At 60.3% G+C, this 229,448-nt stretch carries 216 protein-coding genes, 2 tRNA genes and 1 riboswitch (2 of these 219 only partly in view); of the genes, 94 read left to right on the top strand and 124 right to left on the bottom strand.

Going from position 1 to position 229,448, the window contains the following annotated elements; all coding sequences use genetic code 11:
* Both FGF54_RS01965 and FGF54_RS01960 read right to left on the bottom strand, forming a co-directional pair.
* Positions 1-121, bottom strand: the 5' end (the start) of a protein-coding gene (locus FGF54_RS01965; protein ID WP_020809269.1) for an autoinducer binding domain-containing protein. 620 nt of this gene lie to the left of the window's left edge; only the first 121 of its 741 coding nucleotides appear in the window; it begins with the start codon at positions 119-121; its stop codon lies off the left edge, out of view.
* Between the two features lie 211 nt (positions 122-332).
* On the bottom strand, positions 333-1,202 hold the full coding sequence (locus tag FGF54_RS01960) for an IclR family transcriptional regulator (RefSeq protein ID WP_168207971.1): 870 nt from the start codon (positions 1,200-1,202) through the stop codon (positions 333-335).
* A gap of 71 nt (positions 1,203-1,273) precedes the next feature.
* Here FGF54_RS01960 and FGF54_RS01955 point away from each other — a divergent pair, with 71 nt between their 5' ends.
* The 4 genes from FGF54_RS01955 to FGF54_RS01940 are packed head-to-tail and all read left to right on the top strand — an operon-like array spanning position 1,274 to position 4,507.
* Positions 1,274-2,056 carry an SDR family NAD(P)-dependent oxidoreductase gene (locus tag FGF54_RS01955; protein WP_168207970.1) on the top strand — a complete coding sequence of 261 codons (783 nt, stop codon included), beginning with the start codon at positions 1,274-1,276 and terminating at the stop codon, positions 2,054-2,056.
* A complete protein-coding gene (locus FGF54_RS01950; RefSeq protein WP_020809272.1) occupies positions 2,056-2,970 on the top strand; it encodes a 2-dehydro-3-deoxygalactonokinase in 915 nt (304 codons plus the stop codon). Before FGF54_RS01955 ends, FGF54_RS01950 begins: the two co-directional genes overlap by 1 nt.
* 15 nt (positions 2,971-2,985) lie before the next feature.
* Complete coding sequence (locus tag FGF54_RS01945; RefSeq protein WP_003521032.1) at positions 2,986-3,615, top strand: 2-dehydro-3-deoxy-6-phosphogalactonate aldolase; 630 nt, start codon at positions 2,986-2,988, stop codon at positions 3,613-3,615.
* Positions 3,616-3,619: 4 nt separating this feature from the next.
* A complete protein-coding gene (locus FGF54_RS01940) occupies positions 3,620-4,507 on the top strand; it encodes an SMP-30/gluconolactonase/LRE family protein (RefSeq protein ID WP_142778782.1) in 888 nt (295 codons plus the stop codon).
* Between the two features lie 211 nt (positions 4,508-4,718).
* On the opposite strand, the gene FGF54_RS01935 is transcribed toward FGF54_RS01940, so the two are convergent.
* Together FGF54_RS01935 and FGF54_RS01930 are read right to left on the bottom strand one after the other, a co-directional pair.
* A complete protein-coding gene (locus FGF54_RS01935; protein WP_003521030.1) occupies positions 4,719-6,071 on the bottom strand; it encodes a bifunctional diguanylate cyclase/phosphodiesterase in 1,353 nt (450 codons plus the stop codon).
* An 86-nt stretch (positions 6,072-6,157) separates the two neighbouring features.
* Positions 6,158-7,777, bottom strand: a complete 1,620-nt coding sequence (locus FGF54_RS01930) for a response regulator (RefSeq protein ID WP_168208115.1) — start codon at positions 7,775-7,777, stop codon at positions 6,158-6,160.
* A gap of 409 nt (positions 7,778-8,186) precedes the next feature.
* On the opposite strand from FGF54_RS01930, the gene mutL reads away from it, so the two are divergent.
* Entirely contained in the window at positions 8,187-10,019 is a 1,833-nt protein-coding gene (mutL, locus tag FGF54_RS01925; protein WP_142780096.1) for a DNA mismatch repair endonuclease MutL, read from the top strand.
* A gap of 139 nt (positions 10,020-10,158) precedes the next feature.
* Positions 10,159-10,380, top strand: coding sequence for a DUF2093 domain-containing protein (locus FGF54_RS01920; RefSeq protein WP_020809536.1), 222 nt, complete (start codon positions 10,159-10,161; stop codon positions 10,378-10,380).
* A 193-nt stretch (positions 10,381-10,573) separates the two neighbouring features.
* On the opposite strand, the gene lpxK is transcribed toward FGF54_RS01920, so the two are convergent.
* The 6 genes from lpxK to FGF54_RS01885 form a co-directional block, all read right to left on the bottom strand.
* Positions 10,574-11,620, bottom strand: a complete 1,047-nt coding sequence (lpxK, locus tag FGF54_RS01910; RefSeq protein ID WP_142778778.1) for a tetraacyldisaccharide 4'-kinase — start codon at positions 11,618-11,620, stop codon at positions 10,574-10,576.
* Positions 11,621-11,769: 149 nt separating this feature from the next.
* Positions 11,770-12,507 (bottom strand): HAD family hydrolase, encoded by a 738-nt coding sequence (locus FGF54_RS01905; RefSeq protein ID WP_142778776.1) that lies wholly within the window; start codon positions 12,505-12,507, stop codon positions 11,770-11,772.
* Positions 12,501-13,823, bottom strand: a complete 1,323-nt coding sequence (waaA, locus tag FGF54_RS01900) for a lipid IV(A) 3-deoxy-D-manno-octulosonic acid transferase (protein WP_127756293.1) — start codon at positions 13,821-13,823, stop codon at positions 12,501-12,503. Before waaA ends, FGF54_RS01905 begins: the two co-directional genes overlap by 7 nt.
* A 216-nt stretch (positions 13,824-14,039) precedes the next feature.
* On the bottom strand, positions 14,040-14,279 hold the full coding sequence (locus FGF54_RS01895; RefSeq protein ID WP_003521023.1) for a DUF4170 domain-containing protein: 240 nt from the start codon (positions 14,277-14,279) through the stop codon (positions 14,040-14,042).
* Positions 14,280-14,340: 61 nt separating this feature from the next.
* Positions 14,341-15,147 (bottom strand): 3'(2'),5'-bisphosphate nucleotidase CysQ, encoded by an 807-nt coding sequence (locus tag FGF54_RS01890; RefSeq protein ID WP_142778774.1) that lies wholly within the window; start codon positions 15,145-15,147, stop codon positions 14,341-14,343.
* 93 nt (positions 15,148-15,240) lie between these two features.
* On the bottom strand, positions 15,241-16,587 hold the full coding sequence (locus FGF54_RS01885) for a TldD/PmbA family protein (protein ID WP_003522934.1): 1,347 nt from the start codon (positions 16,585-16,587) through the stop codon (positions 15,241-15,243).
* Positions 16,588-16,703: 116 nt separating this feature from the next.
* On the opposite strand from FGF54_RS01885, the gene FGF54_RS01875 reads away from it, so the two are divergent.
* The gene (locus FGF54_RS01875) at positions 16,704-18,536 is read left to right on the top strand and encodes a monovalent cation:proton antiporter-2 (CPA2) family protein (RefSeq protein ID WP_142778771.1); all 1,833 of its coding nucleotides are present in this window, start codon (positions 16,704-16,706) and stop codon (positions 18,534-18,536) included.
* Positions 18,537-18,710: 174 nt separating this feature from the next.
* Here the strand turns inward: FGF54_RS01875 and FGF54_RS01870 are convergent, their stop codons facing one another.
* From FGF54_RS01870 to FGF54_RS01860, 3 genes are all read right to left on the bottom strand, one after another.
* On the bottom strand, positions 18,711-19,637 hold the full coding sequence (locus FGF54_RS01870; RefSeq protein ID WP_142778770.1) for a patatin-like phospholipase family protein: 927 nt from the start codon (positions 19,635-19,637) through the stop codon (positions 18,711-18,713).
* A gap of 188 nt (positions 19,638-19,825) precedes the next feature.
* Complete coding sequence (gene rsmD, locus FGF54_RS01865) at positions 19,826-20,383, bottom strand: 16S rRNA (guanine(966)-N(2))-methyltransferase RsmD (protein ID WP_035259743.1); 558 nt, start codon at positions 20,381-20,383, stop codon at positions 19,826-19,828.
* On the bottom strand, positions 20,364-22,286 hold the full coding sequence (locus FGF54_RS01860) for a pseudouridine synthase (RefSeq protein ID WP_142778769.1): 1,923 nt from the start codon (positions 22,284-22,286) through the stop codon (positions 20,364-20,366). Before FGF54_RS01860 ends, rsmD begins: the two co-directional genes overlap by 20 nt.
* Positions 22,287-22,357: 71 nt before the next feature.
* On the opposite strand from FGF54_RS01860, the gene FGF54_RS01855 reads away from it, so the two are divergent.
* Positions 22,358-22,816 (top strand): nucleoside deaminase, encoded by a 459-nt coding sequence (locus FGF54_RS01855; protein WP_059760756.1) that lies wholly within the window; start codon positions 22,358-22,360, stop codon positions 22,814-22,816.
* Positions 22,817-22,866: 50 nt separating this feature from the next.
* Here FGF54_RS01855 and FGF54_RS01850 read toward each other — a convergent pair whose 3' ends face one another.
* The 4 genes from FGF54_RS01850 to FGF54_RS01835 form a co-directional block, all read right to left on the bottom strand.
* Positions 22,867-23,511 carry a hypothetical protein gene (locus FGF54_RS01850; protein WP_065654364.1) on the bottom strand — a complete coding sequence of 215 codons (645 nt, stop codon included), beginning with the start codon at positions 23,509-23,511 and terminating at the stop codon, positions 22,867-22,869.
* A 201-nt stretch (positions 23,512-23,712) separates the two neighbouring features.
* Positions 23,713-26,742 carry an isoleucine--tRNA ligase gene (gene ileS, locus FGF54_RS01845; protein ID WP_142778768.1) on the bottom strand — a complete coding sequence of 1,010 codons (3,030 nt, stop codon included), beginning with the start codon at positions 26,740-26,742 and terminating at the stop codon, positions 23,713-23,715.
* A gap of 280 nt (positions 26,743-27,022) precedes the next feature.
* Positions 27,023-28,003, bottom strand: coding sequence for a bifunctional riboflavin kinase/FAD synthetase (locus FGF54_RS01840; protein ID WP_142778767.1), 981 nt, complete (start codon positions 28,001-28,003; stop codon positions 27,023-27,025).
* 47 nt (positions 28,004-28,050) lie between these two features.
* On the bottom strand, positions 28,051-28,899 hold the full coding sequence (locus tag FGF54_RS01835) for a TIGR01459 family HAD-type hydrolase (protein WP_142778766.1): 849 nt from the start codon (positions 28,897-28,899) through the stop codon (positions 28,051-28,053).
* Positions 28,900-29,267: 368 nt separating this feature from the next.
* On the opposite strand from FGF54_RS01835, the gene groES reads away from it, so the two are divergent.
* The 4 genes from groES (at position 29,268) to FGF54_RS01815 (ending at position 32,978) form a co-directional block, all read left to right on the top strand.
* On the top strand, positions 29,268-29,564 hold the full coding sequence (gene groES, locus FGF54_RS01830) for a co-chaperone GroES (RefSeq protein ID WP_004440196.1): 297 nt from the start codon (positions 29,268-29,270) through the stop codon (positions 29,562-29,564).
* 74 nt (positions 29,565-29,638) lie between these two features.
* Positions 29,639-31,273, top strand: coding sequence for a chaperonin GroEL (gene groL, locus FGF54_RS01825; RefSeq protein ID WP_063947704.1), 1,635 nt, complete (start codon positions 29,639-29,641; stop codon positions 31,271-31,273).
* Positions 31,274-31,945: 672 nt separating this feature from the next.
* Positions 31,946-32,380 (top strand): hypothetical protein, encoded by a 435-nt coding sequence (locus FGF54_RS01820; protein ID WP_142778765.1) that lies wholly within the window; start codon positions 31,946-31,948, stop codon positions 32,378-32,380.
* A 151-nt stretch (positions 32,381-32,531) separates the two neighbouring features.
* Complete coding sequence (locus tag FGF54_RS01815; RefSeq protein ID WP_142778764.1) at positions 32,532-32,978, top strand: DoxX family protein; 447 nt, start codon at positions 32,532-32,534, stop codon at positions 32,976-32,978.
* A gap of 67 nt (positions 32,979-33,045) precedes the next feature.
* Here the strand turns inward: FGF54_RS01815 and hisG are convergent, their stop codons facing one another.
* The 3 genes from hisG to hisS all read right to left on the bottom strand — a co-directional run bounded on the left by hisG (position 33,046) and on the right by hisS (position 36,551).
* The gene (hisG, locus tag FGF54_RS01810) at positions 33,046-33,738 is read right to left on the bottom strand and encodes an ATP phosphoribosyltransferase (protein WP_142778763.1); all 693 of its coding nucleotides are present in this window, start codon (positions 33,736-33,738) and stop codon (positions 33,046-33,048) included.
* The gene (locus FGF54_RS01805) at positions 33,735-34,862 is read right to left on the bottom strand and encodes an ATP phosphoribosyltransferase regulatory subunit (protein WP_142778762.1); all 1,128 of its coding nucleotides are present in this window, start codon (positions 34,860-34,862) and stop codon (positions 33,735-33,737) included. Before FGF54_RS01805 ends, hisG begins: the two co-directional genes overlap by 4 nt.
* 168 nt (positions 34,863-35,030) lie before the next feature.
* Positions 35,031-36,551 carry a histidine--tRNA ligase gene (hisS, locus tag FGF54_RS01800; RefSeq protein ID WP_142778761.1) on the bottom strand — a complete coding sequence of 507 codons (1,521 nt, stop codon included), beginning with the start codon at positions 36,549-36,551 and terminating at the stop codon, positions 35,031-35,033.
* A 157-nt stretch (positions 36,552-36,708) separates the two neighbouring features.
* Between hisS and FGF54_RS01795 the strand changes: the two genes are divergently transcribed.
* From FGF54_RS01795 to FGF54_RS01775, 4 genes are all read left to right on the top strand, one after another.
* Complete coding sequence (locus FGF54_RS01795; RefSeq protein WP_003503188.1) at positions 36,709-36,942, top strand: DUF6290 family protein; 234 nt, start codon at positions 36,709-36,711, stop codon at positions 36,940-36,942.
* Entirely contained in the window at positions 36,926-37,195 is a 270-nt protein-coding gene (locus tag FGF54_RS01790) for a type II toxin-antitoxin system RelE/ParE family toxin (protein ID WP_142778760.1), read from the top strand. The genes FGF54_RS01795 and FGF54_RS01790 overlap by 17 nt, the downstream gene beginning before the upstream one ends.
* A gap of 6 nt (positions 37,196-37,201) precedes the next feature.
* Positions 37,202-37,966 carry a hypothetical protein gene (locus tag FGF54_RS01785; RefSeq protein ID WP_142778759.1) on the top strand — a complete coding sequence of 255 codons (765 nt, stop codon included), beginning with the start codon at positions 37,202-37,204 and terminating at the stop codon, positions 37,964-37,966.
* A gap of 495 nt (positions 37,967-38,461) precedes the next feature.
* Positions 38,462-38,836 (top strand): DUF305 domain-containing protein, encoded by a 375-nt coding sequence (locus FGF54_RS01775; protein WP_142778758.1) that lies wholly within the window; start codon positions 38,462-38,464, stop codon positions 38,834-38,836.
* 52 nt (positions 38,837-38,888) lie between these two features.
* Here the strand turns inward: FGF54_RS01775 and FGF54_RS01770 are convergent, their stop codons facing one another.
* On the bottom strand, positions 38,889-39,806 hold the full coding sequence (locus FGF54_RS01770; RefSeq protein WP_020812649.1) for a LysR substrate-binding domain-containing protein: 918 nt from the start codon (positions 39,804-39,806) through the stop codon (positions 38,889-38,891).
* Positions 39,807-39,887: 81 nt separating this feature from the next.
* Here FGF54_RS01770 and FGF54_RS01765 point away from each other — a divergent pair, with 81 nt between their 5' ends.
* Positions 39,888-40,931, top strand: coding sequence for a YeiH family protein (locus tag FGF54_RS01765; protein WP_142778757.1), 1,044 nt, complete (start codon positions 39,888-39,890; stop codon positions 40,929-40,931).
* A 15-nt stretch (positions 40,932-40,946) separates the two neighbouring features.
* Here FGF54_RS01765 and FGF54_RS01760 read toward each other — a convergent pair whose 3' ends face one another.
* Together FGF54_RS01760 and FGF54_RS01755 are read right to left on the bottom strand one after the other, a co-directional pair.
* Positions 40,947-41,390: a hypothetical protein gene (locus FGF54_RS01760; protein ID WP_142778756.1), complete on the bottom strand. Its 444-nt coding sequence runs from the start codon at positions 41,388-41,390 to the stop codon at positions 40,947-40,949.
* The gene (locus tag FGF54_RS01755) at positions 41,387-42,016 is read right to left on the bottom strand and encodes a DNA-3-methyladenine glycosylase I (protein WP_142778755.1); all 630 of its coding nucleotides are present in this window, start codon (positions 42,014-42,016) and stop codon (positions 41,387-41,389) included. Before FGF54_RS01755 ends, FGF54_RS01760 begins: the two co-directional genes overlap by 4 nt.
* A 236-nt stretch (positions 42,017-42,252) precedes the next feature.
* Here FGF54_RS01755 and FGF54_RS01750 point away from each other — a divergent pair, with 236 nt between their 5' ends.
* Together FGF54_RS01750 and FGF54_RS01745 are read left to right on the top strand one after the other, a co-directional pair.
* Positions 42,253-43,029 carry a L,D-transpeptidase gene (locus FGF54_RS01750; RefSeq protein WP_078051213.1) on the top strand — a complete coding sequence of 259 codons (777 nt, stop codon included), beginning with the start codon at positions 42,253-42,255 and terminating at the stop codon, positions 43,027-43,029.
* 263 nt (positions 43,030-43,292) lie between these two features.
* Complete coding sequence (locus FGF54_RS01745; protein WP_080817713.1) at positions 43,293-43,952, top strand: outer membrane beta-barrel protein; 660 nt, start codon at positions 43,293-43,295, stop codon at positions 43,950-43,952.
* Positions 43,953-44,182: 230 nt separating this feature from the next.
* On the opposite strand, the gene glcF is transcribed toward FGF54_RS01745, so the two are convergent.
* The 3 genes from glcF to FGF54_RS01725 form a co-directional block, all read right to left on the bottom strand.
* Complete coding sequence (glcF, locus tag FGF54_RS01740; RefSeq protein ID WP_142778754.1) at positions 44,183-45,484, bottom strand: glycolate oxidase subunit GlcF; 1,302 nt, start codon at positions 45,482-45,484, stop codon at positions 44,183-44,185.
* A gap of 3 nt (positions 45,485-45,487) precedes the next feature.
* Positions 45,488-46,702 (bottom strand): glycolate oxidase subunit GlcE, encoded by a 1,215-nt coding sequence (gene glcE, locus FGF54_RS01735; RefSeq protein ID WP_142778753.1) that lies wholly within the window; start codon positions 46,700-46,702, stop codon positions 45,488-45,490.
* 241 nt (positions 46,703-46,943) lie between these two features.
* A complete protein-coding gene (locus FGF54_RS01725; RefSeq protein WP_031234401.1) occupies positions 46,944-48,377 on the bottom strand; it encodes an FAD-binding oxidoreductase in 1,434 nt (477 codons plus the stop codon).
* Positions 48,378-48,487: 110 nt separating this feature from the next.
* On the opposite strand from FGF54_RS01725, the gene FGF54_RS01720 reads away from it, so the two are divergent.
* On the top strand, positions 48,488-49,387 hold the full coding sequence (locus tag FGF54_RS01720) for a LysR family transcriptional regulator (RefSeq protein WP_142778752.1): 900 nt from the start codon (positions 48,488-48,490) through the stop codon (positions 49,385-49,387).
* A gap of 18 nt (positions 49,388-49,405) precedes the next feature.
* Here FGF54_RS01720 and FGF54_RS01715 read toward each other — a convergent pair whose 3' ends face one another.
* The gene (locus FGF54_RS01715; protein ID WP_142778751.1) at positions 49,406-50,680 is read right to left on the bottom strand and encodes a DUF3422 family protein; all 1,275 of its coding nucleotides are present in this window, start codon (positions 50,678-50,680) and stop codon (positions 49,406-49,408) included.
* A 397-nt stretch (positions 50,681-51,077) separates the two neighbouring features.
* Between FGF54_RS01715 and FGF54_RS01710 the strand changes: the two genes are divergently transcribed.
* From FGF54_RS01710 to FGF54_RS01680, 7 genes are all read left to right on the top strand, one after another.
* Positions 51,078-51,851, top strand: coding sequence for a FadR/GntR family transcriptional regulator (locus FGF54_RS01710; protein ID WP_142778750.1), 774 nt, complete (start codon positions 51,078-51,080; stop codon positions 51,849-51,851).
* Positions 51,852-51,954: 103 nt separating this feature from the next.
* On the top strand, positions 51,955-53,301 hold the full coding sequence (locus FGF54_RS01705; RefSeq protein ID WP_162144093.1) for a glycosyltransferase family 1 protein: 1,347 nt from the start codon (positions 51,955-51,957) through the stop codon (positions 53,299-53,301).
* Positions 53,298-54,068, top strand: coding sequence for an HAD family hydrolase (locus FGF54_RS01700; RefSeq protein ID WP_142778749.1), 771 nt, complete (start codon positions 53,298-53,300; stop codon positions 54,066-54,068). Before FGF54_RS01705 ends, FGF54_RS01700 begins: the two co-directional genes overlap by 4 nt.
* Before the next feature lie 273 nt (positions 54,069-54,341).
* Complete coding sequence (locus FGF54_RS01695; RefSeq protein WP_059760707.1) at positions 54,342-54,782, top strand: NUDIX hydrolase; 441 nt, start codon at positions 54,342-54,344, stop codon at positions 54,780-54,782.
* Between the two features lie 162 nt (positions 54,783-54,944).
* A complete protein-coding gene (locus tag FGF54_RS01690; RefSeq protein ID WP_059760705.1) occupies positions 54,945-56,450 on the top strand; it encodes an inorganic phosphate transporter in 1,506 nt (501 codons plus the stop codon).
* 17 nt (positions 56,451-56,467) lie between these two features.
* Entirely contained in the window at positions 56,468-57,205 is a 738-nt protein-coding gene (locus FGF54_RS01685; protein WP_168207969.1) for a 16S rRNA (uracil(1498)-N(3))-methyltransferase, read from the top strand.
* A gap of 118 nt (positions 57,206-57,323) precedes the next feature.
* Positions 57,324-58,697 (top strand): glutamate--cysteine ligase, encoded by a 1,374-nt coding sequence (locus FGF54_RS01680; protein ID WP_142778748.1) that lies wholly within the window; start codon positions 57,324-57,326, stop codon positions 58,695-58,697.
* A 223-nt stretch (positions 58,698-58,920) separates the two neighbouring features.
* Here the strand turns inward: FGF54_RS01680 and FGF54_RS01675 are convergent, their stop codons facing one another.
* Positions 58,921-59,214, bottom strand: coding sequence for a DUF1127 domain-containing protein (locus FGF54_RS01675; RefSeq protein ID WP_142778747.1), 294 nt, complete (start codon positions 59,212-59,214; stop codon positions 58,921-58,923).
* A 203-nt stretch (positions 59,215-59,417) separates the two neighbouring features.
* Between FGF54_RS01675 and FGF54_RS01670 the strand changes: the two genes are divergently transcribed.
* On the top strand, positions 59,418-60,368 hold the full coding sequence (locus FGF54_RS01670) for a LysR substrate-binding domain-containing protein (protein ID WP_004432791.1): 951 nt from the start codon (positions 59,418-59,420) through the stop codon (positions 60,366-60,368).
* A 108-nt stretch (positions 60,369-60,476) separates the two neighbouring features.
* Here FGF54_RS01670 and FGF54_RS01665 read toward each other — a convergent pair whose 3' ends face one another.
* Positions 60,477-62,915 carry a DUF1217 domain-containing protein gene (locus tag FGF54_RS01665; protein ID WP_142778746.1) on the bottom strand — a complete coding sequence of 813 codons (2,439 nt, stop codon included), beginning with the start codon at positions 62,913-62,915 and terminating at the stop codon, positions 60,477-60,479.
* 366 nt (positions 62,916-63,281) lie between these two features.
* On the opposite strand from FGF54_RS01665, the gene FGF54_RS01660 reads away from it, so the two are divergent.
* Positions 63,282-63,848, top strand: coding sequence for a DUF6101 family protein (locus FGF54_RS01660; RefSeq protein ID WP_003503226.1), 567 nt, complete (start codon positions 63,282-63,284; stop codon positions 63,846-63,848).
* Between the two features lie 78 nt (positions 63,849-63,926).
* Here the strand turns inward: FGF54_RS01660 and ubiA are convergent, their stop codons facing one another.
* The 5 genes from ubiA to FGF54_RS01635 all read right to left on the bottom strand — a co-directional run bounded on the left by ubiA (position 63,927) and on the right by FGF54_RS01635 (position 70,969).
* Complete coding sequence (gene ubiA / locus FGF54_RS01655; RefSeq protein WP_142778745.1) at positions 63,927-64,880, bottom strand: 4-hydroxybenzoate octaprenyltransferase; 954 nt, start codon at positions 64,878-64,880, stop codon at positions 63,927-63,929.
* Between the two features lie 121 nt (positions 64,881-65,001).
* Positions 65,002-65,802 (bottom strand): MipA/OmpV family protein, encoded by an 801-nt coding sequence (locus FGF54_RS01650; protein ID WP_031234593.1) that lies wholly within the window; start codon positions 65,800-65,802, stop codon positions 65,002-65,004.
* A gap of 217 nt (positions 65,803-66,019) precedes the next feature.
* Positions 66,020-66,961 carry an IS110 family transposase gene (locus tag FGF54_RS01645; protein ID WP_142778744.1) on the bottom strand — a complete coding sequence of 314 codons (942 nt, stop codon included), beginning with the start codon at positions 66,959-66,961 and terminating at the stop codon, positions 66,020-66,022.
* 264 nt (positions 66,962-67,225) lie between these two features.
* Positions 67,226-68,482 (bottom strand): cyclopropane-fatty-acyl-phospholipid synthase family protein, encoded by a 1,257-nt coding sequence (locus tag FGF54_RS01640; RefSeq protein WP_142778743.1) that lies wholly within the window; start codon positions 68,480-68,482, stop codon positions 67,226-67,228.
* Positions 68,483-68,650: 168 nt separating this feature from the next.
* The gene (locus FGF54_RS01635) at positions 68,651-70,969 is read right to left on the bottom strand and encodes a Tex family protein (RefSeq protein WP_142778742.1); all 2,319 of its coding nucleotides are present in this window, start codon (positions 70,967-70,969) and stop codon (positions 68,651-68,653) included.
* A gap of 201 nt (positions 70,970-71,170) precedes the next feature.
* Here FGF54_RS01635 and purD point away from each other — a divergent pair, with 201 nt between their 5' ends.
* From purD to FGF54_RS01620, 3 genes are all read left to right on the top strand, one after another.
* On the top strand, positions 71,171-72,442 hold the full coding sequence (gene purD, locus FGF54_RS01630; RefSeq protein WP_142778741.1) for a phosphoribosylamine--glycine ligase: 1,272 nt from the start codon (positions 71,171-71,173) through the stop codon (positions 72,440-72,442).
* A gap of 157 nt (positions 72,443-72,599) precedes the next feature.
* Positions 72,600-73,109, top strand: coding sequence for a plant virulence effector HPE1-like domain-containing protein (locus tag FGF54_RS01625; RefSeq protein WP_142778740.1), 510 nt, complete (start codon positions 72,600-72,602; stop codon positions 73,107-73,109).
* A gap of 326 nt (positions 73,110-73,435) precedes the next feature.
* Complete coding sequence (locus FGF54_RS01620) at positions 73,436-75,259, top strand: methyl-accepting chemotaxis protein (protein ID WP_142778739.1); 1,824 nt, start codon at positions 73,436-73,438, stop codon at positions 75,257-75,259.
* A gap of 221 nt (positions 75,260-75,480) precedes the next feature.
* Here FGF54_RS01620 and FGF54_RS01615 read toward each other — a convergent pair whose 3' ends face one another.
* The 12 genes from FGF54_RS01615 to FGF54_RS01555 all read right to left on the bottom strand — a co-directional run bounded on the left by FGF54_RS01615 (position 75,481) and on the right by FGF54_RS01555 (position 86,556).
* The gene (locus FGF54_RS01615) at positions 75,481-75,972 is read right to left on the bottom strand and encodes a DUF523 domain-containing protein (RefSeq protein ID WP_142778738.1); all 492 of its coding nucleotides are present in this window, start codon (positions 75,970-75,972) and stop codon (positions 75,481-75,483) included.
* 232 nt (positions 75,973-76,204) lie between these two features.
* Complete coding sequence (gene glyS, locus FGF54_RS01605; protein WP_142778737.1) at positions 76,205-78,358, bottom strand: glycine--tRNA ligase subunit beta; 2,154 nt, start codon at positions 78,356-78,358, stop codon at positions 76,205-76,207.
* Between the two features lie 100 nt (positions 78,359-78,458).
* Entirely contained in the window at positions 78,459-80,396 is a 1,938-nt protein-coding gene (locus FGF54_RS01600) for a DUF2207 domain-containing protein (protein ID WP_142778736.1), read from the bottom strand.
* A 216-nt stretch (positions 80,397-80,612) separates the two neighbouring features.
* Complete coding sequence (locus FGF54_RS01595) at positions 80,613-81,890, bottom strand: 3-phosphoshikimate 1-carboxyvinyltransferase (RefSeq protein WP_142778735.1); 1,278 nt, start codon at positions 81,888-81,890, stop codon at positions 80,613-80,615.
* Positions 81,891-81,977: 87 nt separating this feature from the next.
* Entirely contained in the window at positions 81,978-82,529 is a 552-nt protein-coding gene (locus tag FGF54_RS01590) for a LemA family protein (RefSeq protein ID WP_065654406.1), read from the bottom strand.
* 78 nt (positions 82,530-82,607) lie between these two features.
* A complete protein-coding gene (locus FGF54_RS01585) occupies positions 82,608-83,570 on the bottom strand; it encodes a glycine--tRNA ligase subunit alpha (RefSeq protein WP_020813609.1) in 963 nt (320 codons plus the stop codon).
* Between the two features lie 80 nt (positions 83,571-83,650).
* Positions 83,651-84,067 carry a PIN domain-containing protein gene (locus tag FGF54_RS01580; RefSeq protein ID WP_020813608.1) on the bottom strand — a complete coding sequence of 139 codons (417 nt, stop codon included), beginning with the start codon at positions 84,065-84,067 and terminating at the stop codon, positions 83,651-83,653.
* Positions 84,064-84,294 (bottom strand): AbrB/MazE/SpoVT family DNA-binding domain-containing protein, encoded by a 231-nt coding sequence (locus tag FGF54_RS01575; RefSeq protein ID WP_020813607.1) that lies wholly within the window; start codon positions 84,292-84,294, stop codon positions 84,064-84,066. Before FGF54_RS01575 ends, FGF54_RS01580 begins: the two co-directional genes overlap by 4 nt.
* 52 nt (positions 84,295-84,346) lie before the next feature.
* Complete coding sequence (locus FGF54_RS01570; protein ID WP_020813606.1) at positions 84,347-84,541, bottom strand: NfeD family protein; 195 nt, start codon at positions 84,539-84,541, stop codon at positions 84,347-84,349.
* Positions 84,542-84,561: 20 nt separating this feature from the next.
* Positions 84,562-85,428 carry a S49 family peptidase gene (locus tag FGF54_RS01565; RefSeq protein ID WP_020813605.1) on the bottom strand — a complete coding sequence of 289 codons (867 nt, stop codon included), beginning with the start codon at positions 85,426-85,428 and terminating at the stop codon, positions 84,562-84,564.
* A gap of 90 nt (positions 85,429-85,518) precedes the next feature.
* Positions 85,519-86,319, bottom strand: a complete 801-nt coding sequence (locus tag FGF54_RS01560) for a tRNA1(Val) (adenine(37)-N6)-methyltransferase (protein WP_142778734.1) — start codon at positions 86,317-86,319, stop codon at positions 85,519-85,521.
* Between the two features lie 6 nt (positions 86,320-86,325).
* Entirely contained in the window at positions 86,326-86,556 is a 231-nt protein-coding gene (locus tag FGF54_RS01555) for a DUF2007 domain-containing protein (protein ID WP_020813603.1), read from the bottom strand.
* A 111-nt stretch (positions 86,557-86,667) separates the two neighbouring features.
* Between FGF54_RS01555 and FGF54_RS01550 the strand changes: the two genes are divergently transcribed.
* The 4 genes from FGF54_RS01550 (at position 86,668) to moaB (ending at position 91,266) form a co-directional block, all read left to right on the top strand.
* A complete protein-coding gene (locus tag FGF54_RS01550; protein WP_035261923.1) occupies positions 86,668-87,684 on the top strand; it encodes a polyprenyl synthetase family protein in 1,017 nt (338 codons plus the stop codon).
* A 189-nt stretch (positions 87,685-87,873) separates the two neighbouring features.
* Positions 87,874-89,721, top strand: a complete 1,848-nt coding sequence (locus FGF54_RS01545; RefSeq protein ID WP_137002924.1) for a tetratricopeptide repeat protein — start codon at positions 87,874-87,876, stop codon at positions 89,719-89,721.
* A gap of 6 nt (positions 89,722-89,727) precedes the next feature.
* Positions 89,728-90,612, top strand: coding sequence for a 4-(cytidine 5'-diphospho)-2-C-methyl-D-erythritol kinase (locus tag FGF54_RS01540; RefSeq protein ID WP_142778733.1), 885 nt, complete (start codon positions 89,728-89,730; stop codon positions 90,610-90,612).
* A gap of 108 nt (positions 90,613-90,720) precedes the next feature.
* The gene (gene moaB, locus FGF54_RS01535) at positions 90,721-91,266 is read left to right on the top strand and encodes a molybdenum cofactor biosynthesis protein B (RefSeq protein ID WP_142778732.1); all 546 of its coding nucleotides are present in this window, start codon (positions 90,721-90,723) and stop codon (positions 91,264-91,266) included.
* 267 nt (positions 91,267-91,533) lie between these two features.
* Here the strand turns inward: moaB and FGF54_RS01530 are convergent, their stop codons facing one another.
* From FGF54_RS01530 to FGF54_RS01505, 5 genes are all read right to left on the bottom strand, one after another.
* Complete coding sequence (locus FGF54_RS01530) at positions 91,534-92,409, bottom strand: dienelactone hydrolase family protein (RefSeq protein WP_142778731.1); 876 nt, start codon at positions 92,407-92,409, stop codon at positions 91,534-91,536.
* 118 nt (positions 92,410-92,527) lie between these two features.
* Entirely contained in the window at positions 92,528-93,556 is a 1,029-nt protein-coding gene (adhP, locus tag FGF54_RS01525; protein WP_004432721.1) for an alcohol dehydrogenase AdhP, read from the bottom strand.
* A gap of 149 nt (positions 93,557-93,705) precedes the next feature.
* A complete protein-coding gene (locus FGF54_RS01520) occupies positions 93,706-94,107 on the bottom strand; it encodes an MAPEG family protein (RefSeq protein ID WP_035263190.1) in 402 nt (133 codons plus the stop codon).
* Between the two features lie 112 nt (positions 94,108-94,219).
* On the bottom strand, positions 94,220-95,725 hold the full coding sequence (guaB, locus tag FGF54_RS01515) for an IMP dehydrogenase (RefSeq protein ID WP_065654415.1): 1,506 nt from the start codon (positions 95,723-95,725) through the stop codon (positions 94,220-94,222).
* Between the two features lie 284 nt (positions 95,726-96,009).
* Positions 96,010-97,011 carry an MBL fold metallo-hydrolase gene (locus FGF54_RS01505; RefSeq protein ID WP_168207966.1) on the bottom strand — a complete coding sequence of 334 codons (1,002 nt, stop codon included), beginning with the start codon at positions 97,009-97,011 and terminating at the stop codon, positions 96,010-96,012.
* Between the two features lie 209 nt (positions 97,012-97,220).
* Here FGF54_RS01505 and FGF54_RS01500 point away from each other — a divergent pair, with 209 nt between their 5' ends.
* Both FGF54_RS01500 and FGF54_RS01495 read left to right on the top strand, forming a co-directional pair.
* Positions 97,221-98,618, top strand: a complete 1,398-nt coding sequence (locus tag FGF54_RS01500; protein WP_142778730.1) for an MDR family MFS transporter — start codon at positions 97,221-97,223, stop codon at positions 98,616-98,618.
* Positions 98,615-99,133: a transposase gene (locus FGF54_RS01495; RefSeq protein ID WP_142778729.1), complete on the top strand. Its 519-nt coding sequence runs from the start codon at positions 98,615-98,617 to the stop codon at positions 99,131-99,133. Before FGF54_RS01500 ends, FGF54_RS01495 begins: the two co-directional genes overlap by 4 nt.
* A 19-nt stretch (positions 99,134-99,152) precedes the next feature.
* Here the strand turns inward: FGF54_RS01495 and FGF54_RS01490 are convergent, their stop codons facing one another.
* The 6 genes from FGF54_RS01490 to FGF54_RS01465 all read right to left on the bottom strand — a co-directional run bounded on the left by FGF54_RS01490 (position 99,153) and on the right by FGF54_RS01465 (position 106,129).
* Positions 99,153-99,893, bottom strand: coding sequence for an RlmE family RNA methyltransferase (locus tag FGF54_RS01490; RefSeq protein WP_142778728.1), 741 nt, complete (start codon positions 99,891-99,893; stop codon positions 99,153-99,155).
* A complete protein-coding gene (locus tag FGF54_RS01485; protein WP_168207965.1) occupies positions 99,890-101,518 on the bottom strand; it encodes a Ppx/GppA phosphatase family protein in 1,629 nt (542 codons plus the stop codon). The genes FGF54_RS01490 and FGF54_RS01485 overlap by 4 nt, the downstream gene beginning before the upstream one ends.
* Positions 101,519-101,735: 217 nt before the next feature.
* Positions 101,736-102,503 (bottom strand): SDR family oxidoreductase, encoded by a 768-nt coding sequence (locus FGF54_RS01480; RefSeq protein WP_142778726.1) that lies wholly within the window; start codon positions 102,501-102,503, stop codon positions 101,736-101,738.
* A gap of 11 nt (positions 102,504-102,514) precedes the next feature.
* Complete coding sequence (locus FGF54_RS01475) at positions 102,515-103,714, bottom strand: mandelate racemase/muconate lactonizing enzyme family protein (RefSeq protein ID WP_142780091.1); 1,200 nt, start codon at positions 103,712-103,714, stop codon at positions 102,515-102,517.
* Between the two features lie 180 nt (positions 103,715-103,894).
* Positions 103,895-105,043, bottom strand: coding sequence for a galactonate dehydratase (gene dgoD, locus FGF54_RS01470; protein WP_142778725.1), 1,149 nt, complete (start codon positions 105,041-105,043; stop codon positions 103,895-103,897).
* Positions 105,044-105,097: 54 nt separating this feature from the next.
* A complete protein-coding gene (locus tag FGF54_RS01465) occupies positions 105,098-106,129 on the bottom strand; it encodes an L-idonate 5-dehydrogenase (RefSeq protein ID WP_059760653.1) in 1,032 nt (343 codons plus the stop codon).
* Positions 106,130-106,351: 222 nt separating this feature from the next.
* Here FGF54_RS01465 and FGF54_RS01460 point away from each other — a divergent pair, with 222 nt between their 5' ends.
* A complete protein-coding gene (locus FGF54_RS01460) occupies positions 106,352-107,113 on the top strand; it encodes a GntR family transcriptional regulator (protein ID WP_035263179.1) in 762 nt (253 codons plus the stop codon).
* Between the two features lie 46 nt (positions 107,114-107,159).
* Here FGF54_RS01460 and FGF54_RS01455 read toward each other — a convergent pair whose 3' ends face one another.
* The 4 genes from FGF54_RS01455 to FGF54_RS01440 are packed head-to-tail and all read right to left on the bottom strand — an operon-like array spanning position 107,160 to position 111,371.
* Positions 107,160-108,320, bottom strand: a complete 1,161-nt coding sequence (locus FGF54_RS01455) for an ABC transporter ATP-binding protein (RefSeq protein ID WP_142778724.1) — start codon at positions 108,318-108,320, stop codon at positions 107,160-107,162.
* Between the two features lie 15 nt (positions 108,321-108,335).
* Positions 108,336-109,166: a carbohydrate ABC transporter permease gene (locus tag FGF54_RS01450; RefSeq protein ID WP_142778723.1), complete on the bottom strand. Its 831-nt coding sequence runs from the start codon at positions 109,164-109,166 to the stop codon at positions 108,336-108,338.
* Entirely contained in the window at positions 109,163-110,080 is a 918-nt protein-coding gene (locus tag FGF54_RS01445) for a carbohydrate ABC transporter permease (RefSeq protein ID WP_059760857.1), read from the bottom strand. Before FGF54_RS01445 ends, FGF54_RS01450 begins: the two co-directional genes overlap by 4 nt.
* A 46-nt stretch (positions 110,081-110,126) precedes the next feature.
* Entirely contained in the window at positions 110,127-111,371 is a 1,245-nt protein-coding gene (locus FGF54_RS01440) for a sugar ABC transporter substrate-binding protein (protein WP_035263175.1), read from the bottom strand.
* Positions 111,372-111,698: 327 nt separating this feature from the next.
* Positions 111,699-111,808: riboswitch (guanidine-I (ykkC/yxkD leader) on the top strand.
* Positions 111,809-111,881: 73 nt separating this feature from the next.
* On the opposite strand from FGF54_RS01440, the gene FGF54_RS01435 reads away from it, so the two are divergent.
* The 7 genes from FGF54_RS01435 to atzF all read left to right on the top strand — a co-directional run bounded on the left by FGF54_RS01435 (position 111,882) and on the right by atzF (position 121,589).
* The gene (locus FGF54_RS01435; protein ID WP_035263173.1) at positions 111,882-112,955 is read left to right on the top strand and encodes a putative urea ABC transporter substrate-binding protein; all 1,074 of its coding nucleotides are present in this window, start codon (positions 111,882-111,884) and stop codon (positions 112,953-112,955) included.
* Positions 112,956-113,015: 60 nt separating this feature from the next.
* Positions 113,016-113,834 (top strand): ABC transporter permease, encoded by an 819-nt coding sequence (locus tag FGF54_RS01430; RefSeq protein ID WP_142778722.1) that lies wholly within the window; start codon positions 113,016-113,018, stop codon positions 113,832-113,834.
* The gene (locus FGF54_RS01425; RefSeq protein ID WP_142778721.1) at positions 113,831-114,577 is read left to right on the top strand and encodes an ABC transporter ATP-binding protein; all 747 of its coding nucleotides are present in this window, start codon (positions 113,831-113,833) and stop codon (positions 114,575-114,577) included. The genes FGF54_RS01430 and FGF54_RS01425 overlap by 4 nt, the downstream gene beginning before the upstream one ends.
* A gap of 162 nt (positions 114,578-114,739) precedes the next feature.
* Positions 114,740-115,555: an urea amidolyase associated protein UAAP1 gene (locus FGF54_RS01420; RefSeq protein ID WP_142778720.1), complete on the top strand. Its 816-nt coding sequence runs from the start codon at positions 114,740-114,742 to the stop codon at positions 115,553-115,555.
* A 16-nt stretch (positions 115,556-115,571) separates the two neighbouring features.
* A complete protein-coding gene (locus FGF54_RS01415) occupies positions 115,572-116,222 on the top strand; it encodes an urea amidolyase associated protein UAAP2 (protein ID WP_142778719.1) in 651 nt (216 codons plus the stop codon).
* A 4-nt stretch (positions 116,223-116,226) separates the two neighbouring features.
* Positions 116,227-119,763: an urea carboxylase gene (gene uca / locus FGF54_RS01410; RefSeq protein WP_142778718.1), complete on the top strand. Its 3,537-nt coding sequence runs from the start codon at positions 116,227-116,229 to the stop codon at positions 119,761-119,763.
* On the top strand, positions 119,763-121,589 hold the full coding sequence (gene atzF, locus FGF54_RS01405) for an allophanate hydrolase (protein ID WP_142778717.1): 1,827 nt from the start codon (positions 119,763-119,765) through the stop codon (positions 121,587-121,589). Before uca ends, atzF begins: the two co-directional genes overlap by 1 nt.
* Positions 121,590-121,815: 226 nt before the next feature.
* Here the strand turns inward: atzF and FGF54_RS01400 are convergent, their stop codons facing one another.
* From FGF54_RS01400 to FGF54_RS01385, 4 genes are all read right to left on the bottom strand, one after another.
* The gene (locus FGF54_RS01400; protein WP_142778716.1) at positions 121,816-122,604 is read right to left on the bottom strand and encodes a transporter substrate-binding domain-containing protein; all 789 of its coding nucleotides are present in this window, start codon (positions 122,602-122,604) and stop codon (positions 121,816-121,818) included.
* Positions 122,605-122,727: 123 nt separating this feature from the next.
* Positions 122,728-123,384: an amino acid ABC transporter permease gene (locus tag FGF54_RS01395; RefSeq protein ID WP_142778715.1), complete on the bottom strand. Its 657-nt coding sequence runs from the start codon at positions 123,382-123,384 to the stop codon at positions 122,728-122,730.
* A 5-nt stretch (positions 123,385-123,389) separates the two neighbouring features.
* On the bottom strand, positions 123,390-124,193 hold the full coding sequence (locus FGF54_RS01390) for an amino acid ABC transporter ATP-binding protein (protein WP_142778714.1): 804 nt from the start codon (positions 124,191-124,193) through the stop codon (positions 123,390-123,392).
* Positions 124,190-124,813, bottom strand: a complete 624-nt coding sequence (locus FGF54_RS01385) for an urea carboxylase-associated family protein (RefSeq protein WP_142778713.1) — start codon at positions 124,811-124,813, stop codon at positions 124,190-124,192. Before FGF54_RS01385 ends, FGF54_RS01390 begins: the two co-directional genes overlap by 4 nt.
* 178 nt (positions 124,814-124,991) lie before the next feature.
* Here FGF54_RS01385 and FGF54_RS27125 point away from each other — a divergent pair, with 178 nt between their 5' ends.
* Both FGF54_RS27125 and FGF54_RS01380 read left to right on the top strand, forming a co-directional pair.
* Positions 124,992-125,264, top strand: a complete 273-nt coding sequence (locus tag FGF54_RS27125; protein WP_168207963.1) for a hypothetical protein — start codon at positions 124,992-124,994, stop codon at positions 125,262-125,264.
* The gene (locus tag FGF54_RS01380) at positions 125,233-126,411 is read left to right on the top strand and encodes a Xaa-Pro peptidase family protein (protein WP_142778712.1); all 1,179 of its coding nucleotides are present in this window, start codon (positions 125,233-125,235) and stop codon (positions 126,409-126,411) included. Before FGF54_RS27125 ends, FGF54_RS01380 begins: the two co-directional genes overlap by 32 nt.
* A 79-nt stretch (positions 126,412-126,490) precedes the next feature.
* On the opposite strand, the gene FGF54_RS01375 is transcribed toward FGF54_RS01380, so the two are convergent.
* The 8 genes from FGF54_RS01375 to pxpB form a co-directional block, all read right to left on the bottom strand.
* Complete coding sequence (locus FGF54_RS01375; protein ID WP_142778711.1) at positions 126,491-126,904, bottom strand: VOC family protein; 414 nt, start codon at positions 126,902-126,904, stop codon at positions 126,491-126,493.
* A 47-nt stretch (positions 126,905-126,951) separates the two neighbouring features.
* Complete coding sequence (locus FGF54_RS01370; RefSeq protein ID WP_142778710.1) at positions 126,952-128,118, bottom strand: Xaa-Pro peptidase family protein; 1,167 nt, start codon at positions 128,116-128,118, stop codon at positions 126,952-126,954.
* A gap of 100 nt (positions 128,119-128,218) precedes the next feature.
* Positions 128,219-128,857, bottom strand: coding sequence for a GntR family transcriptional regulator (locus tag FGF54_RS01365; protein WP_142778709.1), 639 nt, complete (start codon positions 128,855-128,857; stop codon positions 128,219-128,221).
* A 12-nt stretch (positions 128,858-128,869) separates the two neighbouring features.
* Positions 128,870-130,111, bottom strand: coding sequence for a Zn-dependent hydrolase (locus FGF54_RS01360; RefSeq protein WP_142778708.1), 1,242 nt, complete (start codon positions 130,109-130,111; stop codon positions 128,870-128,872).
* Positions 130,108-131,055: a hydroxyacid dehydrogenase gene (locus FGF54_RS01355; protein WP_142778707.1), complete on the bottom strand. Its 948-nt coding sequence runs from the start codon at positions 131,053-131,055 to the stop codon at positions 130,108-130,110. The genes FGF54_RS01360 and FGF54_RS01355 overlap by 4 nt, the downstream gene beginning before the upstream one ends.
* Positions 131,052-131,696 carry a GntR family transcriptional regulator gene (locus tag FGF54_RS01350; RefSeq protein ID WP_142778706.1) on the bottom strand — a complete coding sequence of 215 codons (645 nt, stop codon included), beginning with the start codon at positions 131,694-131,696 and terminating at the stop codon, positions 131,052-131,054. Before FGF54_RS01350 ends, FGF54_RS01355 begins: the two co-directional genes overlap by 4 nt.
* The gene (locus FGF54_RS01345) at positions 131,693-132,664 is read right to left on the bottom strand and encodes a biotin-dependent carboxyltransferase family protein (RefSeq protein WP_142778705.1); all 972 of its coding nucleotides are present in this window, start codon (positions 132,662-132,664) and stop codon (positions 131,693-131,695) included. Before FGF54_RS01345 ends, FGF54_RS01350 begins: the two co-directional genes overlap by 4 nt.
* On the bottom strand, positions 132,661-133,386 hold the full coding sequence (pxpB, locus tag FGF54_RS01340) for a 5-oxoprolinase subunit PxpB (RefSeq protein ID WP_142778704.1): 726 nt from the start codon (positions 133,384-133,386) through the stop codon (positions 132,661-132,663). The genes FGF54_RS01345 and pxpB overlap by 4 nt, the downstream gene beginning before the upstream one ends.
* A 174-nt stretch (positions 133,387-133,560) precedes the next feature.
* Between pxpB and FGF54_RS01335 the strand changes: the two genes are divergently transcribed.
* The 6 genes from FGF54_RS01335 to FGF54_RS01310 all read left to right on the top strand — a co-directional run bounded on the left by FGF54_RS01335 (position 133,561) and on the right by FGF54_RS01310 (position 139,494).
* The gene (locus FGF54_RS01335) at positions 133,561-134,334 is read left to right on the top strand and encodes a LamB/YcsF family protein (RefSeq protein ID WP_059760618.1); all 774 of its coding nucleotides are present in this window, start codon (positions 133,561-133,563) and stop codon (positions 134,332-134,334) included.
* A 15-nt stretch (positions 134,335-134,349) separates the two neighbouring features.
* The gene (locus FGF54_RS01330) at positions 134,350-135,204 is read left to right on the top strand and encodes a D-amino-acid transaminase (protein ID WP_035263057.1); all 855 of its coding nucleotides are present in this window, start codon (positions 134,350-134,352) and stop codon (positions 135,202-135,204) included.
* Between the two features lie 331 nt (positions 135,205-135,535).
* Positions 135,536-136,516: a TRAP transporter substrate-binding protein gene (locus tag FGF54_RS01325; RefSeq protein ID WP_142778703.1), complete on the top strand. Its 981-nt coding sequence runs from the start codon at positions 135,536-135,538 to the stop codon at positions 136,514-136,516.
* An 81-nt stretch (positions 136,517-136,597) separates the two neighbouring features.
* A complete protein-coding gene (locus FGF54_RS01320; protein ID WP_142778702.1) occupies positions 136,598-137,131 on the top strand; it encodes a TRAP transporter small permease subunit in 534 nt (177 codons plus the stop codon).
* A 3-nt stretch (positions 137,132-137,134) separates the two neighbouring features.
* Entirely contained in the window at positions 137,135-138,436 is a 1,302-nt protein-coding gene (locus FGF54_RS01315; RefSeq protein WP_142778701.1) for a TRAP transporter large permease, read from the top strand.
* Between the two features lie 131 nt (positions 138,437-138,567).
* The gene (locus tag FGF54_RS01310) at positions 138,568-139,494 is read left to right on the top strand and encodes a dihydrodipicolinate synthase family protein (RefSeq protein ID WP_142778700.1); all 927 of its coding nucleotides are present in this window, start codon (positions 138,568-138,570) and stop codon (positions 139,492-139,494) included.
* Positions 139,495-139,667: 173 nt separating this feature from the next.
* Here the strand turns inward: FGF54_RS01310 and FGF54_RS01305 are convergent.
* Positions 139,668-139,744: transfer RNA gene (locus tag FGF54_RS01305), tRNA-His, on the bottom strand.
* 316 nt (positions 139,745-140,060) lie between these two features.
* On the opposite strand from FGF54_RS01305, the gene FGF54_RS01300 reads away from it, so the two are divergent.
* Together FGF54_RS01300 and FGF54_RS01295 are read left to right on the top strand one after the other, a co-directional pair.
* The gene (locus tag FGF54_RS01300; protein WP_142778699.1) at positions 140,061-143,825 is read left to right on the top strand and encodes an ATP-binding protein; all 3,765 of its coding nucleotides are present in this window, start codon (positions 140,061-140,063) and stop codon (positions 143,823-143,825) included.
* A gap of 78 nt (positions 143,826-143,903) precedes the next feature.
* Positions 143,904-145,568, top strand: coding sequence for an iron ABC transporter permease (locus FGF54_RS01295; protein WP_168207962.1), 1,665 nt, complete (start codon positions 143,904-143,906; stop codon positions 145,566-145,568).
* Positions 145,569-145,878: 310 nt separating this feature from the next.
* Here FGF54_RS01295 and FGF54_RS01290 read toward each other — a convergent pair whose 3' ends face one another.
* The 5 genes from FGF54_RS01290 to FGF54_RS01270 form a co-directional block, all read right to left on the bottom strand.
* Complete coding sequence (locus FGF54_RS01290; protein WP_004432617.1) at positions 145,879-146,691, bottom strand: ABC transporter permease; 813 nt, start codon at positions 146,689-146,691, stop codon at positions 145,879-145,881.
* Positions 146,692-146,695: 4 nt separating this feature from the next.
* Entirely contained in the window at positions 146,696-147,604 is a 909-nt protein-coding gene (locus FGF54_RS01285; RefSeq protein ID WP_142778698.1) for an ABC transporter permease subunit, read from the bottom strand.
* Between the two features lie 11 nt (positions 147,605-147,615).
* The gene (locus tag FGF54_RS01280) at positions 147,616-148,773 is read right to left on the bottom strand and encodes an ABC transporter ATP-binding protein (RefSeq protein WP_142778697.1); all 1,158 of its coding nucleotides are present in this window, start codon (positions 148,771-148,773) and stop codon (positions 147,616-147,618) included.
* Between the two features lie 165 nt (positions 148,774-148,938).
* Complete coding sequence (locus FGF54_RS01275; RefSeq protein WP_004432613.1) at positions 148,939-150,036, bottom strand: polyamine ABC transporter substrate-binding protein; 1,098 nt, start codon at positions 150,034-150,036, stop codon at positions 148,939-148,941.
* A gap of 152 nt (positions 150,037-150,188) precedes the next feature.
* Entirely contained in the window at positions 150,189-151,604 is a 1,416-nt protein-coding gene (locus tag FGF54_RS01270; RefSeq protein ID WP_142778696.1) for a short-chain fatty acyl-CoA regulator family protein, read from the bottom strand.
* 255 nt (positions 151,605-151,859) lie between these two features.
* On the opposite strand from FGF54_RS01270, the gene aceA reads away from it, so the two are divergent.
* Positions 151,860-153,149 carry an isocitrate lyase gene (gene aceA, locus FGF54_RS01265; RefSeq protein WP_137452356.1) on the top strand — a complete coding sequence of 430 codons (1,290 nt, stop codon included), beginning with the start codon at positions 151,860-151,862 and terminating at the stop codon, positions 153,147-153,149.
* Positions 153,150-153,233: 84 nt separating this feature from the next.
* Entirely contained in the window at positions 153,234-153,491 is a 258-nt protein-coding gene (locus FGF54_RS01260; RefSeq protein WP_003493954.1) for a hypothetical protein, read from the top strand.
* Between the two features lie 13 nt (positions 153,492-153,504).
* On the opposite strand, the gene FGF54_RS01255 is transcribed toward FGF54_RS01260, so the two are convergent.
* The 3 genes from FGF54_RS01255 to FGF54_RS01245 form a co-directional block, all read right to left on the bottom strand.
* Complete coding sequence (locus FGF54_RS01255) at positions 153,505-154,377, bottom strand: LysR family transcriptional regulator (RefSeq protein ID WP_142778695.1); 873 nt, start codon at positions 154,375-154,377, stop codon at positions 153,505-153,507.
* Positions 154,378-154,630: 253 nt separating this feature from the next.
* Positions 154,631-154,765 (bottom strand): hypothetical protein, encoded by a 135-nt coding sequence (locus FGF54_RS27695; protein ID WP_256366664.1) that lies wholly within the window; start codon positions 154,763-154,765, stop codon positions 154,631-154,633.
* Positions 154,766-155,125: 360 nt separating this feature from the next.
* Positions 155,126-156,310 (bottom strand): NAD(P)/FAD-dependent oxidoreductase, encoded by a 1,185-nt coding sequence (locus tag FGF54_RS01245; protein ID WP_142778693.1) that lies wholly within the window; start codon positions 156,308-156,310, stop codon positions 155,126-155,128.
* 123 nt (positions 156,311-156,433) lie between these two features.
* Here FGF54_RS01245 and FGF54_RS01240 point away from each other — a divergent pair, with 123 nt between their 5' ends.
* From FGF54_RS01240 to FGF54_RS01215, 6 genes are all read left to right on the top strand, one after another.
* On the top strand, positions 156,434-157,870 hold the full coding sequence (locus tag FGF54_RS01240; RefSeq protein WP_035260676.1) for a glutamine synthetase family protein: 1,437 nt from the start codon (positions 156,434-156,436) through the stop codon (positions 157,868-157,870).
* Positions 157,871-157,882: 12 nt separating this feature from the next.
* On the top strand, positions 157,883-159,169 hold the full coding sequence (locus FGF54_RS01235) for an FAD-binding oxidoreductase (protein WP_142778692.1): 1,287 nt from the start codon (positions 157,883-157,885) through the stop codon (positions 159,167-159,169).
* A gap of 136 nt (positions 159,170-159,305) precedes the next feature.
* Positions 159,306-160,781, top strand: coding sequence for a glucose-6-phosphate dehydrogenase (gene zwf, locus FGF54_RS01230; protein WP_035260679.1), 1,476 nt, complete (start codon positions 159,306-159,308; stop codon positions 160,779-160,781).
* 10 nt (positions 160,782-160,791) lie between these two features.
* Positions 160,792-161,490, top strand: a complete 699-nt coding sequence (pgl, locus tag FGF54_RS01225; RefSeq protein ID WP_142778691.1) for a 6-phosphogluconolactonase — start codon at positions 160,792-160,794, stop codon at positions 161,488-161,490.
* Between the two features lie 128 nt (positions 161,491-161,618).
* The gene (gene edd, locus FGF54_RS01220; protein ID WP_142778690.1) at positions 161,619-163,439 is read left to right on the top strand and encodes a phosphogluconate dehydratase; all 1,821 of its coding nucleotides are present in this window, start codon (positions 161,619-161,621) and stop codon (positions 163,437-163,439) included.
* A 216-nt stretch (positions 163,440-163,655) separates the two neighbouring features.
* Complete coding sequence (locus FGF54_RS01215; RefSeq protein WP_142778689.1) at positions 163,656-165,020, top strand: metallophosphoesterase; 1,365 nt, start codon at positions 163,656-163,658, stop codon at positions 165,018-165,020.
* Between the two features lie 101 nt (positions 165,021-165,121).
* On the opposite strand, the gene FGF54_RS01210 is transcribed toward FGF54_RS01215, so the two are convergent.
* From FGF54_RS01210 to FGF54_RS01175, 8 genes are all read right to left on the bottom strand, one after another.
* Positions 165,122-165,421 carry a type II toxin-antitoxin system RelE/ParE family toxin gene (locus FGF54_RS01210; protein WP_142778688.1) on the bottom strand — a complete coding sequence of 100 codons (300 nt, stop codon included), beginning with the start codon at positions 165,419-165,421 and terminating at the stop codon, positions 165,122-165,124.
* Positions 165,418-165,681, bottom strand: a complete 264-nt coding sequence (locus FGF54_RS01205; protein ID WP_142778687.1) for a type II toxin-antitoxin system ParD family antitoxin — start codon at positions 165,679-165,681, stop codon at positions 165,418-165,420. The genes FGF54_RS01210 and FGF54_RS01205 overlap by 4 nt, the downstream gene beginning before the upstream one ends.
* A gap of 128 nt (positions 165,682-165,809) precedes the next feature.
* Positions 165,810-166,166 (bottom strand): hypothetical protein, encoded by a 357-nt coding sequence (locus FGF54_RS01200; protein WP_035236048.1) that lies wholly within the window; start codon positions 166,164-166,166, stop codon positions 165,810-165,812.
* 239 nt (positions 166,167-166,405) lie between these two features.
* A complete protein-coding gene (locus FGF54_RS01195; protein ID WP_142778686.1) occupies positions 166,406-167,494 on the bottom strand; it encodes an ABC transporter ATP-binding protein in 1,089 nt (362 codons plus the stop codon).
* A gap of 20 nt (positions 167,495-167,514) precedes the next feature.
* Entirely contained in the window at positions 167,515-169,170 is a 1,656-nt protein-coding gene (locus tag FGF54_RS01190) for an alpha-glucosidase family protein (protein ID WP_142778685.1), read from the bottom strand.
* 37 nt (positions 169,171-169,207) lie between these two features.
* Positions 169,208-170,368: a carbohydrate ABC transporter permease gene (locus FGF54_RS01185; RefSeq protein WP_142778684.1), complete on the bottom strand. Its 1,161-nt coding sequence runs from the start codon at positions 170,366-170,368 to the stop codon at positions 169,208-169,210.
* A gap of 1 nt (position 170,369) precedes the next feature.
* On the bottom strand, positions 170,370-171,383 hold the full coding sequence (locus FGF54_RS01180; protein WP_004432574.1) for a carbohydrate ABC transporter permease: 1,014 nt from the start codon (positions 171,381-171,383) through the stop codon (positions 170,370-170,372).
* Positions 171,384-171,488: 105 nt separating this feature from the next.
* Positions 171,489-172,850, bottom strand: a complete 1,362-nt coding sequence (locus tag FGF54_RS01175) for an ABC transporter substrate-binding protein (protein ID WP_020812904.1) — start codon at positions 172,848-172,850, stop codon at positions 171,489-171,491.
* Between the two features lie 272 nt (positions 172,851-173,122).
* Between FGF54_RS01175 and FGF54_RS01170 the strand changes: the two genes are divergently transcribed.
* On the top strand, positions 173,123-174,148 hold the full coding sequence (locus FGF54_RS01170) for a LacI family DNA-binding transcriptional regulator (RefSeq protein ID WP_142778683.1): 1,026 nt from the start codon (positions 173,123-173,125) through the stop codon (positions 174,146-174,148).
* A 202-nt stretch (positions 174,149-174,350) separates the two neighbouring features.
* On the opposite strand, the gene folD is transcribed toward FGF54_RS01170, so the two are convergent.
* The 29 genes from folD to motA all read right to left on the bottom strand — a co-directional run bounded on the left by folD (position 174,351) and on the right by motA (position 201,870).
* Entirely contained in the window at positions 174,351-175,250 is a 900-nt protein-coding gene (gene folD, locus FGF54_RS01165) for a bifunctional methylenetetrahydrofolate dehydrogenase/methenyltetrahydrofolate cyclohydrolase FolD (RefSeq protein ID WP_142778682.1), read from the bottom strand.
* Positions 175,251-175,327: 77 nt separating this feature from the next.
* Positions 175,328-177,103 (bottom strand): hypothetical protein, encoded by a 1,776-nt coding sequence (locus FGF54_RS01160; protein ID WP_142778681.1) that lies wholly within the window; start codon positions 177,101-177,103, stop codon positions 175,328-175,330.
* Between the two features lie 114 nt (positions 177,104-177,217).
* Complete coding sequence (locus FGF54_RS01155; protein WP_142778680.1) at positions 177,218-177,892, bottom strand: WecB/TagA/CpsF family glycosyltransferase; 675 nt, start codon at positions 177,890-177,892, stop codon at positions 177,218-177,220.
* A 201-nt stretch (positions 177,893-178,093) separates the two neighbouring features.
* Positions 178,094-178,627 carry a flagellar basal body-associated FliL family protein gene (locus FGF54_RS01150; protein WP_004432561.1) on the bottom strand — a complete coding sequence of 178 codons (534 nt, stop codon included), beginning with the start codon at positions 178,625-178,627 and terminating at the stop codon, positions 178,094-178,096.
* Complete coding sequence (locus FGF54_RS01145) at positions 178,627-178,995, bottom strand: hypothetical protein (RefSeq protein WP_004432559.1); 369 nt, start codon at positions 178,993-178,995, stop codon at positions 178,627-178,629. The genes FGF54_RS01150 and FGF54_RS01145 overlap by 1 nt, the downstream gene beginning before the upstream one ends.
* A 29-nt stretch (positions 178,996-179,024) precedes the next feature.
* Positions 179,025-179,582: a rod-binding protein gene (locus FGF54_RS01140; protein WP_035236043.1), complete on the bottom strand. Its 558-nt coding sequence runs from the start codon at positions 179,580-179,582 to the stop codon at positions 179,025-179,027.
* 115 nt (positions 179,583-179,697) lie between these two features.
* Complete coding sequence (locus tag FGF54_RS01135) at positions 179,698-180,117, bottom strand: hypothetical protein (RefSeq protein WP_004432556.1); 420 nt, start codon at positions 180,115-180,117, stop codon at positions 179,698-179,700.
* 14 nt (positions 180,118-180,131) lie between these two features.
* Entirely contained in the window at positions 180,132-180,887 is a 756-nt protein-coding gene (gene fliR, locus FGF54_RS01130) for a flagellar biosynthetic protein FliR (RefSeq protein ID WP_020812910.1), read from the bottom strand.
* Positions 180,884-182,971, bottom strand: a complete 2,088-nt coding sequence (gene flhA / locus FGF54_RS01125) for a flagellar biosynthesis protein FlhA (protein WP_004432552.1) — start codon at positions 182,969-182,971, stop codon at positions 180,884-180,886. Before flhA ends, fliR begins: the two co-directional genes overlap by 4 nt.
* Before the next feature lie 157 nt (positions 182,972-183,128).
* Positions 183,129-183,395, bottom strand: a complete 267-nt coding sequence (gene fliQ, locus FGF54_RS01120) for a flagellar biosynthesis protein FliQ (RefSeq protein ID WP_003503352.1) — start codon at positions 183,393-183,395, stop codon at positions 183,129-183,131.
* Between the two features lie 48 nt (positions 183,396-183,443).
* On the bottom strand, positions 183,444-183,914 hold the full coding sequence (flgD, locus tag FGF54_RS01115) for a flagellar hook assembly protein FlgD (protein WP_020812913.1): 471 nt from the start codon (positions 183,912-183,914) through the stop codon (positions 183,444-183,446).
* Complete coding sequence (gene flbT, locus FGF54_RS01110; RefSeq protein WP_004432543.1) at positions 183,905-184,354, bottom strand: flagellar biosynthesis repressor FlbT; 450 nt, start codon at positions 184,352-184,354, stop codon at positions 183,905-183,907. Before flbT ends, flgD begins: the two co-directional genes overlap by 10 nt.
* Complete coding sequence (flaF, locus tag FGF54_RS01105; protein WP_004432537.1) at positions 184,351-184,695, bottom strand: flagellar biosynthesis regulator FlaF; 345 nt, start codon at positions 184,693-184,695, stop codon at positions 184,351-184,353. Before flaF ends, flbT begins: the two co-directional genes overlap by 4 nt.
* A gap of 34 nt (positions 184,696-184,729) precedes the next feature.
* On the bottom strand, positions 184,730-185,833 hold the full coding sequence (locus tag FGF54_RS01100) for a flagellar hook-associated family protein (RefSeq protein WP_004432535.1): 1,104 nt from the start codon (positions 185,831-185,833) through the stop codon (positions 184,730-184,732).
* Between the two features lie 3 nt (positions 185,834-185,836).
* Entirely contained in the window at positions 185,837-187,315 is a 1,479-nt protein-coding gene (gene flgK / locus FGF54_RS01095) for a flagellar hook-associated protein FlgK (protein ID WP_142778679.1), read from the bottom strand.
* A 22-nt stretch (positions 187,316-187,337) separates the two neighbouring features.
* Positions 187,338-188,633: a flagellar hook protein FlgE gene (locus FGF54_RS01090; protein ID WP_142778678.1), complete on the bottom strand. Its 1,296-nt coding sequence runs from the start codon at positions 188,631-188,633 to the stop codon at positions 187,338-187,340.
* A 105-nt stretch (positions 188,634-188,738) separates the two neighbouring features.
* Complete coding sequence (locus FGF54_RS01085) at positions 188,739-189,410, bottom strand: response regulator transcription factor (protein WP_142778677.1); 672 nt, start codon at positions 189,408-189,410, stop codon at positions 188,739-188,741.
* Between the two features lie 282 nt (positions 189,411-189,692).
* Entirely contained in the window at positions 189,693-190,259 is a 567-nt protein-coding gene (locus tag FGF54_RS01080; protein ID WP_035236040.1) for a lytic transglycosylase domain-containing protein, read from the bottom strand.
* A complete protein-coding gene (locus FGF54_RS01075) occupies positions 190,207-191,568 on the bottom strand; it encodes a flagellar hook-length control protein FliK (RefSeq protein ID WP_142778676.1) in 1,362 nt (453 codons plus the stop codon). Before FGF54_RS01075 ends, FGF54_RS01080 begins: the two co-directional genes overlap by 53 nt.
* On the bottom strand, positions 191,565-192,842 hold the full coding sequence (motC, locus tag FGF54_RS01070) for a chemotaxis protein MotC (protein ID WP_142778675.1): 1,278 nt from the start codon (positions 192,840-192,842) through the stop codon (positions 191,565-191,567). The genes FGF54_RS01075 and motC overlap by 4 nt, the downstream gene beginning before the upstream one ends.
* Positions 192,839-194,143, bottom strand: coding sequence for a MotB family protein (locus FGF54_RS01065; RefSeq protein WP_142778674.1), 1,305 nt, complete (start codon positions 194,141-194,143; stop codon positions 192,839-192,841). The genes motC and FGF54_RS01065 overlap by 4 nt, the downstream gene beginning before the upstream one ends.
* Positions 194,140-194,796: a hypothetical protein gene (locus FGF54_RS01060; protein WP_142778673.1), complete on the bottom strand. Its 657-nt coding sequence runs from the start codon at positions 194,794-194,796 to the stop codon at positions 194,140-194,142. The genes FGF54_RS01065 and FGF54_RS01060 overlap by 4 nt, the downstream gene beginning before the upstream one ends.
* 315 nt (positions 194,797-195,111) lie before the next feature.
* Positions 195,112-196,404 (bottom strand): flagellin, encoded by a 1,293-nt coding sequence (locus tag FGF54_RS01055; protein WP_004432519.1) that lies wholly within the window; start codon positions 196,402-196,404, stop codon positions 195,112-195,114.
* 308 nt (positions 196,405-196,712) lie between these two features.
* On the bottom strand, positions 196,713-197,150 hold the full coding sequence (locus FGF54_RS01045; protein ID WP_004432518.1) for a hypothetical protein: 438 nt from the start codon (positions 197,148-197,150) through the stop codon (positions 196,713-196,715).
* Between the two features lie 5 nt (positions 197,151-197,155).
* Positions 197,156-198,238, bottom strand: a complete 1,083-nt coding sequence (flhB, locus tag FGF54_RS01040; protein ID WP_004432517.1) for a flagellar biosynthesis protein FlhB — start codon at positions 198,236-198,238, stop codon at positions 197,156-197,158.
* Positions 198,239-198,366: 128 nt separating this feature from the next.
* On the bottom strand, positions 198,367-199,410 hold the full coding sequence (fliG, locus tag FGF54_RS01035) for a flagellar motor switch protein FliG (protein WP_020811423.1): 1,044 nt from the start codon (positions 199,408-199,410) through the stop codon (positions 198,367-198,369).
* A gap of 27 nt (positions 199,411-199,437) precedes the next feature.
* Complete coding sequence (fliN, locus tag FGF54_RS01030) at positions 199,438-199,977, bottom strand: flagellar motor switch protein FliN (protein ID WP_065654454.1); 540 nt, start codon at positions 199,975-199,977, stop codon at positions 199,438-199,440.
* Between the two features lie 64 nt (positions 199,978-200,041).
* Positions 200,042-201,001: a FliM/FliN family flagellar motor switch protein gene (locus tag FGF54_RS01025; protein WP_168207961.1), complete on the bottom strand. Its 960-nt coding sequence runs from the start codon at positions 200,999-201,001 to the stop codon at positions 200,042-200,044.
* Entirely contained in the window at positions 200,998-201,870 is an 873-nt protein-coding gene (motA, locus tag FGF54_RS01020) for a flagellar motor stator protein MotA (RefSeq protein ID WP_020010426.1), read from the bottom strand. Before motA ends, FGF54_RS01025 begins: the two co-directional genes overlap by 4 nt.
* A 186-nt stretch (positions 201,871-202,056) precedes the next feature.
* Here motA and FGF54_RS01015 point away from each other — a divergent pair, with 186 nt between their 5' ends.
* The 17 genes from FGF54_RS01015 (at position 202,057) to FGF54_RS00930 (ending at position 215,668) form a co-directional block, all read left to right on the top strand.
* A complete protein-coding gene (locus tag FGF54_RS01015; RefSeq protein WP_142778671.1) occupies positions 202,057-202,836 on the top strand; it encodes a DUF1217 domain-containing protein in 780 nt (259 codons plus the stop codon).
* A gap of 1 nt (position 202,837) precedes the next feature.
* Positions 202,838-203,572, top strand: a complete 735-nt coding sequence (gene flgF / locus FGF54_RS01010) for a flagellar basal-body rod protein FlgF (protein WP_004432506.1) — start codon at positions 202,838-202,840, stop codon at positions 203,570-203,572.
* An 11-nt stretch (positions 203,573-203,583) separates the two neighbouring features.
* Positions 203,584-204,990 (top strand): flagellar protein export ATPase FliI, encoded by a 1,407-nt coding sequence (gene fliI / locus FGF54_RS01005; RefSeq protein ID WP_142778670.1) that lies wholly within the window; start codon positions 203,584-203,586, stop codon positions 204,988-204,990.
* Positions 204,991-205,032: 42 nt separating this feature from the next.
* On the top strand, positions 205,033-205,557 hold the full coding sequence (locus FGF54_RS01000) for a hypothetical protein (RefSeq protein WP_246666950.1): 525 nt from the start codon (positions 205,033-205,035) through the stop codon (positions 205,555-205,557).
* Between the two features lie 171 nt (positions 205,558-205,728).
* A complete protein-coding gene (gene flgB, locus FGF54_RS00995; protein ID WP_142778668.1) occupies positions 205,729-206,121 on the top strand; it encodes a flagellar basal body rod protein FlgB in 393 nt (130 codons plus the stop codon).
* Between the two features lie 3 nt (positions 206,122-206,124).
* Positions 206,125-206,544 carry a flagellar basal body rod protein FlgC gene (flgC, locus tag FGF54_RS00990; protein WP_004432501.1) on the top strand — a complete coding sequence of 140 codons (420 nt, stop codon included), beginning with the start codon at positions 206,125-206,127 and terminating at the stop codon, positions 206,542-206,544.
* Positions 206,541-206,876, top strand: coding sequence for a flagellar hook-basal body complex protein FliE (locus FGF54_RS00985; RefSeq protein ID WP_020811276.1), 336 nt, complete (start codon positions 206,541-206,543; stop codon positions 206,874-206,876). Before flgC ends, FGF54_RS00985 begins: the two co-directional genes overlap by 4 nt.
* 18 nt (positions 206,877-206,894) lie before the next feature.
* Positions 206,895-207,683 carry a flagellar basal-body rod protein FlgG gene (gene flgG, locus FGF54_RS00980; RefSeq protein ID WP_004432499.1) on the top strand — a complete coding sequence of 263 codons (789 nt, stop codon included), beginning with the start codon at positions 206,895-206,897 and terminating at the stop codon, positions 207,681-207,683.
* Between the two features lie 20 nt (positions 207,684-207,703).
* The gene (flgA, locus tag FGF54_RS00975) at positions 207,704-208,192 is read left to right on the top strand and encodes a flagellar basal body P-ring formation chaperone FlgA (protein ID WP_059760559.1); all 489 of its coding nucleotides are present in this window, start codon (positions 207,704-207,706) and stop codon (positions 208,190-208,192) included.
* The gene (locus FGF54_RS00970; RefSeq protein WP_004432497.1) at positions 208,189-209,310 is read left to right on the top strand and encodes a flagellar basal body P-ring protein FlgI; all 1,122 of its coding nucleotides are present in this window, start codon (positions 208,189-208,191) and stop codon (positions 209,308-209,310) included. The genes flgA and FGF54_RS00970 overlap by 4 nt, the downstream gene beginning before the upstream one ends.
* Positions 209,307-209,843: a MotE family protein gene (locus FGF54_RS00965; protein ID WP_004432496.1), complete on the top strand. Its 537-nt coding sequence runs from the start codon at positions 209,307-209,309 to the stop codon at positions 209,841-209,843. Before FGF54_RS00970 ends, FGF54_RS00965 begins: the two co-directional genes overlap by 4 nt.
* A complete protein-coding gene (gene flgH / locus FGF54_RS00960) occupies positions 209,840-210,559 on the top strand; it encodes a flagellar basal body L-ring protein FlgH (protein ID WP_020810646.1) in 720 nt (239 codons plus the stop codon). The genes FGF54_RS00965 and flgH overlap by 4 nt, the downstream gene beginning before the upstream one ends.
* A 28-nt stretch (positions 210,560-210,587) precedes the next feature.
* Positions 210,588-211,088 carry a flagellar basal body-associated FliL family protein gene (locus FGF54_RS00955; RefSeq protein ID WP_035259607.1) on the top strand — a complete coding sequence of 167 codons (501 nt, stop codon included), beginning with the start codon at positions 210,588-210,590 and terminating at the stop codon, positions 211,086-211,088.
* Positions 211,085-211,822, top strand: coding sequence for a flagellar type III secretion system pore protein FliP (gene fliP / locus FGF54_RS00950; RefSeq protein ID WP_059760555.1), 738 nt, complete (start codon positions 211,085-211,087; stop codon positions 211,820-211,822). Before FGF54_RS00955 ends, fliP begins: the two co-directional genes overlap by 4 nt.
* Before the next feature lie 372 nt (positions 211,823-212,194).
* Complete coding sequence (locus tag FGF54_RS00945; RefSeq protein ID WP_004432490.1) at positions 212,195-213,115, top strand: flagellin; 921 nt, start codon at positions 212,195-212,197, stop codon at positions 213,113-213,115.
* A gap of 408 nt (positions 213,116-213,523) precedes the next feature.
* On the top strand, positions 213,524-214,486 hold the full coding sequence (locus tag FGF54_RS00935; protein ID WP_142778667.1) for a flagellin: 963 nt from the start codon (positions 213,524-213,526) through the stop codon (positions 214,484-214,486).
* Positions 214,487-214,726: 240 nt separating this feature from the next.
* The gene (locus tag FGF54_RS00930) at positions 214,727-215,668 is read left to right on the top strand and encodes a flagellin (protein WP_059760551.1); all 942 of its coding nucleotides are present in this window, start codon (positions 214,727-214,729) and stop codon (positions 215,666-215,668) included.
* A gap of 296 nt (positions 215,669-215,964) precedes the next feature.
* On the opposite strand, the gene FGF54_RS00925 is transcribed toward FGF54_RS00930, so the two are convergent.
* Complete coding sequence (locus FGF54_RS00925) at positions 215,965-216,471, bottom strand: hypothetical protein (RefSeq protein ID WP_142778666.1); 507 nt, start codon at positions 216,469-216,471, stop codon at positions 215,965-215,967.
* 539 nt (positions 216,472-217,010) lie between these two features.
* Here FGF54_RS00925 and FGF54_RS00920 point away from each other — a divergent pair.
* Complete coding sequence (locus FGF54_RS00920; protein ID WP_142778665.1) at positions 217,011-217,556, top strand: hypothetical protein; 546 nt, start codon at positions 217,011-217,013, stop codon at positions 217,554-217,556.
* A 406-nt stretch (positions 217,557-217,962) separates the two neighbouring features.
* Here FGF54_RS00920 and FGF54_RS00915 read toward each other — a convergent pair.
* Positions 217,963-218,037 (bottom strand) — tRNA-Thr (locus tag FGF54_RS00915).
* Between the two features lie 155 nt (positions 218,038-218,192).
* On the opposite strand from FGF54_RS00915, the gene FGF54_RS00910 reads away from it, so the two are divergent.
* The 10 genes from FGF54_RS00910 (at position 218,193) to FGF54_RS00865 (ending at position 225,041) form a co-directional block, all read left to right on the top strand.
* Positions 218,193-218,459 (top strand): hypothetical protein, encoded by a 267-nt coding sequence (locus FGF54_RS00910; protein ID WP_142778664.1) that lies wholly within the window; start codon positions 218,193-218,195, stop codon positions 218,457-218,459.
* 103 nt (positions 218,460-218,562) lie between these two features.
* Positions 218,563-219,855, top strand: a complete 1,293-nt coding sequence (gene murA / locus FGF54_RS00905) for a UDP-N-acetylglucosamine 1-carboxyvinyltransferase (protein WP_004432483.1) — start codon at positions 218,563-218,565, stop codon at positions 219,853-219,855.
* A 114-nt stretch (positions 219,856-219,969) separates the two neighbouring features.
* On the top strand, positions 219,970-220,410 hold the full coding sequence (locus tag FGF54_RS00900; protein WP_004432481.1) for a DUF2948 family protein: 441 nt from the start codon (positions 219,970-219,972) through the stop codon (positions 220,408-220,410).
* A 133-nt stretch (positions 220,411-220,543) separates the two neighbouring features.
* Positions 220,544-221,842 (top strand): histidinol dehydrogenase, encoded by a 1,299-nt coding sequence (gene hisD / locus FGF54_RS00895; protein ID WP_035262767.1) that lies wholly within the window; start codon positions 220,544-220,546, stop codon positions 221,840-221,842.
* A 3-nt stretch (positions 221,843-221,845) separates the two neighbouring features.
* Positions 221,846-222,319 (top strand): UPF0262 family protein, encoded by a 474-nt coding sequence (locus FGF54_RS00890; RefSeq protein WP_004432477.1) that lies wholly within the window; start codon positions 221,846-221,848, stop codon positions 222,317-222,319.
* Positions 222,320-222,321: 2 nt separating this feature from the next.
* Entirely contained in the window at positions 222,322-222,810 is a 489-nt protein-coding gene (locus FGF54_RS00885) for a low molecular weight phosphatase family protein (protein WP_142778663.1), read from the top strand.
* A 143-nt stretch (positions 222,811-222,953) separates the two neighbouring features.
* Positions 222,954-223,172 carry a translation initiation factor IF-1 gene (infA, locus tag FGF54_RS00880; RefSeq protein WP_003503453.1) on the top strand — a complete coding sequence of 73 codons (219 nt, stop codon included), beginning with the start codon at positions 222,954-222,956 and terminating at the stop codon, positions 223,170-223,172.
* A gap of 33 nt (positions 223,173-223,205) precedes the next feature.
* Positions 223,206-223,829, top strand: coding sequence for a Maf-like protein (locus FGF54_RS00875; RefSeq protein WP_142778662.1), 624 nt, complete (start codon positions 223,206-223,208; stop codon positions 223,827-223,829).
* A gap of 3 nt (positions 223,830-223,832) precedes the next feature.
* On the top strand, positions 223,833-224,057 hold the full coding sequence (yacG, locus tag FGF54_RS00870) for a DNA gyrase inhibitor YacG (protein WP_142778661.1): 225 nt from the start codon (positions 223,833-223,835) through the stop codon (positions 224,055-224,057).
* A gap of 150 nt (positions 224,058-224,207) precedes the next feature.
* Positions 224,208-225,041, top strand: coding sequence for a DUF6030 family protein (locus FGF54_RS00865; protein ID WP_168207960.1), 834 nt, complete (start codon positions 224,208-224,210; stop codon positions 225,039-225,041).
* Positions 225,042-225,053: 12 nt separating this feature from the next.
* Here FGF54_RS00865 and galE read toward each other — a convergent pair whose 3' ends face one another.
* The 3 genes from galE to mscL form a co-directional block, all read right to left on the bottom strand.
* Positions 225,054-226,085, bottom strand: a complete 1,032-nt coding sequence (galE, locus tag FGF54_RS00860; protein ID WP_004432463.1) for a UDP-glucose 4-epimerase GalE — start codon at positions 226,083-226,085, stop codon at positions 225,054-225,056.
* 327 nt (positions 226,086-226,412) lie between these two features.
* Positions 226,413-227,579, bottom strand: a complete 1,167-nt coding sequence (locus FGF54_RS00855; protein WP_142778660.1) for a pyridoxal phosphate-dependent aminotransferase — start codon at positions 227,577-227,579, stop codon at positions 226,413-226,415.
* 154 nt (positions 227,580-227,733) lie between these two features.
* Positions 227,734-228,162 carry a large conductance mechanosensitive channel protein MscL gene (gene mscL, locus FGF54_RS00850; RefSeq protein ID WP_065654472.1) on the bottom strand — a complete coding sequence of 143 codons (429 nt, stop codon included), beginning with the start codon at positions 228,160-228,162 and terminating at the stop codon, positions 227,734-227,736.
* Positions 228,163-228,381: 219 nt separating this feature from the next.
* On the opposite strand from mscL, the gene FGF54_RS00845 reads away from it, so the two are divergent.
* Positions 228,382-229,448: the 5' portion of a hybrid sensor histidine kinase/response regulator gene (locus FGF54_RS00845; RefSeq protein ID WP_142778659.1), read on the top strand. Its footprint extends 2,443 nt past the window's final position; only the first 1,067 of its 3,510 coding nucleotides appear in the window; it begins with the start codon at positions 228,382-228,384; its stop codon lies beyond the right edge, outside the window.

Here is a 229,448-nt window from a genome sequence, read left to right as displayed (position 1 = left end):
CCCAGGCCTCCGTCAGCCGTTTCAGAAACCGGAATATATCGAATTGCGTGTTGAGATCGGCGATCTCGCGAACGCAATCAACACCAATCGACTGAACGGCGGCCGTCTCTGTTTTCTGCATCAAAGCTGTTCTTCGAGAATGAGAAAATGCCGCCGCAAAGGCCTGCCCTTGCCCGGAAATTGTTGCGGATGTTACTCACCAAAACGATTCATGCAAACAAAAGTTGAAAACTTAATTCAGAATAGTCGAAAATAATATCGAACGCATAAGAATGGGTGCATGGCCGACGGTTCCGCACGGGAAAATCCAGGGACTGCGAGCGCTGTTTTCTTCAACCATCCGCAACCGGGGATAATCTGCAGGCAAGATCGTCGGAAATCCTGTCGGCGGTCTCGCGCACCAGGGGGGCCCATTTGCGGAGCTGTTCCGCATCCACGCGATAGGCCGGACCGGTGACGGAAATCGCCGCGCGAAAATTGCGGCCGGGCGCCCGGACCGGCGCGGCGACGCAGTGAATTCCGATCTCGTGCTCCTGAAGGTCGAACCCGTAGCCGTTGTCGCGAATGGTCGCCACCTCTGCCATCAGCGCTTCCGGCGTCGTGAGCGTGCTTTCCGTGAAGCGATGAAAATCCAGTTCCGCCGCCAGCTGCGCCAGATCGTCGGCGGAGAGCAGCGACAGCGCCGCCTTGCCCACCCCGGTGCAATAGGCTGGCGAGGTTTTGCCCACCTGCGAATGCATGCGCAATGTATGCCGGCCCTCCATCTTGTCGAGATAGGTGACCTGTCTGCCGTTCAGCACGGCGAGATGCACCGACTCCTGCGTCACCTCTTGCAAGGCCGCCAGATGGGGGGCCGCGACGCTGCGCAGGTCGTTGCCGCTCCAGGCTTTCGCGGCCAGTTGCAGCAACCTCAGCCCCACGGCATAGGTCTGATCGGCAGCGTGATCGACAAGGCCTTCGGCGACAAGATGGGCGAGCTGACGATGAACCGTGCCGCGCGGCTGGCCGCAGGCTTCGACCACATCGGTAAAGCGCATCGGTTTTTCAGCAAAGGCGATCAGCTCCAGCAGCGAGACGGCCTTGCCGAGCGTGCCAGTGTCAACTCCGGCTTTCCGTTGCGCCATCGGAACCGCATAAGGCTTTTGCCCATTGGGCTTTTTATTATCGGGCATGGCAACATCCACCATCATCTGCCTTGACATAAGCGTGACGCCAAGAGAATAATTCCATTTAGTAAAATCTAGTTCCAAATAATGGAACAATCAAGCCTTTCATGGACGAGATGACGCCGATGACGCAAGCCCAATTTCCGGACCTCAAGGATGCGGGCGTGCTCGTCACCGGCGGCGGTTCCGGCATCGGGGCATCGCTGGTGGAAGCCTTTGCGATGCAGGGCGCGAAGGTTTCGTTCATCGATATCGCCGAAGAGCCGAGCCTGGCGCTCGTCAAGCGGCTTGCGACAACGGCGCCGCATCCAGTCCACTTCTTCAAGACCGACCTTCGTGATATTGCGGCGATCGAAAAGACGGTGGAGGCCGCGGCCTCCGCCACCGGCGGCATCAAGGTGCTGGTCAACAACGCCGCCTGGGACGACCGCCACGACATAGACACGGTGACGGAAGCCTATTGGGACGCCAATCAGGCGGTCAATCTCAAGCAGATGTTCTTCACGGTTCAGGCAGCCCTGCCCTATCTGCGGCAGGCGAAGGACGCCTCCATCGTCAATTTTTCGTCCATCTCGTTTCTGCTCAACATGGGCGAGTTGCCCTCCTATGCGGCGGCCAAGGCCGGCATTATCGGGCTGACGAAAAGCCTTGCCGGACGGCTGGGGCCGGAAAATATCCGCGTCAACACGCTGCTGCCCGGCATGATCGTGACGGAGCGGCAGAAGGAACTATGGCTGACGGATGAGGGCATTGCCGCCACCACCGCGCGGCAATGTCTGAAACGCACGCTCGTCGCCGCCGATCTGGCGGGCCCGTGCCTGTTTCTCGCATCATCGGCATCGGGCGCCATCACGGCGCAATCCATAATCGTAGACGGAGGCCTCCTATAATGTCCGAACCCGCTTTCATCGCCGTCGACTGGGGTACGACCAGTTTCCGGCTCTGGCTCATGAGCCGATCGGGCGCGGTGCTGGCGGAGCGCAGAAGCACGGAAGGCATGACCACGGCCATGCGGACCGGTTTCGCCGATGTGCTGCAATCGCACCTCGACGCCATCGGCGCGCCGGAAGGTTTGCCGGTTCTCGTCTGCGGCATGGCAGGCGCGCGGCAGGGCTGGGTCGAAGCGGGTTATATTGACGTGCCGACATCGCTTTCGGCGGTTCTCGATGGTGCGGTTCGCGTGCCGGGCCAGGCGCGGGATGTGCGCATTTTGCCGGGGCTGGCGCAACGGGATAAAAACGCGCCCGATGTCATGCGCGGCGAGGAAACGCAATTGCTCGGCGCTCTCGCCTCCTCGGACGCCGGTGAAAAACTCGTCTGCATGCCCGGCACTCATTCCAAATGGGTGACCGTGAAGGATGGCGGCGTCACGGGTTTCGCCACTTTCATGACCGGCGAACTCTTCGAAGTCGTCTCGAAACAGACGATCCTTTCCCATGCGGTGGCCGAGGCGGAAGCCTTTACCGGCGAGCATGCGGCTTTCACGGCCGCGGTGCGCGACATCTACGCCAATCCGCAGCTTGCGACCAATCGCTTCTTCACCCTTCGCTCCGGCCAGTTGCTACACGGCCTCACCGCCACCGACGCCAAGGCCAAGCTTTCCGGCATCATGATCGGGCTGGAAATCGCCGGCGCGCATTCCACCGCCCGGCGGGAGACACCGGTGGTGCTGATCGGTTCCGGCGCGCTCGGCGCGCTTTACGAAGGCGCCTTCACCGCCCTTGATATCCACTATACGGTCATCGATGCAGACGAGGCCGTGCGGCGCGGATTGCTGGCCGCTGCAAATGCCATCTGGCCATAAGAAGAAAGATCGACCATGCGTATTCCCTTCCCTTCCATCAAATATCCGCTGATCGCCATCCTGCGCGGTCTGAAACCCGAGGAAACCGAAGGCGTCGTCGGCGCGCTGATCGAAACCGGCTTCCGCGCCATTGAAATCCCGCTCAACTCGCCCGATCCGTTCCGCTCCATCGAGATCGCCGCGAAGATGGCGCCCGCCGATTGCCTGATCGGCGCTGGCACCGTGCTCAGCGTGGAAGACGTGGCCTCGCTGGATGCGGCCGGCGGCAAGCTGATGGTGAGCCCGAATGCCGACGCCGATGTGATCGTTGCCGCGCGCGTCAAGGGCATGGTGACGATGCCGGGTGTTCTGACCCCCACCGAGGCGCTGGTGGCCGCGAAGGCCGGCGCGACGGGGCTGAAATTCTTTCCCGCCAGCATCATCGGCCCCGCCGGCATCAATGCGATCCGGACGATCCTGCCGAAGGATCTGGTCATCGCCGCCGTCGGCGGCGTCTCGGACAAGAATTTCGCTGAATATACCTCGGCCGGTATCGTGGCTTTCGGGCTTGGCACCAGTCTTTACAAGCCGGGCATGACGGCAGCGGAGGTGCGCGAACGCGCCACTGTCACACTTTCAGCCTATGATGCAGCCATCGGAGGATAAGAGCTTGGCGACTGTTTTTCCCTTTGCCGGACGTGTTCTGGACGAGACGCCGATGCTGCTCGGCGAAGGCCCGACCTTCGATCCTGCGACCGGCACCGCCTGGTGGTTCAATATTCTCGAGCGGGAACTGCATGAGCTGCATCTCGCCTCCCGCCGCAAGACCGTGCACGCTTTGCCCTTCATGGGCAGTGCGCTCGCCAAGGTCAGCGACAGCAAGCAGCTGATCGCCTCCGATGACGGGCTTTTCCTGCGCGACACGGCAACCGGCGTGCTGACGCTGCATGCGGAGCTGGAAAAGGATTTGCCCGGCAACCGCTCCAATGACGGGCGTATGCACCCTTCCGGCGCGCTGTGGATCGGCACCATGGGCCGCAAGGCGGAGACCGGCGCGGGCAGCATCTATCATGTCGCGAAGGGCACCGTGACCAAGCTGTTTGCCGAGATCAGCATTCCGAATTCGATCTGCTTCTCGCCCGATGGCGCGACGGGATATTACGTCGATACCAAGGTGAACAAGCTGATGCGGGTGCCGCTCGATGCCGAGACCGGCCTTCCCGCAGGCAAGGCTGAAGTCTTCATCGATTCCACCGGTATCAAAGGCGGCATCGACGGGTCGGTCTGCGATGCCGAAGGGCATATCTGGAACGCCCGCTGGGGCGTGGGCGCTGTGGATCGTTACGATACGGACGGCAATCACATCGCCCGATATGAGGTGCCCGGCGGACAGACGACCTGCCCCGCCTTCATCGGCCCCGACGCATCGCGCCTTCTCGTCACCTCGGCGCGCGAACATCTCGACGACGACGCCATTGCCGCCAATCCGCAGCATGGGTTGACGTTCGAGCTGGGGGTTGAGGTGAAGGGTCGGTTCGAGCCGCTTTACAGGCTCTAAGGCGCGGGTTCGGAAAAACAGCGCCTGGAACGCTAAATGTAATGGCGTTCCAGAACCCCTCATTCCTGTGCTTGTCACAGGAATCCAGTCAGCCCAAGTCCTTGGGCTGGAAGGAGTCGTTTCGCCGCGCAGACGCGCGTCGGCTGGATTCCTGTGACAAGCACAGGAATGAGGGCTGGTGAGTTCGACTCCGATCGATGGTCACCGGTTTTCAGGAAATATCCGACAATATCTCGCGGTAATTCTCGTGCAGATAGCGCTGGGTCGCGGCGGCATCGGCGGGGCGGCCGTAGAAATAGCCCTGCCCCATGGCGCAGCCGAGCGCGCGCAGCTTTTCCTCTTCCGCCCGTTCTTCGATCCCTTCGGCCACGACCTCGAGATCGAGCCCTTCACACATGGCGACGATGGCCTTGATGATATGTTCGGAAGGGCGGTCGCTGCTGATGCGCGAGACGAAGGCGCGGTCGATCTTCACCTTGTCGAAGGTGAAATCGCGCAGGCGGCCGAGGCTCGACTGGCCGGTGCCGAAATCATCCAGCGAAATGCGAACACCGGCGCTCTGCAATTCGCTGATGATGCGCTGGGCGGTATCGGCGGAAGTCATCACAGCCGTTTCGGTGATCTCAAGCTCCAGCCGGTGCGGATCGAGGCCGACACGCGAGAGGATGGAGAGAATATTGTCCGCCGTGCTGGGGTCCATCAATTGCGCGGAAGAGAGGTTGAAGGACAGGAAGAGTTCACGCGGCCAGAACAGGGCCGCTTCCGCCGCCTTTCGGAGCAAAGCTTCCGACAGCGCATCGATGAAACCGCGCTCTTCGGCAAGCGGCACGAAAACGGCGGGCGATACGAAACCGAGATCGGGATCGTTCCAGCGAGCCAACGCCTCGAAACCGATGACTTTCGCCTCTTCCAGCCTGACGATGGGCTGGAAATGCACGTCGATGGCATCGGTTATGATGGCGTTTCTGAGCGCCTGTTCCAGTTGCGTGGCGCGCTTCATCTCCTGCGCGATCTCGCGCGAATAGACCGTGATCTGGCCGCGGCCACGTCTCTTGGAGCGATAGAGCGCCGTCTCGGCGCTTTTCAGTAAATCCTCGAATTCATCGCCGGCGAAGGGATAGATGGCGAAACCGAAGGAGGAGGACAGGCGGACATTGCGGTCGCCGAGATCGTAAGGGGCCGAAAGCACGTCCTTGATCATGTTGCCGATGCGCTCGGCACCGGTGCGCTCGAACACCAGCGGCAGCACGAAGGCGAATTCGTCGCCGTCATGGCGCGTCACGACCGCGCCATCGGGAATGCAGGCCTTCAGCCGGTGCGCGACCTGACACAGGATTTCATCGCCCGCCTGCACGCCGAACAGATCATTGATGGGTTTGAAGCCGTCTATATTGGCGATGCCGACCGTGAAAGGCGCCGGATCGCTGGAGCGCTCGCTGGCAAGCATGCGAATCTTGTCCCGCAGACGGTAGCGGTTGCCGAGCCCCGTCAGCGGGTCGCTGTAGGCCATCGCCTGCAGCTCGTTCTGGCTGACCTGCAACGTTTGCGGCTCTGCCCGTTTCATTCCTGCATCTCGTGAATCCTGTGTCGACCGCGCTCACAATGCAGGGCAAGTATTAAAAAAGCCATAGCCTCCTGACAAAGGCTACGTCATGCCTGCAGCCGCAGGACATCCTTGCCGAAAAGCCGCAGGAAAACCGCCTCGACCATATCCGGGCTGACGGGTTTCAGCAGCATGTCGTCCATGCCGGACGCGCGGCATTTATCGAGATCTCCCTCGAAAGCGTGGGTGATGACACCGACGATGGGAATGTGCTTTTCGCCGCAAAGGCTGCGCATGCGGCGCGCGACCTCGAAGCCGTCGATATCGCCCAGCGTCGTGTCGAGCAGGACGGCGGAAGGCGGCTGTTCGGCAAAGAGACGCAGGGCTTCCTCGCCCGAGGTGGCAAGCCGCCAGGAAAGCCCGAGGCCCTCGAGTATCTGCGAAAAGACGATCTGGTTGACCCTGTTATCCTCGACGAGAAGTATATCGCAGACACCGCCGGTCTTGAGGATTTCCGGAATATCCTCCGTCATGATCTCCCAGTCCTCGTCGGCGGTTTTCTCCTTCGGAGACGATTGCAGCCCGGCCGCAAGATAATGCAGCAGCGAAGCGTCTATTTCCTCTTCCTCGATGGTGACGACGGGCAGATCATGCGCGGCGGCAATATCGAGGCAGGCGACGCTCATCTGGGCGTCGACAACGACCACATCGATGCTCACACCGGCGGAGGCCGCGACATCGATGAAGGCGCGCTGCTCGTCCTCGCTCGTCACCGCCGCATGGTCCATGCCGCCAGCCGTCAGCCGGCGACCTGCGGCTTCCGCAAAGCGTCCGTTTTCAGAGACGATCAGCACCGCCTTGCTCTTTAAAACCCCGCCGCGCTTATCCGTTTCCTCATCCCTGCCGTAAGTGGAGGCGACGAAAGGGACATGTTCGAGCGAGGGGATGACGGGCATGCCGTTGGCATCGATGGTCGCGAGAGCAGTCACGTCCTCCATCGTCGTTACCAGGAAATATCGGCCGGGCCTGCCCACACGCTGCTTGCGGGTGATGGTCAGCACCTCTTCGCCGTTCAGCCGCCGCACCCTTTCGGGGATGACGCTCGGCGTGCCGCTATCCAGCACCATGCGATCGGCAATATCGATCCGTCCGGCGACCTTGCGCGAGTGGAGATCGAAAACGGTGCGGCCGAGAATGCTCTCGGGGCTGGTTTCGACCAAAGCGCAGGCGGATTTGTTGACGGCGGCATAGGCCATGTTCCGGTCCTTGACGAACACGGGAAACGGCAGATTGTCGAGAATATCCTCGATGAGCTGCACGCGCTCGAGGTCGATGCGCCATTGCTCTTCACGCTTCTTCTGTTCGGAAATATCCGCAACCACGCTGATGCCGAGGCCCGACGGCAGGCGATTCATGACGAAGCGCAGGAAGCGTTCTCCCTTCAGCCTCTCGGTTTTTTCCGATCTTTCCTTCCAGTGCAGCGCCAGCCGCTCGCCGATCCATTCCTCCCGGCCGAGCGGACGGGCATTGGCGGAGAGGCTTTCCGCCTCCAGCAGATAACAATCGTAAAGCGCGCTCAGATAGTCGCGCAGCCGTGCGCCCGTGCCAACGACGGCCTCTTCCAGCGGAAAAAAGCTCAAGAGTTTCCGGCTTGCGAAAATAATGTGATCGTTCCGGTCGTAAACGACGATCGCCGCGCCAAGCGCGTCGCAAAGGGCATCAAGCATCACCGTATGAACGCCCGCGCCAGAGGACGCCAAATCACTCAACTGCAAACTCCCGCCTGTTTTTCAGGGGTCAGGCTTATGTTTCTAGTGGAATCGTCCGGAGCTGATGCCGGGATGAAACGAAAAATTCCGAAAAAGAGACATCAGGGTTTGCAACTTGAAGCAGTCTTGAGGGGAAGATGACGCTCACCCATATTCGACGTCACACACCGCCCGGCGAAGGCGGCCCCGTTCCTGCGGTCATTTCAAGCCGCCTCACCATAATCAAGGCCGATTAAAGGCGGATTAACGCTTAACGCCATGTTGACGGAAATGATCGAATGCCAGACAGGCCGCAAAACATGTGCAAATTTCCGCAGCTCGAGTTTTTTGCTTTCGAAGCCACGGCGAATCCGCGAAAATGACGATCATGGCCATCAAGCAGCTTTCAGAAACCCTCATCAACCAGATCGCCGCCGGCGAGGTCATCGAAAGGCCCTCCAGCGCCACGAAGGAACTGGTGGAAAACGCCATCGACGCGGGCGCGACCCGGATCGAGATCGCCACGGCGAGCGGCGGCAAGGGGCTGGTGCGGATCACCGACAACGGCTCCGGCATGTCGCCGGCCGATCTGGAGCTTGCGGTCAGGCGTCACTGCACCTCGAAAATTTCCGATACGCTGGACGATATCCGCACGCTCGGGTTTCGCGGCGAGGCGCTGCCCTCCATCGGCTCCGTCGCCAAGCTGACAATCACCAGCCGCCAACAGGGCGCTGAACAGGGCTCGGTCATTTCCGTCACCGGCGGCAAGGTGTCCGATGTGCGGCCCGCCGCCTCGAATGCCGGCACCATCGTCGAGGTGCGCGACCTGTTCTTCGCCACGCCGGCGCGGTTGAAATTCCTGAAAACGGAACGGGCTGAGGCCGCCGCCATCACCGAGGTCGTCAAACGGATGGCGATCGCCTTTCCGCATATCCGTTTCGTGCTCTCCGGCACCGACCGCTCAACGCTCGAAATCCCTTCGACCGGCGACGACCATCTCGCCCGCATGGCGCAGATTCTCGGTGCCGAATTCAAGGACAACGCCATCGAGATCGATGCCGGGCGCGAGGATGTGACGCTGACCGGTTTTGCCGGCGTGCCGACCTTCAATCGCGGCAACTCGGCGCATCAATATGTTTTCGTCAATGGCCGCCCGGTGCAGGATAAGCTGCTTTTATCCGCCATTCGCGGCGCCTATGCCGAAACCGTGCCGCATGGGCGATATCCGGTCGCGGTGCTGTCCATCACGCTCGATCCCGCCTTTGTGGATGTGAATGTGCACCCGGCAAAATCCGATGTGCGTTTTCGCGATCCCGGCCTCATTCGCGGGCTGATCGTCGGCGCGATCCGGCAGGCGCTGACGCGTGACGGCGACAGGGCCGCAACGACGGGTGCGAGCCAGATGATGAACGCCTTCCGCCCCGGCTACAGCCCATCCGGCCTCCGGCCCTCGCCTTCCATGGCAGCCCCCGCGCCATGGTCCGCCGCCACCTCGCCCTCCCGCCCGCTTGCGGTTTCAGGCGGGGCGCAATTTGCAGAGGCGGTGCAGTCACGCTTTTCCGACATCACCATGCCGACGGCGCGGGCCGAGCCTCGGGACACTGACGAGACTGCCGCAAGCCCCTCGCCGGAACCTGTGCTTTATCCGCTCGGAGCCGCGCGGGCGCAGCTGCACGAGAATTACATCATCGCGCAGACGGAAAACGGCCTCGTCATCGTCGATCAGCATGCCGCGCATGAGCGGCTGGTGTTCGAACAGATGCGCAATGCGCTGCATTCCAGGCGGCCGCCTTCGCAGGTGTTGCTCATCCCTGAAATCATCGACCTGCCGGAAGAGGATTGCGACCGGCTGATGGATCACGCCGCCGGTTTCGATGCGCTGGGCCTCGTCATCGAGCGTTTCGGGCCGGGCGCGGTCGCCGTTCGCGAAACACCCGCCATGCTGGGCGAGGTCAACGTGCAGGGGCTGGTGCGCCAGCTTGCCGACGAGATTGCCGAATGGGACGCGGCCTCAACGCTTGCCAACAAGCTGGAATATGTCGCGGCCACCATGGCCTGCCACGGCTCCGTGCGTTCCGGCCGGCGCATGCGGCCGGAGGAGATGAACGCGCTTCTGCGGCAGATGGAAAACACACCGGGTTCCGGCCAGTGCAATCACGGCCGTCCGACCTATATCGAACTGAAACTTTCCGATATAGAACGGCTCTTCGGCCGTAGCTGACGCCGCAAGCAGGCGGGGCTGGCCTTGCGCCGCGCCGGGCTATATAAATTTGAGATACTGGAGCACCCAATTGTTCAGGAAAACGCTGCGCCGTTTCGGACTGGGTGCCCTGACGGGACAGAGCAGGAGACGAAAACGGATGAACAGATTTGAAGGAGGCGGCAACCGCCTCGCCGTCATCGAATATCTCGACGGTGACTTCCGCATCGTCCAGACCGGCTCGCACGTCATCTGCGCCATCACCGGCAAAAGCATTCCGCTCGATGAGCTGCGCTACTGGAGCGTGGCGCGGCAGGAGGCCTATGTGGATGCGGCGGCTTCGCTGGAAGCCGAAAAGAAGGCTGGCAATTTGCCGGCGTGAGTTGGGAAGCGGCGCGTTGAGTATGGCGCGTGTGCCTCCTCTCATCCCTGTGCTTGTCACAGGGATCCAGCCAGCCCAAGTCCTTGGGCTGAGAGGACTCTTTCCGCCACGCAGGCGCGCGCCAACTGGATTCCTGTGACAAGCACAGGAATGAGGAGAAGTGGGTGCACGGCGGTTTATCTTCTTCCGTACTCTAAACCGACGTCCGCGCATTGTCCCGCAGCAGGCGCGCACGGCAGTTCCTCACCGCCGTATCGATGATCGTCGCGGCCGCGTTGGGGTCGTCGAACACCATGTCGATTTCGATCACCAGGCTGTTCCACAACAACTCTTCCGCCCGGCCGTGGTGCCCGTTAAGCCGCACCGCGTCCTTGGCCGTCGTCACCAGTTGCAGGTTCTCTTTGCCGGCGTCCTGCAGAAGATCGGCAATTTCGTCATCGCTGAAATGATGATGATCCGGGAAAGAGCGCTGCAGCACGATGTCGCCGCCGAGCGCCTCGACGGTTCGATAAAATTTGGCCGGGTCGGCGATGCCCGCATAGGCCAGCACGCGCCTTCCCCTGAAATCCTGCGGCTCCTGCGGCGTGATCGCCGCCACGAAAACGGGTTTGGCGGCCTTTGCCGCCTGCCGGACCAGGGCATCGGCCGCATGGCCATTGCCGACCTTCAGGAGCCCGGTCATGTGCCGCATCTGCTCGGCAAGCGGCGCCCTCACCGGGCCGCCCGGCACCAGATGGCCGTTGCCGATGCCGCGCATCGTATCGACGACGACAAGCGCATAATCCAGCGTCAGGCGTGCGCTCTGAAAGCCGTCATCCATGATGATGAGATCGACGCCCTCCTTCACCAGCCGGTGCGCGCCTTCCACGCGCTTGCGGGAAATGACCGTGACCGCCTCTCGCGCCAGGAGCAGCGGCTCATCGCCGACATCGGCCGAGCGGTGCTGTCCGGGATCGACAAGGGTAGTGACGTCGAGCGTGCCGCCGTAACCGCGGCTGAGAAATCCGGGTTTCAGGCCCTTTGCGACGGCGGCTCTCGCAATTGCCATCGCCGTCGGTGTCTTGCCGGCGCCGCCCACGGTGAAGTTGCCGATGCAGATGACCGGAACGGCAACGCTTGCCCTCTTCGCCGTTCGCATCCGCCGGCCGGCGATCTTGCCGTAAAGAAGCGAGAAAGGAGACAGGAGCCACGCCTGCCAGCCCGCTTTCTGCCACCAGAACGGCGGCGCTTCAGAAACCATCTATTCCCGCTCCCGGCCGCGTCGCCCACGGCATTCCGTTCGCCCGTCACATGTCAGGAGGTTGTTTGCCAGAAAAAACCGTAAATTGCAAAAATGGAATAAACGGGTTTGATGGAGCCGCACCCGGCACGGTGGAAATTCCACCGGGTTCAGAGAGCCCGTTCCGGCAAAAGCGCTTCGAGCGCGGTGATGTCGTCGAAACAAAAATCGGCATCGGCGCCGAGGCTTTCGCGCGAGCCTGTTCCGGTCAAAACGGCGATGCGCAGACCGGCACCGGCATTCTTCGCCATATGCAGATCGTGATTATTGTCGCCGACCACCGCCACACGCTCCGGCGGAAAGCCTATCGCCTCGCAGAAACCGAGAACCATGCCGGGCTGCGGCTTGGTGCCGTAACCGCTGTCATATCCCGCGACAAAATCGACGTCCTTTTCGAAACCGAAGCGGATGGCCGTCTGGCGGATGGAGTTTTCATTGTCGCTGGAGGCGATGCCGAGCTTGTAGCCGCGTGCCTTCAGCCTTGCGAAAAACGCCTTGAGATCGGTCACCGGCACGGATTTATCCGCCGCATCGGTAAACAACCGGTCGAGGCGCGCCGTCAGTTCCCCGACATCGCAGGGCGAGCCGGCGGCAACCAGACCGGCGGCGATTTCCGCGGTGTTGCCGGCGGCCAGAAGGCTGTCCGGCACCACATGACCGGTAACGGGGTCCATGCCGCAGGCGGAAAGAAGCCGGTCGGCAAGAACGGGATCGCCCTTGGCGGCAATCGCCGCAAGTTCGCGGTTCACCGGACCCCAGCTGGCGTCATAGCCGAGAAGCGTGCCGTCCTTGTCGAAAAGGACTGCGGCGATCGATTGCGCCGCGTTGAGTTCGATATCCGCTACCATGAACCGATGGCGCTCCGCGGTTGCAGCTTGGCGGAAACGGTGAGCGGGTTGATATAGGGTTCCAGCGCCTTGACGGTGGAGGACAGCGCGCCGCGCATATCCTGAATGACCCGGTTGCCCGCATCGATCATCTTGTAACGCTCATTGTCGTTGACCAGCAGATAGTGCACCGCCTTGGCCAGCATCTCCACATCGCGGATGATACGACCGCCGCCGGCGCGGATCAGCTTCTGATAAGCCTCGCGGAAATTTTGCACATGCGCGCCAGACAGGACGGCGCAGCCGAGCATGGCCGGCTCAAGCGGGTTCTGCCCGCCTTCCGCCGTCAGCGAGCGGCCGACGAAGGCAAGCTCGGTCAGACGCAGATAAAGCCCCATTTCGCCGATGGAATCGCCGAGGAAAATATCGGTTTCCGGGGTGATCACGTCATTGCGGCTGCGGCGGGCGACCGAAAGATTCATGCCCTTCAGCATCGCCTCGACATCGTCGCCACGCTCGGGATGGCGCGGCACGATGATGGTCAGTTGCCCATTGCGCGACTTGATCGCCGCATGCACGGTGGCGGCAGCCTTCTCCTCGCCGTCGAAAGTGGAGATGGCGGCCCATGTCTTGCGATTGCCGACCTGCTTGCGATAGCTCTCCAGAAGCGCCTCGTCGCAGGGCGGCGGGTCGGTGTCGCCCTTGAGGTTGCCTGAAATCACCACCGGCCAGGAGCCGAGATCGCGGAAGCGTTCGGCATCGACATCGGATTGCGCAACCACCAGCGCAAGCTTGGAAAACAGCGATTCAGCAATGTCATGCCGGGCTTTCCAGCGGTCGAAGGAACGGTCGGAGAGACGTGCATTGACCCGGATTTGCGGAATGTGCCGGCGTTCCAGCTCCATCATCGTCACCGGCCAGATTTCCGATTCAGCGGTGATGGCGGCATCCGGCGCCCAGTAGGTCAGGAAACGGTTGACCGCGATCTTGATATCGAGCGGCACATATTGATGGATCACATCGTCGCCCAGTCGCGTGCGGGTCAGTTCGGCCGACGTGACGGTGCCGGTGGTCAAAAGAACGAAGATATCGCGCTTGCGGATTTCGCGGATCAGCGGAATAAGCGCCAGCGTTTCGCCCACGCTTGCGGCATGGAACCAGACGAGCGGCCCGCGCGGGCGCTCGGCGCTGGCATAACCGAAGCGTTCGAGCCGACGGCGCTTGTCTTCCTTGCCCTTCGCCGCCCGGTAGGAAAGATAGGGCTTCGCGAACGGGTAAGCGGCGATACCGGCAATGCGGTAACCGGAAAGAGCGAAACGTGCGATACGGCTGCTCATGACATTCTGCCCTTGATCATTCCGCGCAATGCCCTTCCCCTGTTTTTGGTTGTTATCGCCGCCTACTTCTTCTCAAATTGCGTCATTTTTTGTCATCGGAAACGAAAGCGCGATCACATTTTCTCGCCCCGGTATTCCCGGCCTGCGCCGCTCGCGCAGGAATCACGGGAAAACTCGCTTTCACCCAATAGTATTACAACGCAAGGGCAAAAGGACTCAAATTTTGTCGTCCGGATTGAGAAGACGGTGCATATGCACGATAAAATAACGCATATGGGCGTTATCGACAGTCATCTGCGCCTTGGACTTCCATGCGGTGAGCGCGGAAGCATAGTCCGGATAGATACCGACGATATCGAGCGCCTTCAAATCCCGGAACTGAACATCCTGAAGGTTTTCCAGTTCGCCGCCGAATACGAGGTGCAGCAGCTGTTTCTGTTTGCCAGATTCCGTCATGTCTTTGTCTCTTTCTTAAACTCTGAGAGAGGCATTCATCTGCGGGATTTCCCGGCAAACGTCAACTGTCAGACAGATGTGAAAACGCTTTCAAAAGTGCAGGCAGCGCATAATCTGCTGCGGCGCACAATGCGGGGTGGTTCACCTGCCGGCGATTATACATCAGAGGTTTTCCATCCAGCCCGACCAGCCGGCCGCCGGCCTTCTCCAGAATGAGGTCGGCGGCGGCGAGATCCCACTCGTGCGAGTTGGCCTTGACCAGCGTTCCGTCGATGCGGCCATCAGCCACCATGGCCAGCCGGTAGGCGAGCGAGGGCACGTGCGGAATGCGCTTGACGCCGCCCCGCACCTCTTCCGGCAGATGCGCGATCACGTCTTCGGGCGCCGCCAGATGGAAGATGCCGGCGTTTTCGCGCGCGGCCAAAACGGGCGCACCGTTTTTCAGCGCTTCTCCGCCTTCAAATGCGGTGAACTCCTCGGCAAGCGCCGGGGCGACAAGGGCCGCGGCCACCGGCCGCCCCTCATGCACCACCGCGACGCTGACGCACCAGGTATCCCGGCCGCCGATGAAGGCGCGGGTGCCATCGATGGGATCGACAACGAAGACGGTGGAACGGGAAAGGCGGTCCGTATCGTCATCCGTCTCTTCGGAAAGCCAGCCGTATTCCGGCCGGGCGGAGCGCAGGATGGTTTCGAGGATTTCATTGGCGGCGTAGTCGGCCGCGCTGACCGGCGAAAGCCCGCCATTCTTCCACCAGACCTCGGGATCCTTGCGGAAGAAACCGAGGGCCGTCTCGCCCGCCTTGCGGGCGGCTTCGAGGACCAGCCTCAGATCGGAGGCCCAGCGGGCCTCAGCCATATCGTTCATTTTGCCGTCTTTTCCGCGCGCCTCACACGGCGCGCCTGTTTTTCTCTTCGCACTTGCACACAAAGTGCCGGCGAAAACAACCCGCAGGCCGTCTCACTTGCCCGCGATCGTCATGCCTTCGATGGCGAGCGTCGGGGCGGCGACGCCGTATTTGCGGTCGATGTCATTAGCCGGCGTGACCCGCATGAACATGTCCTTCAGGTTCGAGGCGATGGTGACCTCGGAAACCGCGAAGGTCTTTTCGCCGTTCTCGATCCAGAAACCGCTCGCGCCGCAGCTATATTCACCCGTGATCATATTGGCGCCGTGGCCGATCAGCTCGGTGACGTAAAAGCCGGTTCCGACCTGTCTCAGCAGGTCCTCCGGCGAGAGATCGCCCGGCTCCAGCGCCAGATTGGTGGAGGCCGGCGAAACCGCCGTGCCGCCGCGCACGCCGCGACCATTGGTTTCAAGGCCAAGCTCCCGCGCCGCCGAGGTGGACAGGAACCAGTGCTTGAGAACTCCGTCCTCGATCATCGTCATCTTCTCGCCGCGCACGCCCTCGCCATCGAAGGGACGCGAGGACGGGCCGCGCACGATCTGCGGATCGTCGGTGAGATAAAGGCCCTTTTTCAGAACCTGCTGGCCCATTTTGTCGCGCAGGAAGCTGGTCTTGCGGGCAACCGACGCGCCGTTGATGGCGCCGGCAATCGCGCCGACAAAACCGCGGGCGATGCGTGGATCGAAAACCACGGTAATGTTGCTGCCGGTATCGACCTGACGCGGACCGACACGGCGCACGACTTTTTCACCGGCGCGGCGGCCGATTTCTTCGGCGGCATCGAGATCGGCATAATAAAGGCGGCTGTCGAAATCGTAGTCGCGCTCCATCTTCGTGCCTTCGCCGGCGATGACGCTGACGGAACGGCTGAAGCGGCTGCCCATATAGCTGCCGGAAAAACCGTGGGATGTGGCAAGGACGAGGCCGCCCATGCCGCTCGATGCACCGGCGCCGGAGGAATTGCTAACGCCCTTGACGGCCAGCGCTGCCTCTTCCGAAGCAAGGGCTGCCTCACGCAGCTGATCGGCCGACACTTCCGTCGCATCGAAAAGCTGAAGATCGTCATAGGAAGTGGCCAACCGTTCCTTGTCCGCAAGGCAGGCAAAGGGGTCTTCCGGCGAAACCTTGGCCATAGCCACCGCCCGTTCCGCCAAGGTCTTCAGGTCGAAGCCCGGATTGGCCGAAACGCTCGCCACCCGGCGGCCAACGAAGACGCGCAGGGAAAAATCATCGCTTTCGGAGGATTCGGTGCTTTCCACCTTGCCGAGCCGTACGCCGACCGATTGCGAGCGGGAGCGGACGACAACGGCATCCGCCTCATCTGCGCCGGCGGCGCGGGCAAGATCGACAAGCTGGCTGGCGCGATCGAGAAGTTTGGAAGAATCTATTTCTGAGGACATGAGTTGGCCTTTCATTCCTGTTCCATTTATTGTGCCAAGAACCCCGCATCAAGGGCGAAACGCCGCTTTCTCCATTCGGACGGTTTTGTCGCCACCCTATTCGAAAGTCCGCCCGCATGACCGAGCACGACGCTCTCTTTTCCGAACCCCTGCTGCTTCTGGCCGGCGCGGTCATCGCGGCCTCGGTTTTCCGCAAGCTGGGGCTCGGCACCGTGCTCGGTTATCTGGTGGCGGGCATCATCATCGGGCCGTTCCTGCATCTGGTCACGGATGCGAAGGACATCTTCAACGTCTCGGAACTGGGCGTGGTTTTCCTGCTCTTCATCATCGGTCTCGAACTGAAGCCGTCGCGCATCTGGCAGATGCGGCGCGATATTTTAGGGCTGGGGATGGCGCAGGTGCTGGTGACGGGCAGCGTGCTGGCGGCCATTGCCTGGTGGGCAGGGCTGATCGACTGGCGCGGCAGTCTCGTCGCCGGTTTCGGCCTTGCGCTTTCCTCCACCGCCTTTGCGCTGCAAATCCTTGCCGATGACGGCGACATGAATACGCGGCACGGCAACCGGTCCTTCTCGATCCTGCTGTTTCAGGACCTCGCCATCGTGCCGCTTCTCGCCCTCGTCACCATTCTTTCCAACCGGCCGGATGTGCCGACGGATTCGATGGTGTCCGATCTCATCGCCTCCGTCGTTGCCGTGGCCGGCATGGTGCTGGCCGGGCGGTATCTTCTGACGCCGATGTTCCAGATCATCGCCCGCACCGGTGCAAGGGAGGTGATGATCGCCGCCGCCCTCTTCGTTGTCATCGGCGCCGCCGCCATCATGGAGGCGGTGGGCTTGTCGATGGGCATGGGCGCGCTGCTGGCGGGGCTGATGCTGTCGGAATCCTCCTACCGGCATGAGCTGGAAGCCGATATCGAGCCGTTTCGCGGCCTGTTTCTGGCGCTGTTCTTCATGGCGGTCGGCATGTCGCTGCATATCCATATCGTCTATGAGCATATTCTGCTCATCCTGATCGCCGTGCCGGCGATGATGGCGGTGAAGGCGGCGCTGATCTATGGTCTCTGCCGCATCGCCGGCTCGTCGCGTTATGCATCGAGCCGCATCGCGCTGCTGCTGGCGCAGGGCGGCGAATTCGGCTTCGTGCTCTTCACCACGGCTGCCGCCTCCGGGCTGTTTCCGCAGGCGACGGCCTCAATCCTCGTTGCCGTCGTCACGCTTTCCATGGCGCTGACGCCGCTTCTGGCGGTGATTTCACGCCGGCTGACGGCGGAGGATGCGGAAGAGGACAAGCTGGAAGAGGATTTCGACGGCGCGGGCGCGGATGTGCTGATGATCGGCTTTTCCCGCTTCGGCCAGATCGCCTCGCAGATCCTTCTCGCCGGCGGGCGCGACGTGACCGTCATCGACAGCTCCGCCGACCGCGTGCGGCAGGCCGCCCGTTTCGGCTTCCGCATCTTTTTCGGCGATGGCACCCGCAAGGACGTGCTGATCGCCGCCGGCATCGAGCGGGCCGATCTCGTTGCGGTCTGCACCCACAAGAAGGAGGTGACCGACCGTATCATCGACATGATCCAGTCGGAATTTCCGAGCGTGCGCATCTATGCCCGCTCCTATGACCGCGTGCATTCCCTCGACCTCAGGAAAAAGGGCGTGGAATATGAAATCCGCGAAACGCTGGAATCGGGCCTGCTGTTCGGCAGGCGCATTCTGGAGGGGCTGGATATGGATGGTGAAAGGGCGCTGGCGATTGCCGACGACATTCGCGAACGCGACGAGGAGCGGCTTCAGCTACAGGCCGTGGAAGGCCTCGCCGCCGGCCGGCAGATGCTGCACAACAAGCCGGTGCGCGAGGTGAAGCCCGAACCGCTGATGAAGCCGAAGACCAAGGCGGAAAAGTGGGAAGAAGAAGAAGAGGAAGCGGAGGACAGCGAGACGGAAGTTTCGCTGTAAATTGCGTTCAACTTAGTGACTGGAAGCGCACCGCTTGTTTCTTCTCCCCGCCGGGGAGAAGTCCGCGGCAGCGGGATGAGGGGCAAGGATAGCGATATTCGGAGAGGGTGCCCCCTCATCCGGCCCTTTGGGCCACCTTCTCCCCCTCGGGGAGAAGAAAACTCGCCTCACTTATCACGCCTCCACGCCCTGCCCGCGGTGAAACAGTTCCACCTGCATGTCGATCTGCCGTTTCAGATCGTCCTTGATACCGGCCGATGCGTTCAGCACCTCTTCGGACTTCAGGAAATCCAGCACACCGAAACGGTGCACGGGCGGGCGCAGGAAAATATGCGGCGGACGTAACCGCAGTTTCAGGGCAATCGCCGCCTGCATCATCAGCTGGCTGGCGCCGAAGAGGCTGTCCAGCCGGTTCGGCATGGTGGTTCCGTCGCCTTCCGGGCCGCCGACGACATCGACGCCGATGACGATATCGGCGCGGTCCAGCAGATGCTCATAGGGCACCGGATTAAAAATGCCGCCGTCGATCATGATGCGGCCATCGATACGCACCGGCATGAACAATGCGGGAATGGCGGCAGATGCGGCCAGCGCCTGGATGATCTCGCCGCGTTCCACCACCACTTCGGTCTGGGCGTAATAATCCGTGGTTATCACTTTGAGCGGAATGGCAAGCTCGGAAAAATCCTTCGGCAGAGCCTGCGGCATCAGGGCGTGCAGGATGAGTTCGAGGTTGAACTGCCCGAGGCGAAAACCGTCCACCGCATGGCGCATCGATGCCGGGCCGAGGCTCCAGAGCCGGTTGGCGACCGAGCCTTTTCGTCCCATCAGTTCAAGCGTGTATTCACGGATTTCCCGGCCGGTCATGCCGGCCGCCATGCCCGCGCCGATGATGGAGCCAATGGACGAACCGGAAATCGCCACGGGCCGGATGCCGAGTTCGTCCAGCGCCTCGATGACGTTGATGTGGCAGATGCCGCGTGCGCCGCCGCCGCCGAGCGCCAGTCCGAAAGTCGGCTCATGGCCGCCCGCGCCGTCACCTTCGAGAACCTCTTCCCCGGCGCGGACGATCGTTATGCTCTCGTTTACACCCTGCTCCATGCGAATACCCAAATTCTTTCCACGGCAAAGACTCTGCCTATTGCGCAAACAAGACAAGACCGTGGCGTGACGGGAAGGTGTTCCTGTTAGAGTGTTTTCGCTTTTCTTCGAATCGCGAAAACACTCTAACTCTTTGTTCTGTCGCATTTCCGGACGGAAAACCGAGCTCCAGTTTTCCTGGAAATGCTTTAGGGCTCGTAACGGTAGAAATGCATTTTCGTATCGCCGAAGATGCGGCTTTCGAGCGGTTTGAAAACCGGATCGACCTTGACCGTCACATCGCCGCGCTCTTCGAGAATGGCGAGCGCGCCGGGGTTCAGCCAGCCGCCGCCATGGGCGGCCGCGAAAGCCTTTTCCCCATGGCCGTAGCCATAGGGCGGATCGGCGAAGAGAAGATCGAAGGGCTCGATATTGTTGACGCCGCCGAGCTTGGTGGCGTCACGCCGCAGAATGCGGGCGCGGCCATGCAGACCCAGCGCATCGATATTTTCCCAGAGCAGCCCCCTGCCCTCCACGCCGTTTTCGACGAAGAGCGCCACGCGACAGCCACGCGAAAGCGCCTCCAGACCGACCGCACCGGTTCCGGCGAAAACGTCCAGAACGCGCGTGCCATCCAGACTTTCCGGATAGGCATGGCTCAGAATATTGAAGAGGCTTTCCCGCGTCCTGTCGATGGTCGGACGAATGGAATTCGATTTCGGCGCGGCCAAACTCCGGCCGCGGAACTCACCGCCTACGATCCGCATTACGTGTCATTCCCCTGCCTCCAGAAGGTTTGCCACCCGGGCCTTTGCCGCCCGGCTTGCCGCCGCCGGGACCACCGGGGCCTTTGCTTTTGCCTGAGAAACCCGAACGTTCACCACGTTCGCCCGATTTTCCGAACGATGGCTTGCCGAATCCGGATTTACCGGCCGGCTTGCCGCCACGGGGCTTGTCTCCCGCCGGGCGCTCGCCGCGCGGGCGGTCACCGTCTTCACGGGGCCTGTCGCGGAACGGACGGTCACCGAAAGGTTTTTCGCCACGTGGGCGGTCGCTGCGCGGGCGGTCGCCCTCTTCGCGCGGCTTGTCACGGAACGGCCGGTCGCCGAAAGGTTTGCCGCCGCGTGCCGGGCGGTCGCCGAAGCTCTTTTCACCGCGCGGACGGTCGCTGCGCGGGCGGTCCCCATCTTCACGCGGCTTGTCGCGGAATGGCCGGTCGCCGAACGGCTTTCCGCCGCGTCCACCACGATCACCAAAACTCTTTTCGCCACGCGGACGGTCGCCGCGTCCGCGACCAGCTTCTTCTTCGCGGGGGGAATCCGAACGGATCCACTCGCCCTCGGCATCCGCATGCCGCACGACATTGCGCCGCGCTTCGTCCTGGGCGGAAGGCTTCTTGAAGAGGTTTTCGGCTTCCGCGCGGGCGGAAGACTTGCGCTCCTTGCCGTCGCGGGTGGGCCTTGCACCGGGCGCCATCCAGACATTGGCCGTACGGCTGGTGCCGGCGGCCTGGCGTGGGCGGCGGTCTTCGCCTTCATCCTCGCTGCGGCCCTTGGCGGCAAATTTCCCGGCGGGCTTGGAGCCGAACTTGCCGGCCGGCTTGTCGCCGCGCTTGGTGTCGAGACGGCCGAGCGCCTTTTCACGACGATCCTCGGACTTGCCGCTCTTTTCGAAGCGCGGCTTGCCTTCCGGCGCATCGCTTTTCGCCCATTCGGATTTCACCGGCCGCTTCGGCGCGTCGTCTTCTTCATCCTCAACGGGCGCATTGTAGATCGGCGCGTCGAAATTGGCGCCGGCCTGTTCGATCAGACGCGGGCCGAGCTGGTCGCGCAGCATGCGGCCGCGCACTTCCAGCACCTTGCCTTCAGCGAGATCGCCAAGCTGGAACGGACCGTAGGAAACGCGGATCAGGCGGTTGACCTCGAGACCGAGCGCGCCGAGCACGTTCTTGATCTCACGGTTCTTGCCTTCACGCAGGCCCATGCTGATCCAGACATTGTGGCCCTGGGTGCGGTCGAGCGTGGCGTCGATTGCGCCGTAGAGCACGCCGTCGACGGCAATGCCTTCCTTCAGCTTGTCGAGTGCGGCCTGATCGACCTCGCCATGGGCGCGCACGCGGTAGCGGCGCAGCCAGCCGGTGGTCGGCAGTTCCAGCACGCGGGAAAGTCCGCCATCGTTGGTGAGCAGCAGCAGGCCTTCGGTATTGATATCGAGGCGGCCGATGGACAGAACGCGCGGCAGTTCACCGGGCAGATTGTCGAAAACGGTCGGACGGCCTTCCGGGTCGGAGTTGGTCGTCACCAGACCAGCGGGCTTGTGGTAAAGCCACAGGCGCGTGCGCTCGGCGCCGCGAATCGGCATACCGTCGACTTCGATCTTGTCGGACAGCGTGGCGTTCACCACCGGCGTATCCAGCTTGACGCCGTTCAGCGACACGCGGCCTTCCATGATCATGCGCTCGACATCGCGGCGCGAGGCGACGCCTGCGCGCGCCATGATCTTGGAAATGCGCTCGGGCTTGGAAGCGCCAACGGTTTCCGGCACCGGGGCGGCCTTTGCCTCGGTCGGTTTCTTTTCGCGCTCTGCGGCGGGCTTGCCGGGGCCTTTCGGCTTCCTGTCGCGGCTAAATGTCTTGCCGCCGTCACGCTTCGGCTTGTCTTTAAAAGTCATTTGCTGTTTGCCTGTTGTTTGGGCTGTCCTATCAGGTCCAAGCACAAGGGTTAAGAGGAAATTGAAACGCAATGGCCGAAAGGACGCATTTCATGGAGCTGGCGCTTTCGGAAGCCCGTGCCGCGGCTAAGCGGCAGGAGGTTCCGATCGGCGCGGTACTGGTTATGGACGGCCGCGTCATCGCCCGTTCCGGCAATCGCACCCGTGAATTGAACGATGTGACGGCTCACGCCGAAATCGCCGTGATCCGCATGGCCTGCGAAGCGCTGGAGCAGGAACGCCTGCCCGGCGCCGATCTCTACGTGACACTGGAGCCCTGCACCATGTGCGCGGCGGCGATTTCATTCGCCCGTATCCGCCGGCTCTATTACGGCGCGCGAGACCCGAAGGGCGGCGCAGTGGAGAGTGGCGTGCGTTTCTTCAGCCAGCCGACATGCCACCATGCGCCGGATGTCTATTCGGGACTGGCGGAAAGCGAAAGTGCGGAAATCCTGCGGCAATTTTTCCGCGAGAAACGTCTCGACGATTGAGCGGCCGGCGGGAGACGCAAGCTTTCCCGCAGGCCATCAGCCATTCGTTATTACTGGAAGGGGTTCCACCAGCTCTTGCCGGTGTTTGCCACGGCCGCTTCTTTCTTGCGGCGCTTTTCCTTCTTCAGCTCCGGTTCGCCGAGATCGGTCAGCTGATCCTGCGGAACGCTGCGATATTCAGCCGGCGGATCGGTGAGGAACCTGCGCTGGGCGTTGACGACGGAGCCGCCCTGGGCTTCAGCCTTGGCCTTGCGGAAGGCTTCCCATTTCTGGGTTTCGGTCATCTGGCCTGCGGTGCCGTTGCCTGCGAGCAGCGGCGAGCGATAATGCGGGTTGTTCTTGTTGGCATCCGCCTCTTCGCGCAGGCGTTCGCGGGTTTCTTCCGGCGATTCGACCCATTGCGGATTGTTTTCGCGGCTTGCCATGTTCTGCTGCGGCGTGGCCAACTGTTCGGCACGGGCCTGAGCAGGAACGACGAGGCCCGGGCGGGGGCTGTATTTCAGGTTGCGCTTTTCCTGGTCATTGCCGGTGATCGAGGTCGCGTTGCCAAGATCGTCGACAAGCTGTTCCGCCGCCGTCTTGCCCGTGCCGTAGGTCGGGCTCGTGCACGCGCCAAGCAACACGCCTATCGTCGTGATGCCAACAACCGTGCGAAACATGCCCAAACCCTGCGCATTACCCTGCATCGTCTTCATTGAAACCCTTCCAGCCGTCCGTCCCACTTCGCCAGACATCGTCTTTCGGCAGGCGGCAGCCCGCATTGCCGTGCAAATCCGGCCATTTTCAGGCAGGTGTACCGGATGAAGAGGCAAAGCGCAATTCATCCGGTCATTTTCATCGCGCATCGGCCCGAAACCCGGAATCGGGTTTCGACAGGAACGATGCGCAGCTTCGGATTATCCGAGGGCTGCAAGCTCTCGCAGCGCGGCCGCATCGCGGGCGGAAACCTCCGGATAGGCCGGATCGGAACCGACATCGGTGGTGATGCGCCAGGAACGGGCGCATTTTGCGCCTTCCGCCAGCTTCTGCTCGACCACGACCTTTGCCACTTCCGGCAGGCGGAAGCCATCGGTCGGGCCTTCATCGCCCACCACCGAGATGGCCGAGGTGATGCAGATTTCGGCGAAATCCTGCCCCTTCAGCGCCGCCAGAAGATCGGCGTCGGCGATGTGCACGACAGGGGCTGCCTCAAGCGAGGAGCCGATGCGCTTTTCACGACGTTCGACTTCCAGCGCGCCTGTCACGACCGTGCGGACCTTGCGGATTTTTTCCCACTTCGCTTCCAGCGCATCGTTCTTCCACTCGGCCGGGATTTCCGGGAACTGGACGAGATGCACCGATTCCGCATCCGGGTAGCGCGAAAGCCACGCCTCTTCGGTGGTGAAGGGCAGCATGGGCGCGAGCCACGAGACGAGGCAATCGAATAGCTTCGCGATGACCGACAGGGCCGCCCGGCGCTTCAGCGACGACGGCGCGTCGCAATAAAGCGTGTCCTTGCGGATATCGAAATAGAAGGCCGAAAGCTCGACATTGGCGAAATCCACCAGCGCGCGGGCGATCTTCTTGAACTCGAAGCCGTCATAGCCTTCACGCACGACGCCATCCAGTTCGGACAGGCGGTGCAGCACGAGCTTCTCCAGCTCCGGCAGATCGTCATAGGCGATCTCCTCGCCCTTGTAATGGGCGAGCGTGCCGAGCATCCAGCGGATGGTGTTGCGCAGCTTGCGATAGGCATCGACATTGGTCTGGATGATGGCCTTGCCGAGGCGCTGGTCTTCCCAATAATCCGTGGTCATGACCCACAGGCGCAGGATATCCGCGCCGGCGTCCTTCATGACTTCCTGCGGCGAGACGACGTTGCCCTTGGACTTGGACATCTTCTCGCCCTTCTCATCCATGGTAAAACCATGGGTGACAACGGCATTATAGGGCGCGCGGCCGCGCGTCGCGCAGCTTTCGAGCAGCGACGAGTGGAACCAGCCGCGATGCTGGTCGGAACCTTCCAGATAGACATCCGCCGGCCACTTCATGTCCGGGCGGTCTTCCAGCGTGAAGGTGTGGGTGCAGCCGCTGTCAAACCAGACGTCGAGAATGTCCATGACCTGCTGCCAGCGGGCATGGTCGTGGTCATTGCCGAGGAAACGTTCCTTGGCGCCTTCGGCGAACCAGGCATCTGCACCTTCGGCCTCGAAGGCCTCGAGGATGCGGGCGTTGACGGCCTCATCGATCAGGACCTCACCCTTCTCATCGGCGAAGACGGCGATCGGCACGCCCCAGCTGCGCTGGCGCGACAGGACCCAGTCGGGCCGGCCTTCGATCATGGCGCGCAGGCGGTTCTGGCCGGAAGCCGGAACGAAGCGGGTGTCGTCGATAGCGCTCAGCGAACGCGAGCGCAGCGTGGTGCCGTCGCCCAGTTCCTTGTCCATATAGACGAACCATTGCGGCGTGTTGCGGAAGATGACCGGCTTCTTGGAGCGCCAGCTATGCGGGTAGCTGTGCTTCAGGCGGCCACGGGCAAACAGGTTGTTTTCCGCGATCAGCGCCTTGATGACGCGGTCATTGGCATCGCCCTTCTTGCCGTTATCGTCCATGACGCGGGCAGCGCCGCCTTCGGCGGACGGACCGAAACCGGGGGCGTCTTCGGTGTAGAAACCGTCATCGCCAACAGGGAACGGGATGGCCGACGAAACGCCGCGCGCTTCCAGCTCACGCTGATGCGCGGTCCAGACGTCAAAGTCCTCACGGCCATGGCTCGGCGCGGTGTGCACGAAGCCCGTACCGGCATCGTCGGTGACGTGATCGCCTTCGAGAAGCGGGACCGGGAAATCGTAGCCAAGCGACGCCAAAGGATGGGCGCAGGTGATGGCGGCCAGCTCTTCGGTTTTCACGTCGCGAACGAGCTTGAAGGTCAGCTTTGCCTTGGCTGCGGCCTCATCGGCGAGCTTCTTGGCGAAGATCAGCTTTTCGCCCGGCTGCGGACCGAAATCGTTCTGCGCGCTTTCCACTTCGTAGAGGCCATATTCGACCCGCGAAGAGAACGCGATGGCGCGGTTGCCAGGGATGGTCCACGGCGTGGTGGTCCAGATGACCACTGACGCGCCCCGCAACTCATCGAGATGCCGGCGGGTTTTATCGAGAGCCTCCTGGACAGCATAATCGACGATATCAGCTTTCTCATCTTCGTATTCGGGACGAAGACCCAAATCGAATGATAGAGAGTTGATGGTCTGCTCGTCATATTCGAGCTTTGCCACCGGGAACTTCACCCAGATCATGTCGCTCTCGACATCGGCATATTCGACTTCGGCTTCCGCCAGCGCCGTGCGCTCGACCACCGACCACATGATGGGCTTCGAGCCGCGATAAAGCTGGCCGGTGCGGGCGATCTTCAGCAGTTCGCCGGCGATGCGGGCTTCGGCGTGGAAGTTCATCGTCGTATAGGGATTTTCAAAGTCGCCCTCGATGCCGAGGCGCTTGAACTCTTCTGACTGAACCTTGATCCAGCCGGCCGCGAAGTCACGGCATTCCTTGCGGAATTCGTTGACCGGAACCTCGTCCTTGTTCTTGCCCCTGGCGCGATAGGCTTCCTCGATCTTCCATTCGATCGGCAGACCGTGGCAATCCCAGCCCGGAACGTAATTGGCATCATAACCGCGCATCTGGAACGAGCGGGTGATGACGTCTTTCAGGATCTTGTTCAGCGCATGGCCGATGTGGATATTGCCATTGGCATAGGGCGGGCCGTCATGCAGCACGAATTTTTCGCGGCCGGCGGCGGAGGCGCGCAGGCGTTTGTAGAGGCCCATTTCCTGCCAGCGCTTGACCGTTTCCGGTTCCTTCTGCGGCAGGCCGGCGCGCATCGGAAAATCCGTCTGCGGCAGATAGAGGGTGGCGGAGTAATCCAGTTTTTCTGCGGTGTCGCTCATAATCGTACCGTTGTTGCGCGCCGTGTCGGTCGCGCCGTCTCAATTTCAAAGAGGGCAAATACGGAAAGCGCCATGACCAAAGTCATGACAAGCGCCAAAATCCCGGACCTTCCGGCTCGTCAGAGCGGGCGGAAGGCCGGGCCAATAATTCGGCCAATCTGAGTTTTGAACATCAACCGGTATTGGGACATGGCCGGTTGTTTATGCGGTTTTCCGGCAAAAAGGAAGAGAAAAGCGACGGCAATATCGGCCGAAACAGAGGCTGACCGGCCTTACCCGGTCAGAACGCGATCCTGGCGTCCAGTTCGCTGAGCGGGCGCACGCCCGATAACATCGCCCTCGCCTCTTCTTCATCGCGCCTGATCTGGGCGACGAGCGGATCGAGACCGTCGAATTTCAGCTCGTCGCGCAGGTGCCCGAAGAAGGAGACCGAACAGACCTCGCCATAAAGATCGCCGGAAAAATCGAAGACGAATATTTCAAGCAGCACCGCACCGTTTTCGGTGACGGTCGGGCGGTAACCGAAGCTTGCCACGCCATCGCGGATCGAACCGTCCGGGCGGCGGAACCGCACGGCATAGATGCCCGCCTTCAGTTCCGTTTCCGGCGCCAGCGCCATGTTGGCGGTGGGATAACCCAGCGTGCGGCCGAGCTTCTGGCCGCCGATGACTTCGCTTTCCACCGTGAAGCGATAACCGAGCAGACCTGCGGCGCCCGCCACATCGCCTTCGCACAGAAGCGAGCGAATCCGGCTGGAGGAGACGACATCCGCGCCCTCGTCGCGGAAGGCATCCACCAGCGTCACGTCGAAGCCATGGCGTTTGCCGGCCTCCATCAGAAATGCCGGGCCGCCTTCGCGGCCCTTGCCGAAATGGAAATCGAAGCCGGTGACGACAGCGCTGGCATGAAGCCAGTCGACCAGAATGGACTGGACGAATTCCTCCGCCGAGCGCTGCGAAAATTCCCGGTCGAAGGGATATTCGATGACGGAGCGGAAACCGATGGCCTCAAGGATGCGCGCCTTCAGCGGCGCGGGCGTGAGGCGAAAGACCGGCGTATCGGGACGGAAGACGGAACGGGGATGCGGCTCGAAGGTCAGCACCAGCGCGGGAACGCCGCGGGCTTCCGCCAGCTCCAGGGCACGATCCAGCACAGCCCGGTGGCCGCGATGCACGCCGTCGAAATTGCCGATGGCGATGACGCCGCCGCGAAGAGCTTCCGGCAGCGGCTCCTTTTTTTCATTGCGGTGAAAGACGGTCATGGCAATCGATCCATTCCTGCGCCAGCTATTCTTCAGGCAAGACGTCCTCAGGCGAGACGGGGCATCCACCAGCCGGGAGCAGCACCCTGCCCCTTGAGATAGGCGTTGAGAAGCGCCTCGTCCGTCTGGCCGTTCAGCGTATATTCGGCGGCGTGAATGCCGCCGCTGATATAAAGAAGGTTGAGACCGCTCGCAATCGCGCCCTTCACATCCGTTGGCATGCCGTCGCCGATGGCGAGCACGCGATCCTTGGCGAAGGCGCCGCGCACTTCTTTGGCCGCCGCAAGGCAGGCCTCATAGATCGGCGCATGCGGCTTGCCGGCAATGCGGACCTCGCCGCCGAGCTGTTCATAGTATGCGGCCATGGCGCCGGCGCAGGGAATGATGCGCTCGCCGCGCTCCACCACCAGATCGGGATTGGCGCAGATCATCGGCACGTTGCGGGCAATGAAGCCCTTGAGCATTTCGGTATAGTCCTCGGGCGTTTCCGTCTCGTCATCGAAAAAGCCGGTACAGACCACGGAATGCGCTTCCGCCTCGCCGACGCGCTCGACATCGAGACCGTCCAGCAGCGGCAGATCGCGTTCCGGGCCGAGCAGGAATACTTTTTTCGGGCCTTCCGCGATCAGGCCGCGGGTGACGTCACCGGAGGTGATGATGCGGTCATAGGCCTCATCCGGCACGCCGAGAACGCGAAGCTGGGCGATGACGCCGGGAGCGGGACGCGGCGAATTGGTGATGAGCACCACCGTCTTGCCGGCCTTGCGCGCTTCCCGCAGGGCAACTGCCGCATCCGGAAAGGCGCTGACGCCATTGTGCAGCACGCCCCAGACATCCGAAAGAATAACGTCGAACCCAGCCGTGATTTCGCCGAGAGTGAGAATGCGATGGGCCATGAGATGCTTTCCGGATGCGAGAAGAGGGTGAGCGTGACATCGCAAAGCGGGACGCCGATGGCAAGGAAAAAAGCGCCGCCAGACCGGTCTTTGGCCCGCCTGACGCAGCATGAACACAAATGCCCCTTAGATGCGATGCGGCCGCAACGGGCAAAAAGAACGACGTCGCCGCGCCCGTCCGCGCATGGGAAATTTCTGTCATGGAACGCTGATAACCATAAGCCATGAAATTTTTCAGACAGGGCGTTCTTGACTCCGACAGAAGCCCTCCTTATCTCGGTTCCGCTGGCACTCGATAAAGGAGAGTGCTAACACCCATCAGGCGAGTTCCAAAAGCTCGCGCAGTCATTTGATCGAGGGATTAGACAATGACAAGCACCAATTTCCGCCCGCTTCACGATCGCGTCGTCGTTCGTCGCGTTGAGTCCGAAGAAAAGACCAAGGGCGGCATCATCATTCCCGATACCGCCAAGGAAAAGCCGCAGGAAGGCGAAATCGTCGCCGTCGGTTCCGGCGCACGTGACGAGGCCGGCAAGGTCGTCGCTCTCGATGTCAAGGTTGGCGATCGCGTTCTGTTCGGCAAGTGGTCGGGCACCGAAGTCAAGCTCAACGGCGAAGACCTTCTGATCATGAAGGAAGCCGACATCATGGGCATCATCGGCTGATTTCAGTCGACCCATCGTTTCCTTAAATTCCAAGCCGGACCCGGTCCGGCCATTCGAAACCAGGAGTTTTGAAAATGGCAGCCAAAGAAGTAAAATTCGGCCGCACAGCACGCGAAAAGATGCTCAAGGGCGTCGACGTTCTTGCTGATGCAGTAAAGGTCACCCTCGGCCCGAAGGGTCGTAACGTCGTTATCGACAAGTCCTTCGGCGCTCCGCGCATCACCAAGGACGGCGTTTCCGTCGCCAAGGAAATCGAACTGGAAGACAAGTTCGAGAACATGGGCGCACAGCTCGTTCGCGAAGTTGCCTCCAAGACCAACGACATCGCCGGTGACGGCACCACCACCGCGACCGTTCTGGCCCAGGCCATCGTTCGCGAAGGTTCCAAGGCAGTTGCTGCCGGCATGAACCCGATGGACCTGAAGCGCGGTATCGATCTGGCCGTTGCTGAAGTCGTCAAGGACCTTCAGGCCAAGGCCAAGAAGATCAACACGTCCGAAGAAGTTGCGCAGGTCGGCACGATCTCCGCAAACGGCGAGCGTCAGATCGGTCTCGACATTGCTGAAGCAATGCAGAAGGTCGGCAACGAAGGCGTCATCACCGTTGAAGAAGCCAAGACCGCCGAAACCGAACTCGAAGTCGTCGAAGGCATGCAGTTCGACCGCGGCTACCTGTCGCCCTACTTCGTGACCAACCCGGAAAAGATGGTTGCGGACCTCGAAGACGCTTACATCCTCCTGCACGAAAAGAAGCTCTCGAACCTTCAGGCCATGCTGCCGGTTCTCGAAGCCGTCGTTCAGACCGGCAAGCCGCTCGTCATCATCGCTGAAGACGTCGAAGGCGAAGCTCTTGCAACGCTCGTCGTCAACAAGCTGCGTGGCGGCCTCAAGATCGCTGCCGTCAAGGCTCCTGGCTTCGGCGACCGCCGCAAGGCCATGCTGGAAGACATCGCCATCCTGACCGGTGGTACCGTCATTTCCGAAGACCTCGGCATCAAGCTCGAAAACGTTACCCTCGACATGCTCGGCAAGTCGAAGAAGGTTTCGATCTCCAAGGAAAACACCACGATCGTTGACGGCGCCGGCCAGAAGTCCGACATCGAAGGCCGTGTTGCCCAGATCAAGGCCCAGATCGAAGAAACCACCTCCGACTACGACCGCGAAAAGCTGCAGGAACGTCTTGCCAAGCTCGCTGGCGGCGTTGCCGTTATCCGCGTCGGCGGTTCGACGGAAGTCGAAGTGAAGGAAAAGAAGGACCGCATCGACGACGCTCTCAACGCGACGCGCGCTGCCGTTCAGGAAGGCATCGTACCGGGCGGCGGCGTTGCCCTGCTGCGTTCGTCCACGAAGATCACCGCAAAGGGTGAAAACGACGACCAGGAAGCCGGTATCAACATCATCCGCCGCGCTCTGCAGGCTCTGGTTCGCCAGATTGCAGACAACGCAGGTGACGAAGCTTCCATCGTTGTCGGCAAGATCCTCGAGAAGAACGAAGACAACTACGGCTACAACGCCCAGACCGGCGAATATGGCGACCTGATCCAGCTCGGCATCGTCGACCCGGTCAAGGTTGTTCGCACGGCTCTGCAGAACGCAGCTTCGGTTGCTTCGCTGCTGATCACCACCGAAGCCATGATCGCCGAGCTTCCGAAGAAGGACGCTCCGATGCCGGCAATGCCGGGCGGCGGCATGGGCGGCATGGACTTCTAATCAGTCCTGTCACCGGAATAAGGAAAGGGCGGTCTTCGGATCGCCCTTTTTCTTTGCCGCCCATGCCCTTTAAGGGGTCCGGCGTCGCAAGCGCGCCCGACGGGCGGCATGGACTTCTAATCAGTCCTGTCACCGGAATTAAGAAAGGGCGGTCTTCGGACCGCCCTTTTTCTTTGTCGTGCCTTTGTGATTGACGAAAAGCGGCGCATTTTATCGACGCTCTCGCGATAGATGCCTCATTAAATCAACAGGTTGCACAATTCTGAAGGCCGAAAGCGGAAAGGTTCGTGTATTGTCCCGTTTTGGAACAGGCATGATTTTATCCGGCTATTTTTTGCAGCCCTATGCAATAATGGGGCACATTCAAGAGCGAATCACCACCCCATACGGGGCCGATTTGCACTCGGACCGGCTTATAAGTGCGCTATTTAGTTGTGCTTTTTCGCATGTCTCGCGATTTTGAAGAAGAAATACATAATATTTTTGATTTTCTCACTGGCTGGTTGTTGTAGGTAGGGGAAAATAAACTATAAGTCACCCCCCGTAAGGGTTCCGCGACGGGGCGGCCAGCATTGAAGGGGTTTCGATGCCTGGCAAACACGTTCGACTGCGGGTGGCGGTAAAGGTTCAACCTGGCAGTGGCGCTTGAAGTGGCGGCGCTGGCACGTGTTCATGCGGGGGCGCGATTTGTTTGAAATATCAAGACGCAACGATGCTCTGCCTGCGGCGGCAACAACCACGCCCGATCCCCGGACCCTGTCGCATTTCTTCATGTCGGAGGAGTGGAGCAGCGATCTTTCCAGTGGCGTCATCCGGCTCGGCGAACACGCATCGTTCATGCACGGCCTGCCGCCGGGCGAGTGCGGGTTGCTCAGCCTTGTCCGCTGTTACGACCGCGCTGACCACGCCCGCGTTCTGGAACTTTTCGAGCAGGTTTCCACCGCACCCTCACGTTTCTGCTTTTCAACCGGCCTCTCCATCTTGCCGGCGATGCGGCAGCCGGTCATCTGCATGGGTGAATCTTCCGGCTTCGAAGACGGCCAGCAAGGGCGCATATCAGGGCTTTTCCTGTTTCCGCGCTTTGAGGATATTCGCTTCGCCGCCTGAACATAGCCGGACAGACGCTCAGTACCGTTCACAAAATGAAGACGATTTGTCTTCTATTGTTCATCTTTATGGGCGGATGATTTTCGGTCATTGATATCTCCAGACATTGCAGTTCAACCGGCGACACGCCGACTATTTACCGGAGATATCCATGTCCAGCAGCCAGAACGTTCTCGTTCTCATCGCCCGTATTCTGCTTTCCTTCATCTTCATCACCTCGGGCTTCAGCAAGCTCGTCGATCCGGCCGGTACGGCCGGCATGATCACAGGTGCCGGCCTGCCCGCCGCAACCGCGCTTGCCTATCTCGCAGGCCTGTTCGAACTCGTTGCCGGTCTTGCCATTCTCGCTGGTTTCCAGACCAAAATCGCTGCCTGGGCGCTTGCCGTCTTCTGCGTCTTCACCGGTCTGGTGTTCCACAGCGGCACCGTTGCCGTTCCCGGCTGGCCTGAGCCGGCTCTTGGCTGGATCAACACGCTGAACGGCATCATGATGGTGAAGAACATCACCCTTGCCGGCGCTTACATCCTGCTTGCCGCCTTCGGCCCCGGCGCCTACTCCGTCGACGCAAGACGCGGCGCAGCTGTGGCCCACGCATAAGCCAAACAACAGATCGACCAATAAAAAAGCCGCCGGATCGCTCCGGCGGCTTTTTTGTTTTACGTCGTCAGACCGCAGCCCTGATGCGCGAGGCGATTTCCTGAACCGCCGCATCGCCTTCGTGTTCCAGCTTGCGAGCGCGGACGAAGCAGGCTTCCGACCGGACGATGATGCCGTCGGAGAGAATTTTCAGGTGGTTGGCCTTCAGCGTCGAACCGGTCGAGGTGATATCGACGATGATATCCGCCTGCCCCGCCGCCGGCGCACCCTCGGTCGCGCCAAGGCTTTCAACGATGCGATAAAGCTGAATGCCGTGCTGGCGCGAAAAGAATTGCTGTGTCAGCCGCCAATATTTGGTGGCGATGGCGAGCCTGCGGCCATGACGGGCGCGGAATTCCGAAGCGACATCGCCGAGATCGGCCATGCTGTCCACATCCAGCCAGATTTCCGGCACGGCGACCACGACATCCGCATGGCCGAAACCGAGGCGGGCGCAGAATTCTACCTGCGCATCGGCATTGGTCAGTCCCTCGCGCACGAGGTCCTCACCCGTCACGCCGAAATCCACGGTGCCGGCGCCGATCTCGCGGGCGATCTCGGAGGCCGAAAGATAAGCGATCTCGATATCGTCGCGCCCTTCGATGCGACCGCGATAGGAGCGGTCATTGCCGACAGCCGCGACTTTCAGCCCGGCGCGTTCCAGAACAGCGGAGGCGTCTTCCTTCATCCGGCCCTTGGAGGGCAATGCGATGGTGATCATGGCTTGTCGCTCCCGCGCACCGTTTCGATGCGATCCAGCCAGAGCGAGAAGCCCACGGCCGGGATTTTTTCCTGTGCGCCGAGCAGGGTCAGCAGCCGGTCGAAACGGCCGCCACCGGCCAGCACACTGTCTCCACCCGCTTCCACCACCTCGAAAACGAGGCCGGTGTAATAATCGAGCGGACGACCGAAGGCCGCGCCATAGGTGACGGTTTCGAGATCGACACCGGCATTGGCAAGCGCTGCGACGCGTTTATCGAAAGCGGACAGCGCGCCATCCAGTTTCAGTTTCGCCTTTGCGGCAAAATCGGCCAGAACCTGCGAGGCCTGCGGCAACGGCGCCTTCAGAGCCAGGAACTGCTTGAGCAGCGCGAAGCTTTCATCCGGCAGGCGCGTGGCGGCAAGCGCCAGTTTTTCCCGCAGGCGGCGGGCGATTTCCTGCGGCGCACGGCTGGCATTGGTGGAATAGCCGGTCTCCTGCATCACCGTATCGAGATAATCGACCAGCACTGTCTCGTCGCCCGTCGCCAGAAGGCCGGCGACGCGGGCGTCCAGCCCGGTCATCGGCTTGGGATGTACAAGGCTTTCCAGCAACGCGTCGAGCTGCGCCATATCGCCGAAGGCCTGCACCAGCCGCTTCTGCCAGCCGAGCGGCAGGCCAAGCGCGGCAACCACCGCCTCGAACACCTGCTGGTCGCCCAGCGTGACGGCAAGTGCCCGGCCCGGCAGCAGGCGCTGCAGAATGCCGGTGGCATCGATGACAGCGCGGGCATCCGCGGCGGCGATATCGGTATCGCCGAGATCCTCGATACCGGCCTGATAAAACTCGTTGGCACCTTCGCGGCGCTGGCGGAAGACTTCACCAAGATAGGAATAACGCTTCGGCGTGCCGGTCGCCGTCTCGATATGGCGCAGGCAGACCGGGATGGTGAATTCGGGGCGCAGACAAAGGCTCTCGCCCGTCTCGCTCTCGGTCATGAAGATGCGGCGACGCAAATCCTCGCCGGCCATATCCAGAAACGGTTCGGCGGGCTGGATGACGGGCGTGTTCACACGGCTCGTGCGGCGCGCGGCGAATTCTTCCAGTAGCTCTCCGGAAAATTCCGGCATGTCGATTAGGGGCATGGGATATTTCCTGTATACGCCGCTAGATACCCCCCTCTGTCACTTCGTGACATCTCCCCCTCAAGGGGGGAGATCAATAGGAGTACGCCGCGCCGGCCGCTTGCAGATCTCCCCCCTTGAGGGGGAGATGTCCGGCAGGACAGAGGGGGGTAAGCGGCTGACACCACGTTACTTGCCTTGCGCCCGCGCCAAATCTTCAGCTTGCGCGGCCAGAATCTCGCGTACCTTCGCCACCAGCTCGGCTTCCGGCACGCTGACCTGAGCCACACGCGCCTCGCGCCAGCTGGCATTGTCCTCGATCTCGCCGGACAGGCGCTTGCCTTCGATCAGATCCTTGATCTGCACCACACCTTCGGCGCGCTCATCACCACCCTGAATGATGGCGATGGGGGAACCGAGGCGGTCGGCATATTTCAGCTGGTTGCCGAATTTCTTCCAGTTACCCTGATACATTTCAGCACGGATGCCCTCGGCGCGCAGCGCCTGCGTGAATGTCTGGTAACGGCCCATGCTTTGCACATCACCGTCCATGACCGTGATCAGAACGGGGGCAAGCGGCTTGACCTGACCAAGCTTGCCGAGGTTCTTCAGCGCCGTCATCAGGCGCGAAACGCCGATGGAGAAGCCCGTGGCCGGAACCGGCTGTCCCATGAAACGCGAAACGAGGCCGTCATAACGGCCGCCGCCGCCAACGGAGCCGAACACGACCTTTTCACCCTTTTCATTGGTGACGTCGAATGTCAGCTCGGCTTCATAGACGGGGCCGGTATAATATTCGAGGCCGCGAACGACCGACGGGTCGATCTTGATGCGCGTCGCATCGTAACCGGCACTGATGACCAGAGCGCCGATGATGTTCAGCTCCTCAACGCCTTCCTCGCCTTTCGAGGTGCCCGCAACCAGTTTCGCCAGATCATCGGCGCTTGCCGCATAATCCTTGATACCGACGAAGAACAGCACCTTTTCGATCTGCTCCTCGCCAAGACCAGCGCCCTTGGTGAAATCACCAGATTCATCCTTGCGGCCGGGGCCGAGCAGCAGCTTCACGCCTTCAGGACCGAACTTGTCGAGCTTGTCGATGGCGCGCAGCACGTTCAGCCGACGACCGGCATTGTCCTCACCGCCGAGACCGATGGCTTCCATGACGCCGTCGAGCACCTTGCGGTTGTTGACGCGAATGACATAGTCGCCACGCTGAATTCCGAGCGCTTCCAGCGTATCGGCCATCATCATGCACATTTCGGCATCGGCCTGCACGCCGGCGGCGCCCACCGTATCGGCATCGAACTGCATGAACTGCCGGAAGCGGCCGGGGCCGGGCTTTTCATTGCGGAAGACATAACCGGCGCGATAGGTGCGGTATGGCAGCTGGATTTCGTTGAAATTTTCCGCGACATGGCGGGCGAGCGGCGCGGTCAGATCGTAGCGCAGGCTCATCCACTGGTCGTCATCGTCCTGCAGTGAAAACACGCCTTCGTTCGGGCGGTCGCTATCGGGCAGGAATTTGCCGAGCGCATCGGTATATTCGAACAGCGGGGTTTCCACCGGATCGAAACCGTAAAGCTCGTAGACCCTGCGGATCTTCTCGATCATCTCATTGGTGGCATGAATATCGGCAACCGAGCGATCCACGAAGCCACGCGGCAGGCGGGCTTTCAGTTTCTGAGGCTTTTTTGCTTTTTCGCTCATGGGGCCGATCCGATATTTTCCTGAAATCAAGCCGGTGTATTAGAGGATGAAGCCCGGTGCGGCAAGCCGCAAAGGCTGCGGTTTTACTGGCCTGTTCAGGCAAGCGGTGCTATATGGGATACATGTATCCCAATTAGTATCGGGAAGGACGCGACCCATGAGCAAACAGACGGCCATACGCCTGCCGGACGAGACCTATGAGCGGCTGAAGGCGCTGTCCGAGCGCACCGGCCGTACATCCGCCTATTACATCCGCGAGGCGATCGAGAAACATATCGAGGATATGGAAGATCTCTATCTTGCCGAAGAGGCGACGCGGCAGCGCATCGCCAACAAGGAGCGCACCTATACTCTGGAAGAAGTGATGCGCGATCTTGACCTGGAGAATTGAATTCCAGCGGGCTGCCGTCAAACAGCTGGGCAAGTTGACGAAGAGCGACGCCAATCGCATCGTTTCCTTTCTGGCAGACCGGATTGCCGAAGATGACAATCCCCGCAGAACCGGCGCCGCCCTGCAAGGCTCCGAACTCGGAAATTTCTGGCGCTACCGGGTGGGCGATTACCGCATCATCTGCGATATACAGGATCACAAGCTCGTCGTGCTGGTGGTCGAAATCGGCCATCGCCGTGAAATCTACCGTTAGGCATTCATGATCCTCGAAGCCCTGCAATATGCCGCCACACGCGCGGTCACGCCGAAAGAATTCCGGCCGCATATCCGCTATTCCGTCAATCTCTGGGCGCGTGCCAACCGCTGCGCCAAAGCCTGGGCGGAGCATGAAAACAACAGCCGGCAATTCGTGCTGCAATCGGCCAGAAAGCTGAAGCAGCGGCGAACGGCGGTCGTGCTGGGCTCGGGCCTGTTGCGCGATGTGCCCTATGATGCGCTGGTGGCGATGTTCGATACAGTCGTGCTGGTCGATCTGGTGCATCTTGCCAGCGTGCAGGCGAAGCTGCGCCTCAATGCCAAAAAGAATGTCCGCATCGCCAATCGCGATCTTTCCGGCTTTGACGATGTTCTAGCCGGTCGGCCGGCGGAACCGCTCGATTTCCTGCGGCGGGTGCCCTATCTCGATCTCGTGGTATCGGCCAATCTCCTGTCACAGATCGGCACCGGCGCACGCCACCGGCTGGAGCGGGAAAAGATCGCAAATGCCCCGGACGATCTTCTGCCGAAGCTCATTCACACCCATCTGGAAGCGCTGGCTGGCCTGCCCTGCAAGGCCTGCCTGATAACGGACACCTCCTTCGACATCATCGGCAAAGACGGCAACCTGCACCAGCATGAAGACCTGCTGCATGGCATCGTTCCTCCTGCCCCCGCCGCCGCGTGGGAATGGCCGCTCGCCCCGTTTGGCGAGGAAAGCAGGGATTATCGCATCGTGCATCACGTCATCGCGCGTGAACTGACCTGATCGTCATGCTTATTCCATAATTCCAGCGGTAAATTCACGTCATGTCCGAGGTGGCCCGCACATTGATGTTCCTTGCCTGCCTGCTATACGGCGCAATGCCGGCGCAGATGGCGATGAGCATGCCGATGGCCACGGGCATGGCAGCGTCCTCGCAGTCGCCAATGAAACATGACGGTGCCCATTCGCATCGAGCCGCGGATCGGGACCAAGGGTCTCGGGCGCATGCGGAGAATGGGGCTCATGGAGGGGGCACGGGCGGTTGCTGCCCGCATGGTGACGATGCCGCACATCCCGGTTCCTGCGCCACCTGCCTGATCGTGGTTCCGCGAACGATCTTTGCCGATAGCGGCCGGGTGACCTTTGACTATCCCAAGCCGCAGCGCGGCATCGTCTTTCACGGCAAGGCTTCCGCGCCGCCGCTACCGCCTCCCCGCGCCTGACCCAGATTTTCAGACCCATCTTCGAAAAATCCGTCAGACACAGGAAGGATAATCCATGTCTATCAAGACCATCACGCTCGCCGCCGCTTTTGCGGCCTCCCTCGCCATGCCCGTTCTCGCACAGGAAGCGGGCGGCCATGCCGGACATGACATGTCAAAAGGCACCATGAGCGACAGCGCTTCCACCAAGGCCTTCATGGAAGCCAGCAAGAAAATGCATGGCGATATGGCCATCGATTATAGCGGCGATGCCGATGTCGATTTCGTACGCGGCATGATCCCGCACCATCAGGGCGCGATCGACATGGCCAAGGTCCAGCTCGAATACGGCAAGGACCCGGAAATCCGCAAGCTGGCCGAAGATGTCATCAAGGCGCAGGAAGGCGAGATCGCCATGATGAAGGCCTGGCTGAAGTCCAAGGGCAAGTGACGACCGCTATTGTCAAACAGGGAGCGCCGGCCGGCGCTCCCTCCCCACAAGGTTACAACCCCGCGAGACCGGCCTTGTAGTCCTCCGAGGCCGCACGGCTGAGGCGCTCCAGCTCCATGGCCGCCCGGCTGGTATGACGCTCCTTATGGCGCAGCAAAGCGAAATTTCGGGCGGGAAGATCGATGCCGGCGCGAACCAGCAGCCCCTGCCGCAGAAACAGCGAGGCGACGGAGGCAGAAACTGCCGTGGCCGCGCCGCCGGAGCGTGCCGCCATCACCACCGCCTCGTTGGACGGCAGTTCGAGCATGACGGAAAGCTCGCCGGGGTCCACCCCCATCTGCCGCACCGCCGCCTCGAAGGCGGAGCGGGTGCCGGAGCCCTGTTCGCGCAGAACCCATGAGGTGCCGTAGAGCATATCGAGCGCGGTGAGATAACGGCCATCCGCGAAAGGGTGGGCCGAACCGGTGACCACCAGCAGCTTGTCGGACACCACCGGCTGCACCATCAAAGCCGGCTCATCGATCCTGCCTTCGATGAAACCGACCTCGGCCAGACCGTCGAGCACGGCCTGTGTAACCGTCTTGGTATTGCCGATATCGAGCCGCACGGTCACGCCCGGATAAAGTTTCTTGAACTGCATCAGGATCGGCGGCAGCCAGTAGCTTGCAATGGTCTGGCTGGCGCAAACGGTGATTTCGCCGCGCGTCAGCCCGCCCATTTCGGAGAGAATCAATTCCGCATTGCGCACACGCGCCAATGTCGCCTTCGCTTCGCCCAGAAACACCCGGCCGCTTTCGGTCAGTTCAATGTTGCGGCCGACCCGATGAAAAAGCTCGACGTTGTAAAAGGCCTCGAGATTCTTGATGGCGGAACTGACGGCGGAGGCGGTCAGGCCGATGGCTTCGGCGGCCCTTGTGAGGTGCTCGCGTTCGGCGACGGCGATGAAAATGCGGAGCTGTTCGAAGGTCATGGTTTTTCATTCGATTTTATCGAATAATATATGCCATATTATTTGATAGAATAAAACAGGCGGCTGCGGCATTGTCTGGCCATGGCACAACATCGCACCCTCGCTCATCCCTTTCAGTTTTCGCTTCGCTGGCTCACCCCGCTTCTGCCGGGCATTCTTCTCTGCGCGGCGGTCAGCTGCGCCGCCATTCTGGCGGAGCGCTTTCAGGTGCGGCTTGCCGGCCACGCATGGCTCGGCGATTTGGTGCTCGCCATTCTGATCGGCACGCTGCTGCGTTCGCTGGTATCGCTGCCCGCCGTCGCTTCGGCCGGCATCAAATTCAGCGCCAAGACGCTGCTCGAAATCGCGGTGGCGCTTCTCGGCGCGTCCTTGAGCCTTTCCATCCTCAAAGGTGCCGGCGGTTTGCTGATCGGCGGCATTGCGCTGATCGTCGCCCTGTCACTGATCGTCAGCTATGCCGCCGGGCGGATGCTCGGTCTGCCGCCCAAGCTTGCGACGCTGATCGCCTGCGGCAATTCCATCTGCGGCAACTCCGCCATTGCCGCCGCCGCGCCCGCCATCGGCGCGAAGCCGGAAGATGTCGCCGCCTCGATTGCCTTCACGGCCGTTCTTGGCGTTGCCGCCGTGCTGCTGATGCCGTTTCTGCCGCAGCTTCTGGGTCTCGACGCCACCCAATATGGCATTTTCGCCGGCCTGACGGTCTATGCCGTGCCGCAGGTTCTGGCCGCCACAGCCCCGCTCGGCGCAATCGCCGTGCAGACCGGCACCATCGTCAAGCTCATCCGTGTGCTGATGCTGGGACCGGTCATCGCCGCCCTTTCCGTCATCCATGGCCAGTCCGGCACGGAACGCCTGAGATTGCAGCAGATGGTTCCGTGGTTCATCATCGCCTTCGTGCTGATGATCATGGCCCGGTCCTTCGGCCTCATTCCCGAGGCTCTGATCGGCCCTGTCGCCTCGCTCTCCAACATCCTCACCATCATGTCGATGGCGGCGCTGGGCCTTTCGGTCGATATTCGCAGCCTTCGCCATGCCGGCGGCAAGGTCATCGTCGCCGCCAGCCTGTCGCTCGTGCTGCTTGGTGTCTTGAGTTTCGGCCTGATTGTGCTGACACAGACGGCCTAAGCAAAGGGCGGGCTGTTATTTCCCGGTGCTGACCGTCAGCGTGTAATGCGCGCCGAGGCCACGTCGCGGCGATCCCAGGATGAGCGTCGGGCGGATCAACCATTCCGTATCCGCCTTCGGCGTCAGGGTTGCGACCTTGCCTTCGGAATCGCTGAAGAAGATCGCGTCCTCATCCGGCGTCGAAAAATCGAAGACCGCCATCAGCACGAATTCGCTGGAGGCGGCAAGCTCGATCTTCACCGTCTGCCCGGCCTTCACCTTCAGGCGATAGACATCGCCGCGCCCGCGCCGCGTCCAGCCGTCAAGCTTCAGCGGCCCGGCTGGCGGCAGCGCCACCTGCTTCAGCCTTTCGCCGTCATCGAGCCAGATACCGTCGACATTGCGGCCCTCCGCGAAGGAGAGATGCGGCACGGCGGCCACAGCCATGGTAAGAGCCAGAAGAAGGGAGGTTATCTTCATGGACGTACAAACTCCCGCCGCATGGCCTCTATCGGCTGGCGGCAATGACAGCCTTCGATATGGTCGTTGACCATACCCATGGCCTGCATGAATGCATAGACGGTCGTCGGGCCGACGAAACTCCAGCCCCGCTTCTTCAGGTCCTTCGAAAGACGGATGGAGGCGTCGCTGATGGGGTTGGCCCTCAACGTCGCATAGTCCAGCCTTTGCGGCCTTTCTGCGGCGGCCGGTTCGAAACCCCAGAAATAACGGGCGAGCGATCCGAATTCATCGCGCAGCTCCATGGCGCGGCGGGCATTGTTGATGGTCGAGACGATCTTGCCGCGATGGCGGATGATGCCCTTGTCGGCAAGGCAACGCTCGATATCGGCGTCACCGAATTCCGCCACTTTTTCGAATTCGAAATTGGCGAAAGCGAGACGGAACGCCTCGCGCTTGCGCAGAACCGTCAGCCAGGAGAGGCCGGACTGGAAACCTTCCAGACAGATCTTCTCGAAAAGGCGGCGATCGTCGGTGACGGGATAACCCCATTCCTCGTCGTGGTAACGGCTGTAATCCGCAAACCCCTGCTGCCAGAAACACCGCACAAGGCCATCCGCGCCCGTTTCAAGTCCCGCTTCATTCATTCCGCAACCACCCTTTTCCGCTCCCGCCCGTGACCGGTTCGGACCGCGCACTTACCACTCATTCACCACGTTTCAAAACCGGGTGCTAACCTTAAATCCAGCTTTCCCTAATCAAGCGCTTTTTAATGAACAGCCATTTACGATTCGCTGGCGTCGAGGTGCGAACGTGTCCGGCAAAGCGGGCGAACAGTCCCGCAAATCCATAGTTGCGACATCCCGCAGAGAGAGTCCACCCGATGACGATGAAGTCCGTTTTTCTGGCGCTGAGCCTCGTTTCCACCTTTGCCGCCCCGGCCGCCATGGCCAATGAGCGTTATCGCGAGCGCCCGCCCGTCGTCGTCAGCCCGGATCTTTCGGCCCCCTGGGTCACCCAGCTCGGCGGTCGCGGCAATGTGCGGCCCGTGGTTTATCCGCGCGCGCCTGCCGCACGCCAGCCGTTCTTCCAGCAGCGCCAGGCCGCCATGCCGCAGCGCCCCAGCTCCGGCGTCACATCGCAGCGCCCGGCACGGGTGCAGAATGCCGCCGTCCGCCCCAACGCGCCGGTGCGCACACAGATCGCGCCGCAATTCCTGCCGCAGATCGTTACCTACCCGACCGATGAAAAACCCGGCACCATCGTCATCGATACGCCGAACCGTTTCCTTTATCTCGTTCTCGCCGATGGCAAGGCCCGGCGGTACGGCGTCGGCGTCGGTAAGCCCGGTTTCGAATGGGCCGGCACCCACAAGGTGACCCGCAAGGCGGAATGGCCGAGCTGGACCCCGCCGAAGGAAATGATCAGCCGCGAGGCGAGGAAGGGACACTACCTGCCGGCCTTCATGGAAGGCGGCCCGGCGAACCCGATGGGCGCGCGCGCCATGTATCTCGGCTCGACGCTTTATCGCATCCACGGCACCAACCAGCCGTGGACGATCGGCAGCAACAATTCATCCGGCTGCATCCGCATGCGCAACGAGGATGTCACCGATCTTTACGAGCGCGTCAACGTCGGAACGAAGGTCATTGTGATATGACGGCAACGGTTCAGCCATTCCGGCCGCTCCAGGGCCGGTGTGGCGGCGTATCCGCTTGAATTGCCGCCTTGCGGCGGTACAATCCGGCTCACTTCAATGGAATGAAACTTGGCGGGGGACGCCAGGAGCCGGACCTCTCTCAGGGGGATGATGGAACGGCCTTAAAACGGGTGGTCAATCGGCCGCCCGTTTTTCGTTTCTGTCATTCAAATGTTATCAAAAAACGGTTTGGTGAATTACTGATATCAATCTGGATTCACTTCATGCCGCGCCATACTTTATTTGTTTGCGCCCTGCTGTTCAGCGGCGTTTCCTTCTCTGCCGCAATCGCGGGCGAATTTGAAATTTCCGGTTATGGCGGCTGGCAAAGCGCGCCGCATAGCGATGTGAAGGTTTCCGACGGGCCGGATTTCAGGGCCGGATGGGAAGGCAAGTCGTTTTCCAACCCGCCCTATTGGGGCGTGCGCGGCACCTACTGGTTCGATGAGGGCCAGCTGCGGAATTTCGGTATTTCGCTCGATTTCACCCATGACAAGGTCTATGCCGACGACCAGACGCTTGCCCGCTCGGGCTGGTCGCATTTCGAATTCACCGACGGCCTGAACCTGCTGACGCTCAACGCGCTCTACCGTTTTCCGCTGGAATCGCTGCCGATCACCCCTTACGTAGGCGCCGGCGTCGGCATCAACGTGCCGCATGTGGAAGTGTACCGTCCCTCGGGCAAGACCTTCGAATACCAGTTCGGCGGCGCAACCCTGCAGGCGCAGGCCGGCCTCAGCTACCGCATCACCGACAACTGGTCGACCTTCGTGGAGTATAAGGGCACCTATTCCTTCGTCGATGTCGATATCGACAATGGCGGCTCGTTGAAGACCGATATCATTACCAATGCGGTGAATTTCGGCGTGGCGTATAAGTTCTAAAAGATATGGCCCAGAGCGTGCCGCGTGGACGACGCTCTCTTCCTTCGTCATTCCGGCCATGAGCCGGAATCCAGTCAGCCCAAGTCATTGGGCTGGAAAGACTCTTCTCTTCTCGTCGCGCCGACGCGCGCCGGCTGGATGCCGGGTCAAGCCTGGCATGACGGATGCCGAAAGTGCGTGCGCGAAAGCTGCCTCGGGTACTGCGCAGTCGAAAGTACCACGGGACGTTTCTAAACCGAAAGCCTCGCCGGTTTCGGCCCACCATAGGCCCAGTCCAGCAGCTCCACCGTGTGCAGGATCGGCATATCCGTGCCGGTTCCGATCTGCGTGATGCAGCCGATATTGCCGGTGGCGATGACATCCGCCCGGGTGGCCTCGATATTCTTCACCTTGCGCGCCTTGAGCCTGGCGGAAATCTCCGGCTGCAGGATGTTGTAGGTTCCGGCCGAGCCGCAGCAGAGATGCCCTTCCGCCGGATCGCGCACGGTAAAACCCGCCGCCTTCAGGAGTTGTTTCGGCGCAAGCGTGATCTTCTGGCCATGCTGCATGGAGCAAGCGGAATGATAGGCGACCGTCAGACCCTGGCTTTGCCCTTGCGGCAGATCGAGGGTGGCGAGATATTCGGTGATGTCTTTCGTCAAAGCCGAGACCCGCGCGGCTTTTTCGGCATAGGCCGGATCGAGCCGCAGCATGTGGCCGTAATCCTTGATGGTGGTGCCGCAGCCGGAAGCTGTGATGATGACGGCGTCAAGGCCGCCGCTTTCCATCTCGCGCGTCCAGACATCGACATTGCGCCTTGCCGAGGCGAGCGCCTCTTCCTCGCGCCCCATATGATGCACCAGAGAACCGCAACAGCCCTCCCCCTTCGGCACCACGACCTCGATGCCGAGCCGCGCCAGCAGGCGCAACGTCGCCTCGTTGATACCGGGATCGAGCACCGGCTGGGCGCAGCCGGTGAGGATCGCAACCCTTCCACGCTTCTCGCCTTCGGCCGGCCGCTCTCCCGGACGGGTTGACGCGGAGGCCGCGGGCACGGCGGCGGGGGCGAGAGCGAGCATGGATTGCAGCGGCTTCAGCGCCGGAACTTTGGCAAGCAGACCCGAGAAAGGCCGCGCCAGCCGGGCCAGATGCAGGGCCAGCCGGAAACGGGCGGGATGGGGCAGGACGGCAACCAGAAGATTGCGGATCAGCCGATCCATGAAGGGGCGCTTGTATGTCTGTTCGATATGGGCGCGGGCATGATCGACCAGATGCATGTAATCCACGCCGGAGGGACAGGTGGTGGTGCAGGCAAGGCAGGAAAGACAGCGGTCGATATGGGTGACGACCTCGCGGTCCGCCGGGCGGCTGTTTTCCAGCATATCCTTGATAAGGTAGATGCGGCCCCGCGGGCTATCCAGCTCGTTGCCGAGCGTGACATAGGTGGGACAGGTGGCGGTGCAGAAGCCGCAATGCACACATTTGCGCAGGATTTTTTCGGATTCCGCCACATGCGGATCGGCCAGTTGTTCGGGAGTGAAGGATGTTTGCATGGTTCAGACGGCCCCTTCCATCGTTACGGCCATCTTGCCGGGATTGAAGATGCCCGCCGGATCGAGCTTCTCCCTGATACGCGCAGAAAGCAGCGCTTCCGCCGCCGGGCGCGGTTCGAAGGCAGCGACCGTGGCGCGCACCGCATCGCTTGCCCTCACCAAAGTTGCATGGCCGCCGCCGAGCGCCCGGATCGCGCCACGCAGCAAATCCGCCTCGGGGTCCGCCTCCATCTGCATCCAGACGAGACCGCCCTGCCAGTCGTAAAAGGCGTCGATGCCCGCTTCCATGCGCAGCGCCGCGACAAGCTGATGACCAACCGAAGGCGCGACCGATACTTTCCACAAAGGCTTCGCCGTCTGTCCGGCATAGGGAGCGACATCGCGCACCTGCCGCCACGAAAGCCTGCTCTCCTCACCCTCCAGCAGCGCCCACGGCCCGACCCGGTCCATGACGGAAAGGAGTTTGGCCGTGCGCGCCTCCACCGAGGCGGAAAGCCCTTCCAGCCGCAGGATGGTCGCCGGGCCATCCGGCAATCCGCCATCGACGAAACGGGAACGAACGCTTTCCGGCAGATGCGCCGCGCCGGAAACCTCGACGCTCATCGCCATCGCCGCCGCCATGATGCGCGTCGCCGCTTCATCGTCGAGACCGGAAACGACCACGGTTTTTTCCGCCGGCGGTTTTGGCAGCACGCGGAAGGTGACTTCGGTGAGGAAACCGAGCGTGCCGAAAGACCCGGCCAGGAACTTCGACAGATCGAGCCCGGTGACATTCTTCATCACCCGGCCGCCAGCCTTGATGACCTCACCGCTGCCATTGACGAAACGGATACCCAGCAGGCTGTCGCGGGCCGCACCCGCCACATAACGGCGGGGGCCGGAAACATTGGCGGCGAAGACGCCGCCGATGGTCGGCTCACCTTCGGTGCCCATGATCGGGCGGTGATCCACAGGCTCGAAGGCCATCATCTGGCGGTTTTCAGCGAGAGCCGCTTCGACGGTGGCGAGCGGGGTTCCGGCCTTGACGGTCATGACCATTTCGGCGGGCAGGTAGGAGACGATGCCGTTCATCGCGCGGGAAGAGAGTGCTTCATCTGCGACCACGGTATTGCCGAAACCGGAGCGGGTGTTGCCGCCGATGATTTTCAGCGGCCTTTTACGCGCGGCGTGGTCGCGGACGATGTCGGCGACCTGGGTTTCTGCGTAGGGGGTCAGCATGGGGTGGCAGGCTCCGGGCATCGGACAGCGACGTTTGCGCGAGGGATACCCCCCTCTGCCCTGCCGGGCATCTCCCCCTCAAGGGGGGAGATCGGCAAGAGGCTGGCGCATCGTTTCAATCGCACCGTTCGAGAATTTAGCGGGAGGTCGCGGCGAGTCGATCTCCCCCCTTGAGGGGGAGATGCCCGGCAGGGCAGAGGGGGGTAAGCCACCCCCACAGAGATCACAAAATTCACCCCAATCATCCCCTCCCCTCCAGCGGAAACACCTTAGACGGGTTCATCAGCCAGCCCTCATCGAAAGCCGCACGCACCGCCATCTGCTGGGCAAGATCGGCCTCGCCATACTGGTGGCGCATCAAATCCCGTTTTTCGATGCCCACACCGTGTTCGCCGGTCAAACAGCCGCCGGCATCGACGCAGAGCTTCAATATTTCATTGCCTGCCTCTTCAGCGCGGGCCGCATCCTCCGGATCGTTGGCGTTGAACAGGATAAGCGGGTGCATGTTGCCATCGCCGGCATGGAAGACATTGGCGACGCGCAGGCCGAGGCGGTCGGTGATCTCGCTCGTCTTTTTCAGCACGTAGGAAAGCTGGGAGAGCGGCACGGTGCCATCCATGCAGATATAATCCGCGATGCGGCCGGTTGCGCCGAAAGCGGATTTGCGGCCTTTCCAGATCGCCGCCGCCTCCATGGCCGACTGGCATTCCTTCACCGTCTTCACGCCATGTTTTCGGGCAATCGCCACGATGTCGGCCAGCATGGCGTCCATTTCCGCCTCGGAGCCTTCGACCTCGACAATCAGCAGCGCGCCGACATCCAGCGGATAGCCCGCCTTGGCGAAGGCCTCGCAAATTTCGATGGCCGGCTTGTCCATGAATTCGATGGCGACCGGGATGATGCCCGCGCCGATAATATCGGCCACGCAGGAGCCGGCCTCCTCCGACGTCTCGAAGCCGAACAGCACCGGTCGCGCGCCCTCCGGCCTGGCGATCAACCGCACCGTCGCTTCCGTCACGATACCGAGCTGGCCTTCCGAACCGCAAACGAGGGCGAGCAGATCGTAGCCGGCAGCATCGAGGTGCTTGCCGCCCAGTTCCAGCACTGTGCCATCGACAAGCACCATTTTCACGCCGAGCAGATTATTGGTGGTGACGCCGTATTTCAGACAATGCGCGCCGCCGGAATTCATGCCGATATTGCCGCCGATGGTGCAGGCAAGCTGCGAGCTGGGGTCCGGTGCATAAAAGAAACCTTCCGCGCCGGCCGCATCGGAAATGGAAAGATTGGTGACGCCCGCCTGCACCCGCGCCGTACGGTTATAAAAATCCAGCTCTAGGATCGAGGCCATCTTGGAAAGGCCGATCACCACCGCATCCTCCTGCGGAATCGCGCCGCCGGAGAGCGAGGTGCCAGCCCCGCGCGGCACGACGGGAATGCCGTAGCGGTGACAATATTTCATCACCGCCGCCACCTCCTCCGTCGTTTTCGGCAACGCCACGGCAAGCGGCAGGCGGCGATAGGAAACGAAGGCGTCGGTTTCGAAAGGCACGAGTTCGCGCGGTTCGTGCACAAGACAGTCCGCCGGCAGAATATCCTTGAGGTCCGCTATGATGCGGTCGCGGCCTGCGACGACTTTCGCGCGCGGCTCCAGAAACTTGATCGGCTGCGTCACCGCCCCTCCTCCATGCCATCTCACCAACTGGTATTCTTTCTTTACCACTTTGAAACGGCGCAATCAAATGTTATGGATTTTTTCCATTCCGGAAACAATCGAGGGCAACTATGACGAATCTGGGCGATCTGGAAGTCTTCGCAAGCGTTGCCGCCTCCGGCAGCATGTCGCTCGCCGCCAGGGAGCTTGGTTATTCGCCCGCCGTCATTTCCAAGCGCATCAAGCGGCTGGAAGAAAAGCTCGGCGCGCGGCTTTTCCAGCGCACCACACGGCAAATCTCGCTGACCGAAGCGGGACAGGGCTTTTACGAGCGGGTGCTTGCCGTGCTGGAAGGGCTGGAGGAGGCCGAGGATTTCGTCTCCGGCCGCGCCAACACCGTCAACGGCACGCTGAAGGTTTCCGCGCCGACCTCCTTCGGGCGCATGCATATCGCGCCGCATCTGAAGGGTTTCATGGAGCGGCATCCGGATCTTTCGGTCAATCTGGTGCTGAGCGACGAATTCATCGACATCATCGAGGGTGGTTACGATCTGGCCATCCGTATCGCCGATCTCAATTCTTCCAGCCTCGTGGCCCGCAGGCTGGCCCCAGTACGCCGCGTGCTTTGCGCTTCGGCGGAATACGTTGCTACCCATGGTATGCCCGCGACAATCGAGGATCTGAAAAAGCACCGCTGCCTGCCGGCCCATAATAACGATGTCTGGCGGCTGGAGGGACCGGGCGGCGCGATGAGCATTCGCCCGGAGGGGATGCTCATCACCAATTCCAGCGAGGTGATCCGCGAGGCGGTGATATCAGGGCTCGGCATTGCGCTGCGCTCCACCTGGGATATCGGCCATGAATTGCGCAGCGGCAAGCTGGTGCAGGTTCTGCCGGGTTATGAAGGATCGCGAAACGTCACTCTCTCGGCGGTTTATCCGAGCCGGCAGTTCCTGCCCGCGAAGGTTCGGCTGTTCATCGATTATCTGGCCGGGCTCTATGGGCCTTCACCTTATTGGGAGCAGGGTTGAGGGACATGGGATTACCCCTCAGTGCCCGCCCTCGGCATGGGAGCGGCGGATGCGGCGCACCACCCACCAGACGCCGAGGACCGCGAAGGGAACGGAGATACCGGTGACGACGGCAGGGTCGAGCGGCAGCACATCATGGCTGATCGCCTTGGTGAGATAACCGATGAGGCCCACAACATAATAGGAAATGGCGGCGACCGAGAGGCCTTCGACCGTCTGCTGCAGGCGAAGCTGCATGGCGGCGCGTTTGTTCATGGTGTTGAGCAACACCGTATTCTGCCGTTCCAGCTCCACGTCGATCCAGCTTCGGACGAGCGCCGTGGCGCGATAGAGCTTGCGCGACAGGTTGGCCTGCCGCTCCTCCACCGACTGGCAGGTGCGCATGGCCGGCGCCATGCGCCGTTCCAGAAAGCTGCCCATGGTCTCGTGGCCCTGCACCGGGGTTTCCGCAAGCGCCCGGATGCGTTCGCGCACGATGCCGTCATAGGCGCGGCTGGCGCCGAAACGATAGAGGCTGAGCGCGGCATTGGCTTCCAGTTCGGCCGCAAGCCGGGTCATTTCCGCCAGCAGCGCATCGGCCTCGTCGCGCGCACCGTTTTTCATGCGCTGGGTGATACCCGTCAGGCCATCTTCGATGCGGCGGATTTCCGGCGAGAGCGTCTGCGCCATCGGCAGGCCGAGCATGGCAAGGGTGCGATAGGTCTCGATATCCAACAGCCGCTGCACCAGCGCGCCGCGGCTGTAATCGCTCAAGCCCCGGTCGATCACCAATATCTGCGTTAGCCCATCGCGATCCTGCCGGAAATCGGTGAGGATCGCCGCCTGACCGTCGCGCACGTCGCTGTGACAGAGGCTGGTCGGCTCGAAGATCGTCTCCGCGTGAGACGCCACGCCATTTTCCGGGCGGATTTCCAGCCGTACGCCCGAGATCAGCGAGCCGGGCGGCGAAAAGCCGTCGCCGAAGGGATCGCCGGCAATCTCGCCGCCGAATTTTTCCGGCGCGGGGCCATCCCAGAACCAGGTCGAGAATTCGGTGTGCCGCTCCCAGCGCAAGGTCCCCTGCCCCCAGGGCATGGCATGGTGGCGGGCATCGCGCTCCGGCGGCGCAACACCGCGGCTGCGCGACATTTCCGCGATGACCGAGTGATGCACGGCCGAACCGCCATCCATCATGAAGGCGAGCTGGACGATGATGCGCGAGGGTGCGAGAAGCACCGTCGGCCGCGCATGAACCTCCCCGAGCGCCAGCGATCTTTCCGGCGCGCTTGCGAAAGCAAATCTACCCTTGGCCATTGCAATATCGTCCCCGCCTGTTGCGCTGGTTTTATTAGAGCATTTCCAGGAAAAGTGGACCCCGGTTTTCCGTCCGGAAATGCGCTAAAATAAAGAGTTAGAGTTTTTTCGCGATTCGAAGAAAAGCGAAAAAACTCTAAAACATCGATCACGATGAAAACACCGCAATCGAAGCCGCTGTCATTGTTTTGATCCACCTGGCGGAAAAATCCGCCATCGTCACCCTGTCCTGCTGCTGCTTTAACAAAAGCCAATTCGAAAAGGCAGATGCCGTGTTGCCGCAGGCATGGCACGGATGAGGCGCGGAACTGGATAGAATATTTGACCAGTGCGATGCTTCGCTGATAATTTGCCCCCCATCGAAATACGGGGCGGGATTTCGCCGGAGACTTCTGCGATGGACGAAACGCTTTTTGCGCGCATCGAGCACAGCCGCACATCGCAGGAGGTGATCTTACGTTTCGAGGAACTGATTCTCGACGGTATATTGCGGGATGGCGACAGGCTGCCCGGCGAGCGCGAACTGGCGCAACGCCTCGATGTCTCCCGGCCTATCCTGCGGGAAGCGCTGAAGGAGCTTGAAAACCGTGGCCTCCTTACCAGCCGGCATGGCGGCGGCACCTATGTCGCCGATATTGTCGGCCCGGTCTTTTCCGATCCCTTGAGCGCGCTGATTACCCGCCATAGCCGGGCGACGCGGGATTTCCTCGAATATCGCCGCTATATCGAAGGCATGACCGCCGAACTTGCTGCACAGCGGGCGACGGAACCCGACAGGCGCAACCTCGCCGCCATCGTGGACAGAATGCGGGAAGCGCATGAGGCGGGCCATTTCGAAGAGGAGCTTGCGGGCGATGTGGAATTTCACAACGCCATTGGCGAGGCGGCGCATAATATCGTGCTGATGCACACGTTACGCTCCTGCTATCGGCTTCTGAGTGACGATATCTTTTACAATCGCCACCTCATCTTCACCGTTGCGGGCGCCCATGACGAGGTGCTGAGGCAACATATCGCCATCCACGATGCGATTGCCGCCGGCGATCCGGCCGCGGCAAGGGCGGCGGCGGAGGCCCATATCGACTTCATCGTGGAGACGACATCCAAGGCGCATCAGGCGCGGGAATGGGACCGGATTTCGCGCCTGAGGCAGCAGCAGCGCAGCAGCTGAAAACGCCATCCGGCGAAATGCGGCATCTCTTTTATTCAGGTTTTGATGGAACCTTTTGTGCTCTTTGGTCTTTTTATCGGGTTAATTGGAAAAATTTACCAAGATGGGACCCATGACGACCACGAGCGAAACTGAACGCTATCCGCGGATAGCTCTCATATCGACGCATGGCTATGTCGCCGCGCACCCGCCGCTGGGCGCTGCGGACACCGGTGGACAGGTGGTTTATGTGCTTGAGCTTGCACGCAAACTCGGCCAGCTCGGTTATACTGTCGATCTTTACACCCGCCGCTTCGAAGACCAGCCGGAATTCGATGAGGTCGATGAGCGCGTCCGCGTGGTGCGCATTCCCTGCGGCGGACGGGATTTCATTCCCAAGGAATATCTGCACCGTCACCTGATGGAATGGTGCGAAAATGCGCTGCGTTTCATCAAGAAAAACGACCTGAATTATTCTTTCATCAACAGCCACTATTGGGATGCGGGCGTCGCCGGGCAGCGGCTGTCCGAAGCGCTGAAAATCCCGCATCTGCACACGCCGCATTCGCTCGGCATCTGGAAAAAGCGCCAGATGGAGACTGACTATCCGGAAAAGGCCGATACGTTCGAGCTGGAATTCAACTTCAGGGAACGTATCCAGCATGAGCTTATCATCTATCGCAGTTGCGACATGGTGATCGCCACGACGCCGGTGCAGCTGGACGTTCTGATCGAGGATTACGGTCTGAAGCGCAAGCACATCCACATGATCCCGCCGGGTTATGACGACAACCGTTTCTTCCCTGTTTCCGATGCGACGCGGCAGATGATCCGGCAGCGTTTCGGTTTCGAGGGCAAGACGGTGCTGGCGCTCGGACGCCTTGCGACCAACAAGGGTTATGACCTGCTGATCGACGGTTTCTCCGTTCTTGCCGAGCGCGAACCGGAAGCCCGGCTGCATCTGGCCGTCGGCGGCGAGAATATGGACGAGCAGGAAACCACGATCCTCAACCAGTTGAAGGAGCGGGTGAAAGCGCTCGGTCTCGAAGACAAGGTGGCCTTTTCCGGTTACGTCACGGATGAGGACCTGCCGGATATCTATCGCGCCGCCGATCTCTTCGTGCTCTCAAGCCGCTATGAACCCTTCGGTATGACCGCGATCGAGGCGATGGCGAGCGGCACGCCCACCGTCGTCACCACCCATGGCGGGTTGTTCCGGGCCATCAGCTATGGCCGCCATGCGCTGTTTGCCGATCCTTTCGACAAAGAAGACCTCGGCATCACCATGATGAAGCCATTCAAGCATGAGCGGCTTTACGGGCGGCTTTCCCGCATGGGGGCGCACAAGGCGCGCAGCCTCTTCACATGGACCGGCATTGCCCAGCAGCTTCTCGCCCTTGTGGAAGGCAGGACCATGATGCCGGTTCTGGAAGAAGCCGATTGGGCCGAACCATGGAACGACGGCGATTGAGACCGCTTCGTCTTTTTTCCACCGATCTCGACGGAACCGTCGTCGGCGATAACGACGCCACGCGCCGGTTCCGCGATTTCTGGCATTCGTTGCCGGAAGGTCAACGTCCCCTTCTGGTTTTCAACAGCGGCAGGCTGATCGATGACCAGCTTGCGCTTATCGAAGAGGTGCCGCTACCGCAGCCCGACTATATCATTGGCGGGGTAGGCACCATGCTGCACGCGAAAGAGCGCAGTGAACTCGAAAGCGCCTATAAAACCTCTCTCGGCACCGGTTTCGATCCGCAGAGGATCGTCGACGTGATGACCGGCGTGCCGGGCGTGACGATGCAGGAGGAGCGCTATCAGCACGGCCTTAAATCCAGCTGGTTCCTGCATGGTGCTGATGATGCCGCGCTTGGCGAGATCGAAGCAGCGCTTGTGGCCGCCGATATCGATGCCCGCATCGTCTATTCCAGCGACCGCGATCTCGACATATTGCCGAAGGCCGCTGACAAGGGTGCGGCGCTTGCATGGTTATGTGGACAATTGCGCATCGGCCTCGACGAATCAGCGGTCGCGGGCGATACTGGCAACGATCGGGCGATGTTCGAATTGAATGATATTCGCGGCGTGATCGTCGGCAATGCATTGCCGGAGCTCGTCTCACTGGCGGGCCTCGACAATCGTTTTTTCCAGGCGCGTGCGACGGAAGCCGACGGCGTTATCGAAGGCCTCCGGCATTGGGGGTTAAATCCCGACAAACGCAATACCGGCAATTATTCATAGCGGTTTTGCGTTTCAGGACGTGAAAGCAGACAGAGACGGTATTGCCGCAATCGGCTGTTTGGCCGGGAAGCCGCCCGGTCGAAGCCCTGTTCGCACATTTTCCGCATTTTCCGGGCTTACAGGCTTCATCCGCATGAAGACAGTAGTGGGTTATGGGTCATGAGGGATTGGCGGAATTTACGGGATATCTATATTAGCAATTATCATTAGCGGGCAAAGAAGGACCTATTCGGATTGAAGATTTTGAATCGATTGGCGACAGATGTTGGCTTGATGTTGCGCAGACCGCCGCGACAGCAATATGCGGCGCTGTGCTATCGATTGTCCAAGAAGAATCCGGAGCCGGAAGTGTTGCTGCTGACCAGCCGGGATACGGGACGCTGGGTCATTCCCAAGGGCTGGCCGATGGCCAACAAGAAGGCCCATGCGGTGGCCGAGCAGGAAGCCTATGAGGAAGCCGGTGTCAGAGGCACGGTGGAAAAGGCGCCCTTCGGTTATTACGAATACGAGAAAAAGCTGAACAGCGGCGTCAACGTGCCGTGCAGGGTTCAGGTTCATCTGCTGGAAGTTTCGGAGATGCAGGAAAGCTTTCCCGAAAAACAATCCAGACGTCTGGAATGGGTCAGCCCCCAGGAGGCGGGAAAACGCGTCAACGAGCCGGAATTGAAAGCGCTGATGCTCGCTTTCGACAAGCGGATGACGCATTCGAAATAGCGCGCCCGCCCTGAACGTGGCAATGTGCAGTTTGTTTTTCCAACATGGCTTTTATCGTCTTTCCTTTTGGAAAGATGTGCGAGATGTAACAGTCTTTCTGTAAAATTGCCTTCAACCTGCGACACTGCCGGACGAAAGGGAATGCTGGCAAACGAGGTCTGAATGGCAATCAAGCCGCCATCGAATATGAAACCGACGCTCGACAAGGATCTCGACAAGATCACCCGTGTCGAAGAGGCGACGCTGCATGTCACGCAGCAGCTTGCCGGCCTTGGCGCGGGGTTCATGTTCGTTGTTCTGGCGGCCATCTTCGCCGGCGTCTTCGTCACCGGCACCGCGGGTTCGGTCATCATCATCGCCGCCGTCGCCATCGGCGCCTATATGGCGATCAATATCGGCGCGAACGACGTTACGAACAATGTCGGCCCGGCGGTTGGGGCGAAGGCCATGCCGCTTGCCGCCGCCCTCATCGTCGCCGCCATCTGCGAGATTGCCGGCGCGCTGATCACCGGCGGCAACGTCGTCGAGACCATTTCCAGCGGCATCATCAACATCGGGACCATTCCCGACAGGACCGCCTTTTCATGGGCAATGCTGTCGGCGCTTCTCGCCGCCGGCCTTCTCGTCAATATCTCGACATGGACCAAGGCGCCGATTTCCACCACCCATACGGTGGTGGGCGGGGTTGCGGGTGCGGGAATGGCCGCCTATGGGGCGAAGGCGGTCGACTGGCTTTCGCTCGGCAGCATTGCCTTCGCATGGGTTCTGGCGCCCTTCATCAGCGCCATCATCGCCGTTGCCATCCTTGCTTTCATCAAGGAATTCATCATTTACCGCGAGGACAAGCTCACCTCCGCCCGGCTGTGGGTTCCGGTTCTTATCGGTTTGATGGCGGGCGTCTTCACGGCCTATCTCATCTGGGTCGGATTGCGGCAGCTCATGCATGTGTCGCTTGGCCATGCCAGCCTCACAGGGCTGGTGACCGGGCTCGTGGTCTGGCGGCTCTGCGTGCCGATCATCCGCAAACAATCGGAAGGATTGGAAAACCGCAACCAGTCGCTTCGAATCCTGTTCCAGTGGCCGCTGGTTCTCGCCGCCGGCCTGATGTCCTTCGCCCATGGGGCAAATGACGTTTCGAACGCCATCGGGCCAGTCGTTGCCATCGTGCGGGCCCTGCATGACGAGGCGGTGAGCACGTCCGCCCGTGCGCCGATGTGGGTGATGCTGGTCGGCGCCTTCGGGCTTTCCTGCGGTATTCTTCTTTATGGCCCGCGCCTTATCCGCCTCGTCGGTGAGCAGATCACCAAGCTCAATCCGATGCGCGCCTTCTGCGTTTCCGTGGCCACGGCGCTCACCGTGCTCGTTGCCTCACGCTTCGGCCTGCCGGTCAGCACCACCCACACGGCAATCGGCGCGGTGTTCGGCGTCGGTTTCTTCCGCGAATGGTACACGCAATCGTCGCGACGGCGGCAGGAGCTCGTTCAGGCTGGTGACGGCAGGCCCCGCCGGTCCGAAAGATATGCCGACAATCCTTCCGAGATACGCCGCCGTTATCTCGTCCGCCGCTCCCACTTCATGACGATCATCGCCGCCTGGCTGGTCACCGTTCCTTCCAGTGCAGCGCTTGCGGCGCTGCTCTACTGGCTCATGTCGTCCCTCTTTCTCTGAACCTGAAACAGAATCCCATGCGCGCCAATTTCCGGATGCAACGCCTGTATATCGAAGCCAGCCTTGCCGAAGGCGTCGCGCAGGAGGCAACAGCCGAGCAGTTCAATTATCTCGCCAATGTGCTGCGCATGACCGACGGTGCGGAAATCCTGCTGTTCAACGGTCGCGACGGCGAATGGAAAGCGAAGCTTGCCTTTCCGAGCCGCAAGAAGATCGTGCTCGTCCCAATCGAGCAGACACGGCCCCAGCCGAACGCCCCGGACCTGCATTATCTTTTCGCGCCGCTGAAAGTCGGGCGCATGGATTATCTGGTGCAGAAGGCGGTGGAGATGGGCGCCGGCCTGTTGCAGCCGGTAATGACGCAGCATGTTCAGGGCAAGATCCACAATACCGAAAAACTGCGCGCCAACGCCATCGAAGCCGCCGAGCAGTGCGGCATACTGTCCCTGCCCGAGGTGGCCGAGCCGGTGAAACTGAAGGACATGCTCGAGAGCTGGCCCCACGACCGGCGCATCATCTATTGCGACGAAGGCGATGCGGGGCAAAATCCGCTGCCGGTCCTGCAAGCCGTCACGGAGCGCAAACTTGCCCTGCTGGTCGGCCCGGAAGGCGGGTTTTCCGAGGAAGAAAGGGAGCTTCTGCGTGGCCTTGCCTTCGTTACCCCCATTCCGCTCGGGCCGCGTATCCTGAGGGCAGATACCGCCGCCGTCGCCGCGCTCGCGGTCATTCAGGCGGCGATCGGCGACTGGAATTGAATGGCCCCATTGCGCTTCATGCATCTTTAAAAGAAATTCATTTGCCTCCGGATACGATCCGGCCCTATCTGCCAATCATATGCCTCGCCGCAACAGAGACGTCATAACAAGGTAAGCCATGGCACGCGACACGACCGACCAGACCCCCCTCTCCTCCGTTACGGAGCTTACAGATTATCTGGCGGGCGGTTGCAAAGCTGAAGCCGACTTCCGCATCGGCACCGAACATGAAAAATTCGCGTTTTTCCGCGAGGATAACAGTCCCGTTCCCTATTTCGGCGAAGCCAGCATTTCCGCGCTTTTGAAGGGCATGCAGGAAAAGCTCGGCTGGGAGCCGATCATGGACGGCGGAAACATCATCGGCCTTGGCGAGCAGCACGGCATGGGCGCCATTTCCATCGAGCCGGGCGGCCAGTTCGAGCTGTCGGGCGCGCCGCTCGAAAACCTGCACCAGACCTGTAAGGAATCCAACCAGCATCTGGCGACGCTGCGCGAAGTGGCCGAGCCGATGGGCATCCGTTTCTTCGGTATCGGCGGCAGCCCGCTGTGGAGCTACGACGAAACGCCGCGCATGCCGAAATCGCGTTACGCGATCATGACGCGCTATATGCCGAAGGTCGGGACCAAGGGTCTCGACATGATGTACCGCACCTGCACCATTCAGGTTAATCTCGATTTTTCCTCCGAAGCGGACATGCGCCGGAAGATGCGCGTTTCCATGAAGCTGCAATCGCTGGCAACAGCGCTCTTCGCCTCCTCGCCCTTCACCGAAGGCAAGCCGAACGGCCTCCTGTCCTGGCGCGGCGATATCTGGCGCGACACCGACAACCGCCGCTCGGGCGTACTTCCCTTCACCTTCAGCGATGACTTCGGCTTCAAGGACTATGTGGAATGGGCGCTCGACGTGCCGATGTATTTCATCGTGCGCGACGGCAAATATCATGATTGCACCCATGTCACTTTCCGTCAGTTCATGAACGGCGCGTTGAAGGGTGAAATCGCCGACTGGCAGCCGACCATGGGCGACTGGACGAACCATCTTTCCACCCTGTTCCCGGATGTGCGCCTGAAGCGCTTTCTGGAAATGCGCGGTGCGGATGGCGGCCCGTGGAGACGCATCTGCGCCCTTCCCGCTTTCTGGGTCGGCCTTCTTTACGATGACGAGGCGCTGACCGCTGCCGATGCACTGACCGCCGGCTGGAGCTTCGATGAGGTCATCGCCCTTCGCGATGCCGTTCCGGCCAAGGGTCTTTCCGCCGAGATCGCCGGCAAGCCGCTTCTCGGTCTCGCCCGCGAGGTGCTCGACATTTCCCGCACCGGCCTGAAAAACCGCAAGCGCCTGAACGGCGAAGGCCAGGACGAGACCGTGTTCCTGTCGTCGCTGGACGAGGTTCTGGCCAAGAAGACCACGCTCGCCGAAGACCTGCTTGCACTTTACAACGGTCGCTGGGGTGGCTCCGTGCTGCCGGTGTTCGAAGAATATCAGTATTGAGGCAGTGCCGCTAAAATTGCGCCGCCATTAAAAAAGCCCGGCGCGGCCGAGGGGCCTGACACCGGGCAAAGGCAGGGCTATTGGCAAATCACCCTGCGGGGAAAACTTTTCCGTTCGAAAGCAATTCCGGCGGCTGGAGGTCTGCCGGAATTGCCCGAACATTCTGGAACGTTTTGGCGCATTTCCGGACGGAAAACCGGGGCCTGCCTTTCCTCGAAACGCTTTAAACGGTCTTGAACCGGGTCACCGCGCGGTTGCGTGCGGCGCGGGTCAGATGGGCGGTCGGATCCTCGAGCAGGCCGGTATTGAGCGCATCCCTCACATCCGAGCGCGCCAGACCGATATCGGCCAGAAGGCGGTCATCGAGTTCCGTGAGGCCATTGGCCGCGATACGATTGTAGATGCGCTGCAAGAACGTTTTGACGCGGAAAGCAAAGAGGCCAGCGACACGACGAAGCGTATCGTTCTGCCGGGAGGTTGCGAGTTCCAGTTCCATTCTCCGTTCTGCCGTGCGCATGACACTTATCCTTTCGTAACGGCACGATGCGGCACCGCCCCCGGCGCACCACGCGCGAGAAGCTGCCTCGGGTTGGGGGCCTGACGTTTCGCCGGCCCGGGGTTGATATTGATTTGCTGGGTGTCAAAATGTCGCAAGACTATTGATCAGTCCAACGAATGTTTCTAATGTGAGGCATCAATCATTCTGATGGATGGCCATCCATGTCCGCACCTCTCGACATAGACCAGCTGCATACCTTCATCGCCATCGTCGATACGGGCAGCTTCACCAAGGCCGCAGACCGCGTTTTCAAGACGCAATCCGCCGTTTCCATGCAGATGCGACGGCTGGAAGAACGGATCGGCAAGCAGCTTTTCGCCAAGGACGGGCGCGGCAACCGCCTGACGGCGGAGGGCGAAAAGCTGATGAATTACGCCCGCCGCATCATCCGCCTTAACAACGAGGCGATCGCCGCCTTCGACGACAACCGGCTCGAGGGCATGCTGCGCATCGGCACACCCGATGACTATGCCGACCGCTACATGCCGGAGATTATCGGGCGCTTCGCCAAGACCCATCCCAATGTCGAGCTTTATATCGTCTGCGAACCTTCGGTCAGCCTTGCCGAAAAAATGGCGCGCGGCGAGCTGGATATCGCGCTCGTCACCCATAATCCGCGCGCGCGCTCCTCGGATGTGGTGCGCACCGAGCCGCTCTGCTGGGTCGCTTCCGCCAACCATCCGCTGAAGGACGATGCACCCGTGCCGCTCGCCGTCGGGCGGCGCGATTGCCACTGGCGCCAGCTTGCCTGTTCGGCGCTCGATGCCGATGGGCGGGATTATCAGGTCCTGTTCACGAGCTGGTCTTCCACCGTCGTCGCCGCCGCCGTGTTGGCGGGCATGGCCGTCTCGGTGCTGCCGGAATCGGCGCTGCGCACCGGCATGAAGGTTCTGACCGCCGCGGACGGCTTCCCGCCCCTGCCGCCAGTGCAGATCGGCCTGATGAAACGGCCGGGCCTCTCCCCTTCGCTGGTGAACGCCATCACCGACCACATCACCGCCTGCCTCGACAATATTTCGCCGATGAGCGTTGCCGACGAAATGGACAGCGATGTGAAGACCTACCCCAAGATGCCCCGCCTGCGCGCCGGGCACATGCTGCCGGGATGGTAAGAGGATAGTACAAATCCCGGGGTATGACGTCGCGTATGCGGGAGGCTTTGTCATCAGCCTCAAGCCGGCTAACCCCGCTCCTCCCGTCGCTCGTCCGCGCTTTCTCTGTTACCGCGCCCGCAGCGTGGCAACCGCCAGCAGCGTATCGGCGCTGATGCCCACCGAACCGCTGCCGTTGAAGAGCGTCATGATCGGATCGGTGGTGTTCTGCTGATTGTCGTACATGATGGTGAAACGGGCGACCAGCTTCTTGACCTTTTCCGGATCCTGAAAATCCTCGATGTCGAAGTATTTCTTCATCATCGTCACCTGCGTATCGACCTCGGCATTGGCGAGTTCGTCCGGAATCCCGAAAGTGGTGTTGATGAAGCTCTGGAGCGCCGTGTCGGCGAGGATCGAGTAATAGGACGTCGTTCCGGCCGCCATGCGCTGGAAATAGAGCGCCAGGCGCACACCGGCATTTTCTTCACCCGCCTGCGTTTCCAGCGTCTGGGTGAGGTAGTTGTCCAGCGTCTCGTAAAGGCCGCGCCGCGTCTGGATCAGGCTGCGGTCCTCGTGAAGAAGCGTACCGTCGGTATTGAAGTTGAAGGCGGTGACGAGGCGGCGGAAGACCGGGTCCATCTCCTTGTTGACGTAGCTGTCCTTGTCATCGAGCTTCGAGGTGAAGGCCTTTTCGAGCTGTTCCTTCGTCACGCTTTCGGGATCGATGCCGAGCGATTCCATCGCAAATTTCGTCAGGCGATCGTTGCTCAGGAATTCCTTGAGCGTCTTGATCTTCTGCATCTCCGCCGTGAAATATTCCGATTCCTTCGTCGCCGTTTCCTTGTCCTTTTCCGTGCCGAAAGCCGATTTTTTCTTGATGTAGTCGGCCGACATGGTCTGCATCTCGATTTCCGACTGCGCCAGAACCGGTGTTCCGACGCTGCCGTCGGAGGCGAAGTTGAACAGCTCCGCTAGCTTGACATAACGCTCGTCTTTCAGCGTGTAGACGAAGCTCTTTTTATCCTGCAGATCGCTGGTGAGGACCTTGCGAATATCGGCGGAATTCACCTTGGTCGGATCGAGGCCGACGGCTTTCAGCGCATAGGTATAGACCGCGCTGCTGTCGATGAAATCCTTGACGGAAGTGACGCTGGCTATATCGCTCTTGAACAGCTTCAGCGCCTTCTCGTCGGCGGCATCGTCCTTGTCGTTATAATAGGTCATATAACCGCTGGTAGTGGTCGCGGTCTGTGCCGTCGTCTGGGGTGTCGTTCCGTCTGCCAGCGTTCCGTCGGTCTGGAAATTGAAGGCATTTCTCAAGGCTATATAACGCTTGTCGTTCTTGCCGACAGTTGCGATGTAGTTGCTCGGATCGCTCAGATCGCTGGTCAGGATATTCTGGATCGTTGCCGTGACGACTGTGAGGTCGTTCAGGTCGAAGGCGGTCCTGATATAGTTGAGAAGCCGGGTATCCGACGTCAGTTCGGTTACCGTCTTGATCGAACCGATCTTCGATTCGAAATAATCCCGGTTCAGTGTGGCGACGGTCGGCGTCACGCGCGGCGCGCTGCCGATATAGGCATCCGTCAAGGCCTTGAGATTATCCGCCGTCTGCGCCTGACCGGCGGTCACCGTGCCGTCGTTCTTGAACTCGAAGGCGGTGGCGAGCTGCGCCATCTTGTTATATTGCGTGACGGTGCTGGTGAGCGTCGTCTGCTCGGCCTTGATGGCGGCGAGCTTCGCTTCCCACTCATCCTGCGGCGGCAATACCGCCTCGAGCTGGGTCAGCTGGTCCTGGCGCGTCACCTTTTCCGCCTCCAGCTCCGTGCGCTCCTCGGCCGTCAAACCGGTGTCGGCGAGTTCGGTATCGATTGCGGTAATTCGGGCAGTGACCTGCGCGTGCAGTTCGATATTGCCCTTCATCGTCAGCTTTTCGACCGCGTCATTATAGGCCGCACCGTATTTCTGGTTGATGTAGCTGTCGGGATCGTTGATGTCGCTCGTCATCAATCCCTTGATATGGGCATAGGAATAGGTCTTCTCATCGATGCTGAAGACCTGAAAGATATAGGCGCGGGTGCGGTCGTTGCGCAGCAGTTGGTCGACATTGGTTACCGTGCCGACAATCGCCTTGTAATAACGGGTCTCTTCCGCAAGGCTGTCATCGAGATCGGTTATCGACGTATCGTAAAGCCCGATCATCTTGTCGAGCTGCGCTTCCGTCTGAACGGTCTTTGTCGATGTGGTGAAGTTGAAGGCTGCGGCGAATTCCCGATAGCGCTCGTCGGTGAGTTTGTTGGCGAAGCTGTTCTGGTCGTTCAGATCGCTTTCCAGCACCTTTTTCATGAAGGCCTTGGCATAGGTCATCTCGCCGAGACCGAAGGCATCCATGGCATAGGAATAGAGCTGGTAATTGTCGAGGAACTCATCGACGCTTTTCACATTGCCGATGTTCTCCTTGTAATATGTCGTCTGCCGCTCGATGAGCCCCTGCTGCGACACGCGCGACAGGCTTGCCTTCATATCGCGGTTGATGAGGTCGTAGCTGAGATAAGTCGATACCATCCGAATGCCCCCTGGAGGCCCGCGCGTCGCTTCAGACGCCGAATGCTCCGGTTTTCAATCCACCCATCGCGCCTCCATCGGGACGCACGGCAAGCCTTTGCCTGACTATGCGGGAGACGCCTTGCCCGGAGCTTGAAAGAGCACAATTTCGGCCGGGATAAAAACCGCATTGTCCCGATCTCTTTTACCTAAGCGAAACCATGCCACAGTGTGTTTTGCTAACCATTTGGGAATGCAAAGTTTTCTTAACCGCGATTTTTAAGCAGTCTCGAACATGCGGCGGATATTCTCCCGACATCAGAGGACGAAAAGTCCCGATGAGAAGACCGGAAACCGGCTCTCAGGTAAAACAAGGGTAGAATAAACATGACCAAGACCGTTCTGAAGCCCGACTGGGCCGTCGCCACTCTCAGACTCGACCCGGCACGTTTTCCGCAACAGGTCACTTATGGAAAAGGCAATGGCGCGACCGATGTCGCCGTCACTCTCGATGAACGGGGCGCCGTTCTGAGAAAGGTTCTGTCCTCTTCCGGCCTGCCTTTGTCCTTCGCTTTGCCAGCCCGCGCCTTCAAGGGCGTCGCCGCCCGCGCCATCGACCATGGCGATGGACAGGTAACGGTGACGCTGGAGCTGCACCACGACGATCCGGACCTCTGCGTTCCGCTTCTCGTCGCCCACGATCTCTGCGATATCGCCGCCGACTGGCGCAGCTGGTCCGAGGCCTACCGTATTCCCATGCTGATGGTGGAAGCCGATGGCGTCGCCCGTCCGCTGGAAGAACATCTCGGCAAGGTGCGCACCCAGAATACCCGCCCGCGCCGCCGCCATTCCTATTTCGCGGAACGCCGTCCCCGCTTCCTCGTTCGCCGCTCCACCGGTTCGCTGGGCATGAGCATGAAGATCGAGGGCAAGGAAATCATCGCCCGCAGCTGATAATCTTCAGCCAGACAAATCAAAAAAGCCCGGCGCGGATGACGCGGCCGGGCTTTTTCATTCCGTGTTTTCACAGGCTTACGCCAGCAGGAGCGGCAGGATGAGGCCCGCGAAAATCAGCACGCCGACGCGGTTGTTGGATTTGAACAGCACGAGGCACTGATCGACGTCATCGATATTAAGCACCCAGACCTGCCGGAACAGCATGATGGCCGCGGCGGCAAGGCCGCTATAGGCAATGACGTTAACACCCGCGACCCAGAACGACAGGAACATCATGACAAGGGCTGTGCCATAAAGGAAAACCAGCCAGCGATGTGTGTTCTCGCCAAACAGCAGGGCAGTCGAACCGATGCCCACGGCGGTGTCGTCTTCCTTGTCCTGATGGGCGTAGATTGTATCATAACCGATCGTCCAGGCGATGGAGCCGACATAAAGCAGGACAGCCGGCCAGGCGATCGATCCGAACTGTCCCGCCCAGCCCATCGGCGCACCCCAGGAAAAGGCAAGGCCGAGGAAAAATTGCGGCCAGTTGGTGAAGCGCTTGGCGAAGGGATAGATCGCCACGAAGATCAGCGAGAATATGCCGGTCGCGATTGCGAAACTGTTGAACTGAAGGAGCACGACAAGCCCCGCAAGCGCCTGCAGGACGATGAAGAGCTTGGCCTGCGACCGGCTCACGCGGCCTGAAGGCAGCGGCCGCGAACGGGTGCGCGCCACGGCCATGTCGATCTTGTGGTCGGCCAGATCATTATAGGTGCAACCCGCGCCGCGCATCGCTACCGATCCGATGAAGAACAGCGCCAGATGCCAGATCAGCGTCGCCCAGGAAAAGCCGCCGCTCGCCATCGCGACATTTGCCGCAAGGGCTGCGGACCAGAAACATGGCCACATCAACAATTGCCAGCCGATGGGGCGATCCCACCGGGCCAGTTGCGCATAGGGCCAGAGGGGCCTCGGCAAAATCCGATAGACCCAGTTATTGGATGGCGCGTCGGAGACGCGATCTGAAAAATCGCTGTGGTGAACCATGGGATGGTTCTACAGCATCGGCGGGAAAATCGGAATGGATTTCAGCAGTTGGCCGCACATGCAGAAAAGCCCCGCAGCGGTTTCGCGACGGGGCTTTGCAGGACGATATCTCGGCTATTTGTCAGGGCAGCGAGAAATTGAACTTGTAGCTCGCCTGAACGCCGATGATGAACTGGTTCTTCGAGCCGCGCTCGCGCACCAGCGAACTATCGGCGGCGTCACCGGTCAGACGGCGATATTCCGCAAACGAGCCGACTTCGGCGTTCTCGGTGACTTTCCAGGTGATGGCGGCGCCGATGCCGGCGGAATGCAGGCCGCCGCCCGGGCTATAGGGCGATGGCGCGCCGGCAGCCGTCTGCGCGGCACTTACGCCGTAATAACGCTCATTGTATTTGCTGCTCACCCATGTCGCGCGCGGACCGGCGGAAATCTGAATGCCGGGGGCGATATCGGTGAAGGCATCGACGGCAACATCGCCGACCACGCCGCTATGGCTGCGGATGCCCTGACGGACTTCGCCGCGAACGCGCAGCCAGTCGGTCGGATAGGCCTCGGCGAAACCGCCGAGCTCGCCGCCGCGCTTGATGCGGGTCATGCCCTTCAGATCGGACGAGTCGCCCTCGTCACGCGGGGATACCAGCTTTCCGGCAAGACCCATGCTGATCGGGCCGTTATCCAGAAGCGAAATCGAGGCGCTGTCGTTGCGCGAGGTGAAACGCGCGCCCTGGCCCTGGCGGCCGAGCGAAATGATGGGCGAGAAGCCGAATTCATTCTTGTTGTCGCCCTGATATTTCGGTGCGGTGAAACCCGCGCCGCCGAGCTTCAGATACCAGTCGCCGGAAAACCAGCCTTCCGCATGGGCATTGCCCACGGCAAAAAGCGACAAAACACAGGCGGCGGCGGCCGCTGATGGCTTGAACATGAAAGAACCCCAGAAACGCAATACAGACAGGTGCCCGTAGACTTAGAGGGATTGTCTTTCCATTCCATTAACCAGCGCGGGAAGAAACGCGCCTCCTGCGGAGGGTGGCGACAAGGCCTCAAACCTCACCGCCGTCATGCTCGGGCCTGTCCCGAGCATCTGCAACCGACGGACTTTAAGCAACGTGGATAGATCCTCGGGACAAGCAACCGTGGATCTACTGTGCGAATGCCGGGTCTGATCGAGCGATTGCGTTGAGGATTGTGATGAGCTTTCGCACGGTTGCGATGATGGCGAGTTTGAAAGGCTTGCCGCGCATTCTGAGCCGTTGATAGAAGCCGCCAAGAACAGGGTCTCTGACCTTGATGGCGCTGAGTACGGCCATATAGGCGATGTCGCGCAGATGTTTTCTGCCCCCTGCACATCGCCCGTTTCGTTCGGTTGCGCCCGACTGGCGAGCATAAGGCGCCACCCCGACAAGGGCGGCGGCGACTTTTGCAGAGACTTTTCCCAGCTCCGGCATGTCGGCAAGCAACGCCGTTGCCAGGACCGGCCCGACGCCGGTGACCTGGCGAAGGCGGGCATGGCTTTTGCGCAGCCTCGGCGTCTGCGTCAGCACATCGTCGATTGCCGCATCCAATGTGGCAATATCCTGTGCGATGGTCCGCAGACGCTCCTCGATCAGGTCGCGCACCAGCGGTTCGTCGATGGTGTCGAGCTGGCTGACGAGCCCACTCCTTTCGGCCAGCAGGCGCCGGCGGTGGGCGCTGATCGCATGCATCCTGCGGCAAGCCGGATCAGGCGCGTAGGGTGTGAGGTCACGCCGCACCGCCGCCAGATAACGCGCAATCATGGCCGCATCGATGCGGTCGGTCTTGGCCAGCTGGCCGATGGCGCGGGCAAAGCTGCGCACGCGGGCGGGGGCGACGATATAAACCTCAAGGCCGGCGGCATGAAGACCATCGGCCAGCCTACTTTCATAGCCGCCCGAGGCTTCGAGGCCGACGGCGACCGGCCCCAGCTCCCAAAGACGCCGGGCAAGCTGCGTGATCTCGTGCGGTGACGAACCGCAACGAAAGCTTTTACCGGCGGGGTGGATATGGATGTCGAAATACTGCTTGGAAACGTCAATGCCGACGACGGCGATATCGTGTATCATGGCCTTGCTCCCAGGCTTGTGGTGCGGGCAAAAGCCCGATCAACCGTTCGGGGTCAAAGGGAGCAGGCAGGGCCTTGCTTGTCCTCGGCTGTCTAAACCAGCCCGAAAAAACGGCCGCCTGCCTGCATCAGCCGGGTTTGCGATGCCCGGCTGATGCATCCAGTAAACCACAAATCCTCCACACAAGCCCGAGGATGACGCCGAGATTGCGGAGATGTTTGTCAACAATCTCCACAATTCGGTCGCCCGTTACCCACGCCGTCGTCAGAACGTCACCTTCTCCAGCGGCGCGCGCGTCTTCTCGAATTCCAGCAGCTTCGCTTCGTTCTGCGCAATGTAATCGCGACTATGCGGCACGGCATCGCGGTCCTTGGCGAGCTGGATCTGGAAAATATGGAAGTTTTCGTGGGTAAAGGCCATTTCCGACCCCGCCAGATAGAACTCCCACATGCGGAAGAAACGCTCGTCATAAAGCGCCACCGCTTCGGCCCTGCGCGCCACGAAACGCTCGCGCCAGTGGCGAAGCGTATGGGCGTAATGCATGGGCAGGATTTCAATATCCTTCACCAGCAGCCGCGATTTTTCGATGGCCGGCAGCACCTCGGCAAGCGAGGGAATATAACCGCCGGGGAAAATATATTTTTCGATGAAGGGATTGGTCGCCAGCGCAGGATAGGGCTGGCCTATGGAATGCAGCACCATCACGCCGCTATCGTCCAGCACCTCCGCCACCTTGTCGAAATAATCGCGATAATGGGTCGGCCCGACATGTTCGAACATGCCGACGGAGACGATGCGATCGTATTTTTTTGAAGCCGGCAGGTAGCGATAGTCCTGCAATTCGAAACGGACATTTGCCGCAAGGCCGCGTTTGGCGGCGCGGTCGCGGGAAACGCGCAGCTGTTCTTCGCTGAGCGTGATCCCGGTCACATCCGCACCGGCGCTTTCGGCAATATACATCGCCATGCCGCCCCAGCCGGAGCCGATTTCCAGCACGCTCTGACCCGGCTCGGTCATCAGCTTGGCGGCTATGTGCCGTTTTTTCGCGACCTGCGCTTCATAGAGGCTGATACCGGGCGGATTGAAATAGGCGCAGGAATATTGCCAGTCATCATCGAGGAAGAGATCGAACAGCTTGGCGCTCAGATCGTAATGATGGGCGACGTTGCTCTTGTTGTGGTTGACCGGCAGATGCATCTTGATGCGGGCGGCGATGATGCGCGCCATGCCGCGCCAGATCATGCCGAAGGACAGAGCCTCGCTCAGCGTATTGCCTTTGACCAGCGCCAGAAAATCGTAGATGTCGCCTTCCGCGACCTTCGCCCGGCCTTCCATATACATTTCAGCCAGCTTCAGCGCCGGATCGGCGGCGATCTCCTGCATGGCGGCTTCGTCGGTGAAGTTCAGAACCACCTTTTTTCCCGCGCCGTTGCCGAATGTACGGCTGCCGCCCGGGCTGTTGACGGTGAGATCACCGGTCTTGATTATTTTTTCGAGAAGAACATGCAGAGACGACGCCATGGCACCCCCAATTGCTAAGTCTCACTTATCAATTTCGCTGACCGTATTCCTTTCGGCACAAGTTTCAAGATAGTCTTATTTCAAAAAAATTGAACGATTTCATCAAGCAAAAAGCCCCGCCGGGGTGTGCGGCGGGGCTTTTTGGTAAAAAATCATTTCAACCGCAGGTCAGCGTCGCTTCATGGCTTCAGCCAGAGCGGCGGCAAGCGCACCACCGGTTTGCGACCCCTCGTTGCGCTCTTTCGGCTTGGATGTCGCGTGCCGCATGGCGCTGGCATTGCCCTTCTCGCGCATCGGCTGCGGCGCTGCCTCGCCGCCATCCTTGCGCATGGTGAGACCGATGCGCTTGCGCTTCACATCCACTTCCACGACTCGCACCTTGACGACATCGCCCGCCTTCACGACCTCATGCGGGTCCTTCACGAAACGGTCGGCGAGTTGCGAGACATGCACCAACCCGTCCTGATGCACGCCGATATCCACAAAAGCGCCGAAGGCGGCGACATTGGTGACGGTGCCTTCCAAAAGCATGCCCGGTTTCAGATCGGTGATCTCGTCCACGCCCTCGGCAAAGGTCGCGGTCTTGAAGCTCGGGCGCGGGTCGCGGCCGGGCTTTTCCAGTTCGGCGATGATGTCTTTCACGGTCGGCAGACCGAATTGCTCGTCGATGAACGTCTTCGGATCGAGCGCCTTCAACGCGGCGCTGTCGCCCATCAGTGAGCGCAGATCGCGGCCGCAGGCGGCAACGATCTTTTTCGCCACGCCATAGGCTTCCGGATGAACCGAGGAGGCATCCAGCGGCTCCTTGCCGTTCGGGATGCGCAGGAAGCCGGCGCATTGCTCGAAGGTGCGCTGGCCAAGACGCGGCACCTTCAGCAATTCCCTACGGCTGGCGAAGGGGCCGGTCTGGTCGCGATGGGCGACGATGGCATCGGCAATCGAGCTGCCAAGGCCGGACACCCGTGCCAAAAGCGGCGAAGAGGCGGTATTGAGATCGACGCCGACGGCATTCACCGCATCTTCCACCACGGCATCGAGCGAGCGGCTGAGACGACCCTGATCGACATCATGCTGGTACTGACCGACCCCGATGGATTTCGGCTCGATCTTCACCAGTTCCGCCAGAGGATCCTGAAGGCGGCGGGCGATGGAGACGGCGCCGCGCAGCGAGACATCGAGATTGGGGAATTCCGCCGCCGCCCGTTCCGAAGCGGAATAGACCGATGCACCCGCCTCCGAGACGATGACCTTGGTGGGCTTTGCACCCGAAGCGGGCATCTGCGCCAGAAGATCGGCGACCAGCTTTTCCGTCTCGCGGCTGCCGGTACCATTGCCGATGGCGATCAGTTCGACATTGTGCTTGCGGATGAGGACGGCAAGTTCCGCCTGCGTGCCGCGCACATCGTTCTTCGGCGGGAAGGGATAGACCGTCGTGGTATCAAGCAATTTGCCGGTGCCATCCACCACAGCCACCTTGACGCCGGTGCGGATGCCCGGATCGAGACCCATGGTGGCGCGGGAGCCGGCCGGTGCTGCCAGCAGCAGATCCTTGAGATTGCGGGCGAAAACATGGATCGCCTCTTCTTCGGCGCGCTCGCGCAATTCGCGCATCAGATCGAGCGAGAGCGACATGGAAAGCTTTACCCGCCACGTCCAGCCAGCCACTTCCATCAGCCATTGGTCGGCGGGGCCGGCATTGCGGATATCGAAGGCGGCGGCGATGGTGCGCTGTGCGGGTTTCACCGGTGAGGGATCGTCCGCATCGACATCGATTGTCAGCGTCAGCACTTCCTCGTTCCAGCCGCGCAGCATGGCCAGCGCCCGGTGGCCCGGCACCGTCGCCCAGCGCTCGAAATGATCGAAATAGTCGGAGAATTTCTCGCCCGACGCCTGCTTGCCATCCACGACCTTGGCGCGGAAGGTGGCGTTCTGGCGCATGTAATCGCGCAGGCGACCGAGAAGATCGGCATTTTCCGTCATGGTTTCCGCCACGATGTCGCGCGCGCCCTCGAGTGCCGCCTTCACATCGGCCACCTCGCCCTGAACATAAGCTTCGGCCAGCTTCGCCGGATCGGCGGCGCGGTTCTCCCATATCGCTTCTGCCAGCGGGCCGAGACCGCGTTCGCGGGCGATTTCCGCGCGGGTGCGGCGCTTCGGCTTATAGGGCAGATAGAGGTCTTCCAGCTCCGCCTTGGTGCCCGCCTGCATGATTTTGACCATCAGCTCATCGGTCATCTTGCCCTGGCCGGTGATGGACTCCACGATGGAGCCGCGGCGCGCATTGAGTTCGCGCAGATAGACAAGACGTTCCGAAAGCGTGCGAAGCTGGGTGTCGTCCAGCCCTCCCGTCACTTCCTTGCGGTAACGGGCGATGAAGGGAACGGTCGCGCCCTCGTCCAGCAGCGCCACCGCCGCCTTTACCTGATCGGGGCGGGCGTTGATTTCGGAGGCGATGAGCGAGGCGAGGCGGGCATTGTCTGCGGTCATGAGGTTCTCTGCTGTCACGTCTGGAGCGGCGAACATAATGTCTGATTGTGGCGTGACAACAAGAGGCGGCAACGATTCCACAGGAAAGGCAGCGTTCAAGGGAAAGACGGGCATTTGCGGCGCTTTCTCCTTGACCTTTCGCCCCCCTGCCCTTAACGCCCGTCCCACAAGGTTACTGGCGAATTTGCAGGGGTATTGACCATGAAAGTTCTGTTGATCGGTTCCGGCGGACGCGAACATGCGCTGGCGTGGAAAATCGCCCAGTCTCCCCTGCTCGATGAGCTTTATGCCGCCCCCGGCAATCCCGGCATTTCCGATCACGCGACGCTGGTGGCGCTGAACGTGGAAGACCACGCAGCCGTCATCGCCTTTGCGAAAGAAAAGGCAATCGACTTCGTCGTGGTCGGCCCGGAAGCGCCGCTGGTTGCCGGTCTTGCGGATGATCTGCGCGCCGCCGGCATCGCCACTTTCGGACCCTCGAAGGCAGCCGCCCAGCTTGAGGGTTCCAAGGGTTTCACCAAGGATCTCTGCGCGCGCTACGATATTCCGACCGGCGCTTACCAGCGCTTCAAATCCGCAGAGCCGGCCAAGGGCTACGTCCGTGCGCAAGGCGCGCCGATCGTCATCAAGGCGGACGGGCTTGCCGCCGGCAAGGGCGTGACCGTGGCCATGACGGAAGCGGAAGCGCTTGCCGCGATTGACGACTGCTTCGACGGCGCTTTCGGCGCGGCCGGCGCCGAAGTGGTGGTGGAGGCCTTCCTCGATGGCGAAGAAGCGAGCTTCTTCTGCCTTTCCGATGGCAAGACCGCGCTGGCACTCGCCACCGCGCAGGATCACAAGCGTGTCGGCGATGGCGATACCGGCCCGAATACCGGCGGCATGGGCGCCTATTCCCCTGCCCCTGTTATGACATCTACCATGGTGGAGCGCACCATGAAGGAGATCATCGAGCCGACGATCTCGGGCATGGCCAAGGATGGCAATCCCTTTTCGGGCGTGTTTTTTGCGGGATTGATGATCACCGCCAAAGGCCCGGAACTGATCGAATACAATGTCCGCTTCGGCGACCCCGAGTGCCAGGTGCTGATGATGCGCCTGAAAAGCGATCTGCTGCCAATCCTCTACGCCACCGCCACCGGCACGCTGGACAAGGTTGAGGCGGAATGGCGCGACGACGCGGCGCTGACCGTCGTTCTCGCCTCGAAGGGTTATCCCGGCGCTTACGACAAGAACACGCCGATCGCCCATATTCCCGAGGCCAGCGAAGAGGCGAAGGTGTTCCATGCCGGAACCGCGCTGAAGGACGGCGGGCTGGTGGCGACGGGCGGACGCGTGCTGAACGTTACCGCCCTTGGAAAGACCGTCACGGAAGCGCAGGCACGCGCCTATGCGTTGGCCGACAAGGTGGAGTGGGAGAACGGCTTCTGCCGTCGCGATATCGGCTGGCAGGCCGTCGCCCGCGAAAAGGCCTGATCCTTAAGGCAAACGGGATTGGACGCGAATATTTCGTTCAATTTTTACCAAGTTTGCTGACCCGATGGAAACGAAACATCGGTAATACTTGCCGGAACATTGAATGGCGCACCGTGTCTCGATCACGAGGCCGCGCCGTCATTTCGGGGGTTTTTCGATGCGTCGTCTTTTTCTGACAGCGATTGTCGCGCTGACCGGCGGGTCGGCGATGGCGTCTTCCATCGAATATATAAACGGCGTGCATGTGGCCAATGGCAGCTTCATTCGTCGCGATTGCGCGGGCTGCAAGCCCATGAAGGGCAAAGCCGTGGCGCAGGGTTATGCCGTTCCCTCCATTGAGCCGGGCACACAGCACACGGAAATGCGCGAAGTCGACGGCAAACGCACCCTGCTGCGCACAGAAGCCTGGCTTGGGGGCGCGCCCGTCACCTTCGTCAGCACCAATCCCGCATGGATGGCGGAAACCTCCAGCACCGCCATCGCGACCTATGACGACGCAGAACCCGTGGCACATCCCGCTGAGACGGTTTCGACACCGGCCGGCATTGACGTGACGACGACCACGGCAGCCGTCAAGGAAATCTCCCCCGAAAACGCAGCCGAACCGGCCAGCGCCTCGGTGATCGGCGCCCCCCAGTTCCCGGATTTCAAATTGCGCGGCAATTGACCGGCCGATGACGCATTTCATGACGAAGGTCAAATAATCGCGTCATCGCTGCATTCCCGAAATGGGGCCACAACCATGCGGGGAATATTGCTTTTTCTCCCGCTTATTCTGCCTGTCGGGCCTGATAAAGCTTTCGCCAATTAAATATTTATTCAAATTTTTAGCCGCTAAGTGCGTCTATAGTGCGATGCAGCACAGGATGAGGCCACGGCGCGGACACGCGCTTTTTGGCCCTTTTATCGCGCATCATGCGCCTCTCCCTTCTCCGAAACATCGGTACCGCGCGGCGTTTTCAGGCGCGCGATCCCAAACGCTTGTGAGCGCCCATGAAGAACCTTTCCATTTCCCGTCAGTTGATCGTTCTCGTGGTGGCCCTGATGGCCGCCTTCGCCGTGGCGACGTTTTACCAGCTGAAATCCGCCACCGATGCTATCTATGAGGAACGCTACGGCATGCTGCGGACGCAGGTGCAATCGGCGATCTCCATCCTGCAATCCTTCCACGACAAGGAAAAGGCCGGAACGCTTTCGCGCGACGAGGCCATGAAACAGGCTTACGCCACCGTCAGCGCCATGCGCTTCACGCCGGACGGCTATCTGTTCGGTTACGACTACGACGTGACGATGAAGTTCCATCCCGATGCCAAGCGCGTCGGAGAAAGCTTCAAGGGCAAGCCGGACAGCAAGGGTTTCGCCTATCGCGACGAGTTGGTGCGGCTTGGCCGCAATGGCGGCGGCCAGACGGATTTTTATGGTCCGAAGCCCGGCATGGAAGGCAATGACTACGCCAAGAGCTCCTATGCGCTTGCCTTCGAACCATGGCAGGTGGTGGTCGTGACCGGCGTTTATATCGACGATCTGAACGCACAGGTGCGCGGCGAGGTGATGAAGGCGCTGTCCATCGGTGCCGCCATCTTCGTGCTCGCACTGGCCGCCGCTTTCTACGTTATCCGTGGCATTTCGAAGCCGCTCGGCGATATTCACCGTGCGCTCGGCGAAGTGGCCAATGAGAACGTCTCGCTCGCCATTCCCCATACTGGCCTGACGAACGAAGTGGGCATGATGGCGAAGGCCACCGCCTCGCTTCAGGACAAGGTGCGCGAGCGCCATGCCATGCAGCGCCGTGAGGAAGAACAGCAGCGGCAGCTCAATGCGGAGCGCCAGAACAATCTCGACATGCAGCGCGACGAGGCGGAATTGCAGGCGCGTGTCGTCACCACCATCGGCGAGGCGCTGGAGAAGCTCGCCCGCGGCGATCTGACCGTACGTTGCGGCGATCTCGGCAACCGCTACGCGGCACTGCGCGACAATTTCAACGAGGCCCTGATCCATCTCGACGCCGCCATGGCCAAGGTGAATTCCAAGAGCATCGACATCGGCGGCTCCAAGGAAGAAATCCGCAAGGCCTCCAACGAGCTTTCGCAGCGCACCGAACGGCAGGCTGCCAATCTGGAAGAAACCTCGGCCGCTCTCGATGAATTGACGGTTGCGGTGCGCCAGACGGCGGAAGGCGCCGCCGACGCCGCCAAGCGCGTCACCACCGTCAGCTCCGAAGCCATGCGCAGCGACCGGGTGGTGGAAGAGGCCATCACCGCGATGAGCGGCATCGAACAGTCATCCGACCAGATTTCCAACATCATCGGCGTGATCGACGACATCGCCTTCCAGACCAACCTTCTGGCGCTGAATGCCGGTGTGGAAGCGGCACGCGCCGGCGAGGCCGGCAAGGGCTTTGCCGTGGTGGCGCAGGAAGTGCGCGAACTGGCGCAGAAATCCGCCGCCGCCGCCAAGGAGATCAAGGACCAGATCGCCCGCTCTTCCGCCCAAGTGGAAAACGGCGTGCGCCTTGTCGGCGAGGCTGGCGATGCGCTGAAACGGATTTCGGACCAGATCAAATCGGCAAACGAAATCGTCAGCAAGATCGCCCATTCGGCTGCCGAACAGGATACGACGCTGCGCTCGATCTCCTCGTCGCTCAACCAGCTCGATGTCGCCACCCAGCACAATGCGGCGATGGCGGAAGAAACCACGGCTTCGGCGGAAGCGCTGGCCGTCGACACCGAAGAGCTGCTGAACCTCATCCGCGGCTTCCGCGTCTCTTCCGGCCACCAGCTTCATGGTATGGCGGAGCAGATGCGTATGGCGGGGTGACCACGAACGGTCTCTGCGATGAAACAAAATGCCGGGCACAGACCCGGCATTTTTTATGTGCTCTCCAAAACGTTCCCTACATATTAAGCGTCGTCCTCGGGCTCGACCCGAGGACCCATGGCCAGATTGCATTGTGGATCCTCGCCTCAAGGGCGAGGATGACGGCAGGGAGTATTTACCACCTCGGGAAGCAGGCGATGCCGTATTTGCAGCGCCTCATTTCAGCGGGTCAGCGCATCGAGACGATCGATATCGGCAGGTGAAAACACGGCAATACCCGCTTTTTCGAGCAGTGCCGCCGTCACCCCATTGCCCGCGTGTTTGACGCCAGAAAACGAACCGTCATAGATCGCAACCGACCCACAGGACGGGCTGCCGTCGATCAGAAGCGCATAAGTACAGCCATTGGCCCTGGCGAAGGCCAGCGCCCTTTCCGCACCGGCAATAAATTGCGCCGTGACATCGCCGCCGGTCACTTCCAGCACGCGGGCGCGGCCCTCCAGCACATCGACACCGGAGGCACCATTTTCGATTTCCGCCGGCGGGCGCGGCACGGACATGCCACCCGCCATCTCCGGACAGATCGTCACCAGCCTGCCCTCGCTTCGCCAGCGGTCTATCGCCGGGTGGGAGAAGGGTTTGCCTCTGCCGTCATAGCGGACAGGTTGGCCGAGGAGGCAGGCGCTGATGAGGATTTTGGGGGTGTGGGTCAATGGGGAGACATCCTTCGACACTCGCGGTCGCGGCTTACCCCCCTCTGCCCTGCCGGGCATCTCCCCCTCAAGGGGGGAGATCGGCGAGAGGCATGCTCCTCGCTCTTCCCAAAACGTTCAATGTGGCCGAGAGGTTGCCACGGGTCGATCTCCCCCCTTGAGGGGGAGATGCCCGGCAGGGCAGAGGGGGGTAAGCCGCGCACACTGACATGTACGGTTACCCCCAAACCCCTCACCCCGTGATCTTCGAGAAATCCGCAACCGTTCCGGTCGCTTCGCGAATGGCCTTCAGCAGCGCCAGACGGTTGGCACGGATGGCCGCATCCTCGTCATTGACGAGGACATCCTCGAAGAACTTGTCGACCGGTGCGCGAAGTGTGGAGAGCGCCTGCATGGCGGAGCGGAAATCCTCGTCCGCAACAGCCTTCGCAGCGTCGGCAGAAGCAGTCCTGATCGCCGCATAAAGCGCCTTTTCGGCATCGAGCTTCAACAGCTCTTCCGAGACGCCGTCGGCCACCACGGTCCCCTTCTTTTCCTCGGCAGCCAGAAGCTGGGTGGCGCGCTTGGCGCCTGCCAGAAGGTTGCGGCCATCTTCGCCGGTGATGAAGGCGGTGAGCGCCTCGACACGGCGGGCGATCATCAGCAGATCGTCGGATTCCGGCGTCAGAACGGCGTCGATCAGATCGTAACGCGCGCCGAGGTCGCGCAGATAGACTTTCAGGCGATCGTGGAAGAAGGAGAGAAGGTCCGGGTCCTTCGCAACGCTCAGCAGCGGAAGCCGCACGTTTTTCTCAAGCAGAATGCGCACCACGCCCAGCGCCGCACGGCGCAGCGCGAAGGGATCCTTCGAGCCGGTCGGCTTCTCGTCGATGGCCCAGAAACCAACGAGTGTATCGAGCTTATCGGCCAGAGCGACCGTGATCGCCACCTTGTCGGCCGGCAGGCGGTCCGAGGGACCCTGCGGCTTGTAGTGGTCTTCGATGGCGGCGGCCACACTTTCGTTTTCGCCCTGCAGCGTCGCATATTTGCGGCCCATCAGGCCCTGAAGCTCGGGGAATTCACCGACGGCTTCGGTGCGCAGGTCGGCTTTCGCCAGAACAACGGCGCGGTCCACCAGATCGGCATCGGCGCCGACAACCGGGGCCAGCGCCTTCGCCAGTTCGCGGATACGGGCCACGCGCTCGCCCTGCGTACCGAGCTTGGCATGGAAGGTAACGTTCAGCGCATCGAGCTTCGCCATCCGCTGGTCGAGCGGCTTCTTGAGATCGAGGCCGAATTTCGCAGCCGAATCTTTCAGCGTTTCGAGATCGGGCAGATCGCCCTGATCGCGATTCCAGAAGTGGCGGGCATCCGACAGGCGGGCGCGCACGACCTTGCCATTGCCATGGATGATTTCCTTGCCGCCGTCGCTTGCTTCGATGTTCGAGATCAGGATGAAGCGGTTGGAGAGGCCCTCTTCCGCACCCTGATTGCGGGTGACAAAACATTTCTGGTTGGTCTTGATGGTCAGCCGGATGATTTCCGCCGGAATCTGCAGATAGTCTTCCTCGAAGGTGCCCATCAGCACCTGCGGCCATTCGACGAGGCCGGAGACTTCTTCCAGCAGGCCTTCGTCCTCCACCAGATCGAGACCATTGGCAAAAGCCAGATCCTTGGCGTCGTGCAGGATGATGTCCTTGCGGCGCTCGGCATCGAGAATGACCTTCGCCTTTTCAAGGCTCGAGACATAATCTTCGAAACGGCGCACGGTAATCGGGCCCGGCGCATGGAAACGATGGCCATAGGTGACGTTGCCGGCGACGATGCCATCAATCACGAAAGGAATGACCTGCGTCTCGTCATGTTCGGGGCCGAACAGGCAGACGATGGATTGCAGCGGCCGCACCCAGCGCAGACTTTCCGAACCCTTGCCTTCGATGCCGGCATAGCTGGAACCCTTCGGCATGGAGGCCGGACCGGAGCGCATGGATTTCGGCCAGGGGAAGGAACGGATGATGCCGGGCATCACTTCCGCGATGATCTCTTCCGCCGGACGGCCGGGCTTGTTGATGATGGCGATGTAGAAATCGCCCTTCTTTGGATCGGAAACGACCTGCGCCTCGGAAATGTCGTTGAGGCCGGCGCCGCGCAGAAAGCCCTCGATGGCCTTTTCATTGGCGTCGGTGCGCGGGCCCTTCTTTTCCTCGCGCACATCGGCGGAGCGGGCGTTGAGGCCGCGAATATCCAGCGTCAGGCGGCGCGGCGTCCAATATTCGCGCGCACCCTCATAGGTCAGCCCTCTCTCCACCAAGGCATCGGTGACGAGTTTCTTCAGATCGCCCGCCGCCTTGCGCTGCATGCGGGCAGGGATTTCCTCGGAGCGGAGTTCAAGCAGAAGATCGGGCATGGGATCAGGACTTTATCTGTTGTCGGACGTTTGCGGTCGGCTTAGCAAGCAACGCGGCAAAAGTCACCAAGGCATTCGGTTAAATTACCGCCGGCGGGCGTTACCAGCCGCCGCCGCCACCACCACCACCGCCGGAGCCGGAAAAACCGCCGCCGCCACCGCCCGAAAAGCTGGAGCCGGAGGAGCTGACGGGCTGGGGAATGGTGGAAGCAATGGTATTGGCCATGGAGGTGGAAAAGCCGCCGATCCTGTCGCCAAAGCTTCCGTAATTGCTGCCCGCATACCAGCCGGGCGCATAACTTGCCGCAGCGGCACCGGCGGCAGCCGTGGCAAGCCAAGCCTCGAAGGTTCGGCTCCACGGTTTTTCGACGCCGAGCGCCACGGCATAGGGCAGCAATGTCTCGAAATGCTGCGGCGACATGGCGGGCGCGCCAGCCATGTTCATCCGGTCTTTTTCCGCCAGCGTCAGATAGGTTCGGAGGCCTTCGATGCCATCCATCAGCTTGCGGCCGAGCGGCGTCGGCGCGCCCATCAGGAACAGGAACAGCGCGTTGGTCAGCACGATGCCGCCGATGGCGGCCAGCGCCAGCGACTTGGTATCATGCGTCACATCCAGCAGGATTTGCGTGGCGATGCCGCCAATGGCGGAAAAGGCCACGAAACCGGCAAAGGCCAGCATGACGATGCCGCCGATACGCTTGCGCAGGGGCGCGCCACGCGAAAACTGGCGGCCAATACCGATCGACAGGATGCTGAAGAAGAAGGCGAAAAAGCCGAGGACCAGCACGGCGGCAATGGCGCTTTCATCCAGATCGCCGAAGACCAGCGTCGCGACGATGAGGGCGATGCTGAGGAAGATGCCGAAGACGGTGTAGCCGGCATTGCTGCGGTAATATTTGCCGCGATGTTCTTTCTCTATCGCTGCGCGAAACTGTGTTCCGACCTTTTCGACCTCCGCACCATGGGCCTTGTCGATGGTCAGCGTCTTGCCAGGGCCGCCGATGGAGGACAGCAGCGTCTTCTGACCAGTCGGCAGATCGGCAGCGGTCGCCTTTTCCGTGCGGCGAATGATGATGGCGTTCTTCAAATCCTCCAAAACGACATAACCCTTCACCGCGAGATCAAGGGCCGAGGCAGAGAGCGCCGTCCAGCCGGCACCCGAAAAACCCCTGTTATCGACATAATTGACCAGAGCGGGCGAAAGCCCCTCCGGCGCATCCCAGCGCGGCACGACCACGCCCTTCGCCGGATCACGGCCGACGGCGAACCACGCCCGCAGGTAATAAAGCAGCACGGCGAAAAGCCCGCCGCCCGAAAGTAGGATGGCAAGATTATCCCGCAGCCACCAGCCCGCCTCCTGAGAGGTGTCGGGTGCGGCAATCGCGCCCTTGGGGAGCTTGACGGCGACCGTCATGCCCTCGCCCACTGTGAAGGGGCGGGTGGAGGCGAAGAACACCTCGTTGCCTTCGTTCAGAATGCGCGCATCCTTGCCTTTCGCGCCAAGCGGACCGGTGAAGACGGCGGTGTCGGTGGCCCTGACGCCCTGCGGCAACGTGATGGTGGCGGAAATCTCGCCCATCGGGAACTGCCAACCATTGCCGGTGACGTTCCAGGTCAGCTCGTCATAATCGCTGAAATAGCGGATCTGCCGGGCAGTGGTGTAGGTGATCTGGAAGATATGTTCGCCGGTCGGCAGAAAGCGGTCGGCGCTGCCGGTATAGATGCGGATGCCGCCGTCGATATTTTCGGTGCGCCAGTTTTCCGACGCGCCATCGCGCTCCACCGAAACGACGTTGAAATCCACCTTGGTGCGGCGGTTATTCGCATCCAGCGCATAAAGCGGGAAATCGCGAAAGATGCCGCGTTTGATGTTCTGTCCTTCGGCCCGGGCAGTGATGGTTTCGGTCACCGTCAGCTTGCCATCCGCCGCCACCTCGATGACGGAATGGTAGGAGCGGATGAATTCCTCCGCAAAGGCCGGGAAGGCCGCGCCCAGGAAGACGAACAGCGCGATAAGTCTTGCGGCGATGGTCTTCACGGGCGGTTCTCCTTAAGGGAATGGAGCGTTTCCGGTTTCAAGTGATGATGCGCAGCACGGTCATTCCGTCATACCGGTCCCCGGATCAAGTCCGAGGATGACCCGGTATCCAGCAGCTGCGCGTCTGCGCGGCTTGAAGAGTCTCTCGCGATCAAGGACTTGACCGCGCTGGATTCCGGCTCAAGGCCGGAATGACGGAAAACCAATACCGTTCTTCTAATGCTGCGGCTCGGCAGCGCTTTCCTTTTCCGTGTACTCGACGCCGAGCGAGGCGAGCTCTTTCCAGTAAGCCGGGTAGGTCTTGCCCACGCAGGCCGGATTCTGGATGGCGATGCCGCCGATCTTCAGCGCCGCGAGCGCAAAGCTCATGGCGATGCGGTGGTCGGCAAAAGTGTCGATGGAGGCCTTGACCGTCTGGCCCGCAAGAGCCGGATCAGAATGCACGATCAGGTCGTCGCCTTCCTCATGTGCCAGACCGTTACGGATTTCGTTGAGGCCCAGCGAGACGGCGCGGATACGGTCGCATTCCTTGACGCGCAGATTGGCGATGCCGACGAAGCGCACCGGCGTTTCGTTGAAGGCGGCGAGAACCGCGATGGTCGGAATGGCGTCCTGCATCTGCGAACCGTCGATTTCGGCGGGCAAATGCGGAAACTTCGCCATGACCTCGTAGGCCTTGGCATCCGGCTGGGTGAACTTATCGGCCGGCGTGCCGATATCGATCGCGCCGCCAGTCAGCAGTTCCGCGCCCCAGAGATAGGTGGCGGCGGAGGCATCCGGCTCGATGTGGAAATCGGTCGCCGTGTAACCCGTCGGATGCACGCGCCACATGGCGTTGCTGACCCGCTCCACCTTCGCGCCAAAAGCTTCCATGGCCGATGTGGTGAGATCGATATAGCCCTTGGCGCCGATTTCCTCGCCCTTGAGGATGATATCGACAGGCTTGTCGCCACAAGCGGCCGCCATCAGAAGTGCCGACACATATTGGCTGGAAAGATTGGCGTCGATGGTGACGCTGCCCTTCGGGAACCCTGTGCCCTTGCCGCAGACGGTAACGGGTGGGCAGCCGGTCGGCGCTTCCGCTTCGACACCGAGGGAGCGCAGGGCTTCCACCAGCGGCATGATCGGGCGTTTGCGCATGTGCTCGTCACCATCGATGATGACGGCACCATCGACAAGTGCGGCAGCGGCGGTGAGGAAGCGCGTGGCGGTGCCGGCATTGCCGAGGAAAAGCGGCTTTTCCGGCTGCTGCAACACGCCAGTACCCTCCACGACGAAGGTGGTGGCATCTGGCTCGGTGACCTTAACGCCCATCTCACGCAGGGCTTCGGCCATATAAAGCGTGTCGTCGCTTTTCAGTGCGCCGGTCAACCGGCTTTTGCCCTTGGCAAGACCAGCCAGGAGAAGCGCACGGTTGGTGATGGACTTGGAGCCGGGCGGCTCGACCTTGCCGGAAAGCGGATGGTCGGGCGGGGTGATGGTCAGTTCGATCATGATTGTCGTCTTGTCAAAGAATGCGGCGAAGAGCCGGATTATCGGAATTTGAACGGGAGGTCTTAAGCCGCCGAGGGAACAGTGCGCTTAGAATTTCACAGTCGGCACGGCGCGGTCGGCCGGGTTGTCGATCTCGAAATACGGCGCCTTGGCAAAACCGAACTGGCCTGCGACCAGATTGGAGGGGAAGCTTTCCACCTTGACGTTGAGGTCGCGGGCGGCGCCATTGTAATAACGGCGCGACATCTGGATTTCGCTTTCGATGGTTTCCAGCGAACGCTGCAATTCCAGAAAATTCGTATTGGCCTTGAGATCGGGATAGGCTTCGGCAAGCGCAAAGAGCTTGCCGAGCGCCTGCGACAGCAGCCCTTCCGCCTGCGCACGACCCTCGACATCGCCCGCCGGCACGGCCTGCGCCCGGTTGCGCATGGCAATCACCTCCTCGAAGGTGCTCTTTTCATGCGCCGCGTAACCCTTCACTGTCTCGATGAGATTGGGAATGAGATCAGCGCGGCGCTTCAGCTGCACGTCGATGCCCGACCACGCCTCTTCCTTCATCTGCCGCGCCTTGACCAGCCCGTTATAGATGAAGACGACATAAAGCGCGATTGCCGCGATGACTGCCAGCGTGATGAACATTCCCGACCCCTCCTCAAGAGGCGCGGACACCGTAGTGGCGTCCGCACGTTAGACTGTTGCCCCGCCTTACATAAACGTTCAGGCGGCCCTGTTCCAGTTCAGCCCGCCCGCATCCGTCAGCAGGAAGGCTTCGCCGCAGGCTTTCGCCAGTGTGCGCACGCGCAGGATATAGCTCTGGCGTTCCGTGACCGAAATTACGCCGCGTGCATCCAGAAGGTTGAAGACGTGGCTGGCCTTGATGCACTGGTCATAGGCCGGGAAAACGCATTTGTGCAGGCGCTGGTTGTCGTTGTCACCGGGCGCGCCGGCGGCGAGAAGCGCCTGGCATTCCTTTTCGGCGTCGATGAAATGGCGATGCAGCATGGCGGTGTCGGCAAATTCGAAGTTATGGCGGGAATATTCCTGCTCGGCCTGGAGGAAGACGTCACCATAGGAAATCTTTTCTTCACCTTCGCGGCCGTTGAAGTTCAGGTCATAGACATTATCGACGCCCTGAACATACATGGCGAGACGCTCCAGGCCATAGGTCAGTTCGCCCGCGACCGGCGAGCATTCGATGCCGCAGACCTGCTGGAAATAGGTGAACTGCGACACTTCCATGCCGTCGCACCAGCATTCCCAGCCGAGACCCCAGGCGCCGAGCGTCGGGCTTTCCCAGTCGTCTTCGACGAAGCGCACATCGTGCAGCAGCGGATCGAGGCCGATCGCCTTCAGCGAACCGAGATAGAGTTCCTGCAGGTTCGAAGGGTTAGGCTTCAGGATGACCTGATACTGGTAATAATGCTGCAGGCGGTTGGGGTTTTCGCCGTAACGGCCGTCGGACGGGCGGCGCGAGGGCTGCACATAAGCGGCCTTCCAAGGCTTGGGCCCAAGCGCGCGCAGCGTCGTCGCCGGATGAAACGTGCCCGCGCCCACTTCCATATCGTAGGGCTGCAGCACCGCGCAGCCCTTGTCGGCCCAGTAATTATGCAGCGTCAGGATCAGCGCCTGAAAGGAACGCTTCGGGTTCATATGGTCGGGAACATCGGTCATTGCAGTCATCGCGGCGTTAGGAGGACAAGTAAGCATTGACTTACTTCGGATGCGGACACGTGCCACGGCATGGCGTGAGGGTCAAGGTTTTATGCGTGGAGACGGGCGGTGAACGGGTTGACGATCTTCATCCGCCCGTCAACGGTAAGACCGTCATGCATGTCTTCCGAGAGGAATACGGTGCTTTCAGCCTCCAGGGCTGCTGCTACCATCAATGCATCATAGAAGGCGAAGTTATATTTATCGACAAGATCGACGGCGCTCGCATTTAACTGCACATCGAGTTCAACGACTGTCACAGCCATTCGACGGAGACCATCCAGCGATCTGCGGATTTCGCCCCATTTTTGAGGCCACTTCCGCCGGACTACACTGGCAAATTCATTGAATGCCTGAACGCTCGTCACATAAGGTTTCGAAACGATCTCTTGGGCCTTGGATGACCGTTCGTCATCCAGAAAGGCATAGATGAAGATATTCGTATCGAGAAAGGGCAAATGGCTCAACGCTCATTTGCCTCCTCGCGGTCGAATTTCCACCCGGGCGGTAGCTGCCAACGCTGAGCGCGAATATAAGACAGTATCTTTTCGCGCTCTTCCTGCGAAATAGAAGCAGACGGTTCCTGTGTCGGTACAGAAACATCCACCTCATCGCCTTCCTTGATATGCAAGGCTTCCGCGACATCCGCCGGAATGCGGACCGCAAGACTATCGCCCCATTTCGTGACACGCATGACGGTCTCCTTACTCGAAAGCGACTATAGCAAATTCCACGTTACAGAAAAATTATGTCTCATCCTCGCGCTTCACGCGGTATTCGCCCGTTTCCGGGTCCTTGATCAGCGTGCCGATGGCGCCGGTCTCGCGTTCCTTCTCGCGCTGTTTCGATTTCGCCGAGAGCTTTTCCGCATCGCGGACGAAGCGGCGGTATAGGATGACGGATCCCACCACCAGAAGAAGAATTGTAATGAGCTGCGCCATAAGGCTTTATTCCCGAGACATCATAGACCGAAACGCGACCACAATGCCTTTTCTTCGGCAACCTCCGCAAGCCCCGATACCGCACCGGCGGCCAGCCTTTCGGCATTCACGTCCAGAGCAGCATTGACGCCCGGCACCTTTTTACCGAACAAAGTGCGCCCGCCGCTGACGAGCTGGAGCTTGACCTTCTCACCGTAACGGCGGCGCAGAACCTCGCGCATGTCGCCCAGCCCGTCGATCAGGCCGAGGTCGAGACCGCGCATGCCGGTCCAGAACAGGCCGGAGAAGATCGCCTCGTCGCCCTTCAGTTTCGAGCCGCGGCGCATCTTGACCATATCGATGAAAACATTGTGGATTTCGACCTGAAGCGACTTCAGGTAATCGATATCGCCTTCCTTTTCCGGCTGGAAGGGATCGAGGATGACCTTGTTCTCGCCGGCCGTATAGACACGGCGTTCCACGCCGATCTTCTTCAGCATTTCCGGGAAACCGAAACCGCCGGAAACGACGCCGATGGAACCGACGATGGAGGTGGGGTCGGCGATGATCTCGTCGCCGGCAAGCGCGATCATATAGCCGCCGGAGGCTGCAACATCCTCCACGAAGATCAGGACTTTCTTTTCCTTTTCCTCGGCGAGCTGGCGGATGCGATTATAGATCATCCGCGCCTGCACCGGCGAGCCGCCGGGCGAATTGAGCGAAATGGCGACGGCCGGGGCATCCTTGACGGCGAAGGCCTTTTCCAGAAGCGGCGCATAGGAGGCGAGATTGAGGGCGGGGCGGAACTGGTTGCCGCCGGCCATGATCGCGCCGTGCATGCGCACCACCGGGATGACGAGCTCTTTTTTACGAAAGCGTTTCGGCACCAGATACTTCAGAAAACCCACTACTCAATCCTCGCAGCATTTATCCGTTCGTCAGGGATGTATGTATCGCCCCGGAAAACACAATGGTTGCGACCGGCGTAACGGCGATATTTATGACGCGGTCCGGATTGCCCTTACATTACGCGAATAGGCGGCGCGGCCATTGTTCAGGTCATCCACGAAGGGGGTGAAGGCATGGCTGTCGGTCTCATGCATGATGAGCGGCGCGCGGAAGGACAGCCGCGCCCGTGAACCCTTGATGGCGGTGACGAGCATGCGCACAGCATCCTCGCCAGGGCGCGGATGGATGAGGGTGATCTCGAGGCCGCCGAAACGGCTGCCGCAGGCGGCGATGATCTCCGCCACCGATTGCGGCCTTGAAATCAGGGAAAGCTGACCACCCGGCACCATGATCGCGCCTGCGGTCCTGATCCAGTCTTCGAACAGGCCATCGGTCATGGCATGCGCTTCGGCCTTCAGGGCGTCCGGCGTGCGGCGGTCGCCCGCATCGTTATAGGGCGGGTTCATGATGACGTGATGGAAATGATCGTCGGGCAAGCCCGCTTCGGCGCGTGCTTTCGCCCGCAGGGTCACATCGGCTTCGCGCACGCTGACGCGGGCAGAAAAAGCAGCATTCTCAGGCAATTCGAGGCTGCGGCGGGCAAATTTCGCCATTTCCGGCGAGCGTTCGTACAGCGTCACCTCGGCCTTTTCGAGCCGCGCGGCAACAGCAAAGCCCGCCGCACCCGCGCCCGCGCCGAGATCGGCGATCCGGCAGGCACGCTCATCCGCCACCAATGACGCCAGAAGCATGGCGTCCATGCCGGCCCGGTGTCCCCTGCCCTTCGGCTGGAGGAGGTGAAACCGGCCCCGATGAAAGGCGTCGATCGTTTCGGAAATGCCGTCGCCCACCGCCGCTCAAGCCTCTTCGTTGCGTAACTCGTCGCCGAGCCCGGCATCGATGAGAATGCGGCGGGCCTGATCGGCCCGATCTTCCTCCACCAGAAATCTTCGCGGCAAAAGACCGAGCGATCCTTCCAGAATGCTCATCGCCTGATCGGCGATGAGGCAGTGGATGCCGGCATCCCTCATCAGGCTTTCGGCGAAGGAGAGCAGCACGGCATCGTTGGTACGGATCAGTTCACGCATGGATAGACCTTAAATTCCCATCTTTTTGAATGGCTAGCGGCAATTCGCCCCTTGCCGCGCAAGGCGTCAGTTTTTATTGTCGAATTCAAATTCGAACTGGAGTCCTGTCCCTTGGGCGTCGTCATACCGCTTGAAGAAAGCAAAAACAAACTCGCATCCGTCAAGCCGCTTGTCGACCTGACCCGCCCCGATATGGAACGGGTGAACCAGCTTATCCTTTCCAAGGCCGGTTCCGATGTCCAGATGATACCCGAGGTGGCCAACCACCTCATCTCTTCCGGCGGCAAGCGCCTGCGGCCGATGCTGACGCTCGCCTCGGCCTCGATGTTCGGTTACGAGGGCGACAACCACATCAAGCTCGCCACCAGCGTCGAATTCATGCACACGGCAACGCTTCTGCATGACGATGTGGTGGATGAGAGCGATCTGCGCCGCGGCAAATCCACCGCCCGCACCATCTGGGGCAACCAGGCGAGCGTTCTCGTCGGCGACTTCCTGCTCGGCCAGGCGTTCCGCATGATGGTGGATGTCGGCTCGCTCGATGCGCTCGACGTGCTGTCCACCGCCGCCTCGGTGATCGCCGAGGGCGAGGTGCTGCAGCTTTCGGTCGCCAAGAACATGGAAACGACGGAAGACGATTATCTTCAGGTGATTCGCGCCAAGACGGCCGCCCTTTTTGCGGCGGCGGCGGAAGTCGGCCCCATCGTCGCCAAGACCGACAAGGCGACCCGCAGCGCGCTGAAATCGTACGGCATGAATCTCGGCCTCGCCTTCCAGCTTGTCGACGACGTGCTGGACTACGGCGGCAAGTCCGCCGATCTCGGCAAGAATACCGGCGACGATTTCCGCGAAGGCAAGATCACCCTGCCGGTCATCCTCTCCTATCGTCGCGGCACGCAGGATGAGCGCGCCTTCTGGCGCAATGCCATCGAAAAGGGTGAAAGCAGCGACGAGAACCTTGAAAAGGCGCTGGGCCTGATCACCAAATACAACGGTCTTGGCGATACGATCGGCCGCGCCACGCACTACGGCACCATCGCCCGCGATGCGCTCGCACCGCTGCCGCAGAGCCCCTGGAAAGATGCGCTTCTGGAAGTGATCGACTTCTGCATCGAGCGTCTGAACTGACGCCGCAGGCCGGACGAAAGGCGGATGGAAAAGATCATCCGCCCAGGGTTCCGGGCCAGCTTCTCCGCAAGGCGTGATTGTGGCCGGGGCCATAATTTCTTGCGGCGTTGCTTCAAAAAAGCCATTCTATCGTGACCAACAATGGAAACTGATTTTTCCGTGCTTCTGCACAAAGGCAAAGGTTCCCTCATGCGGCGTAAACCAGCACTCCGTCTTCTCTGCAGCGCGGCTCTTGCCGCTGCTCTCGCAATCGGCGCGGGTGCAAGCCCCGGCTTTGCGGAGACGAAGGCGACACCGGAAGACAAGGCCGTTACGTTCGATCCCGGCAAGGTGAACACCTTCTCCGGCGCCTTCCTCGCCGGGCGCAATGCCGATGTCGATCAGGATTATCCCACCGCGATTTCGCTTTACAAAAAGGCGCTGGAATTCGATCCCGCCAATACGGAAATCCGCCAGCGGCTGATGATCGCCGAACTTCTGAGCGGCAATTTCGAGGCCGGCGCCAAGATCGCCGATTCGATGAAGGACGATACCTCGGTGGAGCGCGTGACGACCATCGTGCGCGGTCTCGACGCCATCAAGGACAAGGAATTCGCCAAGGCCGAGAAGATCCTGAAATATACGGGTCCGAACGATCTCGACCGCATGGTCAACACGCTTTTGACGGCATGGGCGCGCGCCGGTTCCGGCAAGCCGAAGGAAGCGCTGGCGCTGGTCAACAATATGAAGGGCCCGGGCTGGATTTCGATCTTCCAGAAATACAATGCGGCGGCCATCGCCCTTGTTTCGGGCAATAACGAGGCCGCCCGCAAGAGCCTGAACGAAGCGGTGACGGACCGCGAAGGCGGGGCAACCGCCTCCGATACCTATATGCGCGCTGTGATGGCGCTTGCCCGGCTGGAGGCTTCCGCCGGCAACAAGCAGAAGGCGCTGGATGCGATTGCGGTCGGAGACACTTTCGCACCGAATTACGCGCCGCTGAAAGCGCTTCGCCAGTCCATCGAAAATGGTGAAAAGCCGGAACAGCAGATCACCAATGCGGTGGAAGGTGCTGCCAGCGTCATGTTCTCCATCGCCGGCGCGCTGAACCGCGAAGGCGCCGAAGAGATCGTGACGCTTTATCTGCAGACGTCGCGCGCACTCGATCCGAAGAGCCCGGATACGCTCATCCTTCTCGGCGGCCTTTCCGAAGCGCTGAAACAGCCTGACCGCGCCATTGCCTTCTATCGCGAGGTGCCGAAGGATTCGCCGATGTATCGCATCTCCGAGCTGCAGCTCGGACTGACGCTTGCGCAGACCGGCAAGGTGGATGAGGCGCGCAAGCACCTCAAATCCCTGCTCGAATCCGATCCGAAGGATATCCGTTCCTATCTCGCCTATGGCAGCGTGCTTTCGGACGCCAAGGACTACAAGGCGATGGCCGAGAACTACGACAAGGCCATCGAGGTAATCGGCTCCGTGCCGCAGAAATCCGACTGGTCCGTCTTCTTCCAGCGCGGCATCGCCTATGAGCGGCTGAAGGAATGGGACAAGGCCGAACCGAATTTCAAGCGGGCGCTGGAGCTGAACCCGGAACAGCCGCAGGTTCTGAACTATCTGGGTTATTCCTGGGTGGACAAGGGCATCAATCTCGATGAAGGCATGAAGATGATCAGCCGCGCCGTCGAGCTTCGGCCGAATGACGGCTATATCGTCGATTCGCTTGGCTGGGCACATTATCGCCTTGGCGCTTTCGATGAAGCCGTGACCGAACTGGAGCGGGCGATCGAACTGAAAGCCGGCGATCCGACCATCAACGACCATCTGGGCGACGCTTATTGGCGGGTCGGCCGCAAGATCGAGGCGGTCTATCAGTGGAACCGCGCATTGATCGGCGACAGCGACGACGTGGACAAGGCCAAGGTGAAGGAAAAGATCGCCAACGGCCTGCCGCCGGTGGAAAAGGATGCCGAAAATACCGCCAAGAAGGACGTCGCGCCGGTGCCGCCGGCTCCTCCGGCACCGGCACCGGCTGCCACTCCGGACAAGAAATCCTGACGCCGCATGCGCGGGCATGACGTATCCGGGGCCACCGAGACCATCGAGGCGGCCCCGGCCAAGATCAATCTGGCGCTGCATGTGACCGGCCAGCGAGCGGACGGGTATCATCTGCTCGAAACGCTGGTGACCTTTACCGAAGCCGGCGACACGATCCGTATTCGCGACGCCGATGCCGACAGTTTCTCCATCTCAGGCCCTTTCGGCGATCTTTTGCGCGCGGGCGATGGCGGCGATAACCTCGTCACCCGCGCCAGGGACCTGTTGCGCGATGCGCTTGCATCGACAGGTCAACCTGTACCCCCGGTCGCCATTCATCTTGAAAAGAACCTGCCGGTGGCTTCCGGCATCGGCGGCGGCTCGGCGGATGCGGCGGCGACGCTGCGGGGGCTTTTGCGGCACTGGCGTGCCGGGATCGCACCGGATGCGCTTGCATCCATGGCGCTGACGCTCGGGGCGGATGTGCCGATGTGCCTTGAGAGCCGATCCCTGATCGCGCGCGGCATCGGCGAGGACATCGAACCGGTCACCGACCTGCCGGAACTGGCGATGGTTCTGGCCAATCCGCTGAAGGCGGTCTCGACTCCGGAGATTTTCCGGCGATTGCAGACCAAGACCAATCCGCCCCTGCCCGCCTCTGCGACAATCGGCTGGATGGATTTTCTCGCCCAAAGCCGTAACGATCTGCAACCGCCGGCTCAGGCGCTTCTGCCGGAGATCGGGGAAATCGTTGGGTTGCTGTCGCAGGAAGGTGCTGCGCTTGTGCGCATGTCCGGTTCGGGGGCAACCTGTTTCGGGATTTTTCATTCCCTTGAAGCGGCCAGGAAAGCGGAAACATCGCTTCGGAAGAAGCGCCCCGGCTGGTATTTTCAGGCGACGCGGACCATTTGAGGATTGGAGCGGCGGGCCCGCCGCTCCCAGTTTTGTTTGAGCATCGGACTTTCCGAAAACCGCAATACACTTTTCGGTCCGATGCTCCCGGCATTCGAGGATAAGGCCATGGCAGGCGAAAGACCCTTCATTCCCCTTGGCATTGCGGTTTTGACCGTTTCGGACAGCCGCACGCTGGAGAACGACAAATCCGGCGATACGCTCGTCGCAAGGCTGGAGGAAGCGGGCCACAGGCTCGCAGCCCGCGCCATCGTGCCTGATGACAAGGCAGCGATTGCCGGCACGGTGCGCGACTGGACGCTCGCTGAAAGCGTGGATGTGGTAATCACCACCGGCGGCACCGGCTTTACCGGCCGCGATGTGACGCCCGAAGCGCTGGAGCCGCTGTTCGAAAAGCGCATGGATGGGTTTTCCGCCCTCTTCCACCGCATCTCCTATGACAAGATCGGCACCGCCACCATCCAGTCACGCGCGACCGGCGGCGTGGCGAACGCGACCTTCATCTTCGTGCTGCCCGGCTCGCCGGGTGCGTGCAAGGATGCGTGGGACAGCATTCTGAAAGCCCAGCTCGACTATCGCCACCTGCCCTGCAATTTCGTGGAGATCATGCCGAGGCTCGACGAGCATTTGAAGCGTGGGGCTGGGGGCGTTTAAAGAAAGATGAGAGAGGGATTTCAGGGTGGCTATTCACGGCGGACCGAAGGTGCGCGCGGCTTCACCCCCCTCTGCCCTGCCGGGCATCTCCCCCTCAAGGAGGGAGATCGGCAAGAGGCGCCACCGCCGCTTCATTCTATGTAGTTGAGATAGGCGAGACCTAACCGCGATTTGATCTCCCCCCTTGAGGGGGAGATGCCCGGCAGGGCAGAGGGGGGTGAACCCCACGCACCTCCGGTCCGCAGGCAATCCCGCCGAAAACCCCCATCACGCCAGATATTTCTTGAAGAACTCCGTCGTCCGGCCCCAGGCGAGATCGGCAGCCGCCTTGTCGTAGCGCGCCGAGGACGTGTCATTGTTGAAAGCGTGGTTGACGCCGTCATAGACGAAGATTTCAAAGGTCTTGCCGTTTTCCTCCAGCGCCTTTTTATAGGCATCGATGCCGGCATTGATGCGCTCGTCGAGACCCGCATAGTGCAAAAGCAGCGGCGCCTTGATGGCGGGCACATCGGTCGCCGGAGCCTGCTGGCCGTAATAGGCGACGCCGGCGTTCAAACCTGCCGATTTGGTGGCGAAACGGTTGACCAGCCCGCCGCCCCAGCAGAAACCGACTGCGCCGACCTTACCATTCGCCCCCTGCCGGGCCGCAAGCCACACCCGGCCCGCTTCGGCATTGGCGACGGTCGCGTCCATGTCGAGACCGCTGAACATCTGCCGCGCCTTCTCCTCATCGGCGGGCGTGCCGCCCTGCGGTGAGAGGAAATCGACCGCAAGCGCCCGGAAACCGGCGAGCGCGACCCGTCTTGCCACGTCACGAATATGGTCGTTCAGACCGCGGTTCTCGTGGATGACGATGACGGAGCCGATGGGGCCGGAAATGGATTTCGGTGTAACGAGGTAACCCTTCATCTCGCCGCCGGCGGCGGGATAGGTCACCTCCTCGGCGACGATCCTGTCGTCATCGGCCGCGATGACCGCCGCACGGGCACTGTTGGCCGAAAGAAGCGGGGCGACGGCCGCCGCCGCTGCACCAGACCCGGCCAGTACGGTGAGCTTTTCCATGAATTTGCGGCGATCGAGGCTGAGATGGGTATATTCATCGTAAGCGTCGATCATGGCCTGCGTGATCTTGGGCTTGTCCATCGCTCTATCCTCCTTGAACGCACGGATGCGGAAGGATAGCGCAGATCGCCCCGCGGGGAACGAGGCGGGGGTAAGCGGCGTCACACATTTGCGTGAGCGCCGCCAGCCAGTTTTCACATCAGGCGGCGAGGTCCACGACGATACGGCCGTCGATCTTGCCCTCTTCCATGCGGTGGAAGATATCGTTGATGTTTTCGAGCTTGTCCCACGAGAAGTGAGCCGCCACCTTGCCTTCGCCGGCGAAGGTCAGCGCCTCCTCCAGATCCTGCCGTGTACCGACGATGGAGCCGCGCACCGTGATGCGCTTCAGCACCGTGTCGAACACCGGAATGGAGATGAAGCCCGGCGGCAGGCCGACAAGCGCCATGGTGCCCTTGGAGCGCAGGAAGCCGTAAGCCTGCTCCATGGCCTTGGGCGACACCGCCGTCACCAGCGCGCCGTGGACGCCGCCGGTCGCCTTCTGAACCTGCTCCACCGCATCTGGCGCGCGGCCATTGACGGTGACATCGGCTCCGAGTTTCTTCGCAAGCGCCAGCTTGTCGTCGAAAATATCGGCGGCAACGACATGCATGCCCATGGCCTTGGCATATTGCACGGCCATGTGGCCAAGCCCGCCAATGCCTGAAATGACCACCCACTCACCGGGCCTGACCTCGGTTTCCTTCAGCCCCTTATAGACGGTGACGCCGGCGCAGAGCACCGGTGCGGCCGGGCCGAAATCGAGATTATCCGGCAGGCGGCCGACGAATTTCGGATCGGCGAGGCCGTATTCGGCAAAGCTGCCATTGACGGAATAACCGGAATTCTTCTGGCTCGGGCAAAGCGTTTCCCAGCCCGTGCGGCACGGAATGCAGCAGCCGCAGGCGGTGTAGAGCCAGGGCGTGCCGGCGCGGTCGCCTTCCTTGATGCCGGTGACACCAGCGCCGATCTTGGCGACATAACCGACGCCTTCATGGCCGGGGATGAAAGGCGGATTGGGTTTGACCGGCCAGTCGCCGGTTGCGGCGTGCAGATCGGTGTGGCAAATGCCCGTCGCCTTGTAGTTGATGAGAATTTCACCGGGGCCGGGATCCGGTATCGCCACTTCCTCGATGGTCAGCGGTTTTCCAAACGCGCGGACGACGGCTGCCTTCATTGTCTTAGCCATGACATACTCCCTAATCTCTGCTCGCCTGAAATCCTCGACGGCAGGCAGAGATTAACGGGGATGGGGCGTCATGGAATTGACCCATCGCAAATCGGAGCATTTTGCAAGGCGGGATTGTCTCACTTATGAGGCAACCTCACGGTGCTGATTTACTCCAGCGCCAACCATATGGCGAGCCATGCCCACAGGCAGACGACCAGCGCAAAGCCGATGCCGAACAATGCGCCACGCTGACGCAGGCGGTTGCTGGTGACGTGGACATAGGAATGGGCATAACGCGAGAGCACGAACAGCCATGCCAGAACGACGGTGACGATATTGTCCGCATCCGTGATGTAGAGCAGCAGGCAGGCGATGTGAAACAGCACCGGCAATTCGAATTGATTGGCGATGTTGCGGTTCACCAGATGGCTTTCGCGCGCCTCCTCGCCCCGGTCGCGCAGCTTGATCGCCGATTCGCGATCCTTGAAGGTGTATTTGTTGCGCCGGACGATCAGAAGCCCGTAAAGCCAGAAGACCAGAAAGACATGGGCGATCATCGGCCAGAACATTGCGGTCGTGGGTGACATGCTTTCTTCTCCAATCATGAAAACGCTCCCCGATCCGGCATGAATCGGGGAGCGCCAAATACTCAGTATCCTTTTACGGATTCGCCTCGAAAGATCAAACCGCGCCGGGGTAGTTCGGGCTTTCGCGGGTGATCGTCACGTCATGGGCGTGGCTTTCGCGCAGGCCGGCGCTGGAAATACGCACGAAAGTGGCGCGCTCCTGGAATTCCTTGATGTTGCTGCCGCCGACATAACCCATGGCGGCCTTGAGGCCACCTGCCAGCTGGTGCAGGACGCCGGAAACCGGGCCCTTGTAGGGAACCTGACCTTCGATACCTTCCGGAACGAGCTTCAGCGTGTCGCGCACTTCCGCCTGGAAATAACGGTCGGCGGAACCGCGCGCCATGGCGCCAACGGAGCCCATGCCGCGATAGGCCTTGAAGGAACGGCCCTGATAAAGGAACACTTCGCCCGGGCTTTCATCCGTGCCGGCCAGCAGCGAGCCGATCATGACCGCGGAAGCGCCGGCGGCGATTGCCTTGGCCAGATCGCCCGAGAACTTGATGCCGCCATCGGCGATAACGGGGATATCAGCCGCATTGGCCACTTCAACCGACGACATGATGGCCGCAAGCTGCGGAACGCCGACGCCGGCGACGATGCGGGTGGTGCAGATGGAGCCGGGGCCGATACCGACCTTGACGCCATCGGCGCCGGCATCGATCAGCGCCTTGGTGCCGTCGGCAGTAGCGACATTGCCGGCGATGATGCGAACCGAGTTCGACATCTTCTTGACCTGCGAAACGGCATCCAGCACGCGCTGCGAATGGCCATGCGCGGTATCGACGACCAGAAGGTCGACGCCGGCATCGATGAGGCGCTCTGCGCGCTCGATGGCGTCAGCACCGACGCTGATGGCGGCAGCGGCGCGAAGGCGGCCCTGCGCATCCTTGGTGGCGTTGGGGTTCAGCTGCGACTTCTCGATATCCTTGACGGTGATGAGGCCGACGCAATTGCCCTTGGCGTCCACAACCAGCAGCTTTTCGATGCGGTGCTTGTGCAGCAGGCGGCGCGCTTCCTGCTGATCGACGCTGCTTTCCTTGACCGTGACCAGGTTTTCGCGGGTCATCAGTTCGTAGATCTTCTGCTGCGGATCGGAGGCGAAGCGCACGTCGCGGTTGGTCAGAATGCCGACGAGACGGCCGTTCTTGTGGCCACCGGAACCGCCGTTTTCCACGACCGGAATACCGGAAATGCCATGCGCCTTCATCAGCGCCTGCGCTTCAGCAAGCGTCGCATCCGGGCCGATGGTGACCGGGTTGACGACCATGCCGCTTTCGAACTTCTTCACCTGCCGCACTTCTTCGGCCTGTTCGATGGGGGTCAGGTTGCGGTGGATGACGCCGATGCCGCCGGCCTGGGCCATGGCGATGGCGAGGCGGCCTTCGGTGACCGTATCCATGGCGGAAGAGAGGATCGGCAGGTTGAGATCGATATCGCGGGCGATGCGGGTGGCGATATTCGTCTGTCCCGGCATAACTTCGGAATGTCCGGGTTGCAGCAACACATCGTCAAATGTGAGAGCGTCCAAACCAGTGGGTGTTTGAATGATGCGTGCCATGACCAAATTCCTTCATACTGAAAATGCGTGGCCGTTCCGGAACGAAAAGTTCACCCCGGCGCCCTGCAAGGATTGCTTGGAAGTTGGCGAGGGCTGGTAACACGTTCATGACAGGAAGGGAATAGAAAAAACCCGGAATCGGCTTCCGGGCTTTTTCTGTTGCTGCATTGCAGCAGACGTTAGAGCCCATCGTGTGGATTCCTGTTCCACACGATGGGCTCTAACTGCTTGTTTTTATGCATGTCGTTATCGCAAAACCGCTTAACACTTTTGCGCAACATGCATCAGATGTCGAACTGATAGGATTTCGGCACGAAACGATAGCCGGTATCCAGCTTTTCCGCGTAACCGACCGCCGGGAAAGGCATGTGATACCCAAGGAAAGGCAAACGGTCGGTGGCAATCATGTCGTAGACCTTCCTGCGGGTCGCTGCCGCTGCTGCCTTGTCCATGTCGAACTTCACCTCCCAGTCCGGCCTCTGCAGCGAAAGGACAAAATGGTTGGCCGTATCCGCCGTCAGGATCAGCTGTTTGCCTTCCGATTCGACCCGGAAGATCATGTGCCCCGGCGAATGGCCGAAAGCAGCAATGCCGGTGATACCGGAGACCACATCGGCACCATCGCCGATGAAGGTCGCCTTTTCCGCCAGCGGCTTGACGTTGGCAATGACACCCTTGTGACCGCCTTCGGCAGGCGTGCCGACGCGCTTCTCATCCGTCCAGAAATCATATTCCGCCTGGCCGAACACGTAGCGCGCCTTGGAAAAAGCCGGAGCGCCCTTTTCCATCAGCCCGCCGATATGGTCGCCATGCATGTGGGTCAGCACCACCACGGTCACATCTTCCGGCGTATAACCGGCGGCCGCTATGCCCTCGATCAACCGGCCATTGCCCGCACCGCGCCCGGCTTCACCGAAACCGGTATCGAACAGCACGAGATCCGTGCCGGTATTGACGAGGACCGGCGAGAACGAATTGACGAATTGCTCCTTCGGCAGAAAATTGTCTTCCAGCAATTTTCCGACCGTCTCCGCCGACTGGTCGGTGCCGAAGGTCTCGCCGGGATTGGGGGCCGCGCGTGCACCATCCTTCACCACCAGCACTTCGAAATTGCCGAGCTTGAAGCGATTGGTTTCAGGCGGCATCGCGTGTTCTATCTCCATGGAGGTTTGCGGCTGGTTGGTCTGGGCCGTTGCCGTGCGCGCCATCAACAGCGGCGCACCGAGAACGCTTGCGCCCGCCGCACCGATGAGGCCGCGTCTGCTCATGCTCAAGGATTGGGTCATTATCTTTCTCCCGATATCGCCAACTGGCCGTGATCGCCAACTGAACCAAGCCAACGGACAATAGAGCGATAAAGTTGCAAGAAAACCGGCCTCACGCAGGTTTGATCGGAACTTGAGAAATTGATAATTAACGTGTTGGCAAGCCCGCTTATCAGGCGTAGGAGGAACGGCGATATCTTTTGTCGCAGCGGAAAGCCGCAGGCAGCCTCATGAACCGCATCATTCCCCTCATCCTGGCAGTCGCTCTCTTCATGGAGCAGATGGACTCCACCGTCATCGCCACCTCGCTTCCGGCAATCGCGGCAGACCTCAATGTCGGCCCGATCACCCTCAAGCTCGCGCTGACCGCCTATATGGTGTCGCTGGCGATCTTCATTCCCATCAGCGGCTGGATGGCCGACAAATACGGCGCGAAGAAAATTTTCCGTCTCGCCATCGGCGTCTTCGTGGTGGGGTCGATCTGTTGCGCGGTGTCGTCGTCGGTGTTCGAATTCGTGCTCTCGCGTTTCCTGCAAGGCATGGGCGGTGCAATGATGACGCCCGTTGGCCGTCTCGTTCTCCTGCGGACGACGAAACGGACGGAACTCGTTTCCGCCATGGCGCTGTTGACGATCCCGGCGCTTGTGGGGCCGCTGACCGGTCCGCCGATCGGCGGTTTCATCACCACCTATTTTTCATGGCACTGGATTTTCCTGATCAACGTGCCCATCGGCGTCATCGGCATCTGGCTGTCGACGATCTTTCTGCCGGAAATCGAAACCACCAATCCGCCACCGATGGACGGCAAGGGTTTCGTGCTATCAGGCATTGCTGCCTCCGGCGTTGTCTTCGGCGTTTCGGTCGTCAGCCTTCCGGCATTGCCGCCTGCGATCGGCATCGCCTCGACGATCATCGGATTTATCTGCGGCTTTCTTTACATGCGCCACGCCGCGCGCCATCCCGCCCCCATTCTGGATTTCCGCATTTTTCAGAATGCGACGTTCCGGGCGGCCTCCGTTGGCGGCACCATCTTCCGCATTTCGACGGGCGCCATTCCCTTCCTGATGCCGCTGATGCTGCAAATCGGTTTCGGGCTCAACCCGTTTCAATCAGGCATGATCACCTTTGCGGGCGCGATTGGCGCAATCACCACGAAATTCATGGCCAAGCGGGTGTTTGCCGCGACGGGGTTCAAATCGACGCTGATCGGGGCCGGCATCGTCGGCGCCTGCACGACGCTCGCCAACAGCTTCTTCACGCCTGACACCCCCTACCCGCTGATCATGATCTTTCTGGTCACGGCGGGTTTTGCCCGGTCGTTCTTCTTCACCGGATCGAATGCGCTCAGCTATTCCGATATCGAGGACAGCCAGGCCAGTCAGGCGACCTCGATGGCCTCGGTGATGCAACAGATCAGCCTTGCGCTCGGCGTCGCTTTCGCCGCTTCCATTCTGGAAGTCAGCAGCATGATATCAGGCACGCATCTGCAACTTGCCGATTTCCACATCGCCTTCACCATCGTGGCGCTGGTCTCGCTCTTCGCCATCGTGCCGATCATCCGCATGGACGCACAGGCCGGGGCGGCCGTTTCCGGTCACCGCGGCAAGATCTCGCAACCGGCGGAATGATCAGAAATCAAAACCGCATCGAGCGCGTGTTCAATCAGATGAAGCAGTTTCGTGGGATCATTACCCGCTACGAAAAAACCACGACGTCGTTTTCGGCATTTTTCGGGGGTGGTGGCAGTGGAAACTTTGACTACCACCAAAATGTAAGCATATTCGGGAGCCTCACCCCAACCAGCCATAGAGGACACCTCATGCTCACAAAAAAGCAGACGCTCTGGGCTCTACCGATCCTCATCGCGACTTTTGCAGCGTTATGTCTGACGGGTTATGTATTCGAGGAACGGCTTTCTATTAGGAGTGATGGCCTGACCGTCGTGATCGGCGGTGCTCTGGTGGCAAACTTATGCGCGTTGATCTTCGTTATATTCTCGATCTTTGTGTCGTTCGGAACTGCGCTCATTTTTAACGCCTCTAGCCCCGACTTCTGGCAGAGTACCGGCAACCCCTTCTATCACCTTCTGTGGCGCGAGTTGCAGAAAGCCACGGCACGAAGGTCAGAGAAGGGCGCTGACTGAGCCACTTTGTCAACAGGACCTAGTCCTCAGCCGCCTCTTCAGCGTCCGCATCGACTTGCGGCTCGTTTCTGCGGCCCTTGAAGTGCTTGGCAAGCAGGAACATCTCGACCGATTCCGAGCGTGACGATGCCGGCTTGATATGCAGGACCTGCTTGAAGTTCTTCTTCAGCATATCGAGCAATGCCTTTTCCGTGCCGCCCTGGAAGGTCTTGGCAAGGAAATGGCCGCCCTCCGCCAGCACCTGCACGGCGAAATCGGCCGCGACTTCGCACAGATGCATGGTGCGGATGTGGTCGGTCTTCTGGTGGCCCGTGGTCGGAGCCGCCATATCGGACAGCACCAGATCGGGCGTGCCGCCAACGGCCTCCATCAGCTTTTCGGGTGCTGTCGGATCGAGGAAGTCGAGTTGCAGGATTTTCACGCCGGGAATGGGATCTATTTCGAGAAAATCGATAGCCGCGACGCGGATATCTTCCTCGGTGGAATCCGTCACCTTGGAGGCAATCTGCGACCAGCTTCCGGGTGCCGCACCAAGGTCGATGATGCGGGTCGCACCCTTCAATATCTGGTGCTTGTCGTTGATTTCCAGAAGCTTGAAGGCGGCGCGGGCGCGATAGCCTTCAAGCTTGGCGCGCTGCACATAGGGGTCATTGATATGGCGTTCAAGCCAACGGCGCGATGAGGCCTTGAGCTTGGTCTTCTTGACCTTCTGACCGATCTTTCGGCCGGTGCGATTGGTGCTTGTCGGCGCCTTGCTCATGTCAAACCTTCCGTCCTGTCCTGCCGTGTCATCTGCATGCGCCTTATGCGGTTGCGCCGCCATGCGCCGTCATCCGCCATCATATCCGTCAAAAGGCCTTCGCGAAGGCCGCGATCCGCCACGCGCATCCGGCGTGCCGGCCAGCGGCGGCGAATGGCCTCGAGAATGGCGCAGCCGGCCAGAACCAGATCGGCCCTGTCAGGCCCGATGCAGGCATTGGCGGCGCGACCCGCGAAATCCCATGCGAGCAGCTTGTCCTGCATCGCCGTCACCTCGGCATCGGAAAGCCAGAGCCCATCCACCTTGCGGCGATCGTATCGTGGCAGATCGAGATGGACGCCGGCAAGCGTCGTGACCGTGCCCGAGGTCCCGATCAGGTGAAAATCCTCGTGATGGGTTTGCGGCGCGAGAGGCGGGCAATGGAAGGCATCGAGCAGCCGCTCGACTTCCCGCACCATGGCGGCGAAGACGTCCGGCGTCACATCGCGCCCGCCATGACGTTCCGAAAGCGTGACGACGCCGACCGGCAACGAGGTCCAGTGGGTGATGTGATTGGCGAGCCGGTTCGAGCGGTTTTCCCCGACCTTGATGACGGCGATTTCCGACGATCCGCCACCGATATCGAACAGCACGACGGAGCGTGCTTCGCGCCCGACGAGAGAAGCACAGCCAGACACCGCAAGGCGGGCTTCCGTCTCGCGGCTGATGATTTCGAGCTTCAGTCCCGTTTCCCGCGTAACCCGCGCCAGAAACTCTTCGCCATTCGACGCAGCGCGGCAGGCCTCGGTGGCGATGAGCCGCATGCGCCTGATCGGACGACCGGAGAGTTTCGCAGAGCAGACTTTCAGCGCCTCGACAGCTCGATCCATGGCGTCGTCAGAAAGCCGGCCACTCGACACCAGCCCCTCGCCCAACCGAACGATGCGCGAAAAGGCATCGACGACCCGGAACTGGCCGGGCCGCGTCGGCTGCGCAATCAATAGGCGGCAATTATTGGTGCCGAGATCGAGCGCGGCATACATATCCGCCGGCGGCTCCTGGCCATGCTCATGCTGGCGGCCTGCATGGCGCGCGGATATTTCAGATTGCCGGTGCGGTTCCTGCCCGGCCCCATTGGCGCGACCATTCTGCTTGCCGACATGCTTCGGCGCATGGGTGGGAACCAGCGGACGGCCCTGTGGATCGCGGCTGCGCGGATCGCGGTGACCGCGCTTGCGGTGGCGCGACTTTCGCCCTGCGCCCGGCGGCACGGAAGATGGATTGGCAGCATCTGTTGCAGCTGGAGCCTGCGTCTGCGCGCTGGAAACTGGGGCAGCCTGCTGAGACGCACCCTTGCCGCGAGAGCGCCTGCGGCGCTTTCTCTTGCGCGGCTCGGCATCCGGCTCAAGAGCCGATACATAGGAGGAACCGGCCGGAACATCCGCGGCAACATCATGCGACAGCACAGCAGCGTCACGGGGCTGACCGTCACGCTTGTGTTTCTTGCCACGACGGGATCGCTTCGCTTTCCCTTTGTTCGCCACCGACGCCCCTTGTTCCGACGGCTTTGGGCCGTTTCCGGGGTCGATCACTGTCTTGTCCATTTCGCCGCGCACAAGCGTAGACGCTATGCTGCTGGCTTTCATAAGGTTTCGTTGGGCGGACAATACCAGCGCAAGCGATTTTAGCCAAATGGTTTTTGCCGGGCGGCGTGTGGCAAAGGCTCACACGTCACCAAGGTTGCGTGACGCCCGCGCGGAATGCACGCTTTATCGATAGGAGTTTCATGCTGCTCCTCCGCGCGTTTTGCTTGAACCCGTCACGCTCTCCCCAAGCGTGACGAAACGAATTGCGGGCGCTCGCCTACAACACGGAGATCATGCCGCCATCGGCATAGACGATCTGACCATTGACGTAATCGGATGCGGCGGACGCAAAATAGATGACGGTTCCCGCCAGTTCTTCCGGACGCCCCCAGCGTCGCGCCGGCGTACGCGCCTTGACCCAGGCGTCGAATTCCGGGTTGGCGAGCAGGGCCTCGTTCATATCGGTGATCATGTATCCGGGGCCGATCGCATTGGCCTGAATGCCCTTTTCGGCCCACTCGGCCGCCATGGCCTTGGTCAGCATCTTGATGCCGCCTTTCGCCACGGTATAAGGCGCAACCGTTGCCCGGGCGAGTTCGGAGGTCAGCGATCCGATATTGATGATCTTGCCGGAGCCGCGCTCCGCCATTCGCCTGGCCGCCTCCCGGCCGACGAGGAAGGCCGACGTCAGATTGGTGTCGATCACCCTTCGCCAGTCGGCGCTCTCCAGCTCCAGCATAGGCTTGCGGAACTGGATGCCGGCATTGTTGACGAGGATATCCACCCGGATACCGTCCCGGTCGAACCGCTCGAAGGCTGCGATGACAGCGGCTTCGTCGGTCACGTCGAACGCCGCGGTCAGCACCTCACGACCTGTCGAGCGCATCGCCGCAGCCGCCTCTTCCAGTCGGGTGGCGTCGACGCCATTGAGGATCACCCGGGCGCCGGCATTCGCCAGCCCCTCGGCGAAGGCCCGCCCCAAACCGCGGGACGAACCGGTGATCAGCGCCGTGTTACCGCTGAGATCGAATAGTGAAACGCTCATGACGATTCCCCTCAGAGTTCAGAGACGCGGACGGACAGATCCGAGCGCTCGAAGAAGGACGGTTGCAGTTCAGTGCCGAGACCGGGGCCTTCCATCGGATAAACGAAGCCGCCCTCGATACGCGGAACCTCCGTCACCAGTTCGCGATACCAGCCCTTGTAGAAGGCGCGCACGCTTTCCTGGATAAGAGTGTTGGGCTGCGAAAAGCTCATGTGGATCGCGGCGGCGAAGCCGACCGGGCCGATGCAGTCATGCGGGGCAAAAGGCCGGTGATAGGTTTCCGCCATGGCCGCGATCTTGCGGCCCTCGGTCAGGCCACCCGTCCAGCACAGGTCGGCCATGACGACATGAGCGGCGTCGCGGTCGAGATAGTCCTTATAGGCAAAGCGGGTGCCGAGCGTTTCGGAGGCGCAGGTCCACACATCGGTGGAATGCGCGTATTCGGCAAGCGCCTGCGGCGAATTCATCCGTATCGGATCTTCGTACCATGTGGGCTTGAACGGCTCGAGCACCCGCGCGATCTGCTTGGCGACCGGCAGGTTCCACAGCGAATGGAACTCGACCATGATATCCATCTTGTCGCCGACCGCCTTGCGGATCAGCTCGAACGGCTTGATCGCCGTCTTCATCTGTTCCGCCGTGATGAACAGACCGCGGTTTTCCATCGCCGGAGGATCGAACGGCCAGATCTTCATGGCCGTGATCCCGTTCGACAGGAGATCTTCCGCCAGTTCGCCCGCCCGGTTCATGAAACCGTCGAGGTCTTCGTAGGGACCGGCTTCCTCACCCAAATTCCATGTATCGACCGGCTTGATCTTCTTCGTCCGCACATAGCGGCTTCCGGCGCAGGTATTGTAGACACGCATCTTCTCCACGCAGAGCCCGCCCAGCATCTGGTGAACAGGCTGCCCGCATACCTTGCCGAAAATATCCCACAGCGCGATGTCGACTGCGGAAGCCGCACGGTGTTCCGCCCCCGTCGAGGCATGGGCCATCGGCAGGTTGAGCATTTCCCGGTGAAGGGCTTCTATATGAAGCGGGTTACGGCCCACCAGCCGGCTTGCCAGCGTATCGTGGATGTGGGCCTCGACGGCCGCCGCCCCATAAAAGGTTTCGCCGAGACCGGTAACGCCCTGATCGGTCTCCACATGCACCCATAGAACGTTGGAGAACTCTTCTGCCCGAAAAGTCTTGATCGCAGTTATTTTCATCATTGCTTCCATTTCTGTCTGCCCGTCGTTTCGTTTCCAAATTGCATGGACAGGACCATCTACTTATCTCTCACAAGAAAACATGCTCCAGTCCCAAAGGCGGTTCTCATCAGCTCTCCGATGCACTGGTTCCAACGGAGAGAATCGTCATTGTCCGAAAAGCCTGCCTCATCGCTGCGCTTACCATTCGGCGAGACTGCCATCCTGATGACGCCAGAGCGGATTGCGCCAGCGATGGCCTTGCCTCGCCATTTCGATCACATGCGCCTCATCAACCTCGATACCCAGGCCGGGACCCTGCGGTATTTCGACAAACCCGTTCTCGTAACGGAAGACATCCTTGTTGGTGATGTAGTCCAGCAGGTCGCTGCCCCGATTGTAGTGAATGCCAAGGCTCTGTTCCTGGATAAATGCGTTGTAGCTGACAGCATCGATTTGCAGGCAGGCAGCCAGAGCAATCGGCCCAAGCGGGCAATGCGGCGCAAGGGCGACGTCATAGGCCTCCGCCATCGTCGCAATCTTGCGGCATTCGGTAATTCCGCCCGCATGCGAAAGATCCGGCTGGATAATATCGACATAGCCGCCGGAGAGGACGGATTTGAAATCCCAACGTGAATAAAGCCGCTCGCCGAGCGCGATCGGAGCCGAGCAATGATTGGCGATTTCCTTCAGCGCCTCGAGATTTTCCGAAAGTACCGGCTCTTCGATGAACATCAGCTTGAACTGCTCGAGTTCCCTCGCCAGCACCTTGGCCATCGGCCTGTGAACCCGGCCATGGAAATCGGCACCTATGCCGATATGCGGCCCCACCGCATCGCGCACGGCGCCTATCGTCGCGACGATGGCGTCGATCTTGTCGTTGCCGTCGACGATCTGCAGCTCTTCGGCGCCATTCAGCTTGATCGCCTTGAAGCCCGCAGCGACGACGGCCCGCGCATTGTTCGCCACGTCACTCGGACGGTCGCCGCCGATCCATGAATAGACCTTGATCCGGTCGCGGCACTGGCCTCCGAGCAGCGCGTGGATCGGCTGGCCGAGCGCCTTGCCCTTGATATCCCAGAGCGCCTGGTCGATCCCGGCAATCGCGCTCATATGGACCGCACCGCCACGATAAAAACCGCCGCGATACATGACCGTCCAGTGATCCTCGATCAGGAACGGATCCTTGCCGATGAGGTAATCCTCCAGCTCATGCACGGCAGCCTGAACCGTCAGAGCCCTGCCTTCGACCACGGGCTCGCCCCAGCCGGTGATGCCCTCATCCGTCTCGATCTTGAGGAACATCCAGCGTGGAGGAACGATATAGGTGGTGAGTTTTGTGATCTTCATGATAGTTGCCTTCATCTCCGCCATCGAAGCGGATCGCCGCACCCACGGTGTCTCTCAGAACGACAATTGCACCTTCATCGCCCGCGACCTGTCAGTGGCGAGCATGAACGCGTCATTCGCCTCCTGAAACGGCAAAGTATGGGTTACGAGCGGTGTCAGATCGATGCGGCCGGAGTTCATCAAATCGACCGCCTGCTGGAACTCACTGTCGAAACGGAAGGTGCCGCGCAGCTGCAATTCCTTGGTGACGATGGCGTTGATCGGCAATGTAACATCGCCGCCAAGCCCGAGCTGGACGATGATGCCGCCGGCGCGGATGGCTGCGAGTGCGCCGTTGAGCGCAGCCTGATTGCCCGAGGCCTCGAACAAGATGTCGACCGTACCCTTGCCCGTGGCGTAGGGCGCAAGCGCTTCCGGCGTCGTCGCCATGTTGAGAGCCGCTGTCGCGCCGAGTTTACGCGCGACCTGCAGCGGGAATTCGCCCACATCCGTCGCGATGATCTCCGCAGCGCCCGCATTCCGCGCCACCAGCACGCACAATGCCCCTATCGGACCGCAGCCCGTGACAAGAACCCGCTTACCCAGAAGCGGCCCCGCCTGTTTCATGGCGTGCAGAACAACCGCGAGCGGCTCGGCCATGGCCGCTTCCGCCATGGTAACCGTCTCGGCAATCGGAATTGCCTGGGCGGCGCTGACGGTGATGCTCTGGCGAAAACCGCCCTGCGCATGCGGCAGGCGCATGGCGCTGCCCATGAACTGCATGTTCATGCACTGGTTATGGGCGCCCTCCCGGCAATATTCACATTCGTAACAGGGAGAACTCGGATTGACCGACACCCGCATGCCCGGCACCAGATGCGAAACACCGGCGCCGCATTCCTCGATAATGCCGGCCATCTCGTGGCCGAGCGCCATCGGCTCACGCACGCGGATGCTGCCGGAGCCGCCATGCAGGTAATAATGGAGATCGGAACCGCAAATACCTCCGGCCTTGACGGCAATCCGAACCTGACCGGCAGCCGGGGCGACGCTGGCCACGGGTTCGATCCGCAGATCCTTCTGAGCGTGAATGATAACGCCTAACATCGAATTTTCCTTCCTGATTTCGCTGTGACGGTGCCTGAGCAGCCTTCAAGCGAGACAATTTTTGGTTTGATGGTGCCGCACGCTGGCGAAAAGCTTTCTCGCCGTGACGGTGCTTCCTTTGAAAATTCTGGAAATCTGAAATATTGAGAAATTTCCTGTTATTGCATTTTGCAACTGACGAGACGGAACGGTAACGTCAGGCAGAATCTCGAGGAATGAAGCATGACCGGTGAAGACAAGAACGGGACGAAAGATGAGGACGGCAATCCGCAGGAGAAGAAGAGACGCAACAGCGTCAACCTGACGGAGCTTGCCTATGAGCGCATCGAGCACCTGATCATTACCTGTGAACTCAAGCCGGGCCGCTTTCTTTCCATTCAAGACCTGCAGAGAGAGACCGGATTGAGCCGCACGCCCGTGCATCAGGCGGTCAGCCGGCTGGCCGCCGATACGCTCGTGATCATTCAGCCCCGTCATGGCCTGCAGATCGCGCCCATCGACCTCGCCCGCGAGCGAATGCTTCTGCGTTTGCGGCGCGACCTTGAGCGTTTCGTCGTGTCGCTGGCCGCCGAGCACTCCACGTCCACGCACCGTTCGCAGATGCTGCACATCACCCGCATTCTGAAAGACCAGCGCGATACGATGGCGATCGGCGATTTCAATATTTTCGACCGCCGCATCGACAAGCTGATCCTGCTGGCGGCGGGAGAGCCGTTCCTCGAGCATACGCTGCGGCCGCTCCACACCCTGTTCCGGCGCATCGGCCTGATCCATCACCGCAATATCGGCGGCGCGGAAAGCCTGGCCGGAAGTATCCAGAGCCATATCGGCATACTCGAGGCAATCGCCAAGCGGAATGTCGCGCTGGCCGTCGAGGCGTCCGACCAGCTGATCGACTATGTCGACCGGATGTTCGATGCCCTCGAGAGGGACATCGATCCATCCATCCTCGATTCCAGCCTGGAATCGCTGATCTCGCTGTGAAGTATCGCCTCTTGCGTTCTTCATGATCCGGCTCCGGTGCTGAAGATTATGCGCGTAGCCGCAGGCCGGTTTCGGCGGAAAACAGAACGGCGTCATCGAGGTTGAACGCCAGCGAAACGGGATCACCGACTTTAAGCCCGGTATAGCCCTGTTCGGTGACCATGACGGCGTCCAGTTCACCTTCCTCGCGATGCGCCGTGCGGGCATTGCTGAGCGTGACCGCAATGACGGATTCGGCGCCGATATGCTCCACCAGCGTCACCGTTCCTTCGACGCTGCCGGGTTGACGTTCAGGCGTCAGCCGGATCGCATTCGGGCGGATGCCGAACAGAACCTTGCCGTCCACCCTGACCGCTGCCGACAGGCCCTGCGGCAATGCCAGCGCAATGCCACCGACGCTGACGACACCGCTTGCCGCATCGGCTTCGATGAGGTTCATCGGCGGCGTGCCGATAAAGCGCGCGACATAGGTATTGGCCGGATCGCTATAGATTTCGCGGGACGAACCGAATTGCTGAACGACACCGTCGCGCATCAGCGCGATCTTGGTTCCCATCGTCATGGCCTCGACCTGATCGTGGGTCACATAAACGAATGTACCGCCGATATCGGCATGCAGCTTGGAAATTTCCGCCCGCATCGACGTCCTGAGCTTGGCATCCAGATTGGAGAGCGGCTCATCCATCAGGAAGACTTCGGGCTGCCGCACCATCGCCCGGCCTAGCGCGACACGCTGCCGCTGCCCGCCCGACAGGGTGCGCGGAAACCGGTCCAGCATCTCGGTCAGGCCCAGTATCTTCGCATTACGCTGCACCATTTCCTTCACCTGCGGCGAATTCTCGATCCGCCGCCTGACAAGGCCTCCGATGATCGGCAGGTGATGCCACCAGCGGAACTGTTTCATCACCAGCGGAAACGTCATGTTCCTGCGCACGGTCAGATGCGGATAGAGCGCATAGGACTGGAAAACGAAGGCCATGTCGCGGTCGCTTGGCGGCAGATTGTCGACGCGGCGGCTGCCGATCAGTATTTCTCCGCCGGAAATGCTTTCAAGACCGGCCAGCATGCGCAGAAGCGTCGATTTTCCGCAGCCCGAAGGGCCGAGCAGCACCAGAAACTCGCCGTCCGAAACGGCGATATCGATATTGCGGATAACGTCCTTTGCGCCGAAACTCTTGCTGACGCTTTTCAGGGTAATGGATGCCATTTCAAAGATCCTTTATCAGCCCTTGACGCTGCCGGCCGTCATACCGGCCACGACATAACGCTGGACAAGAAGGTAAAACAGGACAGCAGGCAGCGTGTAGATGAAGCCGACGGCCATGACGGAATGCACGGGCGTCGACAATTCGCCGACGAAACCGGCGAGCCCCACCGAGGCGGTGCGCAGACTTTCGCTGCTGATGAGCGTCTGGGCGAAAACATACTCGTTCCAGCCGTTGAAGAATGCGATGACCGAGGCGGCGGCGAGCGTTGGCCCAATCAGCGGCACCACGATCAGAAGCACCACGTCGAGCTTGGAGCACCCCTCCATACGGGCGGCCTCTTCAACCTCGATCGGCACTGCATCGATGGCCCCTTTGAGAATCCAGGCGATGACCGGCACCGTAAAGGCGGTGTTGGCGAGGATCAGGCCGGTCAAAGTATTGAGCAGCCCGAGATCGCCGAAGATGGCGTAGAGCGGCACGACCAGCATGGCTTCGGGCAGCATCTGGGTGGCAAACAGCACGAAGCCGAGAAGAGCAAGACCGGCGAACCGGAAACGGGAGAGCGCATAGGCGGGCAGGATCGCCAGCACAATGCTCAGCACCGTCGTGCCGGAGGCAACGATCACGCTGTTTTTCAGCCATGTCGCAACCGGTATGGTCTTGAACACGTCCCGATAAACATTCAGTTCCGAAAACGACGGCAGGAACTGCGGGGTTGCGGCAAAGAGCTCCGAAGACGTGGTGAGCGATGTCACCAACATCCAATATATCGGGAAGACAGCAACACCGAGAAGGGCAAGGACGCTGATCATGCGCAGGCTGTGCTGCCAGGGAGAGGTTTTCATGCGCGTCTCCCCTGCGCACGTTCGGCACGCTGCGATATCTTGAAGTAGATCATTGTCACGACGAGCGCGATGGCGAGGCCCACCATGCCGATGGAAGCAGCACTGCCGAGCTCGCGATAGACGAAGCCCTGGCGGTAGAGCTCGATCACCAGCGTATTGGTCGCGCCGATCGGACCTCCCTGCGTCATCAGCCAGATCAGATCGAAACGGCGTAGCGACCAGATGGTGACGAAGAGAGCGAGCAACAGCACGGTCGGCTGGATGGTCGGCCATACAGCCGTCTTGAAGACGTTGAACCGGTCGGCTCCATCGATAATCGCAGCTTCGCGCACTTCCGATGGAACGCCCTGCAGAGCTGCCAGAATGACGACCGAAGAAAACGGAAAGATCTGCCAGATGGTCGTGATCATGATGGCAGGCAGGGCAAGCGAGGGATTGTCCAGCCAGTTTTCACTGGAAAACGGCAGGCCCAGCACCCGCAGCGCATAATTGAACACGCCATATTGGGAGTTGAGCATCCAGGTGAAGATCAGTGCAACGGCAACCGGCGGCGCCGCCCATGGCACCGTTACCAGGGCGCGGGCAATACCGCGTCCGGTAAAGGGGTTGTTGAGAAGCAGCGCCGTACCGAGACCGAAACCGATCGCCAGCACGACGCAGAGGATCGTATAGATCAGCGTGACCCAGAGAACCTGCGCGAAATCGCTGGTTTCGAAGATGTAGAGATAGTTTTCGAAACCGACAAAGAGCTGGTCGTCGGGAGACAGCAGCGAAGTCGATGTGAAGCTGAGCTTCAACTCCTGCAGCAAGGGGTAGATTTGAAACAGCAGAAGATAAAGGGCGACAGGCGCGGCGAACCAATAAGGTGTCCACCGGCTACCCTCGATCCCGCTACGTGAGTCGGATGATCGCATCGACATTACTCGCTTTGTGAAAATTGCAGGTAAAGTCTGCGCCGCATCAGCGGCGCAGCACCCGTCGCTCGATCAGCCGCTGCGCGGCATCCATGGCGTCCTTGGGGTTTTCCCCGCCCTGAAGAACCTTCAGCACACTCTCGAGTACGATCTGCTGGATTTCCGGCGTCTTCGTCTCAAGGCCCATGACCAGTTGCGGGACCGCCGTTTCGACCTGCTTGTCGTATACGGTGAGCCAGGGCTGCGCCGCCAGGTCCTCGGCGGAATATTGCGTCACCGTGCCGACGATGGTTCCCATGGCCTTTTGCAGGCCCTGCTGATTTTCCGGCTCCAACGCCCATTTCAGGAAGGTGACAGCCGCATCCTTGTGCTTGGTATTGGCGTTGATCGACAGCATGGTCATGATCAGGCCCTGGGCCGGCGTCGGGAAGGGAGAAGGTGCGGCGGCAAAGGGAAGGTTCGGGGAATTCTGGTGGAAGATCGCCGCAACGCCGCCATTGTCGACATTCATGGCAATCTTGCCTTCCCAGAACATGCGCCGGTAGGTGGCGGCATCGGCGCCTTTCGGAATGACATCGAGATCGTAGACCGCCTTATAGGCCTCGATACCCTTGATGACCTCGGGGCTGTTTACCGTCAGATTGCCGGAAGCGTCGCTCCAGCGGCCACCAAATCCGTAGACGAAATTGCAGACGTCCTGCCAGAAACCGGCCCGTTCTGCCATCGTGGCGCGATAGGCGTAACCATATTTGCCGTCACCCGTTGTTTCCTTGGCAACCTTGAGGAAATCCTCGAATGTCGTGGGCGGTGCGCCCTTGACGATATCCTTGTTGTAAAGAAGCCCGTAACCGGTGGAATCGAAGATCACACCATAACGCTTGCCGTTCACCGCGAGATATTTGTCGGGGCCGATGAATTTATACTGCGACGGATCGATAAGGCCTTCGAGGGAAAGAACGCGCCCCGAAGGGACGGCTGCGAAATAGTCGATCTGGTCGAAACGAACCAGATCCGGGCCGCCGCCCCCACCCATCTGCGTGAAGACGGTGTTGGCGAAACTGGAGAACGGGATCGCGATCGGCTCGACCTCGATCTTGTCCTGACTTTCATTGAATTTCTGAACCCACGCCTTGGCGCGGTCACCGCGGCCTGCCTCGGAGAACATCGCCGCGGCAAATGTGATCTTCTCTTTCGCCTGTTGCGCAAAGGCCGTGCCCGATAGCGCCGAGACCAGCAGCACGGACGCCAGGGCGCCGCGAACAATTCCACGTCTTGAATGCAGATAAGCCATTTGGATCCTCCATCCTTATACATATCCGACGGACGTTTCCTCCACCGCCGGACATGCTTCCTCATCCGCCAACTAGAATGTTGTGATATTTCACGAAAGTCAACGCTATTATTTTGCGTTGTTGCGCGCTGGCAATTCTGCGATGACGATGGTGACTGAATGGCCTGGTGAAAGCCACGACACGGCGGCTCGCCGAAGCTGCGCCTAAAAAATATGCTTGAAAGCCCATCGGCAAGAACACAAATCGGGCACTCTTCTTCGCATTTTGACGAAATCGCGCGTCAAAGCCCGAAATCCAATCTGGCACGCGGTTTGCTTCGTTTATTCCGAGTTGGCCGCTAGGGTTCCGGTGCAGGTTTGCATGACTGGTCCGAGAGCAGCCACTGTGCGAGGAGAAATCTCGCACGGATGCACGGCGGGACAAAAGCCCGGGAGACCTCGTTAGCCAAGGGATTGGCGGCGTTGGTCTATGCCGATCCCTTTTTGAGAACAAGCAAAAGGGGAATACCAATGCAGACTTTCAAAACGATCATTTCCATTTCCGCGCTGGGGGGCCTTCTTGCGCTCCCGCTGGTTTCGACAGCGGATGCTGCGCCCAAAAAGGATTTCAAGGTCGCCTGGTCGATTTATGTCGGCTGGATGCCCTGGGGTTATGCCGCCGACCATGGCATCGTCAAGAAATGGGCCGATAAATACGGCATCAATATCGAGGTCACGCAGTTCAACGATTATGTGGAATCGATGAACCAGTATACAGCGGGCGCCTATGACGCCGTGACCCTGACCAACATGGATGGCCTGTCGATTCCCGCTGCCGGTGGCGTCGATACAACCGCCGTCATCGTCGGCGATTTCTCCAATGGAAACGATGCCGTCATCCTCAAGGACAAAAAAGACCTTGCCGAGATCAAGGGCCAGAACATCAATCTCGTGGAGTTCTCCGTGTCGCATTATCTGCTTGCACGGGCGCTCGAAACCATCGGCTCATCCGAACGCGATGTGAAAGTCGTCAATACGTCCGACGCGGACATGGTCGCCGCTTATCAGACGCCGGAGGTTTCCGCTGTCGTGACGTGGAATCCGCTGGTTTCAACCATTCTCCAGAATTCCTCGGCCAACAAGGTTTTCGACAGTTCCAAAGTCCCCGGCGAGATCATCGATCTGATGGTCGCCCATACCGATGTGCTGAAGGATAATCCCGATTTCGGCAAGGCGCTCGCGGGCATCTGGTACGATACGATGAAGGTGATGACCGCCGAGAGCGCGGAAGGCAAAGCGGCGCGCGAGGCGATGGGCAAGGCATCCGGCACGGATCTTGCCGGTTTCGAAGCCCAGATGGCGGCCACCAAGCTGTTCGACAAGCCGGCGGACGCGGTCGCCTTCACGGCTTCGCCGGATCTGCCGAAGACCATGGACCGGGTGCGGCACTTCCTGTTCGACAAGGGCCTGCTTGGCAACGGCGCGTCATCGGCGGACGCAATCGGCATCGCGTTTCCGGATGGGGCCGTCCGCGGCGACACGTCCAACGTCAAGTTCCGCTTCACGACGGATTACATGGCCGAAGCGGCCAAGGGAATGCTCTGAGGACCAGCCGCACCGCGCCCCGGCGCGGTCTTCCACCCTGCCATCACCCCGGAGTTTCCCATGCGCTGGATCAATTCGCGTCCTTCGAACGGCGCCCGTCTTGGACTTGCCGTCCTGCCCTTTGCGGCCGTGCTGATCGCTTACACGGTCGGCTCGGCGGCACGGCTTGCCGAAAACGCCAATGACAAGCTTCTGCCGGGCTTTGCCGGCCTTGCCGACGCCATCAACCGGCTGGCTGTCATCCCCGATGCCCGCACGGGTGATATTCTTCTATGGACGGATACGGCCGCAAGCCTCGTCCGCCTGTTTTCCGGACTGGGGATAGCGACCGCGATAGCGTTGGCCATCGGCATGCTTATCGGCATGCTGCCTTACGCACGATCGCTGCTTTCGCCTTTCGTTAGCGCCATTTCCATGGTGCCGCCGCTGGCGCTTTTGCCCATCCTTTTCATTCTGCTCGGCCTTGGCGAAATTTCCAAGATCGCACTCATCGTCATCGGTGTAGCGCCCGTGATGATCCGCGATCTGGCGCTCAGGGCCATCGAACTGCCGCGCGAGCAGATCATCAAGGCCGAGACGCTCGGGGCAAACTCATGGCAGATCGCGCTGCGCGTGGTGCTGCCGCAGGTCCTGCCGCGGCTCATCACCTGTCTGCGTCTCCAGCTCGGACCGGCCTGGCTTTTCCTGATCGCCGCGGAAGCGATTTCGTCCGATGCGGGGCTCGGTTATCGCATCTTCCTCGTTCGCCGCTATCTCGCGATGGATGTGATTTTTCCCTATGTCATCTGGATCACGCTTATCGCCGTGCTGACCGACTGGCTGCTGGACCGGCTGCGCCTTGCCGTCTTTCCCTGGTCGGCAACGGAGAACAAGGCATGAGCACGCTCACCATCGACAATGTCTGGAAGGAATATGGCGACCAGATCGTGCTCGAGAATGTTTCGCTCGAGATCGAATCCCGCGCATTTGTCGCGCTTGTCGGTCCGTCCGGCTGCGGCAAGACCACCTTCCTGCGCATGATCCTCGGCCAGGAGCGGCCGAGCCGCGGCACGATCCTTCTCGACGGCAAACCGCTGCCCGACGAACCGGGACCGGACCGCGGCGTCGTGTTCCAGAAATATTCGGTGTTTCCGCATCTGACCGTGCTCGGTAACGTCCTGATCGGCAAGGAACTTGCAGCGTCGCCCGTCAGCGGCAAGCTGTTCGGCGCCGCCCGCCGGACCGCGATAGACGAGGCCCGCACCATGATCGCCGATGTCGGCCTTTCAGGGTCGGAAGACAAATATCCTGCCCAGCTTTCCGGCGGCATGCAGCAGCGCCTGGCGCTTGCCCAGACGCTGCTGATGCGGCCTAAAATCCTGCTGCTCGACGAACCCTTCGGCGCACTTGATCCGGGCATTCGCGCCGAAATCCACCAGCTGATGAAACGGCTGTGGAACGAAGCGCAGATGACGGTGGTGATGGTGACGCACGACATGCGCGAGGCCTTCACGCTTGCCACCCGCGTCATCGCTTTCGAGCGCCCACGCGACCGCCCGGAGGAAAAACTGCGCTATGGCGCAACGGTCACCCGCGACATTTCGATCTGGCCGCCGCGCCGGGCCGGCGGCGTCGCCGCCTGAACGATATGCATCAGGGCCAAGCCCTGATGTCGACTGCGCAGTTGCGGATAGAGGGGCGGCTCAACACCCCTGCCGGAATTGCTTCCGACGGCCCGCCGGGACGACCCGGCAAACAAGGGCAGACACCGGGACGACCCGAACTCAACCGCCATGGAGCACCTTATGCACCAAAGACGTTCGCCCGAAGAAATCGCCGCCAACCGCGCCCGTTATGAAGATCACCAGAAAAAGGGGCTGGAATTCGCACCCAAGGCGCTGCCCGGCTTCAGCCTCCTGCCCGAACCCATGCTCGACGAAACGAAAATCCTTCACCGCGAAATCATTCCCGGCGGCTGGTACTGGACGACCAGGCTGCGCAGGGAAGAGGTGCTGCGCATCAGCCTCAACCACGGCTTCTCTTCGATTGCGCTCATCGCCTGGAATGCCGCCGACACCTCGGAACGCATCAATCTGCCCGACACGATCAAGGTGCAGTGGACGACGGGGCTTTCCAAAGGCCGCGTCATCTTTTCCGACATGGGGCGTGTGATGTTTTCGATTACCGAAGACAGTTCCGGCGCGCATGATTGCCTTGTCGGCGGCTCGAACGCGCAGAGCAACGCCCGTTATGAGGGCGCACATCTGCGCGACACCCGCGATAACTTCATCAAGCTGGCGATGAAGCTCGGCCTCGACCGCCGTGACATTCCGGCGGCGCTCACGCTTTTCGCGCCCGTGCGTGTCGATGCCGAAGGCCGGTTTTTCTGGAACCCGGCCCTCCTCAATGGCGGGGACTATGTGGAACTGCGTGCGGAAATGGACATGCTGGTCGGTTTTTCCAATTGCCCGCATCCGCTCGATCCCAACCCGGCCTATGCGCCGAACCCGGTGACGGTCACCCGCCTTGCGGCCGCTCCGGTCGCCGCCGACGACCTGTGCCGGACCGCCACCGCCGAGGCCGTGCGCGGTTTCGAGAACAACGCGCTTTCCAACCTTTGAGCCGGGAGAAACGAACATGACCGATTTCATTGAAACCGTTTCGTCGCGCACATCTGAAAATGCAGCGCAAAACCACTACGTCCCGGCTGAAAAACCCTTCTCCACCTTCATCCGCAAGGGCGCCACGGTTCGTATCGAAGACACTTACGGCCAGCAGGCCATCGACACGCTGTTTTACAACGCTCGGGACTTTTCCGAACGCTACTCCAGTCAGGATACGGTGCGGGCGCAGGGCGCGGCCTATATTTCGACCGGCACGAAAATCATGTCGAGCGAGGGCCGAGTGATGCTGACCGTGACCGCCGACAGCTGCGGCCGTCACGACACCTCCGCCGGCGCCTGCTCCTGCGAAAGCAACACGGTGCGTTTCGGCCATGGAACGAAATATCTTCATGCCTGCCGGGACAATTTCGTTGCCGAGGTCGCCAGATACGGCATGGGCAAACGCGATGTCGTTTCCAATATCAACCTTTTCATGAATGTGCCCATCTCGCCCAATGGCGGCATGACCATCGTGGACGGCATTTCCTCGCCCGGCGACTACGTCGAACTGGTGGCCGAGATGGATGTGCTGCTGGTCATTTCCAACTGCCCGCAGATCAACAATCCCTGCAATGGTTTCGATCCGACGCCGATCCGGGTGCTCGTTTGGAACGGGGAGGATTGAGCCGATGTTCAAGAAAGTTCTCATCGCCAATCGTGGCGAAATCGCCGTCCGCATCATCAGGACGCTGCGGGACATGGGTATTGCCTCTGTGGCGGTCTATTCCGATGCCGACCGCTTCGCCAGGGCGGCATTGACGGCCGACGAAGCGATACGCCTCGGGCCGGCGCCCTCCGCAGAAAGTTATCTCGATGTCGAAGCGGTGATTGCCGCCTGCAAAAAGACGGGCGCGGAAGCGGTCCATCCCGGTTATGGCTTTCTTTCCGAAAATATCAGCTTTGCCGAAAGGCTGGCGGCTGAAGGCATCGTCTTCATCGGCCCGACCCCGGAAAACATCGCCGATTTCGGCCTGAAGCACACCGCACGGGAACTGGCGCAGAAAAGCGGCGTGCCGCTGCTTCCGGGCTCCGGGCTGCTTGGCTCGGTCAAAGAGGCGCTCGCCGCCGCGGAAGCCGTCGGTTATCCGGTCATGCTGAAATCCACCGCCGGCGGCGGCGGCATCGGCATGCAGCTCTGCGCCGACGACGCCGCGCTGAAAGCGGCCTTCGAGAGCGTGCAGCGCACGGCGAAAGCAAGCTTTGGCGACGCCCGCGTCTATCTGGAACGGTTCGTGGCGAAGGCCCGCCATGTCGAAGTGCAGATATTCGGCGACGGCAAGGGACGGGTGATCGCACTTGGCGAACGCGACTGCTCGCTTCAGCGCCGCAACCAGAAGGTCATCGAGGAAACACCCGCCCCCGGGCTTTCCGATGAGGTTCGGGCGCGCCTGCACGCGGCCGCCGTCTCGCTGGGAAAACAGGTGAATTATCGCTCCGCCGGCACGGTCGAGTTCATTTACGATCCGGCCCGCGAGGAATTCTATTTCCTGGAGGTCAATACGAGGCTGCAGGTGGAGCACCCGGTGACCGAAGCCGTCTTCGGCATCGATCTGGTGGAATGGATGATCCGTCAGGCCGCCGGCGACGATGTCCTGACCGGCGCAGAGGAGCTGATACCCAAGGGGGCGGCCATCGAGGCGCGTGTCTATGCGGAAATGCCGCATGCCGATTTTCGCCCGAGCGCCGGGCTTCTGACCGAGGTGGTTTTTCCCGAAGATGTCCGGGTCGACGGCTGGATAGAGACCGGCACGGAGGTAACGCCTTCTTACGATCCCATGCTGGCCAAGATCATCGTCACGGGCGCAGATCGCAACGCGGCGATCGCCAGTCTCGGCGCCGCCCTGTCGCACACCGCGATTTCAGGCATCGAGACCAATCTCGACTATCTCAGGGCGATTGCCGGCTCCAGCCTTTTCCGGACCGGCAATGTCGCGACCACGGCACTGAAGGATTTTCCCTTCGTGCCGGATGTCGTCGAGGTCATTGCACCGGGAGCGCAATCAAGCCTTCAGGAACTGCCTGGCCGTCTCGGCCTGTGGCATGTCGGGGTGCCGCCGAGCGGACCGATGGACGAACGTTCCTTCCGTCATGCGAACCGGCTGGTCGGCAATCACGACCACACCGCGGCTCTGGAAATCACCGTTTCCGGTCCCGTGCTCAAGTTCTTTGCGGATGTGATGGTGGCGCTTGCCGGCGCGGAAATGCCGATGAAGTGCGACGGCGAACCCGTTCCGCATAACACCCCGATCACGGTCAAGGCCGGGCAGACGCTTACCATCGGCCAGATCGGCGGGGCGGGGCAGCGGGCCTATCTGGCGGTGGCCGGCGGTTTTGACGCGCCGGTCGTGCTCGGCTCGCGCGCCACATTCGGGCTTGGTCAGTTCGGCGGCAACGCCACCGGCACCTTGCGCGCCGGCCACGTTCTTCGCCTCGCCCGCGTCCCCCAGGCCGATGCGAAAGCCGCCTCCGAACCTGCCGACCTGACCCGCGAATGGTCGGTGGGCGTGCTCTATGGGCCCCATGGCGCGCCGGATTTTTTCCTTGAGGACGATATAGAGACCCTGTTTGCGACCGAATATGAGGTGCATTTCAATTCTGCCCGCACGGGTATACGCCTCATCGGGCCTGCGCCGAAATGGGCGCGCGAGGACGGCGGGGAAGCCGGACTTCACCCCTCGAACCTGCATGACAATGCCTATGCCATCGGCGCCATCGATTTTACGGGCGACATGCCGATCATTCTCGGGCCGGATGGCCCGTCCCTCGGCGGCTTCGTTTGCCCGGCGGTGATTGCCGCGGACGAGCAATGGAAGATGGGACAGTTCAAACCGGGCGACAAGATCCGCTTTCATCCGGTTGCGCGGGCGGAAGATCCCATTGCCGGTCCCATCGTCAAACGCATTGGCGACACTGCCGGCTCTCCCATTCTCGGCCGTCGCGACGATGGCGAGGTTCCGGTCGTTTATCGCCGGCAGGGCGATGACAACCTGCTTGTCGAATATGGCCCGATGCAGCTCGATGTCAGCCTGCGCCTGCGCAGCCATCTTTTGATGCAGGCGGTGCGGGAAGCCGGCGTTCCCGGCCTGATAGACCTGACCCCCGGCATCCGCTCGCTGCAGATTCACTACGATGGATCGCATGTGACGCGTGGCCGGTTGCTCGGCCTTCTTTCCGAAATCGAAAGCGGCATGCCTTCCGTTCACTCGGTGAAGGTGCCGAGCCGCACCGTCTGGCTGCCGCTGTCGTGGGACGATCCGGATGCGGCGCTGGCGATGCGCAAATATCAGGAGCTGGTGCGCCCCAATGCGCCCTGGTGCCCTTCGAACATCGAATTCATCCGCCGCATCAACGGTCTGGATGACGAACAGGCGGTAAAAGACAAAATCTTCGACGCCTCCTATCTCGTCATGGGGCTTGGCGATGTCTATCTCGGCGCGCCTGTTGCCACGCCTCTCGACCCGCGCCATCGCCTCGTCACGACAAAATATAATCCGGCGCGCACCTGGACGCCGGAAAACGCCGTCGGCATCGGCGGCGCCTATATGTGCATCTACGGCATGGAGGGACCGGGCGGCTATCAGCTCTTCGGGCGCACCATCCAGATGTGGAATACGTGGCGGCAAACCCCGGTCTTCGGCAAGGACAAACCCTGGCTGCTCGATTTCTTCGATCAGGTCCGTTTCTTTCCCGTCAGCCACGGCGAATTGACCGAAGCCCGCGCCGCCTTTCCCCATGGGGGTTATCCCGTCCGTATCGAAGAGGGCGAGTTTTCCTATGCGGATTACGAGGCGGAGCTTCAGAAGAATGCCGCCGCAATCGGCGCATTCAAGGCGGGCCAGCAGGCCGCTTTCGAGGCGGAACGCCAACGCTGGAAAGATCAGGGGCTCGACAGTTTTGTGGTCGATGAAGGCGTCGGTCCCGGCCTCGGCGGCGATATTCCCGACGGCTGCTTCGGCATTGAAAGTGCCGTGCCGGGCAATGTCTGGAAGGTGCTGGTGGAAAAAGGGCAGAAGGTGGCGGCCGGAGAAACGCTCGCCATCATCGAATCCATGAAGATGGAAATCACCGTCAACGCGCACGCCGCGGGCAAGGTGCGCGATCTCCGCGCCGGGCCGGGCCGCAATGTCAGGGCCGGCGACGTGCTGGTCGTTCTGGAGGCCATGTAATGTTGCCGATCATTCTCGATATCGCGTCGCTGAAAGATGCCTATGCAAAGGGGCTGAGCCCGCTCGATCTCGTCGAGGAAATAATTCTTCGCATCGAGGCGTCGGACGATCCGGCGATCTTCATAACGAAGACGCCGGACGAGGATCTGCGCGCCGCCGCCCGCGACCTCCTGACCCGCGCGCCCAGGGCCAACAGCCTGCCGCTGTGGGGCGTGCCTTTTGCCGTCAAGGACAATATCGACGTGGCCGACCTGCCGACGACGGCCGCCTGCCCTGCCTTTGCCTACCGGCCGCAACAGGATGCAACCGTCATCGCCCGGCTGAAGGCCGCAGGTGCAATCGTCATCGGCAAGACCAATCTCGACCAGTTCGCCACCGGGCTGAACGGCACGCGCTCGCCTCACGGCGCGCCGCGCTCCGTCTTCGACAAGTCTTATGTGTCGGGAGGCTCGTCCTCCGGCTCCGCCGTGGCGGTGGCGTCTGGCCTTGCCAGTTTCGCGCTCGGCACGGATACGGCCGGTTCCGGCCGCGTGCCCGCCGCCTTCAACAATATTGTCGGTATCAAGCCTACGCCCGGACTGGTGCCGAATGTCGGCGTCGTACCTGCATGCCGCTCGGTGGACGTCGTGACCGTTTTTTCCGCGACGGTGGGCGACGGTGCGGCTGTGCGCAGGGTCATGGAGGGTTATGATCCCGGCGACCCCTTCTCGCGCAGGGCAAAGCCGGCCGCCCTGCCGGCTGCCGGGCTGCGCATTGGCGTGCTTGAGCCCGGGGAACGGGAATTTTTCGGCAATGCCGCTTTCGAGGCGCTTTATGACGCGGCTATCGAAAAAGCGAAAATGCTCGGCGCAGACATCGTCCCCTTCGACTATGCGCCGTTCCGTCAGGCCGCCGAGCTGCTCTATAACGGCCCGTGGGTGGCCGAGCGTCTGGCGGCGGTGAAGCATTTCCTGGCGACCAATGCCGGCGATTTCGATCCCACCGTAAGGGCAATCATCGAGGGGGCAAGGCGATACGATGCCGTCGACGCCTTCGAGGGACTATACGGGCTCGAGGTGCTTCGCCAGAAGGCATCAGCGGAATGGGCGAAAGCCGATGTGTTGATGTTGCCGACATCCCCCACCACCTACACGGTGGAGGAGATGCGCGCAGATCCGATCGCGAAGAACGGCCATTTCGGGCGATATACCAATTTCGCCAATCTGTTCGGTTATGCGGCCATCGCTGTTCCCGCGGGTTTCGATGCCGCGGATCATTTGCCGGCGGGTGTCACCCTGTTCGGCCCGGCCTTTTCCGACGATGCGCTGGCGCCATTTGCCGATATGCTGCACCGCGCATTGCAGCCCGGCATGGGCAAGGACCGCAAGGCTGCCCTGGCGGAAGCTTCGAAAGTGGCGGATACCGATGACGGGCTGGTGCCGATTGTCGTCGTCGGCGCCCATCTCACCGGCATGCCGCTCAATCACGAACTCACAGGCCCCGGCGGCCGGCTGATGAAATCCTGCCGCACGGCGGGGGATTACCGGCTGTTCGTCTTGCCGAATACCGTTCCACCGAAACCCGGCCTGCTGCGGGAGCCCGGCTTTGAAGGCGCGGGTCTGGAGGTGGAGGTCTGGAGGGTGACGCCCGAAGCCTTCGGACGTTTCGTGCAGAACATTCCCGCTCCCCTTGGCATCGGCAAGGTGACGCTGGACGACGGATCACAAATCTCCGGCTTCCTGTGCGAACCCTATGCGCTCAAGGGTGCTGTGGAAGTGACAGGCCTTGGCGGGTGGCGCGCCTATATCCGGTCGATCAAACAAGAAGAAAGGAAAAGCCATGCGTGACATTTTCTCAAAATATATGGGCATCCTCCGGCGAGCAACGGTGATGCTTTTGACTGCGCGAGCCGGAATGTATTGGGGCCGAGGACGTCGAAACGGCTAAGTCCGGTTTCATCGCAATCGCCGTTCCGGGCATCGGAGACGCCATATCGAACAGGCGACACTATCTTCGCCTGTTCGACCCTGAACGCTCATCGCCAACCGGGAGGCGGTCTTAGCGACCGGACGCTTATTCGAGGCTCTTGATCGGGTCTTTCGGCGCCGGATCGAAACCCACGAGTTCCACGGTCAGCTTCGCATAGGTGCCGTCGGCCACGATGTCGGCGAGCGCCTTGTTCACCGCCTTCACCAGCTCGGGCTTGCCCTTCTTGATGGCGAAACCTTTCTGGACGTGGCTGACGAAATCCGGCGTCATTTCGAGGGGAAGACCGGAATTCTTGATCGCCCATGCACCGGCGATCGCATCGGTAATGGTCGCGTCGATATTGCCGTTGACGAGGTCCTGCATCGCGTCCGATTCAGCCTTGTATCCTTTGACGACCGCACCCTTTTCCTCGGCAATTTTTGCGAAGGTGGAAGAGACGAGCGCACCGACGGTCTTGCCTTTGAGATCAGCGGCGCTTTTGATGGTCGAGCCCTTCTGGACGACGATGCGACCGCCCGATTCCAGCCAGCCATTGGCAAAGGTAACGCGCTTCTGCCGCTCTTCGGTTATATCCATGGAAGCGCTGATGATATCGTACTGATCCGCCTGAAGACCGACCAGCAGGGAGTCCCATTTGATCAGAACCGGCGTGTAGGTGAGGTCGAGGCGCTTCGCCACTTCCTTCATCACGCGGATTTCCAGACCGTCGAGCGTTCCATCCGGAGCGCGCATGCTGAAGGGCGAAAAGGTTCCTTCCGTTGCGACCTGCAGCTTCCCGGGCTCCAGCAATTCAAGCTCTGCGGCAAACGCCGGAGCGTTGGTGATGGTCGCAGCGAGTGCGGCGACGGCAAATGCGATAGATTTGAATTTCATGACTCGTTCCCTTATTGATTTTTTGAATTTTCCTGTTCGTCAGGCGACATTGGCGTCACCCGCAGTCGATCCTGCGGATCGCTCCGCCGGATATTTCAGGCATTGCTGAGAACCGTCGGGGCCTCAGCTTGAAAGGGCATAACGGCGTTCCAGCAAGGCTGCGAGCTGTGTCAGCACCGTCGTAAGCAGGAGATAGATGACGGCCACGGCGATATAGAACTCGAAAGGTCTGAATGTTGCGGCAATCAGCGTCTGGGCATAGAGCGTCAGCTCCACGACAGTGATCGTCGACAGCAGCGATGTATTCTTCAACGTCGAAATGGCTTCATTCGTGACCGAAGGCAGGATGATGCGGAATACCTGCGGCAGGATAATGCTACGCATGGTTTCCGCCGGGCTGAACCCCAGCGCCAGAGCCGATTCCGTCTGCCCGCGCGGGATGGCGGACAGCCCTCCCCGGATGATTTCCGCGACATAGGCGCCGCTATTGACGCCGAGCGCCAGCACGCCGGCGGTGAAGGGCGAGAGCTTCACGCCGAATTGCGGCAGGCCGAAATAGATGATGAAAACCTGGATCAGGGTTGGCGTGCCGCGAACGAACCAGACGTAGAAGGCGGAGGCGGCGCGCACCGCGCGCCATGGCGAACGATGGCTGAGCGCCGCAAGCAGGCCGCAGCCCCAGCTGACGATAATGGTCAGGATCGTCAGCCAGAACACCGTCCAGGCAGCCAGCAGAAAGCCCGGACCGTAAAGCTGCACTTCGTCGATAAAATTCGCCATCGTCGTCACGCTCCCCCGGCGCCATCTGCTGCGCCGCTGGGGGCAAGCTGGTCATGCAAAATGCGGTGAAGAAATTGCCGCAGGCGATCGCTCTGCGGATTGCGAAGAATGTCGGGCGCGCCGGTTTCAGCGATGACGCCCTTGTCGAAAAAGAGCACACGCGATGAAACGTCGCGGGCAAAGGCAATTTCATGGGTCACCAGCAGCATGGTCATGCCGTCCGCCGCCAGCGAAGCCATCAGCACCAGCACCTCATGGACAAGTTCGGGATCGAGCGCGGAGGTCACCTCATCGAAAAGCATCAGGCGCGGTTTCATGGCGAGCGCCCGGGCGATGGCGACGCGCTGCTGCTGGCCGCCGGACAGGCGTGCCGGATAGCTGTGGCGTTTCTCATAAAGGCCGATGCGGGAAAGCAGAGCCTCCGCCTCTTCGACAGCCTGGTTTTTGGGTCGTTTCAGCAGCCGGACCGGAGCATGGATGACATTTTCCAGAACCGTCATATGCGGCCAGAGATTGTAACTCTGAAACACCATGCCGACGCGGGTGCGCAGGGCCTGCAGCTGCGAGGGCGTCGGGAAAAATCGCGATTCCGGCCGAAAATCGAAAGACAGGTTCTCGAATTCGAGATAGCCCGACTGCGGCATTTCCAGACCGTTTATCGAACGCAGGAAGGTGCTCTTGCCCGAACCGCTCGCGCCGATGATGGATACGACCTCACCCGGTTCGACACTGAGCGAGACGCCTTTCAGAACCTCGTTTTCCCCGAAGCTCTTGCGGATATCCCGCAGGTTCAAAACCGGTCCGGTCATGGGGTCGTCTCCTTGTATTCATCGACGATCTGCACCGCGACATCCCTCGGTGTGCGGTCCACACCGTTGATCTCCGTAATGTCCTGCGGACAGGCGGACAGCACGAGCAGCAAATCCATCTCGGCCCTCAGTGCCACATGGTCACCCGCCGCGGACGCCGGCGGGCGACGGTCGAGACTGCCATCGGTGTTCACCGCCACATTCATGAAAAGGTTGAGAGATGCCGGCGTCTGGGCGACGGCAAGACCCTTCTCCGCCAGCGCCTCATGGAAATTTCCGGAACAGCTGCGATGAAAACCCTCGCATCCCAGTTGCCGGTAAAGATCCGCATTGCATGGGCAGAGCAGCGTATCATGCCGCAGGGCGGCACTGTCGCTCACCAGCGTCATCATGGCTCTTCTACGGTTGCTGAAGACACCCATGCCGCGCTCGATGAAGATATTGCTGTTTACCGAGCGCGTATGATCCATCGAGCTGATCTCGGATGGATCGGCTGCCGCAACAGCCCACGCATCCACGACCTGGTTTCCGTGGGAATTCGTAACGATGGCGACCTCGCCGGCCAGCATGCGATAGGCTGCGCCATGACCTGCCAATAAATTCTGCACATTTTCAGTCATCGGACACCGTTGGAAGGAATGATGAAACCGGTGAGACGGCGGCAAGCAGGCGATAGACCCGGATCGATACCGCTCGGTCGAAACAATTTATATTCAGTATACCAACGGAATTCAATAAAGATTTTCAATTATTTATAGCAAATATATTAGGCTAAACAGCCATAAAACGAGCATTAAAATGCACAAAATTGCATCATTTATGCCTCCCGCATCATTCGCTTGCACTGCCATCAATCACGGGATACGTTTGGTGTACCTAAAAATCCGGCCCGGCGATCTTCCGGTCGCAATCCGCAAATGCGGGCTTCTCCGGGAGGACCGCGCATTGATGGAAATGCTGTCCGAGTTTGCCGCAGGTCCCGGTGGATCGGCGCGCGAAGACCGCCCGGCAGAACAGCAGATTGAATGGAGTGGAACGCGTGATCCGGTATTTTGCGATCGAGGAATATGAAAGCCGCTGGCAGCGGGTTTTGCGGGAAATGCAGCGCCGTGGCTATGAAACAGCGGTGGTCTTCGGCCGGGGCGGCGGCACCACGGACAATTGCGGTGACATACTCTATCTTTCCAACCACTACGCCATCAGCGGCGGCATGGACTCCCTGATATGGACCGCCCGGTCCTTTTCCGGGGTCATTCTACAGCAGGGCCAAGAGCCGCAGCTTCATATCGATGAGCCGGAAGTGCGCACCGATCTCGTCTCGATCCGCGATACGCATTGTTCCAGCCATCCTTTCCGAAGCGTGGCGAAAGCCCTGGTCGAAAGGGGCATCAAAGGGCGTGTCGCAATCGTCGGCACGCAGTTCATCCCCGTCAAATATTACCAGCAATTGCTTCAGGACGCTCCAGACATTGAGTGGGTAGCCGAGGACGATCTGATCCGCTCCGTCCGGCGCATCAAAAGCCTGAAGGAACTGGAGTGCTATCGCGTTGCCGGCGAAGGCGCGACTGCCGGCCTGAACAGGTTGATGGAAGGCCTGACCGGCGGCCTTTCAGAGCAGGAAGCGGCGGGAGAAGCGGCCCGTGAAGTGGTGCGTCGCGGCGGCCGGCTACAGATGATCGGCTGCAACCATGGCGAAACGCTGGGTTTCGACCAGCGTTTTCCCCTGACCGGCTATAGCGCGGACACACCAAAGCCCGGCGACATCGTCACGGGCACCATCCATGCGGCATTTTTTCAGGGCTATTATCTCGACCCCGGCCGCACCGGCATATGCGGCAAACCGACAGCGGACCAGCGACGGTTGATCGAAGCCGCGGCCAATATCGTTCATCGTCTTTCCGACATGATGCGGCCGGGCGTGAAGCTCATCGATATTGCTGCTGAGGGTGACCGTCTGACGCAGGCCTTCGGCGGCTCGGTATCCGCCATCATGAAGAACTTCCCGTTCTACGGTCACAGCATCGGTCTCGGCTTCGAACAGCCGAGAATTTCAACCAGCATGTCGCAGCCTGAAGATATCGCCGAGGAAAACATGGTGTTCGGTATCGAATCCTTCCTTTCGCTCGACGGTGTCGGCGCGGCTTTTTATGAGGATATCATCATCGTCGGGCGCGACGGCAACGAGCTTCTGACCCGTTCGCCCAGCCACTGGTGGTAATGTTTCCGGCAAGGCGACCGCCGGTATGCGGGCACAGAGTCCATCGGGGGCGGCCAACAGCCGCCCCTTGTTTTTTGTTTTAGTGGGCGAAAACGCCGTCGAAATCCTTGAAGCCCTTCACCTCGATCGGATTGCCGCTCGGATCAAAGAAGAACATGGTGCGCTGTTCCCCCGGCTCGCCTTCAAAGCGGACGACCGGCGGAATATCGAAGGCCACGCCGGCATCTTCCAGACGCTTGGAAAGTGCGAACCAGTCATCGAGAGGCAGGACCACACCGAGATGCGGCATCATCACCATGTGATTGCCGACCTTGCCGGTCCGGGTAACCTCGAACGGCTTGCCCAGATGCATCGATATCTGGTGGCCGAAAAAGTCGAAATCCACCCAGGTATCGGTGGAACGGCCTTCCTCGCAGCCGAGAATGCCGCCATAGAAGCGACGCGTTTCATCGAGGTCGGTGACGTGATAGGCAAGGTGAAAAAGTGAACGCATTTCGGACTCCTTTCAATTTTTAAAGGGGAATGGCCGCTATCGGGCCATCAGCGGATGGTCAGGTCACGCGGCAGGCTGGAGAGAGGTTCGGCCCCTGTCTCTGTCACGATGACCGTTTCGGATGCGCCAACCGTCCACACGCCATAGCTGCGCAGGGTGGCTGGCAGGTGGAACACCATGCCGGGCTCGATTATCCTGTCGACGCCGGTAAACAGGCTCAACAGCGCGCCTTCGCCCCAGTCCGGCGCGAAAGCGGTTCCCATGGAATAACCGATGCGTTTGCGGAAGGCGGCATTGTAACCTGCCGCGTCGATCACACGTTGCGCGGCCTCGTGCGGTTCGGCGCATGAAACACCGGGCCGAATGGCGGCCAGCGCCGCATCAAGGGCTTTCAACGCGCAATCCATCATTCGCCGGGCCTCGGCGGGCGGAGAACCGATCCACACGGTACGCATCAACGCGGCGTGATAGCGCGCATGGCAGGCGGCGAGTTCCAGAAAAACCGCATCGCCATTCTCAAGCTTGCGGCGTCTCCAGGTCATGTGGGGCAAACCGCTGCGCGGCCCGGAAGATACGAGCGGCTCCATGGCCATGACTTCCGAGCCCGCCCTTGTGGCGGCATCCAGCATGGCGGCGGCTATCGCGTTTTCGTCGGTTCCGGCGGCGCAGGCGGCAATGCCGGCCGAAAGCCCCGCCTCGGTGTAACCCGCCGCCATCCGAATGGCCTCCAGCTCGGCTGCGGACTTTATCGTCCGCAGCGGCGAAAGAATGGAGGAACCGTCCGGTATCGACGCAACACCCATCTGCTCCGCGATTTTTGCGGCAAGTACCGGAGAAACAAACCAGCCATCCAATTCTATGGCCGGCCGCTCGATATGCCGCTTTTTCAAGAGATCGACCAGGGCCACCGCCGGGTTTCCGCCATCCTGATAGGCGACGACGTCGTCCAGCCAGGTATTGGCGATGGATCCTGCCAGTTCAAGCTGCCGGACGAGAAGCGTCGGCGGACCATTCACCGGCATGATCAGCGCCTGGAAAGCAAAATATCCGGCCGTCTGCCGCCCGGTCAGCCAGTAGATGTTTTCAGGACCGGTGACGACGAGCGCTTCATGACCCGCATTGCGGATGGCGGCGCGCGCACGATCTTGCCTCGCGGCGAACTCCTCCCTGGGGAAAGAGGCGTCACACCCCTGCAAATCGGCGAATTCCTGCATGAAACTGTCCATATCGTCGTGCTTGGCTTTTGCATGAGAAGCTGGCAAAAGCGTCTCAAGACCGGAATGAAGAAAGAAAAAGCGCTGGCGGCTGCCGGTTTCAGGGGCGGCTCAGCCACCCCAGAAAACGGCTTTTCACGCTTTCGAAATGCGCCTCCATGGCGGCGGAAGCCTTCTGCGGATCCTGCGCCTGGATGGCGTCGATAACCGCAATATGTTCACGCGCCTGCTCGGCAAAACGGTCATGCGTGCGGGTGATGGTGCAACGTCGGGCGATACTGCGCATTTCGGTCAGCATGGCAGGCAAAAGCTCAAGCCCGGCGGCAGCGGCCACGGCCTCGTGAAACTGGTCGTCGTCCAGCCAGAACTGATCGAAGGCCACGTTCCTGCCATCCGCATAAGCCTGCATGATTTGCCGCGAATGTTCGAGCGCCTCGGGAAAGGGACGCTCAGCGGCGCGTGCCGCCGCAGCGCTCTCCAGCAAGCGCCGTATCTGCACGATTTCCAGCAGCTGCTCCACCGTGACGGGCCGAACCATCAATGCGCCATTGGCAAGCCGCGAAATCACGCCCTCTTTTTCAAGCCGGGAGATTGCCGCCCTCAGCGGCGTGCGGGAAATGCCGGATTCGAGCGCCAGGGCTCTTTCCGTCAGAACGTCGCCGGCTTTGAACTTGCCCTCCAGAATGCGTTGTTTGACATCCGTATAGGCCTGCTGGGTCAAAGTTTCCTTTTCGCTCATGCTCTCTCCCCTTTACCGAGCCGACCATGTCTGTCGCAGAATATCAACGGCATGCGCCAGATCGGCCGGATCCATGGCCTCATCCGGGTTATGGCTGCCGTTCCAGTTCCGCAGAAAGACCATCACCGATTCCCATCCCGCCTGGGCAAATGCCGCCGCATCATGCCCGCCGCCCGATAACATCTGCCGGGGCGAGATGCCGGTCCGTTCGGCCGCAACGACTATCTGCCGGCCGAGAGTGGAAGACAGACGGGTGGGCTTGCTGCGGGACTGGACGCCGGTGACGACGCGCACGCCCCTTCGTTTTTCGATCTTCTCGATTTCCTGTCGGAAAATGCCATCCACCCGGTCCAGCACCGCATCGTCGGCGCTGCGGATATCGATGCAGAAATCCACCCGGCCCGGAACCTTGGCGAAAGCATGTTCACCGCTTGCCGCATCCACCCGGCCGAAGGTCACGGCAAGATCGTGCCCTTCCGCCAGAATTCCTTCCCAGGCCCTGTCCATGGCGACGATGAGATCCGCAAGGGCAAAAACGGCATCCGAGCGAGCATCACGCGGCGCGCCGCCGGAATGGGCCCAGACCCCTTCAATCCGTGCTTCACGGTAACGCAGGCCGCCGCGCACGCCATCGACGACGCCAAAAGCCTCGCCGGCATTGTCGAGCACCGGCCCCTGCTCGATATGCAATTCGACGAAACGCGCCGGCGGCAGTCCCGGCCCGCGCAGGACGGCGTCCGGGTCGCCCCCGAGTTCCTTCATGTGCTCGGCGAGTGTTCTGCCGCTGTCGGCGCGACGCGCCTGCATTTCCGGCGCCGTGAGCCGGCCAAGCGCCGCACGTGACCCGATATAGGAGACTGGAAACCAGACGCTCTCCTCCGCTCTCGTCACCGTCACGACGATATCTGCCGGCGGTGCCTGTCCGCTTTTCACGAATGCGGTGACGAGTGCCATGGCGCCCACCACACCTGCCGTGCCATCATAAGCGCCGCCCATCGGAACCGTATCGAGATGCGAGCCGATATAAAGCGGTGTGGCCTGCCGGTCTCTACCGGGCAACCGGGCAAACAGGTTCAGTGCGGCATCTTGCGTAACAGTGAGGCCAAGGGCTTCACATTCTTCGGCAATCACCTGATGCGCTTCGCTTTCCAGAGCGCTGTAGGAAGGCCGGGTAAAACCGGGGCCTTCCGCTGAAATGGCATTGATGCGGTCCAGCAGACGGTCGACCGTCTCTGCGATCACGGCTTGCGTCATGCCATCATCTCCTGCGGCGCATTGAGCGCAGTGACCGGGCGTTCGCCCGCAAGCGCCGTCAAAACATGCCTTGCAGAGCCGAGAGCCACGCGGCGAAGCGCTTCCAGCGTCGTGCCGCCAAGATGCGGTGTGAAAATCACCCGGCCGCCGGCGGCCAGAGGTCCGGTCGGCGCACCAGGCGAATAAACATCCAGCCCGGCTGCGGCTATGCGGCCGGTTTCGATGGCGCGGGCAAGGGCCGCCTCATCCACCAGTCCCGCCCGTGCCGTGTTGATAAGTATCGCGCCCGGTTTCACCGCTGAAATGGCCTGCTCTCCGAACAGACCGCGTGTTTCCGCACGGAGCGGCGTATGCAGGGAAATCAGATCGGCCTGTCTCAGCCCGTCTTCAAGACTGTCCGCCCGTTCGAAGCCATCGAGATCGGCGACCCGCGGCGAATAAACCAGCACCCGCATATCCAGAGCAGCCTTCAGCATCCGGCCGAGCCCGGCGCCAATCGCCCCCCAGCCGACGATAAGCGCCGTCTTGCCGGACAATTCGGAAAAACTCTCCGTCTCACGAAAGCCATGGACCCCGGCCCTTTCGCTGCGGTCGGCAGCGGGAATACGTCTTGCGGCAGCCAGTGCCAGACCGAGCGCCAGCTCGGAAACCGAGCGGGCATTGGCGCCGGGGGTGTTGCAGACCAGAACGCCCTTCGCCGTCGCCGCTTCCTTGTCGACAGCATCATGGCCCGTGCCGTGAACGGCGATGACCCGCAGCCTGTCGCCAGCCTCGATGGCCGATGCGGACAGGCCCGCATCGCGCGTGATGACGGCATCGCAACCCTTGATCATTGCGGCCACGGTCGTCATGTCCGGTTTTGGACACAAAACCGGCTCAACCCCCGCCTCACGCAGAAGGGCGAGGCCGTCGGCATGAATAGGCTGGACAATAAGGCATTTCATGCGTCCCTGTTCCTTTCGGGAAATTGTTCCAGTTTCTCAAGAATGGCGTCGCGGGCGTGAACGATATGGCGGGCCATGAGCGAGCCTGCCCGTTCACCGTCGCCGGCGCGCAGGGCGGCAATCATCTCCAGATGTTCGTCGCAGCTTTTCAGAAAACGATCCGGCACCTGGGCATGGTCGAACATGCAGGTACGGCGGCGCAAATCCTCGATCGTGCTCACCATCATCTCACTGCCCGTGGAAAGGGCGAGCGTCCGGTGGAAAGCATCGTCCACGCGGCGCTGCTCATCGTCCTCGCCGGGGCCATGCTGTTGCAAATGCCGTATCCGGGCTTCCAGCTCGCCGAGCTCCGGCCGGGCCATCGCCGCCTGTCTGGCGCAATGGGTCTCCAGAACCTGACGAAGGAAGAAAATCTCCTTGACCTCTTCCGCCTTCAGCCGGCGGATCTTGAGAAATCGTCCTTCCTGCGTGGCGAGACCCTCGGCCTCGATCCGCTTGATCGCCTCACGCACGGGCGTCCGGGACATGTCCAGCAGATCACCCAGTTTCGCTTCCTGCAAAGCGTCACCCGGCGTCAGCGCACCGGACAGGATCATTTCGATGATCTTCCCATAAGCCTGCTTGGCAAGTGGCTGATTCATGATGGCATACCTCCTGAAACATCATCCGTTTCCGGCTTTTCTACCAGATTTGCCAGGCGTTCGCGCAAGACCGTGCGCTCCGCAATCAGAAGCTCTTCGGCTTTTTCCCGTGAAATGGCCGCGAAAGAGACATGTCGGCCGCTCGGAACCTGCGCAAGCCGGGGCAGATCGACGGTGGCGACCGTTGCGATTTTCGGATAGCCGCCTGTCGTCTGGCGCTCCGCCATCAGCACGATGGGCCGTCCCGACGACGGGACCTGTATCGATCCCGCGCAGGTTCCGTCGGAGACGATATCGTGCCCGCCTTCGGCATGAACGGCGTGTCCGTCCAGCATCTGCGCCATGCGATCCCGGGCGGGCGAAACGATGAAGGAGGTTTTCAGGAAAGCCCGCTGGGTTTCGGCAGAGAAATAGTCGTCCTGTGGACCGGGAACAATACGGACAGGACCGCCGGACCGCCGCCAGAGTTGCCGGAGCGCCAGATTTACGCCGGGATTATCCTGGCCGAGTGGCAGACGGTCACCCGCCTGCAAACGACGCCCTTCGTAACCGCCGAGACCCGTTCGCACATGGGTGGCACGCGAACCGAGCACAGGCACGGTATCCACGCCCCCGGAGACGGCGAGATAGCCCCAGACGCAATCGCGCAGGGCGCCGATCGAAAGCACGTCATCGGGCAAAAGAGTATAGCTCTCCCAGGGCGACAGCTTTCGTTTGCCGATGCGGATATCGACCGCGCCTCCGGTCACGGCGATGCGTGCCGGCCGCAAAACGGAAAAGCTGCCTCCGGTGCCGCCAAATTCTATTGCCGCGCTGTTTTCGACATTGCCGACCAGCGCGTTCGCAATACGAAAAGAAGGCATATCCATCGGGCCTGAACCCGAAACACCGGCATGGCTCAATCCCCTGCGGCCGAGATCCTGAACGGTGGCCATCGGCCCTATCTGCTGGATGACGAGAAAACTCATGAAAGCTGCGCCTCCATGACGGGCTGGCCGGCGGCGACCGCCCGGTCGAGCTCTGCGGCCTCGTCTTCGCTCACCGGCCGAAAACGGACCCGGTCTCCGGCCTGCAACAGAAACGGCTGCGGGCGATGCGGGTCGAAAAGCCGAAGCGGCGTGCGGCCGATGAAGCGCCATCCGCTTGGCCCCGGCACGGAATTGATGCTTGCCTGCTTGCCGCCGATTCCAATCGCACTTGCCTCGATCCGCTGGCGTGGCGTGGCAAGACGCGGCGTATGCAATTGTTCGGGCAGGCCGCCGAGATAGGCAAAACCCGGCGCGAAACCGATCATATAGACACGATATTCAGCGGATGCGTGCAGCTCGATCAGGGCGGCAGGCGTCATCTCCTTCATGTCCGCCAGTTCCTGCAGGTCAAGCCCGACCGATCCGCCATAAACCACAGGAACATCGAAGCGTCTGGCCGGAACGCTGTTCACCGTCAGCACCATCAGGCGCCGGTGCAACTCCCGGTCAAGCGCATGGCCGCGAATGACGGACGGATCATAGATGACCATGAGGGACCGGTAGGTCGGCACCAGTTCCTCGATGCCCTCCACGGGCGTTGCAGTGAGATTTGCCGCAAGCGCGATGATGCGCTCGCTCACCGCTTCATCGATGGTATCGGCGAGTTCAACGGACAGGGCGCTGTCACCACAAGCAAGAATGCGCGGAAATTTGCCGCCCATCGATTAAACTCCCTCACGTCCACGCATGCGAATTCGATTCTCCCGCCAATCCTTCCTTGCTATTTCAGTATACCAATTGTATGTCAATGAAAAGATGCAATGAATGCGTGCTGCCTGATATCACGCGTATGAACTGGACGGGACCGGGCAACGTCTCGCCCGGAAAGAGGGGCTATGGCGACGATCGATCTGAACTGCGATATGGGAGAAAGCTTCGGGGCCTGGACCATGGGCGAAGACGAAGCCATGATGGAGCTGATTACCACGGCAAACATCGCCTGTGGTTTTCATGCCGGCGATCCGGTTGTCATGCGCGACACCATTCTCGCCGCCAAGGCAAGGGGCATCGCGGTCGGCGCCCACCCGTCTTTCATGGATATTTACGGCTTCGGCCGCCGCCGTATATCCGGCGAACGCCCCGAGGATGTGGAGGCCCAGCTTATCTACCAGATCGCCGCAATGCAGGGCATGGCGGCTGCGCTTTCCTGGCCCATCACCCATGTCAAAACCCATGGGGCGCTGGGCAACATGGCTGCCGTCGATCAAGATCTCGCGCAGGTCTGCATCCGGGCCATCAAGGCGGTGGATCCCTCGCTGGTCTTCATTACGCTGCCCTATTCGGAAACCATGAAGGCCGCCGAAAAAGCGGGGCTGCGCGTTGCCTGCGAAGTTTATGCCGACCGCACCTATGACGATGCGGGAATGCTCACCTCCCGACAGATGCAGGGTGCAGTGATCCACGATCCCAACCAGAGTGTGGATCAGGTTCTGTCCATGGTCTGCGACGGCGTAATCCCGACAACGGGCGGAAAAAAACTGCCGGTGGAAGCCGCCACCATCTGCGTTCACGGCGATACGCGGGGCGCCGTGGATATGGCGCGCGCCCTTCGTTCGTCGCTCGCCCGACACGGGCTGCAATTTGCTCCTTTCGCCACACCAAACACCTGATCCGGGGACGTTCCATTGACACGCATTGTATATCTGAACGGCGACTGGCTTGCCGAAGCCGACGCCAAGGTTTCCGTTTTCGACCGCGGCTTTCTGTTCGCGGACGCCATTTATGAAGTCACCGCCGTGATCGGCGGGAAGCTGATCGATTATGCCGGCCACAGCGCCCGCCTTCAGCGCTCGCTCGCCGAACTCGGCTTGACCTGCCCGCTCGAAGCGGAGGAACTTCTGGCCGTTCACCGTGAAATCGTCCGCCTGAACCACATGGACGAAGGCCTGATCTATCTGCAGATCTCCCGCGGTGTGGCGGATCGCGATTTCGCTTTTCCCGCCAATGCCACGCCGACGATAACCCTGTTCACCCAGGCAAAACCCGTGCTGGACAATCCGCGCACGGAAACCGGCATTGCCATCGCCACCATGCCGGACTGGCGCTGGGAGCGACGCGACATCAAGACGGTACAGCTTCTCTACCCCTCGATGGCCAAGATGGAGGCGCTGAAACGCGGCGCGGACGATGCATGGCTAGTGGAGGATGGTTTCGTGACCGAAGGCAGTGCCGCCAATGCGCATATCGTCAAAAAAGACGGCACGCTGGTCACGCGCGAACTTTCCAACGCACTTCTGCACGGCATCACCCGCGGAAGCATTCTCGATCTTGCGCAGGGCGCGGGAATTGCCGTCGAACAGCGCGCCTTTACGGTGGATGAGGCTAAGGATGCAGCCGAAGCCTTCATCACATCGGCGACAAATTTTGCCATGCCGGTCGTCAAGATCGACGAAGCCATCATCGGTGACGGCAAGCCCGGCCCGGTCTCGAAGACATTGCGTGAGCTTTACATAAAGACCCGCCTCGCATCGGCGATCTGATTTTCAGCCTGCATTCAGCGAGCCGCCGCACCCCGGCGGCTCCGCACGCCTGGCCCCCTATTCGGCACACAGCGGCAACCCCTTGCCTGCCGATCCGCGCCTTTTCGGTAATTTCCCTGAAATGCAGTCCACTGACGCCAGCACTGCAAAGGCTGGTGGGCAAGGAATCCGTTCGAAATCGAACAAAGATTAATCACCTTATTGCGCCGCTCAAAAAACGCCCATATAGTCCCCTTCATTCGGAGTACGTGCTGTATACCGAAAATAACCGCGCCGTCCTGTCGCCAAGGGACAGGGCGAGCCGGAAACAATAAGTGAGGGGATCACAACCATGAAAAACGCAATTCTCGCCGGGCTGGCTTTGACGATTGCCGGCTTTGCAACCTCCGCGACCGCCGAAACGGCCTGGGACATGTCGGTCGTTTGGCCGGAAGGTAATTTTCACACCAAGAACGCGGTAAAATTCGCTGAAACCGTAAAGACCGTCACGAATGGCGAGGTCGCCATCACCGTGCATTCCGGCGGGTCACTTGGCATCAAGGGCCCGGAAGGCATGACCGCCGTGCGCGACGGCATCGTTCCCATCGCCGATATTCTGATGAGCCAGCAGGTGGGTGAAGCACCGGTACTAGGTGTCGAGACGCTGCCATATCTGGCCCCGACGATGCCTGACCTCGCGCTGCTGCACAAATTCTTCCGCCCCAAGATCGAGGAAGTCGCAACCTCGATGAACCAGAAGCTGCTTTACATGGTGCCGTGGCCGGGACAGGCCGTCTATGCGCCGAAACCGATCGAAAAAATTGAAGACGTCAACGGCCTCAAGATCCGCGTCGTCGATGCGAACGGTCATAATTTCTTCCACGCCCTTGGCGCTCTTCCCGTTCAGATGCCATGGGGCGAAGTCGTGCCGTCGCTGGCCGCCGGCACCATCAACGGTGTCACGACCTCCTCTTCGTCCGGTGTCGACGGCGCTTTCTGGGAGTTCATGAAAAACATGAGCACCTTCAACTGGCAGGCATCTTCCAACATCGTCACCGTCAATCTCGATGCCTGGAATGCCCTGTCGCCAGAAAATCAGGCGGCGATCGAACAGGCATCGAAGAAACTCGAGGGCGAATTCTGGCTGGTCAGCCGGGCCGAGGATGAAACCAAGCTCGCCACCCTGAAGGAAAAGGGCATTACCGTCACGTCGCCTTCTCCCGAACTCAAGGCCGCCCTCATCGAGCGCGCCAAGCCGTTGTGGGACGATTTTCTCAAGCGCGTGCCCGATGCCGCGCCCTATGTCGAAGCCTATCTGAAGGCGCGCAACTGACTTTCTCCCGTCGGAAATGAAAGGGCAGCCGGCGATCCCGGCCGGCTGTCCGTCTCCTTCTGCGCACTCCGGAGAAACATCATGAGAAATCCAGCCAGTCCCGCATTCGCTGCCATCATAACGCCGATCGACCGGTTGACGGAGGCTGCAAATCTGCTTGCAGCCCTGTCTCTCCTCGGCATTTTCATTCTCATCGCCTGCGAAATCCTTCTCAGAAACCTTGCCGGCTATTCCCTGCCATTCGCCTGGGATGTCGCCGCTTACCTGATGGCCACGAGCTTCATGCTCGCCGGCGCCAGCGCGCTGAAATCCGGTTCGCATGTCCGCGTCACCGCAATAGGCGAGACACTTTCTTCAACCGGCGCAAGGCGGCTGGATATGGTGGCATGCCTTGTCGGCCTTGTTATCTGCGTTGCGCTTTCGGTCGCATTGACGGACATGGCCGTTCTGTCCGCGCTGCGCGGTTCGACCTCCTCGTCGGTCATCCGCATTCCGCTCGTCTATCCGCAGAGCGCGCTCGCAATCGGCGCGATCATCCTGAATTTGCAGATGCTGGCGCAGTTCCTGCGGCTTCTTCGTGGCGAAACACTTTCAACCGGCCCGGGACTGGAATAAATCATGGGAAAGATCACCTTCAGCCTGCTCGGCCTGATGACGCTCATTCTGGGTACGGGGGTCTGGATCGGCCTTGGCCTCGTCGGCACCGGGGCGGCGCTGGCCGCACTCTATCGCCCCGCTTTGCCGCTTTTCAAGCTGCTGGCCCAGCAAACCTGGAACACGCTGGTTTCGCCGGAAATGCTGGCCCTGCCGCTCTTCATCTTCATGGCGGAAATCCTGTTCCGAACGAAGATTTCAGAGGCGCTTTTCTCCGGTCTCGCCCCCTGGCTTCGGCATGTACCCGGCCGGCTTGCCCATATCACCGTTCTCGGCTGCACGCTCTTCGCCTCCGTCTGCGGCTCATCCGCGGCCACCACGGCAACGGTCGGGCGCATCACCGCAAAGGAACTTATTTCGCGCGGTTATAACCGCGACCTCATCACCGGCAGCCTTGCGGGGGCGGGAACGCTGGGCTTTCTCATCCCGCCATCGACGATCATGATCATCTATGGGGTCATGGCGGAGGAATCGATCCTGAAGCTGTTCATGGCGGGCATCCTGCCGGGCCTGCTGATGGCCGCATCCTATATGGGCTATATCGGCATCCGGGCGCTGATGAATCCGGCCCTTGTCGGTGAGGCCCTCGCGCCCACCACCTTCATCGAAAAGCTGGTGGCGTTGAAGGATCTGGGGCCGCTGCTGCTGCTCATCATCGGCGTGGTCGGCTCGATGTATGGCGGCATCGCCTCGCCGACGGAAGCAGCCGCAGTCGGCGTCGGCGGCGCAATCCTCATCGGCGCTTTCCAGAAGACGCTGAACCTTTCGAACCTCATGCAGGCGGCGAAACAGGCGGCCGATTCCTGCGCCATGATCGGCCTCATCATGGTCGGCGCGATGTTCCTGTCGACCGTCATCGGTTATCTCGGCATGCCGCGCTATATCGCCGGCATCATCGAGGGCTGGGGCCTTTCGCCATTCATGCTCATCATCGTGCTCCTGATCTTCTACATCATCCTCGGCACGGTGATGGAAGGGCTGGGCTGCATCGTCATGACGCTGCCGATCACCCTGCCGCTGGTCATGGCGGCCGGTTACAGCAAGGTCTGGTTCGGCATATTCATCGTCATCGTGGTGGAGATGGCGCAGGTCTCGCCGCCCGTCGGCTTCAACCTCACCGTCATCCAGCGCCTGACCGGCGACAGCATGGCCCGCATTACCCGCGCGACCATGCCGTTCTTCTTCATCATGTGCGCCTTTGTCCTGCTCATCGCCGTCTTCCCGGAAATCGTTTCGATCGTTCCGGACATGCTGGCGAGTAACTGACGCAAACGGTTTGCCGGCTAAAGCGCTCCCATGCGCAGGGCCGGCATCCCCCAGACCCGGCTCCGCTGCGGTCAATTCCACGGGTTGGAACAGAACCCTTGCAACACAGGCGGCTCAAATAGGAACATGTCATGTCGCTCATAAATTCCAGTACCAAGGGTGTGTTCGTCATTGCCTGCACACCGTTTGCCGAAGACGGTTCGCTTGATGGCGAAAGCATCGGCCGCATGGTCGACTTCTATTATGAAAAAGGCGCGGACGGGCTGACGATCCTCGGCATGATGGGGGAAGCACCCAAGCTCACCCAGGCGGAATCGATCGAAGTCACGAAGCTGACGCTGAAGCGTTCCGAAGGGAAACCCGTGGTGGTCGGCGTCTCGGCACCCGGCCTTGCCGCCATCGGCGAACTGACCAAGGCAGCCATGGATCTGGGGGCTGCCGGCGTCATGGTCGCTCCGCCATCCGCGCTGCGGACCGATGAGCAGATCGTCGTCTATTATCGCAACGTCGTCGAGACTGTCGGCGCCGACGTGCCTGTGGTGTTGCAGGACTTCCCGCTGTCCACCGGCGTTCAGATAAGCGCAAAAACGCTGGGCGTCATCTTCGAGGCCCATCCCAGCATCGTCATGCTCAAGCATGAGGATTGGCCGGGCCTGCAAAAGATCACCGACCTGCGCGAAGCGGAGGCCAAAGGCCGTCGCCGCACCTCTATCCTGTGCGGCAATGCCGGTGTTTTCCTGACCGAGGAAATGCAGCGCGGCGCCGATGGCGCCATGACCGGTTTCGCCTATCCGGAAATGATGGTGGATGTCGTCCGTCTCAGCAATGAGGGCAGATACGAAGCCGCACAGAACTTGTTCGATGCCTATCTGCCACTGATGCGCTATGAACAGCAGCCCGGTCTCGGCCTTGCCGTGCGAAAACATGTTCTGGCAAAACGCGGCGCCATCGCCAGCGCGACCCAGCGCCGCCCAGGCGCACCGCTGAGCGCGCTCGCCGTGAAGGAAGTCGAGACGCTGATCGAACGCCAGATGCGCCGATTGGACTTGTTGCGTTGACGGAGATGAATTCACTGCCGTTGTGACGGACCCGATCAGCGAGGCAATGCGGGAACGGCATTTCTGCTCGCTTCGCCACGAGCCCAACGAAGCTCATGGACAACAGATCTATAGGGAAAACTCCCCTCTCCCGGTAAGTCACTGTGACATATAGACTTATCGGGAGAGGGGAATGGTACGGTTGAGTGGGGTCGAACCACCGACCTCAGGTGCCACAAACCTGCGCTCTAACCAACTGAGCTACAACCGCACATGAAACGCCGAAGCGGCGTCACGGGGGGTGACATAAAAGGTGTTTTCCCCATTTGCAAGTGCCTCTTCGAATTTTGCGAAAAAAGGCTGAGAAAGGCAAGTGCTTTTCAATGGGCCGGGCTGACATAAAGAGGCCGCAGCGGCCTGTTGATGTTAACTCTATTTGGCGATTCATCCGGCGGATGGTGGACCGGACCGCGCTGTGAAGTTATTTAAAATTCTGTTAACGTGATGCCTCGGCGGGTTTACGTTTAGAGCTTCATGAGGAAGCCGAAAAGCCCGCAAGGTCCGGTAGTGCCAGAATAGGTTTCGACATGCCCGCCGTCCAGTATCCCTTTATCGATATCGCAGTGCATGAACGGGTGCGTGAAGGTTTCGGGCGCGGCGCGGCCATGGCGTTGTTCTCGCTCGACCTTAAAAACGCCCTTTGGGCCAATGGCCGGGGTGCGGCGCTGTTCGGCACGCCTATGGTCTATGATTTTCTGGAACAGGGTCCGAAACCGCAGGACGTGACCTTTCGGCAATTGGCAGCCACGGCGGCGCGGCTTTCCAAAGCGGGCGACAGCCTGCCGTTTACCATTCGCATCACGTCGGGTTTCCGCAGCCTTGCCGTTACCGCGCGCGCGGAAATCATCGAGGCCGAGCCCGGACAGCCCGCCATCCTGTTTTCCGCCCTCACTGACCAAGTCGCACCCGACACGGCGGAATGCGCCCGGCGCATGATCGAAGGTTTCGACGACCCCGATATCCATATGGCGGTTCTGAACGGTGAGAACGAGATTGTTGCCGCCTCGCCCGGCTTTTCGTCGCTCGGCATCACGCCGCATACCGCACGGACACTGGTGAAAATGGCAGCCGGACAGTCCGGCCATCTCGTCAAGCGGCCGGTGCCGACGGGCAAGGGTTATCTGCCCGCCGCCACCGGCCAGATCGCGGCATCGCCCGAACTGAACCTGATGTTCGTGGTCGAAACCGCGCTGGGCACACTCGATCCCGTCAACGGTTTCGCAGAAGACAGGCCGCAGGAAACGCCAGCCGCCGCCGAGCCCGCCCTGCCGGTTGCGGAGGTCGCGCCTGTTGCCGCTGCAACCTCCTTCGATTCCGTGCTCGATGCCGTCGCTGGCATCGAGGATGTGGAAGAGGTGCAGGAACTGCCGGCCGATCCCGAAGAGGAAGTGGCAGCGCAGCAGGATGAGAACAACCTTCTCTCATTGCCGGAAAACGGAGCGGAGACCCCGGCGGCGCTTTCCGCCCAGGACGCCGACGCGGCGGCACATGTGGCGATGACCGACGACATCGCCGATCTTTTCGAACTCGATGAGGATGAAGCAGAACCTCCCTTAACCGAGCGCGCAGTCGCCGATGCTCCCGCCGAAGAGATCCGGGCTGAAGAAAACGCAGTCGCGGACGATGAAATCGTCGAAACCGCGCCGTCAGAAGCTGCTCCTGCGGCGGATGAGGAGATAACGGCGGAGACGGAGACCGAGGATACGGACATCGGCGTTGGCGCAGAAGCGCAGCCTTTTGTCTTCAATGCCGGTGCGCGCGCTTCCCGTTTCGTCTGGAAAATCGATGCGGAAGGACGCTTCAGCTCGATCTCGCATGAATTTGCGGAGGCTGTGGGCGCCAAGGCGGCTGCCGTGGAAGGCATGGGCTTTGCCGATGTCGCGGCCCTGTTCAATCTCGATCCCGACGGCAAGATCCGCGAGCTTCTCGGCCGTCGCGACACATGGTCGGGCAAGACGATCTACTGGCCGGTGGAAGGCACATCGCTGATGGTGCCGATCGATCTTGCCGCCCTGCCCACCTATACGCGCTCACGCGAATTCGACGGTTTCCGCGGTTTCGGCATCGTGCGGCTTGCCGATGCCACCGAAGACCCGCATGCCACGGGCCTGACCTTCCTCAACGGCGAAGAGGCCGATCCGGCGAAAGCCCTGCCGCAGCCCACTATTGAGGATGAAAGCCACGAATTGCTGGCCTTTATCGATGAGGATGACGAGGCGGCGCAAGACGCCGGTTCCATCGCTGAGGGCGAGGTCCCGGCAACGGAGGCCGATGCATCGGACGTGGTTTCGGCCGAAGAACAGCACCATGATTATACTCCGCCGGAATTCGAAGCGCCGGTTGCGGCGCCCGCGCTGGAGCCGGCCTATTCCGACAAGGTCGTCCATCTGGAGGAGCGCCGCTCGCGCTCCCGCGAGGGGCTGACCGCAGGCGAGCAGGCCGCCTTCCGCGAAATCGGCCGCGCCCTGGCGCCGGCGGATGCTGCTTCCGAAGAAGACCGGGAAACGGATGCGGAAGCCATTTCCGCTGAGCCGATCATGCAGGATATCGATGCGGATGTTTCGGAAAGCGCGCCCTCCGAAACGGAAAATGACGACAGGAAAACCGAACCGGCGGAGGAAGACGATCTTTTCGCCGATTATGTTCGTGGCGAGCAGCCTGCGGCCATTCGCGCACCGGCGGATGAAAGCGGTTCCGACGAAAAGCAGGAGCCTGCGGCTGACGAGCGGCCGGCTGCCGATATTGCCGCCGCCATGGTCAGCCCGTCCGTTCGCCCCGCAAATGCCTTGACGGCCGAGACGCTGGACCAGATGCCCGTGGCGCTTCTGGTGCATGCCGGCGACAGGCTGATCCACGCCAATCCGGATTTCCTGCGATTGACGGGCTATGGCTCTCTCGCCGAACTTGAAGAGGTGGGCGGTCTGGAAGCGCTGCTGCAGCGGCAGGAGCTGGAGGACATGCCGGACAACGAAGGCGGCATGGTGGTCGTCAGCTCTGACAACGACATCATTCCCGTCAAGGCGCGGCTGCAATCCATCCGCTGGGAAGAAACCAAAGCGCTGATGCTGTCTCTGGTGCCGCTTGAGGAAAAGCAGGCGCCGGTTGCGGCCGCCAACGAAAATATTGCTACCGGCGATGCCGAAAATGCGGAAGCAGGCAGCCTCTCCCTGTTGCAGGGCGAAGTGGAGGAGCTGCATTCCATTCTGGAAACGGCCACCGACGGTGTGGTGCTTCTGGGAGACGAAGGCGAAATCCGCTCGCTCAACCGTTCCGCCAGCGCGCTGTTCAACTATGACAATGGTGAAATCGCCGGCAAGCCTTTCGTCACGCTTTTTGCCCATGAGAGCCAGCGCGTCGTGCTGGATTATCTTTCCGGCCTTGCCAATAACGGTGTCGCCAGCGTGCTGAACGACGGCCGCGAAGTGATCGGCCGCGAAGCATCCGGCGGCTTCCTGCCACTGTTCATGACCATCGGCCGGCTTAAATCCTCGCATGGCTATTGCGCCGTGATCCGCGACATTACCCAATGGAAGCGCACCGAAGAAGAACTGCGCAACGCCAAGCGGGCGGCGGAAACCGCCAATGCCCACAAGACCGACTTCCTGGCGCGCGTCAGCCATGAAATCCGCACGCCGCTCAATGCCATCATCGGCTTTGCCGACATGATGGCGACCGAACGTTTCGGACCGATCGGCCATCCGCGTTATGTGGAATATGCCAATGATATCGGCCGTTCCGGCCGGCATGTGCTCGACATCGTCAACGATCTGCTCGATATCTCCAAGATCGAGGCCGGGCAGATGGATGTGGATTTCGTTGCCGTGCCGCTCAACGAAACGGTGGCCGAGGCGGTCTCGCTGGTGCAGCCGCAGGCCAACAACCAGCGCGTCATCATCCGCACCGCTCTTGCGCAATCCGTGCCGCAGATCGTCGCCGACCTGCGCTCGATCAAGCAGATCGTGCTGAACATCCTGTCGAACGCCATCCGCTTCACGCCGTCCGGCGGCCAGATCGTGGTGTCCACCGCCTATGAGGCCAATGGCAGCGTGTCGCTGCGCATTCGCGACACCGGCATCGGCATGACCCGGGCGGAACTGGAACAGGCCATGAAGCCGTTCCGGCAGGTGGCTTCCTCCGGCAAGCGCGTGCGCGGCGACGGCACCGGGCTCGGCCTGCCGCTGACCAAGGCGATGGTGGACGCCAACCGGGCGAATTTCTCCATCACCTCCACGCCGAATGAAGGCACGCTGGTGGAAATCACCTTTCCCTCGCAGCGGGTTCTTGCCAACTGAGGCCATGCGGGCGTAGCAATGCGGAAGCCGCCGGCACGATGGTCGCTGGTTGAGGCCTTTGCACGACAGTAGACTGGCATGTCCATGACGGTTTCCCTTCCGGCAACAAGACGCTTCTCGGTGTTGCCCATCACGGCGGTCATCGTCGCGGCCATTGCCGCCATGCCCATTCTGGCAATTTTCTGGCTGGCGCTGACCGGCAGCACGGAAGGATGGCAGCATCTTCTCGCCAATGTCCTGCCGCGCGCCGGGTTTCGCACCTTCCTGCTCTTGGGGATGACGGCCGCGACGACGGCTTTCTTCGGCATCGTCTGCGCCTGGCTTGTCACCACATTCGAATTTCCGCTGCGGCGGTTATTGTCCGCGGCACTCGTCCTGCCGCTTGCCATCCCCTCCTATCTCGCCGCCTATGCGTTCGGCGAGTTTCTCGACTTTACCGGCCCGGTGCAAAGCGCGTTGCGCGCCGCTTTCGGTTATCACAGCATCCGCGATTACTGGTTTCCGGACATACGCTCGCTCGGCGGGGCGGTGATCGTTCTGAGTTCGGTCCTCTATCCTTACGTTTATCTCTCGGCCCGCGCCGCCTTTTCCATGCAGGGGCGGTTTGCGGCCGAAGCGGCCCGCACGCTTGGCGCAAAACCGCTGAACGTGTTCTTCTCCGTGCAATTGCCGATGGCCCGGCCGGCCATCGCCATCGGGCTTTCTCTGGTCCTGATGGAGACGCTGAACGATATCGGCGCGGTCGAGTATCTCGGTGTCCAGACGCTGACCTTCACCATTTACGAAACCTGGCTCAATCGCGGCAATCTCGCCAATGCGACGCAGATCGCCGCCGTCATCCTCGTCATCGTCGGTGCGCTGATCGTCATCGAACGCAATGCCCGTGAAAAACAGCGCTTCGGTGCGCCGAAAGCGACAAGCATGGCGCAGCGCCACCGGCTGAAGGCACTCACCGGCTGGCGGCGCTGGGGTGCGAGCCTTTTCTGCTTCGTTCCCGTGGCGAGCGGCTTTTTCATTCCCGTTATCGTGCTGGGCGGTTACGCCGCCAGGAGGCTCGATGCGCTGTTTGCGCCGAAGCTTCTGAAAGCACTCGGACACAGTCTCGAAGTCTCGCTTTCCGCCGCCTTCGTGACGCTGATAGCCGCTTTCGTGTTTTCCTATGCCATCCGCACCGAGCGCTCGCGCACCTCCAAGGTGGCCGCCCGCTTCGGCTCCATGGGATATGGCGTGCCGGGAACCGTGCTCGCCATCGGGGTGCTCATTCCGCTGGCCAGCCTCGACAATGGCGTCGATGGCTTCATCCGCACACATTTCGGCTTTTCCACCGGGCTGCTGCTCTCCGGCACCGCCTTCGCCATCATCTATGCCCACGCCGTGCGCTTCATGACCATGGCGGAAGGCACGCTCGATGCCGGTTTCCAGAAGCTTTCGCCTCATATCGACATGGCCTCGCGGACACTTGGGCGCAACCGGGCGCAGACGCTTTTCAAGGTGCTGTTGCCCAACATGCGGCCCGCGGCGCTGACGGCTTTTCTGCTCGTCCTGATCGAATCCATGAAGGAACTTCCGGCCACCATCCTGCTCCGGCCTTTCGGTTTCAACACGCTGGCCACGCTGGTTTATGAGGATGCGTCGCGCTCAAGGGTGCAGGATGCGGCGGTGCCGGCGATCATCATCATCATTGCCGGGCTTATTCCCGTGCTGCTCGTCTCGAAATCGATGGATCATCCGGAAAACCGCTGAGTGGCACGGGCCTTTGCGGCAAAAAGAAAGGCGGCCTTGCGGCCGCCTGGATGAGTTGTGCTTTTCAACGAGAGAAAGGGGGACAATCTCGCCAGATGGAAATTATCAGTCCCGGCTATCAAAAATTTGACGGCCCTGCGTTGGGTTTACTTTCCGCCAACTCCTATTAACAAGCGGTTAAAACCAAAATCGATCAATTACCGACGAAAATTCCTATTCTGAGACCGTAAAGCGCCGAAACTAAATTAACAGTTTCTACTTTTCTCGCGATTTCAACAGTAACGCGTAAAAATCGACGCAGGATATTCGATCAGTTCCGTGCCGCCGCATGTTCGTCCCGCATCCGCTGCAATTCGGTGCGTTTGGAAGCGATGGAGGCAACAATCACGCCGATGGTGACAAGCCCGATCAGGATCGTGCAGATGGCGTTGATTTCCGGCGTCACACCGAGGCGAACCTGCGAATAGATCTTGATCGGCAACGTGGTTGCGCCGGGGCCGGTGGCGAAGCTGGCGATCACCAGATCGTCCAGCGACAGGGTGAAGGCCAGCATCCAACCGGCAATGACGGCGGGGAAGATGAGCGGCAGGGTGATGCGGAAGAAGGTCTTGACCGGCGGGCAGCCGAGATCGAGCGCGGCTTCCTCGAGACTGCGATCGAAGGTCAGGAGCCGCGACTGCACGACGATCGCCACGTAACACATGGTGAAAGTCGTATGGGCGATGACCACCGTCCAGAAACCGCGATCCACGCCGACGGCCACGAAGAGCAGCAGCAGCGACAGGCCGGTGATGACTTCCGGCATGACGAGCGGCGCATAGATCATGCCCGAAAACAGCACCCGGCCCGGAAACCGCGCGAAGCGGGTGAGCGACAGCGCCGCCAGCGTTCCGAGGATGGTGCCGATGGTGGCGCTGAGGATACCGACGCGCAGCGTCACCCAGGCCGCATCCATCAGCCCCTGGTTCGACCACATGGAGCGATACCATTGCAGCGAAAAGCCGCCCCAGACGGTGACGAGCTTCGAGGCGTTGAAGGAATAAACGATCAGGATGATGATCGGGATATAGAGAAAGGCAAAACCGAGGGTGAGGACGGTAATGTCGAATTTTCCGCGTTTCATGGCCTCACCCCACCTTCTTCTGCTGGTTCTGGAAGATGGCGATGGGCACCACCAGCAACAGCAGCAGCAGCACGGCGACGGCGGAGGCCAGGGGCCAGTCGCGGTTGCCGAAGAATTCCGTCCACAGCGTCTTGCCGATCATCAGCGTCTGGGCGCCGCCGAGCAGATCGGGAATGACGAATTCGCCTGTTATCGGAATGAAGCAGATCATCGAGCCGGCAATGACGCCCGGCAACGACAGCGGGAAGGTGATCTTCCAGAAGGCCTTCCATGGCGGGCAGCCGAGATCGGCCGCCGCTTCCAGCAGCGTATTGTCGAGCTTTTCCAGCGCCGAATAGAGCGGCAGCACCATGAAGGGCAGATAGGAATAAACGATGCCGATGAAGATCGCCGTCTCGGTGCGGAAGATATTGACCTGCTGGTCGGGCCCGAGAAAACCGAGCCATTGGAACAGTACCGTCAACAGGCCCTCCGGCTTCAGAATGCCGATCCAGGCGTAAACGCGGATCAGAAACGAGGTCCAGAACGGCAGGATCACCAGCATCACCAGTGTCGGGCGAATGGAAGACGGCGCGCGCGCCATGGCGAGCGCCATGGGATAACCGATCAAGAGCAGCAGGAAGGTGGAGATGAAGGCGATGCGTAGCGACGACAGATAGGCGTCAATGTAAAGCGGGTCTTCCGTCAGGAAGAGGTAATTTTCGAAATCCAGTTCGGAGAAGAACGCGCCGAGCTTCGAAAACCCTTCGAAGACCGGCGTATAGGGCGGCATGGAGATCGCCGTATCCGACAGCGAGATTTTGAAGATGATGAAAAACGGTGCTGCGAAGAATAGCAGCAGCCAGAAATAGGGAACCGCGACGACCAGCCAGCGCCAGGGACTTTGCCGGTTTTCGGGAGTGGTGATCGCCATCGAAGCCTCCCTCAGCGTGTCAGGACGAGGCCGGAATCCGGCTTCCAGTTTAGCCACACCATATCGCCGAAGGTGATCGGGCGATCGACGAGACGCGAAACATTCGCCTGCGCGGCGCGAATGACGCGGCCATCGGCAAGCTTGACGATGAAGACCGAGAAGTCGCCGAGATAGCCGATATCCCAGACCTCGCCATAGGCGGAATTGACACTGCTATCGGCGGGCTGGTCGAGCGAGATGCGGACCTTTTCCGGACGGATGGCGAAAGCCACCTGGCTGCCGGTCGCAGCGGCGCATTCCTGCTCCACCGCCACCTTCAGCCCTTCGCAATCCAGCGTCACCAGACCGGGCTTGCCGATATCGGAAGCATTGGCGACGACATTGGCGTCGAAAATATTGATATCGCCGATGAAATCCGCCACGTAGCGGCTGTTCGGCGCTTCATAGATCTCGGCCGGCGTCGCCACCTGCACGACATTGCCCTTGTCCATGACAGCGATGCGGTCGGAGACCGTCATCGCTTCTTCCTGATCGTGGGTGACGATGAGGAAGGTAAGGCCGAGATTGGTCTGGATGTCCATCAGTTCGAATTGCGTTTCCTCGCGCAGCTTCTTGTCGAGCGCGCCGAGCGGTTCATCCAGCAGAAGCACCTTGGGTCGCTTGGCAAGCGACCGGGCGAGCGCCACGCGCTGCCGCTGACCGCCGGAAAGCTGGCTTGGCTTGCGCCTTGCAAATTCCGTAAGCTTGACGAGCCGCAGCATTTCTTCGACGCGGGCGGCGATATCCGCCTTGGGCAGACCGTCCTGCTCCAGACCGAAAGCGACGTTCTTTTCCACCGACATGTGCGGGAAAAGCGCGTAGGACTGGAACATCATGTTGGTGGGGCGCTTATAGGGCGGCACGCCGGAAATATCCTTGCCCTGCAGCAGGATGCGGCCTTCGGTCGGTTCCTCGAAACCGGCCAGCATGCGCATCAGCGTGGTCTTGCCGCAGCCGGAGGGACCGAGCAGTGAGAAGAATTCGCGTTCATAGATATCGAGCGTCAGATTGTTGACGGCGACGAAATCGCCAAAACGTTTGGTGACGTTTTCAAAGCGGATGAAGGGCACCGCATCGGGATTGTCCCAAGGGCTAAATTTGCGTTTGACCGGCCCCAGAGTTTTCGCCATTCACCCTACCCTCAAATCCCGTTGGTCTTGTAGATTTGAGCATCGGATTTTCCGACTTTCGGTCCGATGCTTTGAGGCGGGCGGCGCCGGCAGGTCACGGAACCTGCCGGCAAAGGATCAGAGAAACAGGCCCGCCGGCCGTTCCTCAACCAGCGGGCGGAAGTGTCAGCTGCCGGTCTTTATCTGCGTCCAGACGCGGTTCAGGACGCGCTGTTCCTTCGGTCCGTAGGGCGAGATTGTGAAGAGCTTCTTCAGCGTCTCGGCATCGGGATAAACCGCCGGGTTCTTGGCGACGGACTCATCCATCAGCGCCTGCGAAGCAAGGTTGCCATTCGCATACTGAACATAGTTGGAGGCCTTGGCGATGACTTCCGGCCGCATCAGATAGTTGATGAAGGCGTGGGCTTCCTCGACATTCTTGGCATCCGCCGGGATGGCAAGGTTGTCGAACCACATATAGGTGCCTTCCTTCGGAATGACGTAGTTCACCTCGACGCCGTTCTTGGCTTCCTCGGCACGGCTCTTCGCCTGCAGGATATCGCCAGACCAGCCGATGGTGATGCAGCTGTCGCCGTTCGCCAGTTCATCGATATAGGCGGAGGAGTTGAAGGTCTTCACATAGGGGCGGATCTTCATATAGACGTCGCCGCCCGCCTCGAGATCGGCGGTTTCCTTGCTATCCGGATTCTTGCCGAGATAGTTCATGGCGATGGCGAAGGTCTCGTCCGACGCATCGAGAATATTGATGCCGCAGGATTTCAGCTTTTCGGCATTTTCCGGCTTGAAGAGAATATCCCAGCTGTCGACCGGAACATCGCCGAGCGCCGCCTTTACCTTGGCGACATTATAGCCGATGCCGGTGGTGCCCCACATGTAGTTCACGGCATATTCGTTGCCGGGGTCGTATTTGGCCAGACGCTCGGAAACCTCGGGCCACATGTTCTTCAGATTCGGCAACTTGGACTTGTCGAGTTTCTGGAACACGCCGGCATTGATCTGGCGGGCGAGGAAGGGCCCGGTCGGCACCACGACATCATAACCGGAGCTGCCGGCCAGAAGCTTGGTTTCCACAAGCTCGTTGCTGTCGAAAACGTCATAGACGACCTTGATGCCGGTTTCCTTGGTGAAATCGGCAAGGATCGATTCGTCGATATAATCCGACCAGTTATAGACGTGGACGACCTTCTCCTGGGCCATTGCCGAGCCTGCTGCAACGAGCGCGGTGGTGAGAGCCAAGGTCAGGCGGAGAGAACGGTTTTTCATGATGTCTCCTGTTAACGCATCCTCACGATGGGAGCGTGATCCCCTTTTTTGGGAGAGACTAGAAAGGAAAACAAAAGGGAGCAAGCGGGAAATGTGCAGCACAGCATTTTCAACCAAATGTGTTCCGGCCACAAAAAAGCGAATGGAAACACCTACTGGAAGTCGAAAACACTGAGACCGGTGACCATTTCATCGAGCCCGAGCGGCCGCGTCAGCGGCGCTTCCGCCCGCGACAGACAGCCCTGCCTTTCGCACAGCCGGCACGAAGGACCGACGGCGACGGGCGCGGCACCCGAGGCGGCGGGGCCATAGACGGTCTCTCCGGCCTGGGCGAGATCGCAGCCGAGAAGCACGGCGGTGCGCCTCACCCTCTCGCCGAAACCCGCCTGCGGGCCTTCCAGTGTGCGCGACACCGTGAGGAACGCGTCGCCATCCGGCATCTCCACCGCTTCCACCAGCACCTGTCCCGGCTGGGCGAAAGCGGCATGAATATTGAGACGCGGACAGAGGCCGCCGAACCGCGCCCTTGGAAAACCGCTGGCCCCTGCAAGGCGGAAACGGTTGCCGGCATTGTCGATCTCCATCAGGAAAAACGGGATCGCCGCGGCTGACGGCCGTTGCAGGCTGACAAGACGGTTGGCTGCCTGTTCGAAAGAAACGTTGAAGCGCGACCGCAAAACCTCGAGATCGTATTTCGCCCGCTGGGCGGCGCTCAGAAATGCGCCATATGGCATCATCAACGCATGGGCGGCGTAGCGCGCCAGTTCGAAGCGGGCGATGCGCCTTGCCTCCTCCCCTTTCAGACCGAGCCCTTCAAGCTCCGTCCCGATTTCTTCGCGAAGCGCCAGAAGACAGGTCTCCATCGCCATTTCCCGCAATTGGTCCGGTTGCGACAGGCGTTCGGATAAAAACAGCCGCATCGAATGGCGGTCATAACGCCGCCTGAGATTCGGCATGGCATGAACCGGCAGGGTGCGGACCACGATGCCGTGGTTTTTCTGAAGCCATGCACGAAGGCCCGAGGCGAGATCGTCGCCCGCCGATAAGTGTTTGTGGAGTTCTTCCGCCGCCGCGTCGATGGCGTGGAAATAGGCTGGCCGATTTTCAAAGACATGCCGCACCTCGTCGATCGGCAGACGGGTGGAGGAGAGCGCCGTCTCATGCCCCTCCCGCGCCAGAAGATCGGAGAGGTCGGAAAGGCGCTGCGCCTGCTCCCTATAGGCCCGGTAAAGCTTGAGGACACCGCTTGCCGCATTGGGCGCGGCATCGGCAACCTCGATCAGTTCCTGCGGCGACGGCACCTCACCCGCCAGCAGCGGATCGGCGAAGACCTCGCGCAGCTGCCCGGCGGAACCGGCGCTTTCGCCCTGCAGGTCGTCCAGATCGACCTTGTAGACGGAGGCAAGCTTCAAAAGCAGCTGCACCGTCAGGGGTCGCTGGTTGCGCTCGATGAGGTTGAGATAAGACGGCGAAATCGCCAGCGCCTCGGCCATGGCCGTCTGCGTCAGCGCGAGACCATTGCGAATGCGGCGCACGCGCGGGCCTGCAAAAATCTTGTTTTCCGACACCGCCTCACCTCCCCGTGCCTGCGACTCATACAAATCTATTACAAACTTGCCGGGCAAAAGACTTTTACAAAATTTACAATTTTACATCTCCACCCTGTCACGCACTCTACAGGATAACCTCTTTCAAGTCACTGTTTTTATGTTTGTTCTGGCGCTCAAATCTCGAAAAATGTAAATGTAGTCACATCAAACGGCGCCATATGATGTTGAAGAGGGCCCGTTACGGAAACCGCATTTATCATGGGAGAGAGAAGTATGACGGATTTTTACAAACTTGTTCCGGGTGCTGCGCAGGGGCGTTTCGATGGCATCGAGCGCACCTACACCGCCGCCGACGTGGAGCGGCTGCGCGGCTCCGTCGAAATCCGCCATTCGCTGGCCGAGATGGGCGCGAACCGGCTGTGGAAGCTGATCAACGAGGAAAATTTCGTCAACGCGCTCGGCGCGCTTTCCGGCAACCAGGCTATGCAGATGGTTCGCGCCGGGCTGAAGGCGATCTATCTTTCCGGCTGGCAGGTTGCGGCGGACGCCAACACGGCATCGGCCATGTATCCGGACCAGTCGCTTTATCCGGCCAATGCCGCACCGGAGCTTGCCAAGCGCATCAACCGCACCCTGCAGCGCGCCGACCAGATCGAGACGGCGGAAGGCAAGGGCCTTTCGGTCGACACCTGGTTCGCGCCGATCGTTGCCGATGCGGAAGCCGGTTTCGGCGGGCCGCTCAACGCCTTCGAAATCATGAAGGCCTTTATCGAGGCAGGTGCTGCGGGTGTTCACTATGAAGACCAGCTGGCATCGGAAAAGAAATGCGGCCATCTCGGCGGCAAGGTTCTGATCCCGACGGCGGCGCATATCCGCAACCTGACGGCGGCGCGGCTTGCGGCCGATGTCATGGGTGTGCCGACGCTGGTTATCGCCCGCACGGATGCGGAGGCCGCCAAGCTTCTGACCTCCGACATCGACGAGCGCGACCGTCCCTTCGTGGATTACGATGCCGGCCGCACCGTCGAGGGCTTCTATCAGGTCAAGAACGGTCTTGAGCCCTGCATTGCCCGCGCCGTTGCCTATGCGCCCTATTGCGACCTGATCTGGTGCGAGACTTCCAAGCCGGATCTCGAACAGGCGCGCAGGTTTGCCGAGGGCGTGCACAAGGTGCATCCGGGCAAGAAGCTCGCCTACAATTGCTCGCCGTCGTTCAACTGGAAAAAGAACCTCGACGACGCGACGATTGCCAAGTTCCAGCGCGAGCTGGGCGCGATGGGCTACAAGTTCCAGTTCATCACGCTCGCCGGTTTCCACCAGCTGAATTTCGGCATGTTCGAACTGGCGCGCGGTTACAAGGACCGGCAGATGGCGGCCTATTCCGAGCTTCAGGAAGCGGAATTCGCGGCCGAGGCCAATGGTTACACCGCCACCAAACACCAGCGCGAAGTCGGCACCGGCTATTTCGACGCGGTGTCTCTGGCGATCTCGGGCGGCACGTCGTCGACGACAGCCATGAAGGAATCCACCGAGCACGACCAGTTCCGCCCGGCGGCCGAATAAAATCGAAAAACTACCCTTCCCGGTGACGGGAAGGGCTTGCAAACCGGATCAAGAACCCCAACCAATAATGAGAGGAGAAATGCCATGAATGCCCATAACCCCATCAAGACCCACGTCAAGGAACGCGCCGAGGAGCAGTCCTCCGCCATGACGCAGGATCAGCAGGCCGCTATCCGCATGCTGGCCAATGATCTGCACCGCCTCAACCAGGCCGTCATGAAAGCCGTCGAGGCCGGCGTTTCCGTCGAGCTGGTCCGCTCGGCCCGCCACCATGGCGGCGGCGGCAACTGGGGGGATCTGCTTATCCCCGTCATCGTCGCGCAGGGAAGTGCCGCCGCCTGAAACGGCCTCCTTTCTATGCGGGGCGGCTCTTACGCCCGGCATAGAGATCGGAATGGCTCTTGATCAGACGGGTCATCCGATCCGCCACCGCCCTGATATCGCGGCGGTGGCGATCGTCATTGTTCATGACGATCCATTGATTGTGGCGAAGGCTCTCCAGCTCTTCGCCTTCCCGAGCGAGCCGCGCATCGGCATCGCCCACGAAACAGGGAAGCACCGCGACCCCCGCCCCGGCCAGCACCAGATCGAGAAGCGCCGTCGGCCGGTTCACCGTTACCACGATCTCGTTGTTGCGATTTTCATGCGGCCAGCGCAGATAGGCTGAAATGGCGTTTTCCTCCGCCACCGCCAGCCAGCGGTCGGCGACGGAAACGGCGGCGTTGCGCAGCCTGTAGGGCGCATAGGCCACCTCCCCCGTTCGGATGGCGGCAAGGTTCTTTTCCTGCGGCTCGAAAGCGCGGATGCCGATGTCGTTTTCGCGATGGGCCAGAGACGCCCTCTGTTCGGCAATGAAAAGGTCGATGCGGAAATCATCGCGGTCGGTGCAGATGGCGGAGAAATTCCCGGTCAGCAGCCAGGCGTTCCAGGTGCCGACGGCAATGCGCACGACAGACGAGGCCGAAGACGCCTTCTGCCATCCCTCGATGTCCCTCGCCGCATTCTCCATCGCCTGAAGCCGGTCGAACAGCGTGCGGCCGTCTGCGGTCAGGGCGTATCCCGTCTGGCTGCGCTGGAACAGCGCCTTGCCGATACGCTCCTCCAGCTCGACCATGCGTCGTCCCACCGTCGCGGGGCTCAAGCCCGTCAGCGACGCAGCACCCGTCAGGCCGCCGCTGCGTGACACATCGAGGAAAAGCTGATAGGAATCCCAAGTGACGTTTTTCATGGGTGAAAAACGTAGCGCATTTTTTTGCGCAGATAAATCAAAAAACGGCGTGCATCATGGCCCTCCGCATTAGAAGGAGAGCGACATGCACGCGATTTTTGCAGCACGGGCCATCATCGAAAACCAGCAGCCGCGCACGCGGCGCGAAGCCGTTTTGCAGGAAGAGAAGTTTTATACTGATATGGCCGAGGCGTCTCGGCCGTGGCGGCTTTTCAGCGCGCTTATAAGCCGGATGAGGACAAAGAGCCGCCGATCAGTAAAAGAGGGCGATCAGGGCTGCCAGAGCACCGGCGGCGATGAGGCTCAGGCGAAAGGCCAGCTGACGGCTCTCGTTGTCGGTGCGGGCGATGGCAATGGCGCGAGGGCGGCGATGTGCAGATCTGTTCATGCGCGGGTTCCTGACGAAAAACTCAACCGACCCATGCCCTGTTGAGGGCCTCCAGCAGGACATCATGTGCAGCGGGATCATTGAGCGATCCGGCCTTGCTGGCATTTGGTCAGGATGACTCCACGCCCATTAACAGATTATTAAAAGAGCGAGGAAGGGCCACAACTTTACCAACTGAAATTGAGTTGACGAACAGGTAACATCCGCACTCCGTCACCCCGGACTAGTTCCGGGGTCCAGCGCGATCAAGTCCTTGATCGCGAAAGACTCTTCACGGCGCAGACGCGCCGTGGCTGGATGCCGGATCAAGTCCGGCATGACGAAGGAGAGAGGTCCGAACTTTTCCACGGCCAGAGACGATCACGCGAATTCGCCGGCCGCCTGCCCGGAGGCCCATGCCCACTGGAAATTATAACCGCCGAGCCAGCCGGTCACATCGACACATTCGCCGATGAAATAGAGGCCGGGCACGGATTTCGCCGCCATACTGCGGGAATCGAGGCCGGTCGTGTCCACGCCGCCGAGCGTGACTTCCGCCGTGCGATAACCTTCGGAACCGGCGGGCTTGATCTGCCAGTCCTGCACCTCTCCCGCCAGCTTCGCCAGCACCTTGTCGGACATATCCGCCAGATGGCCGGTAAGGCCGGATTGTTCGACGACGTGCTGGGCAAGCCGTTTCGGCAGAATTTCCGACAGAGCCGTCTGGGGCGACTGGCGGCCGTTTTTCTGCTTCGCCTGCTTCAGCAGCGCGGCTATATCGCGATGCGGCTCGAGCTTCAGGCGGACCACGTCACCCTCACGCCAGTAGGAGGAGATTTGCAGGATCGAGGGTCCGCTCAAACCGCGATGGGTGAAGAGCAGCGCTTCCTCAAACGAGGTCTTGCCGTGATAGACCTCGGCTGGAACCGCGACGCCGGCAAGCGGGCTCAGTTTTTCCAGCAAGGCGGGATCGAGTGTCAGCGGTACGAGGCCCGGACGAGTCTCGATGAGCTTGAGGCCGAACTGTTCGGCGATCTGGTAGGCAAAACCGGTCGCGCCCATTTTCGGGATGGACTTGCCGCCCGTCGCCACAATAAGGCTTTCCGCCTCGATGACGCCGGCGGACGTCGTGACGCGGAAACGCGCGCCATCATGGGTGACGGCCAAGACTGACGTTTCGAGCCGCAGCTTCGCATTCACCGCCTGCATTTCGCCAAGCAGCATACGGATGATGTCCTTGGCGCTGTCATCGCAAAAGAGCTGGCCGAGCGTTTTTTCATGCCAGCCGATGCGGTGTTTTTCGACAAGGGCTATGAAATCGCGCGGCGTATAGCGGGCGAGCGCGGATTTGGCGAAATGCGAGTTGGCGGAGAGATAATTCTTCGGCCCGGCATGGATATTGGTGAAGTTGCAGCGGCCGCCGCCGGAGATGCGGATCTTTTCGCCCGGCGCTTTCGCATGGTCGAGAATGACGACGGATCGGCCGCGCTGGCCGACGCGGATGGCGCACATCATGCCGGCGGCGCCCGCCCCCAAAATCAGCACGTCACATTTCTCTGTCATCATTCCATCCGATCCGTTTCCTTTCCTCTTTTCGAAGTGCCGCCGCTTGTCAATGGCGCTTTCCCCCTCGCCAATTGCCAAACTACGGTTATGATGGCGCCAGTCGAAACACAGACCCGGTGATACATGCCCGCCAAGAAAACCATGCTCCGCCCGAAGAAACAGGCAACCATGGCAAAGACACCTCCCCTCGACCTTTCCTCCCCCCGTGGCGTTTCCTCCTGGCGCGAAGCCGCGCAATGGCTGCGGGCGCGCGGGATCGAAGACATAGAATGCATCACGCCCGACCTTGCCGGCGTTCCGCGCGGCAAGATGATGCCGACGGCGAAATTCACGGGCGACACCTCGCTTGCCCTGCCCTCCGCGCTCTACCGCCATACGATCTCCGGCGAATATCCTGATGAGACCGCGAATTTCCGTTACGAGCCGCGCGACAGCGACCTGAAGCTGGTGCCCGATCTTTCCACCCTTTCCGTCGTGCCGTGGGAAACGGACCCGACCGCGCAGGTGATCTGCGACGTGGTGGATGCCGAGGGCAATTTCGTGCCCTATACGCCGCGCAACGTGCTGAAGAATGTGCTTTCGCTCTATACCGAAAAGGGCTGGAAGCCGGTTGTCGCACCGGAAATTGAATTCTACCTCGTCGCCATGAACGACGACCCGGATTATCCGCTGCATCCCCCGAAGGGCCGGTCCGGCCGCTCCATCGTGGGCGGGCAGAGCTATTCCATTGCTGGCATCAACGAATTCGACGAGTTGATCGACGACATCTACCATTTCTCCGAAAAGCAGGGCCTCGAGATCGATACGCTGATCCATGAGGAAGGCCCGGCCCAGCTTGAGATCAACCTGCGCCATGGCGATCCGATCGAGCTTGCCGATCAGGTGTTCCTGTTCAAGCGCACCATCCGTGAAGCGGCGCTGAAGCACGGTATCTACGCCACCTTCATGGCCAAGCCCATGCAGGGCCAGCCGGGTTCGGCCATGCACATCCACCAGTCGGTGGTGGAGATCGACAGCGGCCGCAATATCTTCTCCAATGCCGATGGCAGCCCTTCGAAAGAATTCTTCTCCTTCGTGGGCGGCATGCAGCGTTATGTTCCGAACGCGCTCGTCATGCTGGCGCCCTATGTGAATTCCTATCGCCGCCTGACGCCCGACATGGCCTGCCCGGTCAACAATGCCTGGGGCTACGACAACCGCACGACCGCCTTCCGCGTGCCGATTTCCGGCCCGCAGGCGCGGCGTGTCGAAAACCGCCTGCCGAGCTCGGACGCCAATCCCTATCTCGCGCTTGCCGCCTCGCTCGGCTGCGGCTGGCTCGGCATCGTCAACAATATCGAACCGACCGAACCCACCGCCGATACGGCCAATGAAGGCTCCATCGAACTGCCGCGCGGTCTTCTGGAAGCCGTGGCGCTGCTGGAAGGCGAAGAGCAGTTCGACCGGGTGTTCGGCCATGAATTCGTGGGCCTCTATGCCGGTCTGAAACGCGGGGAGTTCGAGACCTTCATGCAGGTCATCAGCCCCTGGGAGCGGGAATTCCTGCTTCTCAACGTGTGAGGAACCCCGAGCATGACATGGCAAAGCCCGATTGCGCCGGGAATTTCCTGGTATCAGGCAACCGTTGGCGAGCGGCCGGACTATCCCGCTCTCGACGGGTCGAAAGAGGTGGACGTGGCCATCATCGGCGGCGGTTATACCGGCCTTCAGGCCGCCTGTAACCTCGCCGAAAACGGCGTCTCCGTCGCCCTCATCGAAGCACATCGCTTCGGCGATGGCGCTTCCGGCCGCAATGGCGGGCAATTCGGCACCGGCCAGCGTTCCTTCCCCGACGAGATGGAAGAAGAGATCGGCTTCGAGCAGTCGAAGCTGCTGTTCGACATTGCCGAGGACGCCAAAAACTACCTGCGCGGCTTCGCCGTCAGCCGCGGCATCGACATGGAATATCTTCCCGGACAGCTCTATGTAGCGCACAAGGCCGCTTACGAGGACGACTATCGCCGCAGTGTCGATGCGATGAACAACCGTTATGGCTATCCGCATATTTCCTACATGGAACGCGCAGAAGCACGCAAACGTGTCGGCTCCACCCATTATTTCGGCGGCACGCGCGATACCGGCACCGGCCATATCCACCCGTTGAAGCTGCTGGTCGGGCTGGCGAAGGCGGCGAAAGCAGCGGGTGCCGGCATTTATGAAATGACGCCGGCGAAGTCCATCCGCCAGGCTGGCGGCAAGACCATCATCGACACGCCTTTCGGCACGATCACTGCGCCGCGGGTGCTGATCGCCACAAATGCCTATATTGGCAATCTGGAACCGGTGACCGCCGCCCATATCATGCCGATCCGTTCCTTCATCGGCGCCACCGTGCCGCTGGATGCGTTTCCCCACATCATTCCCGACCGGGAAGCCGTGGCGGATTCGCGGTTCGTGGTGCGCTATTTCCGCAAGACGGCCGATAACCGGCTGCTGTTCGGCGGCCGCGAAGCCTATACGGCCGATACGCCGCGCGATATTTCAAGCCACATTCGCCGGCAGATCGCGGAAATCTATCCTGCGCTGAAAGATATAGAGATTAGCCATTCCTGGGGCGGCTCCGTCGGCATTACCCTGCCGCGCAAAGTCTTCGTGCGCGACGTCATGCCCGGCGTCACCTCCATCGGCGGTTATTCCGGCCATGGGGTGATGCTGTCGAATTATTGCGGCAAGCTCTATGCCGATCTCGTTCTCGGCAAAAAGGACATGCTGGCGCCCTTCGCGCAGCTGAAGGTGCCCTCTTTCCCCGGCGGGGCGTCGCTGCGCGCGCCGCTGCTTTTCCTCGCGCTCTCCTGGTACGCGTTGCGAGACAGGTTTTAGGCCAATGTTTACAGACTGTTGCCGGCGGCGGACGAGTTGGCGGAAGCAAAATTCATAATTTCACATAACTGAGTCTGGCATTTTTAAATCGATTAGATTATTGATGCCCCAACCTTTGAAGATCGAGAGAATCGATATGAGCAGTCAGATCATTCCTGTTGAACCTTTTGATTGTGTCGTTTTCGGCGGCACGGGCGATCTTGCCGAGCGCAAGCTTCTGCCGGCCCTTTATCACCGGCAGGTCGAAGGCCAGTTCACGGAGCCGACCCGCATCATCGGTGCGTCGCGCTCGGTCATGACCCATGAGGAATATCGAAAATTCGCGCAGGACGCGCTGAAGGAGCACCTGAAGGCCGGCGAATATGACGATGCGCAGGTCGCCATCTTCCTGAACAGGCTTTTCTACGTGCCAGTCGATGCCAAGGGCAATAATGGCTGGGACGTGCTGAAGAAGCTGCTGGACGAAGGCAAGGAGCGCGTGCGCGCCTTCTATCTGGCCGTCGCGCCCGGCATTTTCGGCGATATTGCCGACAAGATCCGCGAGCACAAGCTCATCACCCGCTCGACCCGCATCGTCGTTGAAAAGCCGATCGGCCGCGATCTGGCCTCCGCACAGGAACTGAATGACACCATCGGCCATGTCTTCAAGGAAGAGCAGATCTTCCGCATCGACCACTATCTCGGCAAGGAGACGGTGCAGAACCTGATGGCCCTGCGTTTCGCCAATGCGCTTTATGAGCCGCTGTGGAATTCCGCCCATATCGACCATGTGCAGATCACCGTTGCCGAAGCGGTCGGTCTTGAAGGCCGCGCCGGTTATTACGACAAGGCCGGTGCGCTGCGCGACATGGTGCAGAACCATATCCTGCAGCTGCTTTGCCTTGTCGCCATGGAGCCACCTGCATCCATGAATGCGGAAGCCGTGCGTGACGAAAAGCTTAAGGTTCTGCGCTCGCTGAAGCCGATCGACACCAGCAATGTCGAAAAGCAGACGGTTCGCGGCCAGTATCGCGCCGGCGCTTCCGCCGGTGGCCCGGTCAAGGGCTATCTGGAAGAGCTGGAAGGTGGCGTTTCCAACACCGAAACCTTCGTCGCCATCAAGGCTGAAATCGCCAACTGGCGCTGGGCCGGCGTTCCTTTCTACATCCGAACGGGAAAACGCCTCGCGACCCGCGTGTCGGAAATCGTCGTCACCTTCAAGCAGATCCCGCATTCGATCTTCGACGATGCGGCCGGCAAGATCGAGGCCAACAAGCTGGTCATTCGCCTGCAGCCGGATGAGGGCGTCAAGCAGTCTCTGCTCATCAAGGACCCCGGCCCGGGCGGCATGCGCCTGCGTCAGGTCTCGCTGGACATGAGCTTCGCCGAAGCCTTCAACGTGCGCAGCCCCGATGCCTATGAGCGGCTGTTGATGGACACGATCCGCTCCAACCAGACGCTGTTCATGCGCCGCGACGAAGTGGAAGCGGCGTGGGACTGGATCGACCCCATTCTCAAGAGCTGGGAAGATCTGGGACAGGGCGTGCAGGGTTATACCGCCGGCACCTGGGGTCCGAGCGGTTCCATCGCGCTGATCGAGCGCGACGGCCGCACCTGGCACGATGCCGATTGAGGGCCCGGCGATGAGCGAAACGATCCACGTCTTCGACACCGCCGCCGAACTGGCCACCTCTCTGGCGGCAGAGGTTGCCAAACGCCTTGATGCGGCCACGAAGGATCGCGGTGCGGCAAGCATTGCCGTCTCCGGCGGTTCGACGCCCAAGCTGTTCTTTCAGGCGCTTTCCAAGCACGATCTCGACTGGCCCAATATCAGCGTGACGCTGGTGGACGAGCGCTTCGTGCCACCGGAAAGCGACCGTTCGAACCATCGTCTTGTCGCGGAGAACCTGCTGCAGGACAAGGCGAAGTCGGCTTATTTCGTGCCGCTGTTCCAGCCGGCGGCCTCGCCGGAAGATGCCGCGACGCTTGCGACCGTCAAGACCGAGGCGATCTGCGATCCCTTCGATGTCGTCATTCTCGGCATGGGAACGGATGGCCACACGGCATCGTTTTTCCCCGGTGGAGACAATCTCTACGAAGCGCTGGACCTCGATGAACCGCGCGGCGTTTTGACCATGGCGGCGGAGAATGCGGGAGAGGAGCGGTTGACCTTCAACTTCTCCAGCCTGCACGATGCCGAGTTTCTGGTGCTGCATATCGAAGGCGCTGCCAAGAAGGCGACGCTGGAGAAGGCACAGTCGGGCGAGGATGAGGATGAAATGCCGATCCGCGCCGTGCTGAACCGGGCAGAAACGCCTGTGGATATATACTGGGCGCCATAAGCCAAACGCCACCGCCGCGATTGCGGCCCGGCGACAAAGCGCCCCGAAGACATGAAGACTGAACCACGACAACCGGCCGTTCACCTCCCGGAACGCCGGTTGCCGACCAACGAACAGGATGAACACCCATGTCCGCCGATTCCCGCATTCAGGCCATCACCGCCCGCATCGTCGAACGTTCCAAGCCCTACCGCGAGACCTATCTGGAGCGGCTGCGGCTGCAGGTCTCGAAAGGCGTTCACCGTTCCGTGCTTTCCTGCGGCAATCTTGCGCATGGATTTGCGGTCTGTTCCCCCGCCGACAAGGACATCCTTGCCGGCGACCGCGTTCCCAATCTCGGCATCATCACCGCCTATAACGACATGCTCTCGGCGCACCAGCCCTATGAGACCTTCCCCGCGATCATCCGCGATGCGGCCAAGGAAGCCGGCGGCATAGCGCAGGTGGCAGGCGCGGTTCCCGCCATGTGCGATGGCGTGACGCAAGGCCAGCCCGGCATGGAACTTTCGCTGTTTTCCCGCGACGCCATCGCCATGGCGGCCGGCATCGGCCTGTCGCACAACATGTTCGACGCCGCCGTCTATCTCGGTGTCTGCGACAAGATCGTGCCCGGCCTCGTCATCGCAGCCCTCGCCTTCGGCCATCTGCCCGCCGTCTTCGTTCCCGCCGGCCCGATGACATCCGGCCTGCCGAATGACGAGAAATCCCGAATCCGCCAGCTTTATGCCGAAGGCAAGGTCGGCCGCGCCGAGCTTCTGGAAGCGGAATCGAAATCCTATCACGGCCCCGGCACCTGCACCTTTTACGGCACCGCCAATTCCAACCAGATGCTGATGGAGATCATGGGCTTCCATATGCCCGGCTCCTCCTTCATCAATCCCGGCACACCGCTGCGCGATGCGTTGACGCGTGAAGCTGCCAAGCGCGCGCTGGCGATTACCGCACAGGGCAATGAATTCACCCCGGCGGGCGAGATGATCGATGAAAGATCCGTCGTCAACGGCGTCGTCGGTCTGCATGCAACGGGTGGTTCCACCAACCACACCATGCATCTGATCGCCATGGCGCGCGCCGCCGGCATCATCCTCACCTGGCAGGATATTTCCGATCTTTCCGACATCGTGCCGCTGCTCGCCCGCGTTTACCCTAACGGGCTGGCCGATGTGAACCACTTCCACGCCGCCGGCGGCATGGGTTTCCTCATCAAGCAGCTGCTGAAACAGGGCTTTGTGCATGACGATGTGCGCACCGTCTTCGGACAGGGTCTCGAGGCTTACACTGTGGATGCCATGCTTGACGAGAAGGGCGCGGTTGTACGCCAGCCCTCGCCCGAGCAGAGTCACGACCCGAAGGTGCTTTCCAGCATCGAGACCCCGTTCCAGCCGACCGGTGGTCTGAAGATGCTGACCGGCAATCTCGGCAAATCGGTCATCAAGATTTCCGCCGTCAAGCCGGAACGCCACATCATCGAAGCACCGGCAATCGTGTTCCATGATCAGCAGGAGCTTCAGGACGCGTTCAAGGACGGCAAGCTCAACCGCGACTTCATCGCCGTCGTACGCTTCCAGGGGCCGAAGGCCAATGGCATGCCGGAACTGCACCGCCTGACACCGCCGCTTGGTGTGCTGCAGGATCGCGGTTTCAAGGTGGCGCTGGTGACCGACGGGCGCATGTCCGGCGCTTCCGGCAAGGTGCCGGCCGCCATCCATGTCACGCCGGAAGCCTCCGACTGCGGCCCGATCTCGCTTATCCGCGATGGCGACATCATCCGTCTCGACGCCATTTCGGGAACGCTGGAAGTGCTCGTTTCCGCCGCCGAACTGGCGAAACGCGAACCGGCGCGGGCCGATCTTTCCGGCAATGAATGGGGCATGGGCCGCGAGCTTTTCGCCCCCTTCCGCCGCAATGCCGGTCCTGCCGATCAGGGCGCCAGCGTTCTGTTCCATTGATTCTTGATGGGCGAAGGCCGGGTGCGGCTTTCGCCTTTCAACCCCACTTTGCGGTATCGCCTGAATGCACGCCTCATCGCAGAGAGCTGACGCAGAAACCACTTTATTTCCCACGTCTTAAACGTCAGACTTGTCATGCGGCTGTGATGATCGCCCTTTAGGGCCTTCTCAGCCGGCCGCGGGACGGCGGCGCAGTTTCGGATCATGGGGCCTGACATGACGATTTTCTCAAGCAAACGCCGCGATGTGCTGAAGCTTATGGCGGGCACCGCCCTGCTGCCGCTGATGGTGGCGGCAACGCCGGCTATGGCGCAGGACGTGGCGCTGCGTGCAATCGTCATCTCCGACCTGCATTCGGCCTATGAGCGCATCGGCCAGCTTCTCGCGGCCATCGAAACGCGCATCGCCGCCGACAAGGCGCCCCATATCATCTTGCTGAACGGCGATCTTTTCGAAATCGGCAATGCCGTGGCCTCCCGTTCGGCCGGCGAAATCGAATGGACCTTCCTGGCGGCGCTCGCAAAGCTCGCCCCCACCGTCGTCAATATCGGCAATCATGAGTCCGATATCGACAACGACCTTTCCAATTTCGTCACCCGCGCGCAGACCCTCGGCATCACCGTGCTTTCCAACATCATCGACAAGCGCAGCGGAAAACCCTATGCGGCGGCCAGCACCGAAGTAAGCGTCGGCGGACGGAAGATCGTTGTGGCGGGTCTCGCCACCAATGCGATCAACACCTATCCGAAGGCCACGCGCGAGATGCTCGATATTCCGCAGCCGGTCGAATGGGCGAAGGCCAATCTGCCTGGGATCGTCAAACCGGACGCGATCAACATCATTCTCAGCCATGCCGGCGTTGTCGCCGACCGCGATATACTGCCGCTGCTGCCGGATGGCACCCTGCTGGTCGGTGGCCATGATCATCTGAACTTCGTGCATGAACAAGGCGCTACCCGCTATGTCCATACCGGCTCATGGTGCACCTCCATGACGGTGGCAACGATTGCGGCTCCCGGCAAGGCTGCGGCCATCGAGACCGTCGCGATCGATCGCAGCGCTCCCGCCTCCCCCGCCCTCAAGACCCTGATCGAACAGACACTCGAAAAGCACCTGACCGCAGAAGAACGGGCAATCGTCGGCAAATCCCCGAAGGCAATGACCGTCGATGAGGCAGGCCGCCACGTGGCGCAGCTCATCGCCGCAAAAACCGGCGCGGATGTCGGCTTCGTCGGCCACACTTCGTTTGGCGCCGGCCTGCCCGAGGGCGATATTCGCCGCTACGATTTCAACGCCTCGCTGCGCTTCGACGGCAAGTTGATGGTGGCGGAAGTGGATGGCGAGGCTCTCGCCCAAATCCTCAAGCGCTGCAATCAGGACGGCGACATTCCGCTCGCCGCGCGCACCGGCGACTATCTCTACGCCATGCCGGAAAAGCCGGAAAACAAAGAGCGCTACAAGCTGGTCTGCAACGACTGGTCCGCCACCAACCAGAAATCCTATTTCGGCCGCAGCGATCTCACCTTTACCGAAGTGCCGGATGTGAAGCTGAAGCAGACGGTTCTGGGCGGGCTTTCTTAAGGTCGCATATGCCGCAGGCGGTGACAGTCCTCCTCACTGTTCCACAGACGACTGATTCATTGCCGCGCGGTTGTGCCACGATTTGAGTGGTACGGCACGAATTAGGACTGCGGGAGGAGAATGGATTCGTAATCCTGGGCACCATTCAGAATGTGCAAAATCTCCACATGCGGTTGGGTAACGCGATAGAAAACAAGATAGTTTTCATAGGGACGACGGCGAATGCCGCTTTGCTCATAACGGGGTACCAGAGGGTAGGCTTGCGGCATTTCCGCCAGTCTCAGACAGCGGTCCAGCAGTTCGGCGATGAATGTTTCCGCCCGTCGCGGATTATCGGCCGCGATAAAATCGCCGATACGTTCCAGGTCTGCCTTGGCTTCGTTGGTCAGAACAACGATCACAGTCCACGTTCTTCCGCCATCTTCCGGTATTTGGCGCTGAGTTGAGAGGCAACATCGTCCATTGGTGTAGTCCGTCCGGCATCTGCATCGGCGATACCGCGCGCAATCGCTAAATCGAGAGCCGCCAGCCTCTTTTCACGCTCTTCAACCAGCCGAACGCCCTCCCGCAGTACTTCACTGCGCGAGTTGTAGCGTCCCGACTTCACAAGATCGGAAACATAGCCTTCAAGGTGACGGCCGAGATTTGCACTGCTTGCCATGCCGATATCCTCTCTGCCTTCACCTATACCATCCGATGATAATAGTTAGCAACGACAGGAGACGGCCACGACAACGCAAACCGTTAAAACGACCGGTCAGACCATTTTTGCCAATGATCGGGAGGACTTCAGAACGACCGGATATCGAGCTTCCGGTCTCTATGCGCCGGATGCGTGCTGAACACGAAAATACGGTCCAGTTCCTTCTGCGTCAGCATGCGCAGGAAACGGACGTGGATGGTGTTGTTGGCGTTGACGCGCAACATCACGCAGCCGATCTTGGTGATGCGGGCGTCGGGAATATCGAGATAGAACTGGTTCGGCAGGTTATATTTCGTCAGCAGCGCCAGCACCGCTTCGGTCTGGGAGATGCGGATGACATCGCAGCGGCGCGCCGCCATGTGCATCACAGCCTTTTCGGTATATTCGATGCGTGCGGCGTTCATGGTATCTTCCATGCGAAACCGGCTTTCGCGGTCATACATGAAGGATTCTTCCTTGCTCAGGTAATGGTTCCTGATGACACCCGTACCGCTCTGCACGCCCAGACTCCCATGCTCGATCAATGGATTGAGACTAGGTCATAGTCTTTAACAATTCATATCAGCGCAGGCTTAAACAGACCGGAAGCGGGACATTTCCGACATTTTTCCACAGCGGCAAAAGATCAGGAAAAACCCCGGAACGAGGAGGTTCCGGGGCATGGTTTCGGTATCGACGGCAATTAGCTGCGATAGGTCTTGCCGTCGGCGTCGAAGAGATGAAGCTTTTCCTGCGGGGCGGCAAAACGCAGGGTTTCGCCCTTGCCGACGGAAACGATGCCCGGCACCTTGACGATGATCGGCTCCTGCCCCTTGGGCGCCTCCAGATAAAGCAGCGTCACTTCACCGAGCGCTTCGACGATCGCGACTTTTCCCTCGAAAAGATAATCGTCCCCAGTGACGATGCTCAGATCTTCCGGCCGGACACCGAAGCTCGCCGCCTTGCCCTTTTCGGTTGCGGGCGTGGGAACATAAACGGCAAGCGTCTTGCCGCCGGCAAGTTCGATGGAGGTCCTCTCGCCGGTTCCGGTAATCTTTGCGGCGATGATGTTCATGGCGGGCGAGCCGATGAAGCGCGCCACGAAGAGATTGGCCGGCCTTTCGTAAAGTCCGAGCGGCGCACCCACCTGTTCCACACGGCCCGCATTCAGAACGACGATACGATCCGCCAGCGTCATCGCCTCCACCTGGTCGTGGGTGACGTAGATCATCGTGGTATCGGCCATCTGCTCGTTGAGCTTGGCGATCTCGATGCGGGTGGCGACGCGCAGCGCCGCATCGAGGTTCGACAAGGGCTCATCGAACAGGAAGACTTTCGGATTGCGGCAGATGGCGCGGCCGATGGCGACGCGCTGGCGCTGGCCGCCGGAGAGCGCCTTGGGCAGCCGCTCCAGATATTGCGTCAGTTGCAGGATTTCGGCGGCGGCGCGAACGCGGCGGTCGATCTCCTGCTTGTTCTCTTTCGCGATCTTCATGCCGAAGGCCATGTTGTCGTAAACCGTCATATGCGGATAAAGCGCATAGGACTGGAACACCATGGCAATACCCCGCCGCGAGGGCGGGATTTCGTTGACGAGCTGGCCGTCAATATACATCTCGCCGCCGGTGATTTCCTCCAGACCGGCGATCATGCGCAGCAGCGTCGATTTTCCGCAGCCCGAGGGGCCGACGAAAACGATGAATTCGCCCTGTTCGATCTGAAGATCGATGCCGTGCAGGACCTTCACCTGCCCGTATGATTTGCGGATATCCTTGAGAACGAGACTTGTCATGGGTGTTCCTCCCTCATCTGTCAGGCGTAACGGGCGAAGAATGCGCCCCATGCCGGAAGTTCTACGCTTCTGCCTTCAAGACCGCCTGCAAAGCCGTGGCCTTCGAGAACCTCCCAGTTCCCTTCCGGCAGCGTCGCCTTTGCCGGCGTTGCGGACAGATTGAAGAGGCAAAGCACGGTTTCGTTGCCGAGTGTGCGGGTGTAGCTTAGCACTTCGCCCTCAACCGGCTGGAATTCGATACCGCCCTTGGCAAAAGCGGGATGCTTTTTGCGGAAGCTCAGGAAGCGGCGATAATGTTCCAGCACTGAGGCCTCGTTGCCCTGCTGGGCGCTGACGGCGCGCTGCTTGTGCTCGGCCGGAATGGGCAGCCACGTCTTGTCCGACGTCGAGAAGCCCGCCTGGGCATGACCGGCATCCCACACCATCGGCGTGCGGCAACCGTCGCGGCCCTTGAATTCCGGCCAGAACTGGATGCCGTAGGGATCCTGCAAATCTTCAAAAGCGATGTCCGCTTCGGTGAGGCCGAGCTCCTCGCCCTCATAGATGCAGACGGAACCGCGCTGCGTCATCAAGAGTGCCGAAAGCACCTTGGCGAAGGCGTCCTTGTCCTCGACATGCTCGCCCCAGCGGCTGACATGGCGCACGACATCGTGGTTGGAGAAGGCCCAGCAGGCCCAACCTTCCGGTGCGGCTTTCGCAAAATCCGCCTGCACATCGGCGACGCGCTGCGGAGTGAGCGCATCGGGGGCGAGGAATTCGAAGGCGTAGCACATCTGCATCTTGTCATCGCCGGATGTATATTCGCCGACGATTTCGAGGCCGCGCTGGCTGTCACCGACTTCGCCGACGGCGGCGATATCCGGAAACTCGTCCAGCACCGCGCGGAAGCGCTTCAGGAAGGCGATATTTTCCGGGCGGTTCTTGTCGTAGAGATGTTCCTGGAAATTATAGGGATTGACCGCCGGGGCGGTGGAGGCATTGCGGCGCTCCGGCGCCAGCGCCGGGTTGTCGCGCAGCTCAAGGTCGTGGAAATAGAAGTTGATGGTATCGAGGCGGAAACCATCGACGCCGCGCTTCAGCCAGAAACGGGTGATGTTCAGCAGCTCTTCCTGAACTTCAGGGTTATGAAGGTTGAGGTCCGGCTGCGAGGTCAGGAAGTTGTGCATGTAATATTGCATGCGGGTCGGATCCCACTGCCAGGCGGAGCCGCCAAAGATCGACAGCCAGTTGTTGGGCGGCGTGCCATCCGGCTTGCTGTCCGACCAGACATACCAGTTCGATTTCGGATTGTTGCGGCTGGCGCGGCTTTCCACGAACCACGGATGCTGGTCCGACGTGTGCGACATCACAAGGTCGATCATGACGCGGATGCCGAGGCGATGGGCCTCCGCGATCAGCCCGTCGAAATCGGCCAGCGTGCCGAACATCGGATCGACATCGATATAATTCGAGACGTCGTAACCGAAATCCTTCATCGGCGAGGTGAAGAAGGGCGAAATCCAGATCGCATCAGCACCCAGATTGGCGATATGCGCCAGGCGGTCGGTTATGCCCTTGAGGTCGCCAATGCCGTCGCCATTGGAGTCCTGATAGGAGCGCGGGTAAATCTGATAGATAACAGCGCCGCGCCACCAGTCCTTGTTGGGCGTCAAAGCGGAAGTCACCGAAGCGGTCATGGAAGTGTCCTGTCTGGTATGGGCGTTCATGGAATGATCAGCCTCCCTTGACGGAGCCTGCGAGCAGGCCACGCACGAGATAACGTTGAAGGGCGAAGAAAACGCAGAGCGGCACAACGATGGTGACGAAGGCCGAGGCGGTGAGGATTTCCCAATTGCCGCCGCGCGAACCGAGCAGCGCGTTCAAGGCGCCGGTCAGCACCAGCTCGTCCTTCTGCGTGCCGAGGAAGACCATGGCGACGAGCAGGTCGTTCCAGGTCCACAGGAACTGGAAGATGGCGAAGGAGGCGAGCGCCGGGAAAGAGAGCGGCAGGATAATCTTGACGAAGATTTCGAAATCGCTCGCGCCATCGACGCGGGCGCTTTCGATGATCTCTTTAGGCAGGCCGGAAATATAATTGCGCAGCAGATAGATGGCGAGCGGCAGGCCGAAGGCGGTGTGCGCCAGCCAGATGCCGGCATAGGTCTTGGACGGCACGCCGAAGATGGTGCCGATTTCATTATAGAGTCTGAGAAGCGGGATGAGCGACATCTGCAGCGGCACGACGATCAGCCCCACCACCATGGCAATCAGCAGATTGCGGCCGGAAAACCTCATCCAGGACAGCGCATAGGCGGCGAAGGCGGCAATGAGGATGGGGATGACGGTTGCCGGCACGGCGACGGTCAGCGAGTTGACGAAGGACTGGCCGATGCCTTCCGAGGTCAGGACCGTGCGATAGTTGTCGAGCGTGAAGACGGGCGGCGTCGCGACGGAGATGTAAACGCGCTTGCCGCGAGAGCCTTCAAAGCTCGCGGCCTTGCTGTATTCATAGGTGCCGTCCGTATTGACGAGCAGCGTTTCGCCGTCACCGATATCGGCCGCCTCGCCGGCTTTGAACGCCGTGGGTTCCTGTACGCGAACGCCGAAGGCTGCAACCTTGCCGCCCTGTCCGTTTTCGAAAATATTGCCTGATATGACATAGCGGCTGCCATCCTGCTTCTGCACGGAAGCATCGGCGAGGCGCACCGCCGAGGTCTGTTCGGAACTGGAGAAGGCCGTCCACCAGCCCGACACGGTGATCTGGTCCTTGTCGCGTAGCGAGCTCACGAGAATGCCGAGGGTTGGCAGGAGCCAGAGCAGCACGACGACCAGAACGCTGGCATGGACGATGAGGCGCGGCAGGCCGACGCGGCGAAGGCGTTTGAAAATATTCATCTCAGCGGCCCTCCATCTCGCGGTTTGCCTGGCGGATGTTCCAGACCATGATGGGGGTGACGGCCGCCATGATGATGAGCGCGATGACCGCACTTCGGCCGCTGTCGCCACCGCCGCGGAACATCCAGTCGAACATGAGATTGGCGAGAACCATGGTGTTCCATTGGCCGTTGGTCATGGTCAGTACGATGTCGAAGACCTTGAGCACGAGAATGGTGATCGTCGTCCAGACGACGGCGATGGTGCCCCAGATCTGCGGAACCATGATCTTCCAGAATATCTGCCAGCCATTGGCGCCATCGATGACGGCCGCCTCGATGGTTTCTTCCGGGATGCCGCGCAGCGCCGCCGACAGGATGACCATGGCAAAACCGGTCTGGATCCAGATGAGGATGATCATCAAGAAGAAATTGTTCCAGAAGGGCATGGAAATCCAGACTTCGGGATTGCCGCCGAAAAACTCGACGATGGCGTTCAAGAGGCCGATCTGCACCTGCCCTTCGGCGCGGTATTCATAGATGAATTTCCAGATGACGGACGCGCCGACGAAGGAGATCGCCATCGGCATGAAGACGATGGATTTGGCGATGTTGCCCCACCAGATGCGGTCGGTCATGACGGCGATGACGAGGCCGAAGAAGGTGCAGGCGGCCGGCACAACGGCGAGCCAGAGGATATTGTTGAAGATCGACTGTCGGAAACCGGCATCGAAAAACGCCCAACGATAATTGGCGAGACCGACGAATTCGCTGCCGGTCCGGTCATAGAAGGACAGGATCAGCGTGGCGATGACGGGGTACACCAGATAGACCAGCAGGAGGATCAAAGCCGGGCCGATGAACAGCCAAGGCCGGACCGCCGCGCGGCGATTGAGGTTGCGGGATGCCTGCAGCACATCTCCCGAGCGGACCGGAAAGATCGCCTGAAGCACCTTGTCGGATAGCCAGTAATAGGCAGCGCAGGCAAAGACCCCCGCCACCATCACGCCGATGGCCGAAACGAGTTGTTGAGCCATGTTCCCTCCCTTGATCCTCTCCGCGCCGCGCTGATTTATGCGGTCGTCGGGGCAGCGCCGTTGGTAAGGGCCCGGCAGCAAACCGCCGGGCCTGATCCGATATCTTTACTTCAGGCCGTCCCAGGCCTTCTGGATATCGCTCGCGACCTGATCGGCGGACTTGCCACCGACGAAATCGATCATGCCGGTCCAGAATGCGCCGGCACCGATCTTGCCGGGCATGAGGTCGGAACCATCGAAGCCGAAGCTTGTCGCGGTCGTCAGGATTTCGCCCTGTCGCTTCATCTGCTCGTTGGCATAGGCATCGACATTCACACCCTTATAGGGTGTCAGGAAGCTGGACTGAGCCATCCAGACTTCATGGGCGATCGGCGTTTGCAGGAATTCGACGAAAGCCTTGGCAGCCGGCGCTTCCTTGGTGATGGTGACCAGCGTGCCAGCGCCGAGAACCGGCTTGCCGAGGTCAGGCTTGGACGCGTAAGTCGGCATGTAGAAGAAATCCGCATCCGTTCCCACTTTGGTGCCTTCCGGGAAGAAGGACGGAATGAACGACGCCTGATGGTGCAGGTAGCACTTCGGCGGAATGTCGAAGAGGCCCTTGGGGCTGTCGCGGAAATCGGTGGAGGCCACGGCCGCGACGCCGCCGCTGACATATTTTTCGTTCTTGGCGAATTTGCCGAATTCGTTGATCGCCTCGACCACGGCCGGATCAGTGAATTTGACCTCGTTGGTCGTCCATTTCTGATAGACGTCGAGCGGCTGCGTGCGCAGCATCAGGTCTTCCACCCAGTCGGTTGCCGGCCAGCCGGTTGCCCCGCCGGAACCGAGACCGATGCACCAGGGCGTGCCGCCATCGGCGACGATCTGGTCCGTCAGCTTGAACAGGTCTTCCATGCTCTCGGGCACCTTGTAGCCCGCTTCCTCGAAGTTCTCAGGCACGTACCAGACGAGCGACTTCACATCCGCCTTGAAGGGGAAGGCGAAATAGGCCTTGTTGCCGTCCTTGCCCTTGTAGCTGCCGAGATCGACCCAGGACTGGCCCGCGCCGTAATTTTCCTTGACCCAGTCGGCAGTCTTGTCGCCGAGCGGCACGAGGAAGCCCTTGGCGGCCAGATCGGCCAGAAGGCCGGGCTGCGGGAGAATGGCGATATTGGGCGGCGAGCCCGCCTGCGTATCGATGACGATCTGCTGCTCGTAATTTTCCGACGAGGAATAACGGACATTCACGCCGGTCGCATCGGCGAAATAGGCGAGCACCGACTGGAATAGGGCCTCGTCTTCACCGCGCCAGGGGCCGAAAATCGTCAGCGTCTGGCCTTTCAGGTCGGCATGGGCCGCCTTGAAGTCTTCGTAGCTTTTCCAGTTGAACTTGGCGTCGCCGCCGGGTGCAAACTTCAGGTCGGCGGCAAAGGCCGCACCGGACAGCAAAGCCATGACGGCAGCCGTCGCCAAAAGAGTCTTCTGCATGTGATTTACCTCCCATCACATAAAAGGCTCAAAGCGTCCTCTCCAATCAAAGCGCTTTGGCTGCCTATTCATCTCATTGTCATTAAGACGGAGTCAAGAGGCTCTTTATTCGGAAACGTTGCAGTGCCTTATGAATAATCATATTTAATTCGGAAGGCGGCTATCCTTTTCGATTGAGAAATGCGGTGAAGGCTGGTAAAAATCTAAAGCGCTTTGGGAATGGAGGAGAGGCTTTGCCGTATTCTCGGGCGCGCATGGAGGAAATGAGAGACATGAACCTGAAACAGTTGTCGCAACTGCTGGGCATTTCGCAGACGACCATCAGCAGGGCGCTCAACGGCTATCCGGAAGTCAGCGCCGAGACGCGACGCCGCGTCATGGAGGCTGCCGAAAAAACGGGATATCGCCCGAATGCGGCAGCGCAACGGCTGGCGACGGGCAAGGTCGGCTCCATCGGGCTTGTCATGCCGATTGGCGAGCATCACCGTTCCGACGTGCATTTCGGCGAATTCCTGAGCGGCCTCGGTGAGGAAGCATCGCGCAGCGGCTTTCATCTCGTCATTATGCCGACAGAGCCTCAAAAGGAACGCGAAGCCCTGCGGGGGCTTGCCGCAAGCGGCAGCGTAGATGGCATCTATCTCGCCTATATGAAAAAGAACGACCCGCGCATCGCCATGATGCAGTCGCTCTCCCTGCCCTTCCTCGTGCATGGCCGCTCCGTCGGCGTCGAGGAAGATTATCCCTATCTCGACGTGGACAATGAGGGCGCTTTTCGCGATGCGACCCAGCTTCTCCTCCAGCTTGGCCATACGCGTATCGGGCTACTGAACGGCCCGGAGGGCTATGATTTCACCTATCGGCGCTGTCTCGGGGTCGAAAAGGCGCTTTCGGCAAATGGCCTGACATTGCATGCGAACAACAAGCGACACAGCAGCATGACCGATGAGGAAGGTTATCTCGGCATGGAAGCGTTGCTGTCACGCCCGGAAAAGCCGACCGCCATTCTCTGCGCCAGTACCGCGCTTGCGCTCGGCGCGATCCGTTCGCTCAACCAGCGCGGCCTGAAACCCGGTAAAGATATTTCGCTGATCGCCCATGACGACGTGCTGCCGCTTTTGAAGCCCGATAATTTTTCCGTGCCGCTGACCACCACCCGCTCGTCGCTCAGGGCGGCGGGCGTGCGCGTCGGCCAGCGCCTGATCAACCGGATCAAGCTGAACCAGACCGAACCGCATCAGGAACTCTGGAAGGCGGAACTGGTGGTGCGCGCTTCGACGGGGCCGGCTCCGAAAACGTAAAGGCTGGCCTCCATCCCCCCGGCCGTGGCCGTGATACCGGCCTTGAGCCGGTATCCAGCCAGCCCAAGTCCTTGGGCTGAAAAGAGTCGTCTCACCGCACAGACGCGCGTCGGCTGGATTCCGGCTCAAGGCCGGAATGACGAAAGTGAGGGGCAGCGCACAAAAATTCCTGTGCCGTGTAGTTCGTTTGAACGCGACAGGCTTAAAACTTCGGCGCGGCCTGTCCCAGCGCGCGATGGGCGGCGATGACGGTGTTGGCCATCAGCATGGCGATCGTCATAGGGCCGACGCCGCCGGGTACCGGCGTAATAGCCGCGGCAACGGCGCTTGCCTCGTCATAGGCGACATCGCCCACCAGCTTCGACTTGCCTTCGCCCTTTTCCGGAGCGGGAATGCGGTTGATGCCGACATCGATGACCGTCGCGCCGGGTTTTACCCAATCGCCCTTGACCATAGCCGCGCGACCGACCGCCGCGACCAGAATATCCGCCGTCTTGCAGATACCGGCCAGATCCTTGGTGCGGGAATGCGCCATGGTCACCGTGGCATTTGCATTCAGCAGAAGCTGGCCCATCGGCTTGCCGAACAGGTTGGAGCGGCCGATGACCACGGCGTTGAGGCCGGAAAGGTCTTCGCCATGAATGCCGCGTACCAGAAGCATGGCGCCGGCAGGCGTGCAGGAAATGAGACCGGTTGCGAGATCGCCGGTCGCGAGCTTGCCGGCGTTGAGTACGCTCAGGCCATCCACATCCTTCTCGGGCAGGATCGACTGGATGATCTCATCGGAATTGAAGTGCTTCGGAAGCGGCAGCTGCACCAGAATGCCGTGAATGGAAGCGTCGGCGTTCAATTCGCCGACCAGCTTGAGGAGTGCGGCCTGCGTGGTTTCCTCCGGCAGCGTGTGCTGGATGGAGTTGAAACCGCATTGCTTGGCCATCTTGCTCTTGGAGTTCACGTAAGCGTGGCTGGCCGGATCGTTTCCGACGATGACAACCGCGAGACCGGGCTTTACGCCCTTTTCCGCCTCAAGCGCTTCTGCCGATTTGCGGACCGCCTCCGTTACCGAAGCCGCCTTCGCCTTCCCGTCAATCACAACTGCCATGCGTCCTGCTCCTGCTGGGTTACGTAGGCTCCGTATGGTGCCCCCTTCGCAGGAATGCAAGCGAAAATGCGGCGTTTTCAGGCTGTTTTGCGGTAGTCTTCGCGGCGATCGGCGTAATCGGCAAGACGCTCTCTCAGTAACGCCAGTTCGCGTCGCAATTCCATCAGTTCCTCAGCTTCGGCCTGGGCATGGTCGAAGTCCCCGGCCAAGGCTTCGGCCAGAAGCGGTGGAAGTCCGGAAGAGGCCGGATCAGCACTCCTGACCGTGCGGTTGCCCATCAGGACCTGCCGCACGCGCTCGTCCAGCGGCATGTCGTCGTCGTCATTGACGGCCTCGCCGTAATAATCGGCAAAGCCGTCTTCCTCCGGCTCGATATTGTCCTCTGCGGCAAGATCCTGCAAATCGTCGAACACAGCCGGCTCGATCGGTTCGAATTCGGAAATCTGCAGAGACTCGACCGGCAGCTCGACGGAGGATGGAAGTTGCGCGCCCTCTTCGATGAGCAATGCGCCCTCCTCTTCCTCGTCATGGCGACGGTAACTCAGGAGATAAAGACTGCCCAGCAGACCGATCAATGCACCGCCGCCTGCCAGCATGGCGGCCTGCGTCAGATCGCGGGTCAACTCACCGGGTGTCGCCTTCTTGGTCAAACGGGTTTCGACCGCGGGCGTGGCGGATGCGGAGAGGTCGCGGCGTTCGCTTGCCTCGAGATAGACATTTCGCGCCTTTTCCAGTTCACCCTGCAACCTGGAGAATTCGCCGGGGGCGACACCGAGTTCGTTCAAGCGGTCGAGGTATTTCTTGTGCTCGCCATTGGCGGTCGCGATCTCCTGAGAGATGCGCTTTTCATCCGCCCGCAGGCCTTCCAGCAATTGCCGCAATGCGGGGGCGGCAAGCGCCTGTGCGGCATCCACCGCATTCTGGGCGGCGATGCGGCGGGGGTGTTTCGGGCCGTAATCGACCGAAACCGCGGCAAGCGCCATGCTGGCGGTCGAATGCTTCTGCCTAATATCCTCAAGCGCCGAAAAACCCACGCCGGCCGGCAGAGGCTTCGCAAAGACATCATTCGGCTTTAGCGCCGAAGCCGCCGTCAGATCGGCCTGAAGGGATAGTTGCTGCCGGGTGGTTCGCGCCAGATTGTCGTTTGCGTCGCGCAGCTGCTGTTCGAGTTGCTGCGCCTCTGCCATCACGGCGTCACCGTGGCGCATCTGGAAACCGTTCAGCGCGGCTTCCGCTTCATCGAGCCTTGTCCGCGCCCTCTCCGTCTCGCGCATGGCGGGCGTCATGGTGCCGGCCTTGCCATCCGCGATCACGCGCATCGAAAGATAATCGGTCAGCCGCATGGCGGTTTCCGGCGTTGCGGCCTTGCCGGTCACGATCAGCGTATTTTCATCCGGGGTCAGTTCCAGCCGGATCGCTTCGCCCACCGCACCGTTCAGCGCCTCACGCTCAGACAGCGGACGCGCATCCGCGCCGGTCAGAAGGTCGAAAAGCAGGCCCAGCTCGCCCTGATTGCGAACGCCGACCATATCGGCGGACTTCAGCTTGAGATCGGCGGTTATACGGTCGAGCCCGGAGGGTGAAAGCAGCGTACGACGCGCCATCGCCAAAAAGCGGGCGGCGTCGGGGGCATCGTAAGCGGTCTGGGAGACCTCGATCCGGGCCTGCGAAACATAACCGCGAAAGCCCGAATCGACGAGCAGAAGCGGAAGGGCAGCCCCGGCAACGGTGGCGGCGGCGATGCAGCCGGACGTCAGGAGCCGCCGACAATGTCTGCGCCATTGCGATACGGGCGCAGCGACATCATCCTCGTCAGGGCGGATCGCCATCATGTCCGGATTGTCATCAACCATCTGAAGCCGTCTGCCGCCCTCGGTGCCGCCCGCAACGGGCGACTGTCAAAACCTTACGAGAGGTTAAAGGATCGTGGCAAACAAATGGTTAACGCAACGCCTGCGAGAACGGCCTCAGCTCTTGCCGAGCGCGATGTGCCAGGGTTCGGCGCAGAGGCTGTAGAGCCAGCTCATGTGAAGCTTGCGGAAAATTTCAGGCATGCCGGCCACTTCCGACGACAGGACCTTGAACAGCGGGCCAACCGCGATGGTGACCCGCGCATTCTCGCGGCTGACGGTGCGGTGCAGCCATGTCTCCTGGTTTTCCTTCAACATTCCCGCCAGCAGAACATCCACCTTAACGCCCGATGCATCGCGGTTCAGCATGACGAAATCGTGCCAGGGCGCATGCGCCCGCAACCTGGCAAGAACCTCACCGATCTGCGCGGCATCATCTCCCGCCACACCGATGCGCTTCGGCACGGCCATATAGGTGAGAAGCGCCATCACAAAGGCGACGCCATCGATGGGCGCAGGCAGAGGCTCACCACTATCGCTGCGCGCGGCGGCCCTCATTGCCTTGCCCTGCGGCAGAAGCAGGCAGCTTTCCAGAATTTGCCGGTAGGCGTTGTCCTTGAGCGAAAGCTTCGCCTTCTCGATTGTGAGAAAGGACAGCATCGTGTGCCCCTCACAGGCAGACGCCCTGCCGCTGACCAATTCCAGCGCCCCATTCCAGTCGAGATCACAGACGCGCAGTCCGTGGATATTCCGTTGCGATTCCGGCCGCGCGAAACCTGACGCGAAACTCATTACCAACCCCCAAATGCCAAACCCATCGCCACCGATCCGAGACATGGCCTGCGGGATGGTGGTTCATGGGCTTGTTATACAGGTGCAGGTTGAATTTAGCTTGAAAGCAATCTCTAGAATGCCTGGGGATACGGCAAGAGACAATTAACCAGAAGGATCTCCGCATCCCCTATCCGGCCGACGCCCCTCGCCAGCTGGTCGTCAGTGGCTTGGCGCCGCTTCTTTCCCGGCTTCAGCCTTCTCGCCCTCGACGAGCTTGACCGAGCGGGGCGTGCCATTGCCGTTCTGCTCGCGGATGTCGGCTTTCGACAGATAATCGAGCTGTTCGATCAGCACGTCCTCGACCACCTCGTCATCGAGCCTCTTGTTCAGCCCCTCGCGGATGCGCTGCTTGAAGGCTTCGGGATCGAAGGTGGAAATATTGGCGATATTGACCATGGAAGAACCCGCAAGCAGCGTGAACAATTCATCGGTCATCAGCTGCGTTGCCGGCAGCTCGATCTTCGCCATTTTGGTCTTGTCGACACGCAGCGAAATACGGCTGAGGAAATAGCCGTTCACCCCGCCATCATTGATGACGGGGATCGTGATGCTTTCGCCCTTGACCAGTTGCAGATTGGCCTTTTTCGCCCCCGCCTCATCCGGCGCGGGCGCCGTCGCCAACTGGACGGAGAAATACACCGCGCCGAGCGTGACGGCGCAAACCCAGACGCCAGTGAGAAGAAGCTTCAACATCAGGAGGCTGCGCCGTACATGAACTGTTCCTGCGAATAGGTGCCGTCCGTATCGGCCTCCTGGATGGCATTCTTCAAGAGGTCCGCGACCGCGCGGACCGCATTCAGATGCGCCTCGACGCGGCTGGCATTGGTGGCGAGCTTGGACTTGATGCCCTTGACCTGCTCCATGTAACCGGCAGCGATTTCCTCGCGCGGCGTATCGCGGAACAGCATCGTCAGCTCATAGAGGCAACGGCTCTTGTGGGCGTTGGAGACCTTGAAGTCGAACTTGGGGTCCTTACCGATATTGTCGTTCTCGTTGTCGATGATCATCTCAAGGCGGCCGAGAACGGATTGGATACGGTGGTCGTTCGACATAAGGTCCATGCTTGTCTCCTCGTTAACGTTTTTCATTCTCAAGCCTCGTCCGTTTTCTCATTGGAAACGCCGAGAACCTGCCGCTCGAACTCCGCCACCATCCGAATTGCAGCATTATTGTCTTTTTCATTCATCGATACGTCGGTAATGCCTTTGCTTTCAGCCTTCCGAAGCGCATCCTTGTAAGCCTGCTCCGCGATGCCGACGCCGCCATTTCTGGAAATCGTGTCGGCAAACTGTTCGGCCATCATGCTCTTCCAGATCTCGCCGGCATTGCCCTTGCCGTAAACTTCCTCGCTGTCTTTCGGCAGCATGTTGGCCACGAAGGTCTGGAGAACCGAGGCTTCATATTTGCGGTATGTTTCCGGGATTTCGGTGCGGGCCGCGCGAATATTGGTGTCGCCGAGCCCAGCCTTCGAGGAGGCGCCATCCAGCATCTCGACCGCGGCGCCAAAGCCCTTGCCGGCATCGGCAAGGCTGGTTGCGGCAAAAGCCGCCTTGTTCGCCTTGAGTTTTTCCTGGGCGACCTGAACTTCCTGTGGGTCCGCAGCGCGAACCACATCCATCACCAGATCACTTATCACCGATATCGCCACGTCCAGATCTCCCGAGCTGACGAATGGGCGGCACAGAAAGCCGGCGCATCCGCTCAATCAAGAAACATCGCCGGAGACGTCCTCAAAAACGCCCGCGATGCAACAATGGGACAGATTATGGATCGCCAACCTTGCTGGAGGCTGGTGTGTGGGAAACATTCGTAATTTCTAACAAATCATAGATTGCATTATCGTCGGCCTCGCGGTCCTCAAGATCGCGCGCAAGGTGCATCCTGTCCTCGAGCCGGTCAGCCTTGGTCTTTTCCTTCAGGACCTTGTTTTCCTGAAATTGCTGAACGCCTTCAAGCTGGCGGTCCTGGACGACGAGACGGCCGTAGCGGTCCGAATAGTGCCGGGAGAATGTCTGATGCACCGGCTCCATGGAACTCATGGCTTCCAGCACGTTCTCCATGGATTGCGCAACTTCCGCCCGTGTGCGGGTGGTATCGGCCAGTTCCACCTCGGCCATTTTTTCCATGTGCCGCTGGACGGTTACCAGACGCTTGAGTTTGGCCGAGCGCTTGTCCGAAGCCATCGCATTTCCCCCGATCAAAAGCCGATGAAGACCGGGCCGAAACCATCCACGAATTGGCGGATGAGGGCCGCGACCGACAGGTAAAGCATGAAAAGACCACCCGCGAGAACGAAGGGCGTTGAGATAAAGAAGACCGGAATCTGCGGCGCGAGCTTGTTGATGAGGCCGACCGCGACGTTGAACATCAAGCCGTAAATCACGAAGGGGCTGGCAAGCCGCAGCATGATCGAAAAAGACGCCCTGAGCGTGTCGGTCAGCGTAATCAGCATCTTCTGGCCGCTGATAAGCGCACCGACCGGCGTGGCGGTGTAGGAATCCACCAGCGCCTTGAGGACGATGTGGTGGAAATCGAAGATGAACAGAACCAGCAGGCCGCCGAAGGTGATGAAGTTGGATATCTGGTTTTCCTGCACGTCTTCGATGACATCGGCACCGCCCGGCGCACTGAGACCGATGGAGGCCCCGATGAGCGCGCCGGTGAACTGGAAACCGAGGGTGTAGAACCGCGCGATCAGGCCATACATCGAACCGATGACCACCTCTGTGAAGATGAGGCCGACGACCGTGCCCTGGCTTGCGCCGGAAACTTTCGGATAAATCGTGTCCCACAGCACGGGCAGAAGCGCCATGGACACCGCGACGCACAGAAGCATGCGAATCTGCGGCGAAATGCGCGAGCTTGAAAAGCCCGGCATGGTCATGAAGCATGCGCCGATACGGCAGATGGCAAGGAACAATGCAATGATTGTCCCCTGCGGGTCGGTTATCATGAAATGGCGCCCAGAATCTTGATCTCGAGACCCTTGGCCAGTTCCACATGCGAAAGAACCGGCAGGGTCGCAAAGAGTCGCTCGATAATCATGCGCACATAGGACCGCGTTTCCGGCGAGGTTACAAGGACAAAGGGCAGGCCGCGATCCATGAATTCACGGATAACTTTGGATGCCTGCTCGGAAAACTCCTCAAGATGGCGGGGATCGATGTCGAATTCGACGATTTCGCCCTTCTGGTCGCGCTTCAGCGCCTGATGGAAGACCATATCCCATTTGTTGCCGAGGCGCAGGACGCGCAACACGCCATTGTCGGCAAGATCGCCGCAGAGCTGCTGCGACATGCGCACCCGCACATGTTCGACGATCTGTTCCGTCTTGCGCACATGCGGCGCAAGTTCGGCGACCGCTTCGAGAATGAGATGCAGGTTGCGGATTGAGACGCGCTCGGCGAGCAGCAGTTTCAGCACCGCCTGCAGGCCGGAATAGGACATGTGCGACGAGCAAATCTCGTCGGCCAGCTTCTTGTATTCCGGATCGAGCCTGTCGATGAGGATTTTGACGTCCTTGTAGGACAGGAGCTGCGGCAGGTTGTTGCGGATGACTTCGCTCAGATGCGTCAGCACCACGGAGACGTTGTCGATCGGATGGAAGCCTTCGCGCTTCAGATCCTCGGTGAAGGTCTCAAGAATGGAGACGGCGGGCATGCCGAAAGCGGGTTCGCGGATTTCGTCGCCGGGAATGCTCGGCTTGCGCCCTGCCCCGGTCACGACCAGCACGTCGCCGACGCGCAGGTTGCTGGATGCGATGGTCGTGCCGTGAACGCGAATCTGATAGGCTTTTTCCGGGATCATGATGTCGTCGGAAACCTTGATCTCGGGTACGACGAAACCGTATTGGGTCGCGAATTTTTTGCGCATCTTGCCGACGCGGAAGGCCAGTTCCTGATGCGCCCCGAGAAGGCGGGTGGAAACCTGCTTGCCGAGCGCCAGTTCGATCTCGGCCGTCTTCAGCACCTGCTTGACCGAATCCTTTTCCGCCTCGGTGGTCTGGAGAACCTTGTTCTCCTCTTCCTGACGCCGCAGCGCGCTTTCGGCCTCCGCCTGGCGCGGAATATACCAGCTGCCGAAGGCCATGATGCCGCCGAGGAAGATGAAGGGCAGGAAGGGAAGGCCCGGAATGATGGCGAGCAGTCCCATCAGCATGGCCGAAACCATCAGCGCGCGCGGATAACCGCTGAGCTGATTGACGACCGCCTGGTCCGTCGAGCCGGCGGTGCCGCCGCGCGAGACCAGAAGGCCGGCTGCCAGCGATACGATCAGGGCCGGGATCTGCGAGACGATACCGTCACCGACCGAAAGCTTGACGAAAACGTCGGCCGCTTCGCCGATGGGCATGCCGTGGCGGAAATAACCGATGATGATGCCGCCGAAAATATTGATCGCGGTGATGATGAGGCCGGCAATGGCGTCGCCGCGCACGAATTTCGAGGCGCCGTCCATCGAGCCGAAGAAGGAGCTTTCCTCTTCCAGCTCGCGGCGGCGGCGCTGCGCTTCCTTTTCGTCGATGATGCCGGCGGACAAATCCGCATCGATCGACATCTGCTTGCCTGGAATGGCGTCCAGCGTGAAACGCGCGCCGACTTCGGCGATACGCGTCGCGCCCTTGGTGATGACGATGAAGTTGACGGTGATCAGGATCAGGAAGACGATCAGACCGATCACGAAATCGCCGGACATGACGAGGCTGGAGAAGCCCGCAATCACGCCGCCCGCCGCCGTCGGCCCTTCATTGCCGTGGGAGAGAATAACGCGCGTCGTCGCGATGTTCAGCGACAGGCGAATCATCGTCGCGATCAGCAGCACGGTCGGGAAGGACGAGAAATCCAGCGGCCGCTGAATCCAGAGCGCCACCATGAGGATGAGGACCGAAAGCGCAATCGAAAAGGCCAGACCGATATCCACCAGCATGACCGGAATGGGCAGGAAGAGAACGCAGAGGATCGCCACGATGCCCAGTGCGAAACCGATGTCACGCGTGCTCGGACTGACCTTGGGCAAGGAGATGACTGGTGGTTGCGCCATAAATTCGTCCTGTCTCTTCATGAGAAGGGCGACGGAAAAGCCGCCGCACGGTTCCACGGCACCGGTTTTCGAAAAGCGCACGCAATTCGTCCCGATGCTTTCCGCCTATCCCTAGCGGCTGAAGCTTGCGCGAAGGTGGCATCTACAGCGGACGGCGTCAGAAGCCGGACTGAATGCGGGAAAAGACGAGATTGGAAAAGAGCGATATCTGCGCGCCCACGAAGGGGGCGGCGACGCCGAGAACGAGCATGATCGTGACGATCTTGGGAACAAAGGTCAGCGTCATTTCCTGAACCTGGGTCAGGGCCTGAATGAAGGCGATGACGACACCGACGATCATGGCGGCGAGAACCGCGGGACCGGCCGCGACGAGAACCGTCCAGACAGCCGCCTGCATGATGTCAAGCGCATCGGCCTCGTTCATCGTCGCATCCTCAATCCGGAAAGGCGGCGTCATGCCGCCTCTTCAATGTCAGGAACCGGTCGCACTATCCGAATCGGTTCCGCTATCAGATGTACTCGTAATCGGGCCGTTGGAGAAGGTCACGCCGGCCTGCAGCAGCACCTTGTCACCAGCTTCGGTGATGGCGACAACGCCGTCCGAATAGACCTCGACTTCCTTCACCACGCCGGTAACGGTGTCGTCGGCGCTCTTGACCGTCTTGCCGACCAGATCGGAGGCGCGCGTCAGGGCTTCCGCCTGCAGCATGCTCTTCAGATGGGTGTTGGTCTTGATGGTCTGCTCGACCTGCGAGAAGCTTGCGAGCTGCGACATCTGCTCGCCGGCATCCATCGGGCTGGTCGGATCCTGGTTCTTCATCTGGGCGATGAGGAGCTTCAGGAAGCTGTCGTAGTTCAGCGACGCCGCGCTGCTGTCGGAGCTGCTCGCCCCGGCATTGGCCCAGGGATTTGACGCTGCCGAAGTGACTGCATCTACCGCCATGGTGCGATCTCCTTGCGAATCTGTTCGATCGTTGCGGGGGTCATTTCCTGATTGTTGAGGATTTTCTCCTCGATCGGATAGAGACCGCGAATGGCCTTCAGCGCTTCGAAAGCCTTGCCCGAGGCAACCAGCCCGTCGATCCGCTTGAGTTCCGCCAGAACCTCGTCATGCTGGAAGCAGTTCAGCAGCATGCTGACCGACTTGCGGAACATGTTGGTGGACTGTTCGCGCCCTTCCGGGTTGATGAGGATCATCTGCGCGATGAAATAAAGCTGTCTGAGCGGCGTCGTCGCCTGATCGGGCTGCAGGACGTGGTTTTCAAGCAGGAACGTGACATCGTTCAGGAATTCGAGCGCCACCTTGCGATCCACACGCAGAACCGCGCCGTTGATAAAAATCTTTTCGCCCGATTTCAGCGAAATCCGAAGTGTACTTTTCATTTCAGTCCATCCCTGATGATGGTTGTCACGTCAATTATGCCCTGGAAATTCGTCGACTGACGTTTCCGGATCAGTTCGCACTCTTTCAATATCCAGATCGCGATGGAAATCAGATTGGCCCTGAGCTCCATGGCAAGCTGGTTGTCGGGTTGCTTGAGATCCTCAATGAAGCGGATCCAGACCCGTCGAGTGTAAAAAAGCGCTTCGATCGTGTGGCGCTGCGAAGAGGAATCCCTTGCCTCCACCAGAAGGTCGATCGATTTTGTCAACGCCTGCCGCTCGCGATCCTTCGCGTTGGCGACACCATCCTCCATGATTTCGGCGTAGGAAAACTGGTACATTCATGTATCCTTTATCTGCCGCCACCCCTGTTCATCAGAGGTAGTTCACCAGACTCATTTTTTGCAGACGCGACGTGAGGCTGTATGCGATTTCAATCTGCTGCTGCAGCAGATCGAGGCGGGTCTTCGCCTCGTAGGTATCGATCCCCTCAATATCCAGCAGATGCGTTTCGATGATCTTCTTCTGGGCCGCCAGCGAATCATTGGCTTTCGAAACGCGGCTTTCGGAAAGGCCGAGCTGGCTTTGCTGCTGGTTCAGGCCACTGATGGCGGTGCCGATATTGGTCACCGACTTGGTCGCCACCATTTCGCGAACGCCGCTATCCACCTTTTCGTCGAGGAAGGTCATCGCCGTCATCGCCGTCAGTGCAAAATAACGCATGCCCTGCGAATTGCTGTTGCTGGAGGTTTCCACGACCTCGTTCTGGCTGATACGGCTCGTCATGTTGGTGTCGCTCGCCTTGGAGCCGAAGGTCGTCCAGAAATCGTAGTTCTGGCCGGCCGTCAGGCTGCTGTGGGGCGGGTTCGTTACCGTCGTGGTGCCGTTGAACACACCTTCGATATGGGTCATGAAGGCTTCGGCCTGGGTCTTGGACAGGCCGGTGATGTCGCCAACCGCCGGCGTCTGCGCCGCCATGAATGCGTTCAGCTCAGTCTCATAGGCTTCCTTCAGGGTAGACCCTTCAGCGAAATAGTCATCGACGGGCTTCACATCCGTATTGATGCCGGAGAACAGAAACTCGCCATTGACCGCCGTATTGGCGAAGCTGGTGAAATTGTTGAAGGCATTCGAAATGGTTTTGGCAACCGTCGTCAGCGTCGGCGCTTCGCTGCTGGTATTGGGGACAAGAACCTTCTGAATTTCCTGTGCGGCCTGCGCCATGCCGTCCAGCGCCGTCTGCGAGGATTTGAGGCGTTGCGTTGCAATCGAATTGACGCTGACCAGCGAGGTGATGCGGTCGATATCGCGATTGAGATCGAGGCTGCGGGCGGTGTTGGCGCCCAGCGTCACGCCGAGATCGGCATGCTTGCCCGTCGTCAGCTCGGTATTGAGATTGGTCATCTCGAGCTGAGCCTTGAGGATGGTGCTGCGCATGCTGTTCTGCATCGCCAGCGATGAAATGAATGACGTTTTCATCGTTTACCTCACCATGTCCATCAGGGACTTGAGCATTTCGTCAACGGTCGTCACCAGTTTGGTCGCGGCCTTGTAGGATTGCTCGATATCCATGAGCAGCGACAGTTCCTCGTCCAGGCTGACCGCCGTATTGTTCGAATAGGACGTGGCGGAGCGCTCATAAAGCGCGCTTTTCGCTTCGTTCGCAGAAGTCGCGCCGGAACGTTCCTGTTCGAGCCACCCCATCGAGTTGGTGCCGTATTTCAGGATGCTGGTATTCGTATCGATACGTGTCGACGCGGCAAAATTCATGGGCGCGTCAAAAGCAGTAACATAGCTGCGGATAAGCTCGGAGAAACCGGTTCCCCCCGACGCTGCGGTATTGATCACGTAATCGGTACCGTTGATACCGCCGTCACGCAACAATTCCGGATTGCCACCTTTGGAAATAATTAACGCCGGGTTGACGGTAATGCTGGCTGCGAGCCCGGGAGAGACAATCCCGTCTGCCGGAATGGTCGTCGCCGCCGGCGAGCCATAGGTGAAGAGACCCGGCATATCCGGCAGGCCGCTGGTCGCGTCGGCCGGCTTTTCCGCAAACATAGTGATGAGGCCGCGGGCGATTTCGTCGAGCTGGCTCTGCATCGTCGGCGCCAGATCGTCACGAACCTGCATCAGGCCCTGAAGCGACCCCTCAGACGTCGTGTTGCTGCCGCTTCCTGCCTTCAGCGCTACGCCATCGACATAGATTGCGTTGCCCGTGGTCGTCGCATCAAAGCCCGGCTGCGTCTTGAAGGTGACGCTGCGCGGCACGATTTCGAACAGCGTCGCGCCATCCGTCGTATAAAGCGCCACATCGTTGTTGGGGCGATTGACGACATTGATGCCGATGATGGAGGAAATATCCTTCAGAAGCGTCTCGCGCTGATCGAGAGCATCGCTTGGATCGCCGCCGATCGCCGTCTGCGCCTTGACCTCGTTATTGGCTTCCTCGAACTTCGCAAGCAGCCCGTTCAGCTTGTCGACCTGAAGGGCGATTTCCTTGTCGGCGCGCAGACGCATCGCCTGCAATTCGTTCGAGGCCTTGTTCAGGGAACTGGCGACATCGGTAGCCGAGGTGACGGCCGTGGCGGCCAGAGCGGCATCGCTCGGCTTGGCGGCGTAAGCGTCCAGGCTCTTCAGCAGTTCCTTCATATAGGTGGCCGGCGAACTCTCATAATCGTTGCCGCCGAAAATGCTCTTCATTTCCTCAAGACCGGTCAGAACCGTGCTCTGGCCGGAAGCGAGAGAAGAGCTGGAAATCGTCTGCCTGAGAAGACTTTCATTCTGGGCACGGCCGTTGGAGACGATACTCGCTCCAGCCATGGTCGTGCCGAGAATGGCGGTTCGCTTGACGTAGTTAGCATTGCCGACATTGGCAATGTTCTTGGAGGTAACGTCCGTCTGCTTACCTGTATTATTGAAAATCGACTGCGCAGTATTCATTGCTGACGTGAGCGACATTCATCTGTCCTCGTGAGAAGTATTATCTCTTCAGATTGATCAGGACGTCCATCAAATCCGATCCAGTCTGGAAGACTTTCGAATTCGCTGTGTAGATACGCTGGGATTCAATCATGTCGGTGAGTTCGCTGGCGATATCGACGTTCGAGCCTTCCAGCGCACCCTTCTGGATGTAACCGAAGCTGCCCGTCTGCGCGAAGCCGATGGTGACGACACCCGACTCGTTGCTCGGCAGATAGACGTTACCGTTCTGCGGGCTGAGATTGTCGACGCTCGGCACCGTGGCGAGCGCCAGCTGGTAGATATTGCGGCGACCGCCATCCTGATAGACCGCCGTCACCAGGCCATCCTTGCCGATTTCGACGTCCTTGATCTGGCTTGGGCCGTTACCGTTCAGAACAGCGGTGCCAGGCGTGAACTTCGAGGAGAACTGCGTCATCTGCGACAGGTCGATCTCGATCGCCTGCGCCACGCCGCTGTTGCTGTCGTTAATCGTGATCGAGCTATCCGATCCGCTGGTGAGCTTGTTGGTGGCGGGATCGAAGGTCAGGGTGACCGTTTCCTTGACGAGCGTAGCCGGCGCGGTTGCCGTATAGGGGAAGCCGCCATCCGTCGACTGATCCTGACGATAAACCGACACTTCCCACTGCGGATTGCCGGACGCATCGTTGTCAATGCGCGTGTAATAGAAGTCGTAAAGAACCTTGGCACCGCCGCTGTCGAAGGCCGTCAGCGACGTCTTGCTGCCCACCGTCGACGTCGCGACGTTGTCACTTGGACGCGATCCAGCGGCAACGATTGCCTCATCGCGGTTAAGGTTGGCCGGGAAGCTGCCCTGCGTGGAAGGCGATGCCGTCAGACCGAAGTTGTTGACGTTAATTGCCTCGAGACCCGTAAATCCGTTGACGACCGCTGCCGGCGGGTTGGCGCCGTAAGGGTAACCCATCAGCTGGAAGCCCGCCGCATTCTCCAGATATCCTTCCGCGTTCTTCACAAAAGAACCAGCGCGGGTGAGGTAGGGCGCGCCTGCACCGTCCTGAACCACGAAGAAGCCGTTGCCCTGAATGGCGAGGTCGGTGCTCGAGGTGGTGTAGGAGAGGTTGCCCTGCTCCGAAATGCTGTAGCGAACGTTGGACTGCACGCCGCCGGACGCATAGCTGCCCGACGAGGAGGGCAGAACGAGCGAGGAGAACGACGTCGATGCGCGCTTGTAGCCGGTGGTGCTTGCGTTGGCGATGTTGTCGCCCACGGTCCCCAGCTTGTTCGCCTGTGCATTCATGCCGGACACACCGGTTCGCATAGTGCCGAAAATACTCATTCAAAAACCCTCGTGGTCATCTTTCAGGGAGAAGGTAAAGCGTTTGGCTTGCGTGAAGCTGTCGGAAATACCGCGTTTGAAAAAGACCACGCGGGTCAATGAAAATCATTGCCAATCAATGCTGTAGCCGAGGAAACGTTTGGAATCGACCGGATCGTAGCCAAGCTTCTTGCGCAGCTTCTTGCGCAGCTTGCTGATGTGGCTTTCAACGACGTTTTCTTCGACGTCGTCATCGAAGATGCCGTAGATGGCATTGAAAATCTGCGCCTTGGAAACGCGGCGTCCGCGATTGGCGATCAAATATTCGAGGATGCGGCGCTCACGGCGCGGCAAGGGGAACGCTTCACCACCCACTTCCGGGTCGCGGCCATCGGAGAAAACCCGGATCGGTCCAGCATCGGTGAAATTCGAGATGACCTGCAATCGGCGACGGATCGCCGCCGCACGTGCAAGAATTTCACGGGGGTGTACCGGCTTGCGCACGACGTCGTCGACGCCGCTGTCGAAAAGCGCCAGCGTCGATTCCAGCGAGGGCTGGTCGCTGACCGCGATCACCGGGGCCGTCGTGCGATCCCTGATCGCCTTCGGCAAAGAAAAGCTCCGGTCGCCCTGGCCGATCAGGAAGGCTTCCACAGCCGCAAGATCGCTTTCCGCCGCCGTCGAGACCCACTCCCCGAATTCGACCGGATCGAACCCGGTCGAGGGAATGCCCTCACGCCCAAATAGAGATGTATAGCCGTCTTTAACGAGCTCGCGCTCATCAACCACTACGATCATTCGTCCGCCTCCGAATCAGTGTGGTGTTTTCCAATGTGGCATTGGTACGAATCGGGCGATTCAGGGACAACTGTAGGAAATCATCGATAGATATTAATAATTGATTAACCATTTTGTGCCGATTTGATCTATATATAGTGGGTATTAACCATATATGGCACAAAATTTTTGTGTAGAAATTTCAAAATTCCGAAAAAACCGCTTGAAATGCCTTTTTTCGATCAATCTATCGCCACATTTCAAAATACGAGTCCTGCGGCGCCTGAAAGCAATTTCAGGTTGTCAACCGTCGCAGAAATTTTTCGCGTTGGCGGTCCATTTCCCGTAGCCCGTCGCCACCAGATTGGCGATGACACGGCAGACATATTTCTTCTGCGCGGGGTCATTGTTGGGGCCGGCATGATAACGGGCGACCGCCATGGTCCAGGTTTCATGCCTGTTGTGAAGGTTGCGCAGAAACATGGCGGCATATTCCACATTGCGGCGCGGATCGAACATTTCCCGCGCGGATGCGAAGTTTTCGCCATGGAAATAATGATTTATCTGCATGCATCCGAGGTCGATCAGCTTGGCGCCGTTGCGCTTCGCCGCCTCAAAAGTGGTCAAAGCCTCCTCTGTGGAGGAGGCAAATACCGGTTTTCCCTCGATATTCATGGCGTTGGGGTCGAGACGCCCCTTGCGGCCCGTTTCGGTCAGCCCCACCGAATAGAGAATTCCCTCCGGCACGCCATATTTGCGGGCCGCCGACTGGATCTCTCTTTCACAGACACCTGACGTTGCCGAAGCGGACGCGTTTTCAGAGGTAGACGCCATTGTCAGCAGAAGAGCGGGCAGAGCCAAGAGCGCCATCCATGCCTTCATTATGCACCCCCAAATTATCGCCATTGCCTTGCCGGTCGCCCCGTGCTCCGGACTCGTCACGGTTGCGCCCGGCGGCGGCCTGCTGGCCCTGCTGCTGCGCCTGCTGATTTTGCTGATTGTTGCCTTGTGTGCCCGTTTGGTCACTCTTGTCGGAAGAAGCGATGCTGATGGTGATGTTATCGACCGTCAGACCCTGCGCCTTGAGGCCATCGAGGATGCTCTTGCTGTCTTCCTGGAGCTTTTTGTAGGCCGCAACACTCTCCACCGTCATGTGAACGGCAAGCTCGTCACCAGCAAGACGCAGCGACATTGTCACCGATCCAAGCTCGATCGGCGTCATGTGCAGCTTCAGCGTATGGACGACCTTGCCGGTGCTGCTCTGGGCCGCCGCATTGGAGAGCGACGAACCGGGCTGCATGGCGCTCACCCATTCCGGATCGTTGACGATCAGGCCGGTCAGGGCCGAAGCGTTGGTCGAGGGCGCCAGGCCGATAAACCGCCGCGAATCGAGAACCGTTATGGTGTCGGCCGCCTTGCCGGTGCTTTCGCGTGCATCGAACTCGACACGGCCTTCACGCTGAACGGTGCTCATATCCAGAGCCCGGGCCACGCCTGAGCGCGGAGACGAAAAACGGAATGCCGAGGCATCGCCCTCATTTTCCGAAGCCGAGCCCGCCTCGTTACCGGCTGGTGCGATCCCTGTCGGCATGTCCTTGACCGAATGCTCGACCTTGCCACGGACAGGCTCAGCGCGGTCTGATTTCACCGTGTCGGCCTTGCCGGCAATCGCCTGGGCAATTTCCTCAAGCGGTGTCTTGGCCGTCGCCATATCGGCGGCATTGGCCGTCACCAGCTGCAGTGCCGCCAGCTTCGGATCGATCGTATCGTCCGTCACCTCGGCGTCCTTGTCGGCGTCGTCCTTGAGCTTCTTGCCGGTCTTGCCGTTTTCCGGCGTTGTGCGGGCCGTTTTCACGGTGCTCTGAAACTCGGCCACCGTCTCCTGGGCACGACCTTCGCCGGCATGCTCGTTGACGATCACATTGAGAAATGTTGCGGGCCGCTTGACTGGGACATCCATCTTTTCCGCCTCGCCATCGGGCTGCGCCTGCTGTTCTTCAGCCGGGTTCTCGTCCTGCTGATGCCGCGAATGCAGCGCCTGCGGCGGGCGCTCGTCCCGAACCGTGGAAAGGGCATCGCCGAAACTGCCGCCCTTGGCGTCGTCCCTGGCATTGGCGCTGCCGGCGCGCGGATCGGATGGCGGCGCATTCACTATCGCGTTGATGGTTGCGTCGATCATGGTGCCCCCTCGCCTTTCTTCAACAGGCTGTCGATTTCATCGAGCTTGCTGCGACCGCTCGTCACGAGTTGCCGCACGTTGTCGCCCTCATCGTCAGCCTTCTGGGTTTCGACCCGCCATATGCTCCTTGCATCGGCAGCGTTCGCTTCGTTTTCGGGCGCATTCCGCCCGGTGTCCTTCGTGGCCGCAGTGTCGGCCTCGACACCGGACTGCGGGGAAGGAGGACGAACCACCTGCTCGGCAATCGCCCTTGCCGCCTCCCGCAAGGCCCTGTCCCGTTCCGAAAGCTGCGCTTCGGGAATCTGCCCTATTGTTTCGATCGCGCTCACCACATCGGGCGTGCCGATGTTGGAAAGGCTTTCATAGAGATTTGCCTGCACTTCCGGCTCACCCGGCAGCGCAGGAGACAGCGCCTTCGCCTTCAACGCCGCCATGCGCGCCAGCGAATCCTTGCCGCTGATCGCCGCGAGGCGGGAAAGCCGCAGATAGGCTTCCTTCTGCCTCTCTGTATCCATCATGGCGAAGGTTTCCTGTATCGCCTCCTCCCCGATGGAATCGGCGCGCTTGACCACCAGCGAGACCAGAAGGTCCGCGAACTGGCTGGCATAGGGCGAATGCAGGAACCGCCGCGCATAACGCTGCGCATAATCGACGCCGCGTGCCGCATCGCCATCCTCGACCGCGATGGCGAGCGAACGGCGCAATGCCGCCTCCTCGACGATGGTGCCCGGCGCTTCGAGCCGGGCGATATCGTAAAAACCAAGCGCCGCCAACGGATCGCGCGGGATCGTCACATTGCCGCCGATCAGCGCAAGGTAGGCGCCAATCCGCTTGCCGCGATATTCCGGCACCATGGCCGCAATGCTCTGCGCGACAAGCGTTCCCTTGCCGGAGAGGTATTTGCGCAGGATATCGGCAACGCGGCTGTCGAAATTGCCATCCACATCACGCGCGACCAGCAATTCCAGCGTAGCCGGATTGCCGCCGCTCATCGCATAGATAAGCGCCGCATCGACATTGCGCGGATCCTTGAAGATCGCCGAAGGCGCGCTCTTCAGCCGCTCATCGATGGTCTGAAGTAGAAACCGCTGCATTTCCGAAGCGGAATGGTCGCCCATGGCGACCGAATCCTGCACGAATTGCAGGGAGCGCAGCATGGCATAGGGCATGAGATTGTCTTGCGACTGCGAAAACGCCCTGCCCGGCTCGGAGCCGAGACCGCAAAGCGTTGCCGCAAGAAGAAGCCAGCGTTTCGAGGTTTTCGTCACACTCACCCCCGATCGGCCTCAAGCAGAATTTCGATGCGGCGGTTGGCGTCCGCCAGAGGGTCCGCCGGCACCTGCAATCTGCGGTCCGCAAAACCCGAGACCTGCTTTACCCGCTCTTCCGACAGGCCGCCGCGCACCAGCATGTAATAGGCGCTGTGAGCGCGATCCATGGAAAGCCGCCAGTTGTCATTGGCCTCGCCCTTGAACTGCCGTCCGTCGGTATGGCCGCGTATCACCACGCTGCCACCGCGCTCCTGAAGCAGTTTGCCGATTTTTTCCATGGCCAGAACCATTTCACGCCGGGGAACGGCCGATCCGATATTGAACATCGGCGTTTCCGTCTGGTCGGAAATGGTGAGCAGCAATCCGCCTTCGGCCGGTGTCACCACCAGACCTTCGGAAAGCTTGCCGGTAATGCCGGATATCTGCTTCTCGATCTCCTCGCGCAGCGTGTCGGCCTTTTCCCAGTCGGCGTCGCTGGCCTTTTGCTGAGCATCGCTCGCCTGTCGCGGCTCATCCGGCTTTGGCTGCGCTAGCGCTGCCTGCTCGGCCGCATCCGGGCGCTGCTGCGGCACAACGGCAGCGACTTCCATCGGTTTGCCGTCTTCCGCCTTGTCGGCCGGTGTCTCGGACGCCTTGAGCGCGACCGCCTGAGCGTTTTCGGCCGCATCCTCCTGTGTGCTCTCGGCGAGTTGCTGTTCAACCGGTTTCTGCGGCTGATCGGCGCGGGTGATTTTCACCTGCTGGGTCCAGAAATCGGGATCGAACGGATCGCGATAGGCTTCACCGCCGCTTGCGCCCGTCGCCGGGCCGGAATCGGCGGCGCCGCCCTCGCCCTTGGCGCTGACATTGGCCTGCTGCCCCACCTGCTGGGCGATTTCCGCCAGCACTGAATAGGGATTTTCGAAAAAGTCGGCTTCGGAGAAGTTCGACTGCTCACCGGTCTGCGAGGTCAGGTCTTCGCCCGTCGCCGCGGCCGAGCCTTTGGTGACCTTTTCCGCCTGGATGTTGGACTGGTCCTTCTTCTGGACGCCCTCTTCCTTATCCACCGGCTTTTCCAGCCCCTTGGACGAGGGTTTCTCATCGGACAGCTTGATCGGATTGAAATAGCTGGCGACCGAGGCCTTAGTTTCCTCATTGGCGGCATTGACCAACCACATGACGAGGAAGAACGCCATCATCGCCGTCATGAAGTCGGCATAGGCGATTTTCCACGCACCGCCATGGGCGCCGTCATGACCGCCCTTGTGGCGCTTGACGATGATGATCTCGTTTTTACCGTGGTGGTGATTTTCGCCTTCACTCATTTCATCACCTTGCGAAGACTGGACGCCCAGGCGGACATGCGCGTCACGAACACGCTTTCACCCAACTCGACGGAAAGATCGATATCGGTGGTCTCGGTAAATTTCATCGTTTCTTCTTCAAAGCCCGGCTGCGTCTTCAGCCGCTCGAACAAATCTTTCGGGCCTTTCACGACAAGCGTGACCCCTTCGCCATCCGGCATGGCGCTACGCACCACATCCGCCAGCGCCGAGACCGCCTTGAGCGACAGCTTTTCCGTCAGGAGCGGAGCAAGGATATTGGCGGTCTGTTCGCTGAGATTGGCCGCAATCGCGTCGATACCCTCGCGCAGACCATGGGACAGGGAAGCCGCGATTTCTTCGAGATGACCCGAACGCAGGGCCTCCAGCTCGGCCGCATGGGCAGCGATCAGCTCTTCCCGCTCCGCCTGCATCTTCTCGGTGATCTCGCGGGTAGCATCTTCGCGGCCGCGGTCATAGGCCGCCTGTTTCTCGCTCTCCACATCGACGGGAGCAAATTCGTCGAAACCGGAAGCGCCATCGGCAAAACCGGACAGGAAATCTGTGTCGGCCAACGGGTCGCCGAAGGCCTGCGCCGCCGGTTGCGGTTGCGCTTCACCGAAGTCCTTGAGAAACCGTGCAATGGACGCGCTCATGCCTGCCCCCGGCAAAACAGGAGAAAGGGGCCAGACATGTTTCGTTGCCCGCGCGAATCGCAAAAGCCTCGCCGCATTTCCGGACGGAAAACCGGGGTCCACTTTTCCTGGAAATGCTCTAAGCCGTTTGGCGGCACCACCGTCATCCTTGCTACCCTGCCCGTCTCTTCCACGTTTCCCGGCCGGATCACGCCATGCGATCCGCCCCATATTGACCCGACGTTAGGTGTTCAAACTTGTGCGAGGATGAAGGCGGGCTCGATCAGGAAGCCTGCGCCCATTCATCCCCGCGCGCCCACACGCCGGCCAGACCCGTTACTTGAAGAGCTGGAGGATATTTTCCGCATTGGCGTTGGCGATGGAGAGCGCCTGGATGCCGAGCTGCTGCTGCGTCTGCAGCGCCTTCAGCCTGGTCGATTCCTCGTTCATGTCGGCATCGACGAGACGGCCGATACCCTTGTCGATCACATCCATCAGGCTGGAAACGAAGTTATCCTGCATGCTGATGCGGCTCTGCAGCGAACCCAGGCTAGAAGCCGTGCTGGTCATCGCCTCAAGCTGCCCGTCGACGAAGGACATCATCATGTCGATGGCGTCTGCGTCGGTATAGGTCGTGCCGCCGCCGGCAAAACCGCCCATGGCCGCGGCAACGATATCGAGATTGCCGAGATCAAGGGTGGAGACGGAAAAACCGAGGGAACGATCGGCGGACGCCGCTCCGCTGCTGGTATCGTAAAACCAGTCGTTGCTGCTGGTGTCGCGATAGGCAGGAGAAACGGTGGTGCCGCCGCTCGACGGATCCGTCCCCGTCACCTTGACCCATACATTTTCGGCAAGGCGGAGGTAATTGGCGGTGCCGTCGCTATAGACATTCGGATCGGTATTCGTATCCGTCGTCGCGGCATTCAGCGCGCCGATTTCTGCGTCGGTGAGCTTCGGTACGACAAAACCCGCCTGCGTCGCCGTGCCGGCGGTCGTCGAGGTCTGGGTGACTTCATATTCCGTCTTGCTGACGAAAACGGCGTTTTTGTCGAGAATACCGAGCTTTCCGCCACTGAGGTCGAAAAGGACGGTGCTGCCGTCGAGCGTGTAGTCAACGGTCGTGACCCCGACATTGCCCGAGCCAGTGCGGGTGAAGGATGCAACGACCTTTTTGGTGATCGATTCTTCAACCGGAGGCGTGCCACCGTTGCTGATACTGGCCTGCAGCCAATTTTCACCCGAGAAGGAGGCCGATTCGGAGATGCTCTTCAGCTGTTCCTGAAGCTGCTTGATTTCATCCTGAATCTTGCTGCGGTCGGCACCCACGCCATAGGCGGCGACGAGCTTGGCCTTGATCTGCTTGACGACCTCGATCGTGCTTTCAAGCGCGTCATAGGCGGTATCGACCTTGGCGGCGCCCAGACCCAAAGCATCCTGCACGGCCGAAAGCGCATTGTTGTCGGAGCGCATTGTCGTTGCAATGGACCAGTAGGCCGCGTTGTCCGCCGCAGTCTCGACACGATAGCCGGAGGACACGCGCGCCTGCGTCGTTTCCAGATTCTTGTCGATCATCCGCAGGGTTTGCAGCGCGGCCATTGCCGCCGCATTGGTCAAAATGCTGGTCATGGGGTCCACCCAACTCAAAATTTAAGAAAAAATCCGGCGCTGTGCCGACAACGAGCAGGGGCATCATGCGCATCGGCAATGGTCTGAACCGACCACCGCGACCTGCCGTTCGTTAACAAATCGTTAATACGATAGGTAACAAACAACGAGACTGATTTGCAAGGCGTTCCTCGCTTTCGCAGCCGGGTTTCGCATAAACCGGCAGGCTTCAGGCAAGCTCGGGTTAAAACGCACCGGAACGAGGCCGTTGCGCCCGCGATTTCGGCGCGCGCAACGGACATGACGGAAATAGGGAGCGGGTGATCCGGTTAAGCCGCTTCGCCCTGACGGGTGGGCACGAATCGGGCAGCCGTCAGGCTTTGACGAAGAAACTCGGTGTTCTCGTCCGGATTTTCGGAAGGGTTCTGAAACGAGACGTGATTGATCTCGATCGCCGCATGTTCGTTGGCGAGCGTCAATCGCGCATAGACCGTGGCGCCCTTCGGCTTCAGTTCGAGATCGAGGACGATCTCCGGCGCGCCTTCCCATTCGAGCTTATACTCGCCGCCGGCGCCGAAATTGATCGTACCGGGATGATAATAAAGCTCCGCAGCCGATGAAACGAGGTCGGCGATACTGCCGTAGCACTCGAATCGGAGCAGCGAAATCAGGTCGGCCGGGTCTAACAATCGAAGTTCGGTGGCGATCGGGTTGATCGCCTCTGCGACGATCATTTCCCGCTGTTCGGAATAGGCGGATTTTTTCATTGGTTTTATTGAACCCGTATTTTCGATGACTTCATGGCGTAAACCCGGTGAACGAGCTCAGCCACAGCCTTGTAAAAGACTGGTGGAATCACACTATCTACCGAGACTTGCGCAAACATGGAGCGTGCAAGCGGCGGGTCTTCAAAAACGGGGATATTGTTTTCTTCCGCAATCTCGCGGATTTTCAAGGCGATAAGGTCCTGACCCTTGGCGACGACAACAGGTGCGTCGCCTTCTTCGCGAACATAACGCAGCGCCACCGCAAAGTGTGTCGGGTTGGCGATGACAAGTGTGGCGCGCGGCACATTGTTGATCATGCGGCGGCGGGCACGGTCGCGGGCGATGGAGCGCTGGCGGGATTTGACCACGGGGTCGCCCTGCGACTGCTTGTATTCTTCTTTCACCTCATGCTTCGTCATCTTCAGCTGGCTGAACCAGTGGTGGCGCGTCCACAAAACGTCGACGGCGGCAAGCAGCGCGGTCGAAAGCAGAATCACGACCATCATCTTTTTGACGATCTCGACCACCCGGACGAAAATCACCTGCGGATCGGAGAACATCAGATCGATGAGGCTGTAAAAGTCGCCACGCAGGGCAAGGAACATGATGACCGAGACGATCATGATCTTGAATACGGATTTGCCGAATTCAACGAAACCCTGCTTGCTGTAGATGCGCGTGAAGCCCTTCGCCGGCGAGACACGCGACCATTGCGGACGCACCCGCTCAAGCACCGGCGACGGCAGGTTCTGGAAAAACGACGAAGCAAGCCCGAAGACGATGAACATGATCATCGCCGGCATAAGCAGATAGGCCATCGAGGTGCCGAGAAAATACAATAGCGACAGGGCATCCGGCCGGGTGCTGAGGTCCCACTGTTCTGGCTGGCCGAACAGGTCCTTCAATGTGACGCCAAGACGACCGGCGCCATCGGGCAGGAAGAAGACCAGGTAACAATAAAAGGCAAGCGACGAGGCAAAGATCGGCACTTCGCGGGAAAAGGGAAGATTGCCCTTTTCCGCCGCATCGCGGAGTTTTTTCTCCGTCGGGGCTTCTGTTTTACTGTCCTTGTCCTGATCGTCTGCCAAGGCACGTCTCCGGGATCAAAAAAAGGCCCGCCGATCCCGGCAGGCCGTCATTCCCGAAACTAGCGTCCGTGACCGGCCATCGCAATGGCCGCTTCCGCCGTAAGGGCGGGTTATCAACCGGCTTCCGCTTAAGCCGCGGCCGGTTGTTCCTCCGCGGACGCTTCCTTCAGCTGGATCTGGCCGGAATTGGCGAGCCGGATCGCTTCCTGCGCGACGGCGCGGCGTGCAATCGCCACTTCGCGGGTGTTGATCGAGGCCTGCGGCACCGCAAGATCCGATTCGATCATGCGGCGCTGGCGCGGGCTGATGCTGGAGAGCACGCATTCCTTGATTTCCATCGTGGCGCCGCGCAGCGCCATCGTCAGAACATCGGCCGAAACATCGTTGAGCAGCAGGACGCGGCTGCGCTGCGGCATGAACATGAGGTCGTCGAAGAGGAAGATCTTCGGCTTGACCTTGTTTGCGGCTTCCTTGCTGAGCGTCTCGAGCGAGCTGAGCAGCGTATCGACCTGCGGCTTGTCCAGTTCGTTCATCAGATCGGCAACCTTCGTGGAACCGCCGGCATTGCGCTCGGCCTCGATTTCGTTGATGAGGTTGACCACACGCTTCTCGATGATCTGGGCAGCCGTCGGGCTGACTTCCTTCATATTGACGGTACGGTTCATGATATCGGCGCGCTGCTCTTCCGGAATGGTCAGGAGAACCTTCGCACCGAAGGACGAGGGCAGCATGGAAAGAATATAAGCGATGGTCTGCGGATGTTCGCGCAGCAGGAACTTGCCGACGAATTCCGGCTCGGCTTCCTGCAGGCGGTCCCAGATCGATGCTTCATAGGCCTGGAAGGCGGCGCGGCGGCCAAGAAGGCTGTCCACCTCTTCAGGGGTGAGGCCTTCTTCGAGAATGCTCTCGATTGCCTTGGCATTGTCCATCAGACCCGTTCCTTCGGTGAACAGGTCCTCGAACTCGGCTACGATCTGGGCAAGTTCATCGGGAGGAATGACGCGCAGGGTCTGGGCCGAGGAAATGATCATCTGCAATTCGTGCTGCGTGAAAAATTTGAGCAGCTTGCCGGCGACGCCCTTGCCCATGGCAAGAAGCACCGCGGCCGCCTTGTCGGCCTGAGACAACGGTTTCCCTGCCAGGGGGTTACCGAAATCCTCGAAGTCCATCATGGTCTTTCCTCTCCGTCCCCACAGGGATCAGGCTTTCTTCGTACTCAGTACTTCAATCAATTTTACGCCGAAGCGCGTATCGTCGTCTTCCAGAACCGTTATTTCACCGCGCGCAATACGGCGGCCATTCACCATGATCTCGACCGGCTCGCCGATCTTGCGATCAAGCGCGATCGTTGCGCCCTCTTCAAGGCTCATCAGCCCCGAAACGAGCATTCTGCTGGTGCCGAGAACGATCTGGACATCGATCGGGATGTCCATGATCATTTCCATGTTTTCGGACAATCCGCTGCCAAGCGGCGCCTTCACACCCGCAACCTGCGGGGCGGCGGCAAAATCATCCATCCCAAAATCGGCCGTTCCGCCACCGAAAGCGGAAAGGTCGGTATCCGTCGAGACCTCGTCCGTGCTGCCGAAATCGCCGAAGTCGCCGAAATCGGAGAGCGAACCTTCCGCATCCGTCTTGAGGACGCCACGCAGATCGCCGATAGCCTGGTCGAGGTCGCCGCCGTCTTCAAACGACGGCAACGCCGCATCATCGGTCACAGGTGTTTTCTTCGTAGCCATGCGCTGATTATTCCCTTTGAAACTTGCGTCAGCCTGCCCAGAACCCGAAAAGGCCACGCAGGATTTAACCCATCAAATGTCGTAAGATCTCGTCGTCCGTGCTGACATTGTTCTTCACCCGAACCATGTAGCGGTCGCCGGACTTGCCGAATTCGCAATTGTAGAGCTTGGAACCGTTGGCGCTGACCTCGACGCCGATATCGTCCTGCTTCAGAGCCTGGAACGGGATGACATCACCGGCCACCAGCTTGGAAATCGTCCTGAGCGTCAGTGTTTCAAGCTTGATGCGCGCCTCGAGCGTGACCTGCGACCGCTTCACCTGCTCCGAGATCATCTCCATCCACTCTTCCTGCTTCTTCAGCGCCTGGGCTGAAGCCTTGGGGGCAACGATGGAAGTCTTGAGCAGGGGTCGCTGCGGCACGATCAGCGAGAATTCCGACGATACCTTGCCGATATCGATCTTCAGGCGGATGGTCACACCGTAAAGGCCGGCGATCATCTCGTCGAAGGCGCTTTTACCGTTGGAATTAAAGGGCGGATCGATGGCCGCCTCAAAACCGCCCGGCGCATTGACACCGGAGCGCAGGACACCCGCAATGCGGCCAAGAACCATGGCCGCGAGGTCGAGCTCGATATGGGAGAGGCTGCGCTCGTCCGGTTCGCCGATCATGTCGGGCGACGCACCCAGCATGCGCTCCATAAGCGCGATGACGAAGCCGTTGCCGACCGTCATCATGAAATTGGGGCACCAGTTGCGCAGGGAACAATCGGCAACCGCGACATTGCGACCGACATTGGCGATGAGGTCGGTCATCAGTCCCGATTCGGAACCGACATATTCGACGTCTATCGCGATGCCGGTCTCGCTGTGGAAGATATCAGGCAGGAATTCGCTGTAGAGATGGCCGATATCGGAACCGATCTTGGCGATCGTCTTGCGGTCGGACAACCCTCCCGTCAATTTTGCGAGAAGGGCGGTGTCGATGGCGGGTGCTTGTTGCGCTGCAGCTTTTGCCATCGTCATGCCGCCTTGTTTTCGCCGCCGGGGTTCATCATCTCCTGTTCGACGGCGTCAATCGACGGCCGCTCGTAGTTGGAGATGGTCTTGCGGCCGTATTCGAGCGCGACCTGTGGCACCGAGCCGTTCATGTAGGCGATCAGCGTCTGCTTGACGATGATGTAGAGGCGGTGCTGCTTGGTGCGGACGATCTTGACCTGCGACGCCAGCGGATTGCAGATCGAATAGGACAGGATGATGCCGAGCATGGTGCCGACGAGTGCGGCGCCGATCAGGCCGCCCAGCACTTCAGGCGATTCGTTGATCTTGCCCATGGCCTTGATGACGCCGAGAACCGCCGCGACGATACCGATGGCGGGGAAAGAATCGCCCATGGTGGTGATCGCGTGATAGGGCTTCAGCTTGTCGTTCAGGATGGTCTCGATTTCCTCATCCATCAGCGCCTCGATTTCGTGGCTGCGGGCGTTGCCGATAATGATGAGGCGGACATAGTCACAGATGAACGAGGTCAGTTCCTTGTTTTTCAGAACCGAGGGCGCGCTCTGGAAGATCGAGGATTCTTCCGGATTGTCGATATGGGCCTCGATCTCGTTGCGCGATTTCGTGCGCAGATCGCGCATCAGCGAATAAAGCACGCCGAGCACGTCGAGATAGTTTCGCTCCTTCGGGACCGAATGCTTGAAGGCCTCGCCGAGCGCCTTGCCCGAGTCCTTCACGACCTTCATGGGGTTCGCCATGATGAAGCCGCCGAGACCGGCACCGCCGATGATCATCAATTCGAACGGCTGAACCAGCACGTCCAGATGACCGCCCATCGCCATATAGCCGCCGATGATGCAGCCGAAGGTGATTATAAGTCCAATTACAATATTCATTGATCGACCACGCCCGAACAGTGTTCCATGCCGCCATGTCTAAAAAATGTGGCTTGCGTGAACCTGTCCGCAAAGCCTCTCCCGCGCTGCCGCCTCCAGCCAGTTTCGCACAAGCAAGCCACGGCACTATGCCGGCAAAGGCGGACGTGCGCCTTGAGATCGGGATCAAACGAGAGCGGCGGTTCAGTGACTTCCACCTACACCAGCTACAGACTGATCAGTCAGGATATCGGCAAATCGCTTGAGCGGGTGTCGGAGCAGCCCGACGTGGCGCGCGAGACCGAATATTATCGCGCGAAGATCGGCGATGTGAAATCCATCGACGACTTCATGGCCGATACGCGCCTTTACAATTACGCGCTGAAGGCCCACGGGCTCGAGGACATGGCCTATGCCAAGGCCTTCATCCGCAAGGTGCTGACGGAAGGCACCTCGGACAAGGACGCCTTTGCCAACAAGCTTTCCGACAGCCGTTATTCGGATTTTGCGAAGTCGCTGGATTTTGCCGGCCTGGGGGCCGCGGCAACCTCCACCGAGGCCGCCAAATCGGGCGTCATCGGCAAATACACCCGCCAGACGCTGGAACAGGAAGCGGGCGACGACAATAACGGCGTCCGGCTTGCCCTTTATTTCGAACGCAAGGCGTCAACCATCACATCCGGCCTCGACTTTCTGGCCGACGATGCGCTCGCGCAGGTGTTTCGCACGGCCTACAACCTTCCCGACGAGTTTGCCGCCGCCGATGTCGACAAACAGGCGGCGCTCATCGAAAAAACCATCGATATCAAGGATCTGCAGGATCCCGAAAAGGTCGGCAAGCTGCTCGAGCGTTTCACCATCATGTGGGAAATGCAAAACCCCTCGACGACCTATGACCCTCTGGCCGTTTTCGGCTCCTCCAGCGGCTACGGCATTTCCCCGGACCTGCTGATCTCCATCAACTCCCTGAAACTCGGAGGCAAATGATATGCAATCCGGACTATACGTCGCCCTGTCCTCGCAGATCGCGCTGGAGCGCCGTCTCACCACCATTTCCGACAATATGGCGAATGTGAACACGGTCGGCTTCCGCGGCTCCGAAGTGAAATTCGACGAAATGGTCGCCAAGAACCACAATGACATGAATGCCCGGGTGGCCTTCGTTTCGCAGGGCAACGACTATCTTTCCACCCGTCAGGGCGCTTTCGAGCAGACCGGCAATTCCTTCGATTTCGCCATCAAGGGCGACGCCTGGTTTTCGCTGGATACGCCCGATGGCCAGATTCTGACCCGCGACGGCCGTTTCACCATGCGTCCAGACGGCGCGCTCATCTCCTCGAACGGTTATCCCGTTCTCGATGCCGGCGGCGGTCCGATCCAGCTCAATCCGAATGGCGGCCCGATCACCGTCGGTCTCGACGGCGCCATCCGGCAGAACGAAAACATCGTCGCTACCCTCGGTATCTTCCAGGCGGATTTCTCGCAAGGGTTCCTGCGTCATCCCAATAGCGGCGTGAAGCCGGTGGCCCAGCCGGTTCCGGTGGTCAACAATCATGAAGTCGGCGTCGTTCAGGGTTATCTCGAACAGTCGAACGTCAACGGCATTTCCCAGATGACCCAGCTCATCCAGGTCAACCGCGCCTTTGAAAGCATCTCCTCGCTGATGCGCGATACCGAATCGACCTTCGGCGAAGGCATCAAGACGCTTGGCGGCGCGCGTTGAGGAACTGAGTAATGACAATGCCGGAATCCATGCTCTCGGCTGACGCCATTTCACCGAAGCTCGCACAGCTCGCCAGCCTTGCCGGGCATTATACCGATCCTGAGTTTTCGGTGGCGCATGGCGGGCATGTCCGCACCATCGCCGCCGGGCACTATACGGTTTCCGGCCTGTCACGGCATGTGCGGCTCGGAGAATTCGTCGCCCATCGCAGCGCTACCGGCATTCATCTCGGCGAAGTGGTGCGCGTGGAACCGGACATCTGCTATGTCTGCCCCATCGAGCCCGGCGAGCCGATCGGCATTCACGACACCGTCATCCGCAAGGGCGCTTTCCGCGTCTCGCCCGACGATAGCTGGTGCGGACGCACCATCAATGCGCTCGGTGAACCTATCGACGGCCAGGGTCCGCTGGCCTCCGGCATCGAGCGCCGTTCGATTTCCAACAATGCGCCACCCTCGATGACGCGCAAAAGGGTGGAAACGCCTTTCAAGACCGGTGTGCGGGCAATCGATATCTTCTCGCCGCTTTGCCTCGGCCAGCGCCTCGGCATTTTCGCCGGTTCCGGTGTGGGAAAATCCACGCTGCTGTCGATGCTCGCCAAGGCAGACGCCTTCGACAAGGTGGTAATTGCGCTTGTCGGCGAACGCGGCCGTGAAGTGCGCGAATTCATCGAAGACACGATGGGCGAGAATATGAGCAAGTCCATCGCCGTCGTCGCGACAAGCGATGAAAGCCCCATGCTGCGCAAGATGGCGCCGCTTTCCGCCGTCACCATCGCCGAACATTTTCGCGATCAGGGCGACAATGTTCTTCTCATCATCGACAGCGTGACGCGCTTTGCCCATGCGATCCGCGAAGTGGCGGTCGCTTCGGGCGAGCCGCCGGTGGCGCGCGGCTATCCGGCCTCGGTCTTCACCGAACTGCCGCGCCTTCTGGAGCGGGCGGGACCGGGCGCGGAAGGCACCGGCACCATCACCGCCATCGTCTCCATTCTGGTGGATGGGGACAATCACAACGATCCGATTGCCGATTCGACCCGCGGTATTCTCGATGGCCATATCGTGCTCGACCGCAGCCTTGCCGAAGAAGGCCGTTACCCGCCGATCAATCCGCTCGCCTCGATCTCGCGTCTCGCAAAAAAGGCCTGGACACCGGATCAGGAAAAGCTGGTGTCGCGCCTCAAGGCGCTGGTGCATCGCTTCGAGGAAACGCGCGATCTTCGCCTCATCGGCGGTTATCGGCCCGGCACCGATCCTGATCTCGACATGGCGGTGAAGCAGGTCCCGATCATCTATGAAACGCTGAAACAGCTGCCGAGCGAACCGGCGGCGCAGGATGCCTATGCCGATCTGGCGACCGCATTGCGCGGGGGAGCACAGAATGGCCAGCCCCAGGTAAACCCGAGAATGAGAGGCTGACCCGTGAACAGGAAGCGGAACGACACTAGCCACGATGAAGACGTGCTGCCCAGGCCCGTTTTCTTTACGCCTGACCGTATTCTCGCATGGACGGGCATCGGGCTTGCGGCTGCAGCAGCCTTTTTCCCCTGGTACGTGTTTTTCAACGAAGAAAAATTCGGCATGAAGGTGGCGGGCGGCGACCGCACCCGCGATCTGCCCCATACCGGCCCGCGGGAGGTCTTCAGCGTTTCGCCGATGGCCATGACCAACCGCAACAAGGAAGATACCCCGCCGCCGGCGGATCTGCCCGACATGTTGACGACGGCGACCGTGAACGCAGGCGGCAAGGAAAAACAGAACAATCTGGCAGCCGGGATCGAGGATCAGCCCTTCCCCGGCCAGACCTCCTTCCGTCTGCTGCATGTTTCCAACGGGCGCGCCCTGATCGAGGACGGTTCGGGCATGTATATGGTGAGGGTTGGTTCGACCCTGCCGGACAATGAGTTGCTGACGAAGATCGAGCAGCGCAACGGCGAATGGCTGATAGAGACGTCTTCCGGGAAAACTTATCGCCCTGAAAAATAGAAGATTTTTCTCTGGTTCAAAAGGCGCGCCGCATCTGCCGGCGCGCCTTTTTTGTTTTGGGCAGGCCGCATCCATATCCGCGTCTTGCGCCGTTCCGCACCTTCTCCCCTCTCCGCAAGTCTGACGCAAGATTAGCCCCGTAGGTTCGGGCCATACGAGATGGAGAAGTCTATGCAACCGATTCAACTGTTCGATCTGGCATCCCGCCAAGCGGAATGGCTGAGCGTGCGGCAGGAAGTCGTGGCGACCAACATCGCCAACGCCAACACACCCAAGTTCCGCGCCAAGGATGTCAGCCCTTTCGAAGCGGTCATGCAGGCCACCACCCAGCAGGTCGGCATGGCGAGGACCAACCCTGCCCACTTCGGCGAGAGCACCCTCAGCGACAATATCGCGGTGCGCGACAACCCGGTCAATAACGAGATCGGCATGCAGGAATCGGGCAATTCGGTCGCGCTTGCGGAAGAAATGACCAAGACCGGCGAGATCAAGCGGCAGTACGAGCTGAACGCCAATCTCGTCAAATCCTTCCATCGCATGATGCTGATGACGGTTAAGAGGTAAGCCATGGATCCCTTGAGTGCGGCGAGCAAGATTGCCGGCAGCGGCCTGGAAGTGCAGTCCACGCGACTGCGCATCGTCTCCGAAAACATCGCCAACGCCCGATCGACCGGCGACACCCCCGGCGCCGACCCCTATCGCCGCAAGACCATCACTTTCGGTTCCGAGCTCGACCGCGTCAGCGGCGTGGAGCGCGTGACGGTGAAGAAGCTCGGCGTCGACCGTGGCGATTTCGTCAACGAGTACGATCCCGGCAACCCGGCCGCCGACAGCAACGGCATGGTGAAGATGCCGAACGTCAATATCCTGATCGAAATGGCTGACATGCGCGAAGCAAACCGCAGCTACGACGCCAATCTTCAGGTCATCCGCCAGACACGCGACCTCGTCGCCTCCACAATCGACCTTCTGAAGGCATCGCAATGATCGACGGTATCAAGCAAGTCAGTTCCCTTTCGCTCACCCGCGGCGCAAGCGGCATTTCCTCACTGACGGAAAGCGTTTTCGGCAGCGAGCAGACGACGCCCGCCCAGCAGACGGGCGCAAGCTTCGCCAGCGTTCTCGGCAATATCTCGGTGGATGCGATGAACAATCTGAAGAAGGCGGAAGTCGCTTCCTTCGAAGGTATTCAGGGCAAGGCGAATACGCGTGAAGTGGTCGATGCCATGCTTTCGGCCGAACAGTCGCTGCAGACCGCCATCGCGCTCCGAGACAAGATCGTGTCGGCCTATCTCGACATTACCAAGATGCAGATCTAGCCCAGCAGGAATATTGACATGAGAGCTCTTGCCATCGCTGCCACCGGTATGGACGCCCAGCAGACCAATCTGGAAGTCATCGCCAACAACATCGCCAATATCAACACCACCGGTTACAAGCGCGCGCGTGCGGAGTTCACCGACCTTCTTTACCAGACCGAGCGCATGCAGGGCGTGCCGAACCGCGCTAACCAGGCGATCGTGCCCGAAGGCGCAAATATCGGCCTCGGCGTGCAGACCTCGGCCGTGCGCAACATCCACACCCAGGGCAACCTGATCGAGACGGGCAACAAGCTGGATGTCGCGATTATCGGCCAGGGCTGGTTCCAGATCGAGGCGGCGGACGGTTCGACGCTCTACAGCCGCGCCGGCGCCTTCAACAAGAATGCCGACGGCAATCTGGTGACGATCGATGGCTATAACGTCATTCCGAACATCAATATCCCGACCGATGCACAGGACATCACCGTTACCCGCACGGGACAGGTGACCGCCCGTATCGGCAATGCCACGGAATTCACCGAACTCGGCCAGCTCACCATCGCCAACTTCGCGAACGAAGCCGGCCTGAAGCCGCTCGGCGACAACCTCTTCGCCCAGACGCCGGCCTCCGGCGACGCGGTGATCGGCGTGCCTGACGATCCGAGCTACGGCTACATCAAGCAGTCCTATCTCGAAGGCTCGAACGTCGACGCCGTCAAGGAAATCACCGACCTGATCACGGCGCAGCGCGCCTACGAGATGAATTCCAAGGTCATCACCACCGCTGACGAAATGGCTTCGATTGTCAGCAAGAACCTGAAGTAAGAACGGAAAGGCAGGCGAACATGAGGTTTGGCCGGAAACATAGCAGCAGCAGAACGGCGCTCGTCCGTATATGCCTTGCGTCTGCCTTTTCACTGGGCGCCCTGACGCCCGCTCTTGCCCAGGCGCCGATGGCGCTGGTTCCCACCCGCACGATCTATCCGGGCGAGACGATCACGCCCGAACAAGTGAAGCCGGTGGAAGTGACCAATCCCAATATTTCCTCGGGTTATGCGAGCGACATCAGCGAAGTGGAAGGCATGATCTCCAAGCAGACCCTGCTTCCCGGACGCACGATCCCCGTTGCTGCCCTGCGCGAACCCTCGCTGGTGGTGCGCGGCACCAGCGTCAAACTCGTCTTCACCATCGGCAACATGACGCTGATGGCTTCGGGAACGCCGATGACCGACGGCTCGCTCGGCGAAATCGTGCGGGTGCGCAACATCGATTCCGGCGTCATCGTCAACGGCACGGTCATGAAGGACGGAACCATTCAGGTGATGGCGAAATGAGAGTGCTTCGTATCCTGGCCGCAGCCATTCTGTTTTCGGCCCAACCCTTCCTTTCCGTTCCGGCAGCCCACGCGGATACATCCCGCATCAAGGATATCGCATCGCTGCAGGCGGGACGTGACAACCAGCTGATCGGTTACGGTCTCGTGGTCGGTCTGCAGGGCACGGGCGACAGCCTGCGCTCCTCGCCGTTTACCGAGCAATCCATGCGCGCGATGCTGCAGAATCTCGGCATCACCACGCAGGGCGGCCAGTCGAACGCCAAGAACATCGCCGCCGTGATGGTGACGACCAATCTGCCGCCCTTCGCCAGCCCCGGCAGCCGTGTCGACGTGACGGTCAGCTCGCTGGGCGACGCCTCGTCGCTGCGCGGCGGCACGCTCATCATGACCTCGCTTTCCGGCGCGGACGGCCAGATTTACGCGGTCGCCCAGGGTGCGCTGATCGTCAACGGCTTTTCCGCACAGGGCGATGCCGCGACGCTGACGCAGGGCGTCACCACCTCCGCCCGTGTGCCGAATGGCGCGATCATCGAGCGGGAGCTGCCGTCCAAGTTCAAGGATTCGGTCAATCTGGTCCTTCAGCTGCGCAATCCGGATTTTTCGACGGCGGTGCGCGTCGCCGATGTCGTCAACGCCTTTGCCCGCGCCCGTTATGGCGATCCCATCGCCGAGCCGCGCGATTCGCAGGAAATCGCGGTGCAGAAACCCCGTGTCGCGGATCTCACCCGGCTGATGGCGGAAATCGAAAACCTGACCGTGGAAACGGATACGCCGGCCAAGGTCGTCATCAACGAGCGCACCGGTACGATCGTCATCGGCGCGGATGTGCGCATTTCCCGCGTCGCCGTCAGCTACGGAACGCTGACCGTGCAGGTGACGGAATCGCCGCAGGTCATCCAGCCGGCGCCATTCTCGCGCGGCCAGACGGCCGTGCAGCCGCAGACGGATATCATGGCATTGCAGGAAGGCAGCAAGGTCGCCATCGTCGAAGGGCCTGACCTTCGCACGCTGGTTGCCGGTCTCAACAGCATCGGGCTCAAGGCGGACGGCATCATCGCCATTCTGCAAGGCATCAAATCCGCCGGCGCCCTTCAGGCGGAGCTTGTGCTGCAATGATGGAAACTCGCAAGAACAACGCTTTCCCAAATGGTCTTGTCCGCTTCGCGGCCGTCGCCTCGCTACTTTTCCTGCTTCCCGCTGCTGGCGCCGAAAGCCAGCAGAACGTGGTTTCGGAACTCAGCACGCAGGATGAAATCCAGAAATTCTGCACCAACATCGCCGATGCGGCCCGCGACCAGCGCTATCTGCTGCAAAAGCAGGAGCTGGAAAAGCTGCAGTCCGACGTCAACGAGCGCATTGCCGTGCTGGAAGACCGCAAGGCGGAATATGAGGACTGGCTGGCCCGCCGCGAACATTTCCTCAATCAGGCGAAAAGCAATCTCGTCGATATCTACAAGACGATGAAGGCCGATGCCGCCGCGCCCCAGCTCGAAAAGATGCATGTGGAAATAGCGGCCGCCATCATCATGCAGCTACCCCCGCGCCAGTCGGGCCTCATCCTCAGCGAGATGGATGCGCAGAAAGCCGCTGTCGTCGCCGGCATCATGTCGCAGGCAACCGATAAAAACACTTCGAAGGATCCTTCATGAGCACGCGTCGTCTTCCGGCCCTCCTCCTGCCGCTCGCCTTGCTTGCCGGCTGCCAGAACAACCAGACCCTGAAGGAAATCGGCAACGCACCCGCGATGAGCCCGATCGGCAGCGGTCTGCAATTCAGCCAGACACCGCAAATGGGCATGTATCCGAAGCAGCCGAAGCATATGGCGAGCGGCTATTCGCTGTGGAGCGACAGCCAGGGCGCCCTGTTCAAGGATCTGCGCGCGCTCAACATCGGCGACATCCTGACCGTCAACATCCAGATCAACGACAAGGCCGATTTCGACAACGAGACCGAGCGCAACCGCACCAATTCCAGCGGTTTGAACTGGAAGGCGGATGCGCAGGTGTTCGGCTGGAACCCGAAGGCCGACTCCAGCATCAATTACGGTTCCGACACCGACACCCAGGCAAAGGGCAAGACCAAGCGTTCTGAAAAGCTGACGCTGCTGGTGGCCGCCGTGGTGACCGGCATTCTGGAAAACGGCAACCTCATCATCAGCGGTTCGCAGGAAGTGCGCGTGAACCACGAAATCCGTATCCTCAATGTCGGCGGTATCGTCAGGCCGCAGGATGTGGATGCACAGAACATGATCTCCTACGAGCGCATCGCCGAAGCGCGCATCTCCTATGGCGGTCGCGGACGTCTGACGGAAGTGCAGCAGCCCCCGGTCGGGCAACAGGTCGTCGACCTGTTCTCGCCGCTCTGACCTCGGCACACGGGAACGGGACTGACCCATGGAAAACGAACAGGCTGAGGGCAAGAAAAAATCCTCCCCTCTGGTCATGACCATCGCAGGCGTTGCGATCCTCACGCTGCTCGGCGCGGGCGGCGGCTGGCTGGTGGGCGGCATGATCGCGCCGAAGATCGCCGGCGCGGAGGCGCATGCCCCGGCTGCCGCCGGCGGACACGGCGAGAAAAAGGAAGAAGGGATCGAGAAAATCTCGGCCGAGGCGAACGGCATCGTCCAGCTCGATCCCATTACCACCAACCTCGCCTATCCCTCGACGAACTGGGTGCGGCTGGAAGTGGCGCTGATGTTCAAGGGACCGGTCGAGGTGGGTCTGGCGGAAGATATCCACCAGGACATCATGGCCTATGTCCGCACCGTTTCCCTTCAGCAGCTGGAAGGGCCTCGCGGCTTTCAATATCTTAAGGATGACATTCAGGAACGAGTTGACCTGCGCTCTCAAGGACGCGTATCCAAGGTCATGTTCCGGACCTTTGTCATCGAATGATTCGATTTCTTGTAACCATCGCCGTCCTCCTTGCCTTGCCGGGTCTTGCCAGTGCCCAGCAATTTCCCTCCGATCTGTTCAACACGCAGATAGACGGCTCCGTCGCGGCATGGATCATCCGCACCTTCGGCCTGCTGACGGTTCTCTCGGTCGCGCCGGGCATCCTGATCATGGTCACGAGCTTCCCGCGCTTCGTGATCGCCTTTTCGATCCTCAGATCCGGCATGGGACTGGCTTCGACTCCGTCCAACATGATCCTGCTGTCGATGGCGATGTTCATGACCTTCTACGTCATGTCGCCCACCTTCGACAAAGCCTGGACCGACGGCGTGCAGCCGCTTCTGCAGAACCAGATCAACGAACAGCAGGCCGTGCAGCGCATCGCCGAGCCCTTCCGCACCTTCATGAACGCCAATACGCGTGACAAGGATCTGAAGCTTTTCGTGGATATCGCCCGCGAGCGCGGCCAGGAAGTGATGACCGACAATGTCGTCGATTACCGCGTGCTCGTTCCGGCCTTCATGCTGTCGGAAATCCGGCGCGGTTTCGAGATCGGTTTTCTCATCATCCTGCCGTTTCTGGTCATCGATCTGATCGTCGCCACCATCACGATGGCGATGGGCATGATGATGCTGCCGCCGACCTCGATTTCCCTGCCGTTCAAGATCCTGTTCTTCGTGCTGATCGACGGCTGGAACCTGCTGGTCGGTAGTCTCGTCAGATCGTTCAACTGACGGCCTCTGTGCCTGATTGACACCCGTTAACCCTGTTTTTTAACCCCGCGTGCCCAGGTACGCGGGTTTTGCGCATTTTAACGCTTTGGTTACCAGTTTTTCTGGCGACTTGGTAACTATCTTTTTAAATAAAAAAATTACCATTTAACTAAATCAAAAAGTAACCATAAGTATTTTCCAATATTTCTTGGCCACCAAATTAATAATTGGGCAATTTTTCGCTGCGAATTTCTTTCTACACGCAGCGGGTTTGGTTTCTGAAACTAAGCATTTCCGAACCGAGTGGCATGAAGCCGAAACGTTGCGACCGGTAATACCAAACCCGGTATGTCCCCACTCCAGTATCTCGTAAAAACAAGGGACACATTTATTATGGCAAGCATTCTCACCAACACCAACGCAATGGCCGCTCTCTCGACCCTGCGTTCCATCGCTTCCGACCTGTCGACCACGCAGGACCGCATTTCTTCCGGCCTGAAGGTTGGTTCGGCTTCGGACAACGCTGCTTACTGGTCGATCGCGACCACCATGCGTTCCGACAACAAGGCTCTCGGTGCAGTATCTGACGCACTGGGCATGGGCGCCGCCAAGGTTGACACCGCATCTGCCGGTATGGAAGCCGCTATCGATGTTGTCACCCAGATCAAGGCCAAGGTCGTTGCCGCAAAGGAAGAAGGCGTCGACAAGACCAAGATTCAGGAAGAAGTTACCCAGCTTCTCGATCAGCTGAAGTCGATCGGCACGGGCGCTTCGTTCAACGGTGAAAACTGGCTCGTTTCCACCGGCAACGCCACCAAGACGGTCGTATCCGGCTTCGTCCGTGACGACAACGGCAATGTAAGCGTCAAGACGACGGACTACGCGCTGGATGCATCGTCCATGCTCTACACCGAAGCGACGCCGGGCACGATCGATGCCAACTCCGGTATCCTGAACGCTACCGGTGCAACCACCACCGTCGGCGCCAAGACCTACACCCAGATTTCCGTTCTCGACCTCAACGTCGGCACCGATGACCTGGACAACGCTCTTTACTCCGTTGAAACGGCCCTGACGAAGATGACCAGCGCCGGCGCCAAGCTCGGCTCGCTGTCTGCACGTATCGACCTGCAGACCGACTTCGCCGACAAGCTGTCCGACTCCATCGAAAAGGGTGTTGGCCGCCTCGTCGACGCCGACATGAACGAAGAGTCCACCAAGCTGAAGGCTCTGCAGACGCAGCAGCAGCTGGCAATCCAGGCTCTGTCGATCGCCAACAGCGACTCGCAGAACATCCTGTCGCTCTTCCGCTAAGAGCTGAACTTCTCATAGCCCTTCGGGGCTGGGGGACCCATTTTCTTCCCACATGCATTCGGGGGCTGACCAAATGCATATCCGGGCAGAAAGCATAAAGGTTCGATAGGCTGAATCGAACCGAATGCACCAGACAGGCCGCATCCCGAATAAGGATGCGGCCTTATCTTTTTTTTAAATATTTCGGGATACGCGCGCGCACGCGCGAGAGTTGTAATTTTGAATTTTCATAATGCTGATTTTCTTTTCCCGCTTATCAATTCATTAACCAAACTGGCGTTACCTAAGCTCATCGAAACGGCGAGCTAACGTTAAAAATCAGCCAGTTAGCAGGCATGATGCTGTGCGCCGTTCCCGGTGAAACCGGAATGTCCCTTCTTTAATCAGCCATTCAAGGGGCACACTACTATGACGAGCATTATTACCAATGTCGCAGCAATGTCTGCGCTCCAGACTCTGCGCACCATCGGCCAGAACATGGAATCCACCCAGGCACGCGTTTCCTCCGGCCTCCGCGTTGGCGAAGCTGCTGACAATGCTGCCTACTGGTCGATCGCGACCACCATGCGCTCCGACAACATGGCGCTTTCCTCGGTTTCCGACGCTCTCGGCCTCGGCGCTGCCAAGGTAGACACCGCTTCTGCCGGTATGGAATCGGCAATCGAAGTTGTTAAGGAAATCAAGGCAAAGCTGGTCACGGCAACTGAAGAAGGCGTCGACCGCACCAAGGTTCAGGAAGAAATCGATCAGCTGCAGAACCAGCTCGTATCGATCGCACAGGGCGCATCCTTCTACGGCGAAAACTGGCTCGTAGGCACTTCGACCCTCGGCGCTACCACGCCCGGCACGGACCCGGACAAGTCGGTCGTTGCTGGCTTCGTTCGCTCCACCGGCGGTGCCGTTAACGTCACGACCACGAAATACGCCCTCGACAACACCGCAACCGGCAACACTCTTTTCGGTTCGGTTGACGCCACGGGCGCCCCCGACACGAGCGGTATTCTCGGCACGACCGGAACGTTCACGACTGTCACCGCTCAGTCCGTCTACACACTGGACATCACCCAGTATGCAGCCGCAGACCGCGCCACCAACATGGCCGAAGCACTGACGCTGGTTGAAAACGCTCTCAAGGCAATGACGAGCGCCGCAGCCAAGCTCGGCTCGCTCTCCATGCGTATCGGCCTGCAGGAAGACTTCGCTTCCAAGCTGTCCGACTCCATCGACAAGGGCATCGGCCGCCTCGTGGACGCTGACATGAACGAAGAGTCCACCCGCCTCAAGGCCCTGCAGACCCAGCAGCAGCTCGGCGTTCAGGCTCTCTCGATCGCCAACAGCAACTCCGAAAGCATCCTGTCGCTCTTCCGTTAATCGAAGACCGAAAGCGAAAAAATCAACCGCGCCGAAAGGCGCGGTTTTTGTTTGTGCAATTGACTGCAAAATTCATTAATTTCTTGATTAAGACTTCATTAACCAAATCACCGCTAAATCAAGCCATCGAAACGACTCGTTAACCAAGACGAAAAAGAGGTTAACAGGCATCACGCCGCGTTGTCGTTTCCGGCGATCCCGGAATGTCCCTTCCCATTTAGCCAGCTCAGAGGGGCAATTATGACAAGTATTCTGACAAACACCGCCGCCATGTCGGCGCTTCAGACACTGCGTGCAATCAGCGGCCAGCTCGAAGACACGCAATCCAGAGTTTCTTCCGGGCTGCGCGTTAAGACGGCTTCCGACAACGCCGCTTACTGGTCGATCGCGACCACCATGCGTTCGGACAACATGGCCCTTTCCGCGGTTCAGGATGCACTGGGACTGGGTGCCGCGAAGATCGATGTCGCTTATTCCGCAATGGAAAGCGCCGTCGAAGTCGTGAAGGAAATCAAATCGAAAATCGTCGCGGCAACCGAAGAGGGCGTCGACAAGACGAAGATCCAGGAAGAAATCGACCAGCTGAAAAAGCAGCTGGAATCGATTGCGCAGGGCGCATCTTTCAGCGGTGAAAACTGGTTGCTGGGCACCGGCGCAAAGACCGTCGTTTCCGGCTTTGTCCGTGACGGCAGCGGTTCCGTCAACGTGACGAAAACCGACTATACGCTTATCGATACGACGACCGCGACAGAAACACCCAATGTGATTTTTGGCCTGACCGGCACGCCCGCAACGCTCGACACCACAAAAGGCATCATCGGAGAGGCCGGAGTAGCCTCGGGCATTTCCGTATGGGATATCGATCTCAAACTTTTCGATAGTGCAACGCCCCCGACCTACACGATCGGCAATCTTCTCACCGATGTCGAAACCGCGTTTCAGTCGCTCAGCAGCGCATCTTCCGCCCTCGGCTCCATCAAGATGCGCATCGGCCTGCAGGAAGACTTCATCTCCAAGCTCACCGACTCCATCGACAGCGGCATCGGCCGCCTGGTGGATGCGGACATGAACGAAGAATCAACGCGCCTCAAGGCATTGCAGACACAGCAGCAGCTGGGCATCCAGTCGCTTTCCATCGCCAATACCAGTTCCGAAAATATCCTGTCGCTATTCCGTCAGTAAGCGGCGCCCGATGGCTACGGGCGGTTTCGTCCCGCTCTGGCAGCAACAGAATATTCGGATATGGAAACCGCGCTTCGCAAGGGGCGCGGTTTTCCATTTGCCGCGAAATGCGTGGCGCGCGCATGCATCAACCGCCGCAGGCGACCGGTTCAACAACCGCGTAAACATTTGAAACTTTGGAGAGAAATGGTGCTGCTAGAGAGATTTGAACTCTAGGTTTTTTATGTAAAATCTATAGTTGCCACTGATTTTGTAACGATGTGACGACCATTTACTTGGAATGCTTTTCTGCCATTTCAGCTTTTTCTCTCACTGCGAATGAAGGTATTTGAAGCCGTGTTTCTCCAAAGAGCATCTTGAACGGTTGCGATGACATGACGCGAAATCGCGTCCTTCAAACCGCGATCAAGATTGGCTTGAGGTATCAACACATGGTGCGAATCGCCGGGTTCTATGGTGACAGGGCATTTGTCATCGACCTCGAAATTTTCTAGCGAAGAATAGCACCAGCCTACGTATCGCGGTATCCGGCGGTATTTGAAGATATCCAAGATCCGCTCCCGGACACCGACACGCCGGTAGGGATATAAAAGTGAAATACCTACAATCCTCACCGGCTTTGATGATGGGTTTTGAATAGCCACGGACAATCCTGATACGTAATCGCCGTTAACCTTATCTATTCCGAATAAAATTTTGACGCGGACTTTGCCACGCGATTGAAAAATATTCCAAAAGAATACAGCGGTGGAGAGTAACGCGGCATATACCGCGAGGATTTCAGTCAACGAGAATTTTCCCATGGCCCCTCCCTCTAAGTTAGCACCTCGCTTTGTTGCCGGAGTTCTTTGAGCAGAACTTCGTTTCGAGATCGCCGGGGCAAAAGCCCCGACGAACAAGCACCACCATGAACGGCTACGCCGTCGAGCAGACGCGTTTTAGCGCTGTGCAATTAACTACAGCAGCGCCAATGGCCAGTCACGTATTCCAACCTACCGAAACGGCGGCGGATATACGCGCAGACCCAATGGCAAGCGCGATGGGACAATGAATGCCCTCCACTGGAGGACTCTTGAATGTCGGATGGACTTGCGGTATAAAGACCCGCGAGGGAGACTTTATAGCAGTTTCCATCTTATCCCGCCGTCGAGTCTGTCGAAGGCCCGGCGGGACCGGAACCGGCCCTACCACGTGGTGCAAACACTGGTAGGGCCGTTTTCTTTTCCGGCATTCATGTCGGCGAATATAACCGCTGAACCATTCCGACACAAGTCCCTCATTCAGACCTTGAATGCGCGTCTATTCACGCCTACGATCAAATTCATTCACGGAGAAATTCCCAATGTCGGATATCGCGCTAAAGAATGCAGAAACAAAGAAAAAACAACTAGTTACAAGGAGAATAGCTCTCCATCAAGAGATCGCCCAACTCGACGAACAAATAGGGAAAATCGACTCATTCATTCAAGATTGGCATCTATTTGCCGAATCGCTTCCTGAGTTATCCACAGGGCAATTCACGGATTCGCAGGCTTTGTCCACAGAATCACCCTCTCCACCCGCGAGGCGCACTACAGGAAATTCACGAAAGGAGGACGTCGCAGATGTTGCATACGAAATCATCTTTGAACGGGAACACCCTGTATCTAGAGATGAGCTTTTGAATGAGGTCACCCAGAGAGGAATGGTGATAGAGGGTAAAGATCGGCCGGGCGTGTTCACGACAATGATGTGGCGAATGCGAGATCGTATAGTGAAATTGGAGAGCGGAGGTTATTGGCTTGCCGATGTCGAATATCCGCCAGAAAACTATTTCCCGCCCCAGAATATTGGTTTTGATGACGTGCTTGGTTCCCCCGCGAGTAAATCCTCCGACGTATTTGAGTGAGCCGTTCAGGGATGGTGAAGAGGGGTGTGGCCGCCTTTTCCGCTCCTTCTCGCCGTGATGGGAAACTGGACTACCTGTCTATACCGAGCTAGTCGATAACTACCATCAAGGGGAAACGGACATTGCGCCAAGTCGCAGTCATCGCGTGAATTTCGGCTGCACGCCGCCGACGTATAGTCGGTCACCACCCTCGAGAAGCATTTGGTCGGCCTGAAAGCTTCGCGAAGCTCTGTTTTGTTGTCGAGGAAGGAACGTAGCTGTTCCAAGATCACAAGCCGAGCGAAATACCAGCCTGCACTAAGCAAAGACTTGGGTTGGCGAGCGATTGGGCATCTTCCGTTTTTAACGGAAAATTGGACAAAAAGCCTGAGAATGCAAGGCCACCAACGATTTCAGTGGGATAAAATGGTGCTGCTAGAGAGATTTGAACTCTCGGCCTCTCCCTTACCAAGGGAGTGCTCTACCCCTGAGCTATAGCAGCATCCGGTGCCGAAGCGTTTGCTTCAGCATCAAGCGTGGCGGCCTATTGCCATAGGTTTTTGACGAGCGCAAGTCGCAAAACGATATTCTTCATCAAGCGGGGCAAAAAAGCGTGCCCCCTGTTGAAAAATACATTTTTCAGATATTGCTGAATCTATGAACGAACATCATGACAAACAGGCAAAGGCAGCGGTTTCCGCCGGCTCTTCCGCGGAAGCATCCGCCCCGGTGGCCGATGGCAAGCCGCAGGCGGGGCCTGGCGAAAAGGCGCGGCAGCGCGAGGCGGAACGCAAAGCGCGGGCGGCCAAGAAGCTTCGTGAAAATCTTTTAAAGCGCAAACGGCAGGTTCGCGCGCGCCGTGCCGGCGAAGAGGACGAGACGATTGGCCTGCCTGCCGCAAAAACGGACGAATCATCCTCATAGAGAATTCACCAAGCATAAATTGAAACGCCGCGGAAATTCGTCTAAGGACGCGCCTTTCCGCAAGGCACGATAAAGAAAGGCGGGCACAGGCCCGTAGGGACGCATGGATCGCATCAGAATTACGGGTGGCAACAAGCTAAACGGCATCATTCCCATCTCCGGCGCCAAAAACGCCGCCTTGCCGTTGATGATCGCATCGCTTCTGACCAGCGACACGCTGACGCTCGAAAACGTGCCGCATCTGGCGGACGTGGAACAGCTCATCCGCATTCTCGGCAATCATGGCGTCGATATTTCCGTCAACGGTCGCCGCGAAAGCCAGGGCGAAGCCTATTCCCGCACCGTGCACTTCACCTGCCGCACCATTGTCGATACCACCGCCCCTTACGAGCTGGTCTCCAAGATGCGCGCAAGCTTCTGGGTCATCGGCCCGCTTCTGGCGCGTGAGGGCCGCGCCCGCGTTTCCCTGCCCGGCGGCTGCGCCATCGGCACGCGCCCGGTCGACCTGTTCATCGAGGGCCTTGAGGCGCTCGGCGCAACGATGGAGATCGATGGCGGCTACATCAACGCCACAGCGCCCAAGGGCGGCCTGATCGGTGCGGTTTACACCTTCCCGAAGGTTTCCGTCGGCGCGACACATGTGATGCTGATGGCCGCAAGCCTTGCCCGCGGCACCACCGTCATCCACAACGCAGCCCGCGAGCCGGAAGTAGTGGACCTGGCGCAATGCCTGATCGCCATGGGCGCGAAGATCGAAGGCGCCGGCACCTCCACCATCACCATCGAAGGCGTGACCTCTCTCTCCGGCGCGCGCCACCGCGTTCTGCCGGATCGCATCGAAACCGGCACCTATGCCATGGCAGTGGCAATGACCGGCGGTGACGTGGTGCTGGAAGGCACGCGCGCAGCGCTGCTCGACAACGCGCTCGACACGCTGAGGCTTGCAGGCGCCACGATCAGCGAGACGGAGACAGGCCTTCGCGTCGTGCGCAACGGCAACGGCATCCAGCCGGTCGATATCGTCACCGAGCCCTTCCCCGGCTTCCCCACCGACCTGCAGGCGCAGTTCATGGCGCTGATGACCCGCTCGCAGGGTGTTTCGCATATCACCGAAACCATCTTTGAAAACCGCTTCATGCATGTGCAGGAACTCGCCCGTCTCGGTGCGAAGATTTCGCTTTCCGGCCAGATGGCCCGCATCGAGGGCGTCTCCCGCCTGAAGGGTGCGCCTGTCATGGCGACCGACCTGCGCGCTTCCGTATCGCTGGTCATTGCCGGCCTCGTGGCGGAGGGCGAGACCATGGTTTCGCGCGTGTACCACCTCGATCGCGGCTTCGAACGCCTCGAGGAAAAGCTCACCCGCTGCGGCGCGCTGGTCGAACGCGTCAGCGATTGATCCTGTCTTTGCCGCTCATCCGTTTTCTACCCGTTGCAGAGTGGGCCCGGACTGCCTATTTCCAATGTAAGTCATGGAAATAGCGGTCCGCACCGCAGAAGAAGGAAGAAAAAGATGAGCGGCCTGAAATTGCTCGCGCTGGATACTGAAGATCTCTCCGTCATCTCGACGCATATGCAGGACAGTGTCTTCAAGCTGAAGGATGTTGCCTTCGAGCCGAAGCACGGCCAGTTCACGCTTTCCGCCAACCGTTTCGTCTGGGAAAGCACTGACAAAAAGAACCTGCCGCCGGAACGCTGCCGCAGCGTCGTTTTCCTGAAACGCGTCTCGGCCGTCCGCTCGCACGGCATCAACCGCGCCGACAGGGAACAGGTGCTGTCGCTTCTTGCCATCCGCTTCGTGCAGAACGGCGAAGGACCTGATGGAGCCGTGGAATTGACGCTTTCGGGCGGCGGCGCCATTGCGCTCGATGTCGAATGCATCGAAGCGCAATTGACCGATGTGAGCGGCGCCTGGGAAACGGCGGCCAAACCGCATCATCCAGACAGCGAATAAGCACACCGCGCCATTGCAACGGTTGCCTTTCGTCACCGTTTCGATTTATGCCACATACCAGAGCCGCAATTTTTCTGCGGTAAGTTCGTGCACCTCGCGGGATCGCCCGCGGGGACAATGAAAGGGTAATGGCGTGGCAATCTGGCTGGAGCAGGCGTCGGCGGATTTCGAACAGAAATTCGCGGCCTTCCTGACAACCAAGAGAGAAGTTTCCGAAGACGTCAACGCAACCGTTCGCGACATCATCAACGATGTCCGACATCGCGGCGATGCGGCCCTTGCCCATTATTCCCAGAAATTCGACGGTATCGATTTCACCAAGGTTTCGATGCGTGTCACGGCGGATGAGATCGATGCGGCCTTTGCCGCCGTCGACAAGAGCGTCATCGAGGCGCTTGAGCTTGCTGCCCGGCGTATCGAAAAACACCATGCACGGCAGATGCCGAAGGATGATATTTACGAGGACGATATCGGCGTGGGCCTCGGCTCGCGCTGGACCGCCATCGAAGCCGTGGGCCTTTATGTGCCCGGCGGCACGGCGAGCTATCCAAGCTCGGTGCTGATGAACGCCGTGCCTGCCAGGGTTGCCGGTGTGGAGCGCATCGTCATGGTCGTGCCGGCCAATGGCGGCGCGGTCAATCCGGCGGTGCTGGCTGCGGCGCGTATTGCGGGCGTCGAGGAAATCTATCGCATCGGCGGCGCACAGGCCGTCGCCGCACTTGCCTATGGCACGGAAACCATCGCACCGGTCGCCAAGATCGTCGGCCCCGGCAATGCCTATGTGGCGGCCGCAAAACGCCAGGTCTTCGGCACCGTCGGCATCGACATGATTGCCGGTCCCTCCGAAGTGCTTGTCATTGCCGACAGGGACAATGATCCCGACTGGCTCGCGGCTGATCTTCTGGCGCAGGCGGAGCATGATCGCGGCGCGCAATCCATCCTCATCACCGACAATGCCGAACTCGGCAAGGCCGTTGAAGCCGCTGTCGAGCGGCAGCTGAAGCGCCTGTCACGCTCCGAGACGGCGGCGGCAAGCTGGGCCGATTTCGGCGCGGTCATTCTGGTCGAAAAGCTCACCGACGCCATTCCGCTCGCCAACCGCATCGCCGCCGAGCATCTGGAACTTGCCGTCGATGACCCGGATGCCCTGATGGCGCATATCCGCAATGCGGGCGCGATCTTCGTCGGACGCCATACGCCGGAAGTGATCGGCGATTATGTCGGCGGCTCCAACCACGTGCTCCCGACAGCGCGGTCGGCGCGCTTCTCCTCGGGCCTCTCGGTGCTGGATTTCGTCAAGCGCACCTCGATCCTGCGGCTTGGACCGGAGCAGTTGCGACAGCTTGCGCCCGCGGCCATCACCCTTGCCCGGTCCGAGGGACTGGACGCGCATGCGCGTTCCGTCTCCATTCGCCTCAATCCGGAAAGTTAAGCGATGGCTTCAGGCGATTTCCGGCTTTGCGACGTGGTACTGGACGACAGCATCGGCCGGTCCACGCCCGACGTTGAGCATGAACGCGCCGTCGCCATTTTCGACCTGATCGAAGAAAACAGCTTCGAACCCTTCGGCCATGATGGCGGCCCCTATCGGCTGCATATATCGCTGGTCGATGCCAAGCTGGTTTTTTCAATCCGCACCGAAGACGAGAAGGATGTCGCGACCCATATTCTGTCGCTGACGCCGTTCCGCCGCATCATCAAGGATTATTTCCTGATCTGCGAAAGCTATTACGAAGCGATCCGCTCCTCTACGCCGAGCCAGATCGAGGCGATCGACATGGGCCGGCGCGGCATTCACAATGATGGCTCACAGACGCTGATGGACCGGCTTTCCGGCAAGATCAGGATAGATTTCGACACGGCGCGCCGCCTCTTCACCCTTGTCTGCGTGCTTTATTGGCGGGGTTAGAGATGATCGATCGTGCCGCAGCGCCAAACGAGGGACGAGCGCCCAAATCGGTCCTCTTCATGTGCGGCATGAACTCCATCCGCTCCCCCATGGCGGAGGTCATAGCCAAACGGCTGGTGGCGCCCGGCATCTACATCCAGTCCGCGGGCGTGCGGGCGGGCGAGCGCGATCCATTCGTGGATGCGGTGCTGGAAGAACAGGGGTTTTCGCTCGGCAAGCACAAACCGCGCACTCTGGACGAGATCGAGGATGATTTTTTCGATCTGATCATTACATTGACGCCGGAAGCCCATCACGCCGCACTGGAACTGACGCGCTCGAATTCGCTCGACGTGGTCTATTGGCCGACCATGGATCCAACGGTGATCACAGGCACGCGCGAGCAGATTCTCGACGCCTATCGCGAGGTGCGGGACCATCTGGCAAAGCTGATCTCGGAACGACTGCCGAGGCGGCAGCAGCCGGTGGCGGATACGCTTTCAAAAGACTGAAAACTGCCTCGGCCTGTTAAAATCAATCGCGATTTTCAAGCCGATGCTTTAGAGGTTCACAAATGTGCCGGGATTGTGTAGTTTCCGCGCAATTTTCCCGGACTCGATATGTCCGGCACTATCAACAGGAAGAAAACCCTTACATGACAAAAGAAGAAGTCCTTGAATTCCCGGGCATCGTAACCGAATTGCTGCCGAACGCAACATTCCGCGTGAAGCTTGAGAACGACCACGAAATCATCGCCCACACGGCGGGCCGCATGCGCAAGAACCGTATCCGTGTTCTGGCCGGCGACAAGGTGCTGGTCGAAATGACGCCTTACGACCTCACCAAGGGCCGCATCACCTATCGCTTCAAGTAATCCACGTTCCGCAACGGACGCCCGGGCCGCGCAATGACCAATTCAAAACAAAAGCTCGTTCTGGCATCCGGCTCGCCGCGGCGTCTGGAGCTGCTGCATCAGATCGGTATCGAACCGGCACGTCTGATGCCGATGGATATCGACGAGACGCCGGCCAAGCTCGAGCATCCGCGCACGCTCTGCCTCCGTCTGTCACTGCAGAAGGCGGAAGCCGCGCAGGCGGCGCTGAAGGGCGAGCTGGCGTGGAAAGACGCCTATGTTCTGGGCTCCGATACAGTGGTCGCTGTCGGCCGCCGCATCGTCGGCAAGGCGGAATATACGGAAGATGCCTCAGCGGCGCTGCATCTTCTCTCCGGACGCAGCCATTGGGTCTATACCGGCATCTGCCTTGTGACCCCCGGCGGCAAGATCCGCCAGAAGGTGGCGGAGACCAAGGTGCGCTTCAAGCGCCTCTCCACGCGAGAGATCGAGGCTTACATCGCGTCGGGCCAGTGGCGCGGCAAAGCGGGAGCCTATGGCATTCAGGGCATTGCCGGCGCCTTCGTGCAGAAACTGACCGGCTCCTATACCAATGTCGTCGGCCTGCCGCTTTATGAAACCATGTCGCTTCTTTCCGGAGAAGGATTTGAGGTGACTTCGGGCTGGCTCGAAGGATAGGCCATGGCAAAATCTCCCGAAGGCGCTGGAAAAGTCACGCCGCTTCGCAAAACCCAGCCATGCCCGGAATGCGGCCGGCCGTCGACGCGCGAGGACTATCCTTTCTGTTCGGATCGCTGTCGCTCGCTCGATCTTGCCCGCTGGCTGAAAGGCTCCTACGCCATTCCGGTTGCAGACGATGAAAGCAGCGCCGGCGGACAGGACGGCGGCAAGAACAACTCCGAATGAGAACCTGCACCGCCGAAAACTTCGGCGGTGAATTGCATAAGATTTTCAGAGCCACCGCTCACACCACATATTCACCGGGTTGCCGACAGCCCGAAAAACCATATCAGAACCGGCTGACGCCTTTTTCCGCCAGCCCCTTAAGGTCTTGCGATGGACGCAGGCTTGCAAAAGAGAGTGAGCCATGGCGCGCTGCTGTTTGCGGTGCTGGCCGTTTGCCTTGCCATAGGCGCGACGGTGCTGCTGGCCAATGACAAGAAGCACCTCAAAGGCCTGCTGGCCTATCTCAATCTGGCGCCCGCCATACAATCCGCCACGCCACCGAAGATGAAGCCCGTCAAGCGGCAGAAACTCGCCGTCCAAAAAGTCTCTCTGCCGCCGCATCTGCTGAAGTTCGAGCAAGTGGGCGACAGAGCATCTTTCGCCCGCGATTTCGTTGTTTCCGGCAAGGAGCTTTGCGAGCGCTTTACAGCCGCAGGTTTCTCCAACCCGCAGGGCTGGCACGCCAGCCCGGTCAACATCCGCAGCTTCGAATGTATGGCCGATTTTGCGGCAGGAAACGCATCGGACCCGGCCGAGCGGGCATCGCTCTTTCTTGAAATAAGGGGCGAAGCGTCCGGAGAAATTCGCTCCATCAGGATGAAGGCCGTTGCGCCCAAAACGCCGGACGGGACGGCCGTTCTGGCGAAGCTCGATGAAGCGCTCGCCATGATTATCGGACAGACACGCTGGGCCGATCTGGCGGACATGCTTGAGCCGGCACGCCGGATGCAGCCCTATCAGGCACAACATTTCGGTATTTCGGTTTCCATAAAACCGGAACCGACGGCGCCGCATCGCCTGAACGTGATTTTGCTCGCAAACGAACAATCGCCGGGATTGAAGCTGACACGCAGTTTCTTCGACCGGAATCGCTGGCTTAGCCCAGCCGCTCCACAGGATCGGCCGGCGCTCTATGCGTCCGTCAAGAAAGACCGTGTCCGGTGAGGCGAATGCCGCTCAGCCTATTGCAGCCAGCTTGCGCCGCACCGGCGGAATCCTGTCGCTTTGCTGGGCCTGACGTTTGGCCTCCCACTGAAGCGCGGTGCGAACGATCGTCGCCAGATCGTTGAAGCGGGGACGCCAGCCCAGTTCCGACTGGATACGCGACGAATCCGCCACCATCGTCGCAATATCGCCAGGGCGGCGCGGACAATGGATGATCGGAAAATCGCGTCCCGATTCCCGCTGCACGGCCTGCAGGACATCCAGAACCGAATAGCCGACGCCATAACCGCAATTGAGTGTGCGGGTGCCGCCACCGGCGCGCAGATGCGCCATGGCCAGCATATGTGCGTCGATCAGGTCGCTGACGTGAATATAGTCGCGGACGCCGGTGCCATCGGCGGTCGGGTAATCCGTTCCGTAAACGTCCACCCGGTCGCGGCGACCGGTTGCGGCTTCACAGGCGACTTTGATGAGGTTTGCCACGCCCGTGGGGGAAGGCCCGGCGCGGCCCTGCGGGTCGGCTCCGGCGACGTTGAAATAACGCAGCGCCACATAGTTGAAATCATGCGCCTGCACGACATCGCGCAGCATGATTTCAGAGGCGAGTTTCGACAGGCCGTAGGGGTTTTCCGGGCTGAGGATCGCGGTTTCAGGAACCGGGCCATCAAAGGGCTGGTTTCCATAGACGGCGGCTGTCGAGGAGAAGATGAAATTGCGGATGCCATGGGCGACCGCCGCAGCGACGAGGGCGCGGGTCGTGCCCGTATTGTTTTCGTAATATTCGAGCGGCTGGCTGATCGATTCAGGAACGCTGACAGAGCCTGCGAAGTGGAAAATGGTCTCGATCTGGTTTTCTTCGAAAATCTGGTCGAGCAGGGCGCGGTCTGCCGCATCGCCCAGATAAAAACGCGCCGCCGGCGCGACTGCCCAGCGCGACCCCGTCGAAAGCCGGTCGACAACAACGACCTCTTCCCCGGCATCGAGCAAAGCCCACACCATGTGGCTTCCTATATAACCGGCCCCACCCGTGACCAGAACAGCCATGACACTACTTCCCTGTTTGCTTTTCTTGAGCTCATCAAAGCCAATAATTCTTCATCATTGATTACTTGCACAGCGAATACGCGACCAATCCACCGCCCCATTAAAAAGGTGGCTTACGATTGGTTAGCGCAATGAAGTGCTTTTTATCTATTAGTGAAAATGTTCTCATAAATGGAACAAGGAGCGCATATCACAGAAAATGCCCCACGTCGATGGTTGCGCCGTGGGGTTGCAGTTTTAGGTCTTCGCTGTGATTTTGTTGTCGATTTTCCTACCGCAGCGCGATCCCGGAGCGGCAGGGGAAACCATTGTACGGAAAGCCGACGCTTACCTGCCGAGGATATAGGATGCCAGCCGTTCGGCCGCGTCTTCTATCTGCCTGGGGTTGCGCAGGAAACAGGCGCGAAGAAACAGTTCCCCTCCCGGGCCAAAGGCCGTGCCGGGCGCAAGACCAACCCCGGTCTTGTCGACGATATCGAGCGCCGTCGCCCGGCTGTCCGTCACGCCGTCAATCTTGAGAAAGGCGTAAAGGGCGCCGTCCGGCTTCAGGGTTTCCACACGGTTCGTCGCGATGAGCGCATCGCATAGAATGTCGCGGGAGGTCAGAGCGCGTTCGTAATTTTCGCGGACGAAACCATCGCCGTGATCGAGGGCGGCGACAGCGCCGCGCTGCATGAATTGCGCCACGCCTGAGGTGGAATATTGAATGAGATTCTCGATCACCTGGCCGATGGCCGGCGGGGCGACAAGCCAGCCGACGCGCCAGCCGGTCATGGACCAGTTCTTCGAGAAGGAATTGGCGAAGACGATCTTGTCGTCCGGCTCCATGACGTCGAGGAAGGACGGCGCACGGCTGCCGGAATAATGATAAAGCGCATAAATCTCGTCGGCGACGATCCACAGATCGTGTTTGCGGGCGAGAGCCAGAACGTCGCGGAGATTGTCGCGCGTCGCCGTCCAGCCGGTCGGGTTGGAGGGCGTATTGATGAAAAGCGCCTTCGTCTTGCCGGTGATCGCGCTTTCCAGCCTGTTGATATCGAGATCCCAGCGGCCGTCGCGGAAATCGATACCGACCGGAACCGCCTTCGCACCCGCCACGCCGATGGCGGCCACGATATTCGGCCATGTCGGAGACAGATAGACCATTTCGTCGCCCGGCGAGGTCAGCGCCTGCACGGCTAGCACGATGGCCTGCATACCGGAACCGGCAGCGTAGAAATGCTCCGGCGGCAGCGACGCCGCGAAATGGCGCTCGTAATAACGGCTCAGCGCCTGCCGCAGTTCGGGAATGCCACGCTGCCAGGTATAGAAGGTTTCGCCATTATTCAGCCCGTCGATGGCGGCCTGATTGATGAAGTCTGGGCTCGGCAGATCGCCTTCGCCAACCCAAAGCGGCAGGAGATTGTCCCGCCCCCGGGCATAATTCACGACTTCAACAATGCCGCTCTCGGGAGCCGCCAGAGAGCGCGCACTCAGACTGTTCAAAATGGACATTAAAGACACTCCGTTTGGTGCCTTCTTATCGCATCGAACCAGCCGTGTGCATGATATTCCGTGAGGCGATCATGGATTTTCTTTATGGGTCATCCCCGGCAGGAGATCGCCGGCCGCATGGGGCGGCACATCAGGCCGGGGACGATGGCGATAATCAACGCGTCTTCAGCAGATCGCGGATTTCGGTGAGGAGCTTGACGTCTTCCGGCGGCGGTGCTGCTTCCGGCTTTTCCTCGACCTTCTTGCGCTCAACGGACTCACGAAGCTTGTTGACGCCCTTGACCATCAGGAAAATGATCCAGGCCAGGATAAGGAAGTTGATGAGAACCGTCAGAAAGTTGCCGTAGGCGAAGACGGCGCCCTGCTCGCGGGCGGCGGCGAGCGAGGGGGCGTTGACGTTGGAACTCAACGGCAGGAAGTAGTTCGAAAAATCGAACCCGCCGAAGATCGCCCCGACAATCGGCATGATGAGATCGTTGACGACGGAGTCGACGATCTTGCTGAAAGCCGCACCGATAATAACACCCACGGCCAGATCCATGACATTGCCGCGGGCAATGAAGGTTTTAAATTCGTTAAGCATTCAGATTGTCCCTCTCTCCTGCTTCGCGAGCTGAAGCTATGTGACTGTCCCTACGGGTTAAACCATATAGGGTACGGGCTTCATTTGGAATCCGCGGGATTGCATTTATTAGCTTTTTTGCACGCTCGCCTTGAACTTTATGCTCAGACCGCGCTCATTCTCAACGGCGCGGAATTCGCCTATGCTTGATATCAGGGAATTCTTGCATGGGGAGGATGCGTGCTTCCTGGGTGGATCATATTCGGTTCGGCCTTCGCTTATGTCCTGCTGCTGTTTGCGGTTGCAAGCTATGGGGACAGGAAGAGCCGCAAAAGAAACGCTCCGAACAAGGGGCGTCCGTTCGTCTATGCGCTCAGCCTGGCGATCTATTGCACCTCCTGGACCTATTTCGGCGGTGTGGGGCTTGCGGCAGACAGGGGGTTGGAATTTCTCGGCATCTATACCGGTCCGATCCTTGCCTTCACCATCGGCATGCCGATCATCCGCCGCATCGTCGAACTGGCGAAAACGGAAAAACTGACGTCCGTTGCGGACTTCATTGCCGCCCGTTACGGCAAGAACTCCACCGTGGCGATGATCGTCGCCATCATCGCTCTCGTCGGCGCCATTCCCTATATCGCTCTGCAACTGAAAGCCGTTTCCAGCTCGGTGGCGACGATGGTCGATCCCGGCGATTACGGCATTGGCAGCGGCAATCTTTATTTCCTCGATCTGCCGCTGGTCGTCACCATCGTCATGGCGGGGTTTGCCGTCATGTTCGGCACCCGCCACACCGATGCCACCGAACATCAGGACGGGCTCATTCTGGCGATCTCGATGGAATCGCTGGTCAAGCTGGTCGCGATGTGCACCGTCGGCTTTTACGTGCTCTTCGTGCTCTTCGACGGTCCCGTGCACCTATGGCAACTCGCCTCCGAGAACGAACAGGCCATGCGGGCCATATCCTATCACACGCCCGTCAGCCGCTGGATCGTGATGACGCTGCTTTCCTGCTTCGCCATCATCCTGCTGCCGCGCCAGTTCCACGTCACTGTGGTTGAAAACCGCACCCCGCAAGAGCTGCGCATGGCGGGGTTCCTGCTGCCGCTTTATCTCATCGCGATCAACATCTTCGTGCTGCCGATTGCGCTGGCCGGCATTCTGACGCTCGGCGCCAATGGCGATGCCGATCTCTACGTGCTGCAATTGCCGCTCAATCACCAAATGCCGGTCGTGTCGCTGATCACCTTCATCGGCGGATTTTCGGCGGCGACCGCAATGGTGATCGTCGCTTCGGTCGCGCTATC

The sequence above is a fragment of the Agrobacterium sp. T29 genome, from assembly GCF_006970545.1.
GTDB classification, from domain to species: domain Bacteria; phylum Pseudomonadota; class Alphaproteobacteria; order Rhizobiales; family Rhizobiaceae; genus Agrobacterium; species Agrobacterium leguminum.
The sequence above is the reverse complement of the archived record's forward strand: the minus strand, read 5'-3'. Positions and strand labels throughout refer to the sequence as shown.

Excerpts from the sequence above, each read along its gene's own strand:
- FGF54_RS01080 (WP_035236040.1), bottom strand. The coding sequence starts at position 190,259 with ATGGCGCTCTTGGCTCTGCCCGCTCTTCTGCTGACAATGGCGTCTACC.
- flgA (WP_059760559.1), top strand. The coding sequence starts at position 207,704 with ATGAGGTTTGGCCGGAAACATAGCAGCAGCAGAACGGCGCTCGTCCGT.
- atzF (WP_142778717.1), top strand. The coding sequence starts at position 119,763 with ATGTTGCCGATCATTCTCGATATCGCGTCGCTGAAAGATGCCTATGCA.
- FGF54_RS01180 (WP_004432574.1), bottom strand. The coding sequence starts at position 171,383 with ATGGCTCAACAACTCGTTTCGGCCATCGGCGTGATGGTGGCGGGGGTC.
- FGF54_RS01885 (WP_003522934.1), bottom strand. The coding sequence starts at position 16,587 with ATGTCCTCAGAAATAGATTCTTCCAAACTTCTCGATCGCGCCAGCCAG.
- FGF54_RS01795 (WP_003503188.1), top strand. The coding sequence starts at position 36,709 with ATGAGCAAACAGACGGCCATACGCCTGCCGGACGAGACCTATGAGCGG.
- FGF54_RS01760 (WP_142778756.1), bottom strand. The coding sequence starts at position 41,390 with ATGAAGATAACCTCCCTTCTTCTGGCTCTTACCATGGCTGTGGCCGCC.
- FGF54_RS01475 (WP_142780091.1), bottom strand. The coding sequence starts at position 103,714 with ATGAAAATAACTGCGATCAAGACTTTTCGGGCAGAAGAGTTCTCCAAC.
- flgG (WP_004432499.1), top strand. The coding sequence starts at position 206,895 with ATGAGAGCTCTTGCCATCGCTGCCACCGGTATGGACGCCCAGCAGACC.
- FGF54_RS01815 (WP_142778764.1), top strand. The coding sequence starts at position 32,532 with ATGTCCAGCAGCCAGAACGTTCTCGTTCTCATCGCCCGTATTCTGCTT.
- FGF54_RS01620 (WP_142778739.1), top strand. The coding sequence starts at position 73,436 with ATGAAGAACCTTTCCATTTCCCGTCAGTTGATCGTTCTCGTGGTGGCC.
- FGF54_RS01640 (WP_142778743.1), bottom strand. The coding sequence starts at position 68,482 with ATGGCGTCGTCTCTGCATGTTCTTCTCGAAAAAATAATCAAGACCGGT.
- FGF54_RS01670 (WP_004432791.1), top strand. The coding sequence starts at position 59,418 with ATGTCCGCACCTCTCGACATAGACCAGCTGCATACCTTCATCGCCATC.
- FGF54_RS01480 (WP_142778726.1), bottom strand. The coding sequence starts at position 102,503 with ATGAGCGTTTCACTATTCGATCTCAGCGGTAACACGGCGCTGATCACC.
- mscL (WP_065654472.1), bottom strand. The coding sequence starts at position 228,162 with ATGCTTAACGAATTTAAAACCTTCATTGCCCGCGGCAATGTCATGGAT.
- FGF54_RS01505 (WP_168207966.1), bottom strand. The coding sequence starts at position 97,011 with ATGACCCAATCCTTGAGCATGAGCAGACGCGGCCTCATCGGTGCGGCG.
- FGF54_RS01675 (WP_142778747.1), bottom strand. The coding sequence starts at position 59,214 with ATGCGCACGGCAGAACGGAGAATGGAACTGGAACTCGCAACCTCCCGG.
- hisS (WP_142778761.1), bottom strand. The coding sequence starts at position 36,551 with ATGAGCGAAAAAGCAAAAAAGCCTCAGAAACTGAAAGCCCGCCTGCCG.
- FGF54_RS01415 (WP_142778719.1), top strand. The coding sequence starts at position 115,572 with ATGACCGATTTCATTGAAACCGTTTCGTCGCGCACATCTGAAAATGCA.
- FGF54_RS01715 (WP_142778751.1), bottom strand. The coding sequence starts at position 50,680 with ATGGCCAAGGGTAGATTTGCTTTCGCAAGCGCGCCGGAAAGATCGCTG.
- FGF54_RS01365 (WP_142778709.1), bottom strand. The coding sequence starts at position 128,857 with ATGAGCGAAAAGGAAACTTTGACCCAGCAGGCCTATACGGATGTCAAA.
- FGF54_RS01290 (WP_004432617.1), bottom strand. The coding sequence starts at position 146,691 with ATGAAACGCGGAAAATTCGACATTACCGTCCTCACCCTCGGTTTTGCC.
- FGF54_RS01395 (WP_142778715.1), bottom strand. The coding sequence starts at position 123,384 with ATGGCGAATTTTATCGACGAAGTGCAGCTTTACGGTCCGGGCTTTCTG.
- FGF54_RS01840 (WP_142778767.1), bottom strand. The coding sequence starts at position 28,003 with ATGACCGTCTTTCACCGCAATGAAAAAAAGGAGCCGCTGCCGGAAGCT.
- FGF54_RS01950 (WP_020809272.1), top strand. The coding sequence starts at position 2,056 with ATGTCCGAACCCGCTTTCATCGCCGTCGACTGGGGTACGACCAGTTTC.
- FGF54_RS00945 (WP_004432490.1), top strand. The coding sequence starts at position 212,195 with ATGGCAAGCATTCTCACCAACACCAACGCAATGGCCGCTCTCTCGACC.
- FGF54_RS01280 (WP_142778697.1), bottom strand. The coding sequence starts at position 148,773 with ATGGCGAAAACTCTGGGGCCGGTCAAACGCAAATTTAGCCCTTGGGAC.
- FGF54_RS01765 (WP_142778757.1), top strand. The coding sequence starts at position 39,888 with ATGGCACAACATCGCACCCTCGCTCATCCCTTTCAGTTTTCGCTTCGC.
- FGF54_RS01890 (WP_142778774.1), bottom strand. The coding sequence starts at position 15,147 with ATGAACGATATGGCTGAGGCCCGCTGGGCCTCCGATCTGAGGCTGGTC.
- FGF54_RS01300 (WP_142778699.1), top strand. The coding sequence starts at position 140,061 with ATGCCCGCCGTCCAGTATCCCTTTATCGATATCGCAGTGCATGAACGG.
- FGF54_RS01445 (WP_059760857.1), bottom strand. The coding sequence starts at position 110,080 with ATGCGATCATCCGACTCACGTAGCGGGATCGAGGGTAGCCGGTGGACA.
- FGF54_RS01770 (WP_020812649.1), bottom strand. The coding sequence starts at position 39,806 with ATGACCTTCGAACAGCTCCGCATTTTCATCGCCGTCGCCGAACGCGAG.
- flgK (WP_142778679.1), bottom strand. The coding sequence starts at position 187,315 with ATGTCGCTCACGTCAGCAATGAATACTGCGCAGTCGATTTTCAATAAT.
- FGF54_RS01895 (WP_003521023.1), bottom strand. The coding sequence starts at position 14,279 with ATGACGGAATCTGGCAAACAGAAACAGCTGCTGCACCTCGTATTCGGC.
- ubiA (WP_142778745.1), bottom strand. The coding sequence starts at position 64,880 with ATGGTTCACCACAGCGATTTTTCAGATCGCGTCTCCGACGCGCCATCC.
- FGF54_RS01955 (WP_168207970.1), top strand. The coding sequence starts at position 1,274 with ATGGACGAGATGACGCCGATGACGCAAGCCCAATTTCCGGACCTCAAG.
- FGF54_RS01360 (WP_142778708.1), bottom strand. The coding sequence starts at position 130,111 with ATGACGCAAGCCGTGATCGCAGAGACGGTCGACCGTCTGCTGGACCGC.
- FGF54_RS01255 (WP_142778695.1), bottom strand. The coding sequence starts at position 154,377 with ATGAAAAACGTCACTTGGGATTCCTATCAGCTTTTCCTCGATGTGTCA.
- FGF54_RS01935 (WP_003521030.1), bottom strand. The coding sequence starts at position 6,071 with ATGAAACGGGCAGAGCCGCAAACGTTGCAGGTCAGCCAGAACGAGCTG.
- FGF54_RS01370 (WP_142778710.1), bottom strand. The coding sequence starts at position 128,118 with ATGCAGGAATTCGCCGATTTGCAGGGGTGTGACGCCTCTTTCCCCAGG.
- FGF54_RS01275 (WP_004432613.1), bottom strand. The coding sequence starts at position 150,036 with ATGAAAAACCGTTCTCTCCGCCTGACCTTGGCTCTCACCACCGCGCTC.
- yacG (WP_142778661.1), top strand. The coding sequence starts at position 223,833 with ATGGCAAAATCTCCCGAAGGCGCTGGAAAAGTCACGCCGCTTCGCAAA.
- FGF54_RS01775 (WP_142778758.1), top strand. The coding sequence starts at position 38,462 with ATGTCTATCAAGACCATCACGCTCGCCGCCGCTTTTGCGGCCTCCCTC.
- FGF54_RS01645 (WP_142778744.1), bottom strand. The coding sequence starts at position 66,961 with ATGATACACGATATCGCCGTCGTCGGCATTGACGTTTCCAAGCAGTAT.
- motA (WP_020010426.1), bottom strand. The coding sequence starts at position 201,870 with ATGAATATTGTAATTGGACTTATAATCACCTTCGGCTGCATCATCGGC.
- FGF54_RS01190 (WP_142778685.1), bottom strand. The coding sequence starts at position 169,170 with ATGACCGCTTCGGTGACTTCCGCTTTGACGCCCAACAAGGACTGGTGG.
- ileS (WP_142778768.1), bottom strand. The coding sequence starts at position 26,742 with ATGAGCGACACCGCAGAAAAACTGGATTACTCCGCCACCCTCTATCTG.
- FGF54_RS01435 (WP_035263173.1), top strand. The coding sequence starts at position 111,882 with ATGCAGACTTTCAAAACGATCATTTCCATTTCCGCGCTGGGGGGCCTT.
- rsmD (WP_035259743.1), bottom strand. The coding sequence starts at position 20,383 with ATGCGGATCGTAGGCGGTGAGTTCCGCGGCCGGAGTTTGGCCGCGCCG.
- FGF54_RS01705 (WP_162144093.1), top strand. The coding sequence starts at position 51,955 with ATGGGACCCATGACGACCACGAGCGAAACTGAACGCTATCCGCGGATA.
- FGF54_RS00965 (WP_004432496.1), top strand. The coding sequence starts at position 209,307 with ATGATGGAAACTCGCAAGAACAACGCTTTCCCAAATGGTCTTGTCCGC.
- FGF54_RS01260 (WP_003493954.1), top strand. The coding sequence starts at position 153,234 with ATGAATGCCCATAACCCCATCAAGACCCACGTCAAGGAACGCGCCGAG.
- FGF54_RS01520 (WP_035263190.1), bottom strand. The coding sequence starts at position 94,107 with ATGTTCTGGCCGATGATCGCCCATGTCTTTCTGGTCTTCTGGCTTTAC.
- FGF54_RS01320 (WP_142778702.1), top strand. The coding sequence starts at position 136,598 with ATGAGAAATCCAGCCAGTCCCGCATTCGCTGCCATCATAACGCCGATC.
- fliN (WP_065654454.1), bottom strand. The coding sequence starts at position 199,977 with ATGGCTACGAAGAAAACACCTGTGACCGATGATGCGGCGTTGCCGTCG.
- FGF54_RS01680 (WP_142778748.1), top strand. The coding sequence starts at position 57,324 with ATGGCACGCGACACGACCGACCAGACCCCCCTCTCCTCCGTTACGGAG.
- pgl (WP_142778691.1), top strand. The coding sequence starts at position 160,792 with ATGAGCGAAACGATCCACGTCTTCGACACCGCCGCCGAACTGGCCACC.
- FGF54_RS00970 (WP_004432497.1), top strand. The coding sequence starts at position 208,189 with ATGAGAGTGCTTCGTATCCTGGCCGCAGCCATTCTGTTTTCGGCCCAA.
- FGF54_RS01215 (WP_142778689.1), top strand. The coding sequence starts at position 163,656 with ATGACGATTTTCTCAAGCAAACGCCGCGATGTGCTGAAGCTTATGGCG.
- FGF54_RS01820 (WP_142778765.1), top strand. The coding sequence starts at position 31,946 with ATGCGGGGGCGCGATTTGTTTGAAATATCAAGACGCAACGATGCTCTG.
- FGF54_RS01460 (WP_035263179.1), top strand. The coding sequence starts at position 106,352 with ATGACCGGTGAAGACAAGAACGGGACGAAAGATGAGGACGGCAATCCG.
- FGF54_RS01385 (WP_142778713.1), bottom strand. The coding sequence starts at position 124,813 with ATGACTGAAAATGTGCAGAATTTATTGGCAGGTCATGGCGCAGCCTAT.
- aceA (WP_137452356.1), top strand. The coding sequence starts at position 151,860 with ATGACGGATTTTTACAAACTTGTTCCGGGTGCTGCGCAGGGGCGTTTC.
- FGF54_RS01205 (WP_142778687.1), bottom strand. The coding sequence starts at position 165,681 with ATGGCAAGCAGTGCAAATCTCGGCCGTCACCTTGAAGGCTATGTTTCC.
- FGF54_RS01390 (WP_142778714.1), bottom strand. The coding sequence starts at position 124,193 with ATGACCGGACCGGTTTTGAACCTGCGGGATATCCGCAAGAGCTTCGGG.
- FGF54_RS01170 (WP_142778683.1), top strand. The coding sequence starts at position 173,123 with ATGAACCTGAAACAGTTGTCGCAACTGCTGGGCATTTCGCAGACGACC.
- FGF54_RS01660 (WP_003503226.1), top strand. The coding sequence starts at position 63,282 with ATGACCAAGACCGTTCTGAAGCCCGACTGGGCCGTCGCCACTCTCAGA.
- flgD (WP_020812913.1), bottom strand. The coding sequence starts at position 183,914 with ATGGCGGTAGATGCAGTCACTTCGGCAGCGTCAAATCCCTGGGCCAAT.
- FGF54_RS01235 (WP_142778692.1), top strand. The coding sequence starts at position 157,883 with ATGACATGGCAAAGCCCGATTGCGCCGGGAATTTCCTGGTATCAGGCA.
- FGF54_RS01400 (WP_142778716.1), bottom strand. The coding sequence starts at position 122,604 with ATGAAATTCAAATCTATCGCATTTGCCGTCGCCGCACTCGCTGCGACC.
- FGF54_RS00900 (WP_004432481.1), top strand. The coding sequence starts at position 219,970 with ATGAGCGGCCTGAAATTGCTCGCGCTGGATACTGAAGATCTCTCCGTC.
- zwf (WP_035260679.1), top strand. The coding sequence starts at position 159,306 with ATGAGCAGTCAGATCATTCCTGTTGAACCTTTTGATTGTGTCGTTTTC.
- FGF54_RS27125 (WP_168207963.1), top strand. The coding sequence starts at position 124,992 with ATGCACAAAATTGCATCATTTATGCCTCCCGCATCATTCGCTTGCACT.
- flaF (WP_004432537.1), bottom strand. The coding sequence starts at position 184,695 with ATGTACCAGTTTTCCTACGCCGAAATCATGGAGGATGGTGTCGCCAAC.
- FGF54_RS01875 (WP_142778771.1), top strand. The coding sequence starts at position 16,704 with ATGACCGAGCACGACGCTCTCTTTTCCGAACCCCTGCTGCTTCTGGCC.
- FGF54_RS01745 (WP_080817713.1), top strand. The coding sequence starts at position 43,293 with ATGCCGCGCCATACTTTATTTGTTTGCGCCCTGCTGTTCAGCGGCGTT.
- FGF54_RS01465 (WP_059760653.1), bottom strand. The coding sequence starts at position 106,129 with ATGTTAGGCGTTATCATTCACGCTCAGAAGGATCTGCGGATCGAACCC.
- FGF54_RS01805 (WP_142778762.1), bottom strand. The coding sequence starts at position 34,862 with ATGCCCCTAATCGACATGCCGGAATTTTCCGGAGAGCTACTGGAAGAA.
- glcF (WP_142778754.1), bottom strand. The coding sequence starts at position 45,484 with ATGCAAACATCCTTCACTCCCGAACAACTGGCCGATCCGCATGTGGCG.
- guaB (WP_065654415.1), bottom strand. The coding sequence starts at position 95,725 with ATGGCACGCATCATTCAAACACCCACTGGTTTGGACGCTCTCACATTT.
- FGF54_RS01285 (WP_142778698.1), bottom strand. The coding sequence starts at position 147,604 with ATGGCGATCACCACTCCCGAAAACCGGCAAAGTCCCTGGCGCTGGCTG.
- groES (WP_004440196.1), top strand. The coding sequence starts at position 29,268 with ATGACAAGCACCAATTTCCGCCCGCTTCACGATCGCGTCGTCGTTCGT.
- pxpB (WP_142778704.1), bottom strand. The coding sequence starts at position 133,386 with ATGGGCGGCAAATTTCCGCGCATTCTTGCTTGTGGTGACAGCGCCCTG.
- FGF54_RS01555 (WP_020813603.1), bottom strand. The coding sequence starts at position 86,556 with ATGCGTGAACTGATCCGTACCAACGATGCCGTGCTGCTCTCCTTCGCC.
- FGF54_RS01485 (WP_168207965.1), bottom strand. The coding sequence starts at position 101,518 with ATGAAAGCCAGCAGCATAGCGTCTACGCTTGTGCGCGGCGAAATGGAC.
- FGF54_RS01355 (WP_142778707.1), bottom strand. The coding sequence starts at position 131,055 with ATGAAATGCCTTATTGTCCAGCCTATTCATGCCGACGGCCTCGCCCTT.
- waaA (WP_127756293.1), bottom strand. The coding sequence starts at position 13,823 with ATGAGCAGCCGTATCGCACGTTTCGCTCTTTCCGGTTACCGCATTGCC.
- FGF54_RS01720 (WP_142778752.1), top strand. The coding sequence starts at position 48,488 with ATGACGAATCTGGGCGATCTGGAAGTCTTCGCAAGCGTTGCCGCCTCC.
- FGF54_RS00885 (WP_142778663.1), top strand. The coding sequence starts at position 222,322 with ATGATCGATCGTGCCGCAGCGCCAAACGAGGGACGAGCGCCCAAATCG.
- FGF54_RS01055 (WP_004432519.1), bottom strand. The coding sequence starts at position 196,404 with ATGACCAGCATTTTGACCAATGCGGCGGCAATGGCCGCGCTGCAAACC.
- FGF54_RS01930 (WP_168208115.1), bottom strand. The coding sequence starts at position 7,777 with ATGCTTGATGCCCTTTGCGACGCGCTTGGCGCGGCGATCGTCGTTTAC.
- FGF54_RS01860 (WP_142778769.1), bottom strand. The coding sequence starts at position 22,286 with ATGACTTTTAAAGACAAGCCGAAGCGTGACGGCGGCAAGACATTTAGC.
- FGF54_RS01625 (WP_142778740.1), top strand. The coding sequence starts at position 72,600 with ATGCGTCGTCTTTTTCTGACAGCGATTGTCGCGCTGACCGGCGGGTCG.
- moaB (WP_142778732.1), top strand. The coding sequence starts at position 90,721 with ATGGCAGGCGAAAGACCCTTCATTCCCCTTGGCATTGCGGTTTTGACC.
- FGF54_RS00985 (WP_020811276.1), top strand. The coding sequence starts at position 206,541 with ATGATCGACGGTATCAAGCAAGTCAGTTCCCTTTCGCTCACCCGCGGC.
- FGF54_RS00955 (WP_035259607.1), top strand. The coding sequence starts at position 210,588 with ATGGAAAACGAACAGGCTGAGGGCAAGAAAAAATCCTCCCCTCTGGTC.
- FGF54_RS01500 (WP_142778730.1), top strand. The coding sequence starts at position 97,221 with ATGAACCGCATCATTCCCCTCATCCTGGCAGTCGCTCTCTTCATGGAG.
- FGF54_RS00865 (WP_168207960.1), top strand. The coding sequence starts at position 224,208 with ATGGACGCAGGCTTGCAAAAGAGAGTGAGCCATGGCGCGCTGCTGTTT.
- FGF54_RS01245 (WP_142778693.1), bottom strand. The coding sequence starts at position 156,310 with ATGATGACAGAGAAATGTGACGTGCTGATTTTGGGGGCGGGCGCCGCC.
- fliG (WP_020811423.1), bottom strand. The coding sequence starts at position 199,410 with ATGATGGACTTCGAGGATTTCGGTAACCCCCTGGCAGGGAAACCGTTG.
- FGF54_RS01085 (WP_142778677.1), bottom strand. The coding sequence starts at position 189,410 with ATGATCGTAGTGGTTGATGAGCGCGAGCTCGTTAAAGACGGCTATACA.
- FGF54_RS01945 (WP_003521032.1), top strand. The coding sequence starts at position 2,986 with ATGCGTATTCCCTTCCCTTCCATCAAATATCCGCTGATCGCCATCCTG.
- FGF54_RS01440 (WP_035263175.1), bottom strand. The coding sequence starts at position 111,371 with ATGGCTTATCTGCATTCAAGACGTGGAATTGTTCGCGGCGCCCTGGCG.
- FGF54_RS01175 (WP_020812904.1), bottom strand. The coding sequence starts at position 172,850 with ATGCAGAAGACTCTTTTGGCGACGGCTGCCGTCATGGCTTTGCTGTCC.
- FGF54_RS00925 (WP_142778666.1), bottom strand. The coding sequence starts at position 216,471 with ATGGGAAAATTCTCGTTGACTGAAATCCTCGCGGTATATGCCGCGTTA.
- flbT (WP_004432543.1), bottom strand. The coding sequence starts at position 184,354 with ATGAAAAGTACACTTCGGATTTCGCTGAAATCGGGCGAAAAGATTTTT.
- FGF54_RS01650 (WP_031234593.1), bottom strand. The coding sequence starts at position 65,802 with ATGTTCAAGCCATCAGCGGCCGCCGCCGCCTGTGTTTTGTCGCTTTTT.
- FGF54_RS01635 (WP_142778742.1), bottom strand. The coding sequence starts at position 70,969 with ATGACCGCAGACAATGCCCGCCTCGCCTCGCTCATCGCCTCCGAAATC.
- FGF54_RS01710 (WP_142778750.1), top strand. The coding sequence starts at position 51,078 with ATGGACGAAACGCTTTTTGCGCGCATCGAGCACAGCCGCACATCGCAG.
- FGF54_RS27695 (WP_256366664.1), bottom strand. The coding sequence starts at position 154,765 with ATGAACAGATCTGCACATCGCCGCCCTCGCGCCATTGCCATCGCCCGC.
- flgF (WP_004432506.1), top strand. The coding sequence starts at position 202,838 with ATGCAATCCGGACTATACGTCGCCCTGTCCTCGCAGATCGCGCTGGAG.
- FGF54_RS01195 (WP_142778686.1), bottom strand. The coding sequence starts at position 167,494 with ATGACAAGTCTCGTTCTCAAGGATATCCGCAAATCATACGGGCAGGTG.
- murA (WP_004432483.1), top strand. The coding sequence starts at position 218,563 with ATGGATCGCATCAGAATTACGGGTGGCAACAAGCTAAACGGCATCATT.
- adhP (WP_004432721.1), bottom strand. The coding sequence starts at position 93,556 with ATGGCTAAGACAATGAAGGCAGCCGTCGTCCGCGCGTTTGGAAAACCG.
- FGF54_RS00890 (WP_004432477.1), top strand. The coding sequence starts at position 221,846 with ATGGCTTCAGGCGATTTCCGGCTTTGCGACGTGGTACTGGACGACAGC.
- FGF54_RS01185 (WP_142778684.1), bottom strand. The coding sequence starts at position 170,368 with ATGAATATTTTCAAACGCCTTCGCCGCGTCGGCCTGCCGCGCCTCATC.
- FGF54_RS01685 (WP_168207969.1), top strand. The coding sequence starts at position 56,468 with ATGCGCGCCAATTTCCGGATGCAACGCCTGTATATCGAAGCCAGCCTT.
- FGF54_RS01590 (WP_065654406.1), bottom strand. The coding sequence starts at position 82,529 with ATGTTCATCACGCTGGCAGTCATCGCGGCAATCGCGCTTTATGTCGTC.
- lpxK (WP_142778778.1), bottom strand. The coding sequence starts at position 11,620 with ATGGTTTCTGAAGCGCCGCCGTTCTGGTGGCAGAAAGCGGGCTGGCAG.
- FGF54_RS01755 (WP_142778755.1), bottom strand. The coding sequence starts at position 42,016 with ATGAATGAAGCGGGACTTGAAACGGGCGCGGATGGCCTTGTGCGGTGT.
- FGF54_RS01350 (WP_142778706.1), bottom strand. The coding sequence starts at position 131,696 with ATGAATCAGCCACTTGCCAAGCAGGCTTATGGGAAGATCATCGAAATG.
- FGF54_RS00910 (WP_142778664.1), top strand. The coding sequence starts at position 218,193 with ATGAACGAACATCATGACAAACAGGCAAAGGCAGCGGTTTCCGCCGGC.
- FGF54_RS01455 (WP_142778724.1), bottom strand. The coding sequence starts at position 108,320 with ATGGCATCCATTACCCTGAAAAGCGTCAGCAAGAGTTTCGGCGCAAAG.
- flgB (WP_142778668.1), top strand. The coding sequence starts at position 205,729 with ATGCAACCGATTCAACTGTTCGATCTGGCATCCCGCCAAGCGGAATGG.
- FGF54_RS01585 (WP_020813609.1), bottom strand. The coding sequence starts at position 83,570 with ATGACTGCAATGACCGATGTTCCCGACCATATGAACCCGAAGCGTTCC.
- mutL (WP_142780096.1), top strand. The coding sequence starts at position 8,187 with ATGGCCATCAAGCAGCTTTCAGAAACCCTCATCAACCAGATCGCCGCC.
- purD (WP_142778741.1), top strand. The coding sequence starts at position 71,171 with ATGAAAGTTCTGTTGATCGGTTCCGGCGGACGCGAACATGCGCTGGCG.
- FGF54_RS01315 (WP_142778701.1), top strand. The coding sequence starts at position 137,135 with ATGGGAAAGATCACCTTCAGCCTGCTCGGCCTGATGACGCTCATTCTG.
- flgH (WP_020810646.1), top strand. The coding sequence starts at position 209,840 with ATGAGCACGCGTCGTCTTCCGGCCCTCCTCCTGCCGCTCGCCTTGCTT.
- FGF54_RS01060 (WP_142778673.1), bottom strand. The coding sequence starts at position 194,796 with ATGAGCGCGTCCATTGCACGGTTTCTCAAGGACTTCGGTGAAGCGCAA.
- FGF54_RS01295 (WP_168207962.1), top strand. The coding sequence starts at position 143,904 with ATGTCCATGACGGTTTCCCTTCCGGCAACAAGACGCTTCTCGGTGTTG.
- FGF54_RS01160 (WP_142778681.1), bottom strand. The coding sequence starts at position 177,103 with ATGGTTGATGACAATCCGGACATGATGGCGATCCGCCCTGACGAGGAT.
- FGF54_RS01905 (WP_142778776.1), bottom strand. The coding sequence starts at position 12,507 with ATGGTAGCGGATATCGAACTCAACGCGGCGCAATCGATCGCCGCAGTC.
- FGF54_RS00920 (WP_142778665.1), top strand. The coding sequence starts at position 217,011 with ATGTCGGATATCGCGCTAAAGAATGCAGAAACAAAGAAAAAACAACTA.
- FGF54_RS01575 (WP_020813607.1), bottom strand. The coding sequence starts at position 84,294 with ATGCGTGTCACGAAATGGGGCGATAGTCTTGCGGTCCGCATTCCGGCG.
- glcE (WP_142778753.1), bottom strand. The coding sequence starts at position 46,702 with ATGCTGACCCCCTACGCAGAAACCCAGGTCGCCGACATCGTCCGCGAC.
- FGF54_RS01530 (WP_142778731.1), bottom strand. The coding sequence starts at position 92,409 with ATGGACAAGCCCAAGATCACGCAGGCCATGATCGACGCTTACGATGAA.
- FGF54_RS01240 (WP_035260676.1), top strand. The coding sequence starts at position 156,434 with ATGCCCGCCAAGAAAACCATGCTCCGCCCGAAGAAACAGGCAACCATG.
- FGF54_RS01835 (WP_142778766.1), bottom strand. The coding sequence starts at position 28,899 with ATGGCCCATCGCATTCTCACTCTCGGCGAAATCACGGCTGGGTTCGAC.
- FGF54_RS01375 (WP_142778711.1), bottom strand. The coding sequence starts at position 126,904 with ATGCGTTCACTTTTTCACCTTGCCTATCACGTCACCGACCTCGATGAA.
- FGF54_RS01870 (WP_142778770.1), bottom strand. The coding sequence starts at position 19,637 with ATGGAGCAGGGTGTAAACGAGAGCATAACGATCGTCCGCGCCGGGGAA.
- hisG (WP_142778763.1), bottom strand. The coding sequence starts at position 33,738 with ATGATCACCATCGCATTGCCCTCCAAGGGCCGGATGAAGGAAGACGCC.
- FGF54_RS01065 (WP_142778674.1), bottom strand. The coding sequence starts at position 194,143 with ATGAGTGAAGGCGAAAATCACCACCACGGTAAAAACGAGATCATCATC.
- uca (WP_142778718.1), top strand. The coding sequence starts at position 116,227 with ATGTTCAAGAAAGTTCTCATCGCCAATCGTGGCGAAATCGCCGTCCGC.
- FGF54_RS01310 (WP_142778700.1), top strand. The coding sequence starts at position 138,568 with ATGTCGCTCATAAATTCCAGTACCAAGGGTGTGTTCGTCATTGCCTGC.
- FGF54_RS01450 (WP_142778723.1), bottom strand. The coding sequence starts at position 109,166 with ATGAAAACCTCTCCCTGGCAGCACAGCCTGCGCATGATCAGCGTCCTT.
- FGF54_RS01920 (WP_020809536.1), top strand. The coding sequence starts at position 10,159 with ATGAACAGATTTGAAGGAGGCGGCAACCGCCTCGCCGTCATCGAATAT.
- FGF54_RS01155 (WP_142778680.1), bottom strand. The coding sequence starts at position 177,892 with ATGAGTTTCGCGTCAGGTTTCGCGCGGCCGGAATCGCAACGGAATATC.
- FGF54_RS01335 (WP_059760618.1), top strand. The coding sequence starts at position 133,561 with ATGGCGACGATCGATCTGAACTGCGATATGGGAGAAAGCTTCGGGGCC.
- FGF54_RS01075 (WP_142778676.1), bottom strand. The coding sequence starts at position 191,568 with ATGATCGACGCAACCATCAACGCGATAGTGAATGCGCCGCCATCCGAT.
- FGF54_RS00935 (WP_142778667.1), top strand. The coding sequence starts at position 213,524 with ATGACGAGCATTATTACCAATGTCGCAGCAATGTCTGCGCTCCAGACT.
- FGF54_RS01850 (WP_065654364.1), bottom strand. The coding sequence starts at position 23,511 with ATGAAGACGATGCAGGGTAATGCGCAGGGTTTGGGCATGTTTCGCACG.
- FGF54_RS01695 (WP_059760707.1), top strand. The coding sequence starts at position 54,342 with ATGTTGCGCAGACCGCCGCGACAGCAATATGCGGCGCTGTGCTATCGA.
- FGF54_RS00930 (WP_059760551.1), top strand. The coding sequence starts at position 214,727 with ATGACAAGTATTCTGACAAACACCGCCGCCATGTCGGCGCTTCAGACA.
- FGF54_RS01145 (WP_004432559.1), bottom strand. The coding sequence starts at position 178,995 with ATGGACCTTATGTCGAACGACCACCGTATCCAATCCGTTCTCGGCCGC.
- FGF54_RS01045 (WP_004432518.1), bottom strand. The coding sequence starts at position 197,150 with ATGAAAAAATCCGCCTATTCCGAACAGCGGGAAATGATCGTCGCAGAG.
- FGF54_RS00855 (WP_142778660.1), bottom strand. The coding sequence starts at position 227,579 with ATGTCCATTTTGAACAGTCTGAGTGCGCGCTCTCTGGCGGCTCCCGAG.
- FGF54_RS01495 (WP_142778729.1), top strand. The coding sequence starts at position 98,615 with ATGATCAGAAATCAAAACCGCATCGAGCGCGTGTTCAATCAGATGAAG.
- edd (WP_142778690.1), top strand. The coding sequence starts at position 161,619 with ATGTCCGCCGATTCCCGCATTCAGGCCATCACCGCCCGCATCGTCGAA.
- FGF54_RS01595 (WP_142778735.1), bottom strand. The coding sequence starts at position 81,890 with ATGATCGAACTGACCATCACCCCGCCCGACCATCCGCTTTCCGGCAAG.
- FGF54_RS01325 (WP_142778703.1), top strand. The coding sequence starts at position 135,536 with ATGAAAAACGCAATTCTCGCCGGGCTGGCTTTGACGATTGCCGGCTTT.
- folD (WP_142778682.1), bottom strand. The coding sequence starts at position 175,250 with ATGGCAGTTGTGATTGACGGGAAGGCGAAGGCGGCTTCGGTAACGGAG.
- flhA (WP_004432552.1), bottom strand. The coding sequence starts at position 182,971 with ATGGCGCAACCACCAGTCATCTCCTTGCCCAAGGTCAGTCCGAGCACG.
- FGF54_RS01855 (WP_059760756.1), top strand. The coding sequence starts at position 22,358 with ATGGCCGAAAGGACGCATTTCATGGAGCTGGCGCTTTCGGAAGCCCGT.
- FGF54_RS01490 (WP_142778728.1), bottom strand. The coding sequence starts at position 99,893 with ATGAGCAAGGCGCCGACAAGCACCAATCGCACCGGCCGAAAGATCGGT.
- FGF54_RS01420 (WP_142778720.1), top strand. The coding sequence starts at position 114,740 with ATGCACCAAAGACGTTCGCCCGAAGAAATCGCCGCCAACCGCGCCCGT.
- infA (WP_003503453.1), top strand. The coding sequence starts at position 222,954 with ATGACAAAAGAAGAAGTCCTTGAATTCCCGGGCATCGTAACCGAATTG.
- FGF54_RS01750 (WP_078051213.1), top strand. The coding sequence starts at position 42,253 with ATGACGATGAAGTCCGTTTTTCTGGCGCTGAGCCTCGTTTCCACCTTT.
- glyS (WP_142778737.1), bottom strand. The coding sequence starts at position 78,358 with ATGCCCGATCTTCTGCTTGAACTCCGCTCCGAGGAAATCCCTGCCCGC.
- FGF54_RS01430 (WP_142778722.1), top strand. The coding sequence starts at position 113,016 with ATGCGCTGGATCAATTCGCGTCCTTCGAACGGCGCCCGTCTTGGACTT.
- galE (WP_004432463.1), bottom strand. The coding sequence starts at position 226,085 with ATGGCTGTTCTGGTCACGGGTGGGGCCGGTTATATAGGAAGCCACATG.
- FGF54_RS00875 (WP_142778662.1), top strand. The coding sequence starts at position 223,206 with ATGACCAATTCAAAACAAAAGCTCGTTCTGGCATCCGGCTCGCCGCGG.
- FGF54_RS01100 (WP_004432535.1), bottom strand. The coding sequence starts at position 185,833 with ATGAAAACGTCATTCATTTCATCGCTGGCGATGCAGAACAGCATGCGC.
- FGF54_RS01150 (WP_004432561.1), bottom strand. The coding sequence starts at position 178,627 with ATGTTGAAGCTTCTTCTCACTGGCGTCTGGGTTTGCGCCGTCACGCTC.
- FGF54_RS01960 (WP_168207971.1), bottom strand. The coding sequence starts at position 1,202 with ATGTCAAGGCAGATGATGGTGGATGTTGCCATGCCCGATAATAAAAAG.
- FGF54_RS01690 (WP_059760705.1), top strand. The coding sequence starts at position 54,945 with ATGGCAATCAAGCCGCCATCGAATATGAAACCGACGCTCGACAAGGAT.
- fliP (WP_059760555.1), top strand. The coding sequence starts at position 211,085 with ATGATTCGATTTCTTGTAACCATCGCCGTCCTCCTTGCCTTGCCGGGT.
- FGF54_RS01345 (WP_142778705.1), bottom strand. The coding sequence starts at position 132,664 with ATGAGTTTTCTCGTCATCCAGCAGATAGGGCCGATGGCCACCGTTCAG.
- dgoD (WP_142778725.1), bottom strand. The coding sequence starts at position 105,043 with ATGAAGATCACAAAACTCACCACCTATATCGTTCCTCCACGCTGGATG.
- groL (WP_063947704.1), top strand. The coding sequence starts at position 29,639 with ATGGCAGCCAAAGAAGTAAAATTCGGCCGCACAGCACGCGAAAAGATG.
- fliI (WP_142778670.1), top strand. The coding sequence starts at position 203,584 with ATGACAATGCCGGAATCCATGCTCTCGGCTGACGCCATTTCACCGAAG.
- FGF54_RS01090 (WP_142778678.1), bottom strand. The coding sequence starts at position 188,633 with ATGAGTATTTTCGGCACTATGCGAACCGGTGTGTCCGGCATGAATGCA.
- FGF54_RS01540 (WP_142778733.1), top strand. The coding sequence starts at position 89,728 with ATGCGCGGGCATGACGTATCCGGGGCCACCGAGACCATCGAGGCGGCC.
- FGF54_RS01570 (WP_020813606.1), bottom strand. The coding sequence starts at position 84,541 with ATGGCGCAGCTCATTACAATTCTTCTTCTGGTGGTGGGATCCGTCATC.
- fliR (WP_020812910.1), bottom strand. The coding sequence starts at position 180,887 with ATGATAACCGACCCGCAGGGGACAATCATTGCATTGTTCCTTGCCATC.
- FGF54_RS01785 (WP_142778759.1), top strand. The coding sequence starts at position 37,202 with ATGATCCTCGAAGCCCTGCAATATGCCGCCACACGCGCGGTCACGCCG.
- FGF54_RS01025 (WP_168207961.1), bottom strand. The coding sequence starts at position 201,001 with ATGACGATGGCAAAAGCTGCAGCGCAACAAGCACCCGCCATCGACACC.
- flgC (WP_004432501.1), top strand. The coding sequence starts at position 206,125 with ATGGATCCCTTGAGTGCGGCGAGCAAGATTGCCGGCAGCGGCCTGGAA.
- FGF54_RS01200 (WP_035236048.1), bottom strand. The coding sequence starts at position 166,166 with ATGTATGACCGCGAAAGCCGGTTTCGCATGGAAGATACCATGAACGCC.
- FGF54_RS01545 (WP_137002924.1), top strand. The coding sequence starts at position 87,874 with ATGCGGCGTAAACCAGCACTCCGTCTTCTCTGCAGCGCGGCTCTTGCC.
- FGF54_RS01665 (WP_142778746.1), bottom strand. The coding sequence starts at position 62,915 with ATGGTATCGACTTATCTCAGCTACGACCTCATCAACCGCGATATGAAG.
- fliQ (WP_003503352.1), bottom strand. The coding sequence starts at position 183,395 with ATGAACGAGGCCGATGCGCTTGACATCATGCAGGCGGCTGTCTGGACG.
- FGF54_RS01135 (WP_004432556.1), bottom strand. The coding sequence starts at position 180,117 with ATGGCTTCGGACAAGCGCTCGGCCAAACTCAAGCGTCTGGTAACCGTC.
- FGF54_RS01425 (WP_142778721.1), top strand. The coding sequence starts at position 113,831 with ATGAGCACGCTCACCATCGACAATGTCTGGAAGGAATATGGCGACCAG.